This window comes from Nonomuraea sp. NPDC049269 (genome assembly GCF_043197155.1).
Classification (GTDB): domain Bacteria; phylum Actinomycetota; class Actinomycetes; order Streptosporangiales; family Streptosporangiaceae; genus Nonomuraea.
Map to the genome: position 1 here is coordinate 306,154 of NZ_JBICSO010000007.1, position 225,667 is coordinate 531,820.

Sequence of the window (225,667 nt, forward strand, 5' to 3'; positions counted from 1 at the left end):
CGTGTTTCTGGGGGGGGTGGGGGGGCTTTTGGGGTGGCGGCTCCCCCGCGTGCCCCGCCACCCCGCCCCTGCGTACAGGGGGGGGCCGCCCCACCGGGGGGAACCTCACTTTCCGCTTCGCCCCAGACCAACTTGCCGCGCTGCCTGGACGAGATCCCGACGCCATCGACATCGCCGCCGTCCACCAGGCATTTCTCCAGGGCAGCTATCCGAGTGCCAAGCAGATCGCTACAGTGTGCGGAACCACGAGCGAGCACGTTCGCTACATCCTCGATGAACACCCCGTCGAGAGGCCGATCCTGACCATCGGTCCCCGCATCTGAGGAAACCGCCATGTCGGTGAGACAGACCTTGCGCCAAGAGCATGAGACGGTTCGAGAAACCGCAGGCCACACAAGATCAAGATGTTACGGAGACTTGATCATCGTTTGCGTGTGATGGCATCGCCTGACGCCATCGCGGCGAGCGACACCGTGTCCAACGAGTGAGCTACGCGGCCGTGGTCACGTCTCGGAGCGTTGCCGGTATCTGGGGTGGACCCCGGCGGTGAGGTTCTGCTGCCGGGCGATGCGCGTGAGTAGCTCGCGCATCGTGACGCGTTCTGCTGAGGTCAGTGCAGCGAACAGGTCGTCCTCGTGCGCCTTGCCGAGGGCGCCCAAGCGCTGTAGCGCTTGTTGACCGCCGTCGGTCAGGTGCAAAGCGTAGGAGCGGCGGTCGGGTTCGCCACGGCGGCGTTCGATCAAGCCTCGGTCCTGCATGGTGTCGACGAGAGTGACGAAACGGCTGGGCGGGGTGCCCAGCCGTGCGGCGTACGCCTGCTGGCTCAGCCCGGGCGTGACCGCGATCATGCGCAGGAGTCCGGCCTGCGCAGGCGTCAGGTCTAGGGGTCCGATGCGGGCGGCGAAGGCCGCAGCGGCATGCGCGCCTAGTTGCGCAAGCAGGAAAGCGGCACCGCCCCAGGACCGATCTGGTCCGTCGCTGGGTTTTGACACGGAGAGAATCGTATCACTTGGAAAACGATATACACTCGTATATTGTGTTCGGATGTACATCAATTAGGGAGTCGACATGTCTCGACCGCAGTCCGGCCCGCCGCTGATCGTCCCCGGCGTGGCCTTCACCGTGCTGACCATCGCCGGCATCGTGACCGCCGCAGGCGTTCCTCGCCCGCAGGCGCCCGGTTCCGAAGTGCTCGCTTACATACAGGACCACGCTTCGCCTATGCGGCTGTCGGCATTCCTGGCCGTTGGTGCCGCTGTCCCACTTGCCATCTGGAGCGCCGCGGCGTACCGGCGGCTGCGGGCGTTGGGCATCACCGCGCCAGGCTCGGCCATCGCCTTTGCCGGCGGCATGCTCGCCAGCGGCTTCGCGGCGCTGTCCGGCCTGATCGGCTGGGCCGCCTCCCGGACCGCAGACAGCGCGCCGCTGGCCTCGGCGCTGCGGGATCTCGCCTTCATCACCGGCGGACCAGGGTTCGTGGCGTTCTTCGGGCTCCTTTTAGCCGGGGTCAGCGTCCCGATGTTGCTGCTGCGCATGTCCCGGCCCGTTGCGATCGCCGGTCTGGTCCTGGCGCTGGCCGCCGAGCTGTCGACACTGACCCTGTTGACGCTCGATGCCGCGCCCACCCTGCCGATTGCCCGCTTCGGCGGCATAGCTTGGCTGATCACCGTCAGTCTGCTGCTGCCCACCAGCCGCCACCGCACCTCCGACACGACCGTGTCAGGCAAATCATGATCGCGTTGGTGACCGGCGGCACCGCCGGAATCGGCCTGCAGATCGCCGGCAAGCTGCGCGCCGCCGGAATGACCGTCCTGATCACCGGCCGCGATCAGCCCCGCGGCGCAGCCGCGGCGGCGGACCTCGACGCGACCTTCCTGCCCGCCGACCATCTGACGATCGCTGGCAATCTCGACCTGGCCCGGCGCGTACGTGAGCACGTACCGCGCTTGGATGTCCTGGTCAACAATGTTGGTGGCGGGGCGTTCACCGAACGGACCGTCACCGCAGAGGGCCACGAGGCCACCCTCGCGCTGAACTACCTCGGCCCGGTCGCCTTGACCCAGGCTCTGCTGCCGACACTCGTCGAAGACGCCCGCATCGTCCAGGTCGTGTCGAGCGCCTTCACCATGCACACCGACGACCCGTTCACCGAGCCGCCCACTTACACCGCGATCGCCGCCTACGCCCGCGCCAAACAACTGAACCTGCTGGCCACAATGAGCCTCGCCCGGCAACAGGTCGGCCACACCGCCGTCAACGCGGTCAATCCGGGCATGGCCTGGACCCCAGGCGTCCAGGCGCTCACCCCACAGGCCGTCCCCGCCTGGAGATACATCTGGCCGCTGGTCCGCATGATCCAGCGCCGCGCATCCCCGGAGAAGGCCGCCCGCGTCCCGGCGCTCCTCGCCCAGCGCCCCACCGGCACCGGCCAGCTCTACGAAAGCAATGGCAAGGTCAAGGCACCTCCGGCGCGACTGCACGACCCGGCGCTGCAAGACCGAGCCCGGCAAACCGTCGCCGACCTCACCGCATCACGCCACATCGCCGACGGGCCTGCCGATGCCTGCGGCCCCACCCCCAAGGAGTAACCCATGCCACCCCAGTCCACGTCGTCCCGCCGCGAGCGTCCAAGCCCCGACCTCGGCCAACAACATGACATCACCACACGGATTCTTCTCGCCGCCGGTGTCGTGGGTCCTGTCCTGTTCGTCGTCACCTTCACGGTCGCCGGTTGGCTCCGTCCCGGATACTCGGCAATGGCCAGTGCGGTCAGCGACCTGGGCGTCGGCGACAATGCATCGATCCAGAACGCCAACTTCCTGCTGTTCGGCATTCTGCTCATCGCCTTCGCCACTGGATTCCGGCGCGCCACAACAAAGATCATCGGACGTCGGGCGACATGGGGAGCCATCCTGATCGCGACGACAGGAATCGGCATGCTGGGCGCCGTCCTGTTTCCAGCCGCGCCTCCGACCGAGATACTCCACTTCCTCTTCGGGTTCCTCGTCGTTATCGTCTCGGCCATAGCGGTCGTCTTCTACCTCGGCCGCCAGTTTCGTCGCCTGCCCGGATGGCGTAACCTGTCCCGCTATTCCACATGGACCGGCCTGGCCGCAGTCGCGCTGGTACTTCTCACCTTTGTCGCGCTCAACCCCGCCTCGCCATGGGAGAAAGCCGGAATCGGCGGTCTCATCAACCGGCTACTCGCGGTGGAGATCTTCGCCTGGTACACCGTAACCGGATGGTGGCTGTCGCAATACGCCAGCCGCGGACGCGTCGTCGATCAGACCACAGCCACACGATGATCCTCTTCGAGCGGCTGGGGTTTAACGGACATCGGCCGCAGGCTGGGATGATTTAAGTCGGAACGAGTTGGCGACCTTCTGCCGCTAGATTCACTGCGCTTGCGGGTCCCAGGGGATGCACCAGCGTCCGTTGGCCCTGCGGGCGGGTACCTGTCCGTGGTTGAGCCAGTTGTAGATGGCGTCGGCGGGAATGCCGAGCGCGGTGGCGGCGTTGGGGGTGCCGGTGCGGGCGGCCAAGGTCGAGGGCATGCGGTCGAGGTTGAAGCGGCTGGCGGAACGGGGCTAGCTGACCGAAGGCTCCCCGGGGCTGTTTTCGGTGACTGAGCAGGTGGCCGCTCAGATCGCACGGTAGGTGGCCGGTGGCCGCCGGGGTGACATCACCGCCTCGTCACCGGCGGGGTGATTGCCGGGGGTCTTCCGCCGTCAGGTTCGAGGGTGCGAACCCACCCGAACCTCGCCGGAAGAAGAGCCCGTGGTGGAACCGTACGACACAGGCACGCCGGCCGGGGCGGCGCAGGTGGTCATCGGGCAGTCGTGGGCCTCCACCCGCAGGAAGTCGTCGTCGCTCACTGCGGGATCGTTTCCGGGGTGTGTTTCACCCGTCACCCGTTCGCACCGACCTATGAAACGGCGCGCCCCGTGGGCAACGGCAGGTACCGCGGCACCCGTATTCGTCGGTTTGTCGTTTCACCTCGAGCCCGCCGCCTCAGCTGCATGCCGCGTGTGTATCCGGGTTTCGGTCCCCCCGCTGACGTGGGCGGCTTTCGCCGGATCCTGACCCGGTGTTCGGTCTGCGCCCACACTTGTGGGTACCGTGCCGTCCATGACTGAGAGCTCAGCTACTGGTGTCGAGGCGTTGCTCGGCGAGGAGATCCTCTCTCTCGCCGCCAGCACGTTCGTGGTGACGTTCACGGCTGTCGGACTGGGGCGCGAGCAAGCCCGGAACCGGGTGGACAAAGAGATCTACCGCCGGTTCGGGAAACCCCGCAGAGGCGACGACTATTACGCCTACCAGGCGGTCATTCTCCAGATCGTCCTGATCTGGGAGCAAGCTCGGATCGCGGCACGGGTCTACTCTGGCGGTCTGATCCTGCTCCCCGATGGCACCCGGCTGCTCGACGCCACGGACGCAGTCGACGAACTGCGCACCCTGCTCCGAGCCTGACGTCCAAGTCCCGGTACAAGAAGCCCGAGAACGTGCGGAAGTACTGCCGTCCCTCCCCAAAGGCGATCACAGAGGTCACCAGTCTGCTCCCGCCCAGCCAGATCGCCGCCGACGACTACCGCAGCCGCACCGCCTACAGCACCTTCCGCATGCGCCTGCTGCCCTCCGAGACCAAGCTGCTTCAGGAGGCCGGCGCTGACTTGCTCCACTTCAACGGCATCGACGAGCCACTGACCTGGCAGCCCACCTTCCGATTCTCCCCGGACCAGCTGGCCGCGCTGCCCGGACGAGATCCCAACAATATCGACATCGCCACCGTCCACCAGGCGTTCCTCCAGGAGAAGCTTCCTAGCCCCAAGAAGATCGCCACAGCCTGCGGACCCACGAGCGAGCACGTCCGCTACATCCTCGACGAGCACCCCGTCGACAGACCAATCCTGACCATCGGTCCCCGCAGCCGAGGAAACCGCCATGTCGGTGAGACAGATCTTGCGCCAGGCGCATGGACCTGGCGGGACAGGCCGATGTTCTGACCGGTGTTGGTCGCGTTCGGCTCCAGCAGAATCGCCTCGTCGGGCACGCCGAGTTCCAGCGCGTGCTCGCGGAGTGGACGGCCTCGCCGCGAGGGAAGCGGGCCGCCGTAGTGGGGCTGGTGGCACCGGAGAAGACAAGCAGCGGGAACCACCCTGCGCGGTACAGCTCGACCGCCGCACACGCGACGCCCAGATCGTGGCTGCCCAGGCCGATTGCCACATCGCACCGGCGCAGGTCGTGGTGCATCTGGTGGTAGTCCCTGGTGTGCAAGCCCGTGCCGCGCGGCTTCGCGTGCGGCACGGTCGAGGATCATCAGCCCATCATCCATGGTGGCCCGGTCGGAAAGCAGGATGTGCCCGTAAGCGGTCTCGAGCCGGACCCGCTGCATGGGCGCATCGGTGACGGCGGTGGCGCGGGCGAGGTCGATCAGGCGTAGCGCCTCCGAGAGGTACCCGGCTCCACGGTGGGCCAAGGCGAGTTTCTGGTGCGCGACAGACCAGTCCTCGGGCTCGCCAAGGCTCTTGAACTCGTGGATGGCGGTCGTCATCAGGCGGGCGGCGTAGTCGTTGTTGTCGTTCTTGCTCAGGGCTGTCCCGACCCACAGGCGGGCTCGCGTCCGGTCGCGTGGTGAGAGCCGGTCATCCACCGCCGGCGCTTCATACTCCTTGGCGGCCTCGTCCAGTTGGCCCGACATCTCGGCGACCACCGCCAGCGAAAGGTCGAGCTGGGCAATGCGGCGGGGGATGTCGATCTGGCGGTAGATCGAGCGAGCGTTGAGGTAGGAACGGCGGGCGGACAGGGGGCCGGCGACTGCGCCTTGATCGCGTTGGAGGTCGCCGAGCAGTGTCGTGGATCGTGCGAACAGGTACAGGCCCTTGTCGTCCAGAACGTGTGGGTTGTAGCGGGTGAGCCATCGGTTCAGCAGGTCGCCGGCGTAGCTGAAACTTTGGCGGCTGAGGGCGACCACGGCCCGGTCAAGGTCGACGGTCCATGTCTCGTAGTCCCAGGCCCGTGGCCCCACGCGTGTGACTCGCAGCCCTTGGTCCGTGTCCTGGCCGAGTTCCAGGAGCAGGGTCTCGAACCGCAGGTGGGTCGCCGAGTCCCCGCGAGCGAGCGCGGTGTCCAGGATGGCCTGGGTGTCGGGGCGTGGCCGAGTGGCGGGGCCGAGCTGGTCCCACTTCGCCACGGTGCGGGGAGCCACGCCGAGGTGCTGGGCGAACACCCGCACGCTCATCCGCAAGGCAAGACGAAGTGCATGCGCAAGCCTCGGCCGCATACTCCAAGTGCGACTTACAGTACTTGGGGGCCGGTCGGGCCAGGAAACGTCGGTGAGAATCAGCAGCACCCAGAGGAGCAGACCGGTTCGGCGCCCGGAGCGTGGCCAATGTGGCCGTTCTTGGCGGGCTGCTTGCCGGTAACGAGTCCAGGAGTTGTTCGTATCAGGTGGGCGGCCAGTGCCGTAGGGCCATGTCGGCCACCATGTGGAGGTCGTCGCGGGTGGCGCCACCGGCGGCCTGAACGGCGATGCCGTTGGCCACGGTCATGAGGTATCGGGCGAGCAGGCCGGGATCGGTCCCCGACGGCAGGTCGCCCTCGTCGACAGCCCGCTGGAACCGCTCCCGTAGGAGCGAGATGCCGTTGTCGCGCCAGGCTGTCAACCTGTCCCGGGCGCTGAGACCGGCCTCGCCCGCCGCCAGGGAACCTTGGACGCCGAGGCATCCGGCGGGACAGCCGGGACTGGTGGTGGCCCGGACGGAACCGTTGAGGAACGCCGTGGCCACCTGCCACGCCGTCGGCTCCTCCAGGGCCCGGGGGACGTACGCGGCGGGGCCGTCGGTGTAACGCTGCAGGGCCTGGTGAAACAGGTCTTCTTTGCTGCCGAAGGCGGCGTACATGCTGGTCCGGCTGATGCCCATGGCGTTGGTCAGGTCGGTGAGGCTGGCGCCTTCGTAGCCCTGCTCCCAGAAGACCCGCATGGCCTGGTCGAGCGCCTTCTCGGCGTCGAAACCGCGTGGCCGGCCGATCGGCGCCTTCCTCTGGGTGTTCACGTGATCGATCATACCCCTTTTGTACCGAACGGTGCGGAACTGCCATCGTCCACTTCAGTACCGATCGGTGCAGATTTCTATCGAGGTGAGAGCATGGGACAGCTGGAAGGTAAGACCGCCGTCGTCACCGGCGGCGGAACGGGGATCGGCCTGGCCACCGCCATACGGCTGGCGGCCGAGGGCGCACACGTCTTCATCACCGGCCGCCGAAAGACGGTCCTTGACGCGGCGGTGGAGCGCATAGGCCCAGCGGCGGTGACCGCCGTACCGGGCGACATCTCGGACCTGGCCGACCTGGACCGGCTCTATGCCGCGGTCCGGGCTCGGGGCCGGGGCCTGGACGTGCTGTTCGCCAACGCCGCCGCCGCGTCGTTCGCGACGCTGGAGCAGGTCACCGAGGAGCACTTCGACGAGACCTTCGGCGTCAACGTCCGGGGCACCTTGTTCACGGTGCAGAAGGCACTGCCACTGCTCAACGACGGCGCATCGGTGATCCTGAACAGCTCGGTGCGCGCCGGTGACGGTGTCGCCGCGTTCGGCGCGTACGCGGCCTCCAAGGCGGCGATCCGGTCCTTCGCCCGGACCTGGGCCAACGAGCTCAAGGGCCGGAACATCCGGGTCAACGCGATCTCCCCTGGCACCATTGACACTCCTGGACTCGACGGCGTGGTCGCAACGGAGAACACGCCCGTCACCAAGTCGGATTTCGCCGCGGCGATCCCACTCGGCCGGATCGGGCGCCCGGACGAGGTCGCCAATGTGGTGGCTTTCCTCGCTTCCGACCAGGGCAGCTTCTTCCTCGGCGCCAACTTGGTCGTTGACGGGGGCGAAGTGCACATCTAACGGGTGTCGTCCTGTCTGATCCCTGCCGATCTCCAGGGGTCGGCGGCGGTGGGGGCGAACGGCTCAGGCTTCGGCCAGCAGCAGGGCGAGCCGGTCCGCGCCCGTAGTGGTCGGATGACGGCGTACCAGTTCGATGGCCAGGCCGTGGATACTGGCGCGGTCGCACACCTCGGCGCGAGGTCGGCGCGAGTGCACGGAACCGTTTGGCGAACGAGCCTGGCTCGTGCCGGGTGGCGAGCCAGTTGTTGAGATCGCTCAGGTTCCCGCTGATCATCGGCTGTTTGGCTCCGAAGCGATTCGGCAAGAGCGCCCATGAATCCCATAAGCAGGCCCAACATGCAGTCGTGATCTACCGCCACAGACCGGTCAGCTCTATCGCGTGTTCAGGGCTATCGGCGTGATGGATGCCTGGAATCGGTTGCCCATGGCGATCTTGAAGGCGCCACCCTCCGAGCTGGACGACGGGGCTTCGTCCTCTCCTCATGGCAAGGGCCAGTTCGGAAAGCGTCCCCCACGAGCCGCCGACCACAATCACGGCGTCACCCGAGTTGACGATCACGTTGTTTCGAGCTTCGCCGATCCCTGTAGGAATGACGATGGTCAGGTCAGGGTTGATGTTCTCTCGGTCAGCGCGGGAGAGGATGCCCACAACCGTTCCGCCTGCGGCGTTCGCGCCTGCGGCGACTGCCGCCATGACACCTGTGTATCCGCCGCAGATCACTACCGCTCCATGTTCGGCCAGCATGCGGCCCAACTCGCGGGCATTGCGACGGTCATCGTCGGTGCAGTCACGTGGCCCGCATACCGATACCTGGATAGCCATCAAAGGTCTCCTACTCCGTGACTTCACTCAGGGAGCGCTGGTTGGCTCGGAGAAACGGCACGATGGGCGGTGAATAGATCAATGCGCTCTCTTAGCTCCAGAGCGAGCCTGCCGTGTGCATGTGGGGCAAGTTCGCCACTGAGGCGCCGGATTCGTTGTACGACCGGGACTGTACGATGCTCCGGCGCAATGCTGAGCACCGGATCCAGCGCATCAGCGAACCCGTCAACTTCCCCTGACGCGAGATGAGCCGCCGCCAGGTCTATGCGCGCGGCGGCAAGCAGCTCTGCCCCCGATTCAGATGGGTCGGCTGTCAGGAACTGGATCGCCTGTTGTGCTTGCCGCGTCGCCTCGCGAAGGTCGTCGGCCTCCCCCACGGCGCAATACGCCTCGCTCGCATAATAGGCGGCTTTGCCGCGACTGAACTGGAACACCCCAGGTTCGTCAGCAGTCGACAGTTGATCGCGCGCATCGCGGGCAGCAGCGATGGCGTTGGGGAACTCGTGGAGGTCTCGAACCGCTGCCAGAGCCCTGGCCTCTTGGCTCGTCAGCCTGAGCATTGCCGTGCCGGATGTGGCGTGAGCACGACCGGTGTTGGCTATCTCAGCAGCACGCCGGTAGTCCCCACTCCAGTAGGCGACGTTTGATTGCACCCACCGGACGTAGGCGCGTAGTGGGTTGTCGTCTGTGAGTTCCGCGCACACCAGCGCCGTCCGGGCGTGCGTTTCGGCCTCATGCGGGTGGCCGAGGTCCGCACTGGCGTGCGCCAGAAGACCACATAGCTGACCGGCGGCACGGTACAGCCGCCGCTCCTGATCAAGAGGATGACGCTCGTCAAGGATCGAAAAGACTTCCGTCCGCAGGTCCGCGATGCGGCGGAACGCGAAGTACGGCGGACGGATGAGGTACTCGATCGCCAGCTGACGGACATCATCGTCAAGCTGATCAAGGACGCGTTCGTCAACCTGTCGAAAACGGCGAGCGAAACGGGCAGAATCATCGGCCACTTCTGTTATCTCCTCGTAAATACGCATCCCACCAGATTCCGAAGCCATCTGGCCGCGTGTCCGGGATTTCCCATTTGAGTAGCTATGGGGAGACCAAGGGTTCACTGACGCGACGATTGGCGGAGGGGCGAACAGCTCCGCTACCGGATAGCCGAACATCGTTTCTAGTACTCGACGACATAGGGGGCGCGGCTCACGCTTGACCTGTCCTGCGCACCAACGTTCCCATTGACGCTGGCTCGGGACGTAGTTGCTGCCGAAGCGCTCGGCGGTTGCGAGGAATTCGGCTAGAGCGTCGTCCGCTGCCCAATGGCGCTGGGCGACCAAATGGGCGAGCAGTGTCGCATGAGCCATCCCGCGCCTCCCGCTGACGATTGTTCCTCAGCCACTAGTAATGCCCATCACAAGCAGAAGCGCCAGGCCGAGGCCGGGTTACGTCGTCAAACGTCGGAAAGTGACGGTGTCGCGACGTGAATGGGTCGCGCAACCGACCGTCACAGTGAGTGACGCGCCCACTCGACTGGAAAGGCAGCCATGAACACGTACGGCTCGGCCCTAGAGGTAAGCACCATTTTCGGCGCGTGCGGCACAGCAAGGGAGACCTTCCTCGCCGAACTGGTCCTGCTCGGGGTCGAGTCTTCGGCGCCTTTTACCCGGAGATATATCGAACTCGCCTTGAATGTGGCAGAAAACCGGCATCTGGACGAAATACGCCTCGTGCTGACGGAGTTGGCGGCCAACGTCGTCCTGCACACCCGGTGTGGGGCACCGGATGGACTGATCATCGTGGATGCGGCTACGCGAGTCTGGGAGGTGGCGCGGTGAGCGAGCGGTTTCTTGGTGAAGTCGTGTTGCCGGGGGTGGCGTATTCGGTGGCGGTGGCTCGTCGCTGCGTCGAGGAGATGTTGACGGCGGCAGGGCATCAGGTCGTGGAGGATGCGCGGCTGATCGTCAGCGAGTTGATCACCAATGCGCTGATCCACACCGCTTCGGGGCTGCATGGTGGGGTGGTGACGGTGGAGGTAGTCGCTGTTGATGTCGAGATCGTTCGCGTTGAGGTGACCGATGACGGGGCGGTCACGGTTCCTCGATCGCGGGTGTCCGGCGGTGACGAGTGTCACGGGCGGGGTCTGTGGATGGTCGAGCGGGTCTCGCTCAGGTGGGGTGTGCGCTTGTTGGGGGCGGGGCAGCGCGCGGTCTGGGCGGAGACGTTCACGGGTCAGGCCGTGCCTGCCTGCGCTGGGGAAGATGTGACGATCGGGGCCGCGCACAGCGGGCGTCAGGTGGGGGGATGAGTTGGGTGATCAGTCAATGGTGGTTTCCCCCTCATTGCACGGCACCGCATGTATCGGCCGTGCAGTCGCACTGCGACCAGTTGGCATGGAACCCTCCACGCGGGGGCGAGCTGGACGGCCGGGTTATGCAGTGGACCTGCGACTGCACGGAGGTCTTTTACGAACTGATCGCGCTCGGCGGGTTGCGGTTCGTTCGCCGGGCGGCGCTCCGGAACGGGAAGGCCGTCATTCATGAGAGTGATCGCTCGTCCTTCCATGTGGCAAATGCCACATGGAGCGCTCTGCTTATGGGGTGCGCGAGATGACTGGAAGGCCATCGGGCGGGGCGACACCGGAGTGTCCTTCCTCCCGCCGCCAGCTCCCCATGAAACCTCGACAACAGAGTTAAGCACCCGCGTCGTCATACCTGCCATGCGGAAGCGGTCGGAAGGAGGCCGGCAGTCTTGCCCGCGGTGCATAATTGGGCAATATTGGGTGAGCCGCGTAAAATTGTTCATCGATAGCAAATAGACAGAAACATCTACGCCTTCTATGTCTCCATTAAAATGGGCGCGCCATGTCGCAGAGGATAAAGTGGTGCGCCCAAAATATTATCCTCAAGAGATGTCGCCTAATAGGAAGAAGAGAATGCACGACGGCCTCGCCGTTAGACGCTAGGATTTGTTGACGGCGCTGCAATGCCCCGTCAAGGCGCAACGGAAGGAGTCGCTGCACCAATGGCTGCTGGAGCATTCGCCAGATGGTGAATCGCGCGGGCAGATCAACCGAGCAACGCCTGCCGTTAGACCAGATCGCGCAAAGAAGGGATGCCTGCACTCATGACTCCAATGACGGCTACACATGGGCCCTACAACTCGTCACTGACCGGCTTCCGGTAGGTCTTCCGCAGTACGCGACGGTAGCTCTGGACTCCTCGACCCAGATCGCGCGCTACTTCGACGCCGAGGGCCGGGTGGTGGAGTTGGCCAAGCACGGCACCAACAAGACGGTAGGCACCCCCTCGATGTCGGGTGGCGGCGACGGTAAGGACCCGCAACCGCAAACGCAGGACGACACCAACACCGACTACAAGTCAGACTGACCAGCATGTCCTCTACCGTTCTGGTCATCACCGCATTGGAGGACGTCACCGCAGACTGGGTCATCTCTGCGCTGAACGAGCGCGGGGTGAAGGTCGTGCGAGTGGACCCCGCCGACATCGGACCCGGCTTGAGCTTCGACGCACGAATCAGTGCAGACGCACACGCGTGGAGTGGTCGGCTACGCACTACGAGCCGCGAGGTTGAGTTGACGGAGATATCGGCGGTCTACTACCGGCGCCCCAGCCCCTGGCGATTCGATCACCTGCCTCAGCAGGAGTGCGACTTCGCCATGGCTGAGGCCCGACACGGACTCGGCGGCCTCCTGGCCAACCTGGCCAACGCTGCTTACGTCAATCACCCGTCGGCGATCACCCGCGCTGATTTCAAGCCCGCGCAACTCCACGTGGCCGCCCAACTAGGTCTGAACATCCCGCCCACTCTGGTCACCAACGACATCGATGCTGCTCGCAGGTTCGCCACTGAGCACGAGCCGATCATCTACAAGACCTTTCGTGGTCTGCCTTCATCAAAGGACGGTCGGGCCGGAGCGATCTGGACGCAGCGCGTGAATCCCGACGCCTTCGACGAAACGCTTTCGGTGACAGCGCACCTGTTTCAGGCTGAAGTCCCCAAGGTCGCGGACGCGCGAGTGACCGTCGTCGGTAGCCGTCTGTTCGCAAGCAGAATCGAAACCTCGGACGGCGTTCTCGACTGGCGGCGAGGCGACTGGGAGAAGCTGACGCATACTCCGATCGAGATCCCCGACCCGATCGCGGCAGCCTTGGGCAGCTATCTCGCTTCATTTGAACTGGTATTCGGCTGCTTCGATTTCGCCCTTACCGGCAACGGGGACGTACCCGAGCACTGGATTTGGGTCGAATGCAACCCGAACGGCCAGTGGGGGTGGCTGCCCGATGCGCCCGAGATCACCGACGCATTCGCCGACATCCTGCAGAAGGGAAGCGCGCTGTGACGGCGTCCAAAAGGCTTGAAGCCGACGCCACACGCCTGCGCGCACATCTGGCGCAGCTCCTCGCCGAGGAAGGCCAGCTCGCGGATCCGGCGTGGCGGAAAGCAGTGGAGACCGTGCCCCGGCACCGGTTCGTGCCGGGCTTCTATCTGGATGCCGATGAGCGTACCCAGGAGGGGCTGACCATCTGGCAGCCGGTCACCGCCGAGCGCGACTATGACAGGTGGTTGGCCGCCGCCTACTCCGACATCACTCTCATCACCCAATTCGACGGAGAAGAACCCGACTGGCAACACCCCGCCGAGCGATACGGCGGCGCTCCGACCTCCTCCTCCACCCTGCCGTCCCTCGTCGTGCGTATGTGGGAGGACGCCGACCTTGCGCAGGGACACAGAGTGCTGGAAATCGGCACCGGTACTGGATACTCCACCGCCCTGGCGTGCGAACGTCTCGGCTCGGACGCGGTGACCTCCATCGAGGTGGACTCTCACCGGCTCAACCAGGCCGCCGCAACGCTGTACAGCCTGGGCCACGTCCCCGATCTGGCCGTCGCGGACGGCCTGTACGGCTATTGGCCTTGCGCTCCCTACGATCGCATCGTGGCCGCCTGCTCCTTCCGCAGCGTCCCACCCGCCCTGATCGCGCAGACACGCCTTGGCGGCAAGATCCTGCTCACGCTGAGCGGGTGGCTCTACGGCTACGCCCGCGCTCTGCTGACTGTGTCGGACGCTGGGACCGCAGAAGGGGTGCTCCTTCCAGGGACTGTCTCCTTCATGTCCGCCCGCGCGCACGCCGCCCCCGCCTTCGGCAATCCCGCACACTGGGGAAACGCCCTCACTGAACGGGGGCGGACGGCTCGACATAGCCCTCAACTGATCAACGCTGCGAGCGAAGAGGCGTTCCATCTACGGTTTCTCGCGCAGTGCGCCATTCCCAACGCCCAGATGATCACCATCGATGACACCACGCACCTCATCGACGTCGTCTCTGGCTCGGCCGCATCGCTCACTCCCAACGACGATGGCTGGCAGGTACGCCAGCACGGCCCGCTACTGCTCTGGGATGCCGTTGAGGATGCGATCGACACCTGGCAAAACGCCGGACGCCCGGACCAAACCGGGTTCGGGCTCACCGTCACCGGAGACGGCCAACGGGTCTGGCTCGGAGATCCTCGTGGGCCGAACTGGAGCTTGCCCGCTTAGGAACCACTCCGGAACTGGGGGGTACGTTTGTGCCTCCTGCATGACTCAGCCTCTCCTCGGTTTCGGGGAGAGGCCGTTTCCGTTTGGACCGACGAAGTTAGGTTCGGATCAGTTGCCGCCGAGGGCGGTCTGCTCCAACCAGCCGACCGGGCGGAGCGTTCTTGGAAGGCGGTCCGAGCGCAGCGAGGTCCTTCAGGGGGGCGGGCGTCAGCCCGCCTGGAAGAACGTCCGGAGCGAAGCGGAGGGCCGTTGTGGGCGGGTGGGCATCAGACGGCCGACCACCGAATCGGGTAAGGGGTGGGAGAAAGAACGCCCGGAGCGAAGCGGAGGCCCTTTGAGGGCGGCAGCGCCGCAGTTAGCGCCCACGCGGCACCATCCACCCCTAATATCGCTCCTGTCCGTATAAGCCCCGATATCGGAGGAAGCAGTGGGCGACCCCGGGACCGAGAACACGTCAGGACGTGGCGGTCCGGTGACGCTGCTCGCGGATCGCTACCGGCTGCTGTCTCCACTCGGCCAGGGTGGCATGGGCATCGTCTGGCGGGCGGTGGACGAGCTGCTGCGGCAAGAGGTGGCCATCAAGGAGGTCCGGCTGCCACCGGATCTCGACGAGGCGTCCCGGACCGCCCTGGCCGAACGCACGCTGCGCGAGGCCCGGGCCGCGGCGCGGCTGCGTTCCCACCCGTCGATCGTCACCGTGCACGACGTCGTCCTCGACGGCGGCCGGCCGTGGATCGTCATGGAGCTGGTCCAGGGCCGTTCCCTCGACCGGGTCGTGCGCGACGACGGCCCGCTGCCCCCGCGCCAGGTGGCCTGGATCGGTCTCCAGATGCTCGACGCGCTCGGTGCCGCGCACGCGTCGGGCATCCTGCATCGGGACGTCAAACCCGCCAACGTCATGCTCACCGATGACGGGCGGGTGCTGCTGACCGACTTCGGGATCGCGACCGTCGCCGGAGACGTCGCGCTCACCCAGACCGGCCTGCTCACCGGCTCGCCCGGCTACATCGCCCCCGAGCGCCTGCGCGGCGAGCCGGACGGCCCCCTCTCCGACCTGTGGTCGCTCGGCGCCACGCTGTTCACGGCGGTGGAGGGCGGCCCGCCGTTCGCCCGCCCCAACCCGGCCGCCGTGATGGCGGCCGTCCTGATGCAGGAGCCCGCCCCCGCCCGGCTGGCCGGCCCGCTCGGCCCCGTGCTCGCCGCGATCCTGGAGAAGGATCCGGTACGGCGCTGCGCCCCCAACCAGGCGGCCGACTGGCTGAACGGCATCGCCCAGGGCGCCCCCAGCACCGACCCGGCCCTGCACCGCGAGCGGACCCAGGCCACCCCTGTGCCCAGGCGCAGCCGTCTGCCCCTCATCCTCCTGGGCGCCGGGCTGGCGGTCGTGCTGGCCCTGGCCACAGGGGTGGTGATCTTGGTGCGGGTCCTGCCGAACCTCAACACCACGTTCACGTTCAGCGAGTCGCTCGGCGACACCTCCACCCCGGCCCCGACGTCCGGCTCGACGGGGTCCGCCCGGGCGCTGTTCGCGCGCGACTTCGAGGCGTGCGGCCTGCTGACCAACGCCCAGGCGCGCTCGCTGCTCGGCGGTACGGTGAAGCGCCAGTTCCAGACCGCTTCCGCCTGCATGTGGACCAGGCCCGACAACGGCGCGTTCGTGAGCGTCACGGCGAACCGCCTGGCGGATGTCTCGGCCGCGCGCATCTCCCAGCAGTACACGGTCAAGACCATGAAGGAGGAACCGAAGCGCAACCCGGGGACCAAGGTCCGCAAGGGCCCGGCCGTCGGCGACGAGGCGTTCAGCTACACCCGGGGCGAATCCATCGTGGGCACGATCTACCGGACCCAGATCTCGTTCCGCGTGTCGAACGTCTGGGTGATCATCTACCACACGGGCCGGCAACCGGGATTCGCCACCGCCGATCGGACGGCCAAGCTCGTCGTCAAATCCATCAACCGGCATCGCTAGTCTCAAACCCATGGCGATCAGGAACTCGCACTGCTCCTTCTGCGGCACGGCGTACCCCCCGGAGCAGTCCTGGCCGCGCACCTGCGCCGGCTGCGGCAACACCGCCTACCTCAACCCGCTGCCGGTCGCGGTGCTGCTGCTGCCGGTGGACGACGGCCTGCTGGTGGTCCGCCGTGGCATCGAGCCGCACCGGGGCGAGCTCGCCCTGCCCGGCGGGTTCATCGACGTGGGCGAGAGCTGGCAGCAGGCCGCCGCCAGGGAGCTGTACGAGGAGACGGGCGTCGGCGTCGAGGCGGACCGGGTCCGGCTGTTCGACGTGCACAGCGCTCCTGACGGCACCCTGCTGGTCTTCGGCCTGGCGCCACGGACCATCTCGGCTGCCCTGCCGCCGGTCGTGCCGACGGCAGAGACCATGGAGTGGCTGGTCATAGACGGGCCGCGGGAACTGGCGTTCCCGCTGCACACCGGGGTCGTCTCCGCGTACTGGGAGCGGCGCTCAGCCTTTCACTGATCCGGCGAAACTGAAGGAACCGGCGAGGTACTTGTTCACGGCGACGTAGAGGACCACGGCCGGGGCCGTGTAGATGATCGAGAAGGCGGCCAGCTCACCGTAGGCGACCTGCCCGTACTGCGAGAAGAAGGTGTAGATGGTCACCGCCGCCGGCTGTTTCTCCGGCGTGTCGAGCAGGACGAACGGGGCGAAGAAGTTCCCCCACTGGCCGACGAAGACGAAGATGGCGACGACGGCCACCCCGGGCGCCATCAACGGCCCGACGATCCGGAGCAGCGACTGCACCCAGCCGGCCCCGTCGACCCAGGCGGACTCCTCCAGGCTCACCGGCACGCCGTCCATGAAGTTCTTCATCATCCAGATGGAGAACGGCAGCGAACTGGCGGCCAGGAACAGCACCATGGCCGGCACCGACCCGTACAGGTTGAACCGGAAGAACATCGAGTAGACCGGCACCATGATCGCCGTGACCGGCAGGCCCGTGGTGAACAACAGCGTCAGCATGAAATGCCGTTTGAAACGCAGGGTGTAGCGGGAGAGCGGGTAGGCCGCGAGCCCGGCGACGATCACGGTGAGGATCGCGGTGCTGCCGGAGATGAGGATCGAGTTGATGATCGGGTGGTAGACGGTCTCCCAGGTGAGCACCGCGCTGAAGTTCTTGAGCGAGAACTGGAAGGTCGGCTGCGCGGCGAGGTTGGCGTCGGGTTGCAGCGAGGCGAGGATCACCCACAGGAACGGGCCGAGGAAGGCCAGCGCGATCACCGCGAGCGAGACGAGTGCCGCGCCACGGGCGGCCAGGCGCGTCATCAGGTGTCCACCTTGATCAATCGCAGGTACACGAGGGAGAACGCCGCGCCGATGGCGAGCATCACCAGGGCCATCGCGCTGCCGTAGCCGATCTCGAAGTAGCGGAACGCCTGCTCGTACATGTAGAGCGGGGTGGTCTGGCTGGCCGTGCCCGGGCCGCCGCCGGTGAGGGCGTAGATCAGGCCGAAGCTGGCCAGGGTCTGCAGCGTGATCAGCATGAGGTTCGACAGGATCGAGCGGCGGATCAGCGGCAGGGTGATGTGCACCAGCCGCCGCCAGGTGCTCGCCCCGTCCACCGCCGCCGCCTCCAGCAGCTCTCCCGGTACGTCCGAGAGCGCGGCCGAGTAGACGAGCATGGAGAACGCGGTGCCGCGCCACACGTTGGCCAGGATGATCGCGATCATCGGCGCGGTGAACAGCCAGTCCTGGGAGAGGCCGAGGGCGCCGAGCGCCTCGTTGAGCGTGCCCTCCTCGGCCAGGAACGAGTACCAGCACGCCGCCGCGACCACCTCGGGCACCACCCAGGCCGCGATGACGACACCGTTGACCACGCTCCTGACCACCCTCCCCCGTCCCCGCTGGAGCAGCGCGATGATCAGGCCAAGGGTGTTCTGCCCGATGACGGCCGAGCCGATCACGAAGACGAAGGTCAGCAGGAGCGAGTTGCGGAAGTCCTCGTCGCCGAACATCTTGACGAAGTTGTCCACCCCGATGAACCGCGAGTTCACCGACGCGGCGCCGGTCAGCGTCTCGTTGGTGAAGGCGATGTAGACGCTCCACAGGATGGGCCCGACCATGAAGATCACGAACAGGATCAGGGCCGGCCCGAGCGGCAGCAGCCAGCGCAGCGTGCGCCGGGCCCGCCGGCGCGGCTCCCCCTTCCCGGGGGAGCCGGCCAGCCGTGGCGGTGTCACGGACGTGACGGTCATGAGCCGGAGATCACCTTGTCGGGGCCGCCGACGACGCCGGGCAGCGCGTCGGCGTAGTCCTTGGCCGCCGCGTCCGGCGCCTTGGAGCCGGTCGTCATCGCCTCCATGACCTTCTGCACCTCGGCCGAGACCTTCGGGTAGACCTCGTACGCCGGGCGGTAGTGGGTGACCGAGGCCAGGTCGGACCAGAACTTCACGCTCGGGTTGTCAGCGGAGTACTTCGGGTCGGCGGCCACGTCCTTGCGGGGGGCGAGGTCGCCCGTGCCGACGGAGTACAGCAGCGTGTTCTCCTTGTTGGTCGCCGTGGAGATGAAGTCCCACGCGTCCTTCTTGTCCTTGGCGTACGAGCTCATCGCCATGACCCAGCCGCCCGACATGCTGACCGCGCCGGGTGCCTCGCCGTTCTGGGTCGGCATGGGGGTCCAGCCCATCTTCTCGGTCCACTGCGGCCACGGTTTGGTGCTGGTCGGCTTCCAGGCGGCCGCCATCCAGGCTCCGTCGAGGTCGATGCCGAGCTTGCCGTTGGGGAACCAGTCCTGCCCGATCTTCTCCCCCAGCTTGGGGTTGAACGCGTCGGCCTGCTTGGGGCCGAGGTTCTCGCGGTAGATCGTGTTGATGAAGCCGAGCGAGTCGGTGAAGCCCTTGCCGGCGGCCACCCACTTCTTCTGGGTGTCGTCGTAGAGGGTGCCGCCGGGGGTGCCGTAGAGCAGCATCTCGAAGCCCTGCATGGTGGCGGCCTCACCGTGCGGCTTGGTGGAGTACATGCTGAAGGGGACGACTCCGGGGACCTTCTGCTTGATGGCGCGGGCCGCGGTCAGCACGTCCGCCCAGGTCTTGGGCTCCCACGGCGTCTGGATGCCGGCCTTGGCGAAGATGTCCTTGCTGTACCAGAGCCCTCGGGTGTCGGTGCTGATCGGGACGCCGTAGATCTTGTCGTCGGGGCCCTTGGCGGCCTGCTTGACCGAGTCGGGGTACTGGGCGGCCCAGTCGGGCCAAGTCTTCAGATAGTCGTCGAGTGGCGCGAGCTTGCCGGCGGCGACGTCGGCGTTGACCTGGAACGTGTCGTGGAGGTACACGTCCGGAGCCGATTCGGCCGAGCGGTTCAGCAGGGCGAGTTTGGTGTAGTACACCTCGTTGGTGCCCTGGACCGCGGTCAGCTTGATCGTCACGCCCTTGTGCGCGGCCTCGAACTGCGTCTTGGCCTGTTCGAGCATCTTCTCCAGGTGCGGCCAGGAGGGTTCCACCCGGTAGAGGACCTCGATCTCCTTGGCCCCGCTGCTGCTCTTGTCCTGCGTGTCCGCACCACACGCTGTAGTTGCTACCGCGACTGTCAGGATCGAGGCCACCATCGCTCGTCTCATCGGACTCCTATCTCGCCGATCCCCGAACGCGTTAACTGGGTTGACGAGACGGTAAATCTTTTTGATTTATTAAGTCAACGATGGAAGCCCCGAAGACACCGGGAGCCATACATGCAAATGGGGACAAATCTCCCTAAAGTGGGACACTTTAATCGTGCGGTCGTGCTGGAGGCGATCCAGGTTTCGGACGGCATCAGCCGTGTCCAGATCGCCGGGCGGGCCGGGCTCACCGCGCAGACCGTCTCCGTCATCGTGCGCCGGCTCCTCGAGGAAGGTCTCGTCATCGAGGACGGCTCGCTCCCGTCCCGGGGCGGCAAGCCGCGCACGATCCTGCGGGTGGATCCCACCGCCGGATACGCCGTCGGCATCCACTTCGATCCGGGCGAGATCTCGTACGTGCTGGCCGACCTCGCGGGACAGCCGGTCGCCAAGCTCCACGCCGCCGTACGCCCCGGTCCGGCGCCCGACGCGGTCATCCGCCAGATGGCCCGCACGGCCCGCAGGATGCTGCGCGAGGCGGACGTGCCCGACCACAAGGTGCTGGGCATCGGCCTGGCCTGCCCCGGCCCGCTCGACGCCGACGGCATCATCAACGTCCCGCCCCGCCTGACCGGATGGGATCACGTGCCCATCAAAGGCCTGCTGGAGGAGTACGCCGGCTTCCCGGTGACCGCCGACAACGACGCCACGGCGGCGGCGATCGGCGAGCGCTGGGCCGGTGTGGCCCGTGCCACGCCGAGCTTCGCCTACCTGTATCTGGGGACCGGCATCGGTGGCGGGCTGTTCCTGGACAACCAGATCTACCGCGGCCGTTCCCTCAACGCCGGCGAGTTCGGCCACATCACGGTGGCTCCCGAGGGTCCTGACTGCTACTGCGGCAACCGCGGCTGTGTCGAGGCGGTCTGCTGCCCGAGCGCGATCGAGGAGACCGTACGGGCGCGCCTGGCCGGGGGCGCCGAGAGCACGCTGACCGCCGAAGGGCTCGACCACGCGGCGATCTGCGCGGCGGCCGCGGCCGGCGATCCCCTGGCCGGTGCGGTCATCGGCCAGGTCGCGGCCCGGCTCGCCGACGCCGCCGTGAGCATCGTCAACATGCTCGACATCGACCTGGTGGTGCTGGGCGGGCCCGCCATGCGCGAGGTCGCTCGCGTCTACCACCAGGTGGTGGCCGCGGCCGTGGCCACCCGGCCGCTGGCCCGCCGCCTGCACACGGTCCAGGTCGAGCTCTCCCCCATCGCCGTCGACGCCGCCGCGATCGGGGCCGCCTCCCTGGTCTTCCACGCCACCTACGCGCCTCGGCTCAGCACGTTGCTGAACCGGTGATCTCGTACGGTGCGTGCGCGGACGACGTGGCCGGCGCGGATCTCCACGTCGAGCAGCGCCACGTCGTCGAGCGGGCAGCTCAGGGCGAACGCCGTGTCGTCGAACCGTCCCGCCTGGCGCTCCCATTCGAGCCTGACCACGGCGTCGGCGGCGGATTCGGGCGACGGTACGAGCTGGGGGTCCACGGGGCGGCCCCACGGCGCGCTCACGCCCTCGATCCGCGCCAGGTAGAGCCGTCGGACCCACAGCGGCGTGGCGAGTTCGGCGAGCACGGCCAGCGCCGCCGCCTCGTCCGCCACCACCACCTCGGCCCCCGCACCGAGGGCGGCCTGCGCGGGCGCGAGGGGGTCGACGCACAGGACGATTTCTGCACGGCCATCGGGCGCCGGGACCGGCAGCCGCCCTGAGGGGCGCGCCGGGTCGAGCGGAGCGATCGCGCCGGATGACGCGGAGCGTACTGCCCCGACCAGCTCGCCGAGCGTGGCACAGACCACGGTGCCCCCGGTGGGCCGGGCGACGAGCCAGCCGCCGGTGGAGGGTGAGACCCGCAGCCCGGGCGACGGTCGCACCCGGGTCACCGCGCGGGCCACCGCCGCGCGGGCGGCCGGCCCGGCGACCCAGGGACGCGCCCAGTCGACGTCGCCGCGCTCACCGCACGCGCCGCACATCAGCCGTTCCCCCTCGGCCCGCTCGCGCCGCACATCAGCCGTCCCTTCTCCTCGTTCAGCCCGCGAGGCCCCGGGCCGCAATCCACAGGGCCGCAATCCGCCGGTCCTCCATTACGGCATGACGTCGCCCGAGTTGGGGCCGAGGGTCTGGCCGACGTAGAGGTTGCCGCCGGGGTCGCTGGCGAGCAGGACCGCCGTGGGTGCGATCTCCTCTGGGCGGCCGAAGCGGCCCAAAGGCAGTTCCGCGCGCTTGGCGGCTTTCCACTCGTCGGTGATCCCGGCGACCATCGGGGTCTCGACCGGGCCGGGCGCGATCGCGTTCACCAGTACGTTGTGCTCGGCGACCTCGAGCGCGAGCGACTTGGTGAGCCCGATCACCCCGGCCTTGGCCGCCGCGTAGTGGCTGAGCGAGCGGCCGCCCTTGATGCCGAGCTGGGAGGCGATGTTGACCACCCGCCCCCAACGCCGCGAGACCATGTGCGGCACGACGTACCGGCAGCAGAGGAAGACCCCGGTGAGGTCGACCGCGATCGTCTCCGACCACACCCGCGGGTCCATCTCCACCAGCGGCGCCTCGGTGAGGATGCCGGCGGAGTTGACCAGGACGTCGATCCGGCCGAAGCGGTCCATCACGGTGGAGACGGCCGCGGCGACGGAGCCGGGATCGCTGACGTCCACGGTGACATGCCCGGCCGCGCCCATGACGGTGGCCGCGCGCTCGGGGGACAGGTCGGCGAGGACGACCTCGGCGCCCTCGCGGAGGTACGCCTCGGCGATCGCGCGGCCGATGCCACTCGCGCCACCGGTGACCAGGGCGGTCCGGTGTTCCAGGGCAGGCATGGGTTCCTCCTCAGGCGGGCATGCGGACGGTGAGCCCGCCGTCGACGACGATGTTCTGGCCGGTGATGTAGCCGGCGTCGGCCGAGGTGAGGAACCGGATGACGGAGGCGACCTCCTCGGGCCGTCCCACCCGGCCCCACGGGATGTCCCGCCCGGCGCGGGCCAGGCCGTCGGGGCCGAGCGAGTTCACCGGGTCGGACGACTGCGGGGTGACGATGAGGCCGGGGATGACGGAGTTGACGCGGATCTGCCGGGGGGCGAGTTCCACCGCGAGGCTCCGGCACAGCCCGAGCACTCCGGCCTTGGCGGCGGCGTAGTGGGCGTGTTCGCCCCAGCCGTACACGCCGCCCGCGATGGAGGAGACCGCGACCATCGCGCCGGCGCCGCTCATCCGGGCCGACGCGGAGCGCAGGGTGCGCAGCACGCCGGTCAGATCGACCTGCAGCATGTCGTCCCAGGCCGCGTCGGTGAGCTCCGCCAGCGGGGCCCGGCGCAGCACTCCGGCGTTGGCCACCGCGATGTCGAGGCGGCCCCACTCGTCGACCGCGCGCTGGGCGAAGGCCTCGACCTGCGCGGCATCCCGTACGTCGACCTCGTGCACCACGCCCGCGCCACCGGCCTGTTCGACCTGCTTGAGGGTCTCGGCGGGGTCGTGCGGGTCGCCGGGGTAGGTGCCGATGACCGTACGAACGCCGTGGGCGGCGTACGACACGGCCAGCGCGCGGCCGATGCCGCTGGCGGCGCCGGTGATGACGGCGACCCGCCCGCCGGTGTCGAGGGGAGTCACAGCGCGGGCACCTTCCGCGCACCGAACATCACGAATCCCGACAGGAACGTGCCCAGCGCGCCGACCAGCAGGGCGCCCTGGTTCCAGTCCGAGCCCGCGACGAGCATCGCCGTGATGATCGCGCCGGCCGCGATGGCGCCCGGCTGGCTGATCGCGTTGATGAACGAGGTTCCCGTGGCGCGGCAGCGGGTGTCGTAACACTCACCCATGTAGAACAGCATCGCCGAGTACGGCCCCACCAGGAAGAACATGCCCAGCGAGTAGAGCGCGACCACGGCGACCGTGCCGCTGGCGACGAGGAGCATGAGCGCGAAGATGACGCCGGACGCCATCCAGCCGAACGCGATCACGTTGCGCCGGCCGAACCGGTCCCCGGCCCAGCCGTGGAAGACGTAGCCGAGGTAGCCGATCGCGTTGATCACGATGAACATCAGCAGCGAGTTGGTGAAGCCGACGTGCTTGCCCTGGGTGAGCACCGTCGTGCCGAGCACGCTGAACACCTGGATGCCGAACCAGTTGACGAACCAGGCGAACCCGAGGACGAGCGTGTTGCGCAGCGCGGACCCACGGAAGATCTCCTTGAACGGAGCCGACTGGCTCTCGGACACGCCGTACTCGCGGGCCAGACCGGCCGCCTCCTCCGCACGGCCCTCCTTGCGCATCCGGTCGATCTTCTGCTGCAGCTCGAACTGGGGCGTCTCGCGCAGGCCGCGCCGCAGGAGCGCGATCACGATGGCGGGGAACGTCGCCAGCAGGAAGCAGCCCCGCCAGCCGACCAGCGGAAGGAAGACGGCGATGAAGGCCGCGGCCAGCAGCACGCCGAGCGGCCAGCCGCCCTGGACCAGGCTGTAGATCAGCCCCCGGCGCTTCTTGATCTTCTCGTCCTCGGTGACGGCGTAGATCTCGTTGAGGTACGTCGCGTTGACCGACTGCTCGGCGAGTCCGAGCCCGCCGATGGACCGGACGCCGACCAGGTAGGCGGCGTTCATCGTGGCGGCCGACACCGCGGAGGCCAGTGCCGTGCCCGACACGGTGAGGATCATGCCTTTGCGGCGGCCCAGCCGGTCGACCAGCGGTCCCACCCCGAGCACGACGACCGCGGTCCCCACCGAGATCAGCGTGGAGATCAGGGACGCCTCCGCCTGGGTCCACTTGAACTGGCCGGAGATCTCCGGCAGGAGCGTGCCGAACATGATGTAGTCGTAGACCGCGAAGATCCAGGCGAACAGCGCGATCACCGTGGCCTTGCGCGTCTGCCGTACCCCGACGCGAGGGAAGGGCCGGGTGCCGGTTTCCGGGACGCCCGAAGAGGTCGTTGTCATGGAGATGCCCTTTCGGAGAAAGAGATGGGGGGCGTTCGCGCGTGCGTCATCGCCGGACCGGCATGAAGGGCGCGGGGCCGTTATCGGGGTGAGCGGGCCTTGAAGTCGTCGGCGATCTCGTCGAAGGTGGCCCAGCTCACACCCTCGTGGCCGTTGATGTACTCGATGAGCCGCTCGTGCATGAGCAGGCTCTGCGGCCGGCCCGAGACGTCGGGGTGGATGGTCATGGTGAAGACCGCGTAGTCCGATTCGCGGTACACCCAGTCGAACTGATCCCGCCACATCTCTTCGAGGTGGCGCGGGTTGACGAAGCCGTGGCTGTTCGGGCTGGCCTTGACGAACATCATCGGCGGGAGGTCGTCGAGATACCAGTTGGCGGGGATCTCCACCAGGTCGGTCTCCTGGCCGCGCTCCAGCGGCTTCATCCACTCGGCCGCCGGGCGGGAGTAGTCGATCTTCGTCCAGGAGTCCCCGACCCGGACGTAGTACGGGGTGAAGTCGTTGTGCATGAGCGAGTGGTCGTACTTGATGCCCCGCTCCAGCAGGAGCTCGTTGGTGACGGGCGAGAACTCCCACCACGGGGCGACATAGCCGGTCGGCCTGCTGCCGGAGTACTTCTCGACCAGGTCGATGCAGTGGTCGAGGATCGCGCTCTCCTGGTCGCGGCTCATCGCGATCGGGTTCTCGTGCGAGTAGCCGTGCACGCCGACCTCGTGACCGCCGGCCACGACCATGCGGGTCTGGTCGGGGAAGGTCTCGATGGAGTGGCCGGGGATGAACCAGGTGGTCCGCAGGTCGTACTTCTCGAACAGGCGGAGCAGCCGCGGGACGCCGACCTCGCCGGCGAACAGCCCGCGCGAGATGTCGCACGGCGAGTCCTCCCCGCCGTACGAACCCAGCCAGCCCGCGACGGCGTCGACGTCCACGCCGTACGCGACGAGAATCTCCTTGGGCATGGTCATTTCGTCCTTTCGATCGGAGTGGGGTTCCAGGTCCGCGAGCGCAGCTCCGCGCGTACGCGGACCGGATCCCGGTGGCAGCCGAGCAGCGCGCTGAGCAGGACGCGGGCCTGCGGTGAGCGCAGGGTTCCGGTGGGGATGGCACCGGCCTCGACGAGATCCGCGCCGCCGCCGTTGCCGTACAGGGCGGCGACGGGCCCGGCGTCGACCCGGGTGGACAGGGCGACGACGACGCCGGCCTCGGTGATCCGGGCCACCTCGTCCCTGATCCGGGGGTTGGCGTTGCCGGCCCCCAGCGCCTGGAGGACGACCCCGGTGGCGCCCGCCTCGACCACCGCGCGCAGCGCGGCCTCGTCGCAGCCCGGGTACAGGGCCACGATGTCGGTACGGACTCCGTCGAGGTCGAACGCGTCCAGGTCGAGCGGCTTCGCCCGGGCGGGCGTCATGAGGATGTTCACCTGGCCGTCGCGTACGCGCCCCAGCGGCCCGCTGTCCGGCGCGGAGAACGCCGACGAGGCCAGCGTGTGGGTCTTGCGGGTGCCGGAGGCGGCGAAGATCTGGCCGTCGAAGCCGATCAGCACGCCCAGCCCGCAGGCCCTGCCGCCGGCCGCCACCGCGATCGCGTCGGCGAGGTTGCGCGGGCCGTCGCCGTCCGCCGCGTCGGCCGGCAGTTGCGCGCCCGTGAACACGACCGGCCGGGGATCGTCGTGGAACAGATCGGCGAGGTAGGCGGTCTCCTCCATGCCGTCGGTCCCGTGGGTGACGACCACGCCGAGCACGTCCGGGTCGGTGAGCGCCTCGCGGGCCCGCACCGCGACCTCGCGCATGTCCGCGAGCGTGAACAGGTAGCTGCCCGCGCACAGCACGTCCATCCCGTCCAGTTCCACCCCGGGATCGACCGGGAGGCGCCCGAGAAGCTCGCGCACCCGGTCCTGGGCGAGACCCACTCCTTGCCCGTCGCGACGGGTGGCGATGGTCCCTCCCGTGGACAGGACGATGACCTTGGACACTCCCTGGCCTCCTCATTACCCAAACGTTTGCGCCAAACGTTTGGTAGCATCTGACCTGCGCCTACGAGATGTCAAGAACTTCACGTTAAAATCAAGAAAACCCAGCCAGCGGAAGCCGAGGGACATTGGCTGCGAAGAGGGCGCGACCGGTGACGCTGCAGATGATCGCCGACCAGCTCGGCCTGCACGTCTCCACGGTGTCGCGAGTGCTACACGCGAAGCCCGGCGAAGGGCTGAGAGCCGCGTCGAGCCCCACCGTCGAGCGCGTGCGCAAGCTCGCCGACGAGCTCGGCTACCAGCGCAATCCCCATGCGATGAGCCTGCGCACCCAGCGGAGCAACCTGATCGGCGTGCTGGTCCCCCGGCTGTCCGACGTGGTGCTGGCGACCATCTACGAGGGCATCGAGGAGGCCGCAGCCGAGCTGGGCCTGTCGACGTTCGTCATCAACACGCGCGATCAGCCCGACGTCCAGCGCGCCCGGACGGAGATGGTCCTCGGCCGGCGCGTCGACGGCATGATCTTCGGCGACGCGCACGCGGATTCCGGCTTCCTGGACGAGGTCGCCGCGCGCGGCGTCCCGTTCACCCTGGTCAACCGGCGGGCGGGGCAGCATCCTGCGGTCGTCTGCGACGACTATCTCGGCGGCCGGATGGCGGCGGAGCACCTGCTGGAGCTCGGGCACGAGGAGGTGGCGATCGTCGCCGGCGAGCCGTACGCGAGCACCGGCATCGACCGCACCGGCGGCTTCGTCGAGAGATTCCGCGAGGCCGGGCTGCGGATCCCCGGCCACCGGATCGTGCATTCACGCTTCGACGCGCGAGGCGGTCGCGAGGGGACCGAACGTCTCCTCGCGACGGGCCCGCTTCCGTCAGCGCTCTTCGTGGTGAACGACTTCGGCGCCATCGGCACGATCGGCGCGCTGCGCGACCACGGGCTACGGGTCGGCGCCGACATCGCGGTCGTGGGCTTCAACGACACGCCGCTCGCCGCCGAGCTGCCGGTCCCGCTCACCTCGGTCCGCTCGCCCATGCACGAGATGGGCCGCCGCGGGCTTCACCAGCTCGTACGCGTCCTCGAAGGCGAGCCAGGCGAGACCGAGCTGCTGCGTCCGGAGCTCATCGTCCGCGCGTCGAGCGACCCGGAGCTGTACGCCGGCCTCATGCGGAAGATGGCCACGACCTGAGAGCTAGAGGACCTTGCTGAGGAAGGCTCGGGTCCGGGGGTTCTGCGGGTTGTCGAGCACCTCCGCGGGCGGCCCGGCCTCCACGATGACGCCGCCGTCCATGAACACCACGCGGTCGGCCACCTCGCGGGCGAATCCGACCTCATGGGTGACGACGATCATGGTGAGGCCGTCGTTGGCCAGGCCCTTCATGGTGGCGAGCACTTCGCCCACGAGCTCGGGATCCAGCGCGCTGGTCGGCTCGTCGAAGAGCATCAGCTTGGGCTCCATGGCCAGCGCGCGGGCGATGGCGACGCGCTGCTGCTGCCCGCCGGAGAGCTGACGGGGGTAGCTGTTCGTCTTGTCCGCCAGGCCCACCCGCTCCAGCAGGGCGAGCGCGCGGGCACGGGCCTTCGCGCGTGATTCGCGGCGTACGCCGACGGGCGCCTCCATGATGTTCTGCACCACGGTGAAGTGCGGGAACAGGTTGAACTGCTGGAAGACCATGCCGATCTCCCGGCGCTGGCGGGTGATGTCCCGATCGCCCAGGTGGTGCACCCGGCCGCCGGAGTCACGGAAGCCGATCAGCTCGCCGTCGACGTGGATGGCGCCGCCCTCGATGGTCTCCAGGTGGTTGACGCACCGCAGGAACGTCGACTTGCCCGACCCGGAGGGGCCGAGGATGACGACGACCTCGCCCCGCTCGACGGTCAGGTCGATGCCTTTGAGCACCTCCAGATGGCCGAAGCTCTTGCGTACGGCCCGGGCGTGCACCATGGGCATGCTCATGATGGCGTCTCCTCGCGGGTCGGGGCCGGCGCGGCCTGCCGCCGCCGGAACATCAGGAAGCTCCAGAAGCTCTGGGGCGCGTTCCGCGTGGCGCCGCGCGCGTAGTGGCGTTCGATGAAGGACTGGCCCACGTACAGGATCGACGTGATCACCAGATACCAGACGCAGGCCACGATCAGCAGCGGGATGGTCTGGAAGGTGCGGTTGTAGATCGCCTGCACGGTGTACAGCAGGTCGGCGAGGGCGATGACGCTGACCAGCGAGGTGGCCTTCAGCATGCTGATGACCTGGCTACCGGTCGGCGGCACGATGAACCGCATCGCCTGCGGCAGGATGATCCGCCGGAACGTGCGCCCGCGGCTCATGCCGAGCGCCGACGCGGCCTCGGTCTGGCCGGGGTCGACGGACATCAGGCCGCCACGGATGATCTCCGCCATGTACGCGGCCTCGTTGAGCCCGAGACCGAGGATGGCGGCGAGCAGCGGCGTGATCAGCTTGTTGGTGTCGGCCGTGAGGAACTCCGGGCCGAACGGGATGCCGAACGAGATCTGCGGCATCAGGGCGGATAGATTGTACCAGAGCACGAGCTGCACCAGCACCGGCGTACCACGGAAGAACCAGACGTAGAGCCCGGAGACGATCCGCGCGATCGGGTTCTGGGAGAGCCGCCCCATCGCGACCAGCACCCCGCCGATCACGCCGACGGCCATGGCGATCACGGTCAGGTAGAGCGTGGTGATGATGCCCGCCCCGATGACCTGGGCGTTGAAGTAGCGGGCGACCACGTCCCACTTGAAGTTGGGGTTGGTGACCAGCAGGTTCACCAGCTGGGCGGCCAGGATCAGCAGGATGATCGAGGCCACCCAGCGCAGCGGGTGCCGCGTCCGCGCCGCCCCCGCGACGTCCACCTCGGGGGGCGAGTGCCGCTCGGTGGCGGTCGTCACTGCTTCGCCAGGTTCACGCCGGCCTGCTTCAGCATGTTTCCGTTGGTTCCCCATTTCGTCATGACCTTCTCGTACGTCCCGTCGTCGATCAGCTTCTGGAGGCCGTCCTTGAGCACGTCACGCAGCGGCGAGTCCTTGGCCACGACGGCCCCCTGGTACAGGGTGTCGAATCCGTTGGCCTGGCCGGTACCCGCCAGCTCCAGCTCGCCACCCGACTGCTTCACGAAGTACGTCAGAGGGGCCTGCGAGGAGAAGAAGCCGTCGGCCCGGTTGGAGCGGACCGCGAGGATCGAGGTGGGCTGGTCCTTGTAGGACTGGACCTCGACCTTCTTCTTGCCGTCCTTGACGCAGGTGTCGGACTGCGCCTTGATCACCTTCTCGGCCGACCCGCCGGCCATCACGGAGATCCGCAGCCCGCAGGTGTCGGCGATCGACTGGATCTTCTTCGGGTTGCCCTTCGGCACGGCGAAGACGACGAACTCCTGCACCCAGTCGACGAAGTCGTTGGAGACCTGGCGGTCGGGGAAGTCGCCCACCGGCCCGAGGGCCAGGTCGTAGCGGCCGGCCGCGATGCCGGTGAGCTGGCTGGGCAGCCCGTCCACGGTCACGTGCTCGATCTTGACGCCGAGCAGGCCGCCCAGCTCTTCGGCCAGTTCGGCCGCGGCACCGGTCATGGTCTTGCCGTCGGTGCCGGCGATCTCGTACGGGGGGAACGAACCGTTGTTCACCGAGACCAGCTTGCCCGCGGTCTTCACCTTGTCGGGCAGGCGGTCGAACAGGGCCTGGTCCTTGGCGTGGGTGGCGGCGGCGGGGGCGGAGGAGCTGTCGTCGCCGACGGCGCCCTGGCTCTCCGTGGGGTTGGCGCCGCATCCGGCCAGCAGCAGGGCCCCGGCCATGACGGCTCCTACGGCATGGGTCTTACGCATTACGCGCTCCTTGGGCTATCGAGAGCCGGTTGTGGGACCGGTCGAGGGGGTGATGGGGCGGGGGTCGACTCTGAAACGCCGGTTGGCGAGGACGGGCAGGGCCTGGCGGGCCTGGTCGAGGTCCTCGGCCGAGGCTTCGGACCAGAGCAGACCCGGGGTGTCGCCGCCGAGCCGACCACGGGTGATGCCGAGCGGATCGACGAACATGCTGGCGCCGATGTTGCGGCGGCCGCACTCGCCGGAGGCGGCGACGTAGTAGGTGTTCTCCAGGGCGCGGGCGGTGACCATGACCTCCCAGTGCCACTCCTTGGCGGGTCCACGTACCCAGGCCGCGGGCAGGGCGACCACCTGCGCGCCCTGGTCGGCGAGGAGCCTGGCCATCTCGGGGAAGCGGACGTCGTAGCAGGTCATCATGCCGACCTTCCAGCCGGCGCACTCGATGACGACGGGGTTGTCCGAGCTGGCCAGCACGTTGTCCGACTCGCGCCGGCCGAAGGCGTCGTACAGGTGGAGCTTGCGGTAGATGTCGATGATCTGACCGTCGCGCAGCGCGACCAGCGTGTTGATCACCCGGCCGTCCTCGGCGGGCTGGTGCATGCCGACGATCACCGTGGTGGACGTGCCGCGGGTGCGCTCGGCCAGCCCGGTGACGAACGGCCCGTCGAGCGGCTGGGCCGCCTTGCGGATCCGCACCGGATCGTCCACGAACAGGGCCATCGCGCCTTCCGGGAGCACCAGCAGGTCCGCGTTCCCGGCGACGGCCTCGTCGAAGAGGTCGGCGCAGGACTTCAGGTTGTCCTCCCAGTCCTCGGCTGAGGCGAACTGGCCGATCGCAACGCGAAGATTGTTCATGAGGCGAAGACCTCCTGGGGGTCGATGGAAGCGGGGGCGATCCCCTGGGCGTGCAGTTCCGCGCAGAAGGCCGCGGTCATCGCGGCGTTGGCGGCCGTGCCGTACGGCATCCAGTCCTCGCCGAACACCTCCTGGGTCCTGCTCAGGTCGGCGAGCAGCCACGGGGTGGTGTCGGTCAGGAGGCGCCGCCGCGCCAGCCAGTGCCGCTTGGACCGCTCGAAGAGCTCCTGTACGGCCCCCGGCAGCTCGGGGTGGCGCTCGACGAGCTCGCGCTTGAGCGTCACCAGGTGGATGCCGGGGATGAAGCCGTTGCGGTGGAAGTAGTCGAGTTCGGCCGCGGGGTGGTCGGCCAGGAGGTGACGGAACCGGCTCTCCGGCGTGAAGAAGCCCGCGGGCATGAACGGCGTCATGATCGCGTCGAGCCGTCCGGCGGCGAGCTCCTCCGCCAGCGAGCCGTCGGTCACGCTGACGTTGTCCGGCAGCTTCGCCCCGCCGACGCGGTCCTTGCCCGGCTCGGGCGCGTCCACGGCGCCGACCGTCCACTCGATGCCGGTCAGGTCGACTCCGGCCGCCCGCAGGAGTGCCCGCGTCCAGGTGTTGCCCGAGTCCGGCCAGCCGGTGAGGCCCACGCGGGCCCCCTTCAGCTCGGCGAACTCGCGCAGCTCGCTGTCGCGGCGCACCAGCACGCACCGGTGCCGGAAGCCGCGCATCACGAAGACGGGCAGCCCCACCAGCCGGTCGTCACCCTGGGCCCGGCCGAGGACGTACCTGCTGAAGGAGGTCTCCCCACCGTCCAGCTCCGGCTCGCTCAGCACGTCCGGCGTCATCGCCCGGGAATCGAGATCCAGGTCGAACGCCTCGGACGTCAGCGTCCCCGTCGCGACGGGAACCAGGTGATCCCAGTCGCGGAGACCTAGCCGAATGCGAGGTTTCGTCACAAAAACTCCCCTTAGTCAGGTATTGGGCTGTACCTTATGTTCAGCGAAATCCGCTACACAAGCTGTGCTTTGTTGCTGAACAAAGCTTTGTCCGATGGGAGGTCTCGTGGAGGTGGATCCCGCCTGGCTCGGGCAGCAGGTCCGCGAACCCAGCGCGCGCGGCGTCGCCACCGGTCTGATCGACCTGATCAGGCAGGGCACGCTGCGGCCCGGCGCGCGGCTGCCCACCGTGCGGCGACTGGCCCGCGAGCTGGGCGTCAGCCCGAGCACCATCGCCGAAGCCTGGTCGGAGCTGCGGAAACACCGGATGATCGGCACGGAGGGCCGGCGCGGAACGGTCGTGCTCGGGCCTCCGGGGGTGCCGCACCCCGCACGCTACGAGCGGATCGGCCACTTCGGCAACCGGCTGGCGATCGACCTCGCCATGGCGGCGCCGGACCGGGCGCTCCTCCCACCCCTCGGCGCCGCGCTCGCCGCGGCCTCCTCGAGCGAAAGGCTCAACGACTACACCCGCGAGACGATCACCCCACGCCTGCGGGCCGCTGTCGAGCCTACCTGGCCTTTTCCCGCACAAAGCTGGCTGGCGCTCGGCGGCGGGTACGAAGGGGTCCAGCTCCTCTGCCAGACGACCGCCCTGCCCGGCGACCGCATCGCCATCGAGGAGCCCACGGCGGCCAGGCTGCTGGACATCCTGGAGATGATCGGCGTCGAGTTGGTCCCGGTCGCCTGTGACGAGGAGGGGCCCATCCCGGCCGCGCTCGCCGAAAGCCTGCGCTCCAGCCCGGTGGCGTTCGTCTACCAGCCGCGCGGTCACTCACCGTGCGGCCATGCCGTGCCCGAGGCCCGCTCCGCCGAGCTGGCCCGGCTGCTCGCGCCCACGAACACCCTCATCATCGAGGACGACGGGATCGGCGACCTGTCCGCCGCGCCCCTGAACAGCCTCGGGACGACGCTGCCCGAGCGGACGGTGCTCGTGCGCTCCTACTCCAAGTCGCACGGACCCGACCTCCGGCTCGCGATCATCGGCGGGGCCGCGGACGCCGTGGAACGGGTACGCGTGCTGCGGAGCTTCGGCACCGGCTGGACCAGCCGGATCCTCCAGGACACCCTGGCCCACCTGCTCACCGACCCCGCCACGCAGGCGATCGTGGCAGGGGCCCGCACAGCGTACGCCCGGCGCCGCGCGAGCCTGGCCGCCCTGCTGTCCACCCGTGGTGTGCACACCGGCGGCCGGGACAGCCTCGTGCTGTGGGTGCCCGTCCACGACGAGTCGGAGGCCCTGGTCACGCTGGCCGCGCACGGCATCTCGGCGGCGCCCGGCAGCCGTTATTGGGTACGCCAGGGACGGCCGCACCTCCAGCTGGCCATCGCCGGCCTCACCGAGGAACCGGCCGAACTCGACGAGCTGGCCGACGTGATCGCCTTGGCCGCCAAACGACCGGGCGCCGACCGGCACTAGCGCGGTAACCGTGTGACGCTTGGGCTCAGGTCGCGAAGCCGTCCAGAGCCGCCTTGACCTCCTCGCTCATGGTCTTGCTGCCGGTGTGCCCCGAGTCGTCCACCACGACGAGCCGGGCGTCGGGCCAGCGTTGAGCCAGGTCCCAGGCGGTCTCAAGCGGCGAGCCCAGGTCGAAGCGGCCGTGGAGGAGCACGCCGGGGATCCCGGCAAGTTTGTCCGCCTCGCGCAGCAGGATGCCCTCCTCCAGCCAGGCGGCGTTGGAGAAGTAGTGGGCGCAGATCCGTACGAAGGCCAGGAGGGCGAGGGGCGGCCGGTCGCTGTAGGCGTTCGGCGTGCCGTTGACCTCCATGGAGATCACCGTGTCCTCCCACGCCGTCCAGTCGTGGGCGGCCTTGACGCGGACGGCGGGGTCGGGGTCGGCCATGCGCAGCGCGTAGGCGGCCAGCACGTCGGCGTCGGTCTTGGCCTCGGGGACGCCCTCCCGGAAGCGCTGCCGCTGCTCGGGGAAGTAGCGGCCGACGCCAAAGTAGAGCCAGTCGATCTCGGAGCGGCGGGTCATGGTGACGCCGTTGATCACCATCTCCGAGACTCGTGTGGGGTGCGTCTCGGCGTAGGCGAGCATGAGGGTGGACCCCCATGAGCCGCCGTAGAGCAGCCACCGGTCGACGCCGAGGTGCTCCCGCAGCCGTTCCATGTCGGCGATCAGGTGATGGGTGGTGTTGGTGGTCAGATCGGTGGCCGGGTCACTGGCGTGCGGCAGGCTCCGGCCGCAGTTGCGCTGGTCGAACAGGATGATCCGGTAAAGCTCTGGATCGAAGCGACGCCGCTGTCCCGGCCCGCAGCCCGAACCGGGACCGCCGTGGACGACGAGCGCGGGCTTACCCTGGGGGTTCCCGCAGACTTCCCAGTAGACGAGATGGCCGTCGCCGACGTCGAGATGCCCATGATCATAGGGCTCGATGGGAGGGTACACCGGTCAGAATTTAGTACGGCTCGCGCCCGGTGTGAGCGCGAGCCGTACTACGGGGATCAGAACGAGAACGCCTGGAATTCGGCGGCTCGGGCCTGGTCGCGGGTGGAGCTGGCCGTGGCGCAGTTCGTCGAGGAGTTGGGGTCGGCGTCCTGCTCACCGGCGTACAGCGGGTTGCCGGTGCACTGGGTGGTGAGCGTGCGGAGCATCAGGTGGGTGGCGGTGGTCGTGGGGACGTTGAACGACTTGATGAGCAGGTTCGCACCTCGGGGACGGGGGCGCGCGGTCTTGAACGCGTCCGCGGGGCTGGTGTAGATCTTCCTGAAGTTCGCCGGGTCGGCGCAGTCCTTGGCGCAGGCGAGCACCTCGAAGGAGCGCAGGGCGGTGAACCGGTTCTGCGCGCCGGGGTCGGCCGGGTCGTTGATGTTGGGCCGGAGCATGGCGCTGACCTGGACTCTGCGGATCTTGACGGGGGTGTCGCCCGCCAGGTCCACCGTGACCGACTTGCCGGCCGGCGCCCCGGTGAGTGAGGCCCAGTTCGTGGCCTCGGTCTCGTCGATCAGCTTGGCCTGGTTGACGCCGTCGCCCGAGGCCGTCGCACCGGCCGTGGCCGAGGCGAGGTTGCGGGACAGCGGCAGGGGAAGCGGCAGCTTCGCGCCGCCCAACACCGGGAACTTCAGGCGTGTGTGCCCGAACCCGTTGCCCGCCACCACGAAGTCGTAGAGGCCGGGCGTCATCTCGACGGTGTCGCCGAGCGGTGTCGCCGGGTCGGTGTCGGCGACCGGGACCACCCGTCCCTCGTAGTCGCCCACGTACAGGCGCAGCGCCGCGCCCTTCGCCTCGCCCAGCGGCTTGAGCTGCAGCGAGCCGTTCTTGCCCGCCGGGTTGACGAAGCTGGGCGTCGGGTCGGGGTCGTTCGGGCCGACGCTGGCCGCGTTCGCGCCCAGGCCGTGCTCGGCGAACACGCGCCACATGATGTCCTGGTCCGCGCCGTCGAAGCGCACCGCGTCGGCCGCGAGCAGCGCGTCGCGGTAGTCGACGTAGCTGACCGCGCCCGAGGCCATCAGCAGCAGGGCGTCGAGCGAGAGCTGGGCCCAGCGCCGATTGCCCGGGCACTTGCCGATCGGCGTCCTGCCGTCCGCGCAGGCCCGTTGCTGCTTCGCGGTGCCCTTGCCGTACCGCTTGACGAAGGCGTCCCGCACGTCGAACTGGGTGGCCGACCAGATCTCGCCGTCCGCGTGGACCTGCTGGCCCACCAGGTCGTAGGCGATGTCGCTGTAGTTGAGCGGCGACTTGGACATGTCGTAGTTCCGGATGCCCCGCTCGCGGTCTCCGGTGACGTAGCCGCCCGTGACGTACGGGGTCAGACCCGAGGGGCGGAAGCCGTACTCGAACAGGTACTCCATCGCCATCAGGTCGGAGGTGCTCTCGTTCATCGCGCCGGCCTGGGCGCCGCTCCAGCCGGCGGTCGGGCCGCCGATCATGCGGCCGGAGATGGCATGGGTGTTCTCATGGCCGATGACCGACATGTCGTAGTCGCCGTCCACGCACGGGGAGTAGAACGAGCCCGCGATCGGCTGCCACAGGTACATGTTCGTGATCGGCGCGACCCCGTCAGGGCCGGTGATCTGGTTGGCGTTGTCGCGGACGGTCAGGTCGCGGGCGCCCGCCTGGGCGTTACCCTGCTCGAGGTCGTTGCCGAGGCCGCCGCGGTCGCCGTTGTTCACCTGCATGTTCCACGCGGTCTCGGTGAAGCCGAGGCGATAGGACCAGTCGTGCATCCTGTTGTGCATGGCGTTCAGGTTGGCGATCGCGGCCTCGAGGTCGTTCTCACCGCTCTGGTCGAAGACCGCGGGGTTGCACTTCGCCGTGTACCAGGTGTTCTGCCACGGGTAGGTGTAGTTCCGGCTCGGCGTGAGCACGTTGCTGCGGGTGCCGACCGTGAACGGGTCGGCACTCGCCCGGTTCTCGACGGTCTTCGCGGCGTTGCCGATGCTGGTATTGGTCGAGGTGTTCGTGGCGTGGTCGACGTCCCACGCCTTGCCGGTCGGCGGGTCGCCGCCGGTCACGTAGTCACAGCCGGGAGCCGCCGCGAAGCACCAGGTCTGGCGGGTGTCGGTGGTGGAGTAGTCGTCCGGCGGGTTCGACGGGAACGCCGACCAGTGCGGGTTGTCCGGGTCGAAGTGCTCGACCAGGTTCTCCCGGACCAGGATCGCGCCGCTGACCGCGTCCACGTGTGTGGTGTAGCCCGCCGCCTCGCCTTGACCGCCGATCAGAACGACCTGGTACGCGTTGTGCACCCCGTCGGGTGCCGGTACCGCCACCGCGTTGACCTGCTTGGTGACGGCCGTGGCCAGATCGATGCCGCCGTCCCTGGCCGCGATCTCCAGGGCCCGCTGCGCGGTGATCGTGGCGGCCGGCGGCGCCCCCGTGTCGCGCGACAGCGAGGAGGTGACGTGCCTGATCTTGCCGTCGGCCACGCCGATCGCGACGAGGCCGTCCACACCGGCCGGCAGGTCGCCGAAGCGCTGGCGCAGCAGTACGGCATGGCCCGCGCCGATCGGGTTGACCGCGACCTTCTCCAGGGCGTCGACCGACGCGCCGGACAGGCCGAAGACCCGCTCGTTGTTCTTGAGATAGGCGCGTGCGGCCTGCTCGGGGTCGGCGCCCAGCCCTTCGGCCAGAGGCGCGGCGCTGGTGATGGCGGCCGGGGTGCCCAGCGCGTTCCAGCGGATCTCGGCCGCCGCGCCCGCGCTCCGTGCGTTGACCCCGACCGGCGGCGGGACTCTGCCTTGCCGGTTGTCCAGGTCGGGCTTGCCGGGCTCGCCGTCCTGAACGTCTTGGACCTGGGGAGCCGTGCCGCCCGGTGCACTCCGGGCGGCTCCGGTGAGGGGTAGAGAGGACGCCGCGATGGCGAGGACGACGACAGTGCTGCGTAACCAGGGTCTGGTTGACACCTTTCCTCCTGCACGCCAGGGACTTGCGCGATCAGGTCCCGCGCCTCCGCAAGAGTTAACACTGGTTTTATGAGCTGACAAGATCTTGTAAAGCCTGCTATATCGGCGTATGGGGGATATAAATGGCGGCCTGCGTCAGTGCTCCCCCAGCCGGTACGCCCGGCGTGCCGTACCGCCGAAGACGTCCGCCCGCTCCCCCGCCGACAGGCCCGCGCACAGCTCGTCCGCCGCCGACACGACCCGCTCGTAATCGGCCGCCAGCAGGCAGACCGGCCAGTCCGACCCGAACATCACCCGCTCCGGCCCGAACGCCGCCAGCACGGTCTCCGCGTACGGCCGCAGGTCGGCCACCCGCCAGGACGCCCAGTCGGCCTCGGTGACCATCCCGGACAGTTTGCAGTACACGTTGGGGTGTCCGGCCAGCTCCCGGATCCTGCTCACCCACGGTTCGAGCTCCCCCGAGGCGATCGGCGGCTTGGCCAGGTGATCGAGGACGAACGTCAGCTCGGGCATGGCGGCCACCGTGTCGATGGCGGCGGGCAGCTGACGCGGCAGCGTGAGCAGGTCGTAGGCCAGACCCGCCGCGGCGACGGCGGCCAGCCCGCGGCGGACGTCCGGGCGGGTGAGCCAGCCGGGGTCGGGTTCGGCCTGCACGCCGTGCCGGACGCCCACCAGTCCGCCGGGCAGTCCGGCCAGCGTCTCGGCTGCGGCGGGCGAGGTGAGGTCGATCCAGCCCACGACGCCCGCCACCAGGTCGGACTCCGCGGCCAGCGCCAGGAACTCCACGGTCTCCGCCAGGTCGGGCAGCACCTGTACCAGCACACTCCCACTCACCCCGGCCGCGGCCGCGTGCCCGGCGAGCCGGTCGAGGGTGAACGTGCGACGGATGGGTGCCAGCTTCTCGGCATCGAGCCAGGCGTGGGGTCGGACGGCGAGGTCCCAGACGTGGTGGTGCGCGTCCAAGCGGGTCATGTCGACTCGGCGGCGAGGACGAGGCGGAACCAGCTCTCGGTCGTGCTGATGTGCATCAGCGCCGCGGCCTGGGCCAGCGGGGCGTCCCGCGCGGCGAGCGCGTCGTAGATCGCCTCGTGCTCGGCCAGCGTACGGCCGGCGCTGCCCGCCACCACGGTCCCGCGCCACACGCGCATCCGCATCGTCCGGCCGGAGATGCCGTCGAGCAGCGTGCACAGCGTCTCATTCCCGGTCGCGGCCACCACCGCGCGGTGGAAGGCGGCGTCGAAGTGGTTGAGCTTCTCCACGTCGTCACTGACCTCCCGCATGGCCGCCAACTGCTCGCCGATGACCGCGAGCTGAGCGTCGGACACCCGAGTGGCGGCCAGCGCCGTCGCGACCGGCTCGAACAGCCGCCGGGTCTCGATGACCTCCATGAGCGTGTCGTCGCGCAGCAGCTCAATGGCGATCCCGAGCCCTTCGAGCAGCAGCCCCGGCTCCAGGCTGGTGACGTACGTGCCGTCGCCCCTGCGCACGTCGAGGACGCGCGCCACGACCAGCGCCTTGACCGCCTCGCGCAGCGGGTTGCGTGAGACGCCGAGCTGGGCGGCGAGCTGCGGTTCCGGCGGCAGCCGGGATCCCGGGGGGAGCTCTCCGGACCGGATGAGCTGCCGGATCCGGGCGATGGCCTCGTCGGTCAGGGACATCTGATCCTCTCCGCCGGAGATCGTTCGCAGGCTGGAATCTAACAAACATCCCATGTTCTGGCCAGCCCACTGCGCCAGACGTGGGGGACTGGACAAAAGATCCCAATCGAGCGTACTAATACATCCCACGTCCGCCTTAACCTCCGCGCAACAAGAGGAGTAATGGTGACCCACGGCTACACACGCAGGGGCGTGCTCACGACCGGGCTGGGAGCCGCGGCCGGTTCCCTGCTCACGAGCGGCCTCGCCGCGGATCCGGCGCTGGCCGCCCGGTCCGCGCCGGACGACAATCCCCTCACTCTCTGGTACGGCAAGCCGGCCGCTGCCTGGCTGGAGGCGTTACCCGTCGGCTGCGGGCGGCTCGGCGCCATGGTCTTCGGCGGCGTGGCCACAGAACGCCTGCAGCTCAACGAGGACAGCATCTGGGCCGGCGGCCCGCACGTCTACGACAGCCCCGAGGCGCTGGCCGCGCTCCCGCAGATCAGGCAGCTGGTCTGGGAGGACAAGTGGCAGGCGGCGCAGAACCTGGCGGACCAGAAGTTCCTCGGCCGGCCCAGCGAACAGGCCCCCTACCAGGTGCTCGGCGACCTGGCGCTGACGTTCCCCGGTTCCGCCGAGTTCACCGAATACCGCCGCGAGCTCGACCTGACCCGCGCCGTCACCACGGTGACCTACGTCCGCGACGGCGTCCGCCATACTCGCGAGGTCTTCGCCAGCAACCCCGACCAGGTGATCGTGGTCCGCCACGCGGCCGACAAACCGGGCGCGGTGACGTTCCAGGCGGCCTTCTCCAGCGCGCAGAGCTCGACCACGGCCGCGGCCGGCAAGGCCACGATCGCGCTCAACGGGGTCAGCGGCGACACCCAGGGCATGAAGGGCGAGGTCCGTTTCCAGGCCCTGGCCAGGGCCGAGGCGAAGGGCGGCACGGTCCGCACCGACGGTGGCACGCTGATCGTGGAGGGCGCCGACGAGGTCACGCTGCTGATCTCGATGGGTTCGAGCTACCGGAGCTTCAAGGACGTCGGCGGCGACCCCGCCCAGGTGGCGGAGCGGCATCTGGGGCGGGCGAGCGGGCGGCCGTACGAGGTGCTGCTGCGCAAGCACGTACGGGACTACCAGCGGCTTTTCGGCCGGGTGGCGATCGATCTGGGCAGCTCGGAGGCGGTCGCGCTGCCGACCGACGAGCGCATCGCCCGCAAGCAGCTCGACACCGATCCGCAGCTCGCCGCCCTGTACTTCCAGTTCGGCCGCTACTTGCTGATCTCCAGCTCCCGCTCGCCCGGCTACGCCGCCAACCTTCAGGGCGTCTGGAACGACTCGCTCACCCCCGCCTGGGAGTCGAAGTACACCATCAACATCAACTGCGAGATGAACTACTGGCCGGCCGCGCCGGCCAACCTCACCGAGTGCATGGAGCCGCTGTTCGACCTGATCAAGGACCTGGCCGAGTCGGGGGCCAGGACCGCCAGGACCCAGTACGGCGCGGGTGGCTGGGTGGCGCACCACAACACCGACGGCTGGCGCGGAACCGCGCCCGTCGACTTCGCCTTCTACGGCGTGTGGCCGAGCGGCGGCGCGTGGCTCTGCCTGACGCTGTGGGAGCACTACCTCTACACGGGTGACGAACGGCGGCTGCGCGAGCACTTCCCGCTGATCAAAGGCTCGGTCGAGTTCTTCCTGGACACGCTGCAGACCGACCCCAGGACCGGCTACCTGGTGACCAACCCCTCGCACTCCCCCGAGGTGGGCCACCACGAGGACGGCGGCGAGAACGTCAGCATCTGCGCGGGCCCGACTATGGACATGCAGATCCTGCGGGACCTGTTCGGCGCGTTCGAGGAGGCTTCGACGATCCTGCGACTGGCGGAGGACATGCGGGAGCGGGCCAAGCAGGCCCGGGCCCGGCTGGTGCCCACCCAGGTGGGTCACCTCGGCCAGATCCAGGAGTGGCAGGAGGACTACCGGGGCGACGCGGCGTTGTCGCGCAGCCGGCACATCTCGCACCTGTGGGGCCTGTTCCCGAGCCACCAGATCGACCCGCGCCTGACTCCCGACCTGGCCACGGCGGCCCGCCGGACGCTGGAGCTGCGGGGCGAGGCGGGGGCTGGTTGGTCGCTCGCCTGGAAGATCAATTTCTGGGCCCGGCTGCTGGACGCGCCGGAGGCGTACAAGCGGCTGAGCAACCTGCTGCTGCCCGCCCGTACGGCGCCCAACATGTTCGACCTGCATCCGCCGTTCCAGATCGACGGCAATTTCGGCGGGACCTCGGGGATCACCGAGATGCTGCTGCAGAGCCACGGCGACCAGGTGCATCTGCTGCCGGCGCTCCCCGCTGCCTGGCCGGCGGGGTCGTTCAGCGGGCTGCGGGCTCGGGGCGGCTTCGAGATCGACCTGGAGTGGAGCGGCGGGGCCGTACTGCGCGGGAGGATCTGCTCGGACCTGGGGCGTAAGCTCACGCTCCGCACCGCGAAGGACGTCACGGTCACCGAGCACGGCAGGCCGGTCAAGGGCGAGCGACCGGAACCGGGGGTGATCATCTTCGACACCCGGCGCGGCGGGGTCTACGACCTGGCCGCGTCCGCCTGAGCGTCCGCCGGGCCGACGTCCTACGCGTCCGCCGGGACGTCGGCCTGGGCATCCGCCGGGACGTCGGCCTGGGCGTCCGCCCGAGGCGGCCGGTTTCGGGGCGGGGTCCGAGAGGATTCGCCACGGGCGTGGGCGGCGAACAGGCGGGCCGCCTCGTCCGGGTCGCCGGCGGCCAGCGTCGCCGCCAGGTCGTCGTGGTAGTCCGCCATCGCGCCCCAGTCGCCACCGTAGAGCGGGTTGCCGACCACGTGCAGGCTCCACAGGTTGGACTCGATGGTCCGCCACAGCCGCAGCAGGAAGGAGTTGCCGCAGGCGGCGCAGACGCGCCGATGGAAGGCCAGGTCGGCGTCCCTGAACGCGCCGATGTCGCCGTCGCCCGCCGCCTGCCGCATCGCCCGCACGTCGCCCGCGAGCTCCCGCAGTGTCTCGGGCCGGACGCGGGTGGCGGCGCCGCGCGCGGCGTACTCCTCCAGCAGCACCCGGATGTCGCGGACCTCGCGGGCTTGTTCGTCGGAGATCTCCGCGACGTAGCTGCCCCGGTTGGGATAGGAGATGACCAGGCCCTCGTGCGCCAGCCGCTTGATCGCCTCCCTGGCCGGGGCCTGGCTGGTGCCGACCCGGCGGGCGATCTCCGACTCCACCAGCCGCTGCCCGGCCACCAGCTCGCCGGCCACGATCCAGCCGCGCAGCAGCGCGTAGACCCGGTCGGACAACAGCTCCCTGGGCATCAGCCGGGCCGTGGGCGGCGTGACCTGCTGCTCCTGCCAGATTCGGGCGACCGTGGACTGTGAGAGGCCAAGCTGCTTGGCCATCGTACGGGTGGACGGCACGGCCGACCCGGTGACCGCGGCCGCGATCACCCGCTCGGCCTCCTGCCGCTCCGCGGTGCGCGGGCGGCCGGGGCGCGGTGCGTCCGCCAGGCCGTCGAGGCCGCGTTCGACGAACCGGTCACGCCACTTGGTCACGGTCGCGGGGCTCACCGCCAGCCGGGTCGCGATCTCGTTGCGGGGCAGACCGTCGGCGCAGGCGAGCACGATGCGGCTGCGCAGGCGCAGGCTTTCGCCGCCGCCCTCCGCCCATGTCCGCAGGGCGGCGAGCTCCTCCGCGCCCAGCACCAGCCGCTTGCCGTCCTCGCGTCCCGCCATCCGCCCATCCTAACGTATTTATGACTCAGGCAACCCGCTGGAAACCTATTTACGTGGCCCTTGACGAGCCTACGTGACCTACGTATTAAATAATCGTTAATCGAGTGACGACCCATTAAAAGGCGTCTCCCCTGGAGGTGCGATGCGCTCCCCACGTCCATTCCTCGCCCTGGCCACCATCGGATGCCTGTCCCTGCTCGCCGGCTGCGGCGGGGGCGGCTTCGCCGGTGACAGCCAGGAGCGGCCGAGCGGGGGCGGCCAGGCCACGGTCCGGATGCTGGTCAACATCACCCCGAACCTCACCCAGGCGTACTGGGACGGGCTGGTCAAGCCGTTCGAGCAGGCCAACCCCGGCATCGACGTCAAGATCGAGGCGCCGACCGGCAAGGGCGTGGCCGACACGCTGCCGCAGCAACTCGCCGCCGGCAACGCCCCCGACGTGGTCGAGACGCTGACGGCCGACGAGACACTCGCCAAGCAGATGCTCGACCTGACCGATCAGCCGTGGGCCAAGGACACGCCGCTGGCCGAGCAGGCCAGGCTGGGCGGCAAGATCTACACGGTCGGCGTCGGAGTCCAGGCGCAGTCGCTGGTCTTCTACAACAAGAAAGCCTTCGAGAAGGCCGGGATCGACCGGCCGCCGGCCACGCTCGACGACTTCGACGCGGTCATGGGCAAGCTCAAGACGGCCGGGTGGCTGCCGCTGCAGACCGGCGGGGAGTTCCTGACCGGGCTCCAGGTGCTGCAGCTGTCCAACCCGTCGCGCGCCCAGGCGCTGCCCACCTGGCAGCAGGACGTCAAGGCGGGCAAGGTCAAGGCGGGCGAGTCGCTGCTGCCGTACCTGGAGCGCTACCGCACCTGGATCGACAAGGGGTACGTGGACAAGAACGCGCTCGGCATGAAGTACGCCGATGCCGAGACCGCCTTCCTGTCCGGCAAGTCGGCGATGTACGTCATGGGGAGCTGGTTCACCGCCTCCGAGGCCAAGTCCAAGAAGGACTTCGAGGTAGGCGTCTTCCCCGCCCCGGTCGACAAGGGCCAGCGGTACCCGGGCCCGCAGGGCGCCACGATGGCGGCCCCGTACATGATCCTCAAGTCCACCCCGCAGAAGGACGCGGCGATCAAGCTGGTCCAGTGGCTGGTCACCGACCCGGCGGCGGTCAAGAGCCAGCTCAAGCAGGACGGCAACTTCCGTGCCGGGGTGGAGCGCGAGTTCACCCCGCTGGAGAAGCAGGTGCAGCAGATCCTCGACGGCGCCCCCTCCGGGGTCCCGCAGGGTGAGGGGTACGGCGACGCGACCCTGCCCAAGGGCTTCAACGCCGCCTGGAACACCGAGGTCCAGGGCCTGTACGTGGGCAAGTCGCCCAAGGAAGTGGCCGAGGGTGTGGACCGCTGGCTGGCCGGCCGGTCATGACGCTCACCCGGGTAGCACCCCTTGTCACCACCACGGTAGTGCGGCGGAAGCCCAGGAGACGCGACGGATGGGCCACCGCGATCATGGTCGGCCCGGCCACCGTCCTCTACACCGTGATGCTGATCGTCCCGGTCGGCCTGGCCCTCTACCTGAGCCTGACGGACTGGGACGGCTTCAGCGCCGACCCGGCCTTCGTCGGCGCCGCCAACTACCTCGACCTTCTGGACGACCCCGACCTGCGCCGCGCCGCCTTCGTCACCCTGCTGGTCGCGGCGGCGGGCACGGCCGGGCTCAACCTCCTGGGCCTCGGCTTCGCCCTCCTGGTCAACGGCGTCTCCAGGGCGAACACGTTCTTCCGGATCGTGCTGTTCTACCCGCACGTGCTCAGCGCCCTCGTGGTCGGCTTCCTCTGGTCGGCGATCCTCGGCACCACCGGCGCGGTCAACAACCTGGTCACCTCCTGGGGCGGCGAGGTGCTGCCGTTCCTGTCCGATCCGACGTGGGCCACGGTCACCATGATCGCGGTGCTGGTGTGGGCGGGGTTCGGCGTCAACGTGGTGCTGTACCTGGCCGGGCTGCAGGCCGTGCCGCACTCCCTGATCGAGGCGGCGCGGATCGACGGCGCGACCCGATGGCAGGTGTTCAGGAACGTGACGCTGCCCGCCCTGGGCCCGTCCGTGACGGTCAACATCGTGCTGTCGCTGGTGACGCTGCTCAAGACGTACGACCTGGTGGTGTCGCTGACCGCGGGCGGCCCGGCCGGGCAGACGCAGACCGTCGCCTACCTCATCCTGTGGAACTCCTTCCACGACGCCCGCCTCGGCTTCGGCTCGGCGCAGTCGGTGCTGCTCATGCTGGTGACGGGCGCGCTGGCGTTCGTGGTGACCAGGCTGCGCAGGCGGGGCGAGCTGGCGGTGCACCAGTGAGAAGGACCTTCCTCTGGGCGACCGTCGCCTTCATGCTCATCCCCCTGTACGTGCTGACCGTCAACGCGTTCAAGGGCCAGCAGGACATCCTGGCCAACCCGTTCGGCCTGGGCAGCCTCACACTGGAGCCCCTGGGCAGGGCGCTGACGAACCCGCAGTTCAACGTCGTCAAGGGGTACGCGGTCACGCTGCTGTTCGTGGTGGCGGTCAACGTGCTCTCCGTGGTGCTGGCCGCACCCGCGGCCTACGTGATCGCGCGCAGCCCGAAGCGCCGCTTCCGGGTGCTGATGCTGTTCTTCCTGGCCGGGACCTTCATTCCGGGCCAGGTGCTGGTCATCCCGGTGGTCTACGTGCTCAAGACGCTCGGTCTCATGGGCACGATCCGCGGGTTCGTGCTGTTCGAGACCGTGCTCACGCTGCCGTTCTCGATCTTCCTGTACGCGGGCTACATCGCGACCGTCCCGGCCGTGCTCGACCAGGCGGCGGCCGTGGACGGGGCCGGGCGGCTGCGGACGTTCTGGCAGATCGTCTTCCCGTTGATGCGGCCCGCGGTCGCCACGATGGTCATCCTCAACACCTTCTCGGTGTGGAACGACTTCGTGAACCCGCAGATCATCCTGGGCCCCGGCAGCGGCCTGTACACGGTGACCACCGGCGTCTACGCGGCGGTCAGCCAGTACGCCACCGACTACACGGTGGTCTTCCCGACGCTGCTGCTGGCCATCGCCCCGCTGCTGGTCTTCTTCGTCTTCATGCAACGCCACATCATCAGCGGCCTCACCGCCGGGGCCACGAAGGGATGACTTTGCGGGAAATCAAGGCGACCGTCCCCCTCGGCGCGCCGCCGGTCTGGGCGGTGCTCGAACGCCGGCTGTTCGACGCGCTGGACGAGGCGTGGCGGGCCTTCGCCGCCCGCTACTGCGGGCCGGACGGCCGGCTCATCTACCACGGCCAGGGCGAGGAACGGGACGGCGCCGACGACTTCTATGAGGCGTTCTTCAACTGGCCGGCGCTCTACCAGCTCGGCGGCGCCGACGACCTGCTCGACGCGGCCAAGCACCACTGGGAGGGCGTGACCGCGCAGCTCACCGAGCTCGGCTACCTGGTGGACGAGTTCGAGCGCGGCTACGACTGGTTCCATCAGGGCGAGTCGCTGCTGCTGTTCTATGGCATCTGCGCCGCCGACCCGCGCGACGAGCGCTTCCGCGACCTGGCCCGCCGCTTCGCCGGGCTCTACCTGCCCGGCTCGGCCAACTACGACGCCGAACTCGACCTCATTCGCGCCCCGCACAACGGCGCGGGCGGCCCCCGGTACGGCCTCCAGCGGGAATGGGCCTCCTACCACGCGGACCTGGACAGCATGCGGCCGTACGGGCTGCCGCTGCGCGACCTGCCGGGCATCACGGCCTGGGCGGACCTGGCCGACCCCGGCAACGCCGGCCGCATGGGCGCCGCGATGAGCGAGCGGCTCGGCCGCGGCGACGTGGCGATCAACCTGGCCGCCACCAGCCTGGCCGTCAACGCCTGGCTGTACGACGGCGACGACCGCTACCGGGACTGGGCGCTGCGCTACATCGGTGCCTGGCAGGAGCGGGCCGCCGCCAACCACGGCGTGCTCCCCGACAACGTCGGCCCGTCGGGCAAGGTCGGCGAGCTGCACGGCGGCCGGTGGTACGGCGGCATCTACGGCTGGCAGTGGCCGCACGGCCTCTACAGCGTCGGCGCCGCCGCCGCGATCGCCGCGGTCAACGCCCACCTGCTGACCGGCGACCAGGCCGCGCTCGCCATCGGCCGCGACCCTCTGGACACCGTGTACGGCCACGCCAGGCAGGCCCCCGTGACCGGCACGGAGATGAGCACCAGCGACCGATGGCTGGCCGAACTGGGCGAAGAGGCCGGGCGGCCCACCATGCTGGTGCCCAACCGGCACGACGACCGAGGCTGGTTCGACTTCCAGCCGCCACAGCTCGGCCTGCCGGTCTGGCTGTGGCACACGGGTCTGGCCGAACAGGACGCGGACCGGATCGACCGGCTGCGGGCCGCCTCGGGCTACGACTGGACCACGGTACGGGCGTTCCGCAACAAGGAGGAGGCCGGGCACGAGGCGCCCTGGCTGGAGTTCCTGCGCGGCGCCAACCCCGGCTTCCCCGAGGCCATGCTAGCCACCGCGCTCGGCCAGGTGCAGCGGCGGATGGCGCTCATCGACGCCGACCACGCGGACCTGTCCGCCATCCACGTGCACCACTGGCAGCGGCTCAACCCGGTGCTCACCGAGGCGCTGCTGCAACTGGTCACGGGCACGCCGCAGGTCCTCTACAACGGCGGGCTGCTGCCGGCCCGGCTGGCCTACTTCGACGCCGACCGCCACCGCCCCGGCCTGCCCGCCGACGTGGCCGCGCTGGTCGACTCGGTACGGCCGGACGGCGTTCGCGTCGAGCTGGTGAACCTCGGGCTGAGCCGCACCCGCAGGGTCGTGGTGCAGGCGGGCGCGTTCGGCGAGCACGACATCGACCGGGCGGTGGTGACCGGCGCCGAGCCCGGCTACCCGGGCGACCCGCGCTCCTACACCACTCCCCCGATCACCGAAGCCGAGCGGGAGGTGGCGGTGGGCGGGCCCCGGCTGCTCGTGGAGCTGCCGCCCGGCCGCCGCATCCGGCTCGACCTGCACACGACCGCCCGCGCCCGCACCCCGTCGCACCAGCACTACTGAGCCGCGCCGTCACCACTGACCCGTACCGGGCCTATTGAGGAGTTTCATGGACGACCCCATCTGGGACCTTCCTGTTCGCGGGCCAAAACCCGCCGAACCCGATCCCGCCCTCGTGGCCGGGCTGTCCCGGATCAGCTCGGCCACCGCCTGCGCCAAACTGCACGGCCAGGGCATCCGGCGGACCTTCGTCGAAGGGCCGCGTCCCATCGCGCCAGGCCAGCAGGTCGTCGGCCGGATCCGCACGCTGCAGTTCATGCCGCAGCGCGAGGACATCGCCTCCGGGCTCGGCCAGGAGTACGTCGAGCGGCACACCGCCCTGTGGGCCGTGCTGGAGGAGATCGAGCCCGGCGACGTGCTGGTCGTGCAGGCGTACGGCAGCGCCTACACCGGCTGCTTCGGCGACATGCTGGTCCGCTACTTCAAGCGCAAGGGCGGCGCGGCGATCGTCGTGGACGGCAGGATCAGGGACCTGCCCCGGGTCGCCGAGCTGGACGTGCCGATCTGGTGCACGGGCGCCACCCCGCAGTACGCCTCGCAGGCGGAGCTGTTCCCGTGGGCGTACGACGTGCCCGTGGCCGTGGGCGGGGCGCTCGCGCTGCCCGGCGACCTGTGCGTGGCCGACGACGACGGCGCCGTGGTGGTGCCGCGCCGGCGGGCCGCGTCCGTCCTTGAGGCCGCCGCCGACCACGAGCAGTGGGAGCGCTACAGCCGCGCCCGCATCGAGGAGGGCGGCGCGCTTTCCGACTATTACCCACTCACCCCCGAGACCCGCGCCGAGTACGAGCGGTGGCGGGACATGAAGGAGAGCCAGTGATCCTCAGGTCTCTGAGCGCGATCGTCTTACTGATCGGCGGATTGACGACCCCGACCCCGGCCGCCAAACCCACCTGCGACTACTACGTCTCCACCTCAGGAAGCGACCAGGGCGACGGCAGTTCCCGGCGCCCGTGGAAGTCGGTGGAGCAGGCCCGCGACCGGCTCCGAGCCAAGAAGGGCCACCAGAACTGCGACATCGTCGTCAACGTCAAGGCCGGTGACTACGTCGTCGACAAGACGATCACCTTCACCGAGGCCGACTCCGGCGCGAACGGCCACAAGATCACCTATCGCAGCGCCGACGGTCCGGGCAAGGCCAGGCTGCTCGGGGCCAAGCCGCTGACCGGCTGGCAGAAGTACAACGACACCATCTACAAGACCAAGGTCGACCGGAGCTTCTACACGCTCTTCGAGGACGGCAAGCGCGCCACCACCGCCCGCTACCCGAACAGGACCAGCGACGACCTGTGGTCGCCGTATCTGTTCTCGGTGACGCCCGAGGCGGAATACCAGGCCGTGCACAACTGGCTCTTCTTCGACGCCAAGGACATCCCGAAGGAGTGGGACGCCGACTTCGACAAGAACGCCCAGATGGTCGTCTGGTCCGGCGGGTCGTGGAGCTGGTTCACCGACACCGTGCCGCTCGGCGGAGCCGACTTCCGCAAGAACTTCTTCACACTCAACAACGACGCCCGCTTCACCCTCGTCAACAGCCGCAGCGGCTCACGCTACTTCCTGCAGAACACGCTGCGCTTCCTGGACCAGCCGGGCGAGTACTACTTCGACTTCGCCAACAGCGAGGTCTACTACTGGCCCAAGAGCTCGATCGACAAGGTCATGGCGCCCACCGTCAAGACGATCATCTCGCTGGCCGGCTCCTCCCCCGAGCACCGGGTGCAGAACCTCGCCTTCGACGGGCTGACGCTGCAGTACTCGGACTTCGTCGACTGGTACCGGTACGGGTGGAACGGCCCCGGCGACTCGGGCTACGAGCACAAGTACCCGATCTACGACCGGCAGATCGAGATGCCGCGCAACAGGTTCGGCATGATCACCGTGACGAACTCCCGCGACATCGACCTGACCCGGCTGCACCTGTCCGACAGCGGATACACCGGCGTCTTCCTGCTCTTCGCCAACGAGCGGGTCAAGGTGTCGGACAGCCTGCTGGACAACCTCGGCGGCGACGGGATCAAGGTCGAGGGCGGCTACCCCGGCGAGGGCGACATTTCCGGACATCACACGATCACGAATAACTACATCTACCACGTCGGCGAGCTGGTCCCCGGCGACGCGGCCGGCATCGAGCTGATGAGCACGGGCAACAACACCGTCAGCAACATCGTCGTCAAGCACAGCGCCCGCTACGGCATCAGCCTGGAGGTCCGCCCCGAGATCAAGAACGAGGACAACTACGCCAGGAACAACCGGTTCTCCTACATCCGCCTGGAGGAGACCGGCCTCGACAGCGGCGACATGGGCGCCTTCTACACCTATGGCGTGCACAACGTCGAACCGCATCCGATCGACAACTACGTCTCGCAGATGGTGATCGGCGACGTCATCAACGACCCCGCCGGGCAGATGCCGGACTCCGGCACGCGCGGGGTGCACATGGACGCGGGCGGCTGCGGCTTCGCCATCTCCAACGTCGAGGTCGGCAAGGTCAGCGACGACAAGTACCAGGCGTACAAGTGCAACGAGGTCACCAACGCCAACTGGGCGGACGGCTTCGACACCTCGAAGATGGAGTACGACAAGATCGGCGTGACCGGCGCGTTCCCGTACCCGATCCCGAGCTAGACGGCGGCCTTATGGCACCGGGCCCGGCGCCATAAGGCCGCGATATGCGCGGATGGTATGCCCCTCGATGATCGGCCCCGTCATACCGTGGCGGCACCCCCCGATCCGAGGAGCTTCCATGGTCCTTTACCGCCCGTCGGCGGCGGGCGCGGCGCTCGCGATCATCGCTCTCGTGCTCACCGCCACTCCCGCCGCCGCCGCTCCCCTCGCGGTCCCCGTCGAGGCAGCCCCCGCCGCCACGGTGGCACCGCCGCCGGACGTGCTCGACGCGCTCCGGCGCGACCTGGGCCTCACCCGCGAACAGGCCATCACCCGCCTGGGCAACGAGGAGCGGGCCCGTCGGCTCCAGCCCAGGCTGCGCGCCCAGCTCAAGGACCGGTACGCCGGATCCTGGGTGAACCAGGAGGGCAGGCTGGTGGTAGCTACCACCGATGCCGCCTCGACCACCACCGTCACCGCGGCAGGTGCCCAGGCGAAGGTCGTCGGCCGGTCGCTGGCCGCGCTCACCTCGGTCAAGAGCGCGCTGGACACCGCCGCTGAGAAGGCCTCCGGGCAGAAGGTCCCGGTCTGGTTCGTGGACGAGCAGGCCAACGCCGTCGTGGTGCAGGCGCTGGACGCCGCCGCGGGCGCGGCGTTCGTGGCCGCGAGCGGTGTGGACCGCGCCGCCGTACGGGTCGAGACCATCGCCGAGCGGCCGGTCACGTTCCAGAACCTGCGCGGCGGCGACGCCTACTACATCGCCGGCGGCTCACGCTGCTCGATCGGCTTCCCGGTGACCCAGGGGAGCACGCAGGGCTTCGTCACGGCCGGTCACTGCGGCACTCCCGGACTCACCACGACCGGGCCGGGCGGGCAGAGTCAGGGCACGTTCCAGGGTTCGTCGTTCCCCGGCAACGACTACTCCTGGGTCGCGGTCAACTCGCAGTGGGTCGCGCGCCCGGCGGTCAACGCCTACGGCACCGAGCAGGTGCCGGTCTTCGGCTCCGCCGAGGCGCCGGCCGGGTCGGCCGTGTGCCGGTCCGGCTCCACCACGCATTGGCACTGCGGCGTCATCGAGCAGCGCAACGTCAGCGTGACCTACTCCCAGGGGACGGTCACCGAGGTCGTACGGACGAACGTGTGCGCCGAGCCCGGCGACTCCGGCGGCCCGTTCATCTCCGGCTACCAGGCGCAGGGCGTCACCTCCGGCGGCTCCGGCAACTGCAGCGCCGGTGGCACCACCTTCTTCCAGCCGGTCAACGAGATCCTCAACGCGTACGGGCTCACCCTGTCCACCGTGAACACCCAGTGCGCGGGCCACCCGAACCACCACTTCAACGACCTGACGGCCCACCAGGGCAGCTTCGGCATGCTCATCCCCGACCCCGGCATCTACGGCTTCACCTCCGCCGGCGCCGGCACCCACACCGCCTGCATGGACGGACCCGGCACCGCGCGGATGCGGCTCAGCCTGGAGAAGTACTCCTGTTGCGGGCCGTTCGGCACCCCGATCTGGAGCGAGGTGGCGACCACCGGAACCGGCACCACCGTCAAGACCCTGAGCACCAGCCAGGCCGCGGGCACCTACCGATGGGTGGTCAGCGTCAGCGACACCTACGTCGTGCCGACCACCCCGATCGGCGAGTACTACTTCCTGGGCACCACCAGCCCCGCCTAGGTCAGGCGATCGCGGGCCCGCCGGGAGCTCAGCCGGCGGGCCCCAGCACCACGGGCAGCTCGACCGGCCCTTCGGTGATCATCGACGGGGTGTAGGCGATCTGGCCCTGATCGACCGCCAGCCGCAGCTCGGGGAACCTGCCGAACAGCGAGGACAGCGCGATGCGGGCCTCCAGCCTGGCCAGCGGCGCCCCCAGGCAGAAGTGCGGCCCGCGGCCGAACCCCAGATGCGTCTCCTGGCCGCGCGCGATGTCGAAGCGCCCCGCGTCCCCGCCGAACCTGGCCGGATCCGTCCCGGTGCCGGCGACCGCGATCATGATCGGCTCCCCGGCCGGGATCGTCACGTCGCCGAGCCGCACGTCCTCCAGCGGGTAGCGGAACAGGACGTTGATCACCGAGTTCCGGCTGCGTAACGACTCCTCGACCACCTGCCCCCAGGCGTCCTTCGTACGTGCCAGGTCGAGCTGGTCGCGGTCCGCGCACAAGGCGATGACCGCGTTGGCGAGCAGGTGCACGGTGGTCTCGTGACCGGCGATCAGCACCAGCCACAGAATCCACACCATCTCGCTGTCGGACAGCCGGTCCCCGTCGTCCTCCTGCGCCCGGATGAGCCCGGTGGTGAGGTCGTCACCCGGATCGCCGCGCTTGCTGTCGATGAACCGGCCCAGGTACCCGAGCAGGGCGGCCCCGGTCGCGCCGGCTTCGTCCGGGGTGGCGGTGTGCGACAGGAGGACGCCGCTCCAGAGGCGGATCTGGTTCCGGTCTTCTGCGGGCACACCGAACAGCTCGCAGATCACGTTGACGGGCAGCGGCTCGGTGAAATGCCGGACGAGGTCCACCACCTCCCCCTCGTCCGCCAGCCGGTCGAGGAGCTCGTCCGTCATCTCCTGGATGCGCGCGGCGAGGCCCTGCACGCGTGCCGGGGTGAAGGCCCGGTTGACCAGGCCGCGCAGCCTGCGGTGATCCGCTCCATCCTTGACCAGCAGGTGCTCGCCCTCGATGAGCTGCCGCAGCGGCCAGTCCGGGGAGATGGTGCCGTCGTGCAGCGCGGTGAAGTTCTCGGGGTTCTTGCTGAAGCGGATGTCGTCGTTGGAGAGGACCGCGTTCACCGTGTCGTACGAGGTCACGGCCCACGCATTCACCTTGCCCGGAAGCTCGATGCGGAACACCGGCCCGTTCTCGTCCCGATAGCGGTGAATCGTGCTGGACGCCAGCTCACCAGGGACCGGTATTTGCAGAGGAGGGGTCGTCATTCAGGGATCTCCAAATGTCGGAATGTCCCCCAACTTTCCGCTATCGAACAGCCCTCAAACATCTACCGGCCGCGCTACAGTCGCCGACGTTCAGAGCGTCTTAGTCATGAATGCGCTATATGGGTCGGACCGATAATCCGCGAACGGCTCGCAGTATTCGAAGCCGAATTTCTCGTACAGCTTCCTGGCGGGCAGGAAGAACTCGTCCGAGCCGGTCTCGAGGCTCAGCCGGGTGAGCCCCATGCGCCTGGCCTCGGTGATGATGTGCGCCAGGAGCAGGGACGCGACCCCGCTCCGCTTGCGCACCGGCCGGGTGCGCATCGACTTCACCTCGGCGTGCTCCGCGTCCAGCCTCTTGAGCGCGCCACAGCCCACGAGGGTGTCCCCGTCGATGACCGTCCAGAACGTGACCTCGGGCTTGCGGAGCGCGTCGAGGTCGAGGGCGTGCTTGCTCTCCAGAGGCGTGATGGATCGCATCTCCTGGAGGTGCTCGTCCAGGAACGCGGCGATCTCCGCGCCCGACAGGTCGTCGACAATGATCTTCATGCCCATATGCGTCAGGGTATCGCCCAGGTTACCGGGACGCGGGCTTGACCAGGCCGCAGTCATAGGACAGGACGACCACCTGGGCGCGGCTGGTCAGGCCCAGCTTGGCCATCAGGCGGTTGAGGTGGGTCTTGACGGTGCCCTCGCTCACCGACAGCCGCTCGGCGATCTCCCTGTTGGACAGGGCGTGGCCGACCAGGCCGAGCACCTCGGTCTCGCGGCTGGTGAGGCGGTCCAGGGCCGGTGGCGGGGACACGGCGGCCTCCTGCGGCGGGGCGGCGAACGCCTCGATCAGCCGCTTGGTGGCGATCGGGGCCAGCAGGATGTCACCGGAGGCGACCGTGTGGATGGCGGCGATCAGCCGCTCGGGCGGCGTGTCCTTGAGCAGGAAGCCGCTGGCGCCCAGTCGCAACGCGTTGAAGACGTACTCGTCCAGGTCGAACGTGGTGAGGATGAGCACCTTGGGCGGCGTGCTCTCGGCGGCGGCCAGGATCCGCTCGGTGGCGGTGATGCCGCTGATGCCCGGCATCCGGATGTCCATCAGGATCACCTCGGGCTTGACGGCGGTGGCCAGGCGGACGGCCTCCTCCCCGTCGGCCGCCTCGCCCACCACCTCCAGGCCCGCCGCGCGCAGCAGCGCGGCCAGACCGGCACGGATGAGCACCTGATCGTCGACCACGAGCACTCTGATCATGAGCTCGCTTCTTGAGTCTGATCGTCGGGCGGGGGCAGCGGGAAGATCGCCAGCACCTCGAATCCGCCCAGCGGCAGCGGCCCTGCGGTGATCGTTCCCTGATAAAGCCTGACACGTTCGGTCATGCCGATCAATCCGTGACCGCCAGAACGAGGGCTCCCGGTGAACGCCGCGCCGTCGTCGGTGACGCGTAACGTCAGCCTGGCGGGGGCGTACGTCACCCGGATCTCCACCCTGGCCGGGCCGGCGTGCTTCAGCACGTTGGTCAGGGCCTCCTGGACGATGCGGTAGGCGCACAGGTCCAGGCCGGGCGGCAGCGGCCTGGCCGCTCCCTCGACGACCACCTCGAGCGGCAGCCCGGCGGCGCGGATCCGCTCCGCCAGGAGTTCGAGGCCCTGGAGCCCGGGGGTCGTCGTGTACAGCCCTTCGTCCTGGTCGTCGGCCTCGATCCGCAGGATCGACAGCAGCCGCCGCATCTCGGCCAGCGCTTCGTGGGTGGTGTCGGCGATGACCCCCAGCGAGGCGTGCGCGGTGGCCGGGTCGGACAGGGCGACGTAACGGCCGAGGCCCGCCTGAACGGAGATCACCGACATGTGGTGGGCGACGACGTCGTGCAGTTCGCGGGCGATCCGGAGCCGTTCGTGGGTGACGGCACGGCGGGCGGCGGCGTCCTGCTCCCTGCGGAGCTGGTCGGCCAGCTCCGCGAGTTGCCCGGTGCGCTCGACCAGCAGCCGCGTGCTCGTGCCCGCGCCCACGGCGCCGGCCGCCACCAGGAGCGACTGGCCGAGGGCCGACCACAGCGCGATGCCGGGCTGGTGGAGCCCGGCGTGCACCCACTCCGTCACGAGCAGCGCCGACCCGGCCAGACAGACCGCCGGGGACCGGTGGGCGGCGACGGTGTAGAGGGCCACCAGCGGGCCCATGTTGTTGAGGACGAAGTGGTAGCCCAGCAGGTGGTAGACCAGCGCCGCCACGGTGGAGACCACCAGGACGGCGACCGGCGCCCGCCTGCGCAGGGCCAGCGGCCCGTTCACCAGCAGGCTCAGCGTCAGGGACAAGGCGTCGGCGGGCCGGCCCTTGCCCGGCTCGTAGATCTCCCACAGCCACGTCCCGACGACCAGCGTCAGGGCCAGAGCGCCGTCGAGAAGCAGGGGGTGGACCGCGGACACCCGCCGGACGAGCGATGCGGCGCTGATGTGCATCCGCCACGCTAACTCCGTCACCGCCCGTAGCGCATCAAACCGGAGGTATACCTCGACTGCTGCAGAAGTTGCAGCCCAGCTCGGTGCGTGCGCGCGAACCACATCCAGCGGTCGGTGTCCCGCTCATCCCGTAGCAGAATGTCATGGGGGGCAGTTTTCGCAGGTGACGGGGAGTGAGGCGACATGCTGAACAACGATGGGCCCCGGTCGCATGTGATGAACGTCCTGCGGGTCCTCGCCGTCGCAGGCGCCTATTTCGCGGCCGCCAAGGTGGGGTTGCGGCAGGAGCTGGTCGGCGGGCAGGTCACGCCGCTCTGGCCACCGACGGGCATCGCGCTGGCCTGTCTCCTCCTCATGGGCGTCCGGTTCTGGCCCGGGATCACTCTCGGTGCGTTCCTGGTCAACCTGTCGATCGGGCCGACGTTGCCCGCGGTCGTGGCGATCTCCGTGGGCAACACCCTCGCTCCGGTGTGCGCTTATCTCATGCTCGTCCGGGCGCGTTTCAGCATCGAGCTGGATCGGTTGCGGGACGCGCTGGCGCTGGTGTTCCTCGGCGCCTTGATGGGGATGGTGATCAGCGCGACGGTGGGCAGTGGCGCGCTCCTGCTCGCCGGTGGACTCCAGAGCAGTGACTTCTGGCCGACGTGGTCGGTGTGGTGGGCGGGCGACGCGATGGGCGTTCTCGTGATCACCCCCATTCTGCTGGTGCTGCGCACGTCCCGGACACCGTGGGACGCTCACCTGTCCCGTTGGATCGAGGCGATCGCCCTGGCCGTGGGCACGCTCCTCGTCACGCTGGTGGCGACGATGAGCTCCATCAATCTGCTCTTCCTCGTCTTCCCGTTCCTGATCTGGGCCGCCCTGCGGTTCCAGTTGGCGGGCGCCACGGCATGCGCGCTGATCGTGGTGACGGTCGCGATCGTCGCGGCCGCGCAGGGTTCCGGCCCGTTCGCCAAGCACGACCTGTTCCTCAACATGGTCACCCTTCAAGCGTTCAACGGGGCCGCGTCACTGACCGCCCTGCTGCTGGCGGCGATCATCGCGGAGCGCAATCAAGCCCATGACAAGCTCGAACAGATATGCACCCGCCTTATGGAGGTCGCTGACCGGGTCGACCGGCACCGGCCCGCGGACCAACAGATGCCGCTCCAGCAAGCAATAGTGCCTGGTACGGTCCGCCATGAGCGTCATACCGGCTGAGCGGAGACCTTCTGACATTCCACCTTGCGCACAATCACCGCTCTCAACAAGCCCATCATCACCAAACTCGGCATAAGCTGATTTTTGCCACATTAGCGCGAACATCCACCGCTGACCCAAGAGACATGCTTCACCACAATCGCCGGCCAAGCGATTAGTACGTTGTCCTGAGTGTGGGTTTGTAGAGCCCTGCTGGAGGGAGCCGCGCGATGGCCCACCACGAGTCAGCCCCGAGAGGCCGGCGCTCCGTGTTATCGGTGCCGCAGTGTGAGGTGATCGAGCGGATCTGTGCGCCGTTGTCGCCCGATCAGGCACGCTTCCAGGCCGTACCACTGCCGCTGGGCGGGGTGCGCGTCTGGGCGGACCTGACCGGAGCCGAGGGAAAGGCGTCCTGGGTGGTGCACCAGCGCATGGCCCGGCAGGTGGCCCGGGTCGGCTGGCACGCCGAGGCCACCGCCGAGCGGGTGCTGGTGCAGGGTTGGAGCGCGGGCTGTCTGAAGCATCGCGTACGGCTGTTGCAAGGCGCACTCAGCGGACGGCTGGCCGACTACCGGAAGAGCGCCGAACAGGCCGTCGCCACCGCGGTGCGACTGCACGCCGAGCAGGAGGACGGCCAGGCCGGCCGGACGGCGATCGTCGCCGCGACCTGCGCGGAACTGACCGAACTGCTGCTCTGGCCGCAGCGCCTGGCCGAGCTGGACGGCCTGGAGCGCACCTCCCGGTCGCGCCGGCTGCAGCTGCTGCTGGCGCAGGTGGCCGGGCTGGAGGCCAAGGTACGCCAGGCCTGTGCCGAGCATGAGCTGCTGGCCCGGGCCGTGGCGGGATGGGCCGACGACCACCTCGCCAGCGTCGGTGCCGAGCAGGCTCAGCAGCAGGCGTTGGACCAGGCCCGCCCCTGGCTACGCGCACTGGACAGGCTCGCGGGCGGGCCGCCGCCGACCGGCTTCACCCGGCGGGCCTCCGGCCTGGCCGAACGCGTCGCCGCGACCGTCACCAACGGCGACTGGGCCGAGGCCGCCTCCTGAGACTCTCTCAGCGCACGTAGATGTTCGGCTGGGCCGGGGTGGACATGCCGTTCCCGAGGAAGAAGCCCGGGTGCGGCGGCTGGTTGTAGGCGCTGTTCTGCCAGGCGATCGCCACCCGATACTGCGGGTCGTGCATGAGGGTCCACAGCCGCTGCGTCGTGGCGGTGGGGGTGCTGTAGATCCGTAGCGCCGTCTCCGACGTCGTCGGCCAGACGACCTCCTCGCGCCAGTCACCGAACAGGTCGGCGGACAGCGATGGGGTCGACTTGGTGCTGTTGTTGGCGTGCACGCCCGAACCGGTGAGCAGGCGGGTGTCCGCGCCGGTGCCGTACTTGTCGATGTGCGTGCCGTCGAGCAGTTCGCGGACCGGGTCGGCGTCCCACCACACCACGAAGTTGGTCGAGCCGGGCTTGCGGCCGATGTTCGCGCCGGAGGTGTTGTACAGCCCGGAGACGGCCGCCGACCACGACTCGGCGCCCGCGCTGCCCGCGTACACGTCGTCGGACACGCCGCGCCCGTTGTCGCAGCCGCAGGAGGGGTTCGTCCAGATGACGGCGCCGGTCCGGGCGTCGACCATGGAGGTGGCGGGCTGGTTGGTGTTCTCGTGCGGCTTGAACACCTCAAGGCCGGAGCGGGCCGGGATCAGGTCGCCGACGTGCAGGGCGTCACCGTGGAACAGCCGCGTGTTCCACAACGGGCTCCCGTTGTCGTCGATCGCCTCCGAGCCGTAGACGATCTCGTCCCGGCCGTCGGCGTCGACGTCCGCGATCGCCAGCTGGTGGTTGCCCTGGCCCTCGTACTGGGAGCCGGACACGTTGGAGTCGAACGTCCACCGCTGGGTCAGCGCCCCGGCGCGGAAGTCCCAGGCGGCGATCACCGTACGCGTGTAGTAGCCCCGCGCCATGATCAGGCTGGGCCGCTGCCCGTCCAGGTACGCCGTACCGGCCAGGAACCGGTCGACCCGGTTGCCGTAGGAGTCGCCCCAGCTGGACACGGTTCCGCGAGGCGGGTTGTAGGAGACCGTGGACATGGCCGCCCCGCTCTGGCCGTTGAACATGGTCAGATATTCGGGCCCGGACAGGATGTAGCCGGAGGAGTTGCGGTAGTCCGCGGACGCGGAGCCGATGACCTTGCCGGTGCCGTCCACGCTCCCGTCGGCGGTCTTCATCGCGACCTCGGACCTGCCGTCGCCGTCGTAGTCGTACACCTGGAACTGGGTGTAGTGCGCCCCGGCCCGGATGTTGCGGCCCAGGTCGACACGCCACAGGCGGGTGCCGTTCAGCCTGTACGCGTCCACGAACACGTTCCCGGTGTAGCCCGACTGGGAGTTGTCCTTGGCGTTGGACGGATCCCACTTGAGCACGAACTCGTAGCGGCCGTCGCCGTCCAGGTCACCCACGCTCGCGTCGTTCGCGCTGTAGGTGTAGGCGACCCCGTCGGGGGTGGTGCCGCCGGCGGGCCGCTGGATCGGGACGTCCAGGTAACCACTGGCGAACTGCGTCGCCGCCGCTGAGGGCGCCTGCTCGACGCCGCCGACCACCGCGCGGACGGTGTACGCGGAAGTCGCCGCGGCGCCGGAGTCGAGGTAGTTCGTCGAGCTCGTGATGGGCGACGAGTTCAGGAGGGTGCCGCCTCGGTAGAGGTTGAACCCGGTGCTCATGCTCTCGGTGCCGAGCAGGCGCCAGGACACCAGATTGCCGCCGCTGGAATGGACGCTGATCAGGCCGCGATCCAGGTTCTCCACCTGCTTGGCCACGGCGGCGGAGGCGACGTTGACGTCCATGGTCCAGGTCAGGGCGAGGACCATGACGAGCACGAGAGAGAGGGAGCACATTCTCGCGGGAAGCATGCCTGGCTCCAGGGGTGAGGGTTCAGTAGACGTAGGGCCAGCCGGCGCTGTCGTAGGCGATGAGGTTGATGCCGAGCAGCGAGGCGCCGTTGTCGGCGTAGTAGTGGTAGAAGAGCACGTCGGCGTCGCTGTCCGTGATCACCGCCTGATGGCCCGGCCCATGGATGCCGCCGTGCCCGGCGAGGACCTGCGTGCCGCCGCCGGAGGTCATGGCGGTGCCGTTGCGATCCACGTACGGGCCGGTCACACTGGTCGACCGCCCGACCATGATCCGGTACGTGCTGGACGCGCCCTGGCAGCACAGGTCGAACGAGACCCACAGGTAGTAGTACGACCCGTGCCGGAAGATGAACGGCGCCTCCACGGCCGTGCTGCCGCCGGTGCGCTGCGCGATCGAGTAGAGCGCGGTCCCGGAGCGCAGTCCGGTCGAGGAGTTGACCGGGATCAGCTTGATACCGGTCCAGAACGATCCGAACGACAGCCACCAGTTGCCGGCGGCGTCCGTGACCAGGTTGGGGTCGATCGCGTTGTAGCTGCTGGACGAGGTGGTGGAGATGACCAGCCCCTGGTTGGCCCACGTACCCGAGGCGCCGGTGGCACTGGTGGCCAGGAAGATCGCCGAGTTGCGGGAGCCGAACGTGGAGGCGGCGTAGTACATGTAGTACTTGCCGTTGTGGCGGGAGATGTCCGGCGCCCACAGGCTGGCGCCGCCGCCGGTGTACGGCAGCGTCCATGACGCGCCGCCGGGGAAGGCCACACCCGCGTCCCGCCAGGCCGTGCGGTCAGTGGACGTCTTGAGGGCGATGTTGTTACCGGTATTCGCCAGGAGGTAGCCGCTCGACGTCTTCACGACCGAGGGATCGTGCACGCCGATGCTGCCGGTCACGTACCCGGGATTGGGATAGGCCGCTGCCACCGCACCGGCCGGGCGGACGGCGATCACCGCCGCCGCCATGACCAGGACGGTCATCAGGGAGACGATGGATCGCGCCATGTGCCACCTCGCTGTTATCGCTAACACTTGAGGGGATCGCCGGTGAGTCTTCTCGGCCGTACGGGGAGCGTCAAGGCGCGGATTCGGGGCCTCCGGGTCTTCCCGGGTCACCTCGGGTGCGGCCGGTGAAACGTTCACAATGTGATCGCAGTGAGATGCGTTCCTGGGAAGATCATCGGATGCCATCACGAGGAGCAAAGGCGATCGCGGCCCTCACCCTGGCCGCATCGGTGTTGACCGGCGCACCCGCCGCCGGCGCCGGCACCGCGCCGGACCCGGTCGCCGCGATGCAACGCCAGCTCGTCAAGGGCCACGGCGTGCGAATCGACCAACGCGACACCTTCAACTCCGGTCTCGACTGGGATCGCCTCGAACCCGAGAAGGGCGTCATCGGGTTCGGCAACGGCAAGGTTGTGGCGACCGATCTGCGGGACTACAACTCGGCGAAACGCGGCACCCGCAATCTCTGCATCGGCGAGCGCGGCTGGCAGTACAAGCCGAAGGGACTTCCCCATGGGAAGACGTGGGTCACCTACAAATGGCCTTGCCAACTGGCCGTGGGATCGGAATACATCCGCCTCGACGAGCCGGCGACCTTCAAAGCCGTGCTCGCCACCACCACAAGCCGACGGCCCGCAGGCACCTACGACGGCACCCGCACCACCCTCTATCAGGGGACGATCACCTTCGGCCAGTTGAACGACGCCCACCCGGCCAAGGACATCAGTCCCCTGAGCAAGCCCGAATACGCCGACTGGACTGTCTCCTGGCGTCTGTGGATCGGCCAAGACCAGCTCGTACGCCGAGCGTGGAGCAAGTGGCGCGAGCCGGAAACCGAGGCTATGAAGGGCGCCACCAGCGGCCAGGGATGGTTCGGCTTCGTCTGCGACGTCCACCTCTCCGACTGGGGCATGAAGGCCGACATCCAGCCACCGCCCCGCGACCGGACGGCAACGATCGCCGAGTCGAAGCGCTGACCTGGCCGACGATCAGACGGAGCGGTGTCGGCCAGAGCTCCGTAAGATGACCAGCGCTCCCCCGTACGCCACGCCGTACCATGTGGGCAGCCACACGCCTCCGATCACGGCGGCGGCGAGGCTGATCGCCGAGACCGCGGCGAGCAGCAGGACGGCGGCGGTCCTCTCCCGCGCCGCCAGCGCCGCCAAGGCGGCCCCGCCCAGCACGCCCGAGGCGGCCAGGAGATCCAGCACCAACCACCCGTCCAGCAGGCCGGCCCGCGTCAGCACGTGGAGCAGTGGGAGTGGCAGCGACGGTGTCCAGATCCAGGTGAGCCCGCCGGCCAGGTTGACCGCCGACGGGAGCACCAGCAGCAGCGAGGCTGTCGGCACCGCCCATCGGCGCAGGCGGGCCGCACCACCGTTCAGGGCCGTACTCCGGGCTTGTCGGTGATGCCGATGGCGAGGCGGACGGCGAGGGTCATGATCGTCCCCTTCTTGATCGTGTGGGAGTCCCCCAACGTAACGATCTTCTGATCCCCGTTCGTGGTGGTGCCCTTCTCAGGGGAGGTGTAGTCGGCGATGGCGACGGCACGCTCGCCCAGGTACGTGTACGTGGTCCGGTCGAGCAGGATCTCGTGACCCACCCAGCCGTCTTCGATGGCGCCGACGGCCAGCGCCGGACGTCCGGCGACGTCTACCGCGTCCGGGTTCACCGTCACCCCGGGGATCTTGGCCATCGCCTGGTAGACGGCCGCCTCCTGGGCCGGGGGGACGAGGTTGTTGTTGAGCAGGGAGCCGAGCAGTCTGTAGGCGATGACATCCCGCTTCTCGCCGTGATCGCCCATGTTTCCGTACAGCCAGGCCAGGAGCGCATCGGGATCCGTCGGCAGCGCCGCCACCTTGGCGAAGCTGGTGGGGGGCATGCCCCCTCCGGTGGGCGAGCGGACCATCTTGCCGCCTTCGAAGGTGACCAACACCTTGCCGTCGGCCCGCGTCCAGGCCCGATCCACGGTGGTTTTCAGCGGCGTCTCCGGCGTCTGCACCTCGCCTGGGGCGGCATTGTCGACCCCCTGGAGGCGTGTCTCCATGTAGATCCATTGGTCCGGGCGGGGCGCGGTGAAGGGCCGGTCCCGGGCGACGGCGGCCGCCTTGTGGAGCAGTACCTGCGCGTTGGCGGCCGGCATCGCCAGGCCGGGGACGATCGGGCGCGGCACGTCGACTCCCCCGGGGTTCCCGACGACCACTGCGACCATCGTGATCGCGACGGCCAGCGCTCCCACCGCGAGGACGCGCCCGCCCGAGCGGGGCAGGCGGAAGCGGCGCGCACGCCGGGGAACCGCCGCGGTGACCTCCTGGAGGAGCGCGGCCCTGGCGGCGGAATAGGTGTCATGGGACGGCGGGGCGGGCTCAGGCCAGGTCCGGCGCAGGGCGTCCAGATCGGCGTCCGGGTGTTCGTTCATGATCAACTGCCCTTCCTGGTGAGTGCCGGGTCCAGCGCGGCGCGGATCTTCGTACGGGCCCGGTGGAGCCGGGACCGGACCGTGCCGGCCGCGACGCCGAGCGCCTTGCCCGCCTCTTCGGAGGTCAGGTCGGCCCAGGCGACCAGCAGCAGCACGTCGCGCTCGGCGGCGGGCAGCCTGGCCAGCGCCGCCGCCAGCCGGGGGCGGTCCGCCAGCTCACCGGCGATCCGGTCGGCGTGGTCCTCGCTGCTCTCCTCGACACCGGTCCTGGCCAGCGCGCGGTACTGCCGGACCTCGGCCCGGTGGTGGCGGGAGATCAGGTTCGAGGCGATCCCGTACAGCCAGGGCCGGGCGTCCGGGCGGGACAGGTCGTAGGTGTGGCGCCGGCCGAACGCGATCAGGAACGTCTCGGCGGCGATGTCGTCGGCCAGGGGCCGGGTGAGCCGCCGCTCGGCGTAGCCGTGGATCGGCGCGTGGTAGCGGTCGAACAGCTCGGCGAAGCACTCCGGCTCCCGTAAGGACCGCTCGATGATCGCGGCGTCCTCCTCCCGCTCCGTCATCTGGGCCATGTCGTAGCTCTTCGAGTCATCGCCTGTCTTCCGTAGCGGGGATCGGTCCCCCCTCCTTCACCGATCACCCCAAAAGTGTTCGCTCCAATGATCAGTAATAGTTTGGGAACCATGAGACTTCTGTCGGTGAACGTTGGCCGCCCCATGCCCGTGGACTACACCGATGCCCCGGGAGGGATGACGGGCATCGACAAGCGCCCGGTGACGGGGCCGGTCCAGGTGTCGCCCGTCGGCCCCAAGGGCACGGTGGGCGGCGGCGTGGCCGGGGACGCCGTCTGCGACCGCCGCCACCATGGCGGCAGTGACCGGGCGGTGTACGCGTTCGCCCGCGAGGACCTGGACGCCTGGGAGCTGGCCCTCGGCCGTACGCTCGCCAACGGCGCCTTCGGCGAGAACCTCACCACATCCGGGCTGGACGTGACCGAGGCGCTGATCGGCGAACGCTGGCAGGTGGGCTCCGACCTGGTGGTCGAGGTGACCGCCGGCCGGATTCCCTGCCGCACGTTCGCGGGGTGGGTCGGAGAGAAGGGCTGGATGAAGCGGTTCATCGAGGTCGGCCGTACCGGCGCGCTGCTCCGGGTGATCGCGCCGGGAGAGATCCGCGCGGACGACCCGATCACCGTCGTCCGCCGCCCCGACCACGACATCACCGCGGCTCTGCTGCTCCGCGCCGCCACCACGGAGCGCCACCTGCTCCCGCGTACGCTGGCCGCCGCCGAGTGGATGGAGTCCGAGCTACTGCGCACCGCCCGTACGTATGCGGAAAAGTACGGATGAGCTGTGCCGCTTGCGCGGCGGGATCACCCCAGGCCGCCCTTTCGGATGCGGGCCGCGTACCAGAGGGCTGAGTCCTTCGGGGTGCGCCGCTGCGTGTCGAAGTCCACGTGCACGATGCCGAACCGCTGCCCGTACCCGTGGGCCCACTCGAAGTTGTCCAGCAGGGACCAGGCGAAGTAGCCCTTGAGCGGCACTCCCCGGCGAGCCGCCTCGGCGCAGGCGTTGATGTGGCGTTCCAGATAGTCGATGCGGTCCGGGTCGTGCACAGCCCCGTCCGCGCTCAGCTCGTCGGCGAAGGCCGCGCCGTTCTCGGTGATGTAGAGGTCGATGGCGGGGTAGTCCTTGTGCACGCGCTGGAGGAGCTCCAGCAGTCCGTTCTCGTCGATCTCCCAGTCCATCGTGGTGCGCTTGCGCCCGCCGTCCACCCAGCGGACGTGTTCGGCGCCGATCCACGGTGTGCCGGTGGACGGCGCGGGCTCGCCGGCCGCGACCAGGGCGGGGGAATAGTAGTTGATCCCCAGCATGTCGATCTTCCGGGAGATGGTCTTCAGGTCCCCGTCCAGGACGTGGGAGAAGTCGCTGTGGGGCGCCAGGTCGCCGACGACGTCCTCGGGGTACGAGCCGAGCAGCACCGGATCGATGAACAGCCGGTTCTGGAGGCCGTCTATCCGGCGAGCGGCGTCCACGTCCGCCTCTGACGCCGTGGCGGGCGTCACATGCGACATGTTCAACGTAATGCCGATATTTCCAGACAGGAGGGGGATGGCGAGGCCGTGGCCCAGCAGCAGGTGGTGCACCGCCTTGACGGCCTCGGACGGCTCCTGACGCCCCGGCGCGTGCTCGCCACCGGCATATCCGAGCAGCCCGGAACACCACGGCTCGTTCAGCGTCGTCCAGCTCGCCACCCGATCCCGCAACGCCGTATGCACAATGTCGGCATATTCCGCGAATCGATAGGCCGTGTCCCGGTTAGGCCACCCGCCCGCGTCCTCCAGGTACTGCGGCAGGTCCCAGTGATAGAGCGTCGGCCACGGCGTGATGCCGCGCTCCAGCAGCGTGTCCACCAGGCGACGATAGAAATCGAGCCCGCGCTGGTTCACCACCCCGCGCTCCGGCACGATCCGCGGCCACGAGACGGAGAAGCGGTACGCCTGTAACCCCAGCCCCGCCATCAACTCCACATCGTCGGCGTAACGGTGGTAGTGGTCGCAGGCCACGTCGCCGTTCTCGGCATCACGCACCTTGCCGGGGGTGCGGCTGAAGGTGTCCCAGATGGACGTCCCCCTGCCGTCCTCCGCGAACGCGCCCTCGATCTGATAGCTGGACGTCGCCGCGCCCCAGAGAAAACTCATGCCTTGACGGACCCTTCCCATGATGCCGCCGATGATCTGACGACCGGCCGGATCATGACCATATAGAGCGGGCTGATCCCCATCCGCACGGGGATCATGACCTGGCGGTACCTCTCTCGGAATAACGCACCTGGCCTGCGTCGATGCTGTCGACATACAGGCTGGGAGCGCTCCCATAGACGGTAGACCATGACCTGACCCATAGAGAAGAGGCCCCGCTTTACGGACCTTTCCCCATACGCAATCCCTTGACCGTATCTAGGGTGGTCAGTAATGATCAGCGCCGACGCTGCGGCACCGCGCCGAGAGAGGTCCGCCATGTCTTTTCGAGTGCGGTCGGCGTGCGCGCTCAGCACCTGCGCCGACGACGCTCTTCGAGCGAACCCCACTGAAAGGTGATTTAGTGCGATTTATCGCAGCAAAAGCCGCCGCAGCCTTAACCGCGGTCGTGGCCGCCGTCCTGGTCGTACCCCCGCCTGCCTCCGCCGCCGCCCAGCTGATCGGCAACGGCGTCTTCACCAGCTCGACCGCACCCTGGCAGGCGATCGGCCAGACGACGGTCACGGCCGAGTCCGGCCGCATGCGGGTGAACGTGACTTCTGTCGTCGCCAATCCGTGGGACGCCATGGTGACCAGCCCCACCACGGCCGCCCTGACCGCGGGCAAGAACTACACGCTCTCGTTCGACGCGTACTCCACGACGGCCTTCAAGGCCACCACTACCGTGCAGTACGTGGCGACGCCCAGCTCCAACCAGTCGCTGGCCGCGCCCGTCCAGCTCACGACGGGAAGCAAGCGCTACAGCATCCCGTTCGTGGCCGCGGCCGCCACCAGCACGGCCGCTGAGGTGACCTTCCAGCTCGGCGGGTCCGGCGGCACCCCGACGGTCCGCTTCGACAACGTCTCGCTGATGGAGACGCAGACGACCCGGCCGACGGCGCTGTACGTCTCGGACAAGTCGAACCCCGCCCAGTACGTCTCCACCCACCAGGGCACGAGCGAAGCCACCGCCATCGGCTCGAACATCGCCAACAAGCCGATCTTCGAGTGGTTCGGCGGCTGGTTCACCGACCTCACGCTGGCCGTGGACACCTACGTCGGCGCCGCCCAGGCCCAGGACAAGCTGCCGATGCTGGTGGCGTACAACATCCCGAACCGTGACGCGTGCGCTAACCAGTCGGGCGGCGGCGCGGGCGACGCGGCCGGGTATCACACCTGGATCACCGAGTTCGCCAAGGCGATCGGCACCAGGCACGCGATCGTCGTGCTGGAGCCCGACGGCACAGCCGCCGCCAGTTGCGCCGACGATCCGGAAGGCCAGTACGCGATGCTGCTGGACGCCACCCAGGTCCTGCGTGCTCAGGCGCCGAACGCCTGGGTCTACCTCGACGCGGGCAACGCCACCTGGGTCGCGGCCGACGACATGGCCACGCGGCTGGTCAAGTCGGGCATCGCCAACACGCGCGGCTTCTCCGTGAACGTGTCCAACTACATCACCACGGCCAACTCCGAGACCTACTCCGTCGCGGTCAACGGCTACCTGTCCGGGACCGTCGGCGCCAAGAAGTACGTGATCGACACCAGCCGTAACGGCAACGGCCCCTGGAGCGGCCAGGACAGCTGGTGCAACCCGCCCGGACGCAAGCTGGGCAGCGCGCCGGTCAAGCAGACGACCGGCGCCGAGTACCTCTTCTGGGTCAAGGTCCCGGGCGACTCCGACGGCAGCTGCAACCTGGGCCAGGGCATCCCGGCCGGGACGTTCAGCCCCGACCTGGCCATGGCCCTGATCAACGGATCCTCCTAACCCGAAGGGCGGCGAACCCCGGCCTGCCTGCCTCGGCGGGCCGGGTCCGCTTCTAGATGCGTGAGCGGAAGGGAAACAGAACGCCGAGCCGACCACCTCGGCTCCTTCGTCGCTATCGCCGCCGCTCTCACCTGCTGCCGCCAACTCGCCAAATAAGGCGACGTCTTACAATGTTTGGCGGGGGGCGCCTGATTCTCGGTGACGGGGTGATCGAGGTGTCGGTTTCACTGCTGGCTGTTGTCGTTGATTGTCGCGACCCGCTTCGCCAGGCCGAATTCTGGGCGCAGGCCCTGGCTTACAAGGTCAGCCGGCGCAACCCCGACGAGTTTCAGGTCAGCGACCCCGCCGGTGCCGGCGGATCACTGTATTTCATGAAGGTGCCCGAGCCCAAGGTGGGCAAGAACCGGCTACACGTGGACCTGGTGACCTCAGGCTCCATGGAGGCCGAGGTCACGCGGCTGGTCAAGGCCGGAGCTCAGCTGGTCGAGGTGCGGCAGGATCCGGTTTCCCACGACAACCCGGACACGTGGACGGTGATGCTCGACCCAGAGGGAAACGAGTTCTGTGTGACGAGTACCTCCACCATGACCGGCTGGGAGTGACCGAGTGATCTGCACGAGCGTCGGCAACTTACGGACTATGGACCAGGTCCCGCTTCGGGCTGGTCAACCCCAAGCTCTACGGTGAACGCGAGGCCGTCGTGCTGATGCTCGCCGAGGCGAAGAACCGACCCGCGCCCGGCACCATCGACGTGTGCGACAAGGGCTTCGCCGGCGCGGACTTCGAATGCACCCTGCTCACCGAGTTCGGCATCACCGTGGTCCGAGGGCAACTCGGCCTCGACCAGCACGGCGCCCGGATCCTGTCCGGGCTGTGGACCCGAGTGATCCAGCGCCTGTTGGCCCTGAACGTCGCGATCTGGTTCAACTGGAAGATCGGCACGCCGCGTAAACGATCCTTGATCGCCTACGACCACTGACCTAATCGACCTGCACCAATTCCCCGATCAACCATCTAGCACATGGTGAAGCTGAGGGACTTGGCGCGGGAGACCGGCGAGGTGATCCGATAGGTGATCGTATGCGTGCCGTCCTGCGGCTCGACGAGGTCTTTCGAGTGCACGTAGTCGCTGCGGCTGCCGGCTGGCAGCCGCGCTGAGCCGCTCTCGATGACCTTCCCGTTGTAGATCCATTGGTAGGAGTACGGCGCCGCCGGTTTCGTGGCGTCGACCCCGGCGGCGAAGTTCATCGAGCCGGTGAAGCAGGTGACGCCCTCGGTGTTGATCTTGGATGACCCCTGGACGCGGACGTAGGCGAGGGTGAACGAGGCGCTCGACGCGGGTTTGCTCGTGGTGGGGGTGGAGCTCGTCCGCGTCCGGGTGGGCGTGGGGGTTGTCTTCGTACTGGTCGGTGTGGGGTCCTTCGTACGAGTGGGCAGTGGCCGGGTGGTCGTGCGATCCGCCGAGGGTGTCTTCGACTTCTTCGGCTTGTGCGTGCCGCGCTTGGCCGGGGGTGTCGAGGGGGTCACCGGTTTGCTCGACTTGGCGACGAGCAGCGGCCCGCCTCCGTATTGGGTCGAGGCGGCGTTCCGGATGACGACGGCTCCCACGGACACGGCCGCCAGGGAGACGGCGACCGCCCCTGCAACAGCGGCGACCAGCGGGAACCGACCCACGGTGCGCTTCGGCTTTTGGGACATCGACCCTTGGGACACCAGCCCTTGGGACATCGACGCAGGAGCTACCGGCACGTTAGCTACCAGGGCATGGGCTACCGGCGCTTGAGCTACCGGCGATGGACGTTCCTGGCCGCCAAGCGGGACCGGCTGGCCGCGCTCCTGGAGGCGGCCGACCTCCATTCCGGCTCGCTGATGTCACCGTCCCGCATGGCCGGGCGGTCGCGCGGGTCCTTGGCCAGGCACGCGTGGACGACCGGGCGCAGCGGCGCCGGCAGGTCGCCCAGCTGGGGTTCCTGGTGCAGGATCCGGTTGATGACGGCCGGCAGCGTGTCCTCACCGAACGGCGGCGTACCGGTGCCGGCGAACACGATGACAGACGCCCACGCGAACACATCCGCCGCGGGCCCGACCTGCGTCCCCGCCAACTGTTCCGGAGCCATGTAGGCGGGTGTGCCGACGATGCTGGCGGTGGCGGTGCCGGTGGCCGCGGCGTCGGTGGCGCGGGCGACGCCGAAGTCGATGACCCGCGGCCCGTCCCGCCCGAGCAGCACGTTGGCGGGCTTGAAGTCCCGGTGCACGACCCCGGCGGCGTGAATGGCGGCCAGCGCCGTGGCAGTGCTCACGGCCAGTCGCTGCAGGTCGCCGCCCGCATGGCGGCCCGCCTGCTGCAGGGAGGGCCCGTCGATGTACTCGCTGACGATGTACGGCCGACCGCCCATCGACGCGTCCAGCACCTGAGCGATGCAGAACGGCTCCACCCGGCGCGCCGCCGCGATCTCCCTGGCGAGCCGGTCATCACCGGCGGCGACCTCCCGCAGCACCTTGACGGCCACCGGGCTCCCGTCGGCCGCCTGCCCCAGATACACCACACCCTGACCGCCCGCCCCGAGCCGCCCCGTGATCCGGTAGGCCCCGACCACCGCGGGATCGCCTTCACGCAGCGGCTCGACGTACGGCATGAGGAAGTGACTCCTGACGGGGTTGTGAGATCAACCCCAAGGACCCTAGCGGGACAAGCCCGGACTTGTGGCCCCTTAACCAGATCACCCAATCACCACCAGACCACCCCACCGGACCAAGCGGGCCAAGCGGGTCGGTCGCGACGCTCGGGCGGTTGACCCGGGCGAGCCTGGCGAGTCGGGCGGGCCAGGCGACTCGGGCGGGTCGGGAGCGTGGGTCGGGTCGGTTGCGTCCCAGTAGGGCGGTCAGGACGGGCGGGTGTGGGACAGGTCTGCTTCCATGCGGGCGGCCGCCTCAGTGAGGGCGGGCAAGGTGTCGCGGAGCAGTTCGGCGGGGGTGGCGCGGCTGGCGTGGGTGGCGACGTTGACGGCCGCGACGACCCGGCCGCTCCGGTCGCGGATGGGTACCGCGATGGACCGCACGCCTTCCTCCAGTTCCTGGTCGACGAGGGCGTAGCCGTCCACTGCCGCCTGCCGTACGGCTGCCGCCAGGTCGGCGGGTGAGGTGAGCGTGTGGGGGGTCAGCGGGCGTGAGGGCATCCCGGCCAGCCGTTCCTCGGGCAGGTCGGCCAGAAGGACCCGGCCCATCGAGGTGGCGTACGCGGGGAAGCGGGTGCCGACGGTGATGTCGACGCTCATGATGGCGACGGTCGGCACGCGCGCCACGTAGACGACGTCGTCGCCGGACAGCATCGCGACCGAGGCCGACTCGTGAACCCGCGCCACCAGGTCCACGAGGTGCGGCTGGACGATCTCGCCGAAGGTCCGGCCCGACAGATGGGCGTACCCGAGCTCCAGCACCTTGGGCTGCAGGACGAACCGGCTGCCGTCGGCCGCGACGTACCCCAGCCGTTCCAGGGTCTGCACCGCGCGCCGGACAGTGGCCCGAGGCAGGCCGGTGACCTTGGCAGCGGCGGCCAGTGTGAGCCCGCCACGCGCCGAACCGAGCGACACCAGCACGGCCAGACCGCGAGCCAACGACTGAAGGTAACCGGCCCCCAGCTCCTCCTTCGTCGCCCGCGACGCGTCCACTCCCGCGCCGATCGGAAGAGGAGAGCCCGGCGCAGCCGACGCGACCGGGTCGGCCAGGGCCGTCTCCATCTCCCCCGCCGTCTTCAGCAGGCTGGGCAGTGCGTGATCACGCAGACCAGCGGCCGTGTGTCTGCTGGTGTGGCTGGCCACGGTCAGCGCGCAGATCGTCGTACCGCTCCCGTCCCGAACAGGCACCGCGACCGCCACCAGGCCGGGCTCGACGAGCTGGTCGTCCTCGGCCCACCGTGCGGCGGGGTCGAGCAGGATCAGGCCGGCCGCGCAGCGGTCGGCGGGCAGCAGGTCGCCCACCCGGAAGGCCACCGACATGGTGCGTCGCCGGGCGAAGCGGCCGACGAAGCGGACCCCGTCCCCGTCCCGCACGGCCAGCGACACCGACTCGTCCAGTTCGTCGGCGAGCCGCTGGGCGTACTCGTCGAGGGCCGCGCCCAGACCGCCGCACGCCAGGTACGCCTCGCCCAGCTCCATCAGGCGCGGCGCGAGCAGCACGTCGCGTTCCTCGGCCCGTACATAACCGAGCCGGACGAGCGTGGCCACGATCCGGTCGACCGTCGATCTGGCCAGGCCGGTGGCCCGCACCAGGTCGGTCGCGCGCATCGGCCGTCTGGGACCGGCGGCCAGCACGCGCAGGACGGCCAGCCCGCGTTCCAGAGTGCTCGCCGGTTCCATCCGCTCTCCTCCTTCGAGCTCTCAAGTCCTCAAGGACTTTGACAGAGCACGATTCGGCTCTCCATACTCGACGATAATAATGAATTAAAGTTCACTTAGCGAACACATACGAAGCGGAGTGCCGTGCGGAGAGACAAAGTGGTGGCCACCGCCCATAAGGCGCTGGCCGATGTTCGGGACGGCGCGTCGTTCGCGGTCGGCGGGTTCGGTCTCTGCGGCATTCCGGACGTGCTGATCCAGGCGCTGCACGATTCCGGCGTACGCGGCATCAGCGTCGTGTCGAACAACTGCGGAGTCGACGGCGGCGGTCTGGGCACCCTGCTGGCCGATCGGCGGATCGCCCGCGTGACCGCCTCCTACATCGGTGACAACAAGGAGTTCGCCCGGCAATACCTGGGCGGCGAGCTGGAGGTGGAGCTGACCCCGCAGGGCAGCCTGGCCGAGCGGCTGCGCGCCGGCGGCAGCGGCATCCCCGCCTTCTACACCCCGGCCGGGGTCGGCACGCCGGTCGCCGACGGCGGGCTGCCGCTGCGGCACACTCCCGACGGGTCGGTCGCGCTCGCCTCACCGCCCAAGGAGGTCCGCGAGTTCGCGGGCAGGCAGTACGTGCTGGAACACGCCATCACCACCGACTACGCGCTGATCCGGGCGGCGAAGGGGGACCGCCACGGCAACCTGGTCTTCAACAAGGCCGCCAGGAACTTCAACCCGCTTGCCGCGATGGCCGCGCGCATCGCGATCGCCGAGGTCGAGGAGCTGACCGAACTCGATCCCGACGAGGTACACCTGCCCGGTGTCTTCGTCGACCGCATCGTGGCGCTCACCCCCGAACAGGCCGCCATCAAGCCCGTCGAACGGCGTACCGTCTCCACTCCCCCGGAAGGGAGCGCGTCATGAGCTGGACCCGCGACGAGATGGTCGCCCGTGCGGCGGCCGAGCTGCGCGACGGCGACTACGTCAACCTCGGCATCGGGCTGCCCACCCGGATCCCGTCCTTCCTGCCGCCCGACGTGGACGTGACCCTGCACTCGGAGAACGGCATCCTCGGCGTCGGCCCCTACCCGACGCCGGAGGAGATCGATCCGGACCTGATCAACGCGGGCAAGGAGACGGTGACGGTACGGCCGGGGGCCTCGTTCTTCGACTCTTCGCTGTCATTCGGCATGATCCGGGGCGGTCACATCGACGTCGCGGTGCTGGGCGCGATGCAGGTCTCGGCGCGCGGCGATCTGGCCAACTGGATGGTTCCCGGGAAGCTCGTCAAGGGTATGGGCGGGGCCATGGACCTGGTCCACGGTGCCCGCAAGGTGCTCGTGATCATGGACCACACCGCCAAGGACGGGTCTCCCAAGATCGTCGAGGAGTGCTCGCTGCCGCTCACCGGCAAGGCGTGCGTGCATAGGATCATCACCGACCTCGGCGTCCTCGACATCACCGACCAGGGCCTGGCGCTGGTGGAGACCGCGCCCGGCGTGAGCGTCGCGCAACTGCGCGACCGTACGGATGCGGAGGTAACCGCGTGAGAACCGGATGCGGAGGTAACCGCGTGAGAACCGGACGCGGAGGTCCTGTCGTGAGGATCGGTACGGAGGTCCTGTCGTGAAGACCGTCTATGTCCTGGACGCCGTGCGCACCCCCTTCGGGCGCTACGGCGGGGCGTTGTCCGGCGTCCGCCCCGACGACCTGGCCGCGCACGTCATCAAGGCGCTGGTGGACCGCAACGGCGAGGTCGCCGCCGACGAGGTGATCCTCGGCAACGCCAACGGCGCCGGCGAGGAGAACCGCAACGTGGCCCGGATGGCCGCGCTGCTCGCCGGACTGCCGCTGACCACGCCGGGCGCGACCGTGAACCGGCTGTGCGGCTCCGGCATGGAGGCCGTCATCCAGGCGTACCGGGCGATCGCCGTCGGCGACGCCACCACGGTGATCGCGGGCGGCGTGGAGTCGATGACCCGCGCGCCGTGGGTGCTGCCCAAGCCGGATCGGGCCTTCCCCGCCAAGGGCCAGGAACTGGTCTCCACCACGCTCGGCTGGCGGCTGGTCAACCCGAGGATGCCCGCCGAGCACACGGTCGCCCTCGGCGAAGGCGCCGAGCTGATCGCCGACAAACACCGCATTTCGCGGGCCGAGCAGGACGTGTTCGCGCTGGCCAGCCATCAGAAGGCGGCCAAGGCGTCCTTCGACCGCGAGATCGTCCCCGTCGGCGACCTCACCCGGGACGAGGGCATCCGCGAGGACACCTCGCTGGAGGCGCTCGCCCGGCTGAAGCCCGCCTTCCGCGCGGACGGCACGGTCACCGCGGGCAACTCCTCCCCACTCAACGACGGCGCCGCGGCGCTGCTGCTCACCGACGAGGCCGGGCTGCGCGGGCGCGAACCGCTGGCCAGGATCACCGCGAGCGGCGTCAGCGCGCTCGAACCCCGCTACTTCGGCCTCGGCCCGGTCGAGGCCGTCAAGAAGGCTCTGGCCAAGGCGGGCAAGGGGTTCGGCGACCTGACGACCGTCGAACTGAACGAGGCGTTCGCCGCGCAGGCGCTCGGCTGCCTGGCCGAGTTGCCCGAGCTCGACCCCGGGATCGTCAACCCGTACGGCGGGGCGATCGCCCTGGGTCATCCCCTGGGCGCCTCGGGGGCCCGCATCACCGGGACGGTCGCCCACCAACTGGCGGCGGCCGGTTCCGGCACGGGTCTGGCCGCCCTCTGCATCGGGGTCGGCCAAGGACTGGCCGTCGTACTGGAGAGGTAGGACGGCCAAGGGTGCGAAAGGCGGGAGTTCAGCCGTCGACGCGGAGCTGTGCGGCCAGCAGCCGGTAGTAACCCACCAGGGTGACCACCTCGTACAGGCGGGTCTGACCGAGCGCGTCGATCGACGCGGCGAACGTGTCGTCGGTCAGATCCCCCGTACGCAGCAGCTCACGGGCCGCCTCCAGGACCGCCCGCTCGGCCGGGTCCGCCTGAACTTCCTGCCCCACCTCGGCCCCAGCCCCTCCCTCGAGAGCATCGACGCGGTGATCCGGCTGATCCGCCCGTACGGCTGGCACCTCGGCGTGCACGTGGCCGGCCGCGGCATCGTCGACCTGGCCGACCTCATCCGCGCCGCGGAGCTCCCGGTGATCATCGATCACATGGCCCGGGTGGACGTGCACGACGAGGAGGCGGCGGAGACGCTGCTGCGCCTGCTCGACACCGGGCACGTCTGGGTGAAGCTCAGCGGCGCCGACCGGCTCTCCGCCTCGGGGCCGCCGTACGAGGACGTGGCCCCCTTCGCCGGACGCCTCGCCGCGCACGCTCCGGAGCGGGTCCTGTGGGGGACCGACTTCCCGCACCCGAACATCTCCGGCGAGATGCCGGATGACGGCGTCCTGGTCGACTTCCTGGGCCGGATCGCCCCCACCGACGCCCTGCGCCGGCGCATCCTGGTCGACAACCCCACGGCCGTCTTCGGCTTCTGACCAGCGGTTAACCGCCGTTGACGGGCTTGCCCAGCGCGCTGCCGGCCAGCCAGTCGTCCCAGGACTTGGCCCACGGCGTGGGACCGTTGCCGAACCGCAGCTTCCTCGACGTGCCGCTGACCTGGATGATGTCGCCCCGCTGGGTGAACTCGTAGAACCAGCGCGCGTTGGCCGGGCTGGCGTTGACGCATCCGTGGCTGACGTTGGAGTTGCCCTGCGCGCCGGTCGACCAGGGGGCGGCGTGGAAGAAGGTGCCGCTGTAGGTCATCCGGACGTTCCACTTGGTGGGGATGCGGTACTCCCCCGGGTGGCCGGTGGTCGCGGAGTCCATGATGATGTCCGCGGCCTTCTCCTGGGCGATCATGGTGCCCGAATAGCTGTCGTCGCCCGGCCTGCCGAGGCTGACCGGGATGGTCTTGACGACCTTGTCGCCGTCGGTCACCACCGCCTCATGGGTGCGGGCGTTCACCTTGGTGATGTGCCGGGGGCCGACGGTGAAGGTCAGGCTGCGGTCCTTGGTGCCCCACAGCCCCTCACCGGCCTTCACCCCTGCCAGGTGCGCGACGACCTCGACCTTCTCCCCGGTCGGCCAGTACTCGCGCGGCCGGAACTGGACCTCGCGGTCGCTCACCCAGCTCCACGCGCCCTCGACCGGCTCGGACATCTTCACCACCAGGGCCCGCTCGATCGCGGCCCGGTCCTCCTTGTCGGCCACCGACTGCGACAGCAGGAGCTGGACGGGCATCCCGACGCCGACCTTGTCGCCGTCCAGCGGCGCCATGCCGCTCTCCAGCGCGCGTTTCGGCTTCAGCGTGGTGAACTTCGCCTGCCCGGTGACTTGCTTGCCGTCCGTGCCGATCGCCTCGGCGCTGACCGTGTACGCCGTCGACGGGCGCAACGCCCACTGGGGGCGCCAGGTCCCGTCGGTTCCCACGGCACCCTGAACCGCTTTCCCCTTGGCGTCGGCGACGGTCAGCTTGGTGACCTTGCCGCCGGTGACCTTGACGCTGACGCCCGTGTCCGGAGCGACCTTCTTCGTCCCGTCAGCGGGGGTGATCGCCAGCTTCGCCACCGGGCCCTGCGACTGGGGGGCGGCGCCCGGGGTTCGCGTGCCGCCGCTGGAGGTGCATCCGGCGGTCAGGACCACCGCCAGTGCGAGGGTACTGGCGACCATCGTGGGGCCGTTCCGCATCCTTGATGCCTCCCGTGCCTGACAAGTAGTCAAATTTCACTTTAGCCAGCTTTACCAATGAGCCGTACGGCTCTTGCCCTAATTCGGGGGGAACATGCGGTTGCCATCGCGGCTACACACAGGTGTAGTCTCCTTCACATGACAGTAACCAGCTATACGCATGGACAGGATGGCGCCATCTCGGTGACCGGCCTGGTCAAGGCGTTCGGCTCGACCCGGGCCCTGGACGGCCTCGACCTGGTGGTGCGCACCGGCGAGGTGCACGGCTTCCTCGGCCCTAACGGCGCCGGCAAGAGCACCACGCTCCGCATCCTGCTCGGCCTGATGCGCGCCGACGCGGGCACCGCCCGGCTGCTCGGCGGCGACCCGTGGTCCGACGCCACCGCCCTGCACCGCCGCCTGGCCTATGTGCCCGGCGACGTCACCCTGTGGCCCAGCCTGACCGGCGGTGAGGTGATCGACCTGCTCGGCCGGCTGCGCGGCGGGCTCGACCAGCGCCGCCGCGCCGACCTGCTGGACCGCTTCGACCTCGACCCCCGCAAGAAGGGCCGCGCCTACTCCAAGGGCAACCGGCAGAAGGTCGCCCTGGTCGCCGCCCTCGCCTCCGACGTCGAGCTGCTCATCATGGACGAGCCGACCTCCGGCCTGGACCCGCTGATGGAGGAGGTGTTCCGCCAGGCGATCCGTGACGAACAGCGGCGCGGCGACCGTACCGTGCTGCTGTCGAGCCACATCCTGGCCGAGGTCGAAGCCCTGTGCGACCGGCTCACCATCATCCGCGACGGCCGTACGGTCGAGACCGGCACCCTCGCCGACCTGCGCCATCTCACCCGCACGAGCATCCGCGCCGAGCTCATCCACGCTCCGGACGGCCTGGCCGGCCTGCCCGGCGTGCACAACCTGCGCACCGATGACGGCGGCGTCCGCTTCGACGTCGACGGCGCCGCACTCGACGCGGCGCTGCGTCACCTCACCCAGGCGGGCGTCCGCAGCCTCGTCAGCCAGCCGCCCACGCTGGAGGAGCTGTTCCTGCGCCACTACGAGCGGGCCGACACGGACCGGCGGGTGGCCCGATGACCGGGCTCGCGGGCACCGGCAGGCTGGTCCGCCTCGCGCTGCGGCGTGATCGCGTGCTCCTGCCGCTGTGGACCCTCATCCCCTGTGTGGTCCCGCTGGCGTTCATCGCCGCGTTCAACGGCGGCTTCCCCACCGCGGCGGCCCGTCAGGAGTACGCCGAGACCAGCCTGCACAACGTCGCCTTCACCGTGGCCTACGGCCCGCTGAACGGATCGAGCCTCGGCCAGCTGGTCACCTGGCGCGCGGGATTCATCCCGGTGGTGATCGCGGTGTTCAGCCTGCTCACCGTCATCCGGCACACCCGTACCGAGGAGGAGGCCGGCCGCCGGGAGCTGATCGGCGCCACCGCGGTCTCACGCCACGCGGGAGTGGCCGCCGCCCTGATCATGACCTGCGGGGCGAGCCTGGTCCTCGGCCTGGTGTCGGCTCTGGCGCTGGTCAACGCGGGATTGGGCGTCGCCGGTTCGCTGGCCTACGGGTCGGGGCTCGCCACCATCGGCTGTGTCTTCGCCGCGACGGGCGCGGTGGTCGCGCAGCTCACCGCCGGGGCCGGGAGCGCACGCGGCATCGGGGTCGCCGTCATCGGGACCGCGTTCCTGCTGCGCGGCATCGGCGTGGTCAGCGAGAGGTCCGGCGGCGGGCTGGGCTGGCTGTCCTGGCTGTCGCCGCTCGGCTGGGCGCACCAGTTCCGGCCGTTCAGCGGCGAACGGTGGTGGGTCCTCGCCGTCGCCGTCGGCGGGGTGGCCGCGCTCATCGCGCTGGCCGTCGCGCTGTCGGCGCGGCGAGACCTCGGCAACGGCCTGTTCCAGGCCCGCCCCGGCCCGGCGGGCGCCGCCCCGGGGCTGCGCTCCCCCTTGGCGCTGGCCTGGCGGCTGCACCGCCGATCGCTGGCGAACCGGATCGCCGGGTTCGCCGTGGTCGGGTTCGGGCTCGGCGGCATCGCCAAGAGCATCGGCGAGCTGATGGACAACAGCTCTCCGGCGGCGCGAGAGGCCCTGGCGCGGCTGGGCGGTCACGGCACCGTCATCGACCAGTACCTCCAGGGGATGATGACCATGTTCGGCGTGGTCGCCGCCGCGTACGCGATCCAGGCCGCCCTCCAGCTGCGGGCCGAGGAGAGCGGCGGACGCGCGGAGTCCCTCCTTGCCGCGCCGGTCGACCGGCTGCGCTGGGCGGGCGGGCACTTCGCCTTCGCGCTGCTCGGCCCGGCCGCCGGGCTGGCCGTCTTCGGGGCCGCCGTCGGCCTCGCCCACGGGCTGAACACCGGCTACGTCGGCCGCGAGCTACCCCGCGCCCTGATCGCCGCGCTCGTACAGGTGCCCGCGGTGTGGGTGTTCGCCGGACTCGCCTTGGCGCTGTTCGGGCTGCTGCCGCGGCTGGCCGCGGGCGCGTTCGCCGTACTGCTGGTGAGCCTGCTGTTCGGCTGGGTCGGCGGTGAGCTGCAGCTGAGCCAGTGGGTGATCGATCTGTCGGTGTTCGCCCATGTCCCGCTGCTTCCCGGCGGGGAGCTGACCGCGCTGCCGCTGATCGTGCTGACCGCGATGGCGGCGGCGCTCACCCTGGCAGGCCTGCTCGGCCTGCGCCGCCGCGACCTACCTGTGGGCTGACCGATATGGCGACCATCCCCATCGACTTCACCGGCGTACGGGTCACCGCCCTCGTCGAGCTGTACCTGCGGTGGCTGGACAGCAAGGACCCGCACCCGATCCTCGGCGACCCGTGGGCGGACCGGGTCGTCCGGCGGCTCGGCTTCGACTTCTCCTCGTTCAAGCCCATGGCCCTCGGCCGGTACGCCGTCGGCGTCAGATCGCGGGTGATGGACGAGTGGACCAGGGAGTACCTGGCGAAGAACCCGGACGCGATCGTCCTGGACCTCGGCTGCGGCTTCGACAGCCGCGTCTTCCGGATCGATCCGGCTCCCGGCCATCACTGGTATGACGTGGACTTCCCGGACGTCATCGAGATCATGGACCAGCTCTACCCCCAACGCCCGGAGCACACCACCATCGGTGCGTCCGTCGTCGACCCGGCCTGGCTCGACCGGATCCCCGGCGACCGGCCGGTGATCGTGGTGGCCGACGGGCTCTACCAGTTCCTCGACGAGGACGAGGTACGGCAGGTCTTCCGGAACATCATGGACCACTTCCCGACCGGCCAGTTCGTCTTCAACATAGGCGCGGCGTCGGTCAAGAGGCGTTACGAGAGTCAGCCGAATTCGATCTTCGCCCAGCACGGCATCACCTTCGGGTGGACCATCGAGAGCGCCCGGGAAGCCGAGCGTCTCGACGACCGCCTGCACTACGTGGACCAGCGGAGTGTGGTGGAAGCGGCCCTGATCAGACACGCCTCTCTGTACTACCGGATGCTGTGCGCCGTGATCAGCATGGTGCCGGCCTGGAGAAACGCCGGCTTCCTCCTCCGCTACCGGTTCTGACGGGCGGCTCCGGCGGGATGGATGATCGCTGTTGACAGGCGTTACCAACCAAGCGCATGCTTCATGCTGTGACGGGGGCCACACCCCCCAGCTCGTCCGTAGCCGTCGCACCCGGCGCGAGGTGCCACCGCGGTTGTTCCTCCGACCACTGCGCTGCCCGCAGCGCACGCATGTTGAAGGGATCGATCCACCATGGCCGATTCGACGCCCGCCACGGCCCCCGCAACAACCACAGACGGACCCAGCCGCCGCACCCTGCTGCGCGGCGCCGCCATCGCCGGCGGAGTCCTCATGACCGAGGCGGCCCTGGGCCGCGCACCCGCGTACGCCGACGTCGAATATGACGTGGTGATCGTCGGATCGGGCGCGGCCGGGATGACCGCCGCGCTCACCGCGGCCAAGCGCGGCCTGCAGACGGTGGTGATCGAGAAGGCGCCGACGTTCGGCGGGTCGGCGGCCCGGTCCGGCGCCGGGATCTGGATACCGAACAACGAGGTGATCCTGGCCGCCGGAGTCCCGGACACCCCGGCCAAGGCCGCCTCCTACCTCGCCCGCGTCGTCGGCGATACGGTGCCCCTCGCGCGGCAGCAGGCGTTCCTGGCGAACGGCCCAGCCATGATCTCGTTCGTGATCCGGAACAGCCCGCTGCGGTTCCGGTGGATGGAGGGCTACTCCGACTACTATCCCGACTTCCCCGGCGGAATGCCGAACGGCCGCTCCATCGAGCCCGACCAACTGGACGGGCACATCCTCGGCGCCGAACTCGCCCGGCTGAACCCCTCGTACATCCCCACTCCGGCCGGCCTGGTCGTCTTCAGCGCCGACTACAAGTGGCTGACCCTCAGCGCGGTCAACCCGAAGGGCCTGGAGGTGAGCGCCGCGTGCCTGGCCAGAGGCACCGCGGCCGCGCTTCGCGGCGAGAAGCCGCTCACCATGGGCCAGTCGCTAACGGCCGGGCTCCGCGCCGGGCTGCTCGCGGCCGGCGTGCCGGTATGGCTGAACACCCCGCTCCTCGACCTGCGCGTCGAAGGCGGCCGCGTCACCGGCGTGGTCGTGACGCGGAACGGCGTGGAGACGCTGGTCAAGGCCCGCCGCGGGGTCATCGTGGGTTCGGGCGGTTTCGAGCACAGCGCGGCGATGCGCGCGGAGTTCCAGCGGCAGCCCATCGGGACCGGCTGGACGGTCGGCGCCAAGGAGAACACCGGCGACGGCATCGAGGCGGGCGAACGCGCCGGAGCCGCGCTGGACCTGATGGACGACTCCTGGTGGGGCCCCGCGATCCCGCTGCCCGACCAGCCGTACTTCTGCCTGGCCGAACGTACGCTGCCCGGCTGCATCCTGGTCAACGGCAACGGCGTGCGCTTCGTCAACGAGGGGGCGCCCTACAGCGACGTGGTACACGTCATGTACGACCGCAACACGGCGGCGAGTCCGCACATCCCCGCCTGGCTGATCGTCGACCAGAACTACCGCAACCGCTACCTGTTCAAGGACGTCGCGCCGCTGCTGCCGCTGCCCGATTCCTGGTTCACCAGCGGCGCCGCCTTCAAGGCCGCGACGGTGGAAGCGCTGGCGCAGAAGATCGGCGTCCCGGCGGCGGCGCTGCGCGCCACGGTCACCCGGTTCAACGGGTTCGCGCTGAGCGGCAAGGACACCGACTTCCATCGTGGCGACAGCGTCTACGACCGCTACTACGCCGACCCCTTCGTCAAGCCCAACCCCTGCCTGGCGCCGCTGTGGCTGCCGCCCTTCTACGCGTTCAAGATCGTCCCGGGCGATCTGGGCACCAAGGGCGGGATGCGTACGGACGCGCGGGCGCGAGTGCTCCGGGTGGACGGCTCGGTCATCCCCGGCCTGTACGCGGCCGGCAACGCCAGCGGCGCCGTCATGGGGCACAGCTACGCCGGCGCCGGCTCGACCATCGGCCCGGCCATGACCTTCGGCTATGTGGCCGCGAACGACATCGCCGACTCATAACTTCGCTTCTTGACTCCGCCCTATTGTGCCGGTAATCACGCTCACAGACCCCGGAAAGACCATGTGATGCGCGGGATACCGGCACAATGCGCGATTCCACCTTTTATGCCAGCTATTTTCAACTGATGTCGAGCCCGGCACTCATCGGCCGCGCACTGGAATGGTTCGACCTGCTCGTCCCCTTGACCGCCACGTTGCCGGTGGAATTGCTCTTCGACGTCCTGACCGACAACGGCAGTGCCGCCGCGTACGCCAGGCCGTACCAGAGCGTCGAGCCGGGCCCGGCCGGCACGGCGGCGAGGCTGAGCGCCGCGACCAGGCCGAGCAGCGTGGCGGCGACCGCCGGACGCCGGGCGGCCACCGCCACGACCGCGGCGCCGCCCAGCACACCCACGGCGGCCAGGAGGTCGAGCAGGAGCCACGCGTCCAGCAGCCCGGCCCGCGCGATCGCGTGCAGCAGCGGATCCGGCACGGACCTGGTCCAGATCCAGGTGAGCCCGTCGTCCATCAGGTTGACGGCCGTGGGGAGCGCCACCAGCACGCTCACCATCCAGGTGCGCCCGTGGCGGCCGATCACCGGACCCGGGCCAGGCGGTAGGAGGCGCCGTCGTTCCACAGGAGCCAGTCGCCCGCCGCGTACGCCAGGCCCTTGAACGCGAACGACTGGCCGCTTCGCGGATCATAGACCAGGGACTGCCAGCTGGCCCCCTCGCCGGGCGTGAGCCCGCTGTACGCGATGAGCCGGTCACCCGCCGTGAGCCGCGCGTACAGACGGGGGTATTGGGCGTTGAAAGTTCGTCCATCCGCCAATTGCGTGCCCCCGCCCACGATGATCTCCCCCGCCGGAGGTACGCGTGGGCCCTCGGTGACCCGCCAGTCGGCGCGGTCCGCTGTCCTGAGGACGCCGTCCACGACCCAGGCGAACGTGTCGCGGTTGGCCGCGCCCAGCCAGAGTTGTGACCGATCCGCACTGGTCCGGACGTTCACCCCCTCGGGCAGCGGGCGCTCGGCGACCAGGGCCCCCGACTCGACGTCCACCTGGCGCAGGCCGTTGGCCTTGGAGGGGTCGGCCACGAACAGGTCGGGATAGGAGAACGCGACCGCCTCTCCGGCGGCACCGGGCACCGCGGCCCCCTTGGTGCAGCCCTTCGCCGCCCACGGCCGCAACGTGGTGTCGCTGCCGACGATCGTCCCTCCGCTGACCCACAGCGAAGTCCCGACCATGTTCTCCGGCATGACCGGTGTGGTGCCGTTCCGGTCCCGGCAATAGAGGGGAGTGACGATGTTGGTCCCCGGCCATACGCGGACACTCGGTCCGGTGGCCGGTGTCGCGCCCGAGGCCGCACCCAGCGGGCGCAGTGGGCCGCCTTCCGGCCCCCACTCCCACAGCTTCTTCCGCGACCTGCCCAGCACGGACCCGTCCTCGCCAAGCGACTCGGGAAAGAACTCAGCTCCCTCCGTGGTCTTCGCCGGCAGGGCAGCCGAACCAGGGAGGTCGACCAGGTCGCCGAGCCCGTTGACGGAGTTGGCGACCGTCTGGCCCTGTCCGCCGATCTCCCGCCACGCCACCGGTACGGCCGCCGCCAGCGCGACCGCGCAGGCCGCCGCGGCGAACGCCAGCGCCCGCCGCCGCCTCCGCCTGACCGCGACGCCCCGGTGAACGCGCTCGGCCAGGTCCGCGGGCGGAACCGTCCGGCCGGGGTCGCCCAGCACGGCGCCGAGCCGCGACTCCACCTCATCCATGATCGACCTCCTGGTTGTCGAGAGTGGTGCGCAGCCTGGCGAGCGCCCGTGACGCCTGGCTCTTGACGGTGCCCGTGCTGCAGCCCAGCAGGCGGGCGATCTCCTTCTCGCTGCGCTCCTCGACGTAGCGCAGCACGAGGACCGCGCGCATTCGCGGGGGCAGCTCGGCGAGCCGTGCCCTGAGGCTCGCGTCGGCGAGCAGGCCTTCCAGCCCGCTGTCCTCCACGGCGGGCTCGGGTGGGTCGGCCACCGTGACCTCCCGCCGGGGACGCCGCCAGCGGTTGGCCATGATGCGCAGCATCGCCGTACGGACGTAACCCTCCGGATCGTCCTTGCGGACGACCCGGCGCCAGTGCACCCCGGTCCTGGTCAGCGCCTCCTGCACCAGGTCCTCGGCGTCGTGCCGGTCTCCGGTCAGGACCATGGCGTAGCGGTAGAGCGCCGCCAGCCGCGCGGCCACGAATGATTCGAACGGATCCTCCACCCCTACAAGGACACATGAGGGGGGCAGAAGGTTGCGTCCACCCACGAGTGCCGCAATTCACCATGAAGCTTAAATGCGGCTCATTATTAAAAAGACGTCCTTTCGGCCGACCGGTTTCCCGGAGCTGATAAATTCCTGACCGTCGAAACAAGAGACAGGAGAGAACAATGACACTCACTCGTCAGGCCATTACGGCCGCCCTTTCATCGCTGGTCGTGGCGGGCGGCATGCTGGCCTTCGGCACCCCCGCCGAGGCCAGGTCCCAGTGCACTTCGACGGGCGCGGGCTATTTGTGCGTCAATGTGGATCCGCGCGGATATGACGCCTCCTACCAGAAGACCTCCGGCAGCACGGCGCACGTGGACTTCAATCTCGTCTGCGCCAACGGGCGCTGGTTCGGCGACGAGGGCTCGTTCTACATCTCGGCCGGCGAGACCCGGACCTACACCTTCGCCGTGGGCTCCCAGGGCAGCTGCTTCCTGAAGCTGATCGACATGCGGACCGGAGCGACCTGGGAGACGCCCAGCATCAGCCGGTGACCCGCCGCGCCGGTTGACAGCCTCGGGTGCCAACGTAGATCGTTTCCAGTGAAGATCCCCGGGGACCCTGGGAGCGTGATGAGGTTGATCAACGGCGTCGGTGCTCTCGTGGCGGTGGCGGGCGCCTCACGGGCCCGCCACCGCCTCATGGCCACGGGCGATCGGGACGCCCGATTATTCGCAACGCAGGCGAGCGGTCACCGAATGGAAGCGGGGCGCGAAAACTCCTACCCGACCGGCCAATGTTTACGAAGGATGTCTTGACGTTGACGAGTAGCCGGACATAGCATCGCCCCGCAATCGAAAAAGCGGGGGACATTAACATCTTACGCAACACGGCTCGGCGCATTACCAAAAGTAGAGGCGGCCGGCTTCCGCTGCGTAAGTAAAGCAGGAGGATCCACCTTGTCTTGTTCGGGCGCCCTGACCGGGCAAATTCCTGAGCTGCGCTTATGAGTCGGCCCACCGTGGCCATTACCGGTGGCGCCGGATTTCTCGGCTCGCATCTCTGTGAACGGTTTCTGGCCGAAGGTCATCAGGTCGTCTGCGTCGACAACTTTCTCACCGGATCGCTGGCCAACGTCGAGCACCTCATGGCCGAGGAACGCTTCCGGCTGGTCCGCACCGACGTGTCGCTGCACCTCGTCATCCCCGGCGACCTGGACGCCGTCCTGCACTTCGCCTCCCCCGCCTCGCCGACGGACTACCTGCGATTACCGATCGACACGCTGCGCGTCGGCTCCAACGGCACGTTCAACGCGCTGGAGCTGGCCAAGGAGAAGGGCGCGCGGTTCGTGCTCGCCTCGACCTCGGAGACGTACGGCGACCCGCTGGTCCACCCGCAGCCGGAGACCTACTGGGGCAACGTCAACCCGGTGGGACCACGCGGGGTCTACGACGAGGCCAAGCGGTTCGCCGAGGCCACGACCATGGCCTACCGCCGGGCCCACGGCGTCGACACGGCGATCCTGCGGATCTTCAACACGTTCGGGCCTCGGATGCGGCCGTTCGACGGGCGGGCGATCCCCACGTTCGTCCGCCAGGCGCTGCTCGGCGAGCCGATCACGGTCACCGGTGACGGCAGCCAGACCAGGTCCATCTGCTACGTGGACGACCTGATCGAGGGGATCGTCCGGCTGTGCAACTCGGACCTGGACGGCCCGGTCAACATCGGCAACCCGCACGAGCTGTCCGTGCTCGCCCTGGCCGAGTGGATCAGAGAGCTCACCGGCTCCGCGTCGGAGATCGAGTTCACGCCGCGTCCCCAGGACGACCCGACTGTGCGCCGCCCCGACATCACGCTGGCCAGGACCCGGCTGGGCTGGGAGCCGCGGACACCGATCGAGGAGGGGCTGTTGCACACCATCGCCTGGTTCCGCCGGCACCCGCAAACGTGGCACGCCAAAGAAGTCACGGGCCACGCCGACCTGACCACCGCGGCGACCTAGATGGAATTCTCACAAGCGCTCGCCGCGCATTTGCGCGCGATAGAAACGCGTGACCTGGACGGATTCCTGGCCACCGTCCACCCGGACGCCTCGGTGATTCTGCCCAACGGAAAACTGCTGACCGGAAAGGACGCGATCGGCGAGTTCCACGTCGCCTGGTTCGGGGACCCGGATTGGTCGCTCAAGACGGCGGTCATCCGGACGGAGACCTTCGGCGAATCAGCATTCGTGGTGCTGTCCGTCGCGTACGCCGATCTGGACGCCGAAGGCCGGCCGTACGAGAAGTCCTATTACCTCACGCTGTACTTCGCCCGATTCGACGGACAGTGGCTGCTCGTGCACGACCAGAACACCTTCAGCTGAGCGAGGTGGCCCCCTGAGCAGGCTTCGATCCACGATCAATCTCGCGCCGGTCGCCTACCATCTGGCCCGGATCCGGCGGCGGGAGCGCCTCGGCCACGCCGAGCAACTGGACCTCCAGGCAGGGCTGTTACGCACCCTGGTACGCCACGCCTACGAGAACGTCCCCCACTACCGGCGGCTCCTCGACCCAGCCCTGGTCGAGCGATTACAGAGCGCCCGTGACCTGGCCGGCTTCCCCGTGCTGGACCGCATGGACCTGCACGGCGCGGCCGGCGACGAACTGCTCGCGACCGGCTTCACCGCCGAGAACACCCGCGCGGCCACGACCAGCGGCTCCTCCGGCATCCCGATCACGATCCGCAACTCGGAACGGGATCTCGGCTACCTGCGCGCGACCTACCTCCAGGACATGCTGTCCAACAGGCTGCGCCCCACCGACCGGATCGCCTACTTCCGGGTCAACCCCTTCCTGCGCCATCCGCTGGAGCGGTTCGGCGTGCTGCGGAACTTCCACATACCGACGAGCCGCTCGCTGGACGAGCAGGTGGCGGCGTTCCTGGCGGCCCGGCCGACCTTCCTGATCGGATTCCCCAACGTCATCCGCAGCGTCGTCGACGAGCTGCGGCGGCGCGGCATCCAGCACCAGGGCGTCCGGACCGTGCTGTTCGGCGGCGAAAGGCTGTCGCCGGCCGCGCGGGCGCACATCCTCGACTACTTCGGCGCGGCCCATCGGGAGGTGTACGCCTCCGTCGAGGTCTTCACCATCGCCCGCACCTGCCCGCGAGGGGCGCTGCACCTGCGTACGTCCGACCTGGTGGTGGAGGTCGAGCACGAGGACGGGACCGTCTCGGTGGAGGACGGCGAGGGTGACATCCTCATCACCCGGCTGCACAGCGAGGCGATGCCGTTGATCCGCTACCGGCTCGGCGACCGGGTCCGGATCGGTCCGAACGACTGCCCGTGCGGGGTGGCCCGGACCCCGATCGTGCGGGAGGTGATCGGCCGCAGCCAGGACCGGATCGCCGGCGCCGACGGCAGGCGCTACTACGGCGACTTCCTCACCTACGCCGTGCAGGACTTCCCCGAGGTGAGCCGCATGCAACTGGTCCAGCGCCGGCCGGGGTCCGTTGACGTGCGGGTGGTGCTGGCCCACGACGCCCGTCCCGGCGTGCCGGGCGACATCCGGGACTCGGTCTTGCGCGCGGCACCCGACCTCGAGGTCACGGTCCTGCCGGTCCAGGAGATCGCCCCGGAGTCCAACGGCAAGATCAAGCTCGTCAAGGTGCTCGATCCCTCCGGGGATCCGCCGAACGTGCCGCCGGACAAGCCGATGGAGAAAGGGGCTGCGGCGGATGTCTGATTCCTCTCTGCGGGAGAAGCCACCGATCACGAAACCGGCGGACCGGCCACGGCCGGGTATCACCGCCATGATCCCGTGCTACAACGAGATCGACTGCGTCGAGCGGGCGTACCAGGAGATCCGGTCCGAGCTGGCCGCCTACGACGACGTCGAGCTGCTCTTCGTCGACGACGGGAGCACGGACGGCACCCTTGAGGCGATCAAGGGCTTCGCCGCCGCGGACCCCCGAGTCAAGTACCTCTCCTTCGCCCGCAACTTCGGGCTGGAGGCGGCGTTCTCCGCCGGCTTCAAGTACGCCTCGAAGCCGTGGACCGTGCAGTTCGACGCCGATCTCCAGTCTCCGCCGGAAGAGATGCACCGCCTGGTGGACAAGGCGCTCGAAGGGTACGACGTGGTGTTCGCGGTCCGCGAGAACCGGCAGGACCCCTGGTACCGGCGGCTCGGCACGAGCGGCCACCAGCTGATCGCCCGCCGCTGGCTGGGCATCGAACTGCCACCCGGCGCGTCGGTGTTCCGGATCGTCAAGACCAGCGTGGCGCGCAAGGTGGTGGACAGCCGGCTCTCCACGCCGTACTTCATCGCCACCGCGCCGCTGCTCGGCGCCCGCTACACCACGCTGCCCACCTCGCACCGCCCGCGCGTCGACGGCCAGGGCAAGTGGAACCTGCGCAAGCTGGTCTCCCATGCCGTCGAGCTCTTCGTCGGGTTCTCCTTCCGGCCGCTGGTGTGGCTGAGCGCGCTGGCCGCCGTCGTGGTGGTGGCCGGGGTGGCGGTCCTGGCGCTGGCGCTGGCGGGCCGGTTCGGCCCGACCGAGCTGGCGGAGGCCAGCCTGGTCACCGGCCTGATCACGCTCGTCACGCTCGCGGTGGTCGCCCGCTATCTCGTACGGATGATGCGCGTGCAGGCGATCGGTATGCCCCGCTACCAGATCAGGGAGGCCAACATCCCGATCCGGGCGGACGAGGCCCTGTACGGCTACGAGACCCCCTATGTCGGCACCGAGGTATGGGAGAACGCCTCATGAGGAACCTCATCGTGCTCGGCGGCGGCGAGGACCAGATTCCCGCCTACCGCGAGGGCCGCCGGCTCGGCTACCGGGTGATCGGCGTGGACCAGCGCCCGGACGCCCTCGGTGCCGCGGAGGCGGATCATTTCCTCTGCATGACCAGCCGGGATCCAGAAGGGATCGCCCAGGCCCTCGGCCCGATCGACGTGGCGGCCGTCATCTCGCCGGCCAGCGACGCGGCCCAGGAGGCGGTCGCCGAGCTGAGCCGCTTCTACCGCACCGCCCACCAGCCCGCCCCGGACGCGCTGCGCTGCTCGGTGGACAAAGGGTTCTTCCGTGACGTGGTCGGCCGGCTCGGCCTGCCCACCTACCGCCACGCCCAGCACGACAGCATCGACGAGCTCACCGAAGCGGCCGGCCGTCTGGGCTATCCGCTGATCGTCAAGCCGGCCGACTCCTCGGGCAGCAAGGGCATCACCGTGCTCGACGGCCCCGCCGGGCTGGTGGGCGCCATCGAGCACGCCTGGAAGCACTCCTTCTCCCGGCAGGTGATCGTCGAAGAGCTGGTGGCCGGGCGGCACTGCGCCGTGGAGTCCTTCTTCGCCGACGGCGAGCTGGCCTTCATGGCGGTCACCGACCGCGTCATCACCGGGCCGCCGGCGATGATCAGCCTGTCCCACATCGTCCCCGCCGACCTCGACGACGACGTCCACGCCCGGCTGAGCGAGGCGGTCAGCGCGATCTGCGCGGCGGTCGGCCACCGGCAGGGGCCGGTGAACTTCGACTTCGTGCTCACTCCCGGCGGCGACATCTGCTTCATCGAGATGGGCGCCAGGCTGGGCGGCAACGGCATGCCGCTGATGGTCCAGCACGCGTTCGGGCTGAACACCGTCGAGGCGGCCATCCGGCTGGCCCTGGGCGAGCCGCTGCGCATCAGCGTCTCCTGCCGCAGGACGGCCGTGCTGCGGATCCTGGCCGCCGACGTCGACGGCGTGCTCACCGCGATCGAGGGCCTCGACGAGCTCCGGCGGATGCCCGAGGTCGTCGACGTCCAGGTGTTCAAGACGGCAGGCGAGCACGTACGCGCCTACACGCAGGCAGGCAACAAGCTCGGCTACCTGGTCATGGTGGCCGACACGCGCGAGCAGCTGGAATCCGCTCTGGATGAAGCGCTGCGCACCCTCCGGTTCGTGATCGAGCCTGATACGAGAGGTTCAGAATGATCCCCCGCAAGCACGTCGGCTTCCTGATCTTCGTGGCGCTGGCGGTGATCGCCGCGGCGTTCGTCTGGTTCGGGCTGCCGCACGACCGCCAGGTGAAGTCGCTGTGGATCTTCCTGGTGAAGCTGCTGCCGTTCGTCTTCGCCACCGAGGCGATATCCAGGCTGGACGTGGAGTGGGCCAGGCGGATCCGGCTGCCGGTGCTGGTGATCCCGGCGGCGTTCCTGCTGTACTTCCTCTACTTCGTGCCCAAGATCTTCTTCTTCGGCTCCGAGGTGGCCGGGACCCGTGAGGCGTACTACGACCTCTACTACCACGTCCTCACGCTGACCCCGTTGATCATCGTCTCCCTGGCCATGGCGTTCCGGCTGGGCGGCGGCTCGGCGGGGACGGTACGCCGGCTCGGCTACGGCATGCTGCTGCTGATGCTGTCGGGCCTGGAGGACCTGGCGTTCCTCACGGTCAACAACCACGTCGACCCCGCCTTCATCACCATCCCCGAGGTCTGGGACTGGGCCACACACATGAGCGTGTTCATCGGTCACGCGCCGAGCAAGTACGAGGCGTACGCCTTCATCGCCGTTCATGTGGTGCTGGCGCTCGTCGTCTTCCTCAGCCCGCAGCGCTGGTGGGAGTCGCTGGGCCGCAAGCTCACGCCGAAGGCGCTCCAGGCCCGCTCGGAGAGCGTGTAGCGATGATCATCCGCGAGGCGGGCTATGTCCCGCTCAGCATCGCGCGGCAGTACGGCAGCGCCGCGGGGCTGCGCCGTCGCCAGCTTCGCGGGGTCAACCGGATGCTGGAGCTGGCCCGTACGCGGGTGCCGTACTACCGCGATGACCCGCGCTACGCCCGCGGCCCCCTCCGCGACCTCGCCGAGCTGGCCGAGCTGCCGGTGCTGGACAAGCAGGTGCTGCGTGAGCAGCCGCTGGAGCGGCTGCTCGCCGACGGCGTCGACCAGGAGCGGTGCCATTCCTTCCAGACGAGCGGCAGCACCGGCCGCCGGGTCCGGATCCTGCACGACCGCGACAGCCACGACTACCACATGGCCGCGTGCGTGCGCCGGTTCCTGGCGACGGGCCGTTACCTGCCGACCGACCGGCTCAGCCACATCCGGCCGTTCGCGCCGCCGGCCAGGGCGTTCGAGCGGTTCGGGCTGTTCCGGCGGCATGTGATCCTCTCCCACCGGCCGATGCGCGAGATCAAGGCGGACCTGCTGGCCAACCGGCCCAAGGTGCTGATCGGCTACCCCGTGCACCTGCGGGCCCTGCTGCGCGAGCTCACCCCGGACGAGCTCGCCCGGCTGCGGCGGACGCTGCGCATCGTGCTGACCGAGTCGGAGCTGCTGCTGCCCGAGCACCGGGCGATGTTCGCCGAGCGGTTCGGCGCTCCGGTCTTCGACGAGTACTCGGCCTTCGAGGTGCTCAACGTCTCCTACGACTGCCGGTACGGCCGCGCGCACCTGGGCGAGGACCGCGTCTACTGCGAGATCGTCGACGCGGCGGGCGACCCGGTCCCGGACGGCGAGGCCGGGCAGGTGGTCGTCACCGCGTTCATGGAACGGGCCATGCCGCTGCTGCGCTACAGCCTGGGCGACATCGGCCTCATCGAGCCCGGCCGCTGCCGTTGCGGCCGCCGCTTCCGCACCCTGCGGCTCACCACGGGGCGCAGCAACGACTACGTCACGCTCCCGTCGGGCGAGCGGCTCTACCCCGACGCCTTCCTCCACCTGGCCGCCACCCATCCGGGCATCAGCGAGTGCTTCGTGCACCAGGACACGGCGGGCCTGGTGCGGGTGCACGTCGTGCCCAGCGCCGGCACGGCGGGCGAGGTGCTGGCGACCGTGCGGGACAAGCTCTTCGGCCTGGCCGGCGGCGAGTTCCCCCTGGAGGTGGTGCCCGCCGAGTCCGTCCAGATCACCCCCGGCGGCAAGGGGAGATTCGTCACCTCCGACTACGGCACGCCGCCCGCATGAGACTCGCGGCACCGAGACAGCTCATGGTGCTGCTCGGCGGGCGGGCCGCCTTCCGGGGGACGCTGCTGCTGGCCAACGTCGTGCTGCTGGCGTTCTGGAGCTCCGGGGACTACGCCGGCTACGCCCAGGCGATGGGCGGCGCCGCGTTCCTCACGCCTCTGGCCTCGATCGGGATCGAGAAGTGCGCGCTGAAGCTGATCCCGCGGGCGCGGCACACCGTCGGCCTGCTGGTCGGCGTCTTCGTGGCGCTGGCCGGGCTGCTGCTGGCGGTCGCGGTCGCGGTCCTGGGGGGCGTGCTGCTCCTCGGGCACAACGGCCCGTGGGTGCTGGCCGGGCTGGCCGGCCTGTACGCGATCAGCGTCGGCGCCAACCAGGTGCTGGTCGGCCTGAGCCGGGCCATCGGCAAGCCGGGCCGCGACGTGGCCAACCATCTCATCCTGGCCACGGGACTAGCCTGCTCGACGGGCGCGGCGGCGACGGGACACGCCTCGCCCGTGGCGTTCCTGGCCCTGTGGCTGACGACCGTGACCGTGCTCAACGTGGCGCTGCTGGCCGGGCTGCGGCCGAGCTTCGCCGGGCTGCGGCGCCGGGTCCTGGTACGCGTCGCGGTGGGGACGTCCCTGCTGATGGCGATCCCCGACGTGGTCGCGGGGGTGTCGATGAGCCTGCTGTTCGTGACGCTCTCGGTGACCGGCGCGCAGGCGGAGAGCACCGGGCTCTACATGGCCTCCATCGCCTCGGGAACACTGCTCAACGCGTTCGGCTACCTGCTGCGCGTCCTGCAGCCCGGCGTCTCCCAGGCGCTGAACCAGCGTGACCTGACCGCGGCCTTCGACCGGCTGTCCCGCTGGCTGCGCCTGCTGCTGCTGGCCGGAACCCCTTATGTGGCGGCCGTCTCCTGCGTGGCGCCGCTCCTGCTGCGCCCGCTCGGCGGTCTGGGCGTCGTCATCCTGTACGTGGCCTGCGTGCCGGTCATCTTCGCGGTGGGCAGCGCCAGCTACGTGATGGAGAACGCCACTCCCCTGGCGCTGCGCGCCACCGCGGTGGGTGCGGTGGTGTCGCTGCTGGCGGTGGTGGCGCTGGCCGCCGTCGTCGTGCCCTGGGCCGGGGCGCTCGGCGCGGTGGGCGTGCTGGCCGCCGGCGCGCTCGTCCACGCGGCGGTCCTCCTGCGCTGGCTCCGGCCGCGGCGCACGCTCTCCCCTCACCCTGTAGCGAAGGAGTCTCTGTCATGACCCATACCTCGCTGGTCACCGGCGGCGCGGGCTTCATCGGCTCGCATGTGGCGGCCGACCTGCTCCGGGCCGGCCATCGCGTGGTGGTGCTCGACGACCTGTCCGGCGGCGACCCGGCCAACGTGCCGGACGGCGCCCTCTTCCACCACGGCAGCGTCTGCGACCCCGAGGTGGTGGACGCGTTGTTCGCGGAGTGGAAGTTCGACTACGTCTTCCACCTGGCCGCGTACGCCGCCGAGGGACTGAGCCATTTCATCAAGCGTTACAACTACACCAACAACGTGATCGGCAGCGTCAACCTCATCAACGCGGCGGTCAACACCGGGACCGTCCGGTGTTTCGTCTTCACCTCCTCCATCGCCGTGTACGGCCACGCCGAGCCGCCGATGACCGAAGACCTGGTGCCCGCGCCGGTGGACCCGTACGGCATCGCCAAGTACGCGGTCGAGCAGGAGTTGAAGGTCACGCACGAGATGTTCGGCCTGCCGTACATCATCTTCCGCCCGCACAACGTGTACGGCGAGCGGCAGAACATCGGCGACCGCTACCGCAACGTCATCGGCATCTTCATGAACCAGATCCTGCGCGGCGAGGAGTGCACGATCTTCGGGGACGGCGAGCAGACCCGGGCCTTCAGCCACATCGACGACGTCGCGCTCCCGATCGCCCGGTCCATCGGCAACCCGCGGGCCTACGGGGAGACGTTCAACATCGGCGGCGACCGGCCGTACACGGTCAACGAACTGGCCGGCGCGGTGGCGGCGGCCATGGACGCGCCGCTCCGCGTCCGGCATCTGCCCGCGCGCCACGAGGTGGTGCACGCCTACTCCTCCCATGACAAGGCCCGCGAGCTGCTCGGCGTCGGTACCGGCGAGGTGCCGCTGGCCGACGGGCTGGCGCAGATGGCCGCCTGGGCGAAGAAGCACGGTCCGCAGGAGCCGTCGGTGTTCTCGGGGATCGAGGTGGCCCGCAACATGCCGCCGTCCTGGCAGGCGCTCATCGTCCCCTGACCGGTCACTGACGGGACAGGGCCCGGGTGATGCCGGTGACGATGGTGGTGACCAGGATCCAGCCCGCCAGCACCAGGCCGTAGGCGACCCACTGACCGCCGCCGACCGGCTGGAACGCCTTCTCCTGACCGAAGTCGATCAACGGGAACAGCAGGTCCAGGGCGTACACCACGGCGTTGAACGCGGGCCCCTTGCCTGCCTCGGCGGGCGGCGGGGGGTCGAGCGCGAACACCGCCGCCCCCAGGACGAGCAGGGCGACGAACCAGGCGGCGGCGCGCATCGGCCGGTAGCCGTATCCGACTGTGACGTCCTGCAGCGCGCCCCACGCGCGGGCGGGCCCGCCCAGCGTGGCGCGCCGCCGCCGCTGCTTGGCCAGCAGGACCGTGCGAGCCTCCTCATCGTGCCCGAGCCGCCGGTAGATGCCGGCCAGCTGCTCGTACGGCTGCGGCACGTACTCGTCCGCGCCGTCTTCCAGCCAGGCCAGGCGCCGGGCGGCGGGCAGCGTGGGATCCAGCACCTCGTACGTCAGGCCGTCCTGCCGGCCCGGTGACCAGGTGGCCGCGTCGTCACGCAGCACCCCGATGCGGGCGTGTCGCAGGTCGACGATGCCCTCGGGCACCTCCTTCGGGCGCAGGTACAGCTCACTGGCCTCCAGTTGCCAGGCCGCCAGCGCCCGGCCGCCGGGATTGGACAGCGTGGCACCGTTGAGGGTCACGAGCCGGCGGACCCGGGTCCCGATCAGCGCGACCTCGCCTTCCGAGGTGAAGCCGTGCCCGCAGGACAGCCCGCTGCCGATGGTCGCCGCGGCCGCGTCCAGCGTCCTGCCGCCGGGGTTGCTCAGGCGGGCGCCGTCGAAGTCGGCGAACGTGCCGATGGTGGCGTCGGCCAGCCGTACCTCACCTTCGGCGCGGAACCCGTCCACGCAGGCCAGCCCGCCGCCGATGGACACGCCGTCGGCGTCCAGCGCCACCTCGCCAGGGGCGGAGAGGTCGGCGCCGGCCAGGCGCAGGGATCCGGTGACGCGGGCCTGGGACAGGCAGACCCGGCCGCGCGCGGTGAGCCCGCGTGCCTCGATCGTGCCTTCGACCTGGATCTCCTCCGCCTGGAGCGCGACGCCGCCTGGGTTGTCCAGATGGGCGCCGTTCAGGTTGAGCTCGCGGTCGACGCGCGAGTCGGCCAGGCGTACCGTGCCGGTCGCGGCGAAGGTCCCGCCCAGGTAGAGGCCGCCTTCGGCGGTGATCCGCGAGCCGCGTAAGGCCATCTCGCCGGGGTGGTCGATGGTGGTGCCGGTCAGGGCGAGGGGCCCGCTCACGCGGGCGTTGCGGAGGCTGATCATTCCGGTGACCGTCATGCACCGGCAGAACACGTTGCCGTCGGCGACGAGCCCGTCCAGCGTCAGGGCGTGCCCGTCAGAGGCGGTCAGCCGGGCGTCGTCCATGATCAACGTACCGCTGACCTTGACGTTGGAGAGCCGGACGTGGCCCTCGGAGCGCAGCCCGATGGCGGCGATCCCGCGATCGGCCTGGAGCCGGTCGCAGTCGATCGCCAACCCCGGCGTGCGCGCGTGGGCGCGGTCGAGCGTCAGGCTGCCCGCGATCTGTGCGCCGCGCAGGTCCACCAGCCCGGTGAACAGGCAGCCCTCCAGCCGCAGATGGCCGCCGATCTGGGCGTTCGAGGCCGACAGCCCCGGCAGCCGGGACTCGGTGAAGCTCAACTGCTGGCAGCGGGCCCAGTACAGGCGCGGCACCCGCTCGAAGTCGCAGGACAGGAACCGCACCGGGTGGGCGACGGTGGAGTGGGACAGGTCCAGGAGTCCGGTGATGCGCGCGCCTTTGACGCGCAGGGCTTGTGACTGCCGTGGTTCGTCCCGCAGCAGCAGCTCGGCGATCACCTTCGCGCGGATCGTCCGTTCCGGGCCCCAGCTCGCGCTTGGGGAGTCCTCGTCCGGTTTACCGGTACGGAAGTCGACCAGCTCGCCCTGGGGGAACGCGTCCCACACCCGGCGTTCGGCCGTGGACAGCTCCTCGACGCGCATGCGGTGAATTCTGCCGCAAACCCCGCGGAGCCGGTCATTTGACGCCGATCGCCATCTCCACCTCTGTGCCGGTGCACGCGGACGCTCCGGCGGGCGGGCTGAGGGCCGCCACCTTGCCGATCCAGTCGCGGCCCTTCCGGTAGCCGACCTTCACCGTGAAGCCCGCCTTCTCCACGGCCGCCTTGCCCTGGTCGAGCGGCCAGCCGCGGGCGTCGGGCACGCGGGCGCGGGCCGCGCTCATCACCAGGTCGACCGTGCTCGTGCCGGGCCGGACGGCTGTGCGCAGGACGCGGCCGGGGGTGCCGCTCGTGGAGCAGTCCAGGGTGAGTTTTCCGATCGTCAGCCCGGCCTGCTGGAGCTTGGCCGTCGCGTCCTTCTCACGCAGCCCAGTCACGACCGGCACCGTCGGACCAGCGGCCGGACCGGCGGTCGGGCTGGTCGCCGTCAGGTTGGTCGCCGCCGTGCTGGTGACGGCCGGGCTGCTCGTAGTCGGGCCGCTCGCGGTAGGGCGGGTCGCCGTCGTTCCGGCCGTGGTCGGGGATGCGCTCGCCGAGGAGCGGGTGGAGACGACCGTGCTGGTCCGGGTGTCCGCGCTCACCGTCTTCGGCGCCCACGGCCGGACGGCCGCCGCGCCCGCGCCGGCGCCGACCAGCAGGGCCGCCGCCACGGTGAGCGCCACGCGGCGCCTCGGCCGGGCACCGCCGGACGGCTCGGTGGGCGGGACGGTGGGCGGGTCGAGCTCGGCGGCGGCCTGGAGATCGACCGACCGGCCGCCGAGCAGTGTCAGCAGGAGTTCCTGTGCCGTGGGCCGCGACGCCGGGTCCTTGGCCAGGCATCTGTCCACCAGATCGCGCAGCGGCGACTGGATCGGGGACAGGTCGGGGGTCTCGTTCAGCACGCGGTTGATCACCGCGGGGATCGAGTCCTGCCCGAACGGCGCCTTGCCCAGGGCCGCGAACGCGATCGTCACCCCCCACGCGAAGACGTCGGACGGGGCGCCCGCGGGCGAGCCCGCGAGCTGCTCCGGCGAGATGTACGCAGGGGTGCCCATGATCTGGCTGGTCGCCGTGGCCGTGGTGTCCGCCTCACGGGCGATGCCGAAGTCGATGACGCGCGGCCCGTCGGGGCCGATCAGCACGTTGCCCGGCTTGAGGTCGCGGTGCACGATGCCGGCCTGATGAATGGCGGTCAGGGCGGTGGCCATCCCGATCGCGAGGCGTTCCAGCGTGCTCCCGCTGACGGGTCCGTCCTTCGCCACCCTTTCGGCCAAGGAGGGGCCGTCGATGAACTCGCTGATCAGGTACGGCTGGCCGCCCAGCATGCCGGCGTCCACCACCTGGGCCGTACAGAATCGGGCCACCTGTTTGGCCAGCGCCACCTCGCGCATGAACATGCGCTGCGCGCGCTCGTCGTCCCACGAGCCGGCGTTCAGCAGTTTGGCCGCGACGCGTTCCCCGGCCGGCCCTTCGGCCAGGTACACCTCCCCCTGCCCGCCCCTGCCGATCCGGCCGATCACCTGATAGACGCCGAGCCGGCGTGGATCACCCGAGCGCAGAGGCTCTACAGCGCGCATCATTTCCTCCCCAGAAAGGTCACCCCCTATTCGATGTCGCCACACGTCTGGATTTCGGGCGGCTGACTTGCTGCTCGGCCGATCAGTGACAGTTATCACTTGGACAATCGCTACCCCAGGTGAACGACCGCGTCCGTGGCTCTGGCGCGTTCCGCGGCCCACACGACGCGGTGGGTCGCGAGGCTCTCGGCGGCGTCGGAGTAGAGCAGCGCCGGGTCGCCCGTGGCGACCGCGGCGAGGAAGGCGTCCGTGAGCGCCTCGTCCCCGCCCGCGTGCCCGTCCCCCGCCGACGGCCCCGCGCCCTCGTGGGTGTCGACGACCTCTTCGCGGCCGGTACGGAAGTCGGTCAGGCGCAGCGTACGGCCGTCGCCGTCGATGTAGCCGTGCGTGCCCAGCAGCCGCGTACGCCGGTGCCCCATCGGCGTGAACGCGCTCATCGTGAACGAGCACGTCGCCCCGTCGGGGAACTCCATGTTGACCACCTGGTGATCGACCACGTCGTTGTCGCACGCGTACACGCAACGACCATAGGGCCCGGTGCGCAGCGCCTGGAGCACGCCTTCCTCGGTGCGGGCCTGCGTGACCGCCGACAGCGGCCAGAACTCGCTGTCCGGGTCGCCGAGGCAGCCGAGATACAGCCGTTTGGCCGAGTAGGGGCAGCTCGGCTCCAGCGGGCAGTCGGTGCAGCGGTCCGCCGCGCCCTCCGGGCGTTCGGAGGCGCGGAAGTGGGTCAGGTTGCCGAACGAGCTGACCTTGGCCGGGATCCGGCCGAACAGGTGGATCAGCCAGTCGATGTCGTGGCACGACTTGGTCAGCAGCATCGGGGCCGAGGTGTCCTCACGGCGCCAGTGGCCGCGGACGAACGAATGCGCGTGGTGCCACCAGCCCACCGGTTCGAGATGCTGGACGCTGACGAGCCGGCCGATGCGGCCGCCGTCGAGCAGTCGCTTCAGCGTCCTGGTGTACGGGGTGTAGCGCAGCACGTGGCACACGGCCAGCATGATCTTGTTGCGTTTCGCCGCGTCGGCGATGGCGGTGGCCTCCTGCTCGCTGGGCGCCATCGGCTTCTCCAGGAGGATGTGGTAACCCAGGTCGGCCATCCGTACGGCCGGGCTCATGTGCAGGTGGTCCTGGGTGGCGATGATCGCCGCGTCGGCGACCCGGCCGGCCGCCGCGAGCTGCGTCCAGTCGGAGTAGACCATGTCCGGCGCGACCCCGAATTCCGCCGCGGCCGATTCGCGCCGGTACGGGTCCGGCTCGGCCACCGCGGTCACGCGCCCCAGGCCGGCCACCGTCGCGTGGCGCGCGTACGACTGCCCGCGCAGCCCGGCGCCCACGAGGGCTAGAGTCACCCCAGACATGGGATCCTTTCCCGAAATTAACATGGAGCCCCTCATTATTAGTGGTGAGGGGGCAGACCTCAAGGGGGTGTGGTGGCCGAAGATCTGGGCGGAGGGGATCTCTCCCGGCTCCGCCAGCTCAACGCGCTGGCCGCGATCCGGACGCTACGCGGCGAGCCGGCGCTCACCGTGACCGAGCTCTCCCGGCGCACCGGGCTGTCCCGCGCCTCCACCGAGGACGTGGTGCGCGAGCTGCTGGAGCGCGGCTGGGTGGCGGAGACGGAGCCGACCACCGGCACGGTCGGCCGTCCGGCCAGGCGTTATCGCTTCCGCGCGGACGCGGGCCACGTCCTCGGCGTCGACATCGGCGGCCACAAGATCCTGGCGGTGGTGGCCGATCTGGACGGCGAGCCGCGGCACAGCAGCAGGGTTTCGGTCACCCCGGCGATGGGGCGCCGGGAGCGGCTGGCCGCGGTGGACCAGGCCGTCAACGGCTGCCTGGCCGGGGCGGGTGTGGCCGCGTCCGATATGTGGGCGACCGGGGTGGCCACCACCGGACTGGTCGACGGGACCGGGCGGGTCATGCTCTCGAACGCGCTGCCCGAGTGGACCGGCGTCGACCTGGCCGCCCACCTGGGGCGGATCGTGGCCGGGCCTATCCTGGTCGAGAACGACTGCAAGCTGGCCGCGCTCGCGGAGTCCTGGCGTGGGGTGGCGCGGTACGCCAAGGACGTGGTGTTCCTGCTGGCCGGGCTCCGTACCGGCACCGGGCTGATCATCGACGGCAAGCTGCACCGGGGGTTCGGGAACGCCGCCGGGGAGATCGGCGCGCTGCCGGTCGCTGGCTGGATCCGCGCGCAGGACCAGCTCAAGTCGTGGCCGGGCCAGCCGTCCGAGGTGGCCGGGGATCCCGACTCGATCGCCGCCGACCTGTTCTCCGCCGCCAGGAACGGCGACCGCCGGGCCGCCTCGGCCGTCCGCCGCTACGTCAAGGACCTGGCGGTCGGCGCCTCGGCCCTGGTGCTCACCCTCGACCCCGAACTGGTCGTGGTCGGCGGCGGTTTCTCCAGGTCGGCCGACCTGATCGTGGAGCCGCTCCGCCGCGAGCTGGACCGCTGGTGCATCCGCACTCCCGAGGTCAGGGTGTCCGCCTTCGCCGACGAGGGGGTGGCGCTCGGCGCCGTCCGGCTGGCGCTCGACCACGTCGAGCAGGCGCTCAGGGGCGGTGGCCAGCTCGCCTCACCGGACCGCTTCTCCCGAGGCTGAGCGTGCCGTAATCGAATCGATGCTTGACTTAATTTCCATGGGCTCCATGATTATCCACAAGTTCGAGACCGTGGCGCCGGATGCGCCTCGCTCGTCAGGGAGGTCCAGGATGCGGAAGTCGGCGCGGCTCGGCGCGGCTGTGTTCGGGGTGGTGCTCGCCGTCTCCGCCTGCTCGGCGGGCGGTGATGAACCGGCTGCCCCGGCCGGCCAGGAGAAGGTCACGTTGTCGTACGCGATGTGGGACAACAACCAGAAACCGGTGATGGAGGAGCTGGGCAAGGCGTTCACCGCCACCCACCCGAACATCACCGTGAACGTCCAGCTCACCCCCTGGGAGGGCTACTGGACCAAGCTCAAGGCGGCGGCCACGGGCGGCGCGGCGCCCGACGTCTTCTGGATGAACGGCCCCAACTTCCAGCTCTACGCCTCCAACGGCGTGATCCGCCCGCTGGAGGAGGAGATCACCAAGGACAAGGTGGACCTGTCGGTCTATCCCAAGCCGCTGGTCGACCTGTACACCTTCGACGGCAAGCACTTCGGGCTGCCGAAGGACATGGACACGATCGGCGTCTGGTACAACAAGACGCTCTTCGACGCCAAGAAGGTGCCCTACCCGGCCGACGGCTGGACGTGGAGCGACTTCAAGCAGGCGGCGGCCAAGCTGAGCGACCCGGCCAAGGGTGTCTACGGCACCGCCGCCCAGCTGACGAGTTTCCAGGAATACCAGTACAACACCATCGATCAGGCGGGCGGGTTCGTGATCTCCCCGGACGGCAGGAAGTCCGGCTACGACAACCCGCAGACGATCGAGGGCCTGCGTTTCTGGACCGACCTGATCAAGAACAAGCAGTCCCCCGACCTGAAGACCATGACCGACACGTTCCCGCTGCAACTGTTCGAGGCCGGCAAGATCGCCATGTACTGGGGCGGTTCGTGGAACGTCTCGGAGTTCGCCGCCAACGACTACACCAAGGACAAGGTGGACGTGGCGCCGCTGCCCAAGGGTGAAAAGCAGGCCACGATCATCCACGGGGTGGCCAACGTCGTGTCGGCCAAGACCGAGCACCCGGCGCAGGCCTGGGAGTTCGTCAAGTTCCTCGGCTCCAAGCAGGCCGCCGACCTTCTCGGCAAGAAGGGGCCGATCCCGGCGTACAACGGCACCCAGAGCGCGTGGGTGGCCGCCCATCCCGAGTTCAAGCTGCAGACCTTCCTCGACGCGGTGGCCTACGCGGCGCCGTTCCCGGTCTCCAAGAACACCGCCGCCTGGAACGAGGCGGAGCTGACGTACCTCACCAAGGCCTGGACCGGCGAGGAGCCGGTGGAGAAGGCGGCCGCCGAGCTGGCGACGGCGATGAACGCCCTGCTCGCCAAGGAATGACATGACGCTCACCACCCGCCGAAGCGCGACGAAGGCGGCGCCGGCCCGGCACCGCCCGCGCCGCAAGGACCGCGCGGTCGAGGCCTTGTGGGGGTACGCGTTCATCGCCCCGGTCGGGCTGGGCCTGGCCGTCTTCTACCTCTGGCCGGTCCTGCAGACCGCCTACTTCTCCTTCACCGAGTGGGGCGCCTTCGGCGGCCACACCTGGACCGGACTGGAGAACTACCTGCGCCTGGCCGTGGACCCCGAGATGGGCCAGGCGCTGGTCAACACGCTGACCTACACCGTGCTCGGGCTGCTGGCGATCCCGCTGGCCATCGTCTTCGCCGCGCTGCTCAACACCAAGGGGCTGCGCGGGGTGGGCGTCTACCGCACGATGTTCTTCCTGCCGGTCGTCACCATGCCGGTCGCCATCGCCATGGTGTGGCGGTGGCTCTACAACGGCGACTACGGCCTGATCAACCAGGTGCTGTCGCTGGTCGGCATCGACGGCCCCAACTGGATCGCCGACCCGGCCACCGCCCTTCCCGCCCTGGTCGTGGTCGGGATCTGGAGCAGCGTCGGCTACAACCTGATCATCTTCCTGGCCGGCATGCAGGCGATCCCCAAGGAGTACTACGAGGCGGCGGCGATCGACGGCGCGGGCCCGGTCCGGCAGTTCTTCAAGGTCACGCTGCCGCTGTTGTCGCCGACGGCGTTCTTCGTGTCGGTGGTCTCGGTGATCGGCTCGCTGCAGCTGTTCGACCTGGTGTACGTGATGAGCGGCTCGGGGTCGTCGGCCCGGTCCAATCCGGCCTTCCCGCGTCTGGAGACGGTGGTCCAGCTCTTCTACGAGCGGGCCTTCGTCACCAACGACCGCGGCTACGCGGCGGCGATCGTGATGGCGCTGCTCATGCTGATCATCGCTTTGACCGCGTTCCAGTTCAGGCTCCAGCGAAGGTGGGTGCACTATGGCTGAGGCCCCCACGACCGGCGGGCGCCGTCTCGGGCTGCACGCGGTGCTGGTCGCCGCGTCGCTGGCGATGGTGGCGCCGTTCGCCTGGCAGATCATCACCTCGCTCAAGACGCTCAGCGAGGCCACCAAGGTCCCGCCGTCGGTGCTGCCCGGCGGCCACTGGGAGAACTACGGCCAGGTGTTCGGGCTGCTGCCCTTCGGCCACCAGTTCCTCAACACGGTGCTGATGGCCGCCGGGCGGACCGTGGGCCAGGTGCTGCTGTGCTCCATGGCCGCCTACGCCTTCGCCCGGCTCCGCTTCCCCGGCAAGAGGCTGCTGTTCGGGGTCTTCCTGTCGGTGCTGATGGTGCCGCCGCAGCTGTTCATCATCCCGCAGTACCAGATCATGTCGTCGCTGGGCTGGCTGAACAGCCTGCAGGCGCTCATCGTCCCCGGCCTGTTCAGCGCGTTCGGGGTCTTCCTGCTGCGCCAGTTCTTCCTCGGCCTGCCCCGCGAGCTGGAGGAGGCGGCCCGGCTGGACGGCGCGGGGCCGCTGCGGATCTACTGGTCGATCATGCTGCCGCTGGCCAGGCCGGGGCTGGTCGCCCTGGGTGTCCTGGTGTTGCTGTGGTCGTGGAACGACCTGTTCTGGCCGCTGGTGGTCAACACCGATCCCGAGCAGATGACGCTGTCGGCCGGACTGACCGCGCTGCAGGGGCAGTTCCAGACCAACTATCCGGTGCTCATGGCGGGTTCGCTGCTCGCCTCCCTGCCGGTCATCGCCGTCTTCGTCTTCCTGCAACGCCAGTTCATCCAGGGCATCGCCCACACCGGCATCAAGGGCTGAGCCCGCCGAGAGGAGCCCCCCATGTCCCGCTTGTTAGCCGCCCTGCTCTTCATATGCGCGGCGATCTTCGTCGCACCGCCCGCGTACGCCACCATCACCGGCCCGTCGGCCACCAACGACGCCACCAACGTGACCTACCAGTTCGGCTACACCGGAACGCCCGCCTACCTCAGGACGTACATCGACACCGACCGCAACGCCGCCACCGGGTTCGCCCAGGGCGGCATCGGCGCCGACTACCTGCTGGAGAACGCCGGCCTGTACCGCCACAACGGCGGCGGCTGGAGCTGGACGCTGGTCAAGAGCGTCACCTTCTCCAACGCGTCCGGCACCGCCCGCTGGACGGTGGCCCGCGCGGACCTCGGCGAGACCGCCACCCCCAACGACGCCGACCTGATCTTCCAGGCCGAGGCGCCGCTGGAGAGCTCCGCCAAGTACACCCACGTCTACAGCGGCGGCACGAGCGGCGCCACGGTGACCTACACCCAGTCGAGCGCCGCCTTCCCCAACCCCGAGCGCGGCTTCTACCACCACACCGGCGACTGCGACAAGAACGACTTCTCGCTCGCCACCCTCCAGGGCTACCGCACCTCGCAGAACATCTCGCTCGTGATGTGCGTGTTCTACCTCGCCGAGTTCAAGACCAGCGCGATCAGCCAGGCCGCGCTCACCCGCTTCCAGAACCAGCTCGCCACCGTGCGGGCCGCCGGGCTCAAGGCCATCGTCCGGTTCGCCTACACCGTCTCCACCACCGGCGACGACACCACCAAGGCCCGGATGCTGGCCCACCTCGACCAACTGGCGCCCTACCTCAGCGCCAACAGCGACGTGATCGAGGTGGTCCAGGCCGGGTTCATCGGCGCCTGGGGCGAGTGGTACTACACCCAGAACTTCGGCAACGAGGGCACGATCACCGCCGCCGACTGGGCCAACCGCAAGGCGGTGACCGACAAGATCCTCAGCGTCCTGCCGTCGTCGCGGATGATCCAGGTCCGCACGCCCAAGATCAAGCGCACCATGTACGGCACCACCGCGCTGACGCCCGCCCAGGCGTACAACGGCTCGGCGCAGGCCAGGGTCGGCCACCACAACGACTGCTTCCTGGCCAGCCCCGACGACTACGGCACCTACGAGAACACCGCCGTCGAATACCCCTACCTCCAGGCCGAGACCGCGTACCTGCCGATGGGCGGGGAGACCTGCGGCGCCAACCCGCCGAGGTCGAGCTGCCCCACCGCCATGAGCGAGATGGGCATGTTCCACTGGTCGTACCTGAACACCGACTACCACCCCGACGTCATCAGCGGCTGGAACAGCGGCGGCTGCCTGGCCGAGATCACCCGCCGCCTCGGCTACCGCTTCGCCCTGCAGAGCGGCACGTACCCGAGCACGGCGACCCATGGCGGCGCGCTGCCGGTGCGCGTCACGGTCAGGAACGACGGCTGGGCCGCGCCCTTCAACCCGCGTAACGTCGCGCTGGTCCTGCGCAACACGGCCACCTCGGCCGTGTACCGCTTCCCGCTCAACGCCAACCCCCGCCTCTGGCTCGCGGGCGGCACGGCGACGATCGACCAGAGCGTGACGCTGCCGTCGAGCATGCCGGCGGGCACCTACGCGCTGCTGCTCGACCTGCCCGACCCGCAGCTGTCCTCCCGGCCCGAGTACTCGATCCGGCTGGCCAACGAGAACGTCTGGGAGGCCGCCACCGGCCTCAACAGCCTGCTGCACACCGTGACCGTGAACTAGCGACTTTGGTCGGCCCGAGGGCTGCCAAGGATCGATGTGCCGGAGAGCTCGGCGTCCTTAGCGTCAGGATCATGACACTGGCTGAGGCGCCGAGCTCACGGCGCGTGCACGAGATCGACGCCATGCGGGGGTTCGCGCTGGCGGGCATCCTGGTGGCGAACATCGGGTTCTTCGCCGACCCCGGCTACGCGGTCGGGACCGGCACGATGCCCATCCCGGAGGGGCCGGTCGCGTACCTCGTCAGCACGCTGGTGCTGACGAAGTTCTACATTCTCTTCTCCTTCCTGTTCGGCTACTCCTTCACGCTCCAGACGCGCGACGGGGTGAACGTCAAGGCCAGGATGCTGCGGCGCTGTCTCGGTCTCTTCGTGATCGGGGTCCTGCACGGGTTCCTGCTGTGGATCGGCGACATCCTCACGCTGTACGCCACGCTCGGGCTGATCCTGCTGGCCATGCGCAACATCTCGCCCAGGAAGGCGGTGATCACCGGCTGCGCCGTCATCGGCGTCATGTCGGTGATCTGGCTGCTGCTGGCCGGGCTGACCCTGCTCGACCCGGCGGGCGGCGCGGCGGCGGCGGATCCGGCCGCGGCGGCACAGGCGCAGGCGCTGGTCACCGAAGGGCCGCTGGGCTTCCTGACCTTCCAGGCGCAGACGTACCCGGCGGTGGCCGCGATGGTGTGGATCGGGCAGGGGCCGATGGCGCTGGCGCTGTTCCTGTTCGGGCTGGCGGCGGGCAGATCACGGTTGTTCGAGGAGCCGGAGCGCTGGGCCCGCTACGTGCCGCGCGTGCAGTGGGTGGGCTTCGGCGTCGGCCTGCCCGCCGCGGCGGTCTTCACCTGGGCGTCCGCCTCCGGGGAAGGCGCGTTGGAGCTGGCCGCGCTGGCCCTGAACAACGTGACCTCGGTGCTGCTGACCGCCGCCTACGTGGTCACCCTGCTCCAGGTCATCAAGCGCTTCCCCGCGGCCGGCCGCGCGCTGGCACCGGCCGGGCGGGTGGCGGCGTCCAACTACCTCGGGCAGTCGGCGCTCTGCTGCCTGGTCTTCACCGGCTACGGGCTGGCCCTGGCGGGCAGGCTGTCGCCTCTCGCCGTGATGGGCGTGGCCGCGGTGATCTACGCGGTCCTGCTCGGGCTGAGCTGGTGGTGGCTCCGCCGTCACCGTTACGGCCCGATCGAGTATGTCCTTCGCCGCCTCACCGCGGGTCGGGGTTGACAGCCAACCGGGCCTGGTCTTCTCTGCAACTCTGCGAGGAAAAGGGCGGACCCGAGGGGGCACGGCATGGCCACGGTTCGATGGTTCGCGCTCACTCTGGCCGTCTCCGCCGCGCTGGCCGGGCTGCCCGCCCTGCCCGCGCAGGCCAGGGTGCCCGCCCCCGGCGCGCCCTCTCACTTCGGGCTCGCGCGCAAGGACTGCGTGGGGACGGCGGCGGGCCGGGCGTCCAAGGTCTGGTACACGGTCGCGGGCGGCGTCCTGTCCGACGTCTATGAGCCGACCATCGACAACACCAACGTCGAGACGATGCAGTTCGCCGTCACCGACGGCAGGACGTTCACCGAGCTGCAGTCCCGGGACACCACCTACAAGGTGACCACCGACCGCTCCGGCATGACCTGCACGATCACCTCCTCCAGCAAGAGCGGCCGCTACCGCCTGACCACGACCTACCTCACCGATCCGGGCAGCGACGCGGTGGTGGTCAGGACCCGGCTCCAGCCGCCCGGACTGCGGCTGTACGTACGGCTGGACGCGAGCGTCAACGGCAACGGAGGCGGCGGCGCACCGAACGGCGGTGCCGACAGCGGCGTGGTGGACGGGCCGACCGGCGCCCCGGTCATCTCCGACGCCAACACCGAGACCTCCGCCCCCGCCCGCGACTACGCCGTGCCCACCCACCTGGCGCTGCGGGCGGAGCGGCGGCTGCCGCAGGCCACTGTGGGCTATGCGGGCACGCCGAGCGACGGCGCCGCGCAACTGGACGCCGACCACACACTGACCCCCAGCACGACCGCCCCCGACGGCAACGTGGTGGCCACCGCCCGGCTGCCCCTCGACGGCTCGGGCGAGGTGACCTTCGCGCTCGGCTTCGGCCGTACGGCGGGCGCCGCGTTGCGGACCGCGGGCGAGGCCGCCGCCCGGCCGTTCGAGACCACCCGGACCCGGTACGAGGCGGGTTGGGCCGCCTACGACGCCGGGCTGCGCAAGCCGCCCGCCGCGCTGGCCGACGCCTACCGGCTCTCGGCCAGCGTACTGAAGGCAAGCGAGGACAAGACCTTCCCCGGAGCCGTCGTCGCGTCGCTCGCCAGCCCGTGGGGCCAGGCGGTCGGCGCGGGCGAGAAGGTCGGCGGCAAGGCGGTCTACTTCGGGTCCTACCGCGAGGTGTTCGCCCGCGACCTGTACGAGGCGTTCACCGGGTTCCTCACCGACGGCGACCTGGCGACCGCCCGCGCCACGGCCCGCTTCCTGCTGCAACGCCAGCAACTGCCCGACGGCCGCCTGCCGCGCAACTCCCTGCTGAACGGCCGGCTCGCCCCCGACTCGGGCGGCGACCAGCTCGACGAGACCGCCTACCCGATCCTCATGGCCCACCAGTCCGGAGTCGGCGCGGAGCTGTGGGAACACGTGCGCGAGGCCGCGGACTTCCTCGTGGCGCACGGGCCCGCGTTCGGCGTCGAACGCTGGGAAGAGCAGCAGGGTTACTCGCCGTCCACGATCGCGGCCGAGATCGCCGGCCTGGTCGCGGCCGGGGAGATCGCCGCCGGGCAGGACGACCAGGGCCGGGCCCGCCTCTACCGCGCCACCGCCGACCACTTCGCCCGCTCGGTCAAGAGCTGGACGGTCACCACCACCGGCCCGTACGCCCCCCGCTACTTCCTGCGCCTGTCGCGCACCGGCGACCCGGACGCCGCGTCCCCGTACAACCTCGGCAACGGCGGCCCGACGGAGGACCAGCGCCGGGTGGTGGACGCGGGATTCCTGGAGCTGACCCGGCTCGGCATCCTGCCCGCCACCGACCCCGACGTCCTGGCCAGCCTGCCCGTGGTGGACCGGGTGATCGGGCGTACGACTCCGAACGGCCAGGGCTGGTACCGCTACGGCTCCGACACCGAGGGCACCGAGGACGGCTACGGCGACTGCCACGAACCCGACCCCACCTCCTGCGCACCGTCGGGCCGCCCCTGGCCCACCGCGAACACCGGCTCGGGCCACCTCTGGCCGGTCCTGTCCGGCGAACGCGCCGAGCAGGCGTTGCAGACCGGCGACACCCGTACGGCGGCCGCCCTGCTGGCGGCGATGCGGGCCATGTCCTCGGGCACCGGCCTGGTCCCCGAACAGGCGTGGGAGAACCCGGACCTGGCCGCCGCGCCGTACGGCACCGACCCGGCCACCGCCTCGATCGGCTTCCGCGACGGCGAGCCCGCCGGCTCGGCCTCCCCGCTGACCTGGGCACAGGCCCAGGAGGTCCGGCTGATCCTCTCCCTCGCCACCGGCCGCCCGGCCGAACAGCCCGAGCTGGTACGCCGCCGCTACGCCGCCCACGGGATGCCCGCCACAGCGCCACTCACGGTCACCGCCCCCGCAGAGGGCAGCACGGTCGCCGGGACGTCGGTCACGGTCGAGGGGACGACCGCGTCCGGCGCGCGTGTCGACGTCGCGGCCACGCCCATCGACATCGGCACCGCCACCGAGGTCGTCTCGGTACGGGCCGGGGCCGACGGCGGCTTCACCGCGCGGGCACCGGTCTCGTTCGGCGAGGTCGTGCTCACCGTGACCGCCACCACCTCCGACGGCCGCACCGGGTACGCCCGGCGCTCGGTCGTCGGCGACATCACCGGTGCCGCGACCGTGCTCGACGTCACCGATCCCGACGGCGACGACAACGGGCCGGGGACCTACGCCTATCCGACGGCCGCCGACTTCCACGCGGGCGCCTTCGACCTGCGCAGGTTCCAGGTGATCATGGACGCGAGCACCGTCTACCTGCGGGCCGAGATCCGCGACCTCACCCCCACCTTCGGCAACCAGATCGGCGCCCAGCTCCTCGATGTGTACGTACAGGACCCCGCCGTGGCCACGCGCTCGACCGATCCGGCGTTCCCGCAGCGCAACTACCGCATCGCCGAGCAGGACGCGTGGTCGCAGCGGATCGAGGCGCAGGGCTTCGGCGCCCCGGTCTGGGTGACGGCCGCCGGCACCGCCCTGTCCGGCGCCGCCGTCCGCGGCTCCGGCACCACACGGACGATCACGATCGCCGTGCCCAAGGCGGTCTTCGGCACGCCGGGGCCCCGCTGGCGCTTCGCGGTGGTGCTCACCGGTCAGGACGGATTCAGCTCCGACCAGGCCAGGGGCTTCGCCGCCACTCCCCAGCCGTACCAGTTCGGCGTGTGCGCCCCCGGCGGGACCAATGCCCTGTGCTCCTTCGACCCGGGCGCCGTCCCCAAGGCCATGGACGTGATCACCCCGCCCGGCCAGTCCCAGGCGGACGAACTGAACCCACTCCTCGGCCCGGCCACCCTACGAGCGGTCGCGGCCCCCTGACCTCATGCCCGCCCACCCGACGGGCCGTCCACTCCCCCGACCTCGCCTCACTCGACGATGGGGATCTCCGGAGCCGGGAACAGGTCACTGACCAGGAGCGTCGCCGCTCGTATCGAGGCGGTGAGGATGTCGGCGTTCTCGGCCCTGGTGCCCTGGGCGGCCAGTACGGTGCTGTGCACGCTGAGCAGGGCCATCCGGACGCGCAGCTGATCCTGCAGCGGAGCGTCGGGGCCCAGGATGATCCGGGTGGCCTGGTCGATTCGCTCCATCGCACTGCCCTGGCCCGGCGGTACGACCGCCTTCAGCGCGGTGTGGTTGGCGGCGGCGAACCGCATCGTCTTCAACCCCCGCTGCCCGCTCAGGGTGAGCCACCGGCCCAGGAGTTCGGAGGCGAGTTGCGGGGAGCGCGGCTGTGCGGCGGCCCAGTCGAGAAGGTCTTCGAGCGCGCGCAGGTGGTCGGTGAAGAGGCTGCGGATGACGGCCTCTTTGCTGTCGAAGTGGTAGTAGAGCGCGGCCTTGGTGATCCCCAGCTGTTCGGCGATTTCGCGCATCGAGGTGGCGTCATAGCCGCGCTCGGTGAACAAGGACAGCGCGGCCTCCTGGATGTCGGCCCGCGTCTGGCTGCCCTTACGCCGCGTGCCTGGCACCTGATCGGTCTTCGTCATCGCGTTTCCTCTGCTCAAGCTCTTCAGAGTCTATACCAGTTGCTTACCGGTCGGCTAGCAAGTACGCTTGCCGACCGACAGGTAAGTTCTATGGATCGGCAGGAGCGCCCGTGATGGCCAAGGACAGCGCAGATAACCCACCAAGGGCGGAGGAGCAGGTCGGACTGGGGTTCAGTCACCGCCAGATCCTGGTGACGATGAGCGGGCTGGTCGTCGCCATGCTGCTGGCGATGCTGGACAACATGATCGTCGCCCCGGCCCTGCCCACGATCGTAGGCGAGCTGGGCGGCCTCAATCACCTGGCCTGGGTGACCACCGGCTATGTCCTGGCCTCCACCGTGGCCACGCCGATCTGGGGCAAGCTCGGCGACCTGTACGGCCGCCGCATCATCTTCACCGCCGCCGTGGCCATCTTCCTGATCGGCTCCGCGCTGTGCGGGGTGTCCCAGGACATGGCGCAACTGGTCGCCTTCCGCGCCATCCAGGGCCTGGGCGCGGGCGGGCTGATGGTCGGCGTGCTGTCGATCATCGGTGAGATGATCCCGCCGCGCGACCGCAGCAAGTACCAGGGCGTGATGATGGCCGTCATGCCGGTCGCCATGATCGGCGGCCCGCTCATCGGCGGTTTCATCACCGACAACCTCAGCTGGCGCTGGGCCTTCTACGTCAACCTGCCGCTCGGCGCGGTCACCCTGATCCTGTGCTGGATCACCCTGGCCAAGCTGCCCAAGGGCACCGGCAAGGCCGTGATCGACTGGTGGGGCACCGGGCTGCTGACGATCTGGATCACCGCGCTGGTGCTCGTCACCAGCTGGGGCGGCACCCAGTACGAGTGGGGTTCGGCGCAGATCCTCGGGCTGATAGCGGTGGCGGTGGTGGGGTTCGTCGCCTTCATCATGGTCGAGCGGCGCGTGGCCGAGCCGATCATGCCGCTGCGGGTCTTCAAGAGCGCCAACTTCTCGCTGTCCGGCGGGGTCTCCTTCATCTCGGGGTTCGCGATGTTCGGCGCCATGGGCTTCCTGCCGCAGTTCCAGCAGTTCGTCCAGGGCTCCTCCGCCACCAACAGCGGCCTGCTGCTGATGCCGATGATGATCGCCGCGATGGTCGTCAGCCTGAGCGCCGGTCAGCTGATCAGCAAGACCGGGCACTACAAGTCGCTGCCGGTCATCGGCTCCATCCTGGTCACCGTCGGCCTGGCGCTCTTCGCCACCATGGACGTCGACACCTCCACCTTCGTGTCCGGCATCTACATGGTGCTCCTCGGCGCCGGCATGGGCGCGATGATGCAGACCAGCACCCTCATCGCGCAGAACAGCCTCGATCTGCGCGACATGGGCGCGGGCACCGGCGTGTCGACCTTCCTCCGCAACATGGGCAGCTCGCTCGGCGTCTCGCTCCTCGGCGCCGTCTACACCAGCCACCTGGCCGACACCCTCACCGGAACCCCCGCCGTCGCGGCCTCCGCCACCAGGATGACCCCGCAGTTGCTCCGCAGCCTCCCCGAATCGGTCCAGAAGCTGTTCGAGCAGGCCGTCACCAACGGCGTCACCGCCCTGTTCACCTGGGGCGCGGTCGTGGCCGCCGTCGGCATCGTGGTCGCGCTGTTCATCCGCCAGGTCCCGCTGCGCAGCGCCGTCAAGCCACAGGCGGCCAGCACCGACGCCGAACCGGTCGCGGTAAGCAGCTGACCCGAAGGTGACCGCCCCAAGGCGGTCACCCTTCAACCGCCCATCGCGCCCTGCGGGGCCGATGGGCGTGTCACGTTAATGCCCCCAGACACGCCCGGTGCCCCTATGGAACCGGTACGGCCCACCGCTCGTCACGTCCCCTGCGCCCCTGACGCCCCGGTGCGTCCAGCTCGCGTTCGACCGAAACGCGCGGGGCGAGCGTGAGGTCTTGAGTCTGGGGCGTCCGGCTCGCACATCCTTCCTCGAACGAGCCGTCAGTTTGATCGAGCCGGTACGTACGAGCTGGTGTCTCAGCCGCGCCGGGTGGGCGGGGATTGTTCCTGTTGAGGGCCGGCCGTGTCGAGGGTGGCGGCCCAGCTGGCCAGGAGCCGGAGTTTGTCTTCGGAGTCGCTTGCGGGCTCGGTCCCGTAGGCCACGAGGGTGAGGCCGTCGGCGGGCAGGTCCATGGATTCGTAGGTGAGGTGGAGGTCGCCGACGACGGGGTGGAGGAAGGGCTTGGCTCCGAGGTGGTGCTGGCGGACGTCGTGACGGGCCCAGCGGGTACGGAAGTCCTCGCTCTGGGTGGACAGCTCACCGACCAGGTCGGTGAGGTCTTTGTCGTATGGGTCACGGCCTGCTTGGCCGTGCAGGAGGGCGACGGTGTCGTCGGCGGCGCGTTCCCAGTCGCCCCAGAACAGGTGGGACCGGGCGTCGAGGAAGATGAAGCGAGCGTGGTTGGGAGTGGCGCCTCGGGCGGCGTCGAACATGGGCGCGTACAGGGCGCGGCCGAGGGCGTTGGCGGCCAGGACGTCGCCGCGGCCGTTCATGACGAACGCCGGTGCGCCGGTCATGGAGTCCAGCAGCCGCTGCACCGAGGGCCGGACCTGGTTGGGGGTGGGGCGGCGTCGGCGGCGCGGGCCGGCGGCGCGGGCCAGGTCCTCCAGGTGGGTGCGTTCGGCGTCGTTCAGCCGCAGCGCGCGGGCCAGGGCGTCCAGGACCTGGTCGGAGACCCCGGAAAGGTCGCCGCGTTCCAGGCGGGAGTAGTACTCCACGCTCACTCCGGCCAGTTGGGCGACCTCGGTGCGGCGCAGGCCGGGGACCCGGCGGGTTCCGTAGGAGGGTAGCCCGGCCTGATGCGGGCTGATCTTGGCCCGGCGAGAGGTCAGGAACTCACGGATCTCGCTGCGATTGTCCATCCTCCTCAGGTTATGCGGCCTTCCACCTGGGAGGGGTGCCCTGTTAGTACACCTTTCACCATTACCTTCCTAGTTGCCTGACCAGCGCTTTTCATAGGTAGTGGCCAGCTTGCCGCCCGCTGAGAACCACAGATTCTGGACAACAGGCTCAAGGAGTGAGCGATATGCGTGGTGTAGTGATGCACGCCCCCGGCGATGTCCGGGTGGAGGAGCTCGACGGACCCAAGATCACCGCCCCGACGGATGCGATCATCCGGCTGTCGGCGACCTGTGTCTGCGGCTCGGACCTGTGGCCCTACCGCGGTGTGGACGCCGTCGACCAGCCCACACCGATGGGACACGAGTACGTCGGGATCGTCGAGGAGGTCGGCGGCGAGGTCAGGAACGTCAAGCCCGGCCAGTTCGTCGTCGGCTCGTTCGTCGCCTCCGACGGCACCTGCGAGATCTGCCGCGCGGGCTACCCCTCCTCCTGCGTCCACCGCGTGTTCATGAACGAGGTCGGCACCCAGGCGGAACGGGCCCTGATCCCGAACGCCGACGGCACGCTCGTGGCCACCCCGGGCATGCCCGACGCGGAGCTGATCCCCAGCCTCCTGGCCGCCTCCGACGTGCTGGGCACCGGCTGGTTCGGCGCGGTGGCCGCGCAGGCCGGCCCCGGCAAGAGGGTCGCGGTCGTCGGCGACGGCGCGGTCGGCCTGCTGGCCGTACTGGCCGCCAAGCAACTGGGCGCCGAGCAGATCATCGCCATGAGCCGCCACGAGACGCGCCAGAAGCTGGCCCGGGAGTTCGGCGCCACCGACATCGTCACCGAGCGAGGCGACGACGGCGTGGCCAAGGTCAAGGAACTGACCGGCGGGCTGGGCGCCCACTCGGTCGTCGAGGCGGTCGGCACCCAGGAGTCGATGCAGCAGGCCATCCGCTCCACCCGCCCCGGTGGCAACGTCGGCTTCGTGGGCGTCAACCACGACGTCGCCCTCAGCGGGGAGGAACTCTTCTTCGCCCAGGTCAATCTGCTCGGCGGCCCGGCCCCGGTACGCGAGTACCTGCCCGAGCTGATCGACCTGATCTGGGAACGGAAGATCAACCCCGGCAAGGTCTTCGACCTCACCCTGCCGCTGGAGGAGGCCGCCGAGGGGTACCGGGCCATGGACGAGCGCCGGGCCATCAAGACCCTGCTCACCCCCTGACGTTCCCCATCGGTTCTAGGGGAGGTTCGCTCTCTCGATCGCGTCGGCCAGGCGGGAGACGGCCTCGGCCACGACGCTGTCGGCGAGGTTCCCGTATCCGAGGATCAGCGTCGAATCTCCGGCCCCCGCCTCCGAGGTGTAGTTGCCGACGGCGTCGACGCTGACCCCGTCGCGGGCCGCGGCGGCGACGACCTCGGTGGCCCGGACGCCGTCGAGGTGGAGCAGCAGGTGGAGGCCGGCCGCGGCACCGGAGACCCGGGCTCCCGGCAGCCGGCGGGCCAGCTCGCCGACCAGGGCGTCACGGCGGGCCCGGTAGCGCCGCCGGCAGGCCCGCAGGTGACGGTCGTAGCCGCCGTCGTCCAGGAACCAGGCGAAAGCCAGCTGATCGAGTACGGGCGGCGGCAGGGCCAGCGGGTTGGCCACCGCGACGGCCGGTGTCCAGCGTGGCGGCGTGGCGAACCAGCCGATGCGCAGAGCCGGTGACAGCGTCTTGCTGACCGAGCCGAGCAAGGCCGTCCGCGAGGGCGCCATGCCCTGGATCGCGGCGACCGGGCGGCGGTCGTAGCGGTAGTCGGCGTCCTTGTCCTCTTCCAGGAGGATGCCGTCGACGTCATGCGCCCACCGGATGAGCTCGGCCCGCCGCGCGGGCGCCAGAACCGTACCGGTGGGGAACTGGTGTGCCGGGGCCACGATCGCGGCCCTGATCCATGGCTGGTCGCGCAGGAGATCGACGCGGAGCCCGTCCCCGTCGACGCCGATGGGGACGGCGACCAGCCCGGCGTCCACGACTGCCTCGCGGGTCCAGGTCCAGCCGGGGTCCTCCACGGCCAGGTGGGTGTGGCCGTGTTCGCGCAGGGCGCGGGCGATCCGGGCCAGGCCGTCGGTGGTCCCCGCGCAGACCGTCAGGTCCTCGGCCGCGATGGCGGCACCGCGCGAGCGCGTCAGATATCCGGCGAGGGTCTCCCGCAGTCGCTGGTGCCCGGCGTGTTCCAGGTAGCCGAGATCGGTGAACGGGGACTGCCTGCCCGCCTCCCGTACGGCGTCCGCCCAACGTTTACGCGGAAACGCCCGCAGATCGGGCATACCGGGCGTGAAGTCGAACCGCGCATGCGCGGACGGCGAAGCCAGGCGGGTGGACGGCGGGCCGCCAACTCCACGCCGCCCCTCCGCGGGCGAACCGACCGGCCCGGCCCCCGTCGTGCTCGCCCTGGCCGACGCCTCCGTGGGCGAGCCGACAACATCAGGCCACACGCCCGTGGGCGCGTTTCTGGCTCCGGGGCGTGCCCCCGTAGGCGGGCCGACAACTCCACGCCGCGCCCCCGTGGCCGGGCCTGCCACCCCGGCGCGGACTCGTGTGGCTGAGCCGGCGCGGGCTTCGAGGTAGCCCTCGGCTGCCAGTTGCGCGTACGCCTCGGTGACCACCCAGCGCGAGCAGCCCAGGTCGGCCGCCAGCGTGCGGCTGGGCGGCAGCGCGCTGCCGGCGGCGATCCGGCCGCTGACGATCGCGGACCGCAGCGCCCTGCGCAGGCGGTCATGCAGGGGCCCCGCCGGCTGCGCGTCGAGGTCCAGCAGCGTGTCCCATGCGGCATTGGTCTGGTTCTTCGGCATCTAATTGGCCAGGGTAGCCAATCCGCTTCGACCTACCGTGGAAATCACCCGATATAGAGGAGAACAGGGATGAATCCACGCGAAGACGGTGGCGGCGTTCCCCCTTGGCTGCTCGCGGCCGGCCTGTCGGGACGGCCGGGGACGCCCACGGGGATGCTGGCCGGCAGGCCTCGGCGATCGTCGGAGGGGTGGGTGAGAGCCCTGGCGAGAGCGATCACCCGAGGCCGCCACGAGTGACACGGCCACGACCCTGGCCGCGAACGACGCGGCCAGGGTGATCAGCAGTTCAGTAGGGCCGTTGGAGGAAGCGGCCGAGCGACGGGTCGTACAGGCGGCCCGACACCAGGACCGTCCCGTCCAGCGTGGTCGGGTGGAACGCGCCGCCCAGCCAGCCGTAGCGGCGCGGCTCGGAGGCCACGCCGAACTCGTCGTACCCGACCACGGTGGCCAGGCCGCTGTCGAGGTCCAGCTCAGTGCCCACGTCCCCGCCGACGGTGAGCAGTTGGAGGCGTACCGACCCGGTCGCGCCCGTGAGCGCGGCCAGCTCGCCGCCGACGCCGGCCACGTGCCGGACGACCGCGCCGTTATCGGTGACCCAGGAGGGCTGGTCACCGCCCGCGGCGTAGTGGTGGACGGTGACCGCGCCCGCCTCGGTGGTCTCCGACCTGATCCGGCCGGCAGGATCGCGCGTCCAGGTCAGGCTCCGCTGGCCGGAGGTCTGCTTGGCCGGCATCCCGTCGGCGAAGTAGCCGATGGTCCGCCCACCCGGCAGCGAGGTGGTGCGGCCCGCCGGGTCGTAGCCGTAGCCGTCCCCGGTCAGCCTGCCGTCGGAGGTGTAGGCGTACGTCGTGATGCTCGCGGCCGAGTCGTCGGCCACCGGGCAGTCCTCCTCCGACGCCTGCACGGCCAGCCGGACCCGGTTGCCCGCGCCGTCGTAGCCGTAACGGCGCAGCGTGCACAGCGGGAAGGCGATCTCCAGCACCGAGGCGAGCTGCCCCGCCTTGTCGTAGCCGAGCTGCCGGTCGGACATGGTGTCGCTGCGCATGCGCAGCAGTTCCTGGCCGTGGACGTTCCGGCCGATCTGGTCGACCATCACCGGGCCTTCCAGCCCGTCCCGGGTGTAGATCCGGGCGTAGTTCTGGCCGCGTTCGTCGTACGCGGAGACCAGGTGCAACCCGCCCGGCAGGTCGCCCTCGATCTGGCGGCCCTCCTCGTCGTAGCGGGCGGTGAAGGTGCCCGCGACCGAGTCGGTGACCGAGGTGGGCAGGCCGCGCGGCTCGGCCGTGTGGTCGTAGGCGTAGACCCTGGTGGACGAGGCCGAGTCCACGACCTTGGCCGGGCGGTCGAGGTCGTCGTACTCGGTGCGGGTCTGGCCGCCGTCCGCGTCGGTGTGGGAGATGACCCGGCCCAGCCGGTCATAGGCCGTCACGATCTTCTCCGTGCCGCGCCACCGCTCGGTGGGCCGGCCGGTGGCCGGGCTGTAGCCGATGCCGATCTCGGCCTCCGCACCGGTCTGGGTCGTGATGGGCCGACCGGCCGGGTCGCGCTTGACGGTGGTGACCGTGCCTGCCTCGGTCACCGTGTTCGGCAGGCCGGCGGCGGTGTAGGTGTACGTCCGCCCGCCGTCCTGGCACACCAGGCCCGCCCACTCCGGCCGTCCGCCGCACGGGGCGCTGCCGGTCGCCGTGTAGAGGACGGGCGGGGTGGTGCCGGCGGTGACGGCCTTGCCGCCGGGGTCGCGGACCGTCCTGAGCTGCCGCCCGGTGGCCCAGTCGTAGGTGATGGCGGTGGTCCTGACGTCCGCGTCCGGCTTGGACTCGCGCCCGACGATCACGGCGCCCGTCTTTACGGTGGTCGGCAGGTCGCGGGCCGCCGCGCCGGTCGGCCGGCCCTCGTCGTACGTGCTCACGGTGCGGGTCCTGGCGCCGATGCCGTACCCGGCGGGCAGGTCGTCCACGTCGGACTCCAGGTTCACGATGTGGACCGGGCTCAGCTCCTCGATCTCGCGGCGGCCCGAGGCGTCGTAGATCAAGCGGGTGGACAGCATGTCTGCCCGCTCGTCCGCGCTGTAGCCGGTGATGGCCAGCTCGGCGAGCCGGTAGTCGGTCGTCGGCCGCTGCGACAGCTCCCTGTTGGCGGCGGTGAGCACGCGCGTCGCGTGGCCGAACCGGTCGTAGTCGGTGGCGGACAGGTGCCCGCCCGGGGTCAGCACGTTGACCGCCCGGCCAGATTCGTCCAGGTACGTCACGGTGGGCCGGGCCATCGACCCCGGCGGGTGCACCGCCGTGGCCGTCACGGGAACGCCCGCCTGCCCCCAGGCCGCGACGGCCGTGGCCGTCAGGTCGGCCGGGCCGCCGGCCGCCTTGCCGAGCGGCACCCCGTACACGATGGTGCTCTTGGCCTCGCCCGCGATCTGGTCGGTGGTGCCCGGCTTGAGCGTGGGGCGGGCGACGGTCTTCAGTCGGCCGTCGGCGTCGTAGCCGAAGGTCCACGGCAGCTCTCCCGGCGGGGTGAGCGTCGAGACGCGACCTGCGCTGTCGTAGCCGTAGACGGTCTTCAGCACGGGGGTGATCCTCGGATCCCAGGTCTCGGCGAGGCGTCCGGCGCTGTCGTAGGTGTACTGGGTGATCACGGCGCCCTGGAGGGACACGGTGCTGAGACGGCCATCGGCGCCGTAGCCGAAGTCGAGCGTGTGGCCGGATCGGGTGAGCGACTTCGGCCGGTCCTGGTCGTAGGCGTACTCGGTGGGCAGGTACCGGTCCCCTTGCTTGGCGAAGGTGGTCGTCTGGCCCCGCGAGTCGGTGAGCGTGTACGTGCCGGTGAGCGTCAGGTCCTCGGCGCCGCGCTCCGGCTTCCATCCGTCCTTGGTCCTGGTGAACTGGACCGGCGTGCCGTCGGCCCTGGTCACCTGGACCGAGCTCGGCGAGGTCTCCACGAGTGAGGCGATCCCCTGCGACCAGCCGGGGTTCCTGGAGGTGGCCGTCCGGGTGAGGGTCAGGCCGAACGGGCCGCCCGCGGTGGTCTGGAGGCGGTAGTCGCCGGTCAGCAGGTTCAGCGTGCCGGGGCCGACCTCGCTGGTCGCCGCCTTGGTGGCGCGGCGGTCGATGACGATCTCCGCGAACGACGACTCCACCGGCGTGCCCCCCGTGCCGGTGACGAGCGCGCGCACCTGCGCCGCGGCGTCGCCCAGCTGGGTTCCGGCGTCCCAGACCAGACCGGACACCTTGTTGGGCGCGGCCACGGGCCAGGCCGTCAGGGGCTTGCCGTCGGCGGTGACCACGTTCGCCACGGGGAGGTCGGCCCACTCGTCAGTCTCGGCCCGCCGGTACTGGAACCTCGCCTGGGTGAAGCCGATGCCGGTCACCGCGAGCGGGACCTTGCCCGTGCTCCGCAGGCCGTCCTCCGGGGCGTCGAGCGTGGCCACGGCCGCGCCCGAGCCGACGTTGAAGGCGTACACGGTGGTCGGCGAGGCGTTCCCGGCCTTGTCCAGGGTGTACACGCTGACGGTGTGGGCGCCCACGGTGGGCGGGGTCAGCTTGGCGGAGACCGCCGCGCCGGTGGTGAGCACCTTCGTGACCGCCGCGTCGTCGAGCCGGTAGGCGATCCAGCCGGTGTCGGTGTTCGCGGGCGTGAAGGTGAAGGTGCCCGGTTTGTCGGCGTCGCCGTGCAGGCCGCCGTCGGCCGGGTAGTCGGCCGAGGTGACCGAGGGCGCGGGCGGTTTGACGGTGTCCACGGAGAACGTCGCCGTCTGGTACGCCTTCGAGCTGAGCGACCCGTCGTTGGCCCACGACCGGATCGTGTAGGTCTTGCCGTTGGCGAGCTTTCCGGCGGGTACGTTCGCGCCGGAGAAGCCGTTGCTGGCCACGTACGCGCCATAGAGGTTGTCGATGACCAGCGTCGAGCCCGCGTACACGTCGAACAGGCCGCGTACGTTGCCGCCGTCGGGATCGCGCACGTGGTTGCGTAGTTGCGGGGTGAGCGTGTTGGTCCAGCTCGTGCCGTTGTAGTCGACGTACGGGGAGAGCCAGGTGGAGACCGGGGTGCTCGGGTAGGAGTTGTACGTCACCGAGATGTACGGCAGGTGCGCCGAGGCGTTGCCCGAGTTGAAGCGCTTCCAGGCGTACTCGTCGGTCTCGCTGGCGGCCCGCAGGCCCATGCCGGACTCCTTCCACCCCTCGTTGGCCCAGTACTGGACCAGCGAGGTGACGTTGGCGCTCACCCAGCCGTCGGCGCAGCCGCTGCCCCAGCCCTTGGTCTCACTGGAGGCGGCGTACTTGTCGGCCAGCGCCGGGCCGGGCCAGCGCGAGGACGTCGAGGCCCGGTTGGCCGACCACACCTCCCATGACCTGGTGTTGCACGACCACGAGTGGAAGTTCCAGAGCTTCAGCGACGCCGCGGTGATCTTCTTTCCCGTGATGCCGGGGGTCTTCCAGGTGATGAACGACCGGGCGACCTGGCCGCTGCCGTTATTGCCGATCTTGAGCTCGGTCGCGCCCGACTGGTCGGTGCCGTAGCCCTCCTGCACGAACGTGTCGAAGACCTGGCCGAGGTTGAGCGACGGATCGACCGTTACGGGGTATTTCGTGGCCGGGTCGCCGAGAAAGGCGGGGTCGGGGGTGAGGACGAGGTCCTGACCGGACACCTTCATGGCGACGGGCGCACGGCGCAGGTGGTCGCCCGAGCCCGGATCCACCGTGGCGTCCCACATGACGGGGGCCGGGATGGTGGCGGTCGTCCTGCCCTGGTCGTCGACCAGCTCGACGCCGCCGTCAGGAGCCTGGCGGGGCCGCACACCCGGCGCGCTGAGCCGCAGGGTGTACGAGAGCGGGGTGGCGGGGCGGGCCTTGAGCAGCAGGAACTGCTCGGCGCCCGTCCTGGTGGCGGTGACGACCAGGTCGGCGCCCGGCATGACGTCCGGGTACGTGGCTGTCTCGCCGGACAGGCGTGGCGTGGGCAGCGCGCCCTTCCACTGCAAGGTCACCTTGGTGGCGCCCTCGCCGATCGTGATCAGATCGGCCGCCCCGGACGCCCCGGTCGCCTGCCGAGCCACGCCGGGCCGTCCGCGGCCGAGCCTGAGCGCCCGGCCGTGGCCCCGGGTCACGATCTCGCCCGACGGTGCCTGGGTGAGCGAGATGTCCACCGGCGCCCACTGGCCGTCGCGGCGGAACCTGACCGGACCGGCGAACGAGTCGACCGTCAGTGTGCCGTCCGGGTTGGCGTAGGTGGTGGTGGTCTCGGTACGGGCGTCCGCGACCTCCACCCGCCGACCGCTCAGCCGAGCGGACAGCCGAGCGGAGGCCTCATCGGGCGCACTCGGCTCGGCCGCGAGCCGGGCGGGCGCGCTCGGGTCGTCCCCCGGCTTCGACGCGGCAGCCGGAGACGGCGACGCGGCGGCGGGCGATTCGGCGGCGGGCGATGGGAGCGCGGCCAGCGGGAGAAGCAGCAGAGCGAGACCACCGGCGAGGGCCCGTGGCGTGATGGCAGGCATGGGTGCTCCGGGAAGTGTGCGCGGGAGGCGACGTGAAAGCGCGTAGGGCGACGTAAAGGGTGCGCGTGGGCGAGGCGGAAGCTGTGCGCGTAGGGAGACGCCCCCGCCGGACCGGCGGGGGCGTCGAGGTGGTGCGGAGTTACTTGCTCTGACAGCTCTTCTTGCGGACCTCGTACCAGACGATGCCCGGCGCCTGGAACCGGACCGCGAAGCACTGGTTCTTGTTGGCCGCTTCCCGGACCTTGTAGACGGCCGAGGCGCCACCCGCCGTGTAGGCGATCTTGCAGATCAGCTTGGCCTTGCCCTTGAGCTTGTCGCAGGCGTACTTCATCGCCTCGATGGCGCCGGCGACGCCGGCCACGAACCAGGCGTTGTAGATCTTCTTGGTGAGCTTCTTCGAGAAGATGAGCCGGCACATGGCCTTCCACCACTCGCACTGCAGCTTGAGCGCGGGGTCGGCGACCACGGGGTAAGCGGCACCCGCGTGGTTGACCGTCTGGATGAGCGTCATGCCCTCCACCCGGTACGAGGTCGGCACCGCGTTGCCGTTGGCGTCCTTGGCCCAGGGCAGGTCGATCTCGCCGAGATAGATGTCGTTGTTGTAGATCAGGACGGTGCCGTCATCGTCCTCGACCTCCAGCATGCTGCCCTCGGGGGCGGAGATCGGGAATCGGTACTCGGTCGGCGCCGAGGAGTCCTTGATGATGGTCAGGGCCCGGGCGATCTGGCCGGTGCGCTGGTGGGCGTAGGCGACGCTGGGCTGCTTGGCGGTGTAGGTGACCAGGCCGGGGAGCGGCTGGTTGCCGTTGCCTGCGGCGTCCGGCATGCCGATGCCGATGTCGCTCTCGCTGACGGTCGCGACCAGGGTGCGGTCGGGGTCCGTCGCGATGGCGAAGGGCCGCTGGACATCGCCTTCGGGGATCTCGGTGGGAGGCGTGGTCTTGGCCTCTTCGACGATCTCGGGGACGACCTGGGTAAGTGCCGCCAGAGCGGGATCCGCGTCCGCGATGACCGGGGTTCCGGCGGCGTTCACGGTGCTCAGAGCCAATAGCGCCGCCATGGCGGCGACGATGGCCCGGGTGGGGATGCGCACGAATGTCCTTCCACTATCGGTGGGGGCAATGCACAAACGCCGCAAACGTAAAGATCATTATTGGCCGGCTAGGTGATCTTGGATGGACGGGCGGTAAACGTTTGCTGTCTTCCGGCGTTCCGTCACGGAACGCGATCGAACGCCCCCGGGCGGATACGACGCGGCCGGGCACCAGAGACAGTGCCCGGCCGTGTTGAATCCACCCCGATCAGCGCATGGCGGCCAGGCCCTTCACCACGGCGCTGGTCAGCGTGCCGATCTCGGCGATGCCGATGGTCACGGTGTCACCGTCGTGCAGCGTGAACGGCAGGTCGGGGACCAGGCTGGTGCCGGTGGACAGCACCGCGCCGTCGGGGAAGGCGTCCGCCCGGAACAGATACCCGGCCAGGTCGTCCAGGCGCCGGTGCAGCTCCGAAGTGGACGCCTTGCCGTCCCAGACCGTCTCCCCCGCCCTGGCGATGGTCAGCGTGATGTCCAGCGCGTACGGGTCGGCCACCTCCCAGACGGGCCTGATCGCCGGGCCGACCGCGCACGCGCCCAGATAGATCTTGGCCTGCGGCAGGTACAGCGGGTTGACCCCCTCGATGGTGCGCGAGCTGACGTCGTCGACCACCGTGTAGCCCGCGATCTCGCCCGCGGAGTTCAGCACCAGGCCCAGCTCCGGCTCCGGCACGTCGATCTCCGAGTCGGCGCGTACGGCGATCCGGCCGCCGTCCCCCGACACCTTCCAGGCCACGGACTTGAAGAACAGCTCGGGCCGCTCGGCGTCGTAGACGAGCTCGTACACGTCGGCCGCCCGCTCGCTCTCGGTCACCCGCGCCTCGCGTGAACGCCGATAGGTGACGCCCGCGGCCCACACCTCCATCAGCCCGTCCACGGGTGCGAGCCGGCGGACGGACGCGGACGGATGCCGCGGGCCGGACGCGGCGGCGCACCGCTCGCGCAGCTCCGCGACGGGCAGGCGGAGCAGCTCGCCGACGGTGGTGACGCCCTCCAGCTGCGTCACCTGGTCGCCGTCGTCGATGCCGACGGCGTCCGCGCTGGTCAGCGGGCTGACAAAACGTACGATGTGCATGACACTCCCAGCTTCATCTGATGAAGTCCGAACTTCATCAGATGAAAGTCTATGAAAAAGCCGACCGTCCCGATACTGTGCCAAACATCCGAATACGGAGGAAACCGTGGCAACCGATCCTTACCCGGACACGGCCCGGCATGCCCACGTCGTGCACGCCCTGGGTGCCCGGATCGTCGACGGCTCGCTGGTCCCCGGCACGCCCATCCCGATCGAGGAGCAGTTGGTCAACGAGCTCGGCGTGGGCCGTTCGGCCGTACGGGAAGGCGTGAAGGTGCTGGCCGGCAAGGGCCTGCTGGAGACCAGGAGGAGCGCGGGCACCCGCGTCCGTCCGCGCGAGTCCTGGAACCTGCTCGACGCCGACGTGCTGAGCTGGCGGTTCGTGCCCGACGCGGCACCCGGGGACATCCGGGTGCTGGCCGACCTGCGGGTCGCGCTGGAGCCCGGGGCGGCCCGGGTGGCGGCCGAGCGGGCGGACGCGGCGGCCATCCAGCGCATCGACGAGGCCCTGGCCGCGCTGCACGCCACGGCCGACGACCCCGACCCCTTCATCGGCGCCGACCTGGCCTTTCACCGGGCGGTGTTCGGCGCCGCCGACAACGACCTGCTGCTCTACATCTACGACATGATCAGCATCGCCCTGCGCTCGGTACGGCAGGTGCACACCCGATCGGTCGCCCACAACAAGGAAACGCTGCCCAATCACGAGCGCGTGGCCGTGGCCATCAGGCGCCGCCATCACCGCAAGGCCGAGGAGGCCATGCGCGAGGTGGTCGAGGTCGCCCGGGCCGACGCGCTCCACTGCTGAGGGGATCCATGGACGTCCTTCTCGACGTGGACGGCCCGGTGGCCGTCATCACCCTGAACAGACCCGCCAAGCTCAACGCCATCACCCCCGAGATGGCCGGCGCGCTGCGTGCCTGCCTCGACCGCGTGGACGCCGACCCCGGCATCCGGGTGGCCGTGCTCACCGGCGCAGGAGAGCGCTCGTTCTGCGTGGGCAGCGACATTCGCGAGCTCGACGCGTACGCCACGCCGTGGGAGTTCCGCAACCGCGGCGACTACGGCGACGCGGTCCGCGCGCTGCGCAAGCCGATCATCGCCGCCGTCAACGGCTACGCCTACGGCGGCGGGCTGGAGCTGGCCATGGCCTGCGACATCCGGCTGGCCGCGAGCACCGCCACGTTCGCCGCTCCCGAGATCAAGCTCGGCTGGATCGGCGGCAGCGGCCAGTCGGCCCTGCTCGCCCACGCCGTCGGCCCCGGCAACGCGGCCGTCATGCTGCTCACCGGCGACCCGATCGACGCCGCGCGGGCCAAGGACTGGGGGCTGGTCACCGAGGTGCTGCCCCCGGAGGAGCTGCTGCCGGCCGTACGGGAACTGGCCGGGAAGATCGCCGCCCGGCCACCGATCGCCGCCCAGACGGCCAAGGCCAACCTCAGGGCGGCGTACGCGATGCCCCTCGACCAGGCCATCCAGTACGAACGCGACCTGCAGACCGTCTGCTTCGCCACCGCCGACGCGGCCGAGGGCCGGGCCGCGTTCGCCGCGCGCCGCGAGCCCGTCTTCGAGGGGCGCTGATGGGCGTCCTCGACGGTTACCGCGTGGTCGACCTGTCCATCGCCATGGCCGGGCCACTGGCCGCCATGCGCCTGGGCGACCTGGGCGCGGACGTGATCAAGGTGGAGCCGGTGACCGGCGAGTGGCAGCGCCACGCTCCCGCCGGAGACGCCACGGGCAATCGCGTCAACGCCTCGTTCCTGTCCCTCAACCGCAACAAGCGCAGCCTGGCCGTGAACCTCAAGTCGGACGAGGGCCGCGACATCGTCCACCGGCTGGCCGCGACGGCGGACGTGTTCCTGCAGAACTACCGGCCCGGCGTGGCTGAGCGGCTCGGCATGGACCACGACACCATCAGCGGGCTCAATCCGCGCGTCGTCTACGTCTCCATGTCCGGGTACGGCGAGACCGGCCCGTACGTGTCACGGCCGGGACAGGACCTGCTGCTCCAGGCCATGAGCGGCGCCATGCTCAGCACCGGCCGCGACGGCGATCCCCCGGCGCCCGCCGGCACCTACGCGATCGACGCGATCACCGCCTACAGCGCCTTCGAGGGCACGCTGGCCGCGCTGCTGCACCGCGAGCGCACCGGCGAGGCCCAGCGGGTGAGCGTCAACATGCTCGACGCGGCCATCGCCGTACAGATGCAGGAGCTGTCGGTCTTCACCGTCGGCGGGGTCCCGCAGCGGCGCGGGCGCGAGCCGCACGGCCACACCTACATCCGCGCGCCGTACGGGGTGTTCGCCACCAAGGACGGCTACCTCGCGCTCGGCATGCCCCGGCTCGACGGGCTGGCCGTCGCCCTCGACCTCCCCGAACTGGCCGGCATGGACGGCCACACCCAGCGCGACGAGATCACCTCGACGGTCGCCCGGCGACTGCCCGAACGCACCACCGCCGAGTGGCTGGAGATCTGCGCCCGCCACGACCTGTGGGCCGGCCCGGTGTACGGCTACGCGGAGCTGGTGGCCGACCCGCAGGTGCGGCACAACGGCTCGTTCGTCACCTACGACCACCGCACCGAGGGCACGGTCACCACGCCCGGCTTCCCGTACGCCTTCAGCGCCACCCCGCCCCAGGTACGCAGGGGCGCGCCGCTGGTGGGCGAGCACACCGCAGAGATACTCGGCGAGCTCGGCTACCCGGCGGAACGTACGGCCGAGCTGGTGGAGAAGGGTGTGCTGGCGTGCGAGGACTGACCTGGGACCACCCCCGCGGCCACGCCCCGCTCGACGAGCTCACCCGCCTCGACCTGGCCGGGCCGAACCCGTACGGGGACGTGCCCGAGCCGATCCACTGGGACCGCCAGCCGCTCGAAGGGTTCGAGTCCGAGCCGATCGCCGCGCTCTGCGAGTCGTACGACGTGCTGGTGATCGACCACCCCGGGCTGGGCGCGGCGCTGGACTCGCTGGTGCCGATGGACGAGCTGTTCTCGGCGGCCGAGCTGGCGCGCTTCCGTTCGGGGACGGTCGGCCGCTCGTATGACAGCTACCACCTGGACGGGCGCCAGTGGGCGCTGCCGCTCGACGCGGCCGCCCAGGTGGCCGCCGCCTGGCCGGGGGTGCATGTCCCGGAGACGTGGCCCGAGACGGTGGAGTTCGCGCGGGGCGGCGGGCGGTTGGCGCTGTGCCTGGGCGGGCCGCACGCGTTCCTCATGTTCTGCGCGCTGTGCTCGGGCGACTTCCTCGACCGCGAAGAGGGACTGCGGGCGCTGGAGCTGATGGCCGAGCTGCTCGCGCTCGCGGACCCCGACGTCTCGCTACGCAACCCGATCGGCGTCCTCGACGCCATGGCGGCGGGCGGCCCCGACCTCTGCCCTCTGGTGTACGGCTACGCCACCTACCCACTGGCCTTCGCCGACGCCCCCACCTGGCCCGGCCGGGCACCGGGCAGCGTCCTCGGCGGCACCGGCCTGGCGGTCTCCAAGAAACGGATCGGCGCCGGTGGGATCCGCGACGCGGTGCGCGCCCACCTGCGGCGGCTGCTGTCGGAGCCGGTGCAGACCGGACTGTTCCCCGCCACCGGGGGCCAGCCCGCCGCCCGTTCCGTCTGGGACGAGGCGGGTTTCTACCGCGACACCCGCGACACCGTGGAGGCGGCCTGGATCCGGCCACGCTTCCCCGGCTACATCGCCAAGCAGGAGCGGACCTCCGCTCTGATCCGCGACGGCCTGACCGCCGCCAGGCCGGCCCGCGCCGTCCTCGACGACCTGCACAAGGAGTGGACATGACCACGGCGCTGGTAACCGGCGCGGCCGGAGCGCTCGGCCGGGCCATCGTCCGCCGCCTGGCCGCCGACGGCCACCAGGTGGCGGCGCTCGACCTCGACGCCGGCTCGCTCGACGGCACCCTCAACCTGGCGGCCGACCTGCGCGACCCGGCCGCCATCGAGGACGCCTTCGCCCGTACGGCCGACCGGCTCGGACCGGTCGGCGTCCTGGTCAACAACGCGGCCATCTATCCCAGCAGGCCCTTCCTGGAGGTGCCGCTGGCCGAGTACGACGACGTGCACGCGGTCAACCAGCGCGCCTACTGGCTGGCGGCCCAGCACGCGGCCAGGCAGATGACCTCGCTGGGCGCGGGCGCGATCATCAACATCGCGTCGATCACCATGCACGGCGGCTGGCCCGACCTGGCCGCCTACGTCGCCACCAAGGGCGCCGCCACCGCCCTGACCAGGGCCCTGGCCCGCGAGCTCGGCCCGCGCGAGATCCGCGTCAACTGCGTCTCGCCCGGCGCCTTCCCCACGGCCGCCGAGGAGATCCACCCCGATCCCGAGGCGTACAACCGGTTCGTCCTGGAACGGCAGGCGCTCCAGCGGCGCGGCCGGCCGGAGGAGCTGGCCGCCGTGGTGTCCTTTCTCGCCGGACCAGACGCGTCGTTCGTCACCGGCCAGACCATCGAAGTCAACGGAGGGTGGGTGATGGCATGACGCCGACCCGCAGGCAACTGGCGGAACTCACCGGCGACCCGGCCGCGGCCGGCGGGGTCCGCCTGGTGACGCTCGCCGACGGCGCCGAACGCGGCATCCGGACGCTGGAGTTCCGCACCGGTTCGGGACTGGCCTTCGACGTGCTGGTCGACCGGTGCATGGACATCGGCGCGGCCGAGCACGCCGGGCGGTCCTTCGGCTGGCGCTCCCCCACCGGCTTCCGCCATCCGGGGCTGCACGAGAACGCCGACGAGGACGGCCTGTCCTGGCTGCGCTCCTTCTCCGGGCTCATGGTCACGGCCGGGCTCGACCACACCCTGTTCGGCGGCGAGGTGCCCGCCGACACCTACCGCTACCCGCCCCGCACGTCCGTACGGCATGGCCTGCACGGCCGGGCCGGCAACCTGCCCGCCCGGCTGACCGGCTACGGCGAGCGCTGGGACGGCGACCGCTGCGTCCTGTGGGCCGAGGGAGAGGTACGGCAGGCGGCGATCTTCGCCGAGAACCTGCGCCTGACCCGGCGCATCGAGGCCGACCTGGGCGGCGACGAGATCCGGCTGACCGACACCGTGACCAACGCGGGCTTCGAGCCGACTCCGCACATGTTCCTGTACCACATCAACCTCGGCTGGCCCCTGCTCGACGAGGGCGCCCGGTTCGAGGCGGACATCCGCGAGACCCTCTGGCAGACCGACAGCGTCGCCGAGCAGGGGGCCGACCACCTGACCCTCCCGGGTCCGGTGCCGGGGTTCGTGGAGCAGGTGTACGAACACGCGCTGAACCCCGACGCCCAGGGCCTGCACCGGGTCGCGGTGGTCAACGACCGGCTGGGCATGAAGGTCAGTGTGGAGTGGCCGGACGCGCAGTTCCCGTGCTTCTTCGAGTGGCTGAACCTGCGCTCGGGCAACTACGCGGTCGGCCTGGAGCCGTCCACCCACCACGTGGGCGGCGACGCGGCGGCCCGGGAGGACGGCAGCATGATCTGGCTCGGCCCCCAGGAGTCGCGCACCTACCAGACCACTTTCAGGGTCGAGACGCTGTGATTTCCCAATAGATTGGCACGTACTCGGATTGTTGAATATAGGGAAATAAAGCCGGATTTGTCGGTGGCGCAAGAGGGCCAAAGGGCCATTGCCTGGTCGCGGAACGGCCTTTAGCATCGAAGACGTCGCGACCGAACCCCAAGCGTGAGGCGACCGATAATTCGATGACGACGCCGCTCACATTCCGCGCCACCAGGACTGAGGAATTATCCTCGTCGATCTGATTTCTCCGGAAGCGATTTCCCACCCGTACGAGCTGACGGGTTTGATTCCACGATCAGAGAGTGCGAGGAAACATGTCCACCGAGCAAGGGGAAAAGCCGCTGAGCCTGGGCACCCGGGCCGCGCGCAACCTGGCCACCACCACCAAGACCCGCCCGCAGATGCAGGCCATCACCTCCCGCTGGCTGCTGCGCATGCTTCCGTGGGTGGACGTGGCCGGAGGCACCTACCGGGTCAACCGCAGGCTCACCCACGCGGTGGGACGCGGCCGGGTCAGCGTGGTGCAGGACGGGGCCGACGATGTGTGGATCATCCCGGAGACGCTCGCGGAGCTGCCCGCCCTGCACGGGTTCGGCGACCTGGACGTGCTGGGCGCGCTCGCCTCGACGTTCACCGCGCGGCACTTCCAGGCCGGGGAGGTCATCGTCGAGGCCGGGGCGCCGGTCACCGAGACCTTCGTCATCGCCCACGGCCGGCTCAACCGGCTGTCCACCGGCCAGTACGGCGGCACGGTGACCCTCGGGGTCATCGCGGACGGCGACCAGTTCGGCGACGAGGCCTTCGAACAGGACGCTCCCCGGTGGCCCTACTCGATCAGGGCCACCACCGCCGGGACGGTCATGGTGTCGCCGCGCCAGGAGTTCCAGAGGCTGATCGACGGTTCGCCCGCCCTGCGGGCACATATCCAGAGTTACCTGGAGGGCACCCGCAAACCGGTCAACAAACGCGGCGAGGCGGCGGTCAAGGTGGCCGCCGGGCACGTCGGCGAGCCGCACCTCGACGGCACCTTCGTGGACTACGAGCTCAATCCGCGCGAGTACGAACTGAGCGTCTCGCAGACCATCCTGCGGGTCCACACCCGTGTGGCCGACCTCTACAACGACCCGATGAACCAGTTCGAGGAGCAGCTCCGCCTGACGATCCACGAGATCCGCGAACGCCAGGAATGGGAGATGCTCAACAACCGCGAGTTCGGGCTGCTGCACAACGCGGATTACGGACAGCGGATCAACACCTGGTCAGGCCCCCCGACCCCGGACGACCTGGACGACCTGATCAGCATGCGCCGCAAGACCCGCCTGCTGCTAGCCCATCCCAAGGCGATCGCGGCCTTCTTCCGCGAATGCAACAAGCGCGGCCTGGCCGTGGGCAGCGCCAACGTCAACGGCCACGAGATCCCGGCCTGGCGCGGCATCCCGATCTTCCCCTGCGGCAAGATCCCGATCACCGACGGGCACACCACCTCGATCGTGGCCATGCGCACGGGCGAGGAGGACCAGGGGGTGGTCGGCCTCCACCAGGTCGGCATCCCCGAGGAGTACGAGCCCGGCCTCAACGTCCGGTTCATGGAGACCAACAGCCAGGCGGTCATGTCCTACCTGGTCAGCGCCTACTACTCGACGGCGATCCTGGTTCCCGACGCGATCGGGATCCTGGAGAACGCCAACATCGCCGCCCCTCGATCCTGACCGATTCACCATCGTTGGAAGAGGGCGTCATGTCCGCAGACGACACCACAGAACCTCCCGCCGCCATCACCCTGCCCGGCCCCACCGGCCTGGGCACCTCGGCGCTGCGCGTCCTGCTCCCGGACCGGCGGCCCGCGCCCAGGCCCTGTGAGCACGACGGCCACGAACCTCCGCTGCCGCAGCTGACCCTTCCGGGCGCCGTACGCAAGCACAGCCTCGCGCCCCTCACCTACCAGGAGCGGGAGTGGGGCGACGGATCGTATCCGCCGCTGTACTGCCCCGAGACCGTACGGATCGACGAGGACCTGGCCGACGAGGTCAACCGGCGGCTGGTGGCGTGGGCGGAGCGGGTCGGGATCCACGAGGGCCGGATGAAGGAGTTCGGCGACACGGGCTACGGCCGGCTGGCCATGCTCACCCACCCCGACACGGACGACGCCGACATGCTGCTGGTCGCGGCGCAGATGAACGCCGCCTGGTGGGCGGCCGACGACTACTACGCCGACGAGACCGAGCTGGGCGCGACACCGACCGAGCTGCCGCCGCGGCTGGCACTGGTGACCTCCGCCATGGACCCGCCCCCGCCGGCGGGCGGCTACACCTCCCAGCTCGAGGACGCGATCCAGGCCGATCCCGTCCTGGTCTCGCTGAGGTCGAGCATCAGCCACGTCTCCCGGCACGCCACCCCGTCACAGGTCGGCCGCGTCTGCAACATCACCTCCCAGATGTACGTGAGCTGGGCCGCCTACGCGGCCTGGCGCTATCTGGAGACGCCGCCGCCGGTCTGGCGTTACCTCGCGGCACGTCAGCACGACAGCTTCTACACCTCCATGACGCTGATCGACATCGTGGGCGGTTACCAGCTGCCCGCCGACCTCTTCTTCGAGCGGCGCTTCCACACCGCGCTCATGCAGGCGGGCACCGCCAGCGTCCTGGTCAACGACCTGTACTCCGTCGAGAAGGAAGCCGCCGACGAGCTCCCGGACTCCAACGTGATCCTGCTCATCGCCGCCGAGGAGAAGTGTTCGACCCGCGAGGCGACCGAACGCGCGGTCGCCCTCCACAACGATCTCGTCAGGGGCTTCGAATCCAGCCGGCGCGAGCTCACCGCCGTCCCGTCAGCCGAACTCCACCGGTTCCTGCGCGGAGCGCAGGGGTGGATGGCCGGATGCCTCGAATGGCACGGCTCCACCAGCCGCTACCAGTCTTGACCCCGCTCCCCGCCGTTTCGCGAAGAAGGGAAATCCTCCAGGTGACCGCTACGCAGGATCCCACTGTCCTCAACAGCCTCTACCAGCGATCCGTCGCCGACTACTGGAACACCGAGAAGAACCCGGTCAACCTCCGTCTGGGCGAGGTGGACGGCATCTACCACCATCACTACGGCATCGGCGACGTCGACTGGGCCGTGCTGGACGGTTCCGCGCAGACCCGGGACGAACGCGTGATCAGGGAGCTCCACCGGCTCGAATCAGCGCAGACCGACCTTCTCATGAGCTGGCTCGGCCCGCTCGAACCCCACCACCGGGTCATGGACGCGGGCTCGGGCAGAGGCGGCTCCAGCATCGTCGCCAATCTGCGTTTCGGCTGTCACGTGGACGGCGTGTCCATCTCCGAGTCCCAGGTCGCCTTCGCCAACGAGCAGGCCAGGCAGCGCGGCGTGGACGACAAGGTCCGCTTCCACTTCCGCAACATGCTCGACACCCGCTTCGAGTCTGGAACGTTCCAGGCGATCTGGAACAACGAGAGCACGATGTACGTCGAGCTCTCGCTGCTGTTCGCCGAGCACGCCCGGCTGCTGAACCGCGGTGGCCGATACGTCTGCATCACCGGCTGTTACAACGACGCCTACGGCCTGCCGTCCCGGGCCATCAGCCAGATCAACGCGCACTACATCTGCGATATCCACCCGCGCAGCACCTACTTCAAGGAAATGGCGGCCAACCGCCTGGTCCCCATCAGCGTCGTGGACCTCACGCCCGCGACGATCCCCTACTGGGAACTACGCGCCAAGAGCAGCCTTGCCACCGGAATCGAGCAGCCCTTCCTCGACGCCTACAAGAACGGCAGCTTCCAGTACCTCCTCATCGCCGCCGACCGCGCCTGACAGACGCGCCCCCGGCCGCCGCCACGCGATCGTCGCAGGCGGCACCCCTCCTGGGGGCGCGCCCGTCCAACGGTGCTGGTTCGCAGGTAAAGTGGTGTGATCGTGGTAACCCGTAATGACGTGGCGCGCCTGGCCGGGACCTCGCCCGCCGTGGTCAGTTATGTGATGAACAACGGTCCCAAGCCGGTGTCCGCGGCGACCAAGAGCCGGGTGCTGGCCGCCGTCGAGGAGCTGGGCTACCGTCCCAACGCCGTGGCCAGGTCGTTGCGTGCGCGGCGGACGTGGACGATCGGCGTCATCGCCTCCGACAGCGCGGGGGGCAAGAGCCCGTTCTTCGGCGAGTTCACCCGGTCGTGCGAGGACGTGGCCTGGGAGCGCGGCTACTCCGTCCTGCTCGGCAACTCGGCCGAGCAGCCCGTACGCGCCGAGGGCTACGTGCGCTCCTTCCTGGAGCGGCAGGTCGACGGGCTGGTGCTGATGCGCGTACGCCCGTCGGCCCAGCAGGTCAAGGAGCTGGAGGGGCGCACCCCGGTCGTGACGATCGACCACGAGGCACCACCGTTCTTCTCCAGGCTGGCCGTCGACGACGAGGAAGGCGGTTATCTCGCCGCCAAGCACCTGGCCGGGCACGGGCACACCCGGCTCGCGTTCATCGGCGGGCCGCTGGACATCATGGCGGTAGAGCTGCGGCTGGCTGGCTGGCGCAAAGGGCTGGCCGAGAAGGGGCTCGACAGTTCACTGGTCGCGCATGCCGCGATCAGCCTGGAGGGCGGCTATTCGGCCGCCGCCGAGCTGCTGGCCGAACAGCGCCCGACGGCGCTGTTCGCCACCACCGACCACCAGGCGATCGGCGCCATGCGCGCCGCCGCCGACCTGGGCCTGCGGGTGCCCGCCGACCTGGCGATCGTCGGGTTCGACGGGGCGCGCGAGTCCGCGTTCACCGTGCCGGGCCTGACGACGATCAGGCAGCCGATCGACGAGATGGCCCGCTTCGCCGCCGAGAAGCTGATCGCCGCCATCGAGCAGGGCGAGACCGAGCCGGTCACCCGGATCTTCCCCGCCGAGCTCGTCCGCCGCGGCTCATGCGGCTGCCAGGACCCGCGCACTCCCTAACGGGGTGCCGCGACGGTCCTGGCGACGATCTGCGCGGCCACCTCGTCCGCACGCGCCGCCACGGTGATCCTGGTACGGCCCGCGCCCTCGGTGAACACGCTGCCGCCCGTGGCGTCGATCGCCACATGGCCCTCCGCGGTGAACCCGAACAGCTCGGGCGTCAGCAGCGTCAGCACCGTGATCGGGTCGTGCGGGCTGTTCCACTCCTCGTTCCAGAACCGCCACCACTGCTCGATCTCCGCCTTCAGCGCCTTCCCGAACTCACCCGCCTCGGCGATCCTGGCCACGTCGCCGGCCTCCAGCCGCACAGTCGTGGTGATCTCCAGTCCGGTCACGGTGATCGGGGCGCCGGAGTCGAAAACGATCTTCGCGGCCTCGGGGTCGCACTTGAAGTTGTGCTCGGGCTCCAGGGAGTCGAAGCGGCCGCCCATGATCCACAGGTGCCGGACGTTCGCCGCGAACGACGGGTCGGCCTGGATGGCGTTCGCGATGTTGGTCAGCGGGCCGATCGCGACGACGTCGATCTCGCCCGGCGCCCGCCGCACCTGATCGGTGAGGTAGGTAGTGGCGTCCGGCTCGTGGGAGATCCGCTCGGTGTCGAGGTCGGTGAAGAGCTTGCCTTCGTGACCCGCCCACCAGACCTCGCGGTCGGTGAGCGTCTTCTCCGCGCCGGGCACCACGGTCACGGTACGGCCCGCGAGCCGTACCAGCCGCTTGGCCAGCCGCGCCCGCAGGGCCGTGTCACCGTAGACGGTGACGCAGCCCAGCAGGTCCACCTCCGGCGACCCGAGCAGGACGGCCAGCGCGAGCGCGTCGTCCACGTCGGAGCCGAGGTCGGTGTCGAGAATGATCTGACGGTCAGCCATGGTGGCCTTTCTCCAGGAGAGCTATTTGAGCCCGGTCGTCGCGATGGACTGGGTGAACTGGCGCTGGAAGCGCAGGATGATGGCCAGCGGGATCACGGTCAGCACGACCGAGCCGGCGAACAGCTGCCCGTAGTCGATGGTGAACTGCCCGCGCATGTTGGCCAGGGCGATCGGGCCGAGTTGATGGGCGGTGTCGGTGCCGATGAGCAGCGGCCAGACGTAGGCCTGCCACTGGAAGATGAACAGCGTCAGGCCCGCGCTGACGAGGGCGGGACGCGACAACGGCAGGTAGAGCCTGGCGAACACCCCGAACCAGCCCAGCCCGTCGATCCGCGCCGCCTCCACCAGCTCGGCCGGGATGGCCAGGAAGAACTGGCGCAGCAGGAAGATGGCCAGGCCGTGGCCGAGACCGGGCAGGATGAGGCCGGCGTAGGTGTTCTGCAGGTTCCAGTCGCGGAACAGCGTGGCCAGCGGGATCGCGATCGCGTCGAACGGGATGAGGAAGCTCAGCACGACCAGCCCGAAGAGCACGGCCTGGCCCTTGAACCTGATGGCCGACAGCCCGAACGCCGCCGCCGCGGAGATGGCCAGGCCGATCAGGACCGTGGCCAGCGCGACGAGCAGCGAGTTGGCGATGGCCCGGCCGAAGCCGCCGGTGAGCAGCGCCAGGTAGTTGGCGAGTGTCGGGTCAGTGGGGATCAGCGAGTTGCCGAGGTTGCCCGTGCCGCGCAGCGAGCTGCTGAGCGCCCACAGCAGGGGCAGCGCGAAAGCGAGGCCGACGAGCGCGGCGAGTGTCCTTCTGAGCATGCTCAGTCCTTGGCGCGCAGCAGGCGGAACTGGACGATGACCACCGCGAGCACGACCAGCACCAGCAGCATGACCTCGGCCTGGGCCAGGTTGAGGTCGCCGACGCTGTAGGCGCGGGTGAAGATGTCGAACATGGTGACGTTCGTGGACCCCTGCGGGCCGCCGTTGGTCAGCATCTGGACCGGGGCGAAGACCAGGAAGTTGGACACCGTGTCGGCTACCAGCACGAACGCCAGCGGCCTGCGCAGCAGCGGCAGCGTCACGTGCCAGAACCTGGCCCAGGAGGAGGCGCCGTCGATGCCCGCCGCCTCATAGAGCTCGCGCGGGATGTCCTGCATGCCGGCGATCAGGAACATCATCCAGTAGCCGACCCCGATCCACGACAGCAGCACGATCAGGCACCACAGCGCCTGCTGCGGCGAGGTCAGGAACGGCTGCTGCGGAATGCCGAGCACGTGCAGCACGGCGTTGAGCATCCCGTCGGGCCGGTAGGCCACGCTCCAGATGGCGGCCGACACCGCGGGCGGCACCGCGATCGGCAGGATCACCAGGGAGCGCAGGAAGCGCACCCCGGCGAACTTCTGGGTGTACAGGACCGCCAGCGCCAGCGCCACCGCGATCTGCAGCGGGTTCACGATCAGGCTGAACACCAGCGTGACCTTGACGCTCTGCAGGAACGTCGGGTCCTCGAACAGCGTCGCGTAATTGCCGAGCCCGACGAAGGACGTCTCGCCGGTGACCAGGCTGGTGTGCCGCAGGCTGCTGCCGACGGCGATGGCCGCGGGGATCAGCCGGAGCGCCAGCAGGGCCGCCAGCGCGGGCGCCAGGAAGGCCAGCGCGACCTTCATCGAAGCTGCTTCCAGGCGGTGGTGATCTCCTGGGTCGCCTGGTCGAGCCGGGCCTTGGGGTCGGCGCCGTTGCGGATGTCGGCGAACGCCTTGGTCATGATGTCCTCGAACTGGATGTAGCCGACCGACCTGGGCCGCGCCACCGCCGTGTGCTGGGCGTCGTACGTCATGATCTCGCCGACGCCCTTCGCCTTCGCGTCGAGCAGGGGTACGTACTTCTCGAACGCCGCCTTGCTCGACGGGATGATCGTGGTGTTCTGCGTGGTCTGGAGGTTGCCTTCGGGGTCGAGCGCCGCGTACTCGATGAACTTCCGCGCCGCCGTCTGCTTCTTGGAGGCCGGGTTGACGCCCCACGACCACGAGCCGGTCGGGGTCACCGGCTTGCCGCCCTGGAAGTACGGGTACGGCGCGACGCCCCACTTCAGACCCTTGGCCGCGGCGAACGTGCCCACGTCCCATGGGCCGCCGGCGAAGAAGGCCACCTTGCCCTCGCTGAACAGCGGCGAGGTCTGGAAGGAGCCGACGCCACGCGGGGCCAGCTTGTTCGCGAACAGGCCGTGGTACCAGGTCATCGCCTTGACCCAGCCGTCGGTGGTGATGGCGGGCGTCAGCATCTCGGGGCCGGTGATCCCGGATCCGCCGCCGAGCGACTCGGCCAGGCTCTGGAGCTGGTAGAACTGCTCGATCTGCTCGGGGATGACCGCCCACTGGGCGCCGGCCTTCTCCTGCGCCTTCTTGCCGGCCTCGACCGTCTGCTCCCATGTCCACCGCTTGGCCGGGTCGCTCGACGGCGGCTGGACTCCCGCCTTCTCCAGCAGCTCGGTGTTGTAGAAGAGGAACTGGTCGGAGGTCCAGATGGGCAGCGCCCACAGCTTGTCCCTGAAGACGTTGACCTCGTACTGGCCGGGGAGCGCGGCGCTCTTCACCTTGTCGGTCAGGTCGGTCAGGTCGGTGAGGAAGCCGCGGGTGGCGAGCGCGGCGACGCGCGGCTGGTCGACCGTGTAGACGTCGATCGAGTCGTCCTTGGCCGCGAGGCGCTGCTGGAGCACGCTGTTGAGCTGGTCGAAGGGGACCTGGGTGTAGGTCACCTTGAGCCCCGGGTTCTTGGCCTCGAATCCGGCGATGACCGGGGCGAAGGTCTTGGGATCCTCGGGGCCGACGAACTGGATCGGTCCCGCCGTGTCGGCGGCCCGGCTCGCGTCACCAGACCCACCTGACCCGCCTGACCCGCCCGACCCGCAGGCGGCCAGGGCGCCGGCCAGGGTTGCCGCGACTATCACCCTGTAGAACTTCATCCCCTAGCTCCTTCTGACTGAGGTCTACACGTGTCACCTTCAGTCGGGCCAGGATGCCATCAAGCGCCGGGAAGAACAAGCCCCAGGTCAGGCGGTTTTTACGCCATCCACCCGCAAATCGGGCGCGCCGCTACTGCACCAGCCGGGCGGGGAATCCGCCGGTCGCGATCGGGCTCCAGCGGTCGATGTGCAGGCGGATGAGGGACTTGCCCTGTCGCGCCATGGCCGCGCGATACTCATCCCAATCGGGATGCTCACCCGAGATGCACCGGTAGTACTCCACGAGCGCGTCGAGCGCCTCGGGCATGTCCAGCACCTCGGCACGCCCGTCGACCTGGACGTACGGGCCGTCCCAGTCGTCGGACAGCACGCAGATCGACGCCCGCTCGTCGCGGCGGGCGTTGCGCGTCTTGGCCCGGTCGGGATAGGTGGACACCACGATCCGGCCGCCCTCGTCGACCCCGCAGGAGACCGGCGAGAGCTGGGGCCGCCCGTCGGCACGGGTGGTCGACAGCAGGCCGTGATGCCTGGGACGGAGGAAATCCAGTAGTTCGGGCAGTTCGACACGGCTGGCGGTCGCGACCCTCGGAACCATCTCACGTACCTTTCCGCGCCGGGCCGTCGGCGGCATCCGGCGTCAAGGCTCCGATCCTTTCATCCGCCCCCGACCTGGCAGACGCCGGGATGAACCTATACTCGTCTCGATCGCCCATGACTACACACACCACATCCTCACCGGACGCCTCCGCGCAGCTGCTTGAGGTGTTCAAGGCGCTCGCCAATCCCGTGCGGCTCCAGGTGCTCCAGTGGCTGCGCGATCCCGACCTCCATTTCCCGCCGGACCAGGCGATCGCGGACCAGCATGAGGTCGGCGTGTGCGTGAGCCACATTCAGGCCAAGACCGGGCTCGCGCAGTCGACCGTCTCCGCCTACATGGCCTCGCTGCAGCGTGCCGGGCTGGTCCGCGCCACTCGCGTGGGGAAGTGGACGCACTACCGGCGCGACGAGGAGCGCATCGCCCGGCTCGTCGACGTGCTCGGCCGCTCGCTTTAGCGTTCGCTACCCGGACTCCGCACGGGCTCCGCATTTGGTGTCATATCGACTTTCTGCGATACTTCGATTCGTACCGATTCGGCGAGGAGGAGCCATGGGCACGATCGACGGCATGGATGTGGGGCGCTTCGGGGTCTGGACGTTCGACTTCGAGGACCAGCCGGCGAGCATGATGCGAGAGTCCATCCAGGAGCTCGAAGAGCTCGGCTGGCCGGCGTTCTGGATCCCGGAGCGGGACGGGCGCGAGGCGATGACGCACGCCGGGTTCCTGCTGTCCAGCACCGAGCGCATCAACGTCATCAACGGCATCGCGCGGATCTGGTCCCGCGAGCCACGATGGACCCAGGGCGCGGCGCTGCTCCTGGCCGACGCCTATCCGAACCGCCACCTGCTCGGTCTCGGCTTCGGGGGCGGGCGGCCCGGGGCCAAGCCTCTTCAGGCGATGAGCGAGTACCTGGATGAGATGGACGCGGCGACGAGCGCCAACCCCCTGCCACGGGCGCCGATGCGCCGCCTGCTGGCCGCGTACGGACCGAAGATGCTCGAACTGGCCCGCGACCGGTCCGAAGGCGCTCATACCTACCACGTGACGGTGGGGCACACGGCGCAGGCGCGGGAGGTGCTGGGCGACGGCCCGTTCCTCGGCGTCGAGCACGCGGTGCTCTTCGAGACCGACCCGGGCAAGGCGCGGGAGATCGCCCGCGAGCATCTGCACGTGTATTTCACGACGAAGTACAACATCGCCAAGTTCCTTCGCCTGGGCTACACCGAAGCGGACATCGACGGCGGCCGGGGCAGCGACCGGCTCGTCGACGACCTGGTGTTCTGGGGCGACCTCGACACGATCGTCGGCAAGCTGCACGACCACCTCGAGGCCGGCGCCGACCACGTCGGCATCCAGGTTCTCGGCGTCCAGCCCGGCCAGACGGCCATGCCGCGATGGCGGGAGCTGGCCGAGGCGCTGCTTCCCCAGCGAGCCGCCAAGTAGGACCGGCCGACACCCTCGATATCGTGGGCCACGTGGACATCATCGAGGCCCCTCGGCTCGTCCTGCTCCCCCTGCGGGTCGAGCACGCGGACGAGATGGCCGTCGCACTCTCCGATCCCGCCCTGCACACCTTCATCGGCGGTACGCCCATGACCGCGTACGAGCTGCGCGCTCGCTACGAGCGCCTGGTCGCCGGGCCGCCCGGCTGGCGCAACTGGGTGATCCGGCTGCGCGAGGACGACAGCCTGGTGGGGTACGTACAGGCCACGATCGACGAACGCAGCGCCGAGGTCGCCTGGGTGATCGGCACTCCCTGGCAGGGCCGCGGCCTGGCCGGCGAGGCCGCCAAGGCGCTGGTCGGATGGATCGCGGAGCAGGAGATCGACACGATCGTCGCGCACATCCACCCCGATCACGCCGCCTCGGCCGCCGTCGCCGCCTCCGCCGGGCTGCACCCCACCGACCAGTGGCAGTCCGGCGAGGTGCGGTGGGAGGCACGGGTGTGAGAGCGGCGGTGCTGTCCGACACCCATGCCCCGCGGCACTGGAAGTCGTGCCCGGACCGGGTGGCCGCCCACCTGCGGGGAGCCGATGTCATCCTGCACGCGGGCGATGTCTGCGTCGGTGCGGTGCTCACCGAGCTGGGGGCGTACGCACCGGTGCACGCGGTCAAGGGCAACAACGACGGACCGGACGTGGACGCGCCCGAGACGCTGGAGCTGGAGCTCGCGGGGCTCCGGGTGGCGATGATCCATGACAGCGGGCCGGCCAAGGGGCGCTGGGACCGGCTGCGGCGGCGTTTCCCGGACGCCGACCTCGTGGTGTTCGGTCACTCGCACATCCCGCTCGACCATCACGAGGACGGGCTGCGGATCTTCAACCCGGGCTCCCCCACCGACCGCCGCCGCCAACCTCACGGAACGATCGGGCTGCTCGTGATCGAAGAGGGCCGGCTGGTGTCGTCGGAGATCGTCCCCGTCACCTGAGGCCCCGTCGCGGGTAATACTGCCGGTATGGCCCATACGCATGACGCACATTCGCATGACGCGGACGCGCTCTGTGACGTCGCCCATGGCGAGGCGGCGGCCGGTGGCGGTGATCGCACGCTCGTCGCCGTGTTCGCCTCGCCTGTCGCCGACTACCTGCTGCGCTACGGCGCCGACCTGGGATTCCGCGGGATCCTCTTCGAGCCCGACCCGCATCGGAGCCCGGCCCCGGTGGGGTTCGAGGTCGTCTCCGCGCCCCCGGCGGACCTGGACGGCACCGCCGACATCGTGCTCACCGACCACCACCGCCCGGAGCTCGCCGCCGTGCTGCACGAGCTGCTCGCCTACAAGTGCCGGTGGATAGGGGTGATGGGCAGCCCGCGCCATCCGGCGCCGTATCTCCAGGCGCTGGCCGAGCTCGGCGCGCGGGAGGCGGACATCGCCCGGGTGCACCGGCCGATCGGGCTCAACATCGGCTCGCGCACGCCACCGGAGATCGCCATCGCCACTCTGGCCGGCCTGCTCGCCGACCGCAACGGACGGCCGGGCGGCTTCACCTTCTGAAGCCACCCCGCCGCGGTGACTCAATCAGCAGGGGGTCTCTTGGAAGTCGAGGTATATGGTTTTGACGCCCCAGCCGGGAAGGGTTTCCCCTTCACAGCCCACGCGCCTGACTCCCGCCACCGTGGTGCGGGTTTCGTCGGTGTAGTACGTGCTGACGCAGGTGTATCCGAGCGCGCAGGCCCGGGCGAAAGCGGGGGCACTTGTGACGGTCGTGATGGTGGCGAAGGAGCCGAGGACGAGGAGTACGGCCAGCAGTGCGCGGCGAATCATGAAGACCCTTCCCGATCGAGGGAGCGATACTGCTCCCGATGATCGATCACCGGCATCGGAAGCTCAAGACGCGTTGGGGATCTTGGCCGCATCCGGCCGTCCGCCGAAAATGATGGGACTTTCGGCCCTAATCATGAGCAGATCCGATAAGGAACCCTAAACAGCATGCAATTGGACTCGTCCGGCCTGGTGGTGCTCTCCCGTGCGGAGTGCCTCCATCTGCTGGCCTCGGCCGCGATCGGGCGGATCGTCTTCACCGACCGCGCGCTGCCCGCCGTGCAGCCGGTCAACTTCTGTCTCGATGGCGAGAGCATCGTCATCCGCACCGCGATCGGCTCGAAGCTGGCCGCCGCCACCCGGCAGGCCGTGGTGGCGTTCGAGGCCGACGAGTTCGATCCGGAGATGCGCACGGGGTGGTCGGTGACGACCGTGGGACACGCGCGGGCCGTACGCGATCCCGCCGAGCTGGCGCGCCTGGCGGCGCTGCCGCTCCAGCCCTGGGCGCCGGGGAGCAGGGACCACTACATCGTGGTGCGCGCGGAGCAGGTCTCGGGGCGCCGGATCACAGAGGCACCCGCCAGCACAGCCGGGCTCCGCCCGGATCCGGAGAGGTGATCTCCAGGGCCCCGCCCAGACAGGTGGCGCGGTCTTCGAGATTGCGCAGCCCGCTGCGCCGGCCGTCGGCGGGCAGGCCGATGCCGTTGTCCTGAACGATGAGCGTGAGCCGGCCTTCCGTGACCTCCACCGCCACGTCGGCCTTGGACGCCTTGGCGTGACGTACCACGTTGGACAGCGCCTCGCGCAGCACGGCGAGCAGGTGCTCGGCCACCGCGTCCGGAACCTGGTTGTCGAGCGGGCCCTCCATCCGCAGCCCCGGCATGAACCCCAGATGACCGCGGGCGGCCTCGACCAGGCCGACGATCTGCGCGCGCAGGCTCGGGTCGGTGCTCTCGCGCGGGCTCTGCAGCGCGAAGATGGTCGAGCGGATCTGGCGGATGGTCTCGTCGAGCTCGTCGATGGCGTGCTGGACGCGGCCGGCCGCCTCCGGGCGTTCCACCAGCTTGACCGTGCTCATCAGCGTCATCGCGGTGGCGAACAGCCGCTGGATGACCACGTCGTGCAGGTCCTTGGCGATCCGGTCACGGTCTTCCAGCAGGTTGAGGCGTTCGGCGTCCTTGCGGGCCTCGGCCAGTTCCAGCGCGATCGCGGCCTGGCCGGCGAACGACTGCAGCATCCGCAGGTCGGCCGCGATGAACGGCATCCGCCCCGAGCGCTTGGCCAGGGCCAGCACGCCGCGTATGGCCCGGCCCGCGCCCAGCGGCAGCAGCAGCTCAGGGCCGAAGCCGAGGCGGCGCAGCGGCGAGTCGGCGTCCAGCAGGTCGTCCTGGCTGAGCGGCTCTCCATGGGTGAACACCTGGCCGGCCGCGCTGGTGCCGAGGTCGAAGGTGATGCCGGCCACCTCGTCGGCCAGCTCGCCGTCCACGATCTCCGCCGTCAGGACGCCGTCGAGCGGCAGCAGCACCTTGACCAGGTCGGCTCCGGTCATCGCCCTGGCCCGCTGGGCCATCATGGTGAGCACCTCACCCGGGTCCGCGCCGGACAGCAGGCTGGTGGTGACCTCTGAGGAGGCCTGGAGCCAGGTCTCGCGCCGCCGGGTCTCCTCATACAGGCGGGCGTTCTCCACGGCGACGCCGGCCGCGGCGGCCAGCGCGATGACGATGGCCTCGTCCTCCTCGTCGAACTCCGCCCCGCCGCGCTTCTCGGTCAGGTAGAGGTTGCCGAAGACCACATCACGCACCCGGATCGGGACACCCAGGAAACTGCCCATCGGCGGATGCCCCGGCGGGAACCCGTAGGACTCGGGATGGTCGGCGATCCGCACCAGCCGCAGCGGCCGGGCGTCCTTGATCAGCAGCCCGAGCAGGCCCAGCCCGTGTGGCCAATGCTCGATGCGGGCGATCTCTTCCTCGCTCAGCCCGACCGGGATGAACTGGATGAGCGTATTCTCCTGCCCGACCACGCCCAGCGCGCCGTAGCTCGCGTCCACCAACTTGGTCGCGGTCTCCACGATCCGGCGCAGCACCGTCTCCAGATCCAGGTCGCTGCCGACGGACACGACGGCCTCCAGCAGCGCGTGCACCCGGTCGCGGGTGGCCAGCACGGCGTTCAGCCGGACCTGCAGCTCCGCCAGCAGCTCGTCCAGGCGACTACCCGGCATCAGCGGGTGCGACCCCATGTCCGTCATAAGGGCAGTTTCCCACCCCAGCAGCGGGACACACATCCCCGGTCGATCAGTCGGCCACTTCGTACAGGGGCCGGCGGACCGCGGCGGTCTGGTCGAAGGTGATCCCGAGTCGCATGATCATCTGGGGCTGCTCGCCGGAGCAGAGCGACTCGCGCAGGAACTCCCGCAGGTGGGGCATCTCCAGCGCCTGGGTGTGGAAGGCGGCGCTGACGCCGTGGGCGGAGGCGTGCAGCAGGACACGCTGCAGCGCCTGGCCGGTGGCGATCCACTCCTCCCGGGTGTCACCGGGCGTGGTGAGCAGGGCCACGACGCCGGCCGTGCTCGACGCGCCCTGGTCGCCCTGGCTGCCCCAGTCGTGCCGCCAGGAGTAGTCGCGCTGCGGGAAGTCCGGGTCGGTCCGTACCGCCTCGCGCGGGTAGCCCTCGGCGGGCACGCCGTCGGTGCGCCTGCTGCCCGGCGGGCGGGCCCAGCGGATCACCTCCAGGCTGAACAGCCGGTCCTGGGCCTGTACGCCCTGTGCCGCCTGGGTGAGCGCGGCGACGACCCGCACGGCGTCCGGGGACCTGACCGGCGTGAGCCTGGCCTGCTCCATCGACGCCTCTTTGACCAGCCGCTCGACCACCTGCTCGGGGACGGGCAGGTTGGTGAAGCCCGCGCGGTGCGTACGGCGCCGCTCGATCTCGCCCCTGAGCAGCCGGGTGTGCTCGTCGGCCTCGATGGTCGCGCCGAGTCGCACCGTGGCCAGCAGCGACGGGCGGTCGGGATCGGGCAGGACCCGGACCACGGGCTGGTACCCCTCGCAGGACAGAGCCGTACGCATGGTGAACAGCGCCGCGCCGCAGCTGATCAGCAGTTGCCTGCCCTCCGTGTCGCTGACGCGCAGTTTCCTGTCGGCGTCGGCCCGCAGGCTGATCTCCTCGCCGGAGACGGCGAAGGACCAGGGCTGGGTATTGTGCACGGACGGTGCCCAGCGGGCGGCCTCCAATGCCGATTCGATGGCCTGCGCCCGCGTTGCCGTTCGAGTGCTCATGACTCCACCTCCAGAGACCAGCTCATCACCGGCTGGAGGCGGCGGTCAGGGCCTAAGGTCACACCTGTCTAGAGGCGGTCGTCCCGCCTGCGGGATCAGTGCCCCGCGAGCTTCGCCGCCGCGTCGGGCACGTGCGTCTCCAACCTGGGCGGCCGGCGGTATCCGGTCCCGGGTGGCCGGGCCGGGATCTTCAGCCGAGTCCGCCGGACCTCCTGGTAGGGGATGCTCGACAGCAGGTGGGAGATCATGTTGATCCTGGCCCGCCGCTTGTCCTCGCTCTCCACGTCATACCAGGGCGCCTCGGGGATGTGGGTGTGAATCAGCATCTGGTCCTTGGCCCGGGAGTACTCCTCCCACCGCGTGATCGACTCCAGGTCCATCTCCGACAGCTTCCACTGCCGCATCGGGTCCCCGAGCCGGGCGCGGAAACGCCGCTCCTGCTCGTCGTCGCTCACCGAGAACCAGTATTTGCGCAGCAGGATCCCGTCCTCCACCAGCAGCCGCTCGAAGATCGGGCACTGGTGGAGGAACCGCGTGTACTCCTCCTGCGTGCAGAAGCCCATCACCCGCTCGACCCCGGCCCGGTTGTACCAGCTCCGATCGAAGAACACGATCTGTCCGGCGGCCGGCAGATGCTCGATGTAGCGCTGGAAGTACCACTGGCTGCGTTCCCGCTCGGTGGGCGCCGGCAGCGCGACGATCCTGGCCACGCGCGGGTTGAGGTATTCCGACACTCGTTTGATCGTGCTGCCCTTCCCGGCGGCGTCGCGGCCTTCGAAGATCACCACCACCCGCCGGCCCTCGGTCCGCACCCACTCCTGCAGCTTCACCAGCTCTCCCTGCAGGCGGAAGAGCTCCTTCTCGTACAGCTTGCGGCTCAGCTTCTTGGCCATACGGCCCATCCTTCCCGGCGCCTTTACCCCAGGTTCGCACGGAGGCCGGGCTGCAGGCGGTCGGCGTGGGCCGCGACCATGTCGTCGCACAGCCGCCAGATCCGCTCGACGGGCAGAGCCCCGGCGGTCGCCGGGTCCATCATGGCGGCGTGCCGGATGTGGCGGGGATCGTCCTCCAGCGCGGCCCGTACGACCAGGTCGTTCATGCTGAGGTAGGCGCGGTTGAGCGCGGCCAGTTGCGGGGGCAGCTCGCCGACGCGGGTGGGCTGCACGCCCATCGCGTCGACCAGGCAGGGCACCTCGACCACGCCGCGGGAGGGGAGGTTCTCGATCAGGCCATGGTTGGGAACGTTCCCATAGATGGTGCGGGGCGTGCCCGTGGTGATGCTGTGGATGATCTGCGGGGCGTACTCCATGGTCCCCTCGACCGGCAGCGGGGCTCCGGTGGCCAGGGCGTCGCGGGTCTTCTCGTACGTGGCCACGTTCTCCTCGACGATGTCCAGGTAGGCGCCGATGGGCAGGCGCAGCCGCTCGATCTCGCTGTCGTGGCCCAGGTACCAGGGCACGTACTCGGAGGAGTGCTCGCTGGTCTCGGTCGGGTAGTAGCCCAGTCGCCGGTACATGTCGACGCGGACGCGGCGGCGCAACTGCTCGTCACCCGCGATCAGCGCGTCGAGGCGGGGGTACAGGTCGGCGCCGTCGTGCTCGAACCGCAGCACCCACGCCTGGTGGTTGACGCCCGCGGCCCGGTAGGTCACCTCCTCGAACGGCACGCCCACCAGGTCGGACAGGTCACGCATCGTCCAGTAGACCGAGTGGCACAGTCCCACCACGCGGGTCAGCCCGGTGGCCTCGGTGAGGTACTGGACGTTCATCGCCATCGGGTTGGTGTAGTTGAGCAGCCACGCGTCGGGACAGACGGCGGCGATGTCCTCGCCCAGTGCCTTCAGCAGCGGGAACGTGCGCAGGGCGCGGAAGATACCGCCGACGCCGAGGGTGTCGCCGATCGTCTGGCGCAGGCCGTACCGGGCGGGGATCTCGAAGTCGGTGCGGGTCGCCTCGCCCATGCCGACCTGGACGATGTTGATGACGAAGTCCGCGCCGGTCAGGGCCTCCCGCCGGTCGGCGTGCGCGGTGATCCGCGGGCGGGCGCCCCGTTCGGCGGCGATGTGCCGGGCGGCGGCCTCCGCGGTGCTCAGGCGTTCGGCGTCGATGTCGTGCAGGGCGATGTGGGCGTCCTTCAGCTCGGGGAACGCGAAGAGGTCCGCGAGGAGGCCCTGGGTGAAGACGACGCTTCCCGCGCCGATGAATGCGATCTTCGGAGTGCTCATGTCGGCTGGTTTTCCTTGCTGGTGACGTGTGCGACGGCCTCATCCCAGGTGGGCTGGGCCGTGGTGCCGCCGGGGGCGCGGGTGGACAGGGCGCCGCAGACGGCGGCGAACTCCAGGGCGCGGTCGGGGAGCAGGCCGTTCAGAATCGCGGCGACGAAGCCGGCGTCGAAGCTGTCGCCCGCGCCCACGGCGTCCACGGCGTCCACGGTGATGCCGCCGGTGGTGACGAGCGTGTCCCCGTCGTGGCAGAGGGCGCCATCCGCGCCGTTCTTGACGGCCACCAGCGGCCCGCGCGCGGCGAGCGCGGCGGCGACCGCTTCCAGGGAGCCCGCGGCGTGACCCGCGAGGTGGCGCGCCTCGTGCGCGTTGGGCAACAGGATGTCGAGCTCCGCGAGTACTGCGGTCAGCCCGGCCGGATCCCACAGTCCGGCGGGGTCGTCGTTGGTGTCGAGCGAGGTCGTGGCGCCGTGGGCCCGCGCGGTGCGCAGCAGGCCGGGCAGCGCCTTGGCGAGTCCCGGCATCAGGAAGTAGGAGGCGAAGTGCACGTGCCTGGTGGCGGCGAGCAGTGACTCGGGGACGTCGTCGCCACCGGTGGCGGCGAGGGTGCCGGGAGCGGTCAGGATCGCGCGGTCGCCGTCGCGGGTCAGCACGACGGTGAGCGGGGTGGACAGCTCCGGGTCCACGCGGAGCGCCTCGGTGTCGACCCCGCGGGAGTTCAGGGCCGCGCGGACGTAGCGGCCGGCGTCGTCGTCGCCGACGCGCCCGGCGAACGCGACGCGCAGGCCCAGGCGCGCGGCTCCGCAGGCCATGATCGCCGCGGAGCCGCCGAGGGTGAGCGCACCGCCGCCGACGAGCTGTTCGCGCTGCTCGAAGGCGAGCGGAGCGTCCAGCGGGCCGAGGATGACATCCGGGTTGGCGTCCCCGGCAACGAGCAGGTCGAACATCGGTTTCCTGTAGATCGAGGGGGTTTCAGCCCTTGAGGCCGCTGGAGGTGATGGACCGGATGAACGACTTCTGCGCGCCGATGAAGGCGAGCAGCACCGGCAGCACCGTGATGAGGTTCCCGGCCATGACCGCCGCCCACTGGGTGTGGTGCCGGCCCTGGAAGTTGGCCAGCCCCAGCTGCAGGGTGTACTGGGTGTCGTGGTTGATGGCGATCAGTGGCCAGGTCAGATCGTTCCAGGTGGTGAGGAACGTCAGGATCGCCACAGTGCTCAGCGCGGGCCGCGACAGCGGCAGCACGATGCGGAACAGCACCCGCAGTCTCGTGCACCCGTCCATCCAGGCGGCCTCCTCCAGCTCCCTGGGCAGCGAGAGGAAGAATTGCCGCAGCAGGAACACGGCGAACGGCGTGACCAGTGACGGCACGATCAACGCGCCCAGCGAGTCGATGAGCCCGAGGCTCTTCATGACCAGGAACGTCGGGATCATCGTCAGCTGGAACGGGATCGCCATCGTAGCCAGCATCAGCACCAGCAGGGTGCGGGAGCCGAAGAAGCGCATGCGGGCGAACGCGTAGCCGCCGAGCGAGCCGAACACCAGGTTGGACACGACCGCGACACCGGAGACGATCAGCGAGTTGAGGAACCAGCGCGGGAACAGGGCGTTGTTGAGCACGTACCGGAATCCGCCCAGGTTGATCCCCGAGGGCCACAGCGCGGGCGGGAACCGGTTGATCTCCGCGTTGCTCATCACAGAGCTGAGCACCAGCCAGATCAGGGGGATCGCGAAGATCAGCGCGAGCGGCGCCAGCAGCAGGTGCCAGGCGCTGAACGGCAGCCGCACGCGGCTCTTCCGGCTCACGCCCGCGTGCGCGGCCCGATGCTGGGTGGTGGCGGTCGCCGTCATCGGGTGGCTCCTTCGAGGGTCTTGCGCTCGCGGCCCCGGACCACGCGCAACCCGGCGGCGATCACGAACAGGGCCACGGCGAGGACATAGGCGGCAGCGGCTCCGTAACCGGCCGTGAAGTTCTTGAACGCCTGCTCCCAGATGAAGTAGACGATCACCGTGGTGGCGCCGAGCGGTCCGCCCTTGGTCGTCACGTACACCAGGTCGAAGACCTGCAGGGCGTTGATGGTCTGCCACAGCACCAGGAACACGCTGACCGGCGTGAGCGTGGGCAGGGTGACGTGGCGCAGCAGGTGCCATCGCCCGGCGCCGTCCAGCCGCGCCGCCTCGATCAGCGGCTGCGGCACGTCCTGGAGGGCCGCGAGATACACCACCACGCAGAACCCGAGTCCGCTCCACAGACTGATGGCCACCAGCACGAGCAGGGCCTGAGCCGGGTCGGTGAAGAATTTCTGGGGCGAGATGCCGAACCAGTGCAGCACCGCGTTGGCCGCCCCGAACTGCGGGTCGAGGATGAAGGAGAACAGCGTCCCCTGGGCGGTGGCCGAGATGACGAACGGCACGACGAACAGCGTGCGGTACAGGCCGACCAGCCTGATCCGCCGGTTCAGCACCAGCGCGAGCCCCAGTCCCAGCACGATGCTGAGCGGGACGTACAGCGCCGTGTAGACCAGCGTGTTGCGGACGGCCTCACCGAAGTGCGGGTCCTTGGTCAGCGCGTAGTAGTTGTCCAGTCCCACCCAGCGGCTGGGCGTGATCAGGTTGTCGGCCTGGAAGGACAGCAGGAACGACCAGACCGTGGGCACGATGCTGAGCCCGAGGATGATCAGGACGGCCGGGGAGATGAACGACCAGGCGGTCGCGGACTCCCGGCGCCGGGCCTGGCGCCGGGCCCGCTGCCGCAGCTCGTGACCGGAAATGGTGATGGGTGTGGGCACAGGCGACATGCGACGCTCCTCAGCGCGGTATGAGCAGGGCGGCGTTGGCCGCGTCGGCACACTCGCGCAGCGCTTCGGCGGGGGTGCTCTTGCCGAGCAGGACGGCGACGACGGCCTGCCCGAGCGCCTGGGATATCTGCGGGTAGGCGGGGTGCGTGGGGCGGACCCGGGCCGTCTCCAGCGACTTGACGAACACCGGCAGGCCCGGAGTGTCCGCCTCCTGCTTCTTCCAGGCGGGTAGTTGCTGGGTGGGGCGGCTCAGCGGCATGCTGCCCGCCTCCACGTCCCAGCGCACGTCCTGGGCGGGCTGCATGAGCCAGGTCAGGAAGGTGCGGGCCGCCCGCACGCGCGCCTCGCCGTTGTCGAACATGGTCCAGGTGTCAGGACCCGAGATCGTCATCGGCCGCCCGCTGAAGCTGGGCAGCGGCACCACCTCATAGTCGATCTTGGCGCTCAGGATGTCGGGCAGCTGCCACGGACCCGTGACGACCATCCCCATCCGGCCGCCCAGGAACACCTGGTACATCTGCTCACTGCCGGGCTTGGGATCGATGTAGACACTCGCGTCCTTCGCGAGTGCCTCCACCACCTGCAACGCCTGCGTGCCCGTGTCGGCGAACCCGATGCCGCGCCCGTCCTTGGCGACCACGTCGCCGCCCAGGTCCCAGATCAGCGGCCACATCCGCCAGACCGTGTCCTCGTCCGCCGCGCCCGGCCAGCCCGTGCCGAACCGGCCGCTGCCGGCGTCGGTCAGCTTCTTGGCCGTCTCGATGAACTCCGGCCATTTCCAGCCCGCCTGGGGCAGGGGCACCCCCGCGTCGCGGAACACCTTCTTGTTGCAGACCACGGCGAGCGAGTCGAGCACCGCCGGAGCCGCGCGGACCTGGCCGTCGATCGTGACGGCGGCCCGCGCCGGCGCCCAGAAGTCGTTCCACGGCGTGGGACCGGACTCGACCATGCTGGTCAGATCCGCCACCTGCGGGCTGAGCGCGACGTTGGCCAGGTCCGATCCGAAGATATAGGCGATGTCCGGGTAGGAGCCTGACGCGAGCGACGCGGTGATCTTCTGCAGCATCGCGTCGGCCAGCACTCCTCCGCCCATGTCCACCCGGATGTCGGGATGCGCCCGCTCGAAGTCGGCCACCAGGCGCGCCAGGGCGTCCTTGGCGGTGTCGGTCTGACCGTGCCAGAGCTCGATCGTGACCCGCCCGTCGGCGCCGACACCATCGCCGGCGCCTTTCGCGCACCCGGCCAGCGTCGTTCCCGCCACCGCCGTGAGCGCCAGGGCGTACCCGCCGCGCAGGACGTCTCGGCGGGAGGGCAGTGGGGCAACGCGCTCCATCTTTACCTCCAGAAACCGTGGTCAGAAGACCAGTCAGCAGGTCTTGCGGACATATCCGCTGCTGCCCTTGGGTGAGACGTCCACGTCACGCCGGACGATGCTCAGCTTGGTACCCCATCCGGAGCACGCCCGCGACAGACCGGTGGCGTTGTACTCGATGACGATCACGTTGTTGCCGAACGCCGCGGTGTAGTCGCCGCACTCCTTGTACTGGCCGCACTCCTCCGCGACCGCGAAGTCGAGCCCGTTCGCCGTGCGCGAGCCGGCCAGCTCCGAGGTGTTCTTCTGCGCGATGGCCAGGCCCTGGCTGTGGGCGTGGCTGCTGAGCAGCCGGATGTACGCCTGGGCGTTCGAGGCCGTCAGCAGGTTCTTCGACCGGGTGTAGCTGTCGTAGTTGTCGGGCTCGATGGCCTGGTAGCCCTTGGTCTTGCAGCCGGTGATCCAGGAGTTCACCTTCGCGGCGACCCGCGTGCGCTTGGCGTCCGTACGCAGGTCCAGCAGCGCCTCGCCCCAGTCCTCGTCGATGACGACCTTGCCGTTGGCGTCACGCAGCAGCAGGTCTGCGTCCCAGTCCTTCTCCTCGCCGGGCTGGACCTGGAAGGCGTTGACGTAGCAGATGTTGTACAGCCCCGCCGCGGGAGCCGCGGACCTGTCCCTGCTGACCACGGTGACCCCGGTCGGGGGCGTGTAGGCGCCGCCGATCTGGTAGTCGAACCCGGCATGGGTCGGCGGCGGGGCGAACGCGGCCGCCGAGGCGGTCGACGGGGTGGCGGCAAGCGCGGCCACCGCGGCTGTCAGCGCCGCCGCAGCACTAAAACATCTACGTGTGGGGCTCATCGTCGCACTCCAGACGATAGGGGGTACGTCCCCGCCTCGGACGCTGACAGCGATCCTGGCGACTTAGTCCGGGCTCATGGTGGTGACCATCTACCGGCTAGGCGTACCTCTGGCGCCGGATGCTGGATACCGGCGTTCATCGGAGTAAATCGAGCACGAACGCTTCTGTCAAGAGCTCGGAGCTGCTCGAATGGCGGGATTTAAGCGCAAGATTGCACAACATGAGCCTCGCCATCGGTGCGGTCAGCCTAGTCGCTCACGCTGGAAGCCGTCGCCAAGCGGGCCGGACTGGCGCCACTGCGTGAGCGGTTCGCCGCCTGGCAGGCACGGCTCGCCGACGACGGCATCGACCCGGCCGCGGCGACGGCCGTACGGCGATCGATCGTGCCGCGCACCACTAAGGCGTTGATGCTGGTCACGGACGCCTGACCGGCCTGTTCCTCCTGCGCCGGGGCTCGCCCAGCGGCTGGCCGCTGATGCTGGTCTCGCTGGTGCTGACGATGGCGTCCGGGCTGATGGCGATCGCGTTCTGGACCCTGCGCGGGGACTTCTCACTCCTCTGGTGGATACCGAACCTCTACCTCATGCTCTTCCCCGTCCCGGGGATCATCCGCCTGACGGCGTCAGATCCGCGCGTTGCGGCGCAGGATGCCGAGAGCGGCCACGGTCGTGTGGCCGCGCCAGTCCAGGACGCCCGCGGGTGAGATCTGGGCGTAGTCGACGGTCCATCCGCCGTCGTCCTGCTGCGCCCCGGCCAGGCGGTCGAGGTCGGCCTCGATCAGCTCCGGGGCGAACAGGGCCCGCACCGGGCGGTCCGGGAACGGCGCGAAGTCCAGCGGGCGGAGCATCTCGTGCTCGGTGCCGCCTTCGACGTGAACCTGGCCGCTGGCCGGGATGTACGTGCCCAGTCCGGCGAGGAGCCCGGCGGCCTCCGGGTGGGTGTCGTGCACCGCGTCCAGGAACCGCAGCGCGAAGGCCAGCACGTACGCGTGCGGCCGCTGGTCGAGGGCGGCGATCGTGTCCAGGCAGTAACGGGTGGCCCGTTCCAGCCAGGGGTGCGCGGCCACGCCGGGCAGGTGGGCGGCGACGCGGTGCGCGGTGGCCGCGGTGACGGAGGTGATCTGCAACGAGGACACCGTGCTGTCGGCCCCGGCCCACCAGGGCGCGTTGCCGGCGTCGGAGGCGCGGGGCAGCGCGAACGACAGGCCGCCATCGGGCAGCGAGGCCGACGCCAGCCAGTCGCACAACTCGGCCGCCCGTGTGGTGGCGGCCGGGGCGGTGTCCTCGAACACCTCGAAGGCGTGCAGCGCGGCACCGGGCTGGCTCTCGGGCGAGCGCAGGTCGGGCTCCAGGCCCCAGCCGTAGCCGCCGTCAGGGTTGCGGTAGCCGTCCAGCGCGGCCAGCGCGCCGGCCGGATCGCCCTCGCCCATCAGGACCTCGAAGCGGCGACGGTCCAGGACCCGTGCGTGCGTGGCCATGAAGGCGGTGGCAGCGGAAAGATCAACGTTCATGTTTTCATGATGACCCCGTCGCCGGGCTCCGGTCTTGCAAGAAACGGCCACACGGCCGAGCCCGGTGAAGGGGGCGTGCCCCTGGAGGCACGCCCCCGGCCGTCACGGCCCGTATGCCTTGACCTCAAGGAGGCCGACGGAGCTGGTGCCGTTACCGGTCAGCAGCACCCGCAGGCGGGTGGTGCTCGTCGCGGTGAAATTGACGGTGTTGTACTGGTTCTTCGCCAGCCCGTACGAACCGGCGCCGGGCATGTCGACGTAGGCGGTGCCGTTCCAGTACTGGAGCTTCCACGACGCGGGCATGTCGATGCCCTCGTCGTCGTCGAAGAAGTAGACCTCGGCCTTGTTCAGGGTCTTGGCCGAGGACCAGCTCAGGTCCACCCACTGCTGCCCGGTCTCCGGCCAGCAGCCCCAGCGCGGGTTCACGGTGTCGTTGGAGGAGGGCGGGTCGATGCCGTCGTTGACGGCGGCGACGCTCTCCCAGGAGGAGGTGTTCGACGCCGACGGGGTCGCCGAGGCGGCCAGGTTGCCGCTCGGCGGCTGCTGGGTGCCGCCGCGGTTGAAGACCTTGATCTCGGTGAGCCCGGTCTTGGCCCCCGAGGCGTTGGTGGCCAGCACCCGTACCCGCTGGGCGCTGATCGCCGGGAACTGCACCACGTTGTAGTTGGCCCGCGGCGCCGACGGGCTCTTGGCCTGGCTCGGCACGCTGACCCAGGCGCTGCCGTTGTAGTACTGGATGTCGTACGAGGCGGGAGCCCGGTAGGTGGCGCTGGCCGGGCGGCTGTCCTTGAAGTAGAGCCGCACCTCGTTGAGGGTGCGGGCGGCCCCGAAGTTCACCTCGTACCAGTCCTGGGAGGCGCCGGTGCCGCCCCAGAACGGTTCGTTGATCGGGAAGCCGTCGACCGCGCCCGCGGCCGTGCTGCCCGAGGCGGTGGAGGAGGTCGAGACGCTCGACCCCTGAGCCAGGTTGGTCAGGTCGGCGGTCAGGTCGACCCCGGCCTTGGCCAGCAGGTCCACCATCCGGGCGCTGGACTGCGTCACCTGCGCGGGAGCCTGCAGCCCCGGCGAGGACACGTGGTAGGTGACCGTGCCGCTCGTGGTGACGTCACCGGTGGCCGGGTCCCAGGTGAACGGCACCAGCGAGCCGACCGTGGCGACCCTGCTGCCGTTGATGAAGATGGAGTAGCCCTCGGGCACGCCCGGGTAGCGGACCACGCCGTCCGACGGGTCGTCCCAGACGATGGTCAGGTCGGCGTTGCGGTAGCGCAGGTTGTTGACGGTGAAGTTGGGCCAGCCGATGTTGATCGGCGAGAGCTCCACCTTCGCGTCGTTGCGCGGGCGCAGCCCCGCCACGTCCTCGATCACGGTCCAGTTGCTGCTGCCCAGGATGTTGTGGTGGATCCAGGAGCGGTAGGTGATCGAGGAGCCGTTCCAGTCGGCCCAGAACTCGTTGGCGTCGGGCCACTGGGTGTTGCCGTTGATGTACTGCGCCCAGGCGTTCCAGTACAGGAGCTTCTTGTACCAGGTCGCGTCGATCCACGAGTTGGAGTAGTTCCGCAGCACAGAGGAGAGCAGGCGGAACTGCACGGTGGAGTTGATCGTGGAGAAGTTGTTGCTACCCGTGCCCGAAGCCGCCTTGTCGGCCTGGTTGGCGGTGTAGAAGGGGAAGATCGGATACTGCGCCGGATCGTCGAACAGGCGCAGGGCCTGCTTGTAGGTCGCGGTGTTGGGGATGGCGCCGACGGCGAACGGGTAGTAGTTGTTGATCTCCTTCCACGGCACCCACTCGTTGGTGGACTTCAGCCGGTGCTCGAACAGCTGCCGGTTGGGGTTCCACAGCACGTTGACGATGGCGTTCTGGATCTGCGTCGCGAGCGTGCGCATCTCGGTGGCCTTGGCGGTGTTGCCGATCGCCTCGTACGCCTGCGCCGCGGCCAGCGCGCCGCTGTACTGGTAGGCCGACTCCGCGCGGTCCATGTTGCCGCTCTTCCAGTGGAAGGAGACGGCGTCGGCGTCGTTGCCGGTCAGGGCGCCCCAGTCGTACTCGATGAGCTTGTTGTTGTCATGGTCGTAGTAGGAGAGCTGGCCCTTGACGTCCCCCTCGGCGTAGCGCGCCAGGTTGGCGGCGATCGCCGGCTGGCCGCCATGGATCTGGTAGCTCTTCCACGCCGCCTCGGCGATGTACTGGGTGTAGCTGTTGGACCAGTTCTCGGGATCGCCCGGGTTGTCGAGGAAGCGGCCGTTCTTCGAGATCTGACCGACGCTCAGCCAGTCGCCGTAGGAGTAGATCGGGTTGCGCAGGTATTTCAGGTCGTCGATGTGCATGGGCTGGGTGAGCGCGATGGCGTTGTTGTAGCCCAGCACGCCTTCGGTCGAGGTGGGGAACTGGAACGTCTGCCCCGGGATGTCGGCGTCGAGGTTGTTGAAGCGCATCAGCCACCAGCGGTAGTAGATGTTCTTCTTGATGGCCGGCTCGGGCACGTCGATGTAGGGCACGTTCTGCGCCCACCACAGGTTGTAGGCCCGTACGTGGGTGGCGAAGGCGGTGGCGTTGGTGTAGCCCGCGTACGCGTCGTACTCGGTCCGCGACTCGGGAATCTCGTTGGTGACGAAGCCCATGACCACCTTGGCGGTCACGGTCGCGCCCGCCGCGATCGTCACGGACCTGTTCAGGCCGCCGCTGGAGACGGTGAAACCGTCACCGGTCAGCCGAGGATAGAGCGTGGTGAGGTTGTTGTAGGCGTTGACCTGCCCGGTCAGCTCGCTGCCGGACCCGGAGGTGGCGTACGGCGAGGTCGCCCGCAGTTGCAGCGTGGTCGAGCTGGAGCCGCCGTTCGTGATCGACAGGTTCGTCACGGCGACGTTGTTGTTCGTGATGAACTTCGTCTGGTTCACCGTGATGGAGCCGCTGGTGTGCACGCTCTTCCAGTAGCTGGGCGCCTGCCAGCGGGAGTTCACCTGCTCGGTGAAGGTGCCCGGCGTGATGGCCACGGTGTAGGCGTTGTTGTTGCTGATGCTCTCCCAGTACGCCACCTGGCCGGCGAAGCCGAGCGTGCCCGGCGTGTGGGTCTTCATGAACAGGGCGCGTCCCCGTGACATGAGCCAGGTTCCCGCCGGGTCGTTGCCGGGGCGGGCGAGCAGCCGGTCCATCCAGAAGTCCGTGCCCGAGCTCTCCGCGTCGTAGATGGCCTGCATCATGTTGCCGGTCGTGTACGTACCGGGCGCGGCCGGGATCGACGGGCCGGCGAAAGTGGGGTATCCGATGGTCTGGGCGGCCTGCGCGGGAGCGCCTAAGGCGAGTGACCCGGCGATGAGCAGCAGGGCCGTGATGATTCTTCTCATGCCTGATTGATCCGATCCGATCGAGCGCGTGGGGGGAATGATCGAACCTAGCGCTTGGTTGTGGTAGCGCTAACAATCCTTTCTGTCGAATCACCTGAATAAAAGGTTTTCGGAAACGTAGACCGATCTTCCGAACCTGTCAATCAGTACGGCGACCTATCCCCTGCCACTCCACCGCACTGCGGAGCGAAAAGGCTTTCGGCAAGCCGTCAGGCGAGGTAGCCGAGCTGCGCGACTTCCACCCGGCCGCGCAGCGGGCGCCCGCTCAGGAAACGTTCAAGCTCGCCGACCGCGAACTCACCGAGCCGCCGCAACTCACGCCCCTGCGCGCCCGCCAGGTGCGGGGTGACGAGCACATTGGGCATCCGGAAGAGTGGGTGCTCCAGCGGCAGCGGCTCGGGATCGGTCACGTCGAGCACGGCCGAGACGCGACCGGTCGCGCACACCCGGGTGAGCGCCTCGGTGTCGATCAGCGAGCCGCGGGCGGTGTTGATCACGACGGCCTGGTCGGGCAGGAGGGCGAGGCGCCGTTCGTCCAGCAGGTGGTGGGTCTCGGCGAGGGCCGGGGCGTGCACGGTGACCAGGTCGCTGCGCCGGCACAGTTCGTCCACGTCCACCAGCTCGACCTCCAGCCGGGACGCCTCCTCCGGGGAGACATAGGGGTCGGACAGCAGGATGTCCACGTCGAAGTCGCGGAGCCGCCGCAGCACGTGACGGCCGACCCGGGAGGCCCCGATCACGCCGACGGTGCAGTGATGCAGCCCGGTGCCGCCGCCCGGCTGCCAGGTGGACCGGTCGGCGCCGGCCGCGTAGTGTCCGGCCCTCCCGAAGACCCGTTTCGCGCCGAGGACGAGCATGGCGATGGTGTACTCGGCGACGGGCACGGCGTTCGCCTCCGCCGCGGACGACACGACGAGCCCGCGCTCGAACACGACGGGATCGACGATCGCCTTTACGGTGCCGGCGGCGTGGACGACGGCCCGCAGCCCCGGCGCCGCCTTCAGCACTCCGGCGTCGATCCGCGGGCAGTCCCAGCCGGTCAGCAGGATCTCCGCCGTGGCCAGCGCGCGGGCCGCCTCCTCGCCGTCGAACGAGGTGAAGGTCACCGTCGGATCGACGTCCACCGACTGCCGCAACCGGGTGACGAGGTCGGCGGGGAAGACGTCGTGGAAGGCCCAGGGCGCGATCGCGAAGACCGCTACGGGTCGCCGTGCCATAGAAGGCTCCTTGGGTAGGTGAACGGTTCCGCGGCGGCCCCAGGGCCGCCCGCCCCGTCAGGGACGGTCGCCGCCGTTGACGACCCGTGCGCAGGTCGGGGTGCCGGTGAGGCGGATCGTCGCCGAGTCGCCGCTCGGCAGTTCCAGGCTGACCTGGTCGCCCTCGACCCGCGCCACCGGGGGCCGGAGCGCCTCGTCCGTGCCAGCGAGCAGGACGAGGCTGACGTACACGGCGGTCCCGCCCGGGTGCGCGTCGGCGATCACGTACGGGGTGGCCGAGTGCCGCCCGAAGGCGTTGGCGCCCTCCGCCGTCGCCACTCCCGCGCCCGTGTAACCGTGCAGCCCGTGCACCACGCTTGCCAGGCCGTCCGGCCGCCGCGCCGACGCCCAGACGCCGCCCACGCCGCTCACATCGCCGCTCATGTATCCGCACACGTAGCCGCTCCCGCCGCCGCTCTCACCGTTCACGTCGCCGCTCCCGCCGCCGCTTTGCCACTTGAGCGGCGTCTCGCCCGCGAGGGCGTGCCCGCCGTCCCTGATCCGGTGTCCGGCGGGCGCGGTGACCTGATGGATCCGCACCTCGGCCGGCCCGTCCACCACCGAGGCCGTCACCACGCGGACCGGCCCGGCCGGCAGGTCGTCGCAGTAGGCGGAGGCGGCGAACCGGTCCTGCGTCGTGAGCGGCTCGATACGCCGCCGCCGCGCGACGGCTCCATCCGGCGCGACGACGACGAGCTCCCCGTCGAAACCAGCCGCCTCGCCCAGGTCCGGCCCGGTGTGGCTGGTGTAAGCGAGTTTGAGGTAGTGCGGATCCGGCAGCCCCGACGGGTCCTGGATCCGGTCCCGGTCGCTGCCGTGGTTGACCAGCCGGACCACGCCGTCCTCGCGGGTGGCGTGCAGCAGCCATCCCGGCGGGCGCAGCGCCACCGCCTGGTCCGCGAGGTCGATCGGCGCCGGGACCTCGGCGTCCGTCCAGACCGGATGCTCGGGCGGCAGCAGCAGCCCGAGGAACGCCTTGCTGGCCCAATAGGGCGAGCCCGGCCCGGAGTAGCTCTGCGTGACCGGCAAGAACGTGTCGTACCAGCCCAAAGTCAACAGACCGCGCTCGTCCGGCACGCCGCGCTCGGCGAAGTGGCGCAGCACGCCGCTGGCGATCCGCCGGGTCCGGCCGGGCGGCAGCGGCGAGGAGCCGGCCAGCGCGCCCAGCCAGAGCGGCGCGGCCGTGGCGAACCGGTAGGTGAGCGAGCGCCCCTGGTGCACGGGCCCACCGTCGGCGGCGAACAGGTGCTGGTACTGGCCGAGGAAGAGCCGCAGCCGCTCGCCGTAACGCTCCAGGCGGGCGGTGTCCCCGGCCATCCTGGCCCACAGCACCGGGTAGAGGTGCAGGGCCCAGCCCGCGTAGTAGTCGAAGTTCTTGCCCGCGCCATCGGAGTACCAGCCGTCGCCGACGTACCACTCCTCGATCCGTTCCAGCCCGCTGGTGATCTCGGCGGCCTCGTACGGCCCGCCCACCTCGGCCAGGAACTGCTCGACGACCACCCGGAACAGCACCCAGTTGTTGTCCGGGGTCCGTTTGCCGATGAAGCCCGCCAGCCACGCCACCACCCGCTCCTGCTCGGCCGGGGACAGCCGGTCGTACAGCCAGGGCCGGGTCTCGTGCAGGGCCAGCGCGATCGAGGCCGCCTCCACCAGCGGCTGGGACATGTCGGTCAGCGCCGGCCAGGCGTACGGGTGCGCCGGGTCGGTCCCCGCCACCAGCCCCTGGGCGTACCGCTCCAGGAGCGCGGGCGGCACCTGACCACCCGCCCCGGCGATCCGGAACGCGGCCAGCATGAACGTGCGGGCGTACCCCTCCAGACCGTCGCTCACCGGCCCCGAGCGGCTCTGCCTGCCCGGCAGGCGGTACTGGGCGAAGTCGTCGGTGGCGTACGGCACCACGGACGCCAGCAGGTGATCCGCCACGGCCTCCCAGTGCGCCCGGGTCCAGCCGGTGTAGGCGGACAGCTCGGCATCGGCGGGTGGGAGGCGCAACGACGACATAAAGCGGATACTACGGCATTTTAGCTGGGGTTTTCCGGCTAAAATAGCCCAGCGAGAGTAACCGTTTTAACATTGGGAGGTCGCATGGCCCGGCGGACGGCGTCCGACGACGGCGGGCCGCGACCGTCGACGATCCGTGACGTGGCGAAACACGCCGGCGTATCCGTCGCCACGGTGTCCAGAATCCTGTCCGGCACCTATCCCAGCGCTCCCGCCACGCGCGGCAAGGTCATGCGGGCGGTCCGCGAGCTCGACTACGTGGCCAACGCCCACGCTCGGGGGCTGGCCGGGTCGAGCACCAGCAGCGTCGCCATCATCGTCAACTCGGTCATCTCCCCCCACTACGCCGCCGTCGCCCAGGGTGTGCAGACCCAGGCCGCCCTCGAAGGCCGGTTGTGCCTCGTCGGCACCACCGGAGGCGATCCGGAGCGGGAGCTGGCGACGATCCGGCTCATGCGCGAGGAACACGCCGACGCGGTGATCCTGGTCGGCAACGTGGTGGCCGACGACGCCTACCGCGAGCGAATGGGCGAGTACGCCCGCGCGCTGGCCCTCGCGGGCTCGCAGCTCGTCCTGTGCGGGCGCCCCCCGCTGGGGCCCGACGTACCGGCCATCGTGGTCGAATACGACAACGCCGGTGGCGCGTACGCCGTCACCAGCCACCTGCTCTCGGCGGGCCACCAGCGCATCCTGTTCCTCGGGCGACGGGACGGCTACAGCACGCCGGAGAGCCGCATCGCCGGCTACCGGGCGGCGCTGGCCGCCTACCGCGTGCCCCACGATCCGGCGCTGGAGGTGGCCGGCACGATGGAGCGCCACGAGGGCTACCGCATGGTGCGCGAACGGCTCGACGCGGGACCGCGCGACTTCACCGCCATCTTCGCCGGGAACGACCTGATCGCCGCGGGTGCCCGCCAGGCGCTCAGGGAGCGGGGCCTGCGCATTCCCGAAGACGTGTCCATGGTCGGTTTCGACGACCTGCCGCCCGCCGCCGACATCGACCTGACCACCGTGCACGTACCGCACGAGGAACTGGGCCGCACCGCCGTACGGCTGGCACTCGAACGCGAGCGCGGCAGGACGGGCGCCGCCGAGCACGTCCTGCTGGGCACGCACATCGTCGTCCGCGACTCGGTCCGCCCGAACCTCCCCTGACCGCTCAGCCGGGAGGGATAACCGGCGCCACAGGGGCCTCGCTGATCACCGGCGCCGCCAACGCCGCGGGCGCCACGCGGATCACCGGCGCCGCAGGCGCCGAGGGCGCGTCGGGCGCGCCCGGCAGGTGGGTGCCGGTGGGCAGCAGCGACTCGCACGCCTTCACCGCCGCCCCGTACCTGACGGACAGGACGTCGACGTGTTCACCGTTGATCTCGAGGTTGACCAGCCCGTCCGAGGAGACGGCGACCTCGGGGAAGTCGGGCAGCCCCTTCGAACGCATGCAGTCGGTGAACGCCTTGGCGTCCGTGCCGGGGCCGTCCGGGGCGGACAGCGCACTCGCGCCCCCACCCACTCCCGCTGCGACGACCGCGGCGGCGAGGATCACGTTCCTGATCGTTGAGCCGAGCATGATGGCTCCTCCGTTTCCATCGTTTCTGTTCGGTGAGCCCAGCAAAGCCGAGGACCGGTTACGGGACGGGAACGGCGGCGGTTACCCCGCTGTAACCGGCGGCTGGGCATCCTGGGTGGATCATGAGGGTGCTGATGGTCGAAGACCACGAGGAACTGGCCCAGACAGTGGCCGCGGGCCTGCGTCGCGAGGGCATGGCCGTCGATGTGGTGCTGGACGGCGACGCCGCGCTCGACCGTACCTCCGCCAACCACTACGACGTGGTCATCCTCGACCGCGACCTGCCCGGCCTGCACGGCGACGACGTGTGCAGGTCGCTCGTGGGCGCGGGCTACCCGGCGCGGGTGCTGATGCTCACCGCCGCCGGAACGATCGACGACAAAGTGACCGGGCTGGGGGTCGGCGCCGACGATTACCTGCCCAAGCCGTTCGCCTTCGCCGAGTTGGTCGCCCGGCTCCGGGCGCTGGCCAGGCGGACGCGTCCGGCCCTGCCGCCGGTGCTCGTCCACGGCGACCTGCGCCTCGACTCGACCACGCGGATCGCCACCCGCGACGGGCGGCGGCTGTCGCTGAGCCCCAAGGAGTTCGCCGTGCTGGAGCTGCTGCTGGCCGCCCAGGGCGCGGTGGTCTCCGCCGAACAGCTCCTGGAGCAGGGCTGGGACGAGTTCGCCGACCCGTTCACACAGACCGTGAAGGTGACGATCAGCCGGTTGCGCCGCAAACTGGGCGACCCACCGCTGATCGAGACGGTTCCGCAGGCCGGATACCGGATATGAGGCGGACGGCCCGGCTGCGCCTCACGCTCCTGTACAGCGGGCTGTTCCTGCTGGCCGCGGTGGTGCTGGTCACCCTCATCTACCTCCTGGTCGTGTACTCGCCCTTCCCAGGGCCGCCGACCGCTCCCACGGCACCAGGAGGGCTCGACCTGCCCGTACCGGAGCCCCAGGTGAAGGAGCAGCACGCCGAGAGCCTGCGCCGGCTGCTGGTCAACTCCCTGGTCGCGCTGGCGGTCATGGCGTTCGCGTCGGTACTGCTGGGGCGGCTCATGGCCGGGCGCGTCCTACGACCGCTGGGCGACATGACGGCCACCGTCCGGCGCATCACGGCCGACCGGCTCGACCGGCGGCTGGCCGCGTCCGGGCCGGACGACGAGCTCAAGGAGCTGGCCGACACCTTCGACGAGCTCCTGGATCGGCTGGAGGCGGCGTTCACCGCGCAGCGGCGGTTCGTCGCCAACGCCTCCCACGAGTTGCGCACGCCGCTGACACTGCAGCAGGCCATGGTCGAGATCGCGCTCACCGACTCCACAGCCGACGCCGGGTCGTTGCGGGCCGTACTGGAACGTCTGCTCGCCAACGGAAAGCACCAGGAACGGCTCATCGAGGCCCTCCTCACCCTGGCCCGTAGCCAGCAGGGCCTGCATCACCGGCAACCTCTCGACCTGGCCGCGATCGCCGGGCAGGCCCTCGACCGGCGGGGCGACCAAGGCGTCCGGGTCGACCCCGCGCTGCGCCCGGCACCCGCGTCCGGCGACCGTGCCCTGCTCGAACGCCTGGTCGCGAACCTGCTGGACAACGCCGCACGGCACAACGTGCCCGACGGCTGGATCAAGGTGACGACCGCCGTGGAGGGCGGCCGGCCCACCCTCAGGATCTCCAACAGCGGCCCGGTGATCCCACCCGAACGAGTCCCCACGCTCCTGCAGCCCTTCCAGCGTCTGGAGACCGGCAGAAGAGCCACCGGCGACGGCCTGGGGCTGGGCCTGTCGATCATCGCCGCCATCGTCCAGGCCCACCACGGCACACTGGAGGCTCGCGCCCTGCCTGGAGGCGGGCTGGAGGTGACTGTCTCTTTGATCACGCGGTAGAGGTCAGCCAGCCGCGGACGTCGGCCATCGCCGTACCCTCGCTGTCGGCGTCGATGCCCGCTGCCAGGTCCGCGATCGTGACGGCTGCCAGCGCGCCGGACCAGGCCTCCTGCGCCGAGGCCATCGCGCGGGCGATCGCGCACGGCCGGTCACACCGTTCGGCCGGTACGGCCAGCGGCCCCTGCTGCCGGATCTCCGTGCACCGGTAGGCGGGTGACGTGCCGTCGATGGCCTGGACCACCTCCAGCACGGTGATCGCCGCGGCGGGCCTGGTGAGGAGGTAGCCACCGACCTGGCCGGCCGTCGACCGTACGATGCCCGCCCGGGAGAGCGCCTGGAGGTGCTTGGCCAGGTACGCCGGAGGGGTGCCGTGCAGCTCCGCGAGCCGCGCCGCCGGCACCGGGTCCCGGCTCTGGCTGAGCGTGACACAGCCGTGCAGCGCCCACTCCACTCCGTTGGACATCTTCATGTCCGCAGCCTACCCATTCCGGATAAGAAATGTCCGTGATAGAACTCGGATGGAAAATGTCCGAGATCAATTAGGAGTCCCCATGACGCGTACCGCCCTCGGCGCGGCCGCCGTCGCGCTGTTCGTCGCCGCGGCGAACCTGCGGCCGGCGATCGCCGCCGTGTCCCCTCTGGTGGACCGCATCCAGACCGACCTCGACCTGTCCGCCGCCGGAGTGGCGCTGCTGACGACCATCCCGACGCTGGCCATGGGGGTCTGCGCGCCCCTGGCCGCCGTGGTCGGCCGCAGGTTCGGGCTGCGGCGCGGCGTGCTGATCGGGCTCGCCGTCATCGCCGTGGCGACGGCGGCCCGCGTCTTCGGCGGCGCCGCCTGGCTGCAGCTGACCTGCGCGGCGGCCGTCGGGGCCGGGATCGCGATCGCGCAGACACTGCTGCCCGCCGTGGTCAAGACCCGCTTCGCCGACCGCGCCGGCCTGGTGACCGGCATCTACACGGCCGGCCTCGGCCTGGGCGGGGCGGTCGCGGCCGGGGTGACCGCCCCGCTAGCCGACGCCATCGGCTCCTGGCCGGGGGCGCTGGCCTCCTGGTCGGTGCTCGCGGTGGCGGGCATGGCGATGTGGTCGGCCGCCGCCACCTCCCTGGGCCTCGACAGCGGCTCAGCCCCTATGGGCCCTGTCACCAAGGGGCTGCCATGGCGGAGCGGTGTGGCCTGGCGCATCACCGCGCTGTCCGCCGCCAACTCCGCCCTGTACTACTGCGAACTGGCCTGGGTCGTCCCCCTGCTGCACGAGGACGGGCGGCGTGGCGCCACCGGTGCGGGGGTGCTGCTGACCGTGCTGATCTCCATCCAGGTCGTCGCCATGCTGGCCGTACCGGCGCTGCTGGGTGAAGGGCGGGACCGGCGCGCCGGGCTGGCCCTGACGACGGTGTTGACGGCGATCGGGTTCGCGGGGCTGGCGGCGGCGCCGGCGACGGTCACCTGGTTGTGGATCGCCGCCTTGGGCGTCGGCCACGGCGGGCTGTTCACGCTCGTACTGACGCTGCCCGTGGTGGTCAGCCGTGACGCCGCCGAGGCCGGACGGATCAGCGCGATGGCGTTCTTCGTCGGCTACGCCTGCGCCGCCCTTGCGCCCCTGCTGGTGGGCGCGCTACGCGACGCGACGGGAGACTTCCACCTGGCCTTCGGCCTGCTGAGCGGCCTGACCGCCGCGACGCTGCTGCCCATCGCCCGGCTGAACAAGGGCGGGGGCGAGCGTACGGCCGGGGTTTGTGAGGCGTCACAGATTTGACATCGGCGAGCCGGACGCGTTTCCGCGACGCGTCCGGTTCACCGCACCCGCAGCGGCATGGCCGACAGAACGCCTCGGCCGCCCGGTGGCAGCCCCAAGGCGACCGAGAGCTGACGCGCCGTCTCCGCGGCGATGCCGCCGATCTCGTGCAGGCGCGACTCGCTCGGCGAGCGGGTGACCGACACGGAGACGGCGGCCGCGATCACCCCGCGGTGGTCGCGTACCGGCGCCGACACCCCGAATACGCCGTCGTCCAGCTCGAACGCCGTCACCGCGTAGCCGAAGGAGCGTACGTGGGCGACGTCGGCCAGCCACTGCTTCTCGTCGTTGACCGCGGGGCCCAGGCCGGCGGGCAGGGCGGCCCGCAGGCTTTCGCGGATCTGCGCGTCGTCCCAGTCCGCCAGCAGCGACCGGCCGGCCGCCGCCATGATCACCGGGATCGAGATGCCCTCCCAGATCCGGTGGAAGGCCCGCGAGGAGGGCAGCGTCATCAGCGTGAGCGCCATGTCGCCGCGCTGCACGCACAGGTGCGTGTCCTCGTCGCAGGCCGTGGCCAGCCGCCGCAGGAAGGGCACGGCCAGCTGGACCAGCCTCGACTGCTGCGTACGCGCCGCGAGCGCGAACAACCGCCAGCCCAGGCGATAGCGCTTGGTCAGCGGGTCGCGCTCGACCATGCCCTCGGCCTCCAGACCGCGCAGCGCCCTCGGCACCTGGCTCTTCTCCCGGCCCAGCCGCTGCGCGATCCAGTTGACGCCGAACCCGTCCACGTCGCGATCGTCCCCGTTGCCCGCCAGCACTTCCAGGATGTCCATGTCCCGCCGGAGTCCGGCCGACGACAGCGGCGATTTCTCGCTCATTCCCACCCTCGCTCAGTTGCGCTGACCGCAACCCATTTTGCGATGACTGCAATTGGTCACATACGTTTACACATTCCTACAAGCGTAAGCAAAGGCGGACACTCTATGAACTTCAGCGAGTACGTGGTCTCACGCTGGGACACCCTCTCGCTGGCTGCCGCCGAACACGCCCTGGTCGTGGGCATCGCCATCGGCGTCTCCACCGCCGTCGGCGTCGGCATCGGACTCCTCACCCACGACCTGCCGAAGACCCGGGGAGCCTCGCTGGGCATCTCCGCCGCGATCCTGACGGTCCCCTCCCTGGCACTGCTCACCCTGCTCATCCCGGTGACCGGGCTGGGATGGGGATCCACGCTGGTCGCGCTGACCGCGTACGCGTTCCTGCCGATCATCAGGAACACGGTCGCCGGACTGCGCGGCGTCGACGCCGCCATGGTGGAGGCGGGGCGCGGGATGGGCATGAGCCGGATCCGCGTCCTGCTGAAGGTACGGCTGCCGCTGGCCTGGCCGCTGATCCTCACCGGAGTGCGCGTCGCCACGCAGATGCTCATCGGCATCGCGGCCATCGCCGCCTACGTCGACGGACCCGGCCTCGGCACGCAGATCTTCGAAGGGCTGTCCCGGCTGGGCTCGGTGAACGCGCTCAACGCGACGCTCGCCGGCACGCTCGGCATCGTGGTCATCGCGGTGCTGTTCGACCTGTTCTTTTTCGCTGTACGTCAACTGACGATCCCAAGGGGGCTTCGTGTTCGACCGTGACACCGGAGGCGCGCGTATTGAGCTGCGGGCACTGACCAAGCACTACCCAGGGCAGCCCGCGCCGGCGGTGGACCACGTCGACCTCGACATCCCCGCCGGTGAACTCGTGGTCTTCGTCGGCCCGTCGGGCTGCGGCAAGACGACCACGATGAAGATGATCAACCGCCTGGTCGAGCCCACGTCGGGCGAGATCCGCATCGGCGGCGAGGACGTGCTGAGCCTGCACCCCGACGAGTTGCGCAGGCACATCGGCTATGCCATCCAGCAGGTGGGACTGTTCCCGCACCTGACCATCGGCCAGAACATCGGCCTGGTGCCGAAGCTGCTGGGCTGGTCCGCCGCCCGTACGGCCGACCGGGTCGAGGAACTCCTGACCCTGGTGAACCTGGAGCCGTCGGCCTTCCACGACCGCTACCCCAGCCAGCTCTCCGGCGGGCAGCAGCAGCGGGTGGGCGTGGCCAGGGCGCTGGCGGCCGACCCGCCCGTGATGCTGATGGACGAGCCCTTCGGCGCCACCGACCCCATCACCCGTGAGCACCTGCAGAACGAGTTCGTCAAGCTCCAGAAGCAGCTGCGCAAGACGATCATCTTCGTCACGCACGACTTCGAGGAGGCCATCAAGCTCGGCGACCGCATCGCCGTACTCCGGGAGCGATCGCACATCGCGCAGTACGACACGCCCGCGAACATCCTGGCCAACCCCGCCGACGACTACGTGGCCGGCTTCATCGGCCAGGACGCCACGCTCAAGCGGCTCGCGCTGCTGCGCGTGGCGGACGTGGAGTGCGCACAGCAGCCGGGGAGCGCGGACATGCCGCAGATCACCGCGGACGCCAGCCTGCGCGAGGCCCTGGACGTCATGCTCGCGCACGGCACCGACCGCTGCGGCTCGCCGTCCGGCGTGCTCACCTACGACGCGCTGTGCGAGGCGGTGGGATCCGAACCGGCATCGGGGACCGCCCCCGTGCGGAAGGAGCCGGTGGGAGCCGGCCCGGCCGCCGCCCTGAAGGAGGCGGTCCGCCGGTGACCACCGCGACACTCCGTGCGGGCCGGACCCGCCCGTCCTGGCGCGTGTCAGGTCTGCGGCACGTCATCACCCCGGTCGTCCTGTGCGGCGTACTGATCGGCCTATACGTATGGGTCGGCGCGCAGAACCTGGACTCGATCGAGAGCCGCAGCCTCACCCGGGAGTTCCTCCTGGCCAAGGCCGTGGAGCACATCCAGATGACGCTCCTGGCCACAGCCCTCGTCGTGATCGTCGCGATCCCCCTGGGCGTCGTCGCCTCGCGGGCCCGCAACCGGCTGATCGCCCCCGTCATCCTCACCGTGGCCAACCTCGGCCAGGCGATCCCGTGCATCGGGCTGCTCGTTCTCTGCACGTTCATGTTCGGGGTGGGTTTCCAGACCGCCCTGGTCGGCCTGGTCGCCTATGCGGTGCTGCCCGTGCTGCGCAACACGATGGTCGGAGTGCAGCAGGTCGATCCGGCACTCATCGAGGCCGCGCGCGGCATGGGAATGACCAAGGGGCAGGTGCTGCGCCGGGTCGAGCTCAAGCTGGCCGTGCCGGCGATCCTCGCCGGCCTGCGGACCGCGCTCGTCCTGACCGTCGGCGTCGCCACGCTCGGCGCGTTCGTCGCCGCGGGCGGCTTCGGCGAGCTGATCATCAACGGGCTCAAGCTGAACCGCATGCCCGTGACCATCGTGGGCGCCGTGCTGACCGCGTGCATCGCCTTCTTCATCGACTGGCTGAGCGCGCTCGCCGAAGACCTGCTCAAGCCCCGCGGCATCTGACCCCACGCAAGTCCAGCTTCAAGAGGTGTTTTTTTCATGCATGTCCGCAAGACGTTCACCCTGCTCGCCGCCGCCGCCCTGACCCTGACCGCCACGAGCGCCTGTGGTTCGAGCGACTCCGTCGAGGCCGCCAGTGCGGGCAACGAGCTGTCCGGAGCCAAGTTCGTCATCGGCTCCAAGGACTTCACCGAGAACATCATGCTCGGGCAGATCGCCGTGCAACTGCTCAAGGCGCACGGGGCCGAGGTCGAGGACAAGACGAACCTCGGCGGCACCGTGCCCAACCGCAAGGCCCTGGAGTCCAAGTCGATCGATATGTACTGGGACTACTCGGGCACCGGCTGGATCGAGCACCTGAAGAACGCCACCCCCATCCCGGACGCGGCCAAGCAGTTCAAGGCCACCGCGGACGAGGACCTCGCGAAGAACAGGATCCGCTGGGTCGGGCCGACGCCGCTGAACAACACCTACGCACTGGCGATCCGCTCGGAGAAGGCCAAGGAACTGGGCGTCAAAACGATCTCCGACGTGGTGAAACTGGCCAAGACCAACCCGGACCAGGCGTCGTTGTGCGTCGAGTCGGAGTTCTCGACCCGTGACGACGGGCTGCCGGGGCTGTCCAAGGCGTACGGACTCAACCTCCCGAAGGACAAGATCAGCCAGCTCGACACCGGCGTCGTCTACACCGAGACCGACAAGGGCCAGACCTGCAACTTCGGCGAGGTGTACACCACCGACGGCCGCATCTCCGCGCTCGGCCTGACCGTGCTGCAGGACGACAAGCACTTCTTCCCGATCTACAACGCCGCCGTCACCGTACGGGACGAGACGTACCAGAAGTACCCGGCTCTGGAGAAGGTGCTCAAGCCGGTGATCGCCAAGCTGGACGACACGACCATGCGGAAGCTCAACGCCCAGGTGGACGTCGACGGCGAGGAGCCGAGCAAGGTCTCCGCCGACTGGCTCCGCACCTCAGGCTTCCTCGGCAAGTCCGACGCCTGATGGTGCGGGTCCAGTAGCCGGCGAACGCCACCAGCAGCGCGTCCACCCGCTCCGGCTCCGCCGCCCGGCCCAGCGGATGCGCGGCGAACAGCTCCTCGGGGTCGGCGTCACCCAGATCCGACTCCAGCAGCAGGCAGACCAGGTCGGCCCACGCGGGGCCGGTGCACGCGCGGCCCCAGTCGACCAGGCCGGCCCGCGCGTGCGGGGTGATGAGGAAGTTGTCGAAACGCGGATCGAAGTGCAGCAGCGAGTCTCCGACGACCAGCGACGCCCAGTCCCGTTCGACCTCGGCCAGCCGCCCCAGCCGCGCCCGCTCCCAGGCGCCGAGACCGTCGGTGGCGCCGTCGCGCTCCCTGGCCTGCCAGGTCTCGCAGCGGCCCGCCATACGGTCGGCCACCGTCGGCAGGCCGCCGATCGGCGACGGCGTGAGCTCGCGGGCGCAGACGGTCACCAGGCGGAGGGCGGCGGCCCGCCCCGGCGCTCCTCGAAACGCCGCACGGCCGAGCCGAGGCGGCGTTCCACCTCTTCCACCAGGGGACCGGGCAGCTCGTGCCAGGCGCGGCGGCCGGATTCGCGCACGACTCCGGCCTACCCGATCAACGCCCGAAGCACCCTCAGCCCAGCAACTCGACCGTGCCCCGCTCGCCGTCCACCCGGACGCGGTCGCCGTCGTGCAGCCGCATCGTCGCGTTGCCCGTACCGACCACGGCCGGGATGCCCAGCTCGCGGGCCACGATCGAGGCGTGCGACAGCGGCGCCCCCATGTCCGTCACGACGGCGGCGGCGCGCGGGAACATCGGTGTCCAGCCGATGTTGGTCAGCGTCGTCACGAGGATCTCGCCGGGCTTGAGCCGCTCGCCGTCCTCGGGCGAGGCGATCACCCGGGCGACGCCCTCGACGATGCCCGGCGCACCGGGGAAACCGGTCACCGTGTCGCTGACCGGCGCGCTCCCGCCGCGCGCGTCGTAGATGTCGCTCCGCCTGCCGGGGTCGGCGGCCCAGCGGACCGGGTCGAAGTGGCCGACGATCAGCGTCGGGTACGGCGGCAGCGAGGCGTAGCGTTCGTAGGTCGCCCGCCGTACCGGGATCTGGTCCAGTGAGGACGCGTCACCGCGCAGGAGGCCGAGAATCTCCTCCAGATAGAGGAAGAACACGTCGTCGCCGTGCCCTGTGAGCTGCCCGGCCCGCAGCATGAAAGCGCGCAGCACCCAGAACGCCCGCATGTTCTCCGACCTGGCGCTCTCGCGGTCGCGGACGACCTGGTTCCACCGGGTGACCCTGTCCCGCATCTTGGCTTCCTTGCGGGGATAACGCTGGGCGAACCGCGCCCACGCCTCCTCGCGCGCCTTCTTCTGACGGGCGAACAGGGCCTCGGTGTCGGCGCTCATGTCGCGGAGCCCGGCGAGCTGGGCGTCGATCCAGGCCGGGTCCTCGCCGGGGCGCGGAAGGGAGACCTCGAACTCGTGGGGGCCGCGATGCCCGTACAAGCGGGCGAACGTGTCACGGTCGATCTCGCCCCTGGCCAGCTTGCCCAGACCGAGGACCGGGCCGAGACTGGCCAGCTCGCCGTCGGCGTTGGCGCCGGTGAGCATGGCTTCGGCGTCGACGTCGCCCATCATCTTGCGCAGTTTGTCGCGGGTGTACACGAGCGTGGCCCCGCCCTGCCGGCCGGCCGCCTCCAGCATGCGGCAACTGGTGACGACGTACGGCTCGATCTCGCGCTCCCACAGGGCGGCCAGGTCGGGGCCGGTCTCCGCGGTGGCGATCCGGGCGCGCAGGTCCTCCGCGCGCTGCTGCGCGGTGGCGAGGAAGGGGCGCAGGCCCTTGAGGTTCGTACGGACGCGCTTCTGGATGTTGATGCCCATCGGCACGACCTTCTTGACGATCTCCCAGCGGGAGACCGTCAGCAGCGGCACGTCGAGGCCAGGCGGCAGCTTGCCGAAGATCTGCTCGACGGCGCTCAGCCGTTTCCGCATGCCGAGCGAGATGGCCATCGTGTACATGACGCTCAGGTTCATGTAGAACCGGCCGCCGATGTTGCCGACCAGGTCGAACCCGGGCAGCGCCGAGGCGGCCATCGCCTCATGGATGAACAGGCGGACGAACGACCAGGTCGCGGGCGTCATCACGTCGGGGATGGCCTCGCCGAGGTTGCCGCCGGTCCACAGGTAGTCGCCTTTGAGGCTGTCGTTCCACTCCTCGGCCCGCTGCTTGAGGCCGGTGATCGGGCGGGCCTGGACGATGAAGAACGAGCCGTCGTGCCTGGCCCATTCGACGTCCATCGGCGTGCCGTACAGCTCCTCGATGCGCGTGCCGATCGCGGCCAGCTCGGCGGCCTGCGGCGGGTCGAGGACGGCCCGGCGCCGCAGGTCGTCGGGGACGGGCTCCTCCCGCGTGCCGGACGGCGTGCGCACGGTCATGACCGTCTTGTCGCCGATCCGCGACTCCGCGACGGCGCCGTCGCGGACCACGACGGTGTCGGGGGTGACCTGGCCGCCGACGACCGCCTCGCCGAGGCCCCAGGAGGCGTTGATGACGATCTCGTCGCGGGCGCCGTTGACCGGGTTCGCGGTGAACAGGACGCCGGCCGCGTCGGCGTCCACGAGCTCCTGCACGACGACGGCCAGCGCCACGTCGTCCTGGGGCACGCCGTTCTGCTCGCGGTAGGCGATGGCGCGGGCGTTCCAGAGCGAGGCCCAGCAACGCTTGACGGCGTCGAGCAGCGCCTCGCCCCTGATGTTGAGGTAGGTGTCCTGCTGCCCGGCGAACGACATGCCGGGCAGGTCCTCGGCCGTGGCGGACGAGCGGACGGCCACGGGCACGTCGGGGCCGAGCGCGTCATACGCCTCGCGGATCTCGGCGGCGATCGCGGCGGGCATGTCATGCTCGGCGAACAGGGCGGCGATCGCGGCGGCGTCGCCGGCGGCGGCCGCGTCGAGGATCCGGTCGTGGAAGTCCGCGACGAACGCGCGGTAGGCCTCGGTGGTGATGTGGAATCCGTGGGGAACGGGCAGTCCCGCCCTGGTCAGCCTGGCCAGGGAAGCGCCCTTTCCCCCTGCTGTCGCGAGGTCGGCGGCGGCATCGTCGAGAGGGATTAAGGCCCTCACGTGACACGCTCCTTAGCGCCTAGGGAGACCGCGAGTTTCCGCTGCGCGATCTCCTCGATGGTGTCGAGATAGCCGAGGGTGGCCAGCCTGACGGCCCGCGCGTCGCCGTCCGGCGGCACGCCGTCCGCGCCCATGGCCCGGATGGCGGTGTCGGCGACCAGCTCGGCGAGCCGGTCCTCCGGCGTCCGCATCTCCTCGGGCAGCATGTTCTGCGTGATCAGGAACCCGTAGACGACCGAGACGAGGATCGCGAGGTGCTCGGCGGGAGCCAGGTCGGAGCGGAGCACTCCCCGCCCGACCAGCTCGCCGAGGTACGTCTCGAACGCGGCGCCCTGCTCGAACGCGGCCGCGCTGTTCTGCTTCTGCCTGCTGAGCTTGCCGAACACCGCCGAGTCGCCCAGGATCAGCGCCTTCATCAACGGCCGTCGCAGCACCCCCCCGACCAGCTCTCGGAGCAGCTCGTGCAGGTTCGCGGGCGCGCGCTCGCGGACCTCGCCCAGCATGCGGACCCGCTCACGGCGGACCAGCGCGGCGAAGAGCAGCTCGCGCGTCTTCCAGTGCAGGTAGATCGTGCCCTTGGCGACGTCCGCCCGCCTGGCCACGTCGTCGATGGTCGTCTTGTCGTAGCCCCAGCGCAGGCACAGCTCGGCGGCGGCGTCGAGGATCCGGTGCGCCCGCTCCAACTGGCGCGCGGGGTCCTGCGGGGGCCGGCCGGCCTTGGCCATCAGTCTCACCTCAAATGATTGACTAGATGAGACTAATTGGTCATTTAATTAAGCACAAGTTCATCCCAGCTTCGCCAGCAGTTGTTCGGCGTCGGCCGCGAAGGGCGAGTCGTCGGTGCCGGCCGCCAGCCGGAGCATCCGCCTGGCCACCGTGAGGTCGCCGTGGGCGTAGCGGATCTCCCCCAGGCGGAAGGCGGCCTCGGCGACCAGGTCGGGCTGCTCGGTCAGCCCCAGCGTCAGCTCGTAGTAGCGCACGGCGCCGTCGCGGTCGTTCAGCCAGTAGCAGAGCTCCCCCAGATGCGCGGCCGCCATGCCCGACTCCGTGTCGCCCGAGTCGATGACCCGCTGGTACCAGCCGAGCGCCTCGGGGAAGTCCCGCTCCCGCTTGGCCAGCGCCCCGAGGTGCATCGCCCCGAGCGCGGTGACGTGCCCGGTGCCGAACTCGACCGCCCGGACGTACCACCGGCGCGCCTCGTCCTCGTCCTCGTCGTGGTAGCTGTGGCCGAGCGCGACCATCGCTCTGGCGGCCAGCTCGTCGTCGCCCGCGCCGAGCACGCGCCGGTAGACCTCCCTGCCCTCGGCCACCTCGCCGGTCCCGACCAGGGCCTGGGCGAGCACGCTCAACGCGGTGGGCTCACCGCTCTCAGCCGCCTCCCGCAGCGTGCGCAGCGACGCCTCCGTGTCGCCCTGGCGGCCCTGGAGCATGCCGAGCAGGCTGCCGAACACCGACCGCACCGGGCTGTCGGCGTCACCCGCCTGGCGTTCGGCCAGGTTGTAGAAGGCGGCGACGTCGTTCTCGACGTCGAGGAGCGCCAGCAGCCTGCCGCCCGCGACGAACCGCACGTCCGGGTCCTCGTGCTCGTTCAGCCGCTCGTAGACGGCCCGCGCCCGCGCCGTCTCGCCGAGCTCGGCGAGCCGCTCGGCGACCCCCAGCTCGGTGAAGGCGTCGGAGCCGACCAGCTCGTAGTAGAGGTGGACGGCGTCGGGGTCGTCGCAGAGCTCCGCGAGCTCCCTGGCCTTGACCCCGGCGTGCGGCCCCAGATGCGCCAGCACCTGTACGGCCAGCGCGTGCTCGCCCCGCTCGTACGCCTGGTAGGCCAGGGTGCTCAGATTGTTCAGGGCCATCTGGGCCAGCTCTCGGGTTGGCTCGTTGGTTGACTCGTTGGCCGATTCGTGGGTCGGCTCGTGGGTTGGCTCGGCGCCCGTCCCCGCGGCGCCCGTCCCCGCGGCGGCGGCGAACGCCTCGGCGGCCCCGAGCGGGTCGCCGTCCTCGTGCAGCCAGCAGCCGAGCTGAAGGCCGCCCCTGGCCACGGCGTCGGTCTCGCCCGACTCGATGGCCAGTCGCGCCTCCCCCGCCGCGGCGGCCGTGTCACCCAGCGCGTGCAGGGCGTCCGCGAGGTCGACCCGCATCCCCGCGTTCGGGTGACCGGTGTCGATCCCCTTGCGGTACATGGCGACCGCGCCCGCCAGGTCATCCGTCGCCTTGCACGCGTCACCCCACACCCAGTAGCCCATGGCCACCGTCTCAGGGTCGCCGGTACCGATCGCCAGCTCGGCCTCGGCGGCGACGGCCGCGTACTCCCGCCGCTGGAACAGATTGACGAGCAGATGACGCAGACTCGCGAGATCCCCGGCCGCGGCGCCACGATCGAGCACGTCACCGGCGCCCGCCAGATCGCCGCCCTCCTCCAGCAACCCGGCCAGCTCGACGGCGGTCGACGGCATCGCGGCCCGCAGCGCCTCGACGGCTCCGTCCAGGTCCCCGCGCCGACGCCGGACGGCGGAGACGTCGCGCCACGCCATGAGGCTGGTCTCGGCGTCGTCGCTTCCGGTCGCGGGCAGAAGGCACAGCTCGGCCTGGCTGTACTGGCCGTCACGGGCCAGGTCCGCGCCGAGCCCCAGCCTTGCCGGCGCGGCCCATCTCGGCCCGCCCAGCTCGATGACCAGCAGGTAGAGCGCCCTGGCGAGAGCGTCGTCCCGGGTCATCCTGGCCATCTCCAGCGTCTCGGCGAACGCCTCGTCGGTGGCCGTAGGAGATGCGGTCAGCAGGCGGCGTACCTCGGCCGGCTCGCCCGCGTCCAGCGCGAGCAGCAGCCGGGCCATCGACGCCGAACCGGTCAGCTCGGTCAGAGCCGTCAGCGCGCCCTGCCGGTCGCCCTCGGCGGCCAGCACCCACGGCCGCTCCTCCGGCGACGCCGTGCCGAGCCGGACCCGGGCCGTGGCCGCGGCCTGCCGGTCCACGTCCTGAACCGCCGCACGCTGGTAGGCCGAACGGGCACCGTCCTGGTCACCCGCCTCCTCCAGCCGCCGGCCCGCCTCCACCAGCGTGGCACCCACCGACCCCGGATCAGCCGCCACGGCCCGCTCGAACGCCGCCCGCGCCCCCACGAGATCGCCGGTCCGCGCGAGGAGACCACCCAGCAGGCACACCACCTCCGCGCCCGGTGCGATCCCCACCGCGATCTCCGCAGCCGCCAGCGCCCCCTCCAGATCACCGGCATCCCGCAGCAGCCGGGCCAACTGCGGCACCGCCGCATCCCCGAACACCACCCGCAGCACTTCGCGAGCCTCGTCGCTCGACCCACTCGCGATCAGAATCTCCCCGAGCCGCAACGCAGCCTCAGCCACGTGCGCCTCGACCGTCGCCTCTCCGTACGCCCCTGCCGCGGACGCCCTTTCAGCCCCGGCGGCTGTCCCCTGGTCCTTCGCCGCGTGCCCGGCAGCCACCGTTTCCTGGTGCCCCACACCCGCCTCGCCGTACCCCGCCAGTACCTTCCGGTACGCCTGTGCCGCCGTGGCCAGGTCGCCGAGGGTGTGCCAGGTTCGGGCGAGGTCGCGGTGCGCGATGGTGGCGAGGCGTTCGTCGGGGCCGGTCGCGGCCTGCTGCCAGGCGGCGATCGCGCCGTGCGGGTCGCCGGCGTCGTGGCGCAGGGCACCGAGGTAGCAGGCCGCCTCCTGCTGGAAGTCCGGGTCACCGATGTCGAGCACCAGTGACAGCGCCCCGTCCGCGGCGGCCGTCTCGCCCTGCCGGTGCCAGGCGTGCGAGCTCTGCATCGCCAGCATGGCCGCCATCCAGGACCGGCCGTCGTCGGCTATCTCCTCGAAGGCCGCGGCCGCCGCACCGAAGTCGCGGTCGAGCAGGAACCGGGCGTAGCGTCCTGTGTCCCCCTCTTCCGGGTGAGTCTCCGGGATATAGGCGAACGCGGCACGAGCGCCGTCGAGGTCGTCGATCCGTACCCGGGTGAGTCCGAGCAGCCACGCGTTGCGCGGCGCCTGGACCGGGTCACCCTCGGCGACGAACCGCTCGTGCAGACGGCACGCGGCCAGCAGATCGCCCTGGCGCTCGAACAGCCCGAGCAACGCACCCATCGCCTCGACCCGCAGCCCCCGATGGCGGGTCTCCATCGCGGCGGTGAACGCGGCCCGCGCCTCCACCAGATCACGCTCGCGCGCCCCCGCTCCCTCACCCGCGCCGAAGTCCTCACCCGGATCCTCACTGAGCAGCTCACCCAGCCCGTACGCCACCCACGGCGCCAACCCGGGATGCCCATCGACGCGGGCCCGGCGCAGCAGTGCGACCGCCTCCTCGGTCTGGTCCTGGTTCACCAGGACGTCCTTGAAGATGGTGGCCGTGTACGAGAGCGCGAGCGGATCACCCGATTCGGCCGCCGCGCGGAACAGCTGGGCCGCGTCCGACAGGTCATACCCGATGGAGGCCAGCACCTGCGCGAACACCGCGGTGCCGATCGCGGCCGTCGCCGGGTTCGGGTGCTCCATGGCCTGGCGGTAGCGGACCAGCCCCTCCTCCCTGCCCAGGCGCTGGTGGTCGATGACCGCCCGGAGCACGGGATGTGGTTCGTCACCCGATTCGCGGAGCAGGTGCAGGAAGAACTCGGCGCTGAAGCCCTGCAGCAGATCGTCACCCTCGGCGACGTACGACAGCAGCTCGTCGGCCTGCTCGCGGTCGCCCTCGCCCAGTTCCAGCTCGGCCAGCGTCATCATGGCCCGGACCGACTGCGTGGCCGCGCCGGAGTCGATGGCCCTGCGCAGCAGCCGCCGCGCCCCGGCCAGGTCACCCGCCTGCAGGTGGCGCAGGGCCTCGTCGACGTCCAGGAGCGCCTGCTCCTCCACCGGGTCGGCGAGCGGCTGCTGCCGCGCCGCGTGGTCGATCAGCAGCGCGGCCTTGAACGCCGTGTCGGGGTCGTCGTGCTCGGCCGCGTCGAGTACGAGTGCCATGAGGCTCTCCCGGTCGTCCGGGTGCCGGTCGAGCAGCAGGCCGAGCAGTGTGACGCAGATCGATGACCACTCCGACTCCCCCGTCTCCAGTACGGCCCGCAGCGCCGCGAGCGCCTCGGCCACCTCCCCGGCCTCGGTGTGCATCTGTGCCAGGCACGCCTGGGCCTCGACGGCGTACTCGCGCTGGCCGCTGGCGATCACCCGGTGGAAGATCGCCTTCGTTGCCACCACGTCGCCGAGCTGCGCGGTCACCTTGGCCTGCTCGATGAGCGCGGGCAGCCGCTCCTCGGGCCTGGGGTCCTCGGCGGCCGTGGCGTAGGAGGCCGCCGCTTCGGCGTACTCGCCGAGATCGACGAGGACCGCGCCGCGCAGCCGGTGGGCCGTGGCCAGGTGGTCGGCGTGCCCCACGGCGATCGCGTGCTCGCACGCCTCGCGGGCGGCCACGAAGTCCTCCTCATCGGCGTACATCTGGAAGAGCCGGAACGCCGACAACGACACCACCTCGGGATCGCCGCAGGTCAGCAACTGCCGGTAGTCGTCCTCGTCCTCCGCCAGCTCGTACAGGTCGCGGGCCGTACCGGGATCGTGGGGGACGAAGTCGGGCAGCTCCAGCTGGGCGGCCAGCTCGGCCACGGCAGGACTGTCACAGCGCCGCGCCCGCTCCAGCGCCTCAGCCGCGCCCTGGCCGTCGCCCATCTCGGTCAGTACGAGGACCAGCGCCGTCTCGGCGAGCGCGGCCACCTCGAAGTCGGCGCCGTCGGAGGCGATCATCAGCACCCGGTAGGCGGCGGGCCATTCCCGCGCGGCGATCAGCATCATGCTCATGGCGATGGCCGACCGCTGCCCGAAGACCGGGTCGCCCGACTGGATCACCGACCGGTGCGCGGCCTCCGCCCCGTCGAGGTCGCCCTGCTCCTCCAGCAGGCAGGCCAGCAGATGCGACGCCTCGGGATCGCCGGTGGCCGCGTTCTCCCTGAACAGCACCGCCGCCGCACCGAGGTCTCCATCTTCCCAGTACCTCATCGCCGCGGCGAGCTGTTCTGACTCCATGCCGTACTCCCCAGTCAGCTAATAATGTGAAAAAGCTACATGTGTAGTCGCCTGGTTACCGCACATTCTCCGGATCTCCGGACCTGGGGCCATCACCGCTCGGAGCGCCGTAGCGTAGTCCCCATGGCTAGAGCGTTCTGGATCGACCAGGAGTTCGACAGGGATCGTGACGGGCGCTACGCCGTACACGTGCGCAAGAACCTCGAAGAGTTCGAGTGGGGGGACATCGCGCCGGTCAGGTTCGCCTGCGCGGCCTGGCGACTGGCCACGCCGCCGTCGCTGAACCCCGGCTACGTGCGCTGGGACCGCCGCATCCTGGAGGCGACCTGCGACCGCAATACGTGGGACGGCACGCTCAACGCGCGGATCCGGCTGGTCTCGCCGCTGCCCGAGGAGCTCACCCGCTCGCGGGCCTGGTGGCGCGACCGCGGCTGGCTGGGCTGGCAGGAGACGTTCGGCCAGTACGTCGAGCCGACGCAGCAGGACCTGGCCAGGATCCCGTTCCTGCGGGCGACGTTGCTGGTCGAGGTGCCGGTGCCGCTCGACGACCTGCCGCCGGAGCCCGAGGGCCCGCATGACCAGGTCGAGCAGAGCGCGGAGCGGGCCCTGGTGGTGCTGGTACGCGAGCTGAACCAACTCGTCGCCCCCATCCTCGACCAGCTCGGTTAGGAGCATGCCCGACACGTAAGTGGGTAGCAGGGGGCGCATGAGGATGCTGCTCGCCGTGCTGCCGGTGACGCTGATCGTCGCCGGGTGCGCCGTGGACACCACCTCTCCGGCCCGTACCGCCGAGCGCTTCCGCAATGCCCTCGCCGCGCACCAGGAGGACACCGCCTGCGCGCTGCTCGCCGAACAGACCGCGGAGAAGCTGCCCGACCCCGGCCAGACGTGCGCCGAGGCGCTGCGCGACCTGAAGCTGGGCCCCGCCGGGCCGGTCACCGCGGTGCGGGTCTGGGGCGACGACGCCCAGGTACGACTGTCGGGCGACACTCTCTTCCTGCACCGCTACAGCGGCGGCTGGCGGGTCACGGCCGCGAGCTGCCGTCCGCGGGGCGACCGCCCCTACGACTGCGAGGTGGAGAACTGATGCGGGTGATGTTCGTGATCACCCTCGTCGTCATCGCGACGGGGCTGATCTGCGTCTTCGCGACGGGCCTGGCCCACCTATGAAGAAGATCAAGGAGAACGGGCTGTCGCTGACGTTCCTGGTGATGTTCCTGCTGGCGCTGGGCGGGCAGGCCATCGCGGGGCTGGCCCTGTTCAACGACCAGCAGTTGGTCGACGGCGGGGAGCCGGTGTCGATCTTCAAGTACGTGGCCTCCTCCGACTTCGCCGTGGACGTGGCCGAGAACTGGCAGTCCGAATACCTGCAGTTCTTCCTCTACATCATGCTGACGGTCTGGCTGGTGCAGAAGGGTTCGCCGGAGTCCAAGAAGGTCGACGACGCGGGCCCCGGATCGGACGAAGAGCAGCTCCTCGGCCGCCACGCGCGACCCGACTCCCCCGCCTGGGCGAAGGTCGGCGGGATTCGGCGCCAGGTGTACAGCAACTCGCTCGGGCTGGTGATGGGGCTCGTCTTCGTGCTGTCGTGGCTGGCGCAGTCGGTGGCCGGGGTGGCGTCGTACAACTCCCAGCGACTGCTCGACCTGCGGGATCCGGTCTCGTGGGGCACCTACGCCACCTCACCGGACTTCTGGAACCGGACCCTGCAGAACTGGCAGTCGGAGCTGCTCGCCGTCCTGTCGATGGTGACGCTGTCGATCTACCTGCGGCAGCGCGGGTCGCCGGAGTCGAAGCCGGTGGGCGCGCCGCACACCTGGACCGGGGTCGAGAACTGACCGGTCGCCGGGTTCCAGGGCTCGCCGGTGACGACGGCGACGATGCGGGTGCCCGGCTGGAAGGCGCCCTGGCGTACGAGGTCGAAGACGCCGTACAGCATCTTCCCGACATACACCCCCTCGACCCGATATTTCGCGATGAAGTCGTCGAGAACCGGAGTCGAGCGGGCGTAGCCCCCGAAGTGGTAGTCCAGGTTGACCGACCAGTTGGACCACACACGCCCGTAAGCCTCCCGCTGCAGGCGCGCGACCTCACCCTCCAGGAACCCGGCCCCCTTCAGCACCGCGAACCCGATCGCCCGCCGCCCCTCCGGCAGCCCGGCCGCGATCCCGGCGAGGGTGCCGCCCGTGCCGACCGCGCAGCAGATCACGTCGTAGCCGCCACCGATCTCACCGGGCAGCCCCGCGATATCGGCGGGCAACTCGGCGCACCCGCGCACGGCCGCCGCGTTGCTGCCGCCCTCCGGCAGGATCGCCACGTCGCCCCACTGCTCACGTAGCGCGGCCTGTACCTCTGGCGTGTGCTTGAGCCGGTACGTCCCCCGGTCGAGGTAGGTCAGCCGCATGCCGCAGGACGCCGCGTACGCCAGCGACGAATTGAGCGGCAACCGCTCCTCGCCGCGGATCACCCCGATCGTCTCGAACCCATCCCGCCGCCCGGCCGCCGCCACAGCCCTGATGTGGCCGGAGTAGGCGCCACCGAACGTGAGCACCCGCGGGTGGCCCAGGTTGTACTTGAGTTTGCGCGCCTTGTTGTCGTCGCGGACGAGGAAGACCCGGACGGAGGCGAGCGCCGGATCCACCAACTCCTCCATGGCGCTAGTCTACGGTCGGAGCTTTGTTGAGGAGTGTTGGATTATGCGCGTTACCGATGCTTTCCGTGCCGCCTTCGGCGGCGACCCGCGTACCGTCTGGCACGCGCCCGGCCGAGTCAACCTGATCGGCGAGCACACCGACTACAACGACGGCTTCGTCCTGCCCTTCGCGGTGCCGTGGGGCGTCACGGCGGCGGTCAGCCCGCGCGACGACAGCACGATCCGGCTCCTGTCCCTGCAGTCGCCCGGCGACCCGGTGGTCATCTCCAGCCACGAGGAGTCCCGCGGCTGGACCCGCTACGTGGTCGGCGTCCTGGCCACGCTGGGCGACCGGGTACGCGGCGCCGACATCGCCATCGACGGCGACATCCCCGCGGGCGCCGGGCTCAGCTCGAGCGCCGCGCTGGAGGTGGCCGTCGCCTCGGCCCTCGACGACCTGTACGACCTGGGCATGACGCCCATGGAGCGCGCCCTGCTCAGCCAGCGGGCGGAGAACGACTTCGTCGGCATGCCGTGCGGCATCATGGACCAGGCCGCGTCCGCGCTGAGCGCCGAGGGGCACGCGCTGTTCCTCGACTGCCGCTCGCTCGGCTCCCGCAACATCCCGCTCGACCTGGCCGCGCACGGGCTGAGCATCCTCATCATCGACACGCGGGTGCACCACGAGCACGCGGGCGGCGAGTACGCCAAGCGCCGCGCGGAGTGCGAGTCGGCGGCCCGCAAGCTGGGCGTCGCGGCACTGCGCGACGTCACGGACCTGGCCGGGGCCCTCGAACAGCTGCAGGGCGACGAACGCAAGCGCACGATGCACATCGTCACGGAGAACCACCGCGTCGAGGCGCTCGTCGGCCTGCTGCGGGCAGGGGCGATCACGGAGATCGGGGCGCTGCTGAACGCGTCCCACCTGTCGCTGCGCGACCAGTACGAGGTGTCGTCACCGGAGCTGGACCTGGCCGTGGAGGCGTCCCTGCGCGGCGGCGCCCGGGGCGCCCGCATGACGGGGGGCGGCTTCGGCGGCTCGGCGATCGCGCTGGTGGCCGACGACCGCCTGGAGTCGGTGAAGGAGTCGGTGAACAGCGCCTACGCGGAACGCGCCTGGCAGCCGCCCCGCTTCCTCCCCGCCACCCCCGCATCAGGTGCTCGACGCCTTTCTTGACTTTCTGTTAGGGCCAATTTTTCTGTTACGGCCAGCCCGGTGGGCCCCACCCTTTGCGCGGGGCTGGCCTCTGTCCAGGGGAACGCTCCTCCGGTTCACCGGCTTGCCGCCGTTACGTGCGCACCGGCACCGTCTGGGTGGCCTTCGGGGCGCCGTCCGGGCGGCTTCTTTCCTGGCTAGAGGGGCGGGAAGTTCGGTGAGCGGCGTTCCAGGAAGCTGGCGACGCCCTCGGCGAAGTCCGGGCGGTTGAAGGAGGCGAGCATCTCCTGGGTCGCCGTCTTGGCTGATTCTTCCAAGGTGACGTTCCAGTCGTTCCAGATCTGGCGCTTGATGATGGCCATGGAGGCCGGGGAGCTGTGGATCGCGAGCTCCCTGGCGTACTCCTGGGCCGTGGCGAGCAGCGAGTCGCCTGGGACCGAGCGGTTCGCCAGGCCGAGTTCGTAGGCTTCCGTGCCGGTGAAGACCCTTCCCGACAGGAGGATGTCCATGGCTCTTTGCTGGCCCATGAGGCGCGGGAGGATCCAGGACAGGCCGTACTCCGCGATCAGGCCGCGGCGGGGGAAGGCCGTGGTCCACTTGGCGTCCTCAGCCGTGAAGATCAGGTCGCAGGCCAGCGCGTGGACCATGCCCAGACCGGCGCAGGCGCCGTTGACGGCGGCGATGATCGGCTTGGCGATGGTGGTGGGGAAGGTGTTGGGGCGCGGATCCGGCGTCTCGTCGTAGGAGCCGGCCTGGAGGGCGCTGAGCGTCTGGAAGTCGGCGCCCGAACAGAAGCCCTTGCCCGCGCCGGTCACCACGATGGCCCGCACGTTCGGGTCTTCCTCGGCCTCTTGGAGGAGGTCGAAGTAGCGCCGGCCCATCGCGTCCGTCCAGGCGTTGAGCCTGTCGGGGCGGTTGAAGGTCAGGGTGAGCACGCCTTGATCGGCCGAGGTGAGAACGAGTTCCGCCATGGGGCAACCGAATCATATTCTAGTGGCAGAACGCAAGAAACCCAAGGCCACTCCACGCAGGCCGCGCGATCAACCGCTGTGGTGGACGAACGCCGGAGTCAGCGTGGGGTTGTCGTAGTAGCGGTGGAAAACGCGGGTGACGCCGCCGGAGATCGGCGGCACGATCCACGACCAGTCCGCCGGGCAGACGCGCCCCGCCTTCTCCTCCCGCTCCAGGTGCGTAAGGAACCGGTTCGACTCCGTATGGTGGTCGGTCATCGTGACCCCCGCCCGCTCGAACGAGTGCAACACGGCCACGTTCAGCTCGACCAGCGCGTGATCCCGCCAAAGCGACCGGTCGGTGGCGGTGTTCAGCCCGAGACGCTCGGCGACCACGGGCAGCTGATCGTAGCGGTCGACGTCGGCGAGGTTGCGGGCGCCGATCTCCGCCCCCATGTACCAGCCGTTGAAGGGCGCGCACGGATAACACAACCCGCCGATCTCCAGGCACATGCTGGAAATCGCCGGCACGGCATGCCAGCGCAGCCCCAGCTCGGCGAACCACGGATATTCCGGATGCGTGAGAGGCACCTCCAGAACCGCGTCGCCCGGCAGATTACAGAGCAGCGGCCGCCCCACCTCCGGCTGGATCACCAGCGGCAGCACATCGAACCTCCCCGCCCCGCCACGCCAGCCGAGCCCCCTGACCATCGTGGTGAAGTCGGCGTAGCGGGGATCCCCGACGATCGAGCCGTCCCGCATGCGATGCCCGGCGTACCGGATGAGCTGCTCGTTCAGCACCCGGGGCCCGCGCCTGGCCGGCGTGTCCGGCGGGAACACGGTGACCGTCGGCCGGATCCGCCCATCACCTGTCGCGGCGCGCAGATGAGCCACGCACTCGATGGCCACCCCCTCAGCGGTGTTCACCTGCCTGCGGTCGCGCACCCTCAACGACCGCCAGTAGAGCCGCCCGATGCAGCGGCTGCTGTTACGCCAGGCCACCCTGGCCCCGAACTGAAGCTCCTCGAACGTATGGACGTAGGTCCCATGACGGGCCACGTCCCTGGCGACCTCACGCAGCCGCGCGTGCACGTCGCCGGCGCCGGGATTCTCGGCGTGGAAGAGCCTGATGAAGCGCTCCGCCTCGCGGATGTCGATCGTTCGCTCGATGAAAGCCTGTACGGCGATGGCCTCGAAGGGACGCAGGGACCTGATCCAGGTACGCAACGCAGTAACCAGCACTTTTCCATCAACGGAGCGCCCCGCCGATTCCGGGTCGGCGACACCTCCTTGCAGGCGGCGCCCTCTCCACACCGCCTTCGCAACGTGACCGCAGCTCCTGCCATCCTTCACCGTCTGGCAGCCGTTTGTCCCGGCAAATCAAAAATCCAGTGATCTTATGACTACAAAGCGTGAATGGCGGCAGCGGCGGGGTGGCCTCGGGGTGCTGACCGGCAAGAGGAGCTCCATGGTCAGTCCTGGGAAGCGAAAACTCCCCCTTCCCAGGATCCGGGAAGGGGGAGCTCGGTGTTGCTCCCGCGATAGGACTCGAACCTATAACCTGCCGGTTAACAGCCGGCTGCTCTGCCGTTGAGCTACGCGGGATCGAACGTTTCGCGCTGGTCGGCGGTCCTGCGGTCCGCTCCCCTTGGGCGCAGGAATAGATTAGCGCACTCCAGGAGTGCGTGTCGCATCGTCAGCGGGGTAGTCCGGAGACAGCGGAGGTGCAATATGCGTTATCGAATGACGTTCGCCATTGGGCTCGCTGTCGGCTACGTCCTGGGCAGCCGGGCTGGTCGCGAACGCTATGAGCAGATCAAGCGGGCGGCCCAGCGTGTTGCCGACAGTCCCAGGTTCCAGGAGACCGCGGGGGTGGTCGGCGCGCAGGTGTCCAAGGCGGCCGGAGTAGCCAGGTCGAAGGTGGGTGACACGCTCCAGCATCGGATCCCGTTCCTCAACAAGCACGACCACGCCGACACCGGCACCGGCTGGCCCGGAGAACAGGTCAACGAGAAGAAGACCAACGAAACCGGCATCCCTTACTGAGACCGGCCACCCCGGGCATGGGACCCATGCCCGGGGAACGGGGAACAGCTCACACGCCCATGCTGCGCCGTACGCCCTCAAGGGCCTGTTCGGCCTGGGCCCGTACGCCCGGGTCGTCCGGATCGAGACCTTCGTCGAAGACGAGGGTCCACCCCAGCACCTCGCCGCCGGGCCGGCGCCTGGCCACCAGCCGTACCCCGCCACGCCCGGGCAGGTCCACGTGCTTGTTCACCACGATGGTGGCGTTGACCCGCTCCCGCACCGTCTCGGGCAGCAGCCGCGGCTCCGGCAGCAGCACGCGGTGCCTCTCGCCGGACATGGTGAGGACGTTCAGCCCCTCCTCGTCCCAGGAGGCCCGGTCGATCGTCTCGTACGGTACGCGGACCCCGCCGGGCAGGTGCAGCGCCAGGTTCGTGGCCACCACGTGCCCGTCGCCGGTGGCGGCGAAGGTCAGCACCCGCTCCCCCGGCTCGGTGACCAGGGCCTTGCGGACGTCGGCGGGCAGGCGGCGAAGGAAGCTCATTCCTTCACGCTATCGGCGAGCAGGTCCAGGGTCAGCGCCGCACTCCAGGAGAAGTCCCTGCACCCCCGGCCGCTGCCGTCGAACGGGTCGAAGCACTCGCGGAACCCGGCCTGCCTGACCAGGCGGAGCGTGCCGTTGGTGAGCTGCTGGCCGAGCGAGTCGAGCGCGTGCACGCCGGCGGCGCGGCGCAGCAGCCAGTTGGTGTTCACCCAGGACGGGCCGCGCCAGTAGCGGGTGCGGTCGAACTGGGTCGCGCGGATCTCGCAGCTGGGCACCGGGTAGCCGGTGGCGCCCATGAACCTGGCCGATTCGAGCACGTCGATGGCCGCCTGGACGCGGTCGCTGGGCAGGCCGGGGTCGAGCAGCGGGCCGAAGCCGCCGACCGTACAGACGCGGATGAGCCGGTCGGCCCGCAGGTCTCGGGCGTAGAAGCAGCCGTCCCAGAGGCGGTCGAGGAGCGCCCGCCTGATGCGTTCGGCCTGCTCGGCGTGGGGCACCGGGTCGGCGCGGGCCAGCGGCGCCAGGTCGGCCAAGGCCAGGCAGGAGGCGAGCCAGATCCCGTTGAACATCGGGTCCTCGATGGCGAACGGGTGCTCGTCGCGCAGGTATTCGGACCGGTAGCCGGCGTTGCGGTAACGCAGGGCCAGCCAGACGTAGCGGTCATGGTCGCTGTCGGGGTGGCGCTCGTCGAGTTCGACGTTGCGGTAGCCGTACCTGATCTCGGGCAGCGCGGCGAGCGCCTGGTCCCAGGCCGGGCTGTCGTCCATGCCCGATTCCCAGGGGTGCACGATCGCGGCCAGCCCCGAGCCGCCGAGGTCGCGCTCGGTGGCCAGGTAGGCGTGCTGGGCGGCCAGCGCCGGAAACGCCCGCCTGACGAAGTCGGCGTCGCCTGTGTGCCGGTAGAGCCACGACAGGGCCAGCGCCTGCAGCGGTGGCGAGGTGAGGCCCGAGGTGAGCACGCGCGGCGCGGCGTCGTGGTCCTGCGAACGCCAGACCGAAGGGCCCGGGAAGTACGCCTCGGGAGTGTGGAAGACGATGTGCGGCACCATCCCGGTCGCCCACTGCCCGGCCAGCAGGCTGAGCAGCTCGGCTCTTGCCCGGTCAGGCCGGTGCCTGGCCAGACCGATCACCACGAACGCCGAGTCCCAGCTCCACTGGTGCGGGTAGAGACCTGGAGCGGGAACGGTGGAGGTTCCCGTCCAGTTCGCCTCGAGCACGGACATCGCCTCGCGCCCGAGCGCGGCATCGTCAACCGCCGGCCGCGCCTCCATCAACCCACTATGCGCCGCCGAGCCGCAGGAAGCCAGGTTGTTACGTCCGGACCCACTTGGACACGAGCATGATCCCGAAGGCCACGGCACCGATGATGAGGCCCCACTTGAGCAGCGTGAAGGCGAAGCCCACGAGGGGGCCGATGAGGATGAACACGGCGATGATCGCCAGGATTGCGAGAAGTATGCGTCCCATGCCTAAGACGCTACGAGATCCTTTAAGCGAATTGCAGGTGAGACAGGGTTGAATCAGGGACAAGTCAGGGTCTCCCCTACCTTCGGAACCAACCGGTCGGTTTCACCGTTTAGCCGGTAGACAACGGGGCGCGGGGGCCCGTATCACGGGGAGCGTGATGAGTCTCGGACCACCCATGAGCAGGGAGGGCGCGGAGTACGCGCTGCGCGCTCGTTCCGACGAGCGCGACCGCATCTCCGGCGACCTGCTCGATCTTGAAGCGCACACCACCTATCAGTTACTCAAGGGCGCCTCCTTACGCGGCCCGACCCAGACCCGCTGGGCCGCCGCACAGAGCGCGCTCGCCGCGTTGTGGGCGCTTTACGACACCTACCGGGGCGTATTACGCACAGCCGAGCAGGTCAAGGGCCCCCGCGGCCGCCTCGGCGCGGAGCAGCTCACCACCTTGACCGAGCTGCTGTCCGGCCGCTCGGTGGTCCTGAAGGCCGCCGCCAAGCCGGTCGAGGAACGCTCCCTGCTCCCCCAGCCGGACGAGCGGCTCACCCTGGACGAGACCGTCGCCCGGATGGAAGCCGCCTTCCAGCTCGCCACGGACGTGCTGACCGAGATCGACACGGTCTGGTCCGCGGCGCTGCCCCGCCTCGACGCCGCCGACTCCGAGCTACGCGTGGTGAATGACCTGCAGCGGCAGCTCGGCGAGACCCTCGATTTGACCCAGGCGGAGACCGAGCTGAAGCGGATGCGCGCCGCCGTACTGGAAGACCCCCTCGGCTCGGCCCCACCCGACCACGAGCTGGCCCGCGTCACCGGCGCCCTGGCGAGCGCCCGCGCGGACCTGGAGCGGGCCCTGCGGGTCAGCCAGGAGTACGGCAGGCGGCGCGAGGAGCTGGTGGCCGCGCTGGACCGAGTGCGGGCGGCCGAGAGCGACGCCAGGGTAGCCCACGGCACGGTCGTCGCCAAGATCGCCCTGCCGCCGCAGGCGCAGCCGCGCAGCAAGGTGGAGGCGCTGGCCGGGGAACTCGACGCGCTCGACGCCTCGACCGGCACCTGGCTCGACAGGTCCGGCCGGCTGACGGCGCTGGAGCAGAGCACCGAGCAGGCCGCCCAGCAGGCACAGGCCACGGCGAAGGCGCTGTTCGGCCTGATCGGCCGGCGGAACGAACTGCGCGGGCTGCTCGGCGCGTGCCAGGCGATGGCGGTGCGCAAGGGCCTGGCGGAGGACCCGGCCGCCACCGAGCTGTACGAGCGGGCGCGGCTGCTGCTGTGGAGCGCTCCCTGCGATCTGACGAAGGCGGCACAAGCCGTCGACCTGTACCAGCGTGCGATCCACGGAGGTGGCCGATGACCGGATGCGCCCAGCCAGGCTGTACGGGCACGATCGAAGATGGCTACTGCGACCTGTGCGGGCACGCGGCGACAGCCGCCGCGCCCGTGTCCGCCCCCTCATCATCGGCCTCCTCACCATCCCCGGACACCCGGCCGGTGAGCCGGCCGATGACCGGCCCGCTGAGCAGTGGCCGGTCGCGGGCCGGCGTGCTGGGCGAGCTGACCGACCTGCCGTCGGTGCCCTACCGGGATCCGGCCAGCGCGATCATGGCCAATCCCGAGGTGCCGGAGGAGAAGCGGTTCTGCGCCAACCCGGCGTGCGGTGAGCCGGTCGGCCGCTCCAGGCAGGGACGCGCCGGGCTGCCCGACGGGTTCTGCCCGCACTGCCGCACCCAGTTCTCCTTCACCCCCAAGCTGGGCCAGGACGACCTGGTGGCGGGCCAGTACCGGGTGCTGGGCTGCCTGGCGCACGGTGGCCTCGGCTGGATCTACCTGGCCGCCGACGAGAACCTCGACGGCCGCTGGGTGGTGCTCAAGGGCCTGCTGAACACCGCCGACGCCGAGGCGCTGGCGGCGGCGGAGGCCGAGCGGAAGTTCCTCACCACCGTCGACCACCCGAACATCGTCAAGATCATCAACTTCCAGCGCTCCGCCGGCCTCGGCTACATCGTCATGGAGTACGTCGGCGGCCAGTCGCTGCACGAACTGCGCCGCCAGGGTCCGTTACCGCTGCGCGAGACGCTGATGTACGGGCGGGAGATCCTGCGCGCGTTCGGCTACCTGCACGAGCAGGGCCTGGTCTACTGCGACCTCAAGCCGGCCAACGTGATCAGGGTCGGCAAACGGCTCAAGCTCATCGACCTGGGCGCGGTCCAGCGCGTGGGCTCGCCGCCGGGCACGTCCTGGGCCACGGTCGGCTACCACGCGCCCGAGCTCGACACCCGGCCCTCGTCCGTCGCCTCCGACCTGTACACGGTGGCCAGGACGCTGGCGGTGCTGACCATCCCGTCGTTCAGCCCGGCCAAGGGCGGCGCGGAGAACCCGCTGCCGGCGGACTGCGGCAACGAGTCGTTCGCGCGGCTGCTGCGCCGGGCGACCGCGCCGGATCCCGCCGCCAGGTTCCAGAGCGCGGAGGAGATGGAGGAACAGCTCGTCGGCGTGCTGCGCGAGATCAGCGCGGTGACGGAGGGCGTGCCGTACCCCGCGCAGTCGTCGATGTTCGGGCCCGAGCGGCTCGCGGCGGGAGCGGCGCTGGCCGCCGACCGCGGGCGGGTGTTCGACGGGCTCGACCCGCTGGAGGCGGCGGCCGCGCTGCCGGTGCCGCTGGCCGACCCCGCCGACCCGGCGGCGGGCGCGCTGGCCGGCCTGGTCGGCCGCGATCCCGACGTGCTGGTCAGCCAGGTCGAGGGGATGGCACGGACGCCCGAGACGCTGCTGACCAAGGCCAGGCTCCTCGCCGAGCAGGGCTCGGACCAGGCGCTCCAGGCGCTGGACGAGGCCGAGCGGGCGCTGCCCGGCGACTGGCGGGTGACCTGGTACCGGGCCGTTCACCTGCTGGCCGCGCGGCAGCCCGGCCGGGCGGCGCAGATCTTCGACGAGTGCTTCTCGCTGCTGCCCGGCGAGTGCGCGCCCAAGCTGGGGCTGGCGTTCGCGCTGGAGTGCGTGAACGACAACCCGGTCCGCTGGTACGAGAGCGTGTGGCGTACCGACCACTCCTACGTGAGCGCCGCGTTCGGGCTGGCCAGGGCGGGCCGGATCGGGGTGCTCGACGAGGTGCCCGTCACCTCCAGCCACCGGGTGGCCGCGCAGCTCGCGGTCGTGGCCTCGGTGGCCAGAGCGCCCGGCGCCGACCCGGGCAAGCCGAACGAGTTGTCGGCCGCGGCCGACCGCCTCGACGACCTCACCCACCTCGACCCGCGCCGCCGCGAGCTGCTCATCGCCGAACTGCTGGAGAGCGCGCTGTCCTGGCTCGACACCGGTAAGCCGCCCAGCGGGCTGAAACTGGCGGGTGCCGAGTTCACCGAACCCGGCGTCCGCAAACGGCTGGAAGACATCTTCCGCCGCCTGGCCGTGGCCGCGAGCTCCCGCCAGGAGCGCCAGGCCCTCGTCGACCAGGCCAACGCCGTCCGGCCCCGGACGTGGGTGTGATGGACCACATCGCCGCCCCGCGGGCGGACGTGCGGTGCCCGGTCTGCGAGGCTCCCGTGCTCACCGGCGACGCCTTCTGCGAGGCGTGCGGCCATCCGCTCGGCGCGCCTTCCTGTACCTCGTGCGGCGCGCCGGCCGTGGACGCGGACGGCTACTGCGAACGGTGCGGCCTGCGCCAGCCCACCGGGCGGGACCACACCGAGCTCACGCTGGACAACGGCACGGCGGGCGTGACCGACAAGGGCCTGCGCCGCAGCCGGAACGAGGACGCGATGGCGCTGCTGTCCACGGACACGCGGACCGTGGTCGTGGTCTGCGACGGCGTGGGCAGCTCGCCCCGCGCGGACGAGGCGTCGGCGGCCGCCGTGGAGACCGCGTCCGCCGCCCTGGCCAGGGGTGTGTCCGCCGAGGAGGCGTTCGACCTGGCCGGGCGGGCCGTGGGCAAGCTGGCCACCTCGGTGGACGATGCTCCTGCCTGCACCTACGTCTCGGCGGTCGTCGAGGGCGGCCGGATCACGCTCGGCTGGGCGGGCGACTCCCGCGCGTACTGGCTGTCCCCCGGCGTCCGACCGGCCGCGAACGATCCGTCCGTCGGCACCCAGCCGGTCAACGCCGACCCGACGGCCGGCATCCGGCCGGCCGACGCCGATTCGACCACCGCCACACCACCGGGCGACGCCGATTCGACCGCCGCCACTCGTCCGGTCGGGGCATCTCCGCCCGCCGGGACCCGACCCGCCCAGACCGGTCCGCCGCCAGGCGTCCAGCTGACCGGCATCCAGTTGACCGAGGACGACGCCGCGCCCACGGGCGAGATCACCGCCTGGCTCGGCGCCGACTACGGCGACGTCCGCCCGCACGTCCGCGTGCTGGAGCCGGAGCACCCGGGCCTGCTGCTCGTGTGCAGCGACGGCCTGTGGCGCTACCTCGACGGCTACACCTTCCCTTCTACCGGCAGCCCCCTGGACATGGCCCGCGTGATGCTGCGACACGCGCTCGACTCCGGCGGGCAAGACAACGTGACCATCGTCCTGATCCCTCTAGGAGACGCACATGGGTGACCAGCCCACCTTCACCCTCCACATCGACCAGAACAAGTACCTCCCGATCGACGGGCGCGAGGTGCACGCCATCCTCACGATCAACTCCACCGGCTCGGTGACCACCACCACGGCCGCCCCGGCCGAGGCCGCGGAAGTGATCATCATCGACACGTCCGGGTCGATGAGCGGCGGCAAGATCCGGGAGGCCCGGCAGGCGGCCGCGACGGCCGTGCAGACGCTGCGCGACGGCGTCCACTTCGCGGTGATCGCCGGCACCGACCGGGCCAGGGGCGTCTACCCGCGCGGCCCCGAGCTGGTCCGGGCCAACGCGGCCACCCGGGCCGAGGCGCAGCGGGCCATCGGCCAGCTGTCCGCCGGCGGCGGCACCTCGATCGGCCAGTGGCTGCAACTGGCCGCCCAGATGCTGTCGGCCCATCCGAACGCGATCAGGCACGCCATCCTGATGACCGACGGCCAGAACAACGAGCGCGCCGACGTGTTCGCCGCCGCGCTGGCCCGCTGCGAGGGCGCGTTCGTCTGCGACAGCCTCGGCGTCGGCGACGACTGGGTGCCCGCCGAGCTGCGCAAGGTCGCCGAGGCGCTGCTGGGTACGTTCGACTTCGTCAGGAACCAGGGCGACCTGGCCGACTTCTTCCGCAAGCTCACCCAGACCTCGATGAGCAAGACCGTGGCCGAACTGGTGATGCGGGTGTGGGTGCCGCAGACGGCGACGCTCAAGTGGGTCAAGCAGGTCTCGCCCACGCTGCTCGACCTGACCGGCAAGCGCACCGACGTGAACCCGCTGACCGGCGACTACCCGACCGGCTCGTGGGGCACCGAGGACCGCGAGTACCACCTGTGCGTCGAGGTGCCGCCCGGCCAGATCGGCAGCGAGATCCGCGCGGGCTGGGTGAAGCTGCTCCGCCCCGACACCCAGGAGGTCTTCGCCAGCGGCAACGTGCTCGCCCAGTGGACCGACGACCTCGCCCAGTCCACCCGGATCAACGGCAAGGTCGCCCACTACACCGGCCAGGCCGAGCTGCACGAGCTGATCCAGGACGGCCTGAGCGCCCGCGCGGCCGGCGACGTCGACAAGGCGACGGCGCGGCTGGCCAAGGCCAAACAGCTCGCCGTCGATTCGGGACGCGAGGACACGGCCAGGCTGCTCGACAAGGTCGTCGAGGTGGATCCGGCCTCCGGCACGGCCCGGCTGCGCAGGAACGTCGACAAGGCCGACGCCATCGAGCTCGACACGGGCTCGGTACGTACCAGCAGGCTGCGTAAGGACGGGGAGGGCAGCTGATGGCGACCTGCCCACAGGGCCACGCGTCGGGTGACGACGAATACTGCGACGTCTGCGGCCTCCAGATGGCCGGCTCCGCGGCGCCGGCGCCGGTCACCAGCCCGGCCGGCTCCGCCGCACCCACCGGCGCCGGGGGCGCGGTGGAGGACTGTCCCGTCTGCCAGACGCCGCGTGCCGGGCAGTTCTGCGAGGTGTGCGGCCACGACTACTCCGGCACCGCGCCGTCGCTGGCGCCCGTGTCCGGAGCCCGCTGGGAGGCGGTCACCGCCGCCGACCGCGCCTACTACGACCAGGTGATCGCCGAGGGCGGCCCCGACGCCCACGTCGTCGCCTACCCGCCGTACTGTCCCGAGCGGTCCTTCGCTCTGTCGGGCGAGCAGGTACGCATCGGCCGCCGCAGCCGGGGCCGCGACCTGCGGCCGGAGATCGACCTGACCGGGCCGCCGGAAGACCCCGGCGTGTCCCACCTGCACGCCGTGCTGCTGGCCCAGCACGACGGCTCGTGGACGCTCGTGGACCCGGGCTCCGCCAACGGCACCCAGGTGAACGGCAAGCCGGTCATGGTCAACGTGCCGGTCCGGGTGGGCGCGGGCGACCGCATCCACCTCGGCGCGTGGACCGTCATCACGATCCGCGAAGGCACACCATGACCGCCGTCACAGGGACCGCCGTCACAGGGACCGCCGTCACAGGGACCGCCGTCACAGGGACCGCCGTCACAGGGACCGCCGTCACCAGCCACGAGGGGGCGCCATGACCATCGTCCAGGCCGGTCGGCCCGGTCAGGCCGTGCCGGCCCCGCCGGGGACCCCGGCTCCGGAGCGCCGGAGCGTGCCGGGCCGGATCCGGGTCATCTCCGGCATCACCGTGGCCTCCCTGGCGCTGCTCTTCGCCGCGCTGGCGGTCGGCAGCACGAGCGCGCGCGACGGGCTGACGGTGATCGGCCGCGACGCGGGCCCGCAGGTCGTCGCCACCGCCGGCCTGTACCTCGGGCTGAGCGACATGGACGCGCAGGTCGCCGACGCGCTGCTGATGGGCAAGGAGTACGGCACACAGCGCCAGGCCGCGATCGCCCAGTACGAACGGCGGCGCTCCGAGGCCAACCAGGCGCTGCTGAAGGCGTTCGAGCTGTCCGGCGACAACCCCGCCGAGCGGCAGACCGTCCAGTCCGTGCTCGACGGCCTCGGCCGCTACGAACGGCTGGCCGGGCAGGCGCTGCTGCTCGACACCCAGGCCGATCACCCGGCCGGGCCGCCGCCGCAGAAGGTGGTCGAGGTGTACCGGCAGGCCACCGACCTGATGCGGCTGGTCCTGCTCCCCCAGGCCTACAACCTGACGCTGGAGAGCGGCACGATCGTGCGGCGCACCTATGACGAGAAGAGCGTCATGGTGCCTGCCGTACGGTTGGCGGTGATCGTGGCCGGGCTGCTGGCGCTGGGCTGCCTGATCTGGCTGCAGGTCTTCCTGGCGCGGCGCTTCCGCCGGGTGTTCGGGCCGGCGCTGCTGGCCGCGACCGTCGTGACCATCGTCGCGCTGGTCGCCGGGGTGAACGTGCTCGGCCGGGACCTGCGAGAGCTGCGCACCGCCAAGGCCGACGGCTTCGACTCGGTGCTCACGCTGGCCAGGGCCCGCGCGATCAGCAACAGCCTGCACGGCGACCAGAGCCGGTTCCTGCTCGACAAGGGCCGGGCCGACACCTACGAGCACACCTTCCTCGACAAGTCGCAGTCGGTGATCTACCTGGAGGCGGGCAACCTCGACGGCTACCAGGCCAAGGTGGCGCAGGGCGCCAAGCACTTCCTCGGCCTGCTGGGCACCGAGCTCGGCGGCAGCGACGGCGAGCGGGCGCTCGACGCGTACACCCGCTTCCAGGACGCCGACGCCAAGTTCCGCGCCCTGGCCGCCAGCGGTCAGGCCAGTGAGGCCGTGTCGGCCAGGCTGGGGACGGTCCGCGAGTCCTTCGACGCCTACGACAAGGCGCTGCTGAACCTCGCCGAGCAGCATGAGGCCGTGTTCAAGCGGGCCACGGACGCCGGCGAGAGCGCGCTCGACAATCTGTGGCGGCTGCTCCCGTTCGCGATCGGCGGCCTCGGCCTGCTGGTCATCGCCGGGGTGTGGCCACGGCTCAAGGAGTATCGATGAAGCGGCTGCTACCCGCGGTGCTGGTCCTGACGGCGCTGCTCGCCGGGGGGTGCGGCATGGGCGGCTCGGAGTCGATCGAGTCCAAGGACAAGATCGTCATCGGGGTCCGTACCGACCTGCCGTCGGTCGGCGCGCGCAAGGCCGACGGCACCTTCGAGGGCTTCGACGTGGACGTGGCCCGCTACATCGCCCAGAAGCTCGGCAAGGACTTCGAGTTCATCCCGGTGCTGGCGGCCGATCGGGAGAAGGTCCTGGTCGACGGCAAGGCCGACCTCGTGCTGGCGACGTACACGATCAGCCAGGACCGCAAGTCGAAGGTCCTGTTCGCCGGGCCGTACCACATCTCCTACCAGGACATCCTGGTACGACCGGACGAGCCGTCGATCGGGAACGTCCGCGACCTCAAGGGCCGCAAGATCTGCCAGGTGGCGGGCTCGAACGCGGCGCAGCGGGTCGTGGAGGAGCGCAAGGTGGCCGCGCAGGTGGTCCCGGTGAGCGACTACGCGGCCTGCCTGGCGGCGCTCAAGGATCGCCGGGTGGACGCGATCACCACCAACGACGTCATCCTGGCCGGGCTGGCCATCAAGGACGGCAGCGGGCTGCGCCTGGTCAACGCCCAGTTCAACGAGCAGCGGACCGGGGTCGGCATGCACAAGGGCGACGTCGCGGGCTGTGAGGCGGTCAACCGGGCGATCACCACCATGTACCAGGACGGGACGGCCTCGAAGCTGCTCCACAAGTGGTTCGGCAAGGCCGGCCTGAACCTCAGCACCATCGCGGTCCCGCAGTTCGAGGGCTGTTCGTAAGAGTTCATGAGAACGGCGGGCCGGGGAGGATCCCGGCCCGCCGGCCGACTCGCCCCACCCCCGTGATGTGCCTCCCCGGCGAGAGAACGTTCAGCCCCCTGCGTGGCGAACCGGCGCAGGGCCTGCTCGGTGGCGCGGGTCATCTCGGCCGGCACGCCGAGGTCAGCGAGGTAGGCGCCTGTGTCGTGCATCTCGTGCGCTCGCCGTACGGCATGCTTCCGGGTGCCGGTCAGGAACCGCTCGATGACCGCCTCGCCGTCACCGGCGAGTTGCCTGGCGACCTCGGCCCGGGTGACGCCCTCGGGCGTCGGAGTGTTCCGGGGGTCGTATCCGACGACCTCGTGCCCGGACGCGGCGAGCGCGGCGGCGGCGCGGCGCAGCCGGCTCGCGCCCCACCACGAATGAGCCAGAACCAGAGCTGGTGACCTACCGGATCGGCAGGTCACCAGCTCGAACGGTTGAACATCTCAATCCAGATAGTCCCGCAGCATCTGCGCCCTGGTCGGGTGGCGGAGCTTGGCCAGCGTCTTCGACTCGATCTGCCGGATGCGCTCCCTGGTGACGCCGAACTCCCTGCCCACCTCCTCCAGCGTGCGCGGATGCCCGTCGGCCAGGCCGAAGCGGAGCTGGATGATGCGCTGCTCGCGGTCCGACAGCGTCGCCAGGATGTCGTCGAGCTGGTCCTGCAGCATGATGAAGGCCGCCGCCTCCATGGGCACGACCGCGTCGGCGTCCTCGATGAAGTCGCCGAGGTCGGAGTCTTCCTCACCGATCGGCGACTGCAGTGACACCGGCTCCTGGGCGATGCGCTGGATCTCCACCACACGATCGACCGGGAGATCCATCTCCTTGGCGATCTCCTCGGGCGCGGGCTCACGGCCCAGGTCCTGGTGGAGCTGCCGCTGCACTCTGACGAGCTTGTTGATCGTCTCCACCATGTGCACCGGAATGCGAATGGTGCGCGCCTGGTCGGCTATCGCCCGCGTGATCGCCTGCCGGATCCACCACGTGGCATAAGTGGAGAACTTGTATCCCTTGGTGTAGTCGAACTTCTCGACCGCGCGGATGAGCCCGAGGTTGCCTTCCTGGATGAGGTCCAGGAAGAGCATTCCACGACCCACATAACGTTTGGCGATCGAGACGACGAGCCTGAGATTCGCCTCGATGAGGCGTTGTTTCGCCCGGGTTCCCTGCCAGACGAGCTCCCTGAACTCAGGGAAGGCCAGCCGCGATACGCCACTGGCCAGCTTGTCCTCGGCGAACAGACCGGCTTCGATCGACTTGGCGAGCTCCACCTCCTCTTCGGCTGTGAGCAGAGGCACCCGGCCGATCTCCCGCAGGTAGATACGGACAAGATCGCTGGTCGGGGCCCGCTTGCCTACGTCTTCCTCGTCGGCGCGGGTGGTCTCTTCCTCTCCCTGGGGTTCGAGAACCTCCACGCCGTTCTCCGCGAGCATCCGCACGACGCGTTCCAACGCGTCGGACGGGAGCTCTGAGCGGTCAAGCGCGGCTGCGACGTCATCGACGGTTACGCTTCCGCGCTCCCTTCCCTTCGCGACGAGGTCCGCCACTTGATCTACGGATGGCGGTCCACTTGGCAGTACCGATGCACCCACGGGACACAGTCTGCAGTATTGGTTCCGTAAAATGGCAGACCCATTTTTGTAACCGAAGGTAAGGCCGTGACCCTTACCAAAACGAGATCACTTAAAGGTTTGGCGGGACTTTGATCAGGAAAGTAAAGTCAATTACGCGGTCGAGTAAGACGCGTCCGGCCCGGGGTTGTCGCCGGTCGCATGGCGCAGCCTGCCCGGATGCCGCTTAACTCCGAGGTCCGGCGGGGCTCGTGAAGGATTCCGCCACCGTCATCTGGATTCAACAAGTTCCCGACATCTTCTGCTCGGCAGCTCTTGAACAAGCCGTTACGGAGCCCCATTCGCGGCCGGCACCGTGGGCAAGGCGGATGCTCACATCCCCGCCGAAAACCCTCAGCTGCCCGCGGCCCGGTCCCGGAGGACCCTGCGCTGCTGCTCCAGCGCCACCAATTCGCCGAACAGCCGGTTGTAGTCCTGCTGCTCCTCCACCGGGTTGAGCCGCTGGATGCGCGACTTGACCTGAGCGATCGCCCGGTCGACCGCGATGGCCTCGATCGCGGCCAGCATGGCCGCCCCGTAGCGCTCCTCGGTGTGCGAGTCGGCCCGGATCGCCTCGACCGCGAACCGGGTCACCAGCGCCCGCGTCACGTCGTCGTGACACTGCTCCAGGAGCCGGTCGACCCACTCCCGGCCGCCGTGGCCGGCCGACGCGGCGCCTCCCGCCGCGGTGATCACCTGGTGCACGAGGACGTGGTCGGGCGCGGTGAACGCCCGCGGGTCGAGCGCGTCGAAGCGGGGGCCGAGCAGCGCGGGCCGTTGGATGGCCAGTTTGAGCAGCTCGCCCTCGACCCGCACGTTGGGATCGACGGGCGCGGACTTCGGCGCCCGCTGCGGGCGGCCCTGCTGGGCCCCGCCGACCTCGGCGATGCGCTGCATGACGAACCGCTCGTCCATGAAGCCGAGCCACCGGTCGAGGTCGATCGCGTAGCGCTTGCGCAGGCCGACGTCCTTGATCCCGGCCACGATCGGCGCCGCCGCGTCGAGCGCGGCGATCTTGCCCTCGTTGCTGCGCAGGTCGTAACGGCTGATCGTGCTGCGGATGGCGAACTGGAACAGCGGCTCGCGGCTGGCGATCAGGTCGCGCACGGCCGCGTCGCCCTGCTTGACGCGCAGGTCGCACGGGTCGAGCCCGTCGGGCTGCACGGCCACGTAGGTCTGGGTGACGAACTTCTGCTCGTCGGCGAACGCCCGCAGCGCCGCCTTCTGCCCGGCCGCGTCGCCGTCGAAGGTGAAGATCACCTCGCCGCGGAACTCCGCCTGGTCGAGCAGGAAGCGCCGCAGGATCTTGATGTGCTCCTCGCCGAACGACGTGCCGCAGGTGGCGACCGCCGTCGGCACCCCCGCCAGGTGGCAGGCCATGACGTCGGTGTAGCCCTCGACGATCACCGCCTGGGACCGCTTGGAGATCTCCCGCTTGGCCAGGTCGATGCCGTAGAGCACCTGGCTCTTCTTGTAGAGCGGGGAATCAGGGGTGTTGAGATATTTCGGCCCGTCATCGGAGTCGAGCAGCTTGCGCGCCCCGAACCCGATCACGTCGCCCGTAGCATCACGGATCGGCCAGATCAGCCGCCCGCGGAACCGGTCGATCGGCCCGCGCCGCCCCTCCTTGGCCAGCCCGCCCTTGACGATCTCCTCGGCGGTGAAGCCGCGCCCCATGAGATGCCGGGCCAGCGCCTCCCACTCGTTGGGCGCGTAACCCACGCCGAACATCTCGGCGTCGGCCCGCTCGAACCCCCGCTCCGACAGGAACCGCCGCCCGGGCGCGGCGTCCGGGCCGAGCAGCTTGTCGACGTAGAACTCGGCGGCGGCCTTGTGCGCCTCGATCAGCCGGGCCCGCTCGCCGAGGTCGCGCCGCGGCATGTAGCCGCCCTGCTCGTACTGCAGCTGGATGCCGGCCCGCTGCGCCAGCCGCTCGACCGCCTCGCCGAACGTCAGGTGCTCGATCTTCTCGACGAACGTGATGACGTCGCCGCCCTCACTGCAGCCGAAGCAGAAGTACATGCCGCGCTCGGGCGTCACGTTGAAAGACGGGCTCTTCTCATCGTGGAACGGGCACAACCCCTTGAGGTTGCCGCCCCCCGCGTTGCGCAACTGGATGTGCTCGCCGATCACATCGGCGATGGGTGATCGCTCACGAACGAGCGCGATGTCGACGTCACGGATCCGGCCAGCCACGCCGGTGAGTCTATTCCCGCGCTACGACAACCGGCCCCACCCGGGCTCATGACTGCCCTCCGTAAGGTAACGGTGACCTGGTGATAAGGGGATGTCACCGTCGAGTCGCGAAAGGGGGAAATATGTCGGTAGCACGTCCCCGGTCGGCTACAAAGGTAAATGTTTGCGGTGGAACATCGACACGGGTGGAGATCATGCGAGCGGGGCATCTCGGACGATGGGCGGCTTTAGCGGGCGCCGCGCTTCTGGCGAGCGCGTGCTCGCCGGCCACCGGTGTGGCGGGCGTCAGCGCGCAGTCATCGGCCGCGGCCACGGCGAGCGCCAGCCCGTCCGTCACCGGCACCATCCCGTCGGGCGACGCCCAGTCGGCCGACACGCCGCCCCAGGGCGAGGATCCGACCAAGATCCCGCCGCCGAAGGTGTCGAAGTACACCTACTCCTTCCCCGTCCAGGGCTGCAAGACGACCTACGAGCGCAAGCTCCTCGTACTCCCGAAGACGACGATCTGGGCGGCCAAGGGATGCGCCTTCGTGTCGCCCGTCGACGGCGTGGTCGACGAGGTCAACACCCTGAACAGGTGGTCGTCCGCCACCGACGTGGGCGCCGCCCGTGAGGGCCGCTACGTCACGATCATCGGCGAGGACGGCGTCCGCTACCTCGGCGGCCATCTCGACACCGTGGCCGACGGCCTCAAACCGGGCGTGAAGGTGAAGGTCGGGCAGACGCTCGGCCGGGTCGGCAACTCCGGCAACGCCGGCATCACCGCCCCGAACCTGTACTTCGCGATCTCCTGGAAGACCGGCCCCGCCTACTGGTGGGTGCGCCGGGGCATGGTGAACCCCTGGACCTACCTCGAAGCCTGGGAGTCCGGCAACAAGACGCTGTCGCCGAAGGAGGAGACGCTGAAGCTGCGCGGCCGGGTGGGCGAGACGCCGCCCTGCTCGGTCCAGTGCGCGTCGAAGCAGGCGCCGGAACCGACCACCACCACCAAGAAGAAAAAGAAGAAGAAGACCGGCGCCAAGCCGTCTCAGACCCCGATCATCATCACCGATCCGGCGTGAGCTCCTTCGGGTCCACGGTCACACCGGAGCGGATGAGCTGCTTGATCTCGTCGATGACATCCCAGACGTTGACGTTCATGCCGGCGACGACCTTGCCCTCGCGCAGCCAGAAGGCGACGAACTCCTGGTCGGGGACCGAACCCCGGTAGACGACCTCGTCATAGCCCTGGATGTCGCCGGTGAACTCCATGCCCAGGTCGTACTGGTCGGTGTAGAAGTACGGCAGGCGGTCGTAGGTGACGTCCTGGCCCAGCATGGACCGGGCCGCCACGGGGCCGCCGTTGAGCGCGTTGGCCCAGTGTTCGACCCGGATGCGCTGGCCGTACAGCGGGTGGAACGCCTCGGCGACATCGCCCGCGGCGAACACGTCGGGATGCGAGGTACGCAGGGCGGCGTCCGTCAGGATGCCGCTGCCGACGTCCAGTCCGGCGTCGCGGGCCAGGCCGACCTCGGGCGCCGCGCCGATGCCGACGACCACCAGGTCGGCGGCCAGGCGCTCGCCGGAGCTGAGCCGCACGCCGGTCTCGGTGATCTCCGCGGCGCCGGTACCGGTGCGCAGGTCGACGCCGTTGCGCCGGTGCAGCCGGGCGAAGACCTCGCCGAGTTCGGGTCCGAGCGGCCGATACAGCGGCGTGGGGTCGGGTTCGACGATCGTGACCTCGCACCCGGCCTTGCGGGCGGCCGCGGCGGTCTCCAGGCCGATCCAGCCCGCGCCGACGACGATCACCCGCTCGGCGTCGGCGAAGCGGGCCTTGAGCGCCTCGCTGTCCCCGACCGTGCGCAGGTAGAGGGCGGGGCCGGGCAGCCGCCTCGGCGTCGCCCCCGTCGCGATCAGCAGCTTGTCATACGGCTGGCGCGAGCCGTCGGCGAACCTGACCGCGTGCTCGTCGAGGTCGACACGCGTGACCCGCAGGCCGGTCCGGAGATCCACGTCATTGTCGGCGTACCAGTCGGCGCCGTGGACGAAGATCTTCTCCCGCTCGCTCTTGCCCAGCAGGTATTCCTTCGACAGGGGCGGTCGTTCGTAAGGGCGTTCGGACTCCGCGCCGATCAGGACGATCTGGTCGCCTGAGCCTTCTTCGCGCAACGTCTGCGCCGCCTTGGCCCCCGCCAGGCCCGCGCCGACGATCACATATGTAGCCATGGGCGCAGTATCCGCCCGCCGGGGGTCATCCGGAAAGACGCTTGTGCCAGGCGACGGCCGACGTGTCGGTGAGGGAGGCGATCTGGTCGATGACCACCCGGACGCGAGCGGCGTCGTTGGGCGCGTCGAGGTAGGAGGGCCTGAAGGCGGGCTCCAGGGTGGCGGGCGCGCCGAGTGTGATCAGGGAGGCCAGCTCGGAGATGAGTTCGCGCTGCCTGGCCTGGTTGGCGTGGTGGTCCTCGGTGGTCATCACGTAGTGGGCGGTGATGCCCTTGAGCAGCGCGCACTCCAGCCGCGTGGCCGACGGCACGACGAGCTCCGCGCGGTGCCGCGAGGCGTAGGCGTCCTTGGTGGCGGTCTCGGCGGAGCGGCAGAAGCGGCCGATGAGGCCGCTCGTCAGCGCCTTGAGCCCGGCCAGGTCAGCGAAGGTGGCCTCGAAGCGGCGCGGCCAGAGCGGGGTGGCGAGCAACCCGGCGAAGACGGCTTCGAGCTCGGCCAGGTCGGCGCCGGGCGCGTACCAGGTGCGGGCGGTCTCGCAGACCTGGCGGCGCTCGCCGGCCGACAGCAGCGCCTCGGGCGTGACGTGGCCGGAGTGCAGCGCGTCCTCCAGGTCGTGGACGGAGTAGGCGACGTCGTCGGCCCAGTCCATGATCTGCGCCTCGAAGCTGACCCGGCCTTCGGGCGCGCCGTCCCTGATCCACTCGAAGACCGGCAGGTCGTCGTCGTAGACCCCGAACTTCGGTGACCTGTCGCAGGTCCACGGGTATTTGATGGACGCGTCGAGCGCGGCCCTGGTCAGGTTGAGCCCGGCGCTGCCGCCGTCCTCGGTGAGGACCTTGGCCTCCAGCCGGGTGAGCAGGCGCAGGCTCTGCGCGTTGCCCTCGAAGCCGCCGCACGAGGTGGACAGCTGGTTGAGCGCCACCTCGCCGTTGTGGCCGAACGGCGGATGGCCCAGGTCGTGCGCCAGGCAGGCCGTCTCCACCAGGTCGGGGTCGACGCCGAGCGTCGCGCCCATCTCCCTGCCGACCTGGGCGCATTCGAGCGAGTGGGTGAGCCGGGTGCGCGGGATGTGCTGGCCGCCGCCGAGGGTCTCGCCGGGCCCCACCACCTGCGTCTTGGCGGCCAGTCTGCGGAGCGCGGAGCTGTGGAGGACTCGGGCGCGGTCGCGCTCGAACGCGCTCCGCTCCGGGTTGCCGGGAGGTTCCGGCACCCAGCGTGCCTGGTCGTGCTCGTCGTAGCGGGCCATAAGAGCTGTGATTTTATCCAGTTTCCGGTCTCCGCTAGTGTCAACCCTCGCGAGAACCCCCTTCCCCGGGAGCCCTCCTCCATGACCACTGCGTTCCGGGCGGTGCTGGCCTTCGGCCTGCTCGCCGGTTTTTACGTGCTCGTCGGCCTCATCCTGGCGGCGGCCGTCTTCTTCGACGTGCTGCTGCTGGTGGACTTCCATGTCAACGCGCTCAAGCTCGCGGTCCCCCTGACCCTGGCGGCGGGCGCGCTCGTCCGCGCCCTGATCATGGTCAGCCGCCGCAAGGACGGCGAGCAGCCGGGCGTGCTGGTCACCCGCGAGCACGAGCCCGCCCTCTGGCAGGTGGTCGAAGACCTGTCCCAGCGCGTCCGTACGGCGCCACCCGACGAGATCCGCCTGGTGCCCGAGGTCAACGCGGCCGTGTCGGAGGACACCCGCTTCCTCGGCATGAAGGCCACCAGGCGGCGCATGTACATCGGGCTGCCGCTGCTGCAGACCCTCACGGTCGACGAGATGCGCGCGGTGCTCGGCCACGAGCTGGGCCACTACAGCGGCGCCCACACCCGCCTGGGCGCGCCGGTCTACCGGGGCCGGGTGTCGCTGATCGCGACCGTTCAGGGGCTCGGCAACCACCCGTTCATCCAGCGCCTGTTCGCGTACTACGCCAAGCTCTACCTGCTCGTCTCCCAGGGCGTGTCGCGCAGGCAGGAGCTGGAGGCCGACCGGTTCGCGGTGGGCATCGGCGGGCGCCAGGCGATGTCGGAGGCGCTGCGCAAGATCCACGGCACGGCGGCCGCCTGGGACATCTACGCCGCCGGCTACCTGTCGATGACCGGTGTGGGCGGCAACCGGCCCGCGGCCGTGTTCGGCGGGTTCCACGCGCTGATGAGCGACCCGGCCAGGCAGGCCGAGGTGGCCAAGCTCGGCGAGCAGCCGGAGGAGACCTCCCTCTACGACTCGCACCCGAGCCTGAGCGAGCGGCTGGCCGCCATCGAGCTGCTGCCCGAGCCGGAGCACGTGCCCGACCCCCGCTCGGCCCTCACCATGCTGCGTGACGCGAACGTGGCGGTGCAGGCGGTAGAGCAGTCGATGTGGACACCGGAGGCGCTCACGGGGCTGCGGCCGGTGTCGTGGGAGGAGCTGATCTCCCAGGGCATGTACGCCGCCCGCAACGCCGAAGCGCTGAACGACCTGGCGCTGGCCGGTCAGCGGGTGCTGGGCGCCGCCCGGCCGTACCTCGACGCGGCCTTCGAGGCGATCGCCAGGGACCGGCGCCCCGAGCTGGAGGAGAAGCTGCGCGAGCTGGGCTGGAAACCGTCCGAGACGCTGCTGGCCGGGGTGCTCGGGCAGGCACTGGAAGCGGTGCTGATCCAGCACGGCCAGGCCCGGTGGACGCTGTCGTGGGCGGGCCCGGCGCGGCTGCTGTTCGACGACGGCGAGGAGGTGGCGCTGTCGGAGTACGCGGCCCAGGTCGCGGCCAACCCGTCCGCCGTTCCCGGACTCCGGAAGTGGCTGGGCGACCTGGGCATGCGTCACGACTACGTGCCTGCCACGCTGGAACAGGCCGAGGCGGCCGTCTAGCGGGCGTTCCTCAGCGGGTGTTCCTCACCGGGTGTCCGAGTCGCACTCCGCCAGGGCCGCGCGGCCGGCCTCCAGGCGGGCGACCGGGATGCGGAACGGCGAGCAGGAGACGTAGTCGAGCCCGGCCTCGTGGCAGAAGTGCACCGAGTCGGGGTCGCCGCCGTGCTCGCCGCAGATGCCGAGCTTGAGGTCCGGGCGCGCCTTGCGGCCCTCCTCGACCGCGATCCTGACCAGCCGGCCGACGCCGTCACGGTCGAGGGTCTCGAACGGGGAGACGCCGAAGATGCCCAGCTCCAGGTAGCGCGAGAAGAACGCCGCCTCGACGTCGTCGCGGGAGAAGCCCCAGGTCATCTGGGTCAGGTCGTTGGTGCCGAAGGAGAAGAACTGCGCGGCCTCGGCGACCTGCCCTGCGGTGAGCGCCGCCCTGGGCGTCTCGATCATGGTGCCGACCAGGGCGTCGACACCGAGGTCCGCGAGGATCCCGGCGGCCTCCTCACGGACGGCCTCCAGCTCCTGTACGGCGGCGACGAGCGGGATCATGATCTCCGGCTTGGCTCCCGGCACGTCCTTGGCCGCCTGGGCGATGGCGCGTACCTGCATGGCGAACAGGCCGGGAATGACCAGCCCGAGCCGTACACCGCGCAGGCCGAGCATGGGATTCTCCTCGTGCAGCCGCTTGACGGCGGCCAGCAGGTCGCGCTGCTTGTCCGAGGTCTCGCCGGTCGCCGCCTTGACCGACAGGTCCACGATGTCGGGCAGGAACTCGTGCAGGGGCGGATCGATGAGCCGCACGGTCACCGGCTGACCGCCCATAGCCCGAAATATCTCGACGAAGTCCGCCTTCTGGAGCGGCTCCAGCGCGTCCAGAGCCGCCTGGCGCTCCGCGTCGCCGGACGCCAGCACCAGGTCCTCGACGAGCTGCCGGCGCTCGCCCAGGAACATGTGCTCGGTACGGCACAGCCCGATCCCCTCGCCGCCGAAGCGGCGCGCCCTGGCCGCGTCCTCGGCGGTGTCGGCGTTGGCCCGCACGCCCAGCCGGCGCACCTCGTCGGCCCGCCGCATGATCCGGTCCACGGCCCGGACCAGGTCGTCGTCGGGCTCCCGGCCCTCGAAGTACTCGACCACGGCCGAGTCCACCACGGGCACCTCGCCGAGGAAGACCTCGCCGGTGGTGCCGTCGATGGAGATGACGTCGCCCTCGTTGACCACGACGTCGCCCGGCGCGGTGAACCTGCGCTCGGCGACCGACACCTCCAGCTCCTCGGCGCCGCAGACGCAGGTCTTGCCCATGCCGCGGGCGACCACGGCGGCGTGCGAGGTCTTGCCGCCGCGGCTGGTCAGGATGCCGCGCGCGGCGATCATCCCGGACAGGTCGTCCGGGTTGGTCTCGCGGCGCACCAGGATGACGTCCTCACCCTTGTCGGCCAGCTCGACGGCGCGCTCGGAGGAGAACACGACCTTGCCGACGGCGGCTCCCGGCGAGGCGTTCATGCCCTTGGCGATCTTCTTCTTCTCGGTGCCCGAGTCGAAGCGCGGGAACATCAGCTGGACCAACTGGTCGCCCGTCACCCGCGTGACGGCCTCGTCGAGCGTGATGAGGCCCTGGTCGACGAGCTGGGTGGCGATGCAGAACGCGGCGCCGGCGGTGCGCTTGCCGACTCTGGTCTGCAGCATCCAGAGCTTGCCGCGCTCGATCGTGAACTCGATGTCGCACAGGTCGCGGTAGTGGTTCTCCAGCGTCTCCATGATCCGCAGGAGCTCGTCGTAGGAGCTCTTGTCGAGGCGTTCCAGCTCCTGGAGCGGGATCGTGTTGCGGATGCCGGCGACGACGTCCTCGCCCTGGGCGTTCTGCAGGTAGTCGCCGTAGATGCCCTGCTGGCCGGAGCCGGGGTCGCGGGTGAAGGCGACGCCGGTGCCCGAGTCGTTGCCGACGTTGCCGAAGACCATGGCCACGATGTTGACCGCGGTGCCGAGGTCGGCGGGGATGCGTTCCTGGCGGCGGTAGAGGATGGCGCGCGGGGCGTTCCACGAGTCGAACACGGCCATGACGGCCAGCCGCATCTGCTCGCGCGGGTCGGCGGGGAAGTCCTTGCCGGTCTGGTCGCGCACGATGCCCTTGAACGTCTCGACCAGGCCCTGCAGCTCGGCCGCGTCGAGGTCGGTGTCCTGCCGGTCGCCCTTCAGCGTCTCGAGCGCGTGCTCGAACAGCTCGCCGTCGATGCCGAGCACGGTCTTGCCGAACATCTGGATGAGCCTGCGGTAGGAGTCCCAGGCGAAGCGGTCGTTGCCGCCGGCCTGCTTGGCCAGGCCGTGGACGGACTCGTCGTTCAGCCCGATGTTGAGGACCGTCTCCATCATCCCGGGCATCGAGAACTTGGCGCCGGAGCGGACGCTGACGAGCAGCGGGTCGTCGGCCTGGCCGAGCGCCTTGCCCATCCGCTTCTCCATCGCGCCCAAGTGCTCGGACACCTCCCGCTCCAGGCCGTCGGGGACCGCGCCCTCGGCCAGGTAGTGGCGGCACGCCTCGGAGGTGATCGTGAACCCGGGAGGAACGGGCAGTCCGAGATTGGTCATTTCGGCAAGGTTTGCTCCCTTGCCTCCGAGAAGATCCTTGAGATCCTTGTTGCCCTCGGTGAAGTCGTAAACGTACTTGGCCACCACAGCTCCAATCAACGCCTCTGCTCCGGACTCTACCGGCGATAATCATGATGAAACTGCACTCACCCGTTAAGTCAACGTTTCACCTGGTGAAGGGCACATAACCGGTCTAATCCAATTAATATTCTGTTTAGCCAGGAATTGGTTTATACCAATTGGTTTATACCAATTCCTGGAAAGATCCGGATGATACAATCGGATCACCGTCTAGCAGGAGGCGCCCGATGGCCACTCCTACCAAGCCACAGCGTCGCGTCCGCGCGGTCGCCGGACCGGCCAAGGCCGCGCAGGGCTTCGCGAACTTCCTGGACGAGCGCCTCGGCCTGGCCCACTGGCTCCGCCCGAATCTCCGCAAGCTCTTCCCGAGCCACTGGTCGTTCCTGCTCGGCGAGTTCGCCCTATACTCGTTCGTCCTGCTCGTCCTGACGGGCACCTTCCTGACCCTGTTCTACAAACCCAACCCCGATGTGGCCTTCACCTCGGTGCGCGAGATCAGCCTGGACGTCAGGGGCGGCCTGCTGGTGCGCCAGATGCACCACTGGGCGGCGACGATCTTCGTGCTGTCGATCGTGGCCCACCTGTTCCGCGTCTTCTTCACCGCCGCCTTCCGCAAGCCGCGCGAGCTGAGCTGGATGACCGGGGTGGTGCTGTTCGGGCTGGCGCTGTTCGAGTCGTTCCTGGGCGTCTCGCTGCCCGCCGACCAACTCGCCATGACCGGCCTGCGGGAGGCGCAGGGCCTGCTGCTGTCGATCCCGCTCGTCGGCGGCTACCTGTCGGCGTTCGTCTTCGACGGCGGCTTCCCCGGCCAGGTCATCCCGCGCATCTTCGTGACGCACGTACTGCTGGTGCCGGGCATCCTGCTGGCGCTCATACCGCTGCACGGGATCGTCCTGACCTGGCGGCAGAAGCACACCGATCACCGCACCCCGACGTCGGACGAGACGCGGGTCACGGGCGGCCCGTTCTTCCCGTACTTCATCGTCAAGAACGGCGCCACCACCATGTTCACGATGGCCGTCGTGGCACTGCTGGCCACCTTCGTCCAGGTCAACCCGGTGTGGGAGCACGGGCCGTACCAGCCCGGCGGCTGGCCACCGTCGGCCCAGCCGTTCTGGTATTACGGCGTTCTGGAAGGCGCGCTACGCCTGACGCCGCCCTGGGAGATCACGATCGGCGGCTTCGTCCTCCAGGTCGGTCTCTGGATCCCGATGCTGGTCCTGGCGGCCTTCTTCACGGTCCTGTTCCTCTACCCGTTCCTGGAACGCCGCTTCACCAAGGATCGCCGCGTGCACAACCTGCTGGACCGCCCCTCGCACGCCCCCGTCCGCACCGCCCTCGGCGCGGCGGTGATCACCTTCTTCACGGTGCTGTGGGCCGGGACATGGGTCTCGGAGACCCCACCGAGCCCGAACGCGCCGACGCCCCTCCTCACCGCACCGCACGAGACCTACACCTGGATCGTGTACGGCCTGCGCATCGCGATCTTCATCCTGCCCCCGATCGTGTACGCCATCACGCTGGCCGCGTGCAGAAGCCGCGCCCGCCGCTGAATCCACACGCCATCACCTGGCTGTGTGCAGGGGTCGCGCCCGCCGCTCAATCTTTTGCCCGGTCTTTCGCTGGAGAGGGGTACATCTCCCGACATGACGCCCATCCAGCGCTACCTCGCGGAAGAGGTGGCCATCGACCACGCGGACGGCCTCATCCCACGTCGCGAAGCGCTGCGCCGACTGGGCCTCCTCGGCATCGCCCTGCCCGCCGCCAGCGCCCTGCTCACCGCCTGCGGCGCGCCACCGGAGCCGGCTCGCGGCACGTCAGCGACCTCATCCGGAGCCGCTCCGGCGGCCTCATCCGGCGCCCCGGCGGCATCGTCCGATCCTGCCGGCACACCAGCCACATCCGCCTCCCCGGCCGGCCCATCGCCCCTGCCCACGCGGCCCATCACCTTTCCCGGCCCCGAGGGGACGACACTGCAGGGCGCCTGGGCCGCAGCCGCGGACCCGAAGGGCGCCGTCCTGGTCATCCACGAGAACCGCGGCCTCACCGACCACATCCGCTCGGTGGCCGGCCGGCTCGCCGCCAGCGGCTACTCGGCCCTGGCGATCGACCTGCTGTCACGTGAGGGCGGCACCGCCTCGTTCGCCGACTCCGCGCAGGCCACCGCCAAGCTGGGCGAGATCCCGCCCGAACGCTTCGTCGCCGACATGAAGGCAGGCTTGGGAGAGCTGACCAATCGGGCGAACGGCGCGAAGCTGGGCGTGATCGGCTTCTGCTTCGGCGGCGGCATGACCTGGCTCCTGCTGTCGTCGGCCGAACCCCGCCTGGCCGCCGCCGCACCCTTCTACGGCCCGCTCCCCGACCACGCCGACTTCACGGGCACCAAGGCCGCCGTCCTGGCCATCTACGCGGAGCAGGACAACCGCGTCAACGCCAGCAGGGACGCCGCCAAGGCCGCCCTGGAAAAGGCCGGCCTCCCCCACGAGATCGTGACCTTCCCGGGCGTGAACCATGCCTTCTTCAACGACACGGGCCCGCGCTACAACGCCAAGGCCGCCGCGCAGGCGTACCAACGGGTCCTGGACTGGTTCGGGGACCACCTGTCCTGACCTGGTAGACGCCCTCCGGCATAACGACATCGACCCCGCCCACGGTCCCGAAAGACCGCGAACGGGGTCAAGAATGCGCACGTCACGGCGCCCAGCCCCGTAAACCGCAGGAGCGTGCCCCTGGAGGGAGGCCAGCCCCGCACGGAGGGTGGGGCTGGCCCATGCTGGCCGTAAAAGAAAATCAGTCGTTAAGGTGCTGGCGGAGGTAAGAGTCGACCGCGTCGAGGGAGATGCGCTCCTGGGCCATCGAGTCGCGCTCGCGGATCGTGACCGCCTGGTCCTCAAGAGTGTCGAAGTCGACCGTGATGCAGAACGGCGTGCCGATCTCGTCCTGGCGCCGGTAGCGCCGGCCGATCGCGCCCGCGTCGTCGAACTCGACGTTCCACCGCCGGCGCAGCTGCGCGGCCAGGTCGCGGGCCTTCGGCGACAGGTCGGCGTTGCGGGACAGCGGCAGCACCGCGGCCTTGACCGGGGCGAGCCGGTGGTCGAGCCGCATGACCGTGCGCTTCTCCATGACGCCCTTGGCGTTGGGCGCCTCGTCCTCGGTGTAGGCGTCGAGCAGGAACGTCAGCGTGGCCCGGTCGACACCCGCCGCCGGCTCGATGACGTAGGGCACGTAGCGCTCGCCCGTGTCCTGCTCGAAGAAGCTCAGGTCGACGCCCGACGCCTTGGAGTGGGCGGTCAGGTCGAAGTCGGTGCGGTTGGCGATGCCTTCGAGCTCACCCCACTCGCCGCCCGCGAAGTTGAAGCGGTATTCGACGTCGACCGTGCGCTTGGAGTAGTGGGACAGCTTCTCCTTGGGGTGCTCGTAGAGCCGGAGATTGTCCTTGTTGATGCCCAGATCGGAGTACCAGCGGAAGCGCTCGTCGATCCAGTACTGGTGCCACTCCTCGTCGCTGCCCGGCTTGACGAAGAACTCCATCTCCATCTGCTCGAACTCGCGGGTGCGGAAGATGAAGTTGCCCGGCGTGATCTCGTTGCGGAAGGACTTGCCGACCTGGCCGATGCCGAACGGGATCTTCTTGCGCGCCGACTGCTGCACGTTGAGGTAGTTGATGAAGATGCCCTGCGCGGTCTCCGGGCGCAGGTAGGCCAGGCCGGACTCGTCCTCGACCGGGCCGAGGTAGGTCTTGAGCAGGCCGCTGAACTGCTTCGGGTCGGTGAAGGCGCCCTTGTTGCCGCAGTTGGGGCAGGTGATGTCGGCCAGGCCGTTCTCGGGCGCCTTGCCGTTCTTCTCCTCGTACGCCTCAAGGAGATGGTCGGCGCGGTAGCGCTTGTGGCACGACTGGCACTCGGTCAGCGGGTCGGTGAAGGTCTCCACGTGGCCGCTGGCCTGCCAGACCTCGCGGGCCAGGATGACGCAGGAGTCGAGGCCCACCACGTCGTCGCGCGACTGGACCATCGAAAGCCACCACTGCCGCTTGACGTTGTTCTTCAGCTCGACGCCCAGGGGACCGTAGTCCCACGATGCGCGCAGTCCGCCGTAGATCTCGCTCGACGGGTAAACGAGCCCGCGGCGTTTGGCGAGGCTGACGATCGTGTCCATGACGTCTGTGCGTCGTGCCATTTTGGTTGCGTCTCTTTCCGGCTGGAGGTCGGCGAGGGAATTGGATGAGCTCCCAGCTTAGGGGACGCCCGGGAGCCCTCGCGCGCGAGTATTTCTACTCGCCGTCTTGTAGGTAAACGTCCTCGAACGCACTCGGTTCGTTGACCATGAGGATCATCAGGGGATACATCGCCATCCGCGCCGCGGACAGGGCTCTGCGGTAGAAACCGGCGCCCTCCCACTCACTGACCAGCGCCCACAGATTGGGCTCGTCGACCGAGCGGGCCAACCGGCCGCGCAGGAATCCGGGCTGGTCGGCCAGTGTCTGGAGGATGACATGGCCTTGCTTGACGAAGTCTTGGGACTGGGACTCTGGGACGGTGTAACGGATTACGGCGAGCACGCACACCAGGATGTCAGACGATTACGCACCGCTGGGCAATTCCAGCCCCTGGCCTGCTCACACCCACCGGCCGATTCCGGCGGCGCTAGGCTCGGCGCGTGGCCTCCAAAGACAACCGCCGCAAGAATCCCCGGCGACCGCTCCCCGCCGGCGAGCAGTTCTTCACGCCCGGCGCGACCGGCCTGCGCAAGTCCGTCGAGGAGCGCAGCGCGACCCCGCTGGCGTTCCTGTACACGCAGGTGCCCAAGTGGGCGGCGCCCGCCGCGCTGGTGGTGCTCCTGCTGGCCGGGTTCGCCGTGAACAACTGGCTGGGCGGCGTGGCGGTGCTGCCGGTGCTGGCGTTCGTGGGCTGGCTGGCGTACCTGTCCTGGCCGTCGCTGAGCGTCGGCGGGCGGTTGCTGCGGGTCGTGATGCTGGCCTTCCTCCTGGTCCTTGCCGCCGACCGGTTCGGAGTGTTTTAGCCATAGATTTTGACAATCATTTTCATTTTCCCCATAATCGGTGGCGTGATGTCCCGAACGCCCCGAATCAGTGCTGCAATCCTCGCGACCACCCTGATGACCGCCGCCTGCTCCGGCTCCGGCGCCGCGGACACGGCCAAGGACGGCAAGCCCGCCGTGATCGCCGCCTTCTACCCGCTCCAGTGGCTCACCGAGCAGGTCGGCGGCTCCGACGTGAACGTGTCCGTGCTGACCGCCCCCGGTGTCGAACCGCACGACCTGGAGCTCGGCGCGCACCAGGTGGCCCAGCTTGAGGACGCGGCGCTGACCGTCTACATCAAGGGCGTCCAGCCGGCCGTGGACGACGCGGTCGCCCAGGACACGAGCTTCGACGTCGCCACCGCCGTCAAGACCCTCCCCGCGAGCGAGCACGAGGAAGGCCACGACATCGCGTACGACCCGCACCTCTGGCTGGACCCGTCCCGCCTGGCCACCGTCGCCGCCAAGCTCGGCGAGCGGCTGGCCGCCATCGACCCCGCGCACGCCCAGGGCTACCGGGACCGCGCGGTCAAGACGGCGGGCGCGCTGGGGACACTCGACCAGGAGTACGCCAAGGGCCTGACCACCTGCGCGACCAAGACGCTGGTCACCAGCCACCAGGCGTTCGGTTACCTGGCCGACCGCTATCACCTCAAGCAGATCGGCATCACCCTCGACCCGGAGACCGAGCCCTCCCCCGCCCGCATCGCCGAGGTCGCCAAGCTGGCCAAGGACGAGAAGGCGACCACGATCTTCACCGAATCCCTGGTCAGCCCCAAGGTCGCCGAAGTGCTCGCCAAGGAGATCGGCGCGAAGACGGCGGTGCTCGACCCGCTGGAGAGCAAGCCGCCGGGCGACTACCTGTCGGCCATGCGCGCCAACCTGAAGACTCTGCAGAGCGCATTGGGGTGCCCGGCATGAGCGACAGCGCCTTCTCCATGACCGGCGGCCGGGTGAGCCTGGACCGGCGGGACATCCTGCGCGGCATCGACCTCACGGTCTGCCCCGGCGAGGTCGTCGCCGTCATGGGCGCCAACGGCTCCGGCAAGTCCACGCTGGTCCGCACCCTGCTGGGCCTCACCCCGCTCTCGGGCGGCCAGACCCTGGTGTACGGCACGCCGCCCGCGAAGTTCCGCGAGTGGTGGCGCATCGGCTACGTGCCGCAGCGCCTGGCCGTCGGCGGCGGGGTGCCCGCCACGGTCCGCGAGGTCGTGACCTCCGGCCGCATCGCCAGGCAGAGCCGGCTGCGCCGTACCAGCCCCGAGGACAAGGCGGCGGCGGCGAGCGCGCTGGAGGCCGTCGGGCTGTCCGACCGGGCGGGCGATCCGGTGCAGTCGCTGTCCGGCGGCCAGCAGCAGCGGGTGCTGATCGCCCGCGCGCTGGCGGGCGAGCCCGACACGTACGTGATGGACGAACCCACCGCCGGCGTCGACGCGGACACCCAGCAGTTGCTCGCCGACACGCTGGCCACGCTGGTGCTGAACGGCAAGACCATCGTGCTCGTCGCCCACGAGCTCGGCCCGCTCGAGCCGCTCATCACCCGCGGCGTGGTGGTCCGCGAGGGCCGGATCGCGCACGACGGAAGGCCGCCGCGGCCCGAGGGCGACTGCGCGCGACCGGGACACGAACACGTACACCCGCACGCCGCCGAGGCGGCCGCGGGACCCCTTTCCGGATGGCAGGGAGAGTCATGATCGAGCTGTTGGACAAGCAGTTCTTCCAGCTCGCGCTCATCGCGGCCCTGCTGGTGGGGCTCTGCGCACCCGCTGTCGGCACGTTCATCGTCCAGCGCAGGCTCGCCCTGCTCGGCGACGGCATCGGGCACGTGGCGCTGACCGGCGTCGCGCTGGGCTTCCTGACCGGCACCGCGCCCGTGCTCACGGCCGTGGCCGTGTCGGTCATCGGCGCCGTGGCCATCGAGCTGGTCCGGGCGCGCGGGCGTACCAGCGGCGACGTGGCTCTGGCGCTGCTGTTCTACGGCGGCATCGCGGGCGGCGTCATGCTCATGGGCATCGCGCCGGGTGGCAGCAACGCCAAGCTGAACTCGTACCTGTTCGGCGCCATCGCCAGCGTCACCACCCAGGACATCTGGATCATCGGCGCGCTGGCCGTCGCGGTGATCGCGGTGGTCGTGATCTTCGGCAGGGAGCTGTTCGTGCTCTGCCAGGACGAGGAGATGGCCCGCGCCAGTGGCCTGCCGGTGCGCTTCCTCAGCCTGCTGATCGCCGTCACGGCCGCGCTGACCGTGGTCATCGCCATGCGCGTGGTCGGGTTGCTGCTGGTCAGCGCGCTGATGGTGATCCCGGTGGCGACCAGTCAGCAGCTCACCAGAGGGTTCCGCTCGACGATGGGGCTGGCCATGCTGTTCGGCGTCGTCGCGGCGGTGGGCGGGCTGCTCAGCTCGACGCTGTCCGCCAGGGTGCCGCCGGGCGCCGCGATCGTTCTTCTTGCCCTCTGCGGCTTCGTCCTGGCGCTCGGTGTCGGTAAGTTCGTACGGCGAGGCCGACCCCGGGAGTCCACAGTGAGCGAGCGATCCAGCATGCGCGTCGAGGAGGTCACACGATGATGTCCACGAGACGTGACGCCGTGCACGACACGCTCCGCCAGAGCGATGGTTTCCGCAGCGCGCAGGACGTCTACGCCGAGATGCGCGCCCACGGCGCCAAGATCGGCCTGACCACGGTCTACCGGGCGCTCCAGGCGCTGGCCGACGGCGGCCTCGTCGACGTGCTGCGCACCGACGACGGCGAGTCCGTCTACCGCGCGTGCGCCAGCGGCGACCACCATCACCACCTGGTGTGCCGCCGCTGCGGCCGGACGGTCGAGGTGGCCGGTCCCGCCGTCGAACGCTGGGCGGAGACGGTCGGCTCCGAGCACGGCTTCACCGAGATCACTCACACGGTCGAGGTGTTCGGCACCTGCTCGGTCTGTTCGGCCTCGGTACGGGCGGGCTGAGCACGACGCGAGCCGTACAGCACTCCCAGCACGATCACCGCGCACCCGGCGAGCTGGAACGGCGACGGGTGCTCACCGAGCAGCACGGCCGACAGCGCGACCGTCGTCATGGGCTGGATGAGCAGGAGCAACGCGGTGAGCGCGGCGGGCTGCCTGGGCAGCGAGAACGAGATCAGCGTCCAGCCGATCACCTGCGGCCCGAGCGCGAGCAGCAGCAGCCAGCCGTGCGCCGGCCAGCTCGGCACGAAGTCGGCGCCCCCGAACACCGGGCTCAGCGCGGCCATCGCGAGCGTGGCCACGACGGTGGCGTGCGCCAACGGCCCGACCGTACGCCCCGAGCCACCCTTCAACACCAGCAGGAACGCCGCGTACGAGATCGAGGTGGCCACCCCCGTCACCACTCCGAGCACCGGGTTCGCCCCATATGCGGCGCTGTCGAAGACCCCCGAGATCAGCACCACTCCGGCGAACACCACCGGGGTGGCCCGCATCAGCCGGTTCGACGGCCGCTCGCGGAAGAGCGCCCACGCCGCGAAGGCCACGATGAAGACCTGTAGGTTCCCCAGCACGGTCGCCAGCCCCGCGCCCACGTACTTGATAGCTTGGTGCCAGAACAGCAGGTCGAACGCGAACAGCACGCCCGCCAGCCACGCCAGGTTGCGGCTGCGGGCAGGCAGGGGGCCCAGCTTCCGCCGTTCGAACCAGGCCAGCACCAGCATCGGCGGCAGCGCGTACGCGCACCGGAAGAACGCCGAGGTGGCCGGCGAGACCCCCGACAGCCGGACCAGGGGCGCGGAGGTGGAGATGATCAGCGCACCCGCTATCGCGATCAGCACGATACGGCGATGTGCACCCACAGAAACCCCTGACACCCTTGGAGAGAGATACGCTGCGACCACGCTAGAACCGGTACTCGACAGGAGTCAACATGCCGTTTGGCCATGACATGGTGTATTCGCTGGCCACGGTCGTAGAGCTGGTCAACACCTCCCCGTCGACCGGCGGCGACACCGACGGCCTGGCCGAGCTGGCCGACCTGCACGAATTCGTCGAGTCGCGCCAGGTCAGCGGCATCGGCGCCCTCACGGCCCGCGACCTCGGGCAGGTGCGGCTGCTGCGGGAGGCGTTCCACCGCGTCTTCACCGCCCCGGACCAGCCGACCGCCGTACGCCTCCTCAACGGGCTCCTGTCGAAGACGCGCATCACGCCCCGGCTGACGGAGCACGATGGGCATCCGCTGCACATGCACTACTTCGCACCGGACGCGACCCTTTCCGAGCATCTGGCGGCGGACTGCGGGGTGGCACTGGCGCATCTGGTGGTGGACGGGGAGTGGGAGCGGCTACGGACCTGTTCGGCGCCTGACTGCGACCGGGTGTTCGTGGACGAGTCGCGTAATCGGTCGCGGGTCTATTGCGACAGCCGTACTTGTGGGAATCGCATGCATGTGGCCGCCTATCGGGCTCGGCGGCGGGCCTGACAAGTTCGAGCCAACATGTGGGTGGTTCGGCTGAAACTCCACACGTTGGAGCAGTTATTCGGTCTGGGATGAGCGTGCGGTGTGGTTGCGCCATGCGGTCCTAAGGGCTTCAAGTTCGAGCCGAGGGAACGGCTCTCCCCACTTTCCGTGGTATCCGCTTTCGTCATAGCGTCGCACGACGTCGTCGAAACAGCGGATGACGGCTCGGGCCAGGGTGTCGACCGTTTGCCAGCTCGACCAGATCTCGGTGCCGGCGTTGTCATGACGGCGGCCATCGGGCAATTGAAGCAGCCGCACCCAGACGTCGTCGCCGCCTCGATAGAAGATCCAGCGGAAGGCTGTCGGTTCGGCTTCGAACTGAGCCCGCGTCTGCTCTTCCCCGAGCACCAGCCGGGCTGTCGCGGTCAAGAGTTCCTCAGGAGCCGCGGTGATATAGGACGCGGTGACCTCCGCCTCGGCCTGGTCGTCGGCAACGGTGCAGTCGGCCCATCCCGACCCCGCCAGCGTCCAGCGCAATGACATCTGTGTCATGGTCATCCCTGTTCTGGTTGCGCGCCGACACTCCGCGAGCCGTGCCACGATCTCCACAGCGCCTCGTACGCCCCGCCCGCCGCGACCAGCTCGTCGTGGGCTCCGACCTCCACCACGCGGCCGTTGTCCATGACCACCACCCGGTCGGCGTCGCGGGCCGTGTGCAGGCGGTGGGCGATCGCGATGACGGTCCGCCCCTCCAGGACGGCGGCGAGCGAGCGTTCGGCGCGCCTGGCCGTACGGGGGTCGAGCATGGCGGTGGCCTCGTCGAGGATGACGGTGTGCGGATCGGCCAGGATGACCCTGGCCAGGGCGAGCTGCTGGACCCGGTCCGGGCCGAGGGTGGCGCCGGACGACTGGGACCCCAGCTCGTCGTCGAGCGAGGCGATCCAGTCGGCGCCGACCGCCGCCAGCGCCTTGCCCAGGCGGTCGTCGCCGGCCGTCGGATCTGCCAGCAGCAGGTTGTCGCGGACGGTGCCGAGGAACAGGTGCTGTTCCTGGGTGACCAGGACGACGTGCTCGCGGAGTTGGGCTGGGGAGAGGTCGGCGACGGGCACCGAGCCGACGGTGACCGTGCCCAGGCGGGGGTGGTCGATGCCGGCCAGCAGCTTGCCCAGGGTGGACTTGCCGGCTCCCGAGGGGCCGACGACGGCCAGACGCTCGCCGGGCCGTACGGTCAGATCGACGCCGGTCACCACGTCGTCGCCGCCTTCGTAGGCGAAGTGCACGCCGCACGCCTCGATGCGGTCGCCCTGCGGCGCCTCGATGCGGTCGCTCTGCGGCGCCGCAGCGGCCACCTCCTCCCGCGCCGGTGTCGCGAGGCCCTCGATCCTGGCGAAGGAGGCACCGCTGCTCTGCAACTGCTCCAGCCAGATCAGGATCGTCTCGATCGGCTGGCCGAGCTGGCGCAGGTAGAGCACGCAGGTGACGACCGCGCCCAGCGTGACCTGGCCTCGGTCCAGGAGCACCCCGCCGAGCAGCAGTACCAGCACGGGCGGCAGGAGCGAGGAGACCTCCACCGAGGGCCAGAGCACGCTGCGCAGGAAGAGGGTCCGCAGCTGGGCGGCCCGGCTGCGCTCGATCACCCGTTCCGCCGCCCGCGTGCGCTTGGCCTGCAGGCCCAGGACCTCGATGGTGCGGGCACCCGCGGCGTTGGCGGCCAGGTGCTCGGCCAGCTCCGAGCGGGCGGCGCCTTCCTCCAGGTAGGCGGGGCGGGCGCGGCGAAGGTACCAGCGGGAGGCGGCCACGATGCCGGCCAGCGCGAGCAGGCCGCAGGCGCCCAGGACCGGGGCGACCAGGAAGACGGCGACGATCAGGAAGAGCGCCTGCAGGCTCGAGACGAGGATCGCGGGGGCGGCGTCGCGCAGGGTGCGGCCGACGACGGCCACGTCGGTGGTTCCGCGGGCGGTCAGGTCGCCGGTGCGGATGTGCTCGACCGTGGCGGCGGGCAGGGCCAGCACGCGGTCCAGGAGTTCGGCGCGGATGTGTTCCTGGACACGCTCGCTGAAGCGAGTGCCGATCTTCTCGGCGTACCTGGACAAAACCAGCTGGGCCAGCGCCGCGCCCACGGCGATCGCGGCGAGCAGGTCGACCGTGCCTCCGGCGCTGATGGAGTCGATGATGCGGCCCAGCAACCACGGGCTGACCAGCGCGGCCGCCGCCGCCAGGCTGTTGAGCAGCAGCGTCGCGGTGAAGCCCGGCACGTCGTGCCTGACCAGGCGCAGAGCGGCTCGCCGTACCTGCCGGCGGTCGGCGATGGGCAGGTCGCGGTTCATGCGAGCACCGACCGGTAGGCCGGGGTGGACTCCATCAGCTCGCGGTGGGTGCCGGAGGCGGCCACCCGCCCGTCCTCGATGAACAGCACCTGGTCGGTCTGGGTGAGCAGCAGCGGCGAGGTGGTGGCCACGACCGTCGTACGGCCGGCGCGTGCCGTACGGAGCCGCCCCGCGAGCAGGGATTCGGTGTGCGCGTCCAGCGCGGAGGTGGGCTCCACGGCCAGCAGCACCTCGGGCTCGGCCAGCAGCGCCCGGGCCAGGCGTACACGCTGACGCTGGCCGCCCGACAGGTTGCGGCCGCCGGGTTCGATCATGGAGTCGAGCCCGTGGCGCAGCCCTGCGAGCACGTCCTGCGCCGCGGCGACGTGCACGGCCCGGTGAATGGCCTCGTCGTCCGCCTCGCCCCGGCCCTGGAGGACCTCGCGCAGCGTGCCCGCGAACAGAGCGGCGTCGTGGTCGGCGATCAAGGAGGTGCCGTCGAACCCGCCCAGCCCTTCGAGCAGCGCCAAGCTCTCCTCGGGCCGGGCGCTGACCAGCCCCACCAGGCTCCCCGGCGCGACCTCCGGCCCGGCGGGCCGGGGCCGCTCCTCGGCGCGCAGCGCGAGGAAGCGGGTGACCTGGCGGGCGGCGACCAGGCCGTGGCTGATCTGGAAGCTACCTTCGATGAAGAAGGAGACCGGCACCACCAGCACGGCGATGTACCCGTACACCCCGACCAGCTCGCCCACCGTGATCGCCCCCTCGGCGGCCAGCCGGGCGCCCAGCCAGATGACGGCGGCCAGGAACAGGGCGGGCAATCCGGCGCCCAGCGCGCCGATCCAGCTCGTCAGCGACGCCACCCGGTAGCCCTGCTCGCGCAGGCTCGCCGAGTCGGCGCGGTACCGCTCGGCGTAGGTGCCCTTGCCGCCGAAGGCGTTGAGCACCCGCAGCCCCTCGATCAGGTCGACCAGGCGGGTGGTCAGCCTGCCCTGGTTCTCGCGGTAGCCGTTCTGCACCTTCATCAGCCGCCCGAGCAGCGGGCCGAGCAGGATCGCCAGCAGCGGCACGCCCAGCAGCACCACCACGGCCAGCACCACGGAGACCTGCAGCAGCAGCGCCGCCACCACGCCGTAGCTGATCACCGCGCCCACGCCGGGGCCGGTCACCGTCAGCGAGGCGGCGATGGTGACGATGTCGCCGATGCCGATCGTCACCACGTCGCCTGTCGAAGCGCGCTTGGGCAGGTCGGCGCCCAGCTTGTTGATCTGCTCGACCAGGGCGCGCACGGTGCGGAAGTAGGCGTCCATCCGGATCTTGGTCATCGTGCGGTGCCGCAACATCGCCAGCCAGGCGTTGACCAGGCCCGCGCCGAGCAGCGCCAGCACCCAGCCGGGCGCCAGGTTGTCGTCGATCGCCCTGGACAGCAGGTACGGCGGGAGCGTCAGGCCCACCATCCAGAGGGTTCCCAGTGTCGCGCCCAGCGCGACCCGGCCCTTCTGCGCCCAGGCCAGCCAGCACAGATACCGAGCCGCCTTCATGGGTGATCACGCTAGAGCATGGCTTTGGCGGCTCTTTACCCGCCTTGGAGCGGCCGTTCGCAGCACTCGGAATGGCTCACTGTTAGTGAAGTTGATCGAAGCAGTAACCCCATGATCACACCCGTGATCATGGGACCACTATCGTTGTTCTACCGAGCGGAGACTTCTGAGCGGACGCTCAGCAGGGGGTCTCGTGGAACTCCGGGTAGGACCCACGCGTGCCCACCCACGTCTCATCTCCGACGCAGTTCTCGTACTTTATCCCCTTCAGCGTGGTGCGGCTCGAGTCGGTGTAGTAGTACGTCTCGCAGTGGTAGTCGATCTGGCAGGCGCGGGCGTGCGCGGGTGAGCTGATAACGGTGAGGGTGCCGAGAGCGAGCAGGACGGCCAGCGATGCGCGGCGAATCATGAAGATCCTTCCTGGGGCGAGGAGCGCTACTGCTCTCGATGATCGACTGCCGAAGCGAATAGATCAATAAGGTCAATACCGGTATTCAACAGGTTAAAACGACTGTCAGACCGAACGATGTACTGCCGAGCTCGTGGGCAACGTCGACGACCGCGCGGTGACCATCCACTGGGAAGGCAAGTGCTGTCGGTGGGGCCGAGCAGTGGGTGCGGCCGGCGCGAACGTCATCACGGCAGGCCTACATGGGCGTCTGGTGGAGGAGGACGACGCGCCAGCCCTCGGAGGTCCGGCGGTAGACCGTCGACGCAAGCCATGAGGACGTCTCATCGCCGGTAGTGCTTGTCAGTTTGTAGGTGACGACGGCTCCTGCGTCGCCGAGCGGCTTGACCACAACATCGTGTGCTCGGTTGCGCCGGTCCGGGTTCCCGGCTCCCTTGACGTACATGTCGAGAACCTGCTGCCTGGACACGATTCCGTAATGTCCCATGGCTACGAAGTCGTCGGCGCAGTGCTCTTCGAAAAAGCGCTCGTCATAGGCAGCGTCAGCGTCCAGCATCCGCTGCTCGAGTTCTGCCAGGGTCTTTTCGATGCCGCTCATCCAGCCAGCTCCTTTTTGTGAGGTGTGCGGCCCACGCTGCCAGCTGTACCTGACGTCTCCTGGCAGGTACTGCTGGAGATCCTGCAATGACAAAAGCACTGTCGGCGTGGCGAGCATCCTTCGTGTCGAAAGTGCGAATCGTGGCTGACGGATCTGCGGGTGTCGCGTCGCCCCGGCCACCGTGGAGGACTTGGAAGCGCTGGAGGCCGACGTACTGGCCGGGTTCGTGCTGGCGCGAGCAGCGGCGGGGCTGTCGTACGGGACCATCAGCTCCGACGTGATGCACCTGGAGCAGGCACGGGCGTGGTTCGGTCCGATCGCTGTGGGAGATGGAACCCGCCGACGCCGCCCGCCGCGTGCCGGGCCACCGCGGCGGCGCCCGTGCCGGCCAGGACGAAGAGGGCGGCCAGGCCGACCCAGCCCGCGGTGCCGTGTTCGACGGCGGCGGTGGCGAGGATCGGGGAGAACATGGCCGCGATCGCGTAGCCGGTCTGGCTGAGGCCTTGGTAGGCGCCGGCGCTGCGCTGGTCGGCCAGTTCGAAGGCCATGCCCCAGCCACCCGCCTCGCCCAGGATCTCCCCCATGGTGTGGGCGAACGCGGCCAGGACGAACAGGACGCAGGCGACGATCATGTTTCCGAAGCCGGCCAGGGCGTACAGACCGCATGCCATCGCGAGCAACCACGACGCGCGCCTGACCGCGCGCCCGGCCTTGCGCACGTCGTCGGTGCCGCGCGAGGCGCGCACCTGGAGTACGGCCACGACCACGGTGTTGAGGACGAGTAGCACGGAGACGATGGCGGTGGGCGCGTCGGTGGTGGCCACCCAGAGCGGCATGCCGACGGTCAGCAGGCCGAACTGCGTGGCCACCACGGCGTTGCACGCCACGCTCGCGATGTACGTACGGTCGCTGAGTGGTGAAGGCCCGGTGGACGCGGTGCGCTCCCTGACGGCTGCCATCCTGGCGGCGAGCTCCGGCACCTGCCGCCCGAGCCCGGCCAGCGGCACGGTGGCCGCCAGCAGCAGGACGCCGGCGACGACCACCGCGACACGGTACGCCGACGCGGTGCCGATCAGGAGCGCCGCCGCAGCGGCCACCGTGCCCAGGCCGATGAAGACGTTCGTGACCACGCGCATCCGTGCCCGGACCTCGACCCGCTCCGGGCCGGTATACCACCGCGCCAGCATCGCCTGCTTCGACGAGGAGCCCACCGCACGCGTGATCACGGCCAGGCAGGCGATCAGGGTGAACACGACGGCGTCAGAGACGAACGTGTAGGCGAGCAGCGCAACCCCGTTGAGCGCTGTCGCCACCGTCTGGACGTGGTGCGCGCCGACCCGGTCAGCCAGCCACCCTCCCGCGTACGAGGCCAGCACCCCGGTGCCGCCCGCGATGCCCAGCCCGAGACCCACCGTCGTCGCGCTGAGCCCGATGACGAGCGTGAAGTACAACGTGCTGACGGTGTAGAAGACACCGCTGGAGAGCGCGAACGCCATCGTGCTGACGGTCAGTGAGCGGGCCACGCGGTCCTGAGGGAAGAAGGTCTGGATCACGGGGGCCTTTATCCCGTAATAGGGCCTTTGTCGCCAATTGATGTAGCGTATGGCTTCATGGCGGGGCTGATCGAGTACGAACTCGCGGGGATGGACGTGGCCGACGTCCGCTTCGCCATCTCGCCGCTCAACGAGCTCACGTTGTCGTTGCGCACGTTCCGCGACCCTGGGCGCTATCCCGTGCACCTGCCCTGGCTGCGCCGCACGGAGCAGGCCCGATCCATGCTGGACCTGCCCCTGCTGCAAGCGCTCACCAACGACGACATGTGGACACCGGACTACCTGTCACCCCGCCCCCACGCCCCGCTCACCCGCATCGACGACGAACTCGCCACGGTCGCCCGCGTGCCCGTGGACCGGGTGCTCGACGACCTGCGCGCCATCCACCCCCGGCTCCCCGAGCCGCTGCGCGGCGACCCGTCGGCCCGCATCCTGGACGCGCTGCGGGACTACTGGCGCACCTGCTTCGCGCCCTGGTGGCCCAGGATGCGCGCGGTCCTGCAGGCCGACGTGGTCCACCGCGGCCAGGTCATCTCGGCCCGCGGCCTGGCCGCCATGTTCGCCGACCTCAACGAGCGCGTTCAGCTGAAGGACGGCGTCGTACGCATGCGGCTGATCAGCGACGCCCGCTATCGGCGCTCCACCAGCGGCGAGGGCCTCACCCTGGTCCCGACCCTCTTCGGCC

At 70.0% G+C, this 225,667-nt stretch carries 206 protein-coding genes, 1 tRNA gene and 1 pseudogene (1 of these 208 cut by a window edge); 106 read left to right on the forward strand and 102 right to left on the reverse strand.

The features are described from left to right. Positions 1–503: 503 nt before the first annotated feature. Positions 504–992, reverse strand: coding sequence for a MarR family transcriptional regulator (locus tag ACGFNP_RS36985; protein WP_358317922.1), 489 nt, complete (start codon positions 990–992; stop codon positions 504–506). A gap of 118 nt (positions 993–1,110) precedes the next feature. Between ACGFNP_RS36985 and ACGFNP_RS36990 the strand changes: the two genes are divergently transcribed. Genes ACGFNP_RS36990 through ACGFNP_RS37000 form a run of 3 tightly spaced genes read left to right on the forward strand, consistent with a single transcriptional unit; the run spans position 1,111 to position 3,305 of the window. Beyond that, entirely contained in the window at positions 1,111–1,734 is a 624-nt protein-coding gene (locus ACGFNP_RS36990; RefSeq protein WP_358317921.1) for a DUF4386 domain-containing protein, read from the forward strand. Continuing rightward, positions 1,731–2,588 (forward strand): SDR family NAD(P)-dependent oxidoreductase, encoded by an 858-nt coding sequence (locus ACGFNP_RS36995; RefSeq protein WP_393326710.1) that lies wholly within the window; start codon positions 1,731–1,733, stop codon positions 2,586–2,588. The genes ACGFNP_RS36990 and ACGFNP_RS36995 overlap by 4 nt, the downstream gene beginning before the upstream one ends. 3 nt (positions 2,589–2,591) lie before the next feature. Further along, the gene (locus ACGFNP_RS37000) at positions 2,592–3,305 is read left to right on the forward strand and encodes a DUF998 domain-containing protein (RefSeq protein ID WP_393326713.1); all 714 of its coding nucleotides are present in this window, start codon (positions 2,592–2,594) and stop codon (positions 3,303–3,305) included. A gap of 90 nt (positions 3,306–3,395) precedes the next feature. On the opposite strand, the gene ACGFNP_RS37005 is transcribed toward ACGFNP_RS37000, so the two are convergent. After that, positions 3,396–3,554, reverse strand: a complete 159-nt coding sequence (locus ACGFNP_RS37005) for a hypothetical protein (RefSeq protein WP_358317918.1) — start codon at positions 3,552–3,554, stop codon at positions 3,396–3,398. Positions 3,555–4,128: 574 nt separating this feature from the next. On the opposite strand from ACGFNP_RS37005, the gene ACGFNP_RS37010 reads away from it, so the two are divergent. Then, entirely contained in the window at positions 4,129–4,470 is a 342-nt protein-coding gene (locus tag ACGFNP_RS37010; protein WP_358317917.1) for a hypothetical protein, read from the forward strand. Between the two features lie 400 nt (positions 4,471–4,870). On the opposite strand, the gene ACGFNP_RS37015 is transcribed toward ACGFNP_RS37010, so the two are convergent. Both ACGFNP_RS37015 and ACGFNP_RS37020 read right to left on the reverse strand, forming a co-directional pair. Beyond that, on the reverse strand, positions 4,871–6,349 hold the full coding sequence (locus ACGFNP_RS37015; RefSeq protein WP_393326715.1) for a hypothetical protein: 1,479 nt from the start codon (positions 6,347–6,349) through the stop codon (positions 4,871–4,873). Between the two features lie 94 nt (positions 6,350–6,443). After that, on the reverse strand, positions 6,444–7,052 hold the full coding sequence (locus ACGFNP_RS37020) for a TetR/AcrR family transcriptional regulator (RefSeq protein WP_393326718.1): 609 nt from the start codon (positions 7,050–7,052) through the stop codon (positions 6,444–6,446). A 93-nt stretch (positions 7,053–7,145) separates the two neighbouring features. On the opposite strand from ACGFNP_RS37020, the gene ACGFNP_RS37025 reads away from it, so the two are divergent. Continuing rightward, complete coding sequence (locus ACGFNP_RS37025) at positions 7,146–7,895, forward strand: SDR family oxidoreductase (protein WP_358317914.1); 750 nt, start codon at positions 7,146–7,148, stop codon at positions 7,893–7,895. Between the two features lie 63 nt (positions 7,896–7,958). On the opposite strand, the gene ACGFNP_RS37030 is transcribed toward ACGFNP_RS37025, so the two are convergent. The 3 genes from ACGFNP_RS37030 to ACGFNP_RS37040 form a co-directional block, all read right to left on the reverse strand. Next, positions 7,959–8,090 (reverse strand): hypothetical protein, encoded by a 132-nt coding sequence (locus tag ACGFNP_RS37030; RefSeq protein ID WP_393326721.1) that lies wholly within the window; start codon positions 8,088–8,090, stop codon positions 7,959–7,961. Positions 8,091–8,244: 154 nt separating this feature from the next. Continuing rightward, complete coding sequence (locus tag ACGFNP_RS37035) at positions 8,245–8,718, reverse strand: TIGR00725 family protein (protein ID WP_393326723.1); 474 nt, start codon at positions 8,716–8,718, stop codon at positions 8,245–8,247. Between the two features lie 23 nt (positions 8,719–8,741). Further along, positions 8,742–9,752, reverse strand: coding sequence for a hypothetical protein (locus ACGFNP_RS37040; protein WP_393326726.1), 1,011 nt, complete (start codon positions 9,750–9,752; stop codon positions 8,742–8,744). A 507-nt stretch (positions 9,753–10,259) separates the two neighbouring features. Between ACGFNP_RS37040 and ACGFNP_RS37045 the strand changes: the two genes are divergently transcribed. From ACGFNP_RS37045 to ACGFNP_RS37075, 7 genes are all read left to right on the forward strand, one after another. After that, on the forward strand, positions 10,260–10,550 hold the full coding sequence (locus ACGFNP_RS37045) for a hypothetical protein (RefSeq protein WP_393326729.1): 291 nt from the start codon (positions 10,260–10,262) through the stop codon (positions 10,548–10,550). Then, a complete protein-coding gene (locus tag ACGFNP_RS37050; protein ID WP_393326732.1) occupies positions 10,547–11,020 on the forward strand; it encodes an ATP-binding protein in 474 nt (157 codons plus the stop codon). Before ACGFNP_RS37045 ends, ACGFNP_RS37050 begins: the two co-directional genes overlap by 4 nt. Positions 11,021–11,759: 739 nt before the next feature. After that, positions 11,760–12,101, forward strand: coding sequence for a putative ATP-grasp-modified RiPP (locus tag ACGFNP_RS37055; protein ID WP_393326734.1), 342 nt, complete (start codon positions 11,760–11,762; stop codon positions 12,099–12,101). A 5-nt stretch (positions 12,102–12,106) separates the two neighbouring features. Beyond that, the gene (gene tgmB / locus ACGFNP_RS37060; protein WP_393326737.1) at positions 12,107–13,075 is read left to right on the forward strand and encodes an ATP-grasp ribosomal peptide maturase; all 969 of its coding nucleotides are present in this window, start codon (positions 12,107–12,109) and stop codon (positions 13,073–13,075) included. After that, positions 13,072–14,274: an ATP-grasp peptide maturase system methyltransferase gene (gene tgmC, locus ACGFNP_RS37065; protein WP_393326740.1), complete on the forward strand. Its 1,203-nt coding sequence runs from the start codon at positions 13,072–13,074 to the stop codon at positions 14,272–14,274. Before tgmB ends, tgmC begins: the two co-directional genes overlap by 4 nt. A 427-nt stretch (positions 14,275–14,701) precedes the next feature. Continuing rightward, entirely contained in the window at positions 14,702–16,243 is a 1,542-nt protein-coding gene (locus ACGFNP_RS37070) for a serine/threonine-protein kinase (protein ID WP_393326743.1), read from the forward strand. 10 nt (positions 16,244–16,253) lie between these two features. Further along, positions 16,254–16,754 (forward strand): NUDIX domain-containing protein, encoded by a 501-nt coding sequence (locus ACGFNP_RS37075; RefSeq protein ID WP_393326746.1) that lies wholly within the window; start codon positions 16,254–16,256, stop codon positions 16,752–16,754. Here ACGFNP_RS37075 and ACGFNP_RS37080 read toward each other — a convergent pair. The 3 genes from ACGFNP_RS37080 to ACGFNP_RS37090 are packed head-to-tail and all read right to left on the reverse strand — an operon-like array spanning position 16,740 to position 19,851. Beyond that, on the reverse strand, positions 16,740–17,561 hold the full coding sequence (locus ACGFNP_RS37080) for a carbohydrate ABC transporter permease (RefSeq protein WP_358016250.1): 822 nt from the start codon (positions 17,559–17,561) through the stop codon (positions 16,740–16,742). The two genes, ACGFNP_RS37075 and ACGFNP_RS37080, sit on opposite strands and share 15 nt — an antisense overlap. Next, on the reverse strand, positions 17,561–18,490 hold the full coding sequence (locus tag ACGFNP_RS37085; RefSeq protein WP_358317903.1) for a sugar ABC transporter permease: 930 nt from the start codon (positions 18,488–18,490) through the stop codon (positions 17,561–17,563). The genes ACGFNP_RS37080 and ACGFNP_RS37085 overlap by 1 nt, the downstream gene beginning before the upstream one ends. Continuing rightward, positions 18,487–19,851, reverse strand: a complete 1,365-nt coding sequence (locus ACGFNP_RS37090) for an extracellular solute-binding protein (protein ID WP_393326750.1) — start codon at positions 19,849–19,851, stop codon at positions 18,487–18,489. The genes ACGFNP_RS37085 and ACGFNP_RS37090 overlap by 4 nt, the downstream gene beginning before the upstream one ends. Positions 19,852–20,013: 162 nt before the next feature. On the opposite strand from ACGFNP_RS37090, the gene ACGFNP_RS37095 reads away from it, so the two are divergent. Further along, positions 20,014–21,174, forward strand: a complete 1,161-nt coding sequence (locus tag ACGFNP_RS37095) for an ROK family transcriptional regulator (RefSeq protein ID WP_358317901.1) — start codon at positions 20,014–20,016, stop codon at positions 21,172–21,174. Here the strand turns inward: ACGFNP_RS37095 and ACGFNP_RS37100 are convergent. The 6 genes from ACGFNP_RS37100 to ACGFNP_RS37125 form a co-directional block, all read right to left on the reverse strand. Next, entirely contained in the window at positions 21,138–21,875 is a 738-nt protein-coding gene (locus tag ACGFNP_RS37100) for a hypothetical protein (RefSeq protein ID WP_393326753.1), read from the reverse strand. The genes ACGFNP_RS37095 and ACGFNP_RS37100 overlap by 37 nt on opposite strands. Before the next feature lie 78 nt (positions 21,876–21,953). Continuing rightward, on the reverse strand, positions 21,954–22,682 hold the full coding sequence (locus tag ACGFNP_RS37105) for an SDR family NAD(P)-dependent oxidoreductase (protein WP_358317899.1): 729 nt from the start codon (positions 22,680–22,682) through the stop codon (positions 21,954–21,956). Positions 22,683–22,692: 10 nt separating this feature from the next. After that, entirely contained in the window at positions 22,693–23,469 is a 777-nt protein-coding gene (locus ACGFNP_RS37110; RefSeq protein WP_393326756.1) for an SDR family NAD(P)-dependent oxidoreductase, read from the reverse strand. Further along, the gene (locus ACGFNP_RS37115; RefSeq protein ID WP_358317897.1) at positions 23,466–24,791 is read right to left on the reverse strand and encodes an MFS transporter; all 1,326 of its coding nucleotides are present in this window, start codon (positions 24,789–24,791) and stop codon (positions 23,466–23,468) included. Before ACGFNP_RS37115 ends, ACGFNP_RS37110 begins: the two co-directional genes overlap by 4 nt. Before the next feature lie 80 nt (positions 24,792–24,871). Then, positions 24,872–25,747, reverse strand: a complete 876-nt coding sequence (locus ACGFNP_RS37120; protein WP_393326759.1) for a polysaccharide deacetylase — start codon at positions 25,745–25,747, stop codon at positions 24,872–24,874. A 2-nt stretch (positions 25,748–25,749) separates the two neighbouring features. Beyond that, the gene (locus ACGFNP_RS37125) at positions 25,750–26,760 is read right to left on the reverse strand and encodes an asparaginase (protein ID WP_393326762.1); all 1,011 of its coding nucleotides are present in this window, start codon (positions 26,758–26,760) and stop codon (positions 25,750–25,752) included. A gap of 149 nt (positions 26,761–26,909) precedes the next feature. Between ACGFNP_RS37125 and ACGFNP_RS37130 the strand changes: the two genes are divergently transcribed. Then, positions 26,910–27,944: a substrate-binding domain-containing protein gene (locus ACGFNP_RS37130; RefSeq protein ID WP_358317895.1), complete on the forward strand. Its 1,035-nt coding sequence runs from the start codon at positions 26,910–26,912 to the stop codon at positions 27,942–27,944. Between the two features lie 3 nt (positions 27,945–27,947). Here ACGFNP_RS37130 and ACGFNP_RS37135 read toward each other — a convergent pair whose 3' ends face one another. Genes ACGFNP_RS37135 through ACGFNP_RS37155 form a run of 5 tightly spaced genes read right to left on the reverse strand, consistent with a single transcriptional unit; the run spans position 27,948 to position 32,372 of the window. Then, positions 27,948–28,712, reverse strand: a complete 765-nt coding sequence (locus tag ACGFNP_RS37135) for an amino acid ABC transporter ATP-binding protein (protein WP_393326765.1) — start codon at positions 28,710–28,712, stop codon at positions 27,948–27,950. Beyond that, entirely contained in the window at positions 28,709–29,656 is a 948-nt protein-coding gene (locus ACGFNP_RS37140; protein WP_358317893.1) for an amino acid ABC transporter permease, read from the reverse strand. The genes ACGFNP_RS37135 and ACGFNP_RS37140 overlap by 4 nt, the downstream gene beginning before the upstream one ends. Then, positions 29,653–30,582 carry an ABC transporter substrate-binding protein gene (locus ACGFNP_RS37145; protein ID WP_393326767.1) on the reverse strand — a complete coding sequence of 310 codons (930 nt, stop codon included), beginning with the start codon at positions 30,580–30,582 and terminating at the stop codon, positions 29,653–29,655. The genes ACGFNP_RS37140 and ACGFNP_RS37145 overlap by 4 nt, the downstream gene beginning before the upstream one ends. A gap of 15 nt (positions 30,583–30,597) precedes the next feature. Next, positions 30,598–31,434, reverse strand: a complete 837-nt coding sequence (locus ACGFNP_RS37150; protein WP_358317891.1) for a nitrilase-related carbon-nitrogen hydrolase — start codon at positions 31,432–31,434, stop codon at positions 30,598–30,600. After that, positions 31,431–32,372: a hypothetical protein gene (locus ACGFNP_RS37155; protein WP_393326770.1), complete on the reverse strand. Its 942-nt coding sequence runs from the start codon at positions 32,370–32,372 to the stop codon at positions 31,431–31,433. The genes ACGFNP_RS37150 and ACGFNP_RS37155 overlap by 4 nt, the downstream gene beginning before the upstream one ends. A 94-nt stretch (positions 32,373–32,466) precedes the next feature. Between ACGFNP_RS37155 and ACGFNP_RS37160 the strand changes: the two genes are divergently transcribed. Next, positions 32,467–33,831 (forward strand): aminotransferase class I/II-fold pyridoxal phosphate-dependent enzyme, encoded by a 1,365-nt coding sequence (locus tag ACGFNP_RS37160; protein ID WP_393326773.1) that lies wholly within the window; start codon positions 32,467–32,469, stop codon positions 33,829–33,831. Between the two features lie 25 nt (positions 33,832–33,856). On the opposite strand, the gene pip is transcribed toward ACGFNP_RS37160, so the two are convergent. The 4 genes from pip to ACGFNP_RS37180 form a co-directional block, all read right to left on the reverse strand. Then, on the reverse strand, positions 33,857–34,804 hold the full coding sequence (pip, locus tag ACGFNP_RS37165) for a prolyl aminopeptidase (protein ID WP_393326776.1): 948 nt from the start codon (positions 34,802–34,804) through the stop codon (positions 33,857–33,859). A 56-nt stretch (positions 34,805–34,860) separates the two neighbouring features. Next, on the reverse strand, positions 34,861–37,758 hold the full coding sequence (locus ACGFNP_RS37170; protein ID WP_393326779.1) for a M36 family metallopeptidase: 2,898 nt from the start codon (positions 37,756–37,758) through the stop codon (positions 34,861–34,863). Positions 37,759–37,893: 135 nt separating this feature from the next. Continuing rightward, positions 37,894–38,730, reverse strand: coding sequence for an amidohydrolase family protein (locus ACGFNP_RS37175; RefSeq protein WP_393326782.1), 837 nt, complete (start codon positions 38,728–38,730; stop codon positions 37,894–37,896). Beyond that, entirely contained in the window at positions 38,727–39,416 is a 690-nt protein-coding gene (locus ACGFNP_RS37180) for a FadR/GntR family transcriptional regulator (RefSeq protein ID WP_358317885.1), read from the reverse strand. Before ACGFNP_RS37180 ends, ACGFNP_RS37175 begins: the two co-directional genes overlap by 4 nt. A 165-nt stretch (positions 39,417–39,581) precedes the next feature. Between ACGFNP_RS37180 and ACGFNP_RS37185 the strand changes: the two genes are divergently transcribed. Next, positions 39,582–42,002 carry a glycoside hydrolase N-terminal domain-containing protein gene (locus tag ACGFNP_RS37185; RefSeq protein WP_393326785.1) on the forward strand — a complete coding sequence of 807 codons (2,421 nt, stop codon included), beginning with the start codon at positions 39,582–39,584 and terminating at the stop codon, positions 42,000–42,002. Positions 42,003–42,022: 20 nt separating this feature from the next. Here ACGFNP_RS37185 and ACGFNP_RS37190 read toward each other — a convergent pair whose 3' ends face one another. After that, positions 42,023–43,147 (reverse strand): FCD domain-containing protein, encoded by a 1,125-nt coding sequence (locus ACGFNP_RS37190; protein WP_358317883.1) that lies wholly within the window; start codon positions 43,145–43,147, stop codon positions 42,023–42,025. Positions 43,148–43,289: 142 nt separating this feature from the next. Here ACGFNP_RS37190 and ACGFNP_RS37195 point away from each other — a divergent pair, with 142 nt between their 5' ends. From ACGFNP_RS37195 to ACGFNP_RS37225, 7 genes are all read left to right on the forward strand, one after another. Continuing rightward, positions 43,290–44,561, forward strand: coding sequence for an ABC transporter substrate-binding protein (locus ACGFNP_RS37195; protein WP_393326788.1), 1,272 nt, complete (start codon positions 43,290–43,292; stop codon positions 44,559–44,561). Continuing rightward, complete coding sequence (locus tag ACGFNP_RS37200; protein ID WP_358317881.1) at positions 44,558–45,487, forward strand: sugar ABC transporter permease; 930 nt, start codon at positions 44,558–44,560, stop codon at positions 45,485–45,487. The genes ACGFNP_RS37195 and ACGFNP_RS37200 overlap by 4 nt, the downstream gene beginning before the upstream one ends. Continuing rightward, the gene (locus tag ACGFNP_RS37205) at positions 45,484–46,290 is read left to right on the forward strand and encodes a carbohydrate ABC transporter permease (protein ID WP_358317880.1); all 807 of its coding nucleotides are present in this window, start codon (positions 45,484–45,486) and stop codon (positions 46,288–46,290) included. The genes ACGFNP_RS37200 and ACGFNP_RS37205 overlap by 4 nt, the downstream gene beginning before the upstream one ends. Next, complete coding sequence (locus ACGFNP_RS37210) at positions 46,287–48,197, forward strand: hypothetical protein (RefSeq protein WP_393326791.1); 1,911 nt, start codon at positions 46,287–46,289, stop codon at positions 48,195–48,197. Before ACGFNP_RS37205 ends, ACGFNP_RS37210 begins: the two co-directional genes overlap by 4 nt. Positions 48,198–48,243: 46 nt before the next feature. Continuing rightward, complete coding sequence (locus ACGFNP_RS37215) at positions 48,244–49,011, forward strand: hypothetical protein (RefSeq protein ID WP_358317878.1); 768 nt, start codon at positions 48,244–48,246, stop codon at positions 49,009–49,011. After that, positions 49,008–50,816, forward strand: a complete 1,809-nt coding sequence (locus tag ACGFNP_RS37220; RefSeq protein WP_393326794.1) for a right-handed parallel beta-helix repeat-containing protein — start codon at positions 49,008–49,010, stop codon at positions 50,814–50,816. Before ACGFNP_RS37215 ends, ACGFNP_RS37220 begins: the two co-directional genes overlap by 4 nt. A gap of 118 nt (positions 50,817–50,934) precedes the next feature. Next, entirely contained in the window at positions 50,935–52,473 is a 1,539-nt protein-coding gene (locus ACGFNP_RS37225) for a S1 family peptidase (RefSeq protein WP_393326797.1), read from the forward strand. Positions 52,474–52,501: 28 nt separating this feature from the next. Here the strand turns inward: ACGFNP_RS37225 and ACGFNP_RS37230 are convergent, their stop codons facing one another. The 4 genes from ACGFNP_RS37230 to ACGFNP_RS37245 form a co-directional block, all read right to left on the reverse strand. Continuing rightward, complete coding sequence (locus ACGFNP_RS37230) at positions 52,502–53,725, reverse strand: cytochrome P450 (RefSeq protein WP_393326800.1); 1,224 nt, start codon at positions 53,723–53,725, stop codon at positions 52,502–52,504. Between the two features lie 90 nt (positions 53,726–53,815). Further along, positions 53,816–54,277 carry a GNAT family N-acetyltransferase gene (locus ACGFNP_RS37235; RefSeq protein WP_393326802.1) on the reverse strand — a complete coding sequence of 154 codons (462 nt, stop codon included), beginning with the start codon at positions 54,275–54,277 and terminating at the stop codon, positions 53,816–53,818. Between the two features lie 22 nt (positions 54,278–54,299). After that, positions 54,300–54,965 (reverse strand): response regulator, encoded by a 666-nt coding sequence (locus ACGFNP_RS37240; protein WP_393326805.1) that lies wholly within the window; start codon positions 54,963–54,965, stop codon positions 54,300–54,302. Then, entirely contained in the window at positions 54,962–56,188 is a 1,227-nt protein-coding gene (locus ACGFNP_RS37245) for a sensor histidine kinase (protein WP_393326807.1), read from the reverse strand. The genes ACGFNP_RS37240 and ACGFNP_RS37245 overlap by 4 nt, the downstream gene beginning before the upstream one ends. Before the next feature lie 162 nt (positions 56,189–56,350). Here ACGFNP_RS37245 and ACGFNP_RS37250 point away from each other — a divergent pair, with 162 nt between their 5' ends. Together ACGFNP_RS37250 and ACGFNP_RS37255 are read left to right on the forward strand one after the other, a co-directional pair. Continuing rightward, positions 56,351–57,367, forward strand: coding sequence for an MASE1 domain-containing protein (locus ACGFNP_RS37250; RefSeq protein ID WP_393326810.1), 1,017 nt, complete (start codon positions 56,351–56,353; stop codon positions 57,365–57,367). 257 nt (positions 57,368–57,624) lie between these two features. Beyond that, positions 57,625–58,392, forward strand: a complete 768-nt coding sequence (locus ACGFNP_RS37255) for a hypothetical protein (protein WP_358317869.1) — start codon at positions 57,625–57,627, stop codon at positions 58,390–58,392. Positions 58,393–58,399: 7 nt separating this feature from the next. Here the strand turns inward: ACGFNP_RS37255 and ACGFNP_RS37260 are convergent, their stop codons facing one another. After that, the gene (locus ACGFNP_RS37260) at positions 58,400–60,241 is read right to left on the reverse strand and encodes a rhamnogalacturonan lyase (protein ID WP_393326812.1); all 1,842 of its coding nucleotides are present in this window, start codon (positions 60,239–60,241) and stop codon (positions 58,400–58,402) included. Between the two features lie 22 nt (positions 60,242–60,263). Beyond that, positions 60,264–61,235, reverse strand: a complete 972-nt coding sequence (locus ACGFNP_RS37265) for an arabinan endo-1,5-alpha-L-arabinosidase (protein ID WP_393326814.1) — start codon at positions 61,233–61,235, stop codon at positions 60,264–60,266. 155 nt (positions 61,236–61,390) lie between these two features. On the opposite strand from ACGFNP_RS37265, the gene ACGFNP_RS37270 reads away from it, so the two are divergent. Beyond that, entirely contained in the window at positions 61,391–62,212 is an 822-nt protein-coding gene (locus ACGFNP_RS37270; RefSeq protein ID WP_393326817.1) for a hypothetical protein, read from the forward strand. Positions 62,213–62,224: 12 nt separating this feature from the next. Here the strand turns inward: ACGFNP_RS37270 and ACGFNP_RS37275 are convergent, their stop codons facing one another. From ACGFNP_RS37275 to ACGFNP_RS37285, 3 genes are read right to left on the reverse strand one after another with little or no spacing between them, the layout of a single operon-like run. Next, positions 62,225–62,584, reverse strand: a complete 360-nt coding sequence (locus ACGFNP_RS37275; RefSeq protein ID WP_393326820.1) for a hypothetical protein — start codon at positions 62,582–62,584, stop codon at positions 62,225–62,227. Between the two features lie 32 nt (positions 62,585–62,616). Continuing rightward, on the reverse strand, positions 62,617–63,654 hold the full coding sequence (locus ACGFNP_RS37280) for a CU044_5270 family protein (RefSeq protein ID WP_358317865.1): 1,038 nt from the start codon (positions 63,652–63,654) through the stop codon (positions 62,617–62,619). 2 nt (positions 63,655–63,656) lie between these two features. Then, on the reverse strand, positions 63,657–64,223 hold the full coding sequence (locus ACGFNP_RS37285) for an RNA polymerase sigma factor (protein ID WP_393326823.1): 567 nt from the start codon (positions 64,221–64,223) through the stop codon (positions 63,657–63,659). Positions 64,224–64,334: 111 nt separating this feature from the next. Here ACGFNP_RS37285 and ACGFNP_RS37290 point away from each other — a divergent pair, with 111 nt between their 5' ends. Then, positions 64,335–65,000: an MOSC domain-containing protein gene (locus ACGFNP_RS37290; RefSeq protein ID WP_358317863.1), complete on the forward strand. Its 666-nt coding sequence runs from the start codon at positions 64,335–64,337 to the stop codon at positions 64,998–65,000. Between the two features lie 23 nt (positions 65,001–65,023). Here the strand turns inward: ACGFNP_RS37290 and ACGFNP_RS37295 are convergent, their stop codons facing one another. Then, positions 65,024–66,352 carry a GH1 family beta-glucosidase gene (locus tag ACGFNP_RS37295; RefSeq protein WP_393326826.1) on the reverse strand — a complete coding sequence of 443 codons (1,329 nt, stop codon included), beginning with the start codon at positions 66,350–66,352 and terminating at the stop codon, positions 65,024–65,026. A gap of 403 nt (positions 66,353–66,755) precedes the next feature. On the opposite strand from ACGFNP_RS37295, the gene ACGFNP_RS37300 reads away from it, so the two are divergent. From ACGFNP_RS37300 to ACGFNP_RS37310, 3 genes are all read left to right on the forward strand, one after another. Further along, entirely contained in the window at positions 66,756–68,156 is a 1,401-nt protein-coding gene (locus tag ACGFNP_RS37300) for a glycoside hydrolase family 6 protein (RefSeq protein ID WP_393326829.1), read from the forward strand. 206 nt (positions 68,157–68,362) lie between these two features. Further along, positions 68,363–68,758 carry a VOC family protein gene (locus ACGFNP_RS37305; protein WP_393326832.1) on the forward strand — a complete coding sequence of 132 codons (396 nt, stop codon included), beginning with the start codon at positions 68,363–68,365 and terminating at the stop codon, positions 68,756–68,758. Positions 68,759–68,856: 98 nt separating this feature from the next. Beyond that, positions 68,857–69,135: a hypothetical protein gene (locus ACGFNP_RS37310; RefSeq protein ID WP_393326835.1), complete on the forward strand. Its 279-nt coding sequence runs from the start codon at positions 68,857–68,859 to the stop codon at positions 69,133–69,135. A 35-nt stretch (positions 69,136–69,170) separates the two neighbouring features. On the opposite strand, the gene ACGFNP_RS37315 is transcribed toward ACGFNP_RS37310, so the two are convergent. The 3 genes from ACGFNP_RS37315 to ACGFNP_RS37325 form a co-directional block, all read right to left on the reverse strand. Then, positions 69,171–69,854: a hypothetical protein gene (locus ACGFNP_RS37315; RefSeq protein WP_393326838.1), complete on the reverse strand. Its 684-nt coding sequence runs from the start codon at positions 69,852–69,854 to the stop codon at positions 69,171–69,173. An 86-nt stretch (positions 69,855–69,940) separates the two neighbouring features. Beyond that, positions 69,941–70,792 (reverse strand): serine/threonine-protein kinase, encoded by an 852-nt coding sequence (locus tag ACGFNP_RS37320; protein WP_393326841.1) that lies wholly within the window; start codon positions 70,790–70,792, stop codon positions 69,941–69,943. Between the two features lie 246 nt (positions 70,793–71,038). After that, a complete protein-coding gene (locus ACGFNP_RS37325; protein WP_393326845.1) occupies positions 71,039–72,511 on the reverse strand; it encodes an IclR family transcriptional regulator C-terminal domain-containing protein in 1,473 nt (490 codons plus the stop codon). A 123-nt stretch (positions 72,512–72,634) separates the two neighbouring features. Here ACGFNP_RS37325 and ACGFNP_RS37330 point away from each other — a divergent pair, with 123 nt between their 5' ends. From ACGFNP_RS37330 to ACGFNP_RS37340, 3 genes are all read left to right on the forward strand, one after another. Beyond that, complete coding sequence (locus ACGFNP_RS37330; protein ID WP_393326848.1) at positions 72,635–73,408, forward strand: CoA transferase subunit A; 774 nt, start codon at positions 72,635–72,637, stop codon at positions 73,406–73,408. After that, positions 73,405–74,034 (forward strand): CoA transferase subunit B, encoded by a 630-nt coding sequence (locus ACGFNP_RS37335; protein WP_358317855.1) that lies wholly within the window; start codon positions 73,405–73,407, stop codon positions 74,032–74,034. The genes ACGFNP_RS37330 and ACGFNP_RS37335 overlap by 4 nt, the downstream gene beginning before the upstream one ends. 76 nt (positions 74,035–74,110) lie before the next feature. After that, the gene (locus ACGFNP_RS37340) at positions 74,111–75,256 is read left to right on the forward strand and encodes a thiolase family protein (protein WP_358317854.1); all 1,146 of its coding nucleotides are present in this window, start codon (positions 74,111–74,113) and stop codon (positions 75,254–75,256) included. Between the two features lie 28 nt (positions 75,257–75,284). Here the strand turns inward: ACGFNP_RS37340 and ACGFNP_RS37345 are convergent, their stop codons facing one another. Beyond that, positions 75,285–75,482, reverse strand: coding sequence for a hypothetical protein (locus tag ACGFNP_RS37345; RefSeq protein ID WP_358317853.1), 198 nt, complete (start codon positions 75,480–75,482; stop codon positions 75,285–75,287). Here ACGFNP_RS37345 and ACGFNP_RS37350 point away from each other — a divergent pair. Further along, positions 75,474–75,962, forward strand: a complete 489-nt coding sequence (locus ACGFNP_RS37350) for an amidohydrolase family protein (RefSeq protein ID WP_393327504.1) — start codon at positions 75,474–75,476, stop codon at positions 75,960–75,962. The genes ACGFNP_RS37345 and ACGFNP_RS37350 overlap by 9 nt on opposite strands. Before the next feature lie 7 nt (positions 75,963–75,969). Here the strand turns inward: ACGFNP_RS37350 and ACGFNP_RS37355 are convergent, their stop codons facing one another. After that, positions 75,970–77,154: an Ig-like domain-containing protein gene (locus tag ACGFNP_RS37355; protein WP_393326852.1), complete on the reverse strand. Its 1,185-nt coding sequence runs from the start codon at positions 77,152–77,154 to the stop codon at positions 75,970–75,972. Between the two features lie 138 nt (positions 77,155–77,292). On the opposite strand from ACGFNP_RS37355, the gene ACGFNP_RS37360 reads away from it, so the two are divergent. The 4 genes from ACGFNP_RS37360 (at position 77,293) to kstD (ending at position 82,642) form a co-directional block, all read left to right on the forward strand. Further along, complete coding sequence (locus tag ACGFNP_RS37360; protein WP_393326855.1) at positions 77,293–78,231, forward strand: ATP-binding cassette domain-containing protein; 939 nt, start codon at positions 77,293–77,295, stop codon at positions 78,229–78,231. Further along, positions 78,228–79,838 (forward strand): ABC transporter permease, encoded by a 1,611-nt coding sequence (locus tag ACGFNP_RS37365; RefSeq protein ID WP_393326857.1) that lies wholly within the window; start codon positions 78,228–78,230, stop codon positions 79,836–79,838. Before ACGFNP_RS37360 ends, ACGFNP_RS37365 begins: the two co-directional genes overlap by 4 nt. Before the next feature lie 5 nt (positions 79,839–79,843). Beyond that, on the forward strand, positions 79,844–80,665 hold the full coding sequence (locus ACGFNP_RS37370) for a class I SAM-dependent methyltransferase (RefSeq protein ID WP_393326860.1): 822 nt from the start codon (positions 79,844–79,846) through the stop codon (positions 80,663–80,665). 192 nt (positions 80,666–80,857) lie between these two features. Continuing rightward, positions 80,858–82,642 (forward strand): 3-oxosteroid 1-dehydrogenase, encoded by a 1,785-nt coding sequence (gene kstD / locus ACGFNP_RS37375; protein ID WP_393326862.1) that lies wholly within the window; start codon positions 80,858–80,860, stop codon positions 82,640–82,642. Positions 82,643–82,760: 118 nt separating this feature from the next. Here the strand turns inward: kstD and ACGFNP_RS37380 are convergent, their stop codons facing one another. The 3 genes from ACGFNP_RS37380 to ACGFNP_RS37390 are packed head-to-tail and all read right to left on the reverse strand — an operon-like array spanning position 82,761 to position 84,869. Then, entirely contained in the window at positions 82,761–83,219 is a 459-nt protein-coding gene (locus tag ACGFNP_RS37380) for a hypothetical protein (RefSeq protein WP_358317847.1), read from the reverse strand. After that, positions 83,216–84,385, reverse strand: a complete 1,170-nt coding sequence (locus ACGFNP_RS37385; RefSeq protein ID WP_393326865.1) for a hypothetical protein — start codon at positions 84,383–84,385, stop codon at positions 83,216–83,218. The genes ACGFNP_RS37380 and ACGFNP_RS37385 overlap by 4 nt, the downstream gene beginning before the upstream one ends. Then, the gene (locus tag ACGFNP_RS37390; RefSeq protein ID WP_358317845.1) at positions 84,378–84,869 is read right to left on the reverse strand and encodes a SigE family RNA polymerase sigma factor; all 492 of its coding nucleotides are present in this window, start codon (positions 84,867–84,869) and stop codon (positions 84,378–84,380) included. Before ACGFNP_RS37390 ends, ACGFNP_RS37385 begins: the two co-directional genes overlap by 8 nt. Positions 84,870–85,036: 167 nt before the next feature. Here ACGFNP_RS37390 and ACGFNP_RS37395 point away from each other — a divergent pair, with 167 nt between their 5' ends. From ACGFNP_RS37395 to ACGFNP_RS37440, 10 genes are all read left to right on the forward strand, one after another. Further along, on the forward strand, positions 85,037–85,408 hold the full coding sequence (locus ACGFNP_RS37395; RefSeq protein WP_393326868.1) for a hypothetical protein: 372 nt from the start codon (positions 85,037–85,039) through the stop codon (positions 85,406–85,408). Positions 85,409–85,860: 452 nt separating this feature from the next. Beyond that, positions 85,861–86,856: a UDP-glucuronic acid decarboxylase family protein gene (locus ACGFNP_RS37400; RefSeq protein WP_358317843.1), complete on the forward strand. Its 996-nt coding sequence runs from the start codon at positions 85,861–85,863 to the stop codon at positions 86,854–86,856. After that, a complete protein-coding gene (locus tag ACGFNP_RS37405) occupies positions 86,857–87,219 on the forward strand; it encodes a nuclear transport factor 2 family protein (protein ID WP_358317842.1) in 363 nt (120 codons plus the stop codon). Between the two features lie 250 nt (positions 87,220–87,469). Continuing rightward, positions 87,470–88,579: a phenylacetate--CoA ligase family protein gene (locus ACGFNP_RS37410; RefSeq protein WP_393326873.1), complete on the forward strand. Its 1,110-nt coding sequence runs from the start codon at positions 87,470–87,472 to the stop codon at positions 88,577–88,579. Beyond that, positions 88,572–89,603, forward strand: a complete 1,032-nt coding sequence (locus ACGFNP_RS37415; RefSeq protein WP_358317840.1) for a glycosyltransferase family 2 protein — start codon at positions 88,572–88,574, stop codon at positions 89,601–89,603. Before ACGFNP_RS37410 ends, ACGFNP_RS37415 begins: the two co-directional genes overlap by 8 nt. After that, positions 89,600–90,808 (forward strand): ATP-grasp domain-containing protein, encoded by a 1,209-nt coding sequence (locus ACGFNP_RS37420; RefSeq protein ID WP_358317839.1) that lies wholly within the window; start codon positions 89,600–89,602, stop codon positions 90,806–90,808. The genes ACGFNP_RS37415 and ACGFNP_RS37420 overlap by 4 nt, the downstream gene beginning before the upstream one ends. Continuing rightward, positions 90,805–91,497, forward strand: a complete 693-nt coding sequence (locus tag ACGFNP_RS37425) for a hypothetical protein (protein WP_358317838.1) — start codon at positions 90,805–90,807, stop codon at positions 91,495–91,497. The genes ACGFNP_RS37420 and ACGFNP_RS37425 overlap by 4 nt, the downstream gene beginning before the upstream one ends. Before the next feature lie 2 nt (positions 91,498–91,499). Next, positions 91,500–92,777, forward strand: coding sequence for a phenylacetate--CoA ligase family protein (locus ACGFNP_RS37430; RefSeq protein WP_393326877.1), 1,278 nt, complete (start codon positions 91,500–91,502; stop codon positions 92,775–92,777). Beyond that, the gene (locus ACGFNP_RS37435) at positions 92,774–94,009 is read left to right on the forward strand and encodes a hypothetical protein (protein WP_358317836.1); all 1,236 of its coding nucleotides are present in this window, start codon (positions 92,774–92,776) and stop codon (positions 94,007–94,009) included. The genes ACGFNP_RS37430 and ACGFNP_RS37435 overlap by 4 nt, the downstream gene beginning before the upstream one ends. Continuing rightward, positions 94,006–95,019 carry an NAD-dependent epimerase/dehydratase family protein gene (locus ACGFNP_RS37440; protein WP_393326880.1) on the forward strand — a complete coding sequence of 338 codons (1,014 nt, stop codon included), beginning with the start codon at positions 94,006–94,008 and terminating at the stop codon, positions 95,017–95,019. The genes ACGFNP_RS37435 and ACGFNP_RS37440 overlap by 4 nt, the downstream gene beginning before the upstream one ends. A 4-nt stretch (positions 95,020–95,023) precedes the next feature. Here the strand turns inward: ACGFNP_RS37440 and ACGFNP_RS37445 are convergent, their stop codons facing one another. The 3 genes from ACGFNP_RS37445 to ACGFNP_RS37455 form a co-directional block, all read right to left on the reverse strand. Then, positions 95,024–97,054, reverse strand: a complete 2,031-nt coding sequence (locus ACGFNP_RS37445) for a hypothetical protein (protein ID WP_393326882.1) — start codon at positions 97,052–97,054, stop codon at positions 95,024–95,026. A gap of 34 nt (positions 97,055–97,088) precedes the next feature. Continuing rightward, positions 97,089–98,627 (reverse strand): protein kinase, encoded by a 1,539-nt coding sequence (locus ACGFNP_RS37450; protein ID WP_393326885.1) that lies wholly within the window; start codon positions 98,625–98,627, stop codon positions 97,089–97,091. A gap of 110 nt (positions 98,628–98,737) precedes the next feature. Next, on the reverse strand, positions 98,738–99,988 hold the full coding sequence (locus tag ACGFNP_RS37455; protein ID WP_358317832.1) for a Gfo/Idh/MocA family oxidoreductase: 1,251 nt from the start codon (positions 99,986–99,988) through the stop codon (positions 98,738–98,740). Between the two features lie 72 nt (positions 99,989–100,060). Between ACGFNP_RS37455 and ACGFNP_RS37460 the strand changes: the two genes are divergently transcribed. The 7 genes from ACGFNP_RS37460 to ACGFNP_RS37490 all read left to right on the forward strand — a co-directional run bounded on the left by ACGFNP_RS37460 (position 100,061) and on the right by ACGFNP_RS37490 (position 110,676). Further along, positions 100,061–101,233 (forward strand): ROK family transcriptional regulator, encoded by a 1,173-nt coding sequence (locus ACGFNP_RS37460; RefSeq protein WP_393326888.1) that lies wholly within the window; start codon positions 100,061–100,063, stop codon positions 101,231–101,233. 109 nt (positions 101,234–101,342) lie between these two features. Then, entirely contained in the window at positions 101,343–102,611 is a 1,269-nt protein-coding gene (locus ACGFNP_RS37465) for an ABC transporter substrate-binding protein (RefSeq protein WP_393326891.1), read from the forward strand. Position 102,612: 1 nt separating this feature from the next. Continuing rightward, complete coding sequence (locus ACGFNP_RS37470) at positions 102,613–103,569, forward strand: carbohydrate ABC transporter permease (RefSeq protein ID WP_393326894.1); 957 nt, start codon at positions 102,613–102,615, stop codon at positions 103,567–103,569. After that, positions 103,562–104,392 carry a carbohydrate ABC transporter permease gene (locus tag ACGFNP_RS37475; RefSeq protein ID WP_358317828.1) on the forward strand — a complete coding sequence of 277 codons (831 nt, stop codon included), beginning with the start codon at positions 103,562–103,564 and terminating at the stop codon, positions 104,390–104,392. Before ACGFNP_RS37470 ends, ACGFNP_RS37475 begins: the two co-directional genes overlap by 8 nt. A 21-nt stretch (positions 104,393–104,413) precedes the next feature. Further along, a complete protein-coding gene (locus ACGFNP_RS37480) occupies positions 104,414–106,138 on the forward strand; it encodes a DUF4832 domain-containing protein (RefSeq protein ID WP_393326897.1) in 1,725 nt (574 codons plus the stop codon). Between the two features lie 71 nt (positions 106,139–106,209). After that, complete coding sequence (locus tag ACGFNP_RS37485) at positions 106,210–107,352, forward strand: DUF418 domain-containing protein (RefSeq protein ID WP_358317825.1); 1,143 nt, start codon at positions 106,210–106,212, stop codon at positions 107,350–107,352. A 66-nt stretch (positions 107,353–107,418) separates the two neighbouring features. Next, positions 107,419–110,676 carry a glucodextranase DOMON-like domain-containing protein gene (locus tag ACGFNP_RS37490; protein WP_393326900.1) on the forward strand — a complete coding sequence of 1,086 codons (3,258 nt, stop codon included), beginning with the start codon at positions 107,419–107,421 and terminating at the stop codon, positions 110,674–110,676. A 47-nt stretch (positions 110,677–110,723) separates the two neighbouring features. Here the strand turns inward: ACGFNP_RS37490 and ACGFNP_RS37495 are convergent, their stop codons facing one another. Continuing rightward, positions 110,724–111,341 (reverse strand): TetR/AcrR family transcriptional regulator, encoded by a 618-nt coding sequence (locus tag ACGFNP_RS37495; protein ID WP_393326903.1) that lies wholly within the window; start codon positions 111,339–111,341, stop codon positions 110,724–110,726. 113 nt (positions 111,342–111,454) lie between these two features. Between ACGFNP_RS37495 and ACGFNP_RS37500 the strand changes: the two genes are divergently transcribed. Further along, on the forward strand, positions 111,455–113,029 hold the full coding sequence (locus tag ACGFNP_RS37500) for an MDR family MFS transporter (protein ID WP_358317822.1): 1,575 nt from the start codon (positions 111,455–111,457) through the stop codon (positions 113,027–113,029). A gap of 290 nt (positions 113,030–113,319) precedes the next feature. Here the strand turns inward: ACGFNP_RS37500 and ACGFNP_RS37505 are convergent, their stop codons facing one another. Further along, complete coding sequence (locus ACGFNP_RS37505; protein WP_358317821.1) at positions 113,320–114,204, reverse strand: helix-turn-helix transcriptional regulator; 885 nt, start codon at positions 114,202–114,204, stop codon at positions 113,320–113,322. A gap of 164 nt (positions 114,205–114,368) precedes the next feature. Here ACGFNP_RS37505 and ACGFNP_RS37510 point away from each other — a divergent pair, with 164 nt between their 5' ends. Beyond that, complete coding sequence (locus ACGFNP_RS37510; RefSeq protein ID WP_358317820.1) at positions 114,369–115,391, forward strand: zinc-dependent alcohol dehydrogenase family protein; 1,023 nt, start codon at positions 114,369–114,371, stop codon at positions 115,389–115,391. A gap of 15 nt (positions 115,392–115,406) precedes the next feature. Here the strand turns inward: ACGFNP_RS37510 and ACGFNP_RS37515 are convergent, their stop codons facing one another. The 4 genes from ACGFNP_RS37515 to ACGFNP_RS37530 form a co-directional block, all read right to left on the reverse strand. Continuing rightward, positions 115,407–116,999, reverse strand: a complete 1,593-nt coding sequence (locus tag ACGFNP_RS37515) for a PLP-dependent aminotransferase family protein (protein WP_393326907.1) — start codon at positions 116,997–116,999, stop codon at positions 115,407–115,409. A 286-nt stretch (positions 117,000–117,285) separates the two neighbouring features. Then, positions 117,286–122,487 carry a DNRLRE domain-containing protein gene (locus ACGFNP_RS37520; RefSeq protein ID WP_393326909.1) on the reverse strand — a complete coding sequence of 1,734 codons (5,202 nt, stop codon included), beginning with the start codon at positions 122,485–122,487 and terminating at the stop codon, positions 117,286–117,288. 139 nt (positions 122,488–122,626) lie between these two features. After that, positions 122,627–123,580, reverse strand: coding sequence for a hypothetical protein (locus ACGFNP_RS37525; protein WP_393326912.1), 954 nt, complete (start codon positions 123,578–123,580; stop codon positions 122,627–122,629). A gap of 208 nt (positions 123,581–123,788) precedes the next feature. Continuing rightward, positions 123,789–124,655 carry a fumarylacetoacetate hydrolase family protein gene (locus ACGFNP_RS37530; protein ID WP_393326915.1) on the reverse strand — a complete coding sequence of 289 codons (867 nt, stop codon included), beginning with the start codon at positions 124,653–124,655 and terminating at the stop codon, positions 123,789–123,791. Positions 124,656–124,761: 106 nt separating this feature from the next. On the opposite strand from ACGFNP_RS37530, the gene ACGFNP_RS37535 reads away from it, so the two are divergent. From ACGFNP_RS37535 to ACGFNP_RS37580, 10 genes are all read left to right on the forward strand, one after another. Beyond that, complete coding sequence (locus ACGFNP_RS37535; protein ID WP_358317815.1) at positions 124,762–125,463, forward strand: FadR/GntR family transcriptional regulator; 702 nt, start codon at positions 124,762–124,764, stop codon at positions 125,461–125,463. An 8-nt stretch (positions 125,464–125,471) separates the two neighbouring features. Continuing rightward, positions 125,472–126,236 (forward strand): enoyl-CoA hydratase/isomerase family protein, encoded by a 765-nt coding sequence (locus tag ACGFNP_RS37540; protein WP_358317814.1) that lies wholly within the window; start codon positions 125,472–125,474, stop codon positions 126,234–126,236. Further along, on the forward strand, positions 126,236–127,414 hold the full coding sequence (locus tag ACGFNP_RS37545) for a CaiB/BaiF CoA transferase family protein (protein WP_393326919.1): 1,179 nt from the start codon (positions 126,236–126,238) through the stop codon (positions 127,412–127,414). The genes ACGFNP_RS37540 and ACGFNP_RS37545 overlap by 1 nt, the downstream gene beginning before the upstream one ends. Further along, a complete protein-coding gene (locus ACGFNP_RS37550) occupies positions 127,402–128,445 on the forward strand; it encodes a hypothetical protein (RefSeq protein WP_393326922.1) in 1,044 nt (347 codons plus the stop codon). The genes ACGFNP_RS37545 and ACGFNP_RS37550 overlap by 13 nt, the downstream gene beginning before the upstream one ends. Beyond that, positions 128,442–129,146, forward strand: a complete 705-nt coding sequence (locus ACGFNP_RS37555) for an SDR family oxidoreductase (protein WP_358317811.1) — start codon at positions 128,442–128,444, stop codon at positions 129,144–129,146. Before ACGFNP_RS37550 ends, ACGFNP_RS37555 begins: the two co-directional genes overlap by 4 nt. Beyond that, positions 129,143–130,189 (forward strand): aldose 1-epimerase family protein, encoded by a 1,047-nt coding sequence (locus ACGFNP_RS37560; protein WP_393326925.1) that lies wholly within the window; start codon positions 129,143–129,145, stop codon positions 130,187–130,189. The genes ACGFNP_RS37555 and ACGFNP_RS37560 overlap by 4 nt, the downstream gene beginning before the upstream one ends. A 296-nt stretch (positions 130,190–130,485) precedes the next feature. After that, positions 130,486–131,880 (forward strand): family 2B encapsulin nanocompartment shell protein, encoded by a 1,395-nt coding sequence (locus ACGFNP_RS37565; protein WP_358317809.1) that lies wholly within the window; start codon positions 130,486–130,488, stop codon positions 131,878–131,880. 29 nt (positions 131,881–131,909) lie between these two features. After that, a complete protein-coding gene (locus tag ACGFNP_RS37570) occupies positions 131,910–133,091 on the forward strand; it encodes a family 2 encapsulin nanocompartment cargo protein terpene cyclase (RefSeq protein ID WP_358317808.1) in 1,182 nt (393 codons plus the stop codon). A 41-nt stretch (positions 133,092–133,132) separates the two neighbouring features. Continuing rightward, the gene (locus ACGFNP_RS37575) at positions 133,133–133,987 is read left to right on the forward strand and encodes a geranyl diphosphate 2-C-methyltransferase (protein ID WP_393326929.1); all 855 of its coding nucleotides are present in this window, start codon (positions 133,133–133,135) and stop codon (positions 133,985–133,987) included. 96 nt (positions 133,988–134,083) lie between these two features. Beyond that, the gene (locus tag ACGFNP_RS37580) at positions 134,084–135,100 is read left to right on the forward strand and encodes a LacI family DNA-binding transcriptional regulator (RefSeq protein ID WP_358317806.1); all 1,017 of its coding nucleotides are present in this window, start codon (positions 134,084–134,086) and stop codon (positions 135,098–135,100) included. On the opposite strand, the gene ACGFNP_RS37585 is transcribed toward ACGFNP_RS37580, so the two are convergent. The 5 genes from ACGFNP_RS37585 to ACGFNP_RS37605 form a co-directional block, all read right to left on the reverse strand. Further along, a complete protein-coding gene (locus ACGFNP_RS37585) occupies positions 135,097–135,966 on the reverse strand; it encodes a nucleoside hydrolase (protein WP_358317805.1) in 870 nt (289 codons plus the stop codon). The two genes, ACGFNP_RS37580 and ACGFNP_RS37585, sit on opposite strands and share 4 nt — an antisense overlap. Before the next feature lie 21 nt (positions 135,967–135,987). Next, entirely contained in the window at positions 135,988–136,773 is a 786-nt protein-coding gene (locus tag ACGFNP_RS37590) for a carbohydrate ABC transporter permease (protein ID WP_393326933.1), read from the reverse strand. Between the two features lie 2 nt (positions 136,774–136,775). Next, positions 136,776–137,621, reverse strand: coding sequence for a carbohydrate ABC transporter permease (locus ACGFNP_RS37595; protein WP_393326936.1), 846 nt, complete (start codon positions 137,619–137,621; stop codon positions 136,776–136,778). Then, positions 137,618–138,916, reverse strand: coding sequence for a sugar ABC transporter substrate-binding protein (locus ACGFNP_RS37600; RefSeq protein ID WP_358317802.1), 1,299 nt, complete (start codon positions 138,914–138,916; stop codon positions 137,618–137,620). The genes ACGFNP_RS37595 and ACGFNP_RS37600 overlap by 4 nt, the downstream gene beginning before the upstream one ends. 130 nt (positions 138,917–139,046) lie before the next feature. Beyond that, complete coding sequence (locus tag ACGFNP_RS37605; RefSeq protein ID WP_393326938.1) at positions 139,047–139,511, reverse strand: PPOX class F420-dependent oxidoreductase; 465 nt, start codon at positions 139,509–139,511, stop codon at positions 139,047–139,049. Between the two features lie 116 nt (positions 139,512–139,627). Between ACGFNP_RS37605 and ACGFNP_RS37610 the strand changes: the two genes are divergently transcribed. The 5 genes from ACGFNP_RS37610 (at position 139,628) to ACGFNP_RS37630 (ending at position 142,506) form a co-directional block, all read left to right on the forward strand. Then, positions 139,628–139,969: a helix-turn-helix transcriptional regulator gene (locus tag ACGFNP_RS37610; RefSeq protein ID WP_358317800.1), complete on the forward strand. Its 342-nt coding sequence runs from the start codon at positions 139,628–139,630 to the stop codon at positions 139,967–139,969. A gap of 94 nt (positions 139,970–140,063) precedes the next feature. Continuing rightward, a complete protein-coding gene (locus ACGFNP_RS37615) occupies positions 140,064–140,957 on the forward strand; it encodes a TIGR03620 family F420-dependent LLM class oxidoreductase (RefSeq protein ID WP_358317799.1) in 894 nt (297 codons plus the stop codon). Between the two features lie 32 nt (positions 140,958–140,989). Then, positions 140,990–141,463, forward strand: a complete 474-nt coding sequence (locus tag ACGFNP_RS37620; RefSeq protein ID WP_358317798.1) for a GNAT family N-acetyltransferase — start codon at positions 140,990–140,992, stop codon at positions 141,461–141,463. After that, positions 141,460–141,942 carry a metallophosphoesterase family protein gene (locus ACGFNP_RS37625; RefSeq protein ID WP_393326942.1) on the forward strand — a complete coding sequence of 161 codons (483 nt, stop codon included), beginning with the start codon at positions 141,460–141,462 and terminating at the stop codon, positions 141,940–141,942. The genes ACGFNP_RS37620 and ACGFNP_RS37625 overlap by 4 nt, the downstream gene beginning before the upstream one ends. A 27-nt stretch (positions 141,943–141,969) precedes the next feature. After that, positions 141,970–142,506, forward strand: coding sequence for an XdhC family protein (locus tag ACGFNP_RS37630; RefSeq protein WP_393326945.1), 537 nt, complete (start codon positions 141,970–141,972; stop codon positions 142,504–142,506). 24 nt (positions 142,507–142,530) lie between these two features. Here the strand turns inward: ACGFNP_RS37630 and ACGFNP_RS37635 are convergent, their stop codons facing one another. After that, complete coding sequence (locus ACGFNP_RS37635) at positions 142,531–142,776, reverse strand: DUF6289 family protein (protein WP_393326948.1); 246 nt, start codon at positions 142,774–142,776, stop codon at positions 142,531–142,533. Positions 142,777–142,941: 165 nt separating this feature from the next. Between ACGFNP_RS37635 and ACGFNP_RS37640 the strand changes: the two genes are divergently transcribed. Continuing rightward, positions 142,942–143,391 carry a pyridoxamine 5'-phosphate oxidase family protein gene (locus tag ACGFNP_RS37640; RefSeq protein WP_358317794.1) on the forward strand — a complete coding sequence of 150 codons (450 nt, stop codon included), beginning with the start codon at positions 142,942–142,944 and terminating at the stop codon, positions 143,389–143,391. Here ACGFNP_RS37640 and ACGFNP_RS37645 read toward each other — a convergent pair. From ACGFNP_RS37645 to ACGFNP_RS37685, 9 genes are all read right to left on the reverse strand, one after another. Then, complete coding sequence (locus ACGFNP_RS37645; protein WP_393326951.1) at positions 143,339–145,021, reverse strand: GAF domain-containing protein; 1,683 nt, start codon at positions 145,019–145,021, stop codon at positions 143,339–143,341. The two genes, ACGFNP_RS37640 and ACGFNP_RS37645, sit on opposite strands and share 53 nt — an antisense overlap. 46 nt (positions 145,022–145,067) lie before the next feature. Beyond that, entirely contained in the window at positions 145,068–146,051 is a 984-nt protein-coding gene (locus tag ACGFNP_RS37650; RefSeq protein ID WP_393326954.1) for an Acg family FMN-binding oxidoreductase, read from the reverse strand. A gap of 95 nt (positions 146,052–146,146) precedes the next feature. Next, a complete protein-coding gene (gene ppk2, locus ACGFNP_RS37655) occupies positions 146,147–146,944 on the reverse strand; it encodes a polyphosphate kinase 2 (RefSeq protein ID WP_393326957.1) in 798 nt (265 codons plus the stop codon). 23 nt (positions 146,945–146,967) lie between these two features. Continuing rightward, positions 146,968–148,275, reverse strand: coding sequence for an alpha-glucosidase/alpha-galactosidase (locus ACGFNP_RS37660; protein ID WP_358317790.1), 1,308 nt, complete (start codon positions 148,273–148,275; stop codon positions 146,968–146,970). After that, positions 148,272–149,219, reverse strand: coding sequence for a carbohydrate kinase family protein (locus tag ACGFNP_RS37665; RefSeq protein ID WP_393326960.1), 948 nt, complete (start codon positions 149,217–149,219; stop codon positions 148,272–148,274). Before ACGFNP_RS37665 ends, ACGFNP_RS37660 begins: the two co-directional genes overlap by 4 nt. 25 nt (positions 149,220–149,244) lie before the next feature. After that, positions 149,245–150,123, reverse strand: coding sequence for a carbohydrate ABC transporter permease (locus tag ACGFNP_RS37670; protein WP_393326963.1), 879 nt, complete (start codon positions 150,121–150,123; stop codon positions 149,245–149,247). Continuing rightward, complete coding sequence (locus tag ACGFNP_RS37675) at positions 150,120–151,070, reverse strand: sugar ABC transporter permease (protein WP_358317787.1); 951 nt, start codon at positions 151,068–151,070, stop codon at positions 150,120–150,122. Before ACGFNP_RS37675 ends, ACGFNP_RS37670 begins: the two co-directional genes overlap by 4 nt. A 10-nt stretch (positions 151,071–151,080) precedes the next feature. Then, a complete protein-coding gene (locus ACGFNP_RS37680; protein ID WP_393326966.1) occupies positions 151,081–152,403 on the reverse strand; it encodes an extracellular solute-binding protein in 1,323 nt (440 codons plus the stop codon). 33 nt (positions 152,404–152,436) lie between these two features. Next, on the reverse strand, positions 152,437–153,189 hold the full coding sequence (locus ACGFNP_RS37685; protein WP_393326969.1) for an endo alpha-1,4 polygalactosaminidase: 753 nt from the start codon (positions 153,187–153,189) through the stop codon (positions 152,437–152,439). 312 nt (positions 153,190–153,501) lie between these two features. Between ACGFNP_RS37685 and ACGFNP_RS37690 the strand changes: the two genes are divergently transcribed. After that, positions 153,502–153,669 (forward strand): hypothetical protein, encoded by a 168-nt coding sequence (locus tag ACGFNP_RS37690; protein ID WP_393327506.1) that lies wholly within the window; start codon positions 153,502–153,504, stop codon positions 153,667–153,669. A gap of 5 nt (positions 153,670–153,674) precedes the next feature. Beyond that, positions 153,675–153,944 (forward strand): DUF5360 family protein, encoded by a 270-nt coding sequence (locus ACGFNP_RS37695; RefSeq protein WP_393327509.1) that lies wholly within the window; start codon positions 153,675–153,677, stop codon positions 153,942–153,944. On the opposite strand, the gene ACGFNP_RS37700 is transcribed toward ACGFNP_RS37695, so the two are convergent. The 4 genes from ACGFNP_RS37700 to ACGFNP_RS37715 all read right to left on the reverse strand — a co-directional run bounded on the left by ACGFNP_RS37700 (position 153,864) and on the right by ACGFNP_RS37715 (position 161,350). Beyond that, complete coding sequence (locus ACGFNP_RS37700; RefSeq protein WP_393326972.1) at positions 153,864–154,751, reverse strand: hypothetical protein; 888 nt, start codon at positions 154,749–154,751, stop codon at positions 153,864–153,866. The two genes, ACGFNP_RS37695 and ACGFNP_RS37700, sit on opposite strands and share 81 nt — an antisense overlap. A 102-nt stretch (positions 154,752–154,853) precedes the next feature. Next, positions 154,854–158,093 carry a hypothetical protein gene (locus ACGFNP_RS37705; RefSeq protein ID WP_393326975.1) on the reverse strand — a complete coding sequence of 1,080 codons (3,240 nt, stop codon included), beginning with the start codon at positions 158,091–158,093 and terminating at the stop codon, positions 154,854–154,856. A gap of 209 nt (positions 158,094–158,302) precedes the next feature. Beyond that, positions 158,303–159,310 carry a hydroxyacid dehydrogenase gene (locus tag ACGFNP_RS37710; protein WP_393326979.1) on the reverse strand — a complete coding sequence of 336 codons (1,008 nt, stop codon included), beginning with the start codon at positions 159,308–159,310 and terminating at the stop codon, positions 158,303–158,305. Between the two features lie 57 nt (positions 159,311–159,367). Beyond that, complete coding sequence (locus ACGFNP_RS37715; RefSeq protein ID WP_393326982.1) at positions 159,368–161,350, reverse strand: DUF2264 domain-containing protein; 1,983 nt, start codon at positions 161,348–161,350, stop codon at positions 159,368–159,370. A gap of 84 nt (positions 161,351–161,434) precedes the next feature. On the opposite strand from ACGFNP_RS37715, the gene ACGFNP_RS37720 reads away from it, so the two are divergent. After that, positions 161,435–162,505 carry a LacI family DNA-binding transcriptional regulator gene (locus tag ACGFNP_RS37720; protein ID WP_393326985.1) on the forward strand — a complete coding sequence of 357 codons (1,071 nt, stop codon included), beginning with the start codon at positions 161,435–161,437 and terminating at the stop codon, positions 162,503–162,505. 4 nt (positions 162,506–162,509) lie between these two features. Here the strand turns inward: ACGFNP_RS37720 and ACGFNP_RS37725 are convergent, their stop codons facing one another. Further along, positions 162,510–162,917, reverse strand: coding sequence for a hypothetical protein (locus tag ACGFNP_RS37725; RefSeq protein WP_393326988.1), 408 nt, complete (start codon positions 162,915–162,917; stop codon positions 162,510–162,512). Between the two features lie 122 nt (positions 162,918–163,039). On the opposite strand from ACGFNP_RS37725, the gene ACGFNP_RS37730 reads away from it, so the two are divergent. Together ACGFNP_RS37730 and ACGFNP_RS37735 are read left to right on the forward strand one after the other, a co-directional pair. Next, positions 163,040–163,693 carry a response regulator transcription factor gene (locus tag ACGFNP_RS37730; protein WP_393326991.1) on the forward strand — a complete coding sequence of 218 codons (654 nt, stop codon included), beginning with the start codon at positions 163,040–163,042 and terminating at the stop codon, positions 163,691–163,693. Beyond that, complete coding sequence (locus ACGFNP_RS37735; protein WP_393326993.1) at positions 163,690–164,784, forward strand: sensor histidine kinase; 1,095 nt, start codon at positions 163,690–163,692, stop codon at positions 164,782–164,784. Before ACGFNP_RS37730 ends, ACGFNP_RS37735 begins: the two co-directional genes overlap by 4 nt. On the opposite strand, the gene ACGFNP_RS37740 is transcribed toward ACGFNP_RS37735, so the two are convergent. Further along, complete coding sequence (locus ACGFNP_RS37740; protein WP_358317773.1) at positions 164,774–165,253, reverse strand: Rrf2 family transcriptional regulator; 480 nt, start codon at positions 165,251–165,253, stop codon at positions 164,774–164,776. The two genes, ACGFNP_RS37735 and ACGFNP_RS37740, sit on opposite strands and share 11 nt — an antisense overlap. Before the next feature lie 82 nt (positions 165,254–165,335). On the opposite strand from ACGFNP_RS37740, the gene ACGFNP_RS37745 reads away from it, so the two are divergent. Then, entirely contained in the window at positions 165,336–166,541 is a 1,206-nt protein-coding gene (locus tag ACGFNP_RS37745) for a CynX/NimT family MFS transporter (protein WP_393326996.1), read from the forward strand. Positions 166,542–166,579: 38 nt separating this feature from the next. On the opposite strand, the gene ACGFNP_RS37750 is transcribed toward ACGFNP_RS37745, so the two are convergent. Next, positions 166,580–167,398, reverse strand: coding sequence for an IclR family transcriptional regulator (locus ACGFNP_RS37750; RefSeq protein ID WP_393326999.1), 819 nt, complete (start codon positions 167,396–167,398; stop codon positions 166,580–166,582). 105 nt (positions 167,399–167,503) lie between these two features. Here ACGFNP_RS37750 and ACGFNP_RS37755 point away from each other — a divergent pair, with 105 nt between their 5' ends. The 4 genes from ACGFNP_RS37755 to ACGFNP_RS37770 are packed head-to-tail and all read left to right on the forward strand — an operon-like array spanning position 167,504 to position 170,950. Continuing rightward, entirely contained in the window at positions 167,504–168,157 is a 654-nt protein-coding gene (locus tag ACGFNP_RS37755) for an ABC transporter permease (RefSeq protein WP_358317767.1), read from the forward strand. After that, entirely contained in the window at positions 168,144–169,184 is a 1,041-nt protein-coding gene (locus ACGFNP_RS37760) for an ABC transporter ATP-binding protein (protein WP_393327002.1), read from the forward strand. The genes ACGFNP_RS37755 and ACGFNP_RS37760 overlap by 14 nt, the downstream gene beginning before the upstream one ends. After that, positions 169,181–169,948, forward strand: coding sequence for an ABC transporter permease (locus ACGFNP_RS37765; RefSeq protein WP_393327005.1), 768 nt, complete (start codon positions 169,181–169,183; stop codon positions 169,946–169,948). Before ACGFNP_RS37760 ends, ACGFNP_RS37765 begins: the two co-directional genes overlap by 4 nt. Positions 169,949–169,984: 36 nt before the next feature. Continuing rightward, entirely contained in the window at positions 169,985–170,950 is a 966-nt protein-coding gene (locus ACGFNP_RS37770; RefSeq protein WP_393327008.1) for a glycine betaine ABC transporter substrate-binding protein, read from the forward strand. On the opposite strand, the gene ACGFNP_RS37775 is transcribed toward ACGFNP_RS37770, so the two are convergent. Genes ACGFNP_RS37775 through ACGFNP_RS37795 form a run of 5 tightly spaced genes read right to left on the reverse strand, consistent with a single transcriptional unit; the run spans position 170,856 to position 180,068 of the window. Further along, positions 170,856–171,401: a phosphotransferase gene (locus ACGFNP_RS37775; protein ID WP_358317759.1), complete on the reverse strand. Its 546-nt coding sequence runs from the start codon at positions 171,399–171,401 to the stop codon at positions 170,856–170,858. The genes ACGFNP_RS37770 and ACGFNP_RS37775 overlap by 95 nt on opposite strands. Further along, positions 171,398–171,529: a hypothetical protein gene (locus tag ACGFNP_RS37780; RefSeq protein ID WP_358317757.1), complete on the reverse strand. Its 132-nt coding sequence runs from the start codon at positions 171,527–171,529 to the stop codon at positions 171,398–171,400. The genes ACGFNP_RS37775 and ACGFNP_RS37780 overlap by 4 nt, the downstream gene beginning before the upstream one ends. Positions 171,530–171,564: 35 nt before the next feature. Next, on the reverse strand, positions 171,565–174,057 hold the full coding sequence (locus tag ACGFNP_RS37785; protein WP_393327013.1) for a PEP/pyruvate-binding domain-containing protein: 2,493 nt from the start codon (positions 174,055–174,057) through the stop codon (positions 171,565–171,567). After that, the gene (locus ACGFNP_RS37790; protein ID WP_393327015.1) at positions 174,054–174,782 is read right to left on the reverse strand and encodes a TetR/AcrR family transcriptional regulator; all 729 of its coding nucleotides are present in this window, start codon (positions 174,780–174,782) and stop codon (positions 174,054–174,056) included. The genes ACGFNP_RS37785 and ACGFNP_RS37790 overlap by 4 nt, the downstream gene beginning before the upstream one ends. A 60-nt stretch (positions 174,783–174,842) precedes the next feature. Beyond that, entirely contained in the window at positions 174,843–180,068 is a 5,226-nt protein-coding gene (locus tag ACGFNP_RS37795) for a tetratricopeptide repeat protein (protein WP_393327018.1), read from the reverse strand. Between the two features lie 123 nt (positions 180,069–180,191). Between ACGFNP_RS37795 and ACGFNP_RS37800 the strand changes: the two genes are divergently transcribed. The 3 genes from ACGFNP_RS37800 (at position 180,192) to ACGFNP_RS37810 (ending at position 181,906) form a co-directional block, all read left to right on the forward strand. Beyond that, positions 180,192–180,737: a hypothetical protein gene (locus tag ACGFNP_RS37800; RefSeq protein WP_219527414.1), complete on the forward strand. Its 546-nt coding sequence runs from the start codon at positions 180,192–180,194 to the stop codon at positions 180,735–180,737. A gap of 37 nt (positions 180,738–180,774) precedes the next feature. After that, positions 180,775–181,155, forward strand: a complete 381-nt coding sequence (locus tag ACGFNP_RS37805) for a hypothetical protein (protein ID WP_393327022.1) — start codon at positions 180,775–180,777, stop codon at positions 181,153–181,155. A gap of 79 nt (positions 181,156–181,234) precedes the next feature. Continuing rightward, positions 181,235–181,906 carry a DUF6766 family protein gene (locus tag ACGFNP_RS37810; RefSeq protein WP_393327024.1) on the forward strand — a complete coding sequence of 224 codons (672 nt, stop codon included), beginning with the start codon at positions 181,235–181,237 and terminating at the stop codon, positions 181,904–181,906. Here ACGFNP_RS37810 and ACGFNP_RS37815 read toward each other — a convergent pair. Then, positions 181,831–182,721 carry a 1-aminocyclopropane-1-carboxylate deaminase/D-cysteine desulfhydrase gene (locus ACGFNP_RS37815; RefSeq protein WP_393327026.1) on the reverse strand — a complete coding sequence of 297 codons (891 nt, stop codon included), beginning with the start codon at positions 182,719–182,721 and terminating at the stop codon, positions 181,831–181,833. The two genes, ACGFNP_RS37810 and ACGFNP_RS37815, sit on opposite strands and share 76 nt — an antisense overlap. A 43-nt stretch (positions 182,722–182,764) precedes the next feature. Here ACGFNP_RS37815 and galK point away from each other — a divergent pair, with 43 nt between their 5' ends. Continuing rightward, the gene (gene galK / locus ACGFNP_RS37820) at positions 182,765–183,877 is read left to right on the forward strand and encodes a galactokinase (protein WP_393327029.1); all 1,113 of its coding nucleotides are present in this window, start codon (positions 182,765–182,767) and stop codon (positions 183,875–183,877) included. Positions 183,878–184,053: 176 nt separating this feature from the next. Here galK and ACGFNP_RS37825 read toward each other — a convergent pair whose 3' ends face one another. The 3 genes from ACGFNP_RS37825 to ACGFNP_RS37835 all read right to left on the reverse strand — a co-directional run bounded on the left by ACGFNP_RS37825 (position 184,054) and on the right by ACGFNP_RS37835 (position 186,411). After that, entirely contained in the window at positions 184,054–184,827 is a 774-nt protein-coding gene (locus tag ACGFNP_RS37825) for an enoyl-CoA hydratase-related protein (RefSeq protein WP_358317740.1), read from the reverse strand. Between the two features lie 69 nt (positions 184,828–184,896). Then, positions 184,897–186,033, reverse strand: a complete 1,137-nt coding sequence (locus tag ACGFNP_RS37830; protein ID WP_393327032.1) for a nitric oxide synthase oxygenase — start codon at positions 186,031–186,033, stop codon at positions 184,897–184,899. A 306-nt stretch (positions 186,034–186,339) separates the two neighbouring features. Beyond that, positions 186,340–186,411 (reverse strand) — tRNA-Asn (locus tag ACGFNP_RS37835). A 126-nt stretch (positions 186,412–186,537) separates the two neighbouring features. On the opposite strand from ACGFNP_RS37835, the gene ACGFNP_RS37840 reads away from it, so the two are divergent. Further along, the gene (locus ACGFNP_RS37840) at positions 186,538–186,852 is read left to right on the forward strand and encodes a YtxH domain-containing protein (RefSeq protein ID WP_358317736.1); all 315 of its coding nucleotides are present in this window, start codon (positions 186,538–186,540) and stop codon (positions 186,850–186,852) included. Between the two features lie 49 nt (positions 186,853–186,901). Here ACGFNP_RS37840 and ACGFNP_RS37845 read toward each other — a convergent pair whose 3' ends face one another. Genes ACGFNP_RS37845 through ACGFNP_RS37855 form a run of 3 tightly spaced genes read right to left on the reverse strand, consistent with a single transcriptional unit; the run spans position 186,902 to position 188,842 of the window. Continuing rightward, complete coding sequence (locus ACGFNP_RS37845; RefSeq protein ID WP_393327034.1) at positions 186,902–187,375, reverse strand: hypothetical protein; 474 nt, start codon at positions 187,373–187,375, stop codon at positions 186,902–186,904. Next, positions 187,372–188,646: a hypothetical protein gene (locus ACGFNP_RS37850; RefSeq protein ID WP_358317732.1), complete on the reverse strand. Its 1,275-nt coding sequence runs from the start codon at positions 188,644–188,646 to the stop codon at positions 187,372–187,374. The genes ACGFNP_RS37845 and ACGFNP_RS37850 overlap by 4 nt, the downstream gene beginning before the upstream one ends. 40 nt (positions 188,647–188,686) lie before the next feature. Further along, complete coding sequence (locus ACGFNP_RS37855; RefSeq protein ID WP_219527422.1) at positions 188,687–188,842, reverse strand: hypothetical protein; 156 nt, start codon at positions 188,840–188,842, stop codon at positions 188,687–188,689. Between the two features lie 157 nt (positions 188,843–188,999). Here ACGFNP_RS37855 and ACGFNP_RS37860 point away from each other — a divergent pair, with 157 nt between their 5' ends. The 7 genes from ACGFNP_RS37860 to ACGFNP_RS37890 all read left to right on the forward strand — a co-directional run bounded on the left by ACGFNP_RS37860 (position 189,000) and on the right by ACGFNP_RS37890 (position 197,610). Further along, a complete protein-coding gene (locus tag ACGFNP_RS37860; protein ID WP_393327037.1) occupies positions 189,000–190,187 on the forward strand; it encodes a hypothetical protein in 1,188 nt (395 codons plus the stop codon). After that, positions 190,184–192,316, forward strand: a complete 2,133-nt coding sequence (locus ACGFNP_RS37865; protein WP_393327040.1) for a tetratricopeptide repeat protein — start codon at positions 190,184–190,186, stop codon at positions 192,314–192,316. Before ACGFNP_RS37860 ends, ACGFNP_RS37865 begins: the two co-directional genes overlap by 4 nt. Continuing rightward, entirely contained in the window at positions 192,316–193,377 is a 1,062-nt protein-coding gene (locus ACGFNP_RS37870; RefSeq protein WP_393327043.1) for a protein phosphatase 2C domain-containing protein, read from the forward strand. Before ACGFNP_RS37865 ends, ACGFNP_RS37870 begins: the two co-directional genes overlap by 1 nt. After that, complete coding sequence (locus ACGFNP_RS37875) at positions 193,370–194,662, forward strand: VWA domain-containing protein (protein WP_358317724.1); 1,293 nt, start codon at positions 193,370–193,372, stop codon at positions 194,660–194,662. Before ACGFNP_RS37870 ends, ACGFNP_RS37875 begins: the two co-directional genes overlap by 8 nt. Further along, positions 194,662–195,312: an FHA domain-containing protein gene (locus tag ACGFNP_RS37880; protein WP_358317722.1), complete on the forward strand. Its 651-nt coding sequence runs from the start codon at positions 194,662–194,664 to the stop codon at positions 195,310–195,312. Before ACGFNP_RS37875 ends, ACGFNP_RS37880 begins: the two co-directional genes overlap by 1 nt. A 103-nt stretch (positions 195,313–195,415) precedes the next feature. After that, positions 195,416–196,804 carry a hypothetical protein gene (locus tag ACGFNP_RS37885; RefSeq protein WP_358317720.1) on the forward strand — a complete coding sequence of 463 codons (1,389 nt, stop codon included), beginning with the start codon at positions 195,416–195,418 and terminating at the stop codon, positions 196,802–196,804. Beyond that, complete coding sequence (locus tag ACGFNP_RS37890) at positions 196,801–197,610, forward strand: glutamate ABC transporter substrate-binding protein (protein WP_358317718.1); 810 nt, start codon at positions 196,801–196,803, stop codon at positions 197,608–197,610. The genes ACGFNP_RS37885 and ACGFNP_RS37890 overlap by 4 nt, the downstream gene beginning before the upstream one ends. A 170-nt stretch (positions 197,611–197,780) precedes the next feature. Here the strand turns inward: ACGFNP_RS37890 and ACGFNP_RS37895 are convergent. From ACGFNP_RS37895 to dnaG, 3 genes and pseudogenes are all read right to left on the reverse strand, one after another. Continuing rightward, positions 197,781–198,056: pseudogene (locus ACGFNP_RS37895) on the reverse strand (hypothetical protein); the annotation flags it as partial. Between the two features lie 21 nt (positions 198,057–198,077). Then, a complete protein-coding gene (gene rpoD, locus ACGFNP_RS37900; RefSeq protein ID WP_214638280.1) occupies positions 198,078–199,181 on the reverse strand; it encodes an RNA polymerase sigma factor RpoD in 1,104 nt (367 codons plus the stop codon). Between the two features lie 417 nt (positions 199,182–199,598). Next, the gene (gene dnaG, locus ACGFNP_RS37905; protein WP_358317714.1) at positions 199,599–201,440 is read right to left on the reverse strand and encodes a DNA primase; all 1,842 of its coding nucleotides are present in this window, start codon (positions 201,438–201,440) and stop codon (positions 199,599–199,601) included. A 194-nt stretch (positions 201,441–201,634) separates the two neighbouring features. On the opposite strand from dnaG, the gene ACGFNP_RS37910 reads away from it, so the two are divergent. Continuing rightward, positions 201,635–202,501, forward strand: coding sequence for a M23 family metallopeptidase (locus tag ACGFNP_RS37910; RefSeq protein WP_393327047.1), 867 nt, complete (start codon positions 201,635–201,637; stop codon positions 202,499–202,501). Here the strand turns inward: ACGFNP_RS37910 and ACGFNP_RS37915 are convergent. Next, a complete protein-coding gene (locus tag ACGFNP_RS37915; RefSeq protein WP_393327050.1) occupies positions 202,485–203,645 on the reverse strand; it encodes an NAD(P)/FAD-dependent oxidoreductase in 1,161 nt (386 codons plus the stop codon). The two genes, ACGFNP_RS37910 and ACGFNP_RS37915, sit on opposite strands and share 17 nt — an antisense overlap. 25 nt (positions 203,646–203,670) lie before the next feature. Beyond that, entirely contained in the window at positions 203,671–204,891 is a 1,221-nt protein-coding gene (locus ACGFNP_RS37920) for a deoxyguanosinetriphosphate triphosphohydrolase (RefSeq protein WP_393327053.1), read from the reverse strand. An 81-nt stretch (positions 204,892–204,972) separates the two neighbouring features. Between ACGFNP_RS37920 and ACGFNP_RS37925 the strand changes: the two genes are divergently transcribed. Then, positions 204,973–206,472, forward strand: coding sequence for a M48 family metallopeptidase (locus ACGFNP_RS37925; protein WP_358317706.1), 1,500 nt, complete (start codon positions 204,973–204,975; stop codon positions 206,470–206,472). Positions 206,473–206,496: 24 nt separating this feature from the next. Here the strand turns inward: ACGFNP_RS37925 and ppdK are convergent, their stop codons facing one another. Then, entirely contained in the window at positions 206,497–209,130 is a 2,634-nt protein-coding gene (gene ppdK, locus ACGFNP_RS37930; protein WP_358317704.1) for a pyruvate, phosphate dikinase, read from the reverse strand. A gap of 224 nt (positions 209,131–209,354) precedes the next feature. On the opposite strand from ppdK, the gene ACGFNP_RS37935 reads away from it, so the two are divergent. Then, positions 209,355–210,680: a cytochrome bc complex cytochrome b subunit gene (locus tag ACGFNP_RS37935; protein WP_393327057.1), complete on the forward strand. Its 1,326-nt coding sequence runs from the start codon at positions 209,355–209,357 to the stop codon at positions 210,678–210,680. Between the two features lie 93 nt (positions 210,681–210,773). Next, a complete protein-coding gene (locus ACGFNP_RS37940) occupies positions 210,774–211,736 on the forward strand; it encodes a dienelactone hydrolase family protein (protein ID WP_393327060.1) in 963 nt (320 codons plus the stop codon). A gap of 181 nt (positions 211,737–211,917) precedes the next feature. Here the strand turns inward: ACGFNP_RS37940 and ACGFNP_RS37945 are convergent, their stop codons facing one another. Both ACGFNP_RS37945 and ACGFNP_RS37950 read right to left on the reverse strand, forming a co-directional pair. Continuing rightward, positions 211,918–213,303 (reverse strand): glycine--tRNA ligase, encoded by a 1,386-nt coding sequence (locus tag ACGFNP_RS37945; RefSeq protein WP_219527437.1) that lies wholly within the window; start codon positions 213,301–213,303, stop codon positions 211,918–211,920. 94 nt (positions 213,304–213,397) lie between these two features. Next, positions 213,398–213,685: an antibiotic biosynthesis monooxygenase family protein gene (locus tag ACGFNP_RS37950; RefSeq protein WP_214638288.1), complete on the reverse strand. Its 288-nt coding sequence runs from the start codon at positions 213,683–213,685 to the stop codon at positions 213,398–213,400. Positions 213,686–213,783: 98 nt separating this feature from the next. Between ACGFNP_RS37950 and ACGFNP_RS37955 the strand changes: the two genes are divergently transcribed. From ACGFNP_RS37955 to ACGFNP_RS37975, 5 genes are read left to right on the forward strand one after another with little or no spacing between them, the layout of a single operon-like run. Further along, on the forward strand, positions 213,784–214,146 hold the full coding sequence (locus tag ACGFNP_RS37955; RefSeq protein WP_358317696.1) for a DUF6703 family protein: 363 nt from the start codon (positions 213,784–213,786) through the stop codon (positions 214,144–214,146). Between the two features lie 48 nt (positions 214,147–214,194). Then, a complete protein-coding gene (locus tag ACGFNP_RS37960; protein ID WP_393327512.1) occupies positions 214,195–215,085 on the forward strand; it encodes a metal ABC transporter substrate-binding protein in 891 nt (296 codons plus the stop codon). Next, the gene (locus tag ACGFNP_RS37965; protein ID WP_393327065.1) at positions 215,082–215,858 is read left to right on the forward strand and encodes a metal ABC transporter ATP-binding protein; all 777 of its coding nucleotides are present in this window, start codon (positions 215,082–215,084) and stop codon (positions 215,856–215,858) included. The genes ACGFNP_RS37960 and ACGFNP_RS37965 overlap by 4 nt, the downstream gene beginning before the upstream one ends. Continuing rightward, positions 215,855–216,730 (forward strand): metal ABC transporter permease, encoded by an 876-nt coding sequence (locus ACGFNP_RS37970; protein WP_393327068.1) that lies wholly within the window; start codon positions 215,855–215,857, stop codon positions 216,728–216,730. Before ACGFNP_RS37965 ends, ACGFNP_RS37970 begins: the two co-directional genes overlap by 4 nt. Next, positions 216,730–217,119: a Fur family transcriptional regulator gene (locus ACGFNP_RS37975; RefSeq protein ID WP_393327071.1), complete on the forward strand. Its 390-nt coding sequence runs from the start codon at positions 216,730–216,732 to the stop codon at positions 217,117–217,119. The genes ACGFNP_RS37970 and ACGFNP_RS37975 overlap by 1 nt, the downstream gene beginning before the upstream one ends. Here ACGFNP_RS37975 and ACGFNP_RS37980 read toward each other — a convergent pair. After that, positions 217,059–217,955 (reverse strand): DMT family transporter, encoded by an 897-nt coding sequence (locus ACGFNP_RS37980; protein WP_393327074.1) that lies wholly within the window; start codon positions 217,953–217,955, stop codon positions 217,059–217,061. The genes ACGFNP_RS37975 and ACGFNP_RS37980 overlap by 61 nt on opposite strands. Positions 217,956–218,047: 92 nt before the next feature. Here ACGFNP_RS37980 and ACGFNP_RS37985 point away from each other — a divergent pair, with 92 nt between their 5' ends. Further along, on the forward strand, positions 218,048–218,599 hold the full coding sequence (locus tag ACGFNP_RS37985) for a CGNR zinc finger domain-containing protein (RefSeq protein WP_358317688.1): 552 nt from the start codon (positions 218,048–218,050) through the stop codon (positions 218,597–218,599). 54 nt (positions 218,600–218,653) lie between these two features. Here ACGFNP_RS37985 and ACGFNP_RS37990 read toward each other — a convergent pair whose 3' ends face one another. The 6 genes from ACGFNP_RS37990 to ACGFNP_RS38015 form a co-directional block, all read right to left on the reverse strand. Further along, a complete protein-coding gene (locus ACGFNP_RS37990; protein ID WP_358317686.1) occupies positions 218,654–219,121 on the reverse strand; it encodes a hypothetical protein in 468 nt (155 codons plus the stop codon). A gap of 11 nt (positions 219,122–219,132) precedes the next feature. Next, positions 219,133–220,905 (reverse strand): ABC transporter ATP-binding protein, encoded by a 1,773-nt coding sequence (locus tag ACGFNP_RS37995; RefSeq protein WP_393327078.1) that lies wholly within the window; start codon positions 220,903–220,905, stop codon positions 219,133–219,135. Further along, complete coding sequence (locus ACGFNP_RS38000; RefSeq protein ID WP_393327081.1) at positions 220,902–222,422, reverse strand: ABC transporter transmembrane domain-containing protein; 1,521 nt, start codon at positions 222,420–222,422, stop codon at positions 220,902–220,904. Before ACGFNP_RS38000 ends, ACGFNP_RS37995 begins: the two co-directional genes overlap by 4 nt. Before the next feature lie 178 nt (positions 222,423–222,600). Continuing rightward, the gene (locus ACGFNP_RS38005) at positions 222,601–222,831 is read right to left on the reverse strand and encodes a hypothetical protein (protein ID WP_358317680.1); all 231 of its coding nucleotides are present in this window, start codon (positions 222,829–222,831) and stop codon (positions 222,601–222,603) included. 238 nt (positions 222,832–223,069) lie between these two features. After that, positions 223,070–223,429 carry a nuclear transport factor 2 family protein gene (locus ACGFNP_RS38010; protein WP_358317678.1) on the reverse strand — a complete coding sequence of 120 codons (360 nt, stop codon included), beginning with the start codon at positions 223,427–223,429 and terminating at the stop codon, positions 223,070–223,072. Positions 223,430–223,695: 266 nt separating this feature from the next. Next, positions 223,696–224,982, reverse strand: coding sequence for an MFS transporter (locus ACGFNP_RS38015; protein ID WP_393327084.1), 1,287 nt, complete (start codon positions 224,980–224,982; stop codon positions 223,696–223,698). A 57-nt stretch (positions 224,983–225,039) separates the two neighbouring features. Between ACGFNP_RS38015 and ACGFNP_RS38020 the strand changes: the two genes are divergently transcribed. Further along, on the forward strand, positions 225,040–225,667 hold the 5' portion of the coding sequence (locus ACGFNP_RS38020) for a DUF5937 family protein (RefSeq protein ID WP_358317674.1). Its footprint extends 395 nt past the window's final position; 628 of the gene's 1,023 nt are visible here — the first part of the coding sequence; its start codon is at positions 225,040–225,042; its stop codon lies beyond the right edge, outside the window.

What these genes read in the sequence shown, in the direction of transcription:
- ACGFNP_RS37440 (WP_393326880.1), top strand. Translation starts at nt 94,006, where the DNA reads ATGACCCATACCTCGCTGGTCACCGGCGGCGCGGGCTTCATCGGCTCG.
- ACGFNP_RS37560 (WP_393326925.1), top strand. Translation starts at nt 129,143, where the DNA reads ATGACGCCGACCCGCAGGCAACTGGCGGAACTCACCGGCGACCCGGCC.
- ACGFNP_RS37115 (WP_358317897.1), bottom strand. Translation starts at nt 24,791, where the DNA reads ATGACAACGACCTCTTCGGGCGTCCCGGAAACCGGCACCCGGCCCTTC.
- ACGFNP_RS37890 (WP_358317718.1), top strand. Translation starts at nt 196,801, where the DNA reads ATGAAGCGGCTGCTACCCGCGGTGCTGGTCCTGACGGCGCTGCTCGCC.
- ACGFNP_RS37080 (WP_358016250.1), bottom strand. Translation starts at nt 17,561, where the DNA reads ATGACGCGCCTGGCCGCCCGTGGCGCGGCACTCGTCTCGCTCGCGGTG.
- ACGFNP_RS37750 (WP_393326999.1), bottom strand. Translation starts at nt 167,398, where the DNA reads ATGAGCGAGAAATCGCCGCTGTCGTCGGCCGGACTCCGGCGGGACATG.
- ACGFNP_RS37480 (WP_393326897.1), top strand. Translation starts at nt 104,414, where the DNA reads ATGTCCCGCTTGTTAGCCGCCCTGCTCTTCATATGCGCGGCGATCTTC.
- ACGFNP_RS37975 (WP_393327071.1), top strand. Translation starts at nt 216,730, where the DNA reads ATGTCCACGAGACGTGACGCCGTGCACGACACGCTCCGCCAGAGCGAT.
- ACGFNP_RS37705 (WP_393326975.1), bottom strand. Translation starts at nt 158,093, where the DNA reads ATGAGAAGAATCATCACGGCCCTGCTGCTCATCGCCGGGTCACTCGCC.
- ACGFNP_RS37315 (WP_393326838.1), bottom strand. Translation starts at nt 69,854, where the DNA reads ATGTCCCAAAAGCCGAAGCGCACCGTGGGTCGGTTCCCGCTGGTCGCC.
- ACGFNP_RS37755 (WP_358317767.1), top strand. Translation starts at nt 167,504, where the DNA reads ATGAACTTCAGCGAGTACGTGGTCTCACGCTGGGACACCCTCTCGCTG.
- ACGFNP_RS37910 (WP_393327047.1), top strand. Translation starts at nt 201,635, where the DNA reads ATGCGAGCGGGGCATCTCGGACGATGGGCGGCTTTAGCGGGCGCCGCG.
- ACGFNP_RS37370 (WP_393326860.1), top strand. Translation starts at nt 79,844, where the DNA reads ATGGCGACCATCCCCATCGACTTCACCGGCGTACGGGTCACCGCCCTC.
- ACGFNP_RS37920 (WP_393327053.1), bottom strand. Translation starts at nt 204,891, where the DNA reads ATGGCCCGCTACGACGAGCACGACCAGGCACGCTGGGTGCCGGAACCT.
- ACGFNP_RS37810 (WP_393327024.1), top strand. Translation starts at nt 181,235, where the DNA reads ATGAAGAAGATCAAGGAGAACGGGCTGTCGCTGACGTTCCTGGTGATG.
- kstD (WP_393326862.1), top strand. Translation starts at nt 80,858, where the DNA reads ATGGCCGATTCGACGCCCGCCACGGCCCCCGCAACAACCACAGACGGA.
- ACGFNP_RS37965 (WP_393327065.1), top strand. Translation starts at nt 215,082, where the DNA reads ATGAGCGACAGCGCCTTCTCCATGACCGGCGGCCGGGTGAGCCTGGAC.
- ACGFNP_RS37230 (WP_393326800.1), bottom strand. Translation starts at nt 53,725, where the DNA reads ATGACGACCCCTCCTCTGCAAATACCGGTCCCTGGTGAGCTGGCGTCC.
- ACGFNP_RS37590 (WP_393326933.1), bottom strand. Translation starts at nt 136,773, where the DNA reads ATGCTCAGAAGGACACTCGCCGCGCTCGTCGGCCTCGCTTTCGCGCTG.
- ACGFNP_RS37665 (WP_393326960.1), bottom strand. Translation starts at nt 149,219, where the DNA reads ATGTTCGACCTGCTCGTTGCCGGGGACGCCAACCCGGATGTCATCCTC.
- ACGFNP_RS37010 (WP_358317917.1), top strand. Translation starts at nt 4,129, where the DNA reads ATGACTGAGAGCTCAGCTACTGGTGTCGAGGCGTTGCTCGGCGAGGAG.
- ACGFNP_RS37615 (WP_358317799.1), top strand. Translation starts at nt 140,064, where the DNA reads ATGGGCACGATCGACGGCATGGATGTGGGGCGCTTCGGGGTCTGGACG.
- ACGFNP_RS37600 (WP_358317802.1), bottom strand. Translation starts at nt 138,916, where the DNA reads ATGAAGTTCTACAGGGTGATAGTCGCGGCAACCCTGGCCGGCGCCCTG.
- ACGFNP_RS37270 (WP_393326817.1), top strand. Translation starts at nt 61,391, where the DNA reads ATGCGTTCCTGGGAAGATCATCGGATGCCATCACGAGGAGCAAAGGCG.
- ACGFNP_RS37730 (WP_393326991.1), top strand. Translation starts at nt 163,040, where the DNA reads ATGAGGGTGCTGATGGTCGAAGACCACGAGGAACTGGCCCAGACAGTG.
- ACGFNP_RS37365 (WP_393326857.1), top strand. Translation starts at nt 78,228, where the DNA reads ATGACCGGGCTCGCGGGCACCGGCAGGCTGGTCCGCCTCGCGCTGCGG.
- ACGFNP_RS37260 (WP_393326812.1), bottom strand. Translation starts at nt 60,241, where the DNA reads ATGCTTCCCGCGAGAATGTGCTCCCTCTCTCTCGTGCTCGTCATGGTC.
- ACGFNP_RS37415 (WP_358317840.1), top strand. Translation starts at nt 88,572, where the DNA reads ATGTCTGATTCCTCTCTGCGGGAGAAGCCACCGATCACGAAACCGGCG.
- ACGFNP_RS37970 (WP_393327068.1), top strand. Translation starts at nt 215,855, where the DNA reads ATGATCGAGCTGTTGGACAAGCAGTTCTTCCAGCTCGCGCTCATCGCG.
- ACGFNP_RS37045 (WP_393326729.1), top strand. Translation starts at nt 10,260, where the DNA reads ATGAACACGTACGGCTCGGCCCTAGAGGTAAGCACCATTTTCGGCGCG.
- ACGFNP_RS37720 (WP_393326985.1), top strand. Translation starts at nt 161,435, where the DNA reads ATGGCCCGGCGGACGGCGTCCGACGACGGCGGGCCGCGACCGTCGACG.
- ACGFNP_RS37160 (WP_393326773.1), top strand. Translation starts at nt 32,467, where the DNA reads ATGGGAGGTCTCGTGGAGGTGGATCCCGCCTGGCTCGGGCAGCAGGTC.
- ACGFNP_RS37325 (WP_393326845.1), bottom strand. Translation starts at nt 72,511, where the DNA reads ATGGAACCGGCGAGCACTCTGGAACGCGGGCTGGCCGTCCTGCGCGTG.
- ACGFNP_RS37470 (WP_393326894.1), top strand. Translation starts at nt 102,613, where the DNA reads ATGACGCTCACCACCCGCCGAAGCGCGACGAAGGCGGCGCCGGCCCGG.
- ACGFNP_RS37265 (WP_393326814.1), bottom strand. Translation starts at nt 61,235, where the DNA reads ATGGCGCGATCCATCGTCTCCCTGATGACCGTCCTGGTCATGGCGGCG.
- ACGFNP_RS37005 (WP_358317918.1), bottom strand. Translation starts at nt 3,554, where the DNA reads ATGCCCTCGACCTTGGCCGCCCGCACCGGCACCCCCAACGCCGCCACC.
- ACGFNP_RS37540 (WP_358317814.1), top strand. Translation starts at nt 125,472, where the DNA reads ATGGACGTCCTTCTCGACGTGGACGGCCCGGTGGCCGTCATCACCCTG.
- ACGFNP_RS37990 (WP_358317686.1), bottom strand. Translation starts at nt 219,121, where the DNA reads ATGTCATTGCGCTGGACGCTGGCGGGGTCGGGATGGGCCGACTGCACC.
- ACGFNP_RS37475 (WP_358317828.1), top strand. Translation starts at nt 103,562, where the DNA reads ATGGCTGAGGCCCCCACGACCGGCGGGCGCCGTCTCGGGCTGCACGCG.
- ACGFNP_RS37645 (WP_393326951.1), bottom strand. Translation starts at nt 145,021, where the DNA reads ATGACGGACATGGGGTCGCACCCGCTGATGCCGGGTAGTCGCCTGGAC.
- ACGFNP_RS37545 (WP_393326919.1), top strand. Translation starts at nt 126,236, where the DNA reads ATGGGCGTCCTCGACGGTTACCGCGTGGTCGACCTGTCCATCGCCATG.
- ACGFNP_RS37570 (WP_358317808.1), top strand. Translation starts at nt 131,910, where the DNA reads ATGTCCGCAGACGACACCACAGAACCTCCCGCCGCCATCACCCTGCCC.
- ACGFNP_RS37880 (WP_358317722.1), top strand. Translation starts at nt 194,662, where the DNA reads ATGGCGACCTGCCCACAGGGCCACGCGTCGGGTGACGACGAATACTGC.
- ACGFNP_RS37435 (WP_358317836.1), top strand. Translation starts at nt 92,774, where the DNA reads ATGAGACTCGCGGCACCGAGACAGCTCATGGTGCTGCTCGGCGGGCGG.
- ACGFNP_RS37410 (WP_393326873.1), top strand. Translation starts at nt 87,470, where the DNA reads ATGGACCTGCACGGCGCGGCCGGCGACGAACTGCTCGCGACCGGCTTC.
- tgmB (WP_393326737.1), top strand. Translation starts at nt 12,107, where the DNA reads ATGTCCTCTACCGTTCTGGTCATCACCGCATTGGAGGACGTCACCGCA.
- ACGFNP_RS37770 (WP_393327008.1), top strand. Translation starts at nt 169,985, where the DNA reads ATGCATGTCCGCAAGACGTTCACCCTGCTCGCCGCCGCCGCCCTGACC.
- ACGFNP_RS37650 (WP_393326954.1), bottom strand. Translation starts at nt 146,051, where the DNA reads ATGAGCACTCGAACGGCAACGCGGGCGCAGGCCATCGAATCGGCATTG.
- ACGFNP_RS37055 (WP_393326734.1), top strand. Translation starts at nt 11,760, where the DNA reads ATGGTGAATCGCGCGGGCAGATCAACCGAGCAACGCCTGCCGTTAGAC.
- ACGFNP_RS37995 (WP_393327078.1), bottom strand. Translation starts at nt 220,905, where the DNA reads ATGAACCGCGACCTGCCCATCGCCGACCGCCGGCAGGTACGGCGAGCC.
- ACGFNP_RS37800 (WP_219527414.1), top strand. Translation starts at nt 180,192, where the DNA reads ATGGCTAGAGCGTTCTGGATCGACCAGGAGTTCGACAGGGATCGTGAC.
- ACGFNP_RS37215 (WP_358317878.1), top strand. Translation starts at nt 48,244, where the DNA reads ATGGACGACCCCATCTGGGACCTTCCTGTTCGCGGGCCAAAACCCGCC.
- ACGFNP_RS37790 (WP_393327015.1), bottom strand. Translation starts at nt 174,782, where the DNA reads ATGGCCAAGGCCGGCCGGCCCCCGCAGGACCCCGCGCGCCAGTTGGAG.
- ACGFNP_RS37855 (WP_219527422.1), bottom strand. Translation starts at nt 188,842, where the DNA reads ATGGGACGCATACTTCTCGCAATCCTGGCGATCATCGCCGTGTTCATC.
- ACGFNP_RS37360 (WP_393326855.1), top strand. Translation starts at nt 77,293, where the DNA reads ATGACAGTAACCAGCTATACGCATGGACAGGATGGCGCCATCTCGGTG.
- ACGFNP_RS37495 (WP_393326903.1), bottom strand. Translation starts at nt 111,341, where the DNA reads ATGACGAAGACCGATCAGGTGCCAGGCACGCGGCGTAAGGGCAGCCAG.
- ACGFNP_RS36995 (WP_393326710.1), top strand. Translation starts at nt 1,731, where the DNA reads ATGATCGCGTTGGTGACCGGCGGCACCGCCGGAATCGGCCTGCAGATC.
- ACGFNP_RS37150 (WP_358317891.1), bottom strand. Translation starts at nt 31,434, where the DNA reads ATGAACAATCTTCGCGTTGCGATCGGCCAGTTCGCCTCAGCCGAGGAC.
- ACGFNP_RS37850 (WP_358317732.1), bottom strand. Translation starts at nt 188,646, where the DNA reads ATGGAGGCGCGGCCGGCGGTTGACGATGCCGCGCTCGGGCGCGAGGCG.
- ACGFNP_RS37430 (WP_393326877.1), top strand. Translation starts at nt 91,500, where the DNA reads ATGATCATCCGCGAGGCGGGCTATGTCCCGCTCAGCATCGCGCGGCAG.
- ACGFNP_RS37335 (WP_358317855.1), top strand. Translation starts at nt 73,405, where the DNA reads ATGAGCTGGACCCGCGACGAGATGGTCGCCCGTGCGGCGGCCGAGCTG.
- ACGFNP_RS37040 (WP_393326726.1), bottom strand. Translation starts at nt 9,752, where the DNA reads ATGCGTATTTACGAGGAGATAACAGAAGTGGCCGATGATTCTGCCCGT.
- ACGFNP_RS37565 (WP_358317809.1), top strand. Translation starts at nt 130,486, where the DNA reads ATGTCCACCGAGCAAGGGGAAAAGCCGCTGAGCCTGGGCACCCGGGCC.
- ACGFNP_RS37175 (WP_393326782.1), bottom strand. Translation starts at nt 38,730, where the DNA reads ATGACCCGCTTGGACGCGCACCACCACGTCTGGGACCTCGCCGTCCGA.
- ACGFNP_RS37090 (WP_393326750.1), bottom strand. Translation starts at nt 19,851, where the DNA reads ATGAGACGAGCGATGGTGGCCTCGATCCTGACAGTCGCGGTAGCAACT.
- galK (WP_393327029.1), top strand. Translation starts at nt 182,765, where the DNA reads ATGCGCGTTACCGATGCTTTCCGTGCCGCCTTCGGCGGCGACCCGCGT.
- ACGFNP_RS37385 (WP_393326865.1), bottom strand. Translation starts at nt 84,385, where the DNA reads ATGGATGAGGTGGAGTCGCGGCTCGGCGCCGTGCTGGGCGACCCCGGC.
- ACGFNP_RS37915 (WP_393327050.1), bottom strand. Translation starts at nt 203,645, where the DNA reads ATGGCTACATATGTGATCGTCGGCGCGGGCCTGGCGGGGGCCAAGGCG.
- ACGFNP_RS37710 (WP_393326979.1), bottom strand. Translation starts at nt 159,310, where the DNA reads ATGGCACGGCGACCCGTAGCGGTCTTCGCGATCGCGCCCTGGGCCTTC.
- ACGFNP_RS37000 (WP_393326713.1), top strand. Translation starts at nt 2,592, where the DNA reads ATGCCACCCCAGTCCACGTCGTCCCGCCGCGAGCGTCCAAGCCCCGAC.
- ACGFNP_RS37870 (WP_393327043.1), top strand. Translation starts at nt 192,316, where the DNA reads ATGGACCACATCGCCGCCCCGCGGGCGGACGTGCGGTGCCCGGTCTGC.
- ACGFNP_RS37490 (WP_393326900.1), top strand. Translation starts at nt 107,419, where the DNA reads ATGGCCACGGTTCGATGGTTCGCGCTCACTCTGGCCGTCTCCGCCGCG.
- ACGFNP_RS37025 (WP_358317914.1), top strand. Translation starts at nt 7,146, where the DNA reads ATGGGACAGCTGGAAGGTAAGACCGCCGTCGTCACCGGCGGCGGAACG.
- ACGFNP_RS37605 (WP_393326938.1), bottom strand. Translation starts at nt 139,511, where the DNA reads ATGGTTCCGAGGGTCGCGACCGCCAGCCGTGTCGAACTGCCCGAACTA.
- ACGFNP_RS37085 (WP_358317903.1), bottom strand. Translation starts at nt 18,490, where the DNA reads ATGACCGTCACGTCCGTGACACCGCCACGGCTGGCCGGCTCCCCCGGG.
- ACGFNP_RS37455 (WP_358317832.1), bottom strand. Translation starts at nt 99,988, where the DNA reads ATGTCTGGGGTGACTCTAGCCCTCGTGGGCGCCGGGCTGCGCGGGCAG.
- ACGFNP_RS37355 (WP_393326852.1), bottom strand. Translation starts at nt 77,154, where the DNA reads ATGCGGAACGGCCCCACGATGGTCGCCAGTACCCTCGCACTGGCGGTG.
- ACGFNP_RS37660 (WP_358317790.1), bottom strand. Translation starts at nt 148,275, where the DNA reads ATGAGCACTCCGAAGATCGCATTCATCGGCGCGGGAAGCGTCGTCTTC.
- ACGFNP_RS37290 (WP_358317863.1), top strand. Translation starts at nt 64,335, where the DNA reads ATGAGACTTCTGTCGGTGAACGTTGGCCGCCCCATGCCCGTGGACTAC.
- ACGFNP_RS37250 (WP_393326810.1), top strand. Translation starts at nt 56,351, where the DNA reads ATGCTGAACAACGATGGGCCCCGGTCGCATGTGATGAACGTCCTGCGG.
- ACGFNP_RS37740 (WP_358317773.1), bottom strand. Translation starts at nt 165,253, where the DNA reads ATGAAGATGTCCAACGGAGTGGAGTGGGCGCTGCACGGCTGTGTCACG.
- ACGFNP_RS37465 (WP_393326891.1), top strand. Translation starts at nt 101,343, where the DNA reads ATGCGGAAGTCGGCGCGGCTCGGCGCGGCTGTGTTCGGGGTGGTGCTC.
- ACGFNP_RS37745 (WP_393326996.1), top strand. Translation starts at nt 165,336, where the DNA reads ATGACGCGTACCGCCCTCGGCGCGGCCGCCGTCGCGCTGTTCGTCGCC.
- ACGFNP_RS37595 (WP_393326936.1), bottom strand. Translation starts at nt 137,621, where the DNA reads ATGAAGGTCGCGCTGGCCTTCCTGGCGCCCGCGCTGGCGGCCCTGCTG.
- ACGFNP_RS37700 (WP_393326972.1), bottom strand. Translation starts at nt 154,751, where the DNA reads ATGAACGTTGATCTTTCCGCTGCCACCGCCTTCATGGCCACGCACGCA.
- ACGFNP_RS37630 (WP_393326945.1), top strand. Translation starts at nt 141,970, where the DNA reads ATGGCCCATACGCATGACGCACATTCGCATGACGCGGACGCGCTCTGT.
- ACGFNP_RS37190 (WP_358317883.1), bottom strand. Translation starts at nt 43,147, where the DNA reads ATGGCGGGACGCGAGGACGGCAAGCGGCTGGTGCTGGGCGCGGAGGAG.
- ppk2 (WP_393326957.1), bottom strand. Translation starts at nt 146,944, where the DNA reads ATGGCCAAGAAGCTGAGCCGCAAGCTGTACGAGAAGGAGCTCTTCCGC.
- ACGFNP_RS37425 (WP_358317838.1), top strand. Translation starts at nt 90,805, where the DNA reads ATGATCCCCCGCAAGCACGTCGGCTTCCTGATCTTCGTGGCGCTGGCG.
- ACGFNP_RS37295 (WP_393326826.1), bottom strand. Translation starts at nt 66,352, where the DNA reads ATGAGTTTTCTCTGGGGCGCGGCGACGTCCAGCTATCAGATCGAGGGC.
- ACGFNP_RS37180 (WP_358317885.1), bottom strand. Translation starts at nt 39,416, where the DNA reads ATGTCCCTGACCGACGAGGCCATCGCCCGGATCCGGCAGCTCATCCGG.
- ACGFNP_RS37925 (WP_358317706.1), top strand. Translation starts at nt 204,973, where the DNA reads ATGACCACTGCGTTCCGGGCGGTGCTGGCCTTCGGCCTGCTCGCCGGT.
- ACGFNP_RS37285 (WP_393326823.1), bottom strand. Translation starts at nt 64,223, where the DNA reads ATGGCCCAGATGACGGAGCGGGAGGAGGACGCCGCGATCATCGAGCGG.
- ACGFNP_RS37680 (WP_393326966.1), bottom strand. Translation starts at nt 152,403, where the DNA reads ATGGAGCGCGTTGCCCCACTGCCCTCCCGCCGAGACGTCCTGCGCGGC.
- ACGFNP_RS37865 (WP_393327040.1), top strand. Translation starts at nt 190,184, where the DNA reads ATGACCGGATGCGCCCAGCCAGGCTGTACGGGCACGATCGAAGATGGC.
- ACGFNP_RS37585 (WP_358317805.1), bottom strand. Translation starts at nt 135,966, where the DNA reads ATGGCTGACCGTCAGATCATTCTCGACACCGACCTCGGCTCCGACGTG.
- ACGFNP_RS37805 (WP_393327022.1), top strand. Translation starts at nt 180,775, where the DNA reads ATGAGGATGCTGCTCGCCGTGCTGCCGGTGACGCTGATCGTCGCCGGG.
- ACGFNP_RS37610 (WP_358317800.1), top strand. Translation starts at nt 139,628, where the DNA reads ATGACTACACACACCACATCCTCACCGGACGCCTCCGCGCAGCTGCTT.
- ACGFNP_RS37520 (WP_393326909.1), bottom strand. Translation starts at nt 122,487, where the DNA reads ATGCCTGCCATCACGCCACGGGCCCTCGCCGGTGGTCTCGCTCTGCTG.
- ACGFNP_RS37555 (WP_358317811.1), top strand. Translation starts at nt 128,442, where the DNA reads ATGACCACGGCGCTGGTAACCGGCGCGGCCGGAGCGCTCGGCCGGGCC.
- ACGFNP_RS37860 (WP_393327037.1), top strand. Translation starts at nt 189,000, where the DNA reads ATGAGTCTCGGACCACCCATGAGCAGGGAGGGCGCGGAGTACGCGCTG.
- ACGFNP_RS37280 (WP_358317865.1), bottom strand. Translation starts at nt 63,654, where the DNA reads ATGAACGAACACCCGGACGCCGATCTGGACGCCCTGCGCCGGACCTGG.
- ACGFNP_RS37400 (WP_358317843.1), top strand. Translation starts at nt 85,861, where the DNA reads ATGAGTCGGCCCACCGTGGCCATTACCGGTGGCGCCGGATTTCTCGGC.
- ACGFNP_RS37135 (WP_393326765.1), bottom strand. Translation starts at nt 28,712, where the DNA reads ATGAGCATGCCCATGGTGCACGCCCGGGCCGTACGCAAGAGCTTCGGC.
- ACGFNP_RS37935 (WP_393327057.1), top strand. Translation starts at nt 209,355, where the DNA reads ATGGCCACTCCTACCAAGCCACAGCGTCGCGTCCGCGCGGTCGCCGGA.
- ACGFNP_RS37120 (WP_393326759.1), bottom strand. Translation starts at nt 25,747, where the DNA reads ATGCCCAAGGAGATTCTCGTCGCGTACGGCGTGGACGTCGACGCCGTC.
- ACGFNP_RS37195 (WP_393326788.1), top strand. Translation starts at nt 43,290, where the DNA reads ATGCGCTCCCCACGTCCATTCCTCGCCCTGGCCACCATCGGATGCCTG.
- ACGFNP_RS37715 (WP_393326982.1), bottom strand. Translation starts at nt 161,350, where the DNA reads ATGTCGTCGTTGCGCCTCCCACCCGCCGATGCCGAGCTGTCCGCCTAC.
- ACGFNP_RS37395 (WP_393326868.1), top strand. Translation starts at nt 85,037, where the DNA reads ATGACACTCACTCGTCAGGCCATTACGGCCGCCCTTTCATCGCTGGTC.
- ACGFNP_RS37405 (WP_358317842.1), top strand. Translation starts at nt 86,857, where the DNA reads ATGGAATTCTCACAAGCGCTCGCCGCGCATTTGCGCGCGATAGAAACG.
- ACGFNP_RS37075 (WP_393326746.1), top strand. Translation starts at nt 16,254, where the DNA reads ATGGCGATCAGGAACTCGCACTGCTCCTTCTGCGGCACGGCGTACCCC.
- ACGFNP_RS37515 (WP_393326907.1), bottom strand. Translation starts at nt 116,999, where the DNA reads ATGCCGAAGAACCAGACCAATGCCGCATGGGACACGCTGCTGGACCTC.
- ACGFNP_RS37985 (WP_358317688.1), top strand. Translation starts at nt 218,048, where the DNA reads ATGCCGTTTGGCCATGACATGGTGTATTCGCTGGCCACGGTCGTAGAG.
- ACGFNP_RS37445 (WP_393326882.1), bottom strand. Translation starts at nt 97,054, where the DNA reads ATGCGCGTCGAGGAGCTGTCCACGGCCGAACGCCGGGTGTGGGACGCG.
- ACGFNP_RS37510 (WP_358317820.1), top strand. Translation starts at nt 114,369, where the DNA reads ATGCGTGGTGTAGTGATGCACGCCCCCGGCGATGTCCGGGTGGAGGAG.
- ACGFNP_RS37530 (WP_393326915.1), bottom strand. Translation starts at nt 124,655, where the DNA reads ATGCACATCGTACGTTTTGTCAGCCCGCTGACCAGCGCGGACGCCGTC.
- ACGFNP_RS37500 (WP_358317822.1), top strand. Translation starts at nt 111,455, where the DNA reads ATGGCCAAGGACAGCGCAGATAACCCACCAAGGGCGGAGGAGCAGGTC.
- ACGFNP_RS37450 (WP_393326885.1), bottom strand. Translation starts at nt 98,627, where the DNA reads ATGCGCGCTGTAGAGCCTCTGCGCTCGGGTGATCCACGCCGGCTCGGC.
- ACGFNP_RS37210 (WP_393326791.1), top strand. Translation starts at nt 46,287, where the DNA reads ATGACTTTGCGGGAAATCAAGGCGACCGTCCCCCTCGGCGCGCCGCCG.
- ACGFNP_RS37485 (WP_358317825.1), top strand. Translation starts at nt 106,210, where the DNA reads ATGACACTGGCTGAGGCGCCGAGCTCACGGCGCGTGCACGAGATCGAC.
- ACGFNP_RS37945 (WP_219527437.1), bottom strand. Translation starts at nt 213,303, where the DNA reads ATGGCACGACGCACAGACGTCATGGACACGATCGTCAGCCTCGCCAAA.
- ACGFNP_RS37635 (WP_393326948.1), bottom strand. Translation starts at nt 142,776, where the DNA reads ATGATTCGCCGCGCACTGCTGGCCGTACTCCTCGTCCTCGGCTCCTTC.
- ACGFNP_RS37225 (WP_393326797.1), top strand. Translation starts at nt 50,935, where the DNA reads ATGGTCCTTTACCGCCCGTCGGCGGCGGGCGCGGCGCTCGCGATCATC.
- ACGFNP_RS37840 (WP_358317736.1), top strand. Translation starts at nt 186,538, where the DNA reads ATGCGTTATCGAATGACGTTCGCCATTGGGCTCGCTGTCGGCTACGTC.
- ACGFNP_RS37235 (WP_393326802.1), bottom strand. Translation starts at nt 54,277, where the DNA reads ATGGGCATGAAGATCATTGTCGACGACCTGTCGGGCGCGGAGATCGCC.
- ACGFNP_RS37825 (WP_358317740.1), bottom strand. Translation starts at nt 184,827, where the DNA reads ATGGCGGAACTCGTTCTCACCTCGGCCGATCAAGGCGTGCTCACCCTG.
- ACGFNP_RS37035 (WP_393326723.1), bottom strand. Translation starts at nt 8,718, where the DNA reads ATGGCTATCCAGGTATCGGTATGCGGGCCACGTGACTGCACCGACGAT.
- ACGFNP_RS37875 (WP_358317724.1), top strand. Translation starts at nt 193,370, where the DNA reads ATGGGTGACCAGCCCACCTTCACCCTCCACATCGACCAGAACAAGTAC.
- ACGFNP_RS37940 (WP_393327060.1), top strand. Translation starts at nt 210,774, where the DNA reads ATGACGCCCATCCAGCGCTACCTCGCGGAAGAGGTGGCCATCGACCAC.
- ACGFNP_RS38000 (WP_393327081.1), bottom strand. Translation starts at nt 222,422, where the DNA reads ATGAAGGCGGCTCGGTATCTGTGCTGGCTGGCCTGGGCGCAGAAGGGC.
- ACGFNP_RS37735 (WP_393326993.1), top strand. Translation starts at nt 163,690, where the DNA reads ATGAGGCGGACGGCCCGGCTGCGCCTCACGCTCCTGTACAGCGGGCTG.
- ACGFNP_RS37320 (WP_393326841.1), bottom strand. Translation starts at nt 70,792, where the DNA reads ATGCCGTACGTCGAGCCGCTGCGTGAAGGCGATCCCGCGGTGGTCGGG.
- ACGFNP_RS37675 (WP_358317787.1), bottom strand. Translation starts at nt 151,070, where the DNA reads ATGTCGCCTGTGCCCACACCCATCACCATTTCCGGTCACGAGCTGCGG.
- ACGFNP_RS37105 (WP_358317899.1), bottom strand. Translation starts at nt 22,682, where the DNA reads ATGCCTGCCCTGGAACACCGGACCGCCCTGGTCACCGGTGGCGCGAGT.
- ACGFNP_RS37670 (WP_393326963.1), bottom strand. Translation starts at nt 150,123, where the DNA reads ATGACGGCGACCGCCACCACCCAGCATCGGGCCGCGCACGCGGGCGTG.
- ACGFNP_RS37240 (WP_393326805.1), bottom strand. Translation starts at nt 54,965, where the DNA reads ATGATCAGAGTGCTCGTGGTCGACGATCAGGTGCTCATCCGTGCCGGT.
- ACGFNP_RS37420 (WP_358317839.1), top strand. Translation starts at nt 89,600, where the DNA reads ATGAGGAACCTCATCGTGCTCGGCGGCGGCGAGGACCAGATTCCCGCC.
- ACGFNP_RS37725 (WP_393326988.1), bottom strand. Translation starts at nt 162,917, where the DNA reads ATGCTCGGCTCAACGATCAGGAACGTGATCCTCGCCGCCGCGGTCGTC.
- ACGFNP_RS37505 (WP_358317821.1), bottom strand. Translation starts at nt 114,204, where the DNA reads ATGGACAATCGCAGCGAGATCCGTGAGTTCCTGACCTCTCGCCGGGCC.
- ACGFNP_RS37960 (WP_393327512.1), top strand. Translation starts at nt 214,195, where the DNA reads ATGTCCCGAACGCCCCGAATCAGTGCTGCAATCCTCGCGACCACCCTG.
- ACGFNP_RS38005 (WP_358317680.1), bottom strand. Translation starts at nt 222,831, where the DNA reads ATGATTCGCCGCGCATCGCTGGCCGTCCTGCTCGCTCTCGGCACCCTC.
- ACGFNP_RS37845 (WP_393327034.1), bottom strand. Translation starts at nt 187,375, where the DNA reads ATGAGCTTCCTTCGCCGCCTGCCCGCCGACGTCCGCAAGGCCCTGGTC.
- ACGFNP_RS37640 (WP_358317794.1), top strand. Translation starts at nt 142,942, where the DNA reads ATGCAATTGGACTCGTCCGGCCTGGTGGTGCTCTCCCGTGCGGAGTGC.
- ACGFNP_RS37885 (WP_358317720.1), top strand. Translation starts at nt 195,416, where the DNA reads ATGACCATCGTCCAGGCCGGTCGGCCCGGTCAGGCCGTGCCGGCCCCG.
- ACGFNP_RS37795 (WP_393327018.1), bottom strand. Translation starts at nt 180,068, where the DNA reads ATGGAGTCAGAACAGCTCGCCGCGGCGATGAGGTACTGGGAAGATGGA.
- ACGFNP_RS38010 (WP_358317678.1), bottom strand. Translation starts at nt 223,429, where the DNA reads ATGAGCGGCATCGAAAAGACCCTGGCAGAACTCGAGCAGCGGATGCTG.
- ACGFNP_RS37200 (WP_358317881.1), top strand. Translation starts at nt 44,558, where the DNA reads ATGACGCTCACCCGGGTAGCACCCCTTGTCACCACCACGGTAGTGCGG.
- ACGFNP_RS37815 (WP_393327026.1), bottom strand. Translation starts at nt 182,721, where the DNA reads ATGGAGGAGTTGGTGGATCCGGCGCTCGCCTCCGTCCGGGTCTTCCTC.
- ACGFNP_RS37145 (WP_393326767.1), bottom strand. Translation starts at nt 30,582, where the DNA reads ATGCGTAAGACCCATGCCGTAGGAGCCGTCATGGCCGGGGCCCTGCTG.